The organism is Ralstonia sp. SET104 (assembly GCF_003851545.1).
In the GTDB taxonomy this organism is placed as follows: domain Bacteria; phylum Pseudomonadota; class Gammaproteobacteria; order Burkholderiales; family Burkholderiaceae; genus Ralstonia.
In genome coordinates, this window is sequence record NZ_BHVX01000009.1 from 1 (window position 1) to 182917 (window position 182917).

Below are 182917 nucleotides of genomic sequence, written 5' to 3' on the forward strand. Positions count from 1 at the left end.
GTCCTAGTCGGCGTCAGCATACGGAATGTGGCAATTCAGGCCCACGGAATTGTTCGAAGAACCAAAAAAAGCCCGGACAACGAGGTCCGGGCGGCGGTGTTTCTCGCAACGTGACGGGATCAGAAACACCCAAAGGTCACATGTGCCAGACGCATCGCAGAGCACCGGGGGGAAGCACTGCAACGCTTTACGGGGGTAACGCCAAGGAAGACTCAGGCGTACCGGTCTGGTACACGCGGGGCGCATCATGCCGCGTGAAACGTGCAACCGGAGCAATCCTGACAAAATTTGATAAATCCACGTCCTGCGCCTTGACGCGTCAGGTCGGATCGGCGTTTTCCAGCTCTTGCCGAATCGACTCGGTCAGCATGTCGATCAGCAAGCGAACGCGCTTGGGCACAAACCGCGCAGACGGCGTGACGAGATGGATCGGCTCTCCGCTGGTGGCGTAGTCGGGCAGCACGCGCACAAGGCGCGGCAACGGCGCATTGGCACGCGCCACAGCGCTCGCATACAGCGGCAACGGGCCGATGCCGGCGCCGGAAGCAATCAGCGTTTCCAGGTAGATGAGGCTGTCGGCGTTCAGGCGCGCACGCGTAGCAACGGTCTTCAGACCATCGGGGCCGACGAGGCGCCATTGCGTTTCACCACGGCCGGTGCCGCGAAAATCAAGGCAGCAGTGGTCTGCCAGCCCTTGCACGGTCTCCGGCGCGCCGCGACGCTGCAGATAATCGGGCGAGGCGAACAAGCCGATACGCAACACGCCAAGCGACCGCGCCACGAGCGAACTGTCTGCCAGCCGTCCGACGCGGACAGCGAGGTCGAAACCTTCCTGCACGAGATCGACATTGCGCGGCGTGAGCACCACGTCCAGATCGATCTCCGGGTACTGCTGCATGAAGCGCGCCGCCACCGGTGCGACCAATAGGCGGCCAACGTCTTCGGAGGATGTGATCCGCACTTTGCCGCGCGGCAAGTCCTGCAACTCGCCCGCGCAGGTCGTGGCGCGCTCGATGTCCTCCAGTGCGTGCGACGCCACCTGGTACAGGCTCTGGCCCGCATCCGTCAGATGTAGCGTGCGCGTGGTGCGTTGTAACAGCCGTACGTTCAAATCCTGTTCAAGCGCGGCAATGCCCCGGCTGACGGAAGATTTGGGCAAATCCAGCCGCGTCGCCGCTGCTGTGAAGCTCCCCGCCTCAACAACGCGCACAAACAGCGCCAGTTGGTTCAGATCCACGTGGTTTCCTCCTCCGATGGGTGTGCTTGCCGGCGCGCGTTCGCCATTGTCTCGCCGGGAGCAACATTTTTTCCCACAATAACCGTCTAGTGCATAAGGGGCAATCACCCTACATTTGGGGTATGACAAATCCCGAATTTCAGGAGAACCGCATGGAAACCCTCGTGCAACCGCAAGTGCAGCAAGTGCAACGTGGCCGCGGCGTGGAGCGCATCGTCACTGGGCGCGCCACCTCGGACGGCGCGGGCGTGAAGCTCACGCGCGTGCTGACGAACAACCTGCAACGCCGGCTCGATCCGTTCCTGATGCTGGACGCGTTTCGCAGCGATGATCCGAACGACTACCTTGCCGGCTTTCCCGATCACCCGCATCGCGGCTTCGAAACGGTGACGTACATGATCGCGGGCCGCATGCGCCACCGCGACAGCGCTGGCCATGAAGGCCTGCTGCAACACGGCGGCGTGCAGTGGATGACAGCCGGCAGCGGCGTCGTGCACTCCGAAATGCCGGAACAGGAAGATGGCGTCATGGAAGGCTTCCAGCTCTGGCTGAACCTGCCTGCCAGCGACAAGATGACGACGCCGTGGTACCGCGACATTCCGTCAAATGAGATTCCCGAGTTCACGACAGAAGACGGCGTGACCGTGCGCGTCATCGCCGGTGAATCGCGCGGCGTGCAGGGTGCAATGACACGCGAGGCGACGCAACCGCTGTATCTCGACATCACGCTGCCGGCAGGTGCGTCGTTTGCGCAGCCGTTGCCAACCGGGCACAACGCGTTCGTCTACGTGTTCCGCGGTAGCGCGCTGGTGGGCGATGCGCCGGCGCCGGGCAACGCCAGTCTGCAGCGCGTGGAAGACAAGCAGATGGCCATCCTGGCCAACACGGAAGGCAGCGATGGCGTGATCATTCGCGCGGACGATACTCAGGCCCGCGTCCTGGTGGTGGCGGGCAAGCCGCTGAATGAGTCGATTGCGCAGTACGGCCCGTTTGTGATGAACACGCAGGAGGAAATCTTCCAGGCCGTGCGTGACTTTCAGGCTGGCAAGTTTGCCTAAAGCGTCAACGCAGTCCTAAAGAAAAACCGCCGCTCGGTTTCACCAGAGCGGCGGTTCGTCCAACAGCGCGATCTGCTCGCGCAATTCCAAAACCCGGTCCTGCCAGTAGCGTTGCGTGTTGAACCACGGAAACGCAGCAGGAAACGCCGGATCATTCCAACGACGCGCCAGCCACGCGCTGTAGTGCAGCAAGCGCAGCGTGCGTAACGCTTCCACCAGATACAGCTCGCGCGTATCGAATTCGCAGAAATCTTCATAGCCGGCCAGCAGGCTGGCGAGCTGCGTTTGCATCGACGCGCGATCGCCCGAGAGCAGCATCCACAAGTCCTGCACTGCCGGACCCGTGCGGCTGTCGTCAAAGTCGACGAAGTGTGGGCCCGCGCTGCGCAAGGGGTCGCCTTGCCTGGCGTCACTCTCTTCGATCCAGAGGACGTTGGAGGCGTGGCAATCGCCATGCAGGCGCAGCAGCGAAACACTGCCCGCGCGCTCGTAGCAGCGGCGCACGCCGTCGAGCGCGGCATCAGCCACGCTGCGCCAGGCCGGCAGCAAATCAGGCGGGATGAAATCGTGTTCAAGCAGCCAGTCACGCGACTGCACGCCGAAGGTATCGATGTCGAGTGTGGGCCGAGTCATGAACGGCCGCTGCGCGCCCACGGCATGAATGCGGCCAAGGAAACGGCCCATCCATTCCAGCGTGTCATCACGATCAATGGCGGGCACGCGGCCGGCGCAGCGCGGGAAGACCGCGAAGTGCCAGCGCTCGAACGCGTGCAGTGTGTGGCCGTTGATTGCAAGCGGCGCGATCACCGGAATCTCGGCAGCCGCAAGTTCTGCCGTAAAGGCGTGTTCCTCGACGATCTGCGCGTCGCTCCAGCGGCCGGGGCGGTAGAACTTGACGACCACCGGCGCGCTGTCTTCCACGCCAACCTGGTAGACGCGGTTCTCGTAGCTGTTGAGCGCGAACATGCGGCCATCCGGCATCAGCCCGACCTGCGCCAGCGCATCGAGGATGCTGTCGGGCGTCAGGCCATCGTAGGGCGCTTCAGCTAATGCGGGCCGGCCGTCGTCTTGCATGAACGTCAGGCTTTACGGCCGCCGAGCAGCGCAGCGGCCTTGGCGAACAGGCCGTTGAACGGTTGCTTGGCCGATTGTGCCGTCTTCTGGGCGGGCTGCGCGGATTGCGTGTTCGACGAACGACGTTGACCGCCCTGCCCGTTGCCCTGGGCCTGGCCCTGCCGCTGGCCGCGTCCGCGCGGTTGGGCGCCACCGTTGCCGCTGCCACCGCCGTTGCCCGCACCGTTGCCCGCACCGTTGCCTGCATTATTTCCATTCCGCGGCTTCGGTGCAGCCTGACCGTCGCGCTGGCCTTGTGCCTGGCGCTGGCGGTTGCCGCCATTGCGACCCTGGCTCTGGCCTTGCGTTTGACCGTTGCCATTGCCGCTCGACTCACGACGCGGTTCGCGCGGCTCACGTGGCGCACGCGGTTCGCGCGATGCCGCATTGCCGCTGGCTTGGCGCGGCTGTTGGTTGCGAGCGCCGCCCTGGCGCGGGCCACGCGCGTTGTTGCGTCCGTTCGGAATCGGCTCCGCCGCGATGGTCGGGTCGGGCTCGAAACCTTCCAGCACGGTGCGCGGCAGTTCGCGCTTGATCAAGCGCTCGATGTCGCGCAGCAGGCCGTGTTCATCCACGCAGACCAGCGAGATCGCCTCGCCCTGCGCACCTGCGCGGCCCGTGCGGCCGATGCGGTGCACGTAGTCTTCCGGCACGTTCGGCAAGTCGAAGTTGACCACGTGCGGCAGTTGGTCGATGTCGATACCACGTGCGGCGATGTCGGTGGCAACCAGCACGCGCAGCGTTCCGGCCTTGAATTCCGACAGCGCACGCGTGCGCGCCGATTGGCTCTTGTTACCGTGGATCGCCAGCGACGAGATACCGTCACGCGTGAGCTGCTCGGCCAGGCGGTTGGCGCCGTGCTTGGTGCGCGTGAACACCAGCACCTGGTGCCAGTCGTTATCGCGCACGAGCTTGGCGAGCAGTTCGCGCTTGCGCTCGCGGTCTACCGGGTAGATGCGCTGCTCAACCGTCTCGGCCGTGGTGTTGCGGCGCGCGACTTCAATCAGCGCCGGCTTGTCGAGCAGGCGGTCGGCCAGTTCACGGATGTCGTCCGAGAACGTGGCCGAGAACAGCAGGTTCTGGCGCTTGGCCGGCAGGATATTGAGGATCTTGCGGATGTCGTGGATGAAACCCATGTCGAGCATGCGATCGGCTTCGTCCAGCACCAGCAGCTCGATATGCGACAGGTCGATGGTGCGTTGGCCCACATGGTCCAGCAGGCGGCCCGGCGTGGCCACCACGATATCGACACCGCGCTTGAGCGCATCGATCTGCGGGTTGATGCCAACGCCGCCGAACATCACCATCGACTTCAGCGGCAGGTATTTGCCATAGGCGCGCACGCTCTCTTCCACCTGCGCAGCGAGTTCACGCGTGGGGGTCAGCACCAGCGCGCGAATGGGGAAACGCATGCCTTGCGGCGTTTGCACCTTGTTCGGCTGCACGGCAGACAGGCGATGCAGCAGCGGCAGCGTGAAACCGGCGGTCTTGCCGGTGCCGGTCTGTGCACCGGCGAGCAGGTCACCGCCCTTGAGGATGGCGGGGATGGCCTGGCGTTGAATTGGGGTGGGTTCTGCGTAGCCGAGTTCGGCCACGGCACGTACCAGCTTGTCTGACAAGCCGAGTTCGGAAAACGACATGGAAAAAGAAAAACTGAACCGGCGTGTCCCGCGCATTCGTTCGTGCGCCAATCGTGGACAGAGCCTGGGTAGGTGACGGGGCGACTGGACCCCGGGGACTGCAAGAAGGGCGGTAGTTTAACAGGATGCAGGTTTACCCCACCGGCGCCCGCAACGCCGCCAGCAGCGCATTTACCACATCGCCCAATCGCTCGGCCTCGAATACCGCGCCATATATCGCCGGAAATGCGCCAGAAACGCCACTTCGGCGGGCGCCAAGCGCCCATCCTTGTGCCACATCAGGTAGACAGGTAGATGGCGGACGATGGGGAGAAAAGTGCGCAGCAGGGTCCCAGCCGAGCCGGTCGCGGATCAGGGCGGGATCCACCTCCGCACCCTTGCACAAAACGCCGCCGCATTCTTTGGTGGCCTCCAATCCCCCCTCAGCCAGCCGGCTGACCCCGCCGCCGGGGCGCTAACCGCCCTTCGGTATTCAAGATGTTTGCGCACACTCACTTCCCAGGCCACGTGTTTCATACGTTGGCTTGACAAGCTTCTCTCGCCTAGAGTGCGCGCTCGAATTGGGCGCTTGGCGTTTTCAAACGTCTGTTCCTAACATGCCCGGGCAACCCCATACACATGTTTGAATCGTACGTTCGAGCGCTGCAGTGCAGCAAATCGGGCGCGATATCAGACCTAAAAGAACGAGGTAGGAGACATGGGACGTCCTGGAGCAGGAGACACCAAGGGCCGCATTCTGGAAGCCACCGAACTGTTGTTCATCGAGTTCGGGTACGAGGCGATGTCGCTGCGGCAGATTACGGCGCGCGCCAAGGTCAACCTGGCAGCGGTCAACTATCACTTCGGCAGCAAGGAAGCGTTGATGCAGGCGGTGCTCGGGCGCCGGCTGGATCCGCTCAACACGCGCCGGCTGGCGCTGCTCACCGCATGTGAAGAGCGCTGGACCAAAGAGCAGCTCACTTGCGACCACGTGCTCGGCGCGCTGTTTGTGCCCGCACTGCAGATGGCACGCAACCCCGACACCGGCGGCCCCGCGTTCCTGCGGCTGATGGGCCGCGTGTACTCCGACACCTCGCCATTCGTGCAGAACTATCTGCTCGGCCATTACGCACCAGTGTTCGGCCGATTCTTCGAGGCGTTCTCGTGCGCGCTGCCGCACGTCCCGCGCGCTGAGCTCGGCTGGCGCCTGCACTTCTCGCTCAAGGCGCTCGCAGGCGTACTTGCCGGCGACGACCTCAACAACCTGCTGCCGATGTTCACGCAGGGCAAGCCGATGAACGACGCCGCACTGCTGGCGCGCCTGACCGCGCTGGTGGTGGCCACGCTCAACGCACCGCTGCCCGGCGAGGCCGGTGCGCTCGACCAAGTGGTCGAACTGGCCGAAGCCCAGGTGCCCACGCCCGTGGCCCAGGCCGACGATGCACCCAGCGGCAACGGCAGCGGCAACGGCAGCTCTGGTCGCCAGGCCGATCACGGCAACGGCCGCAGCCCCGAACGCAGCAGTACGCCCGCCACCGCCTCGCCGTTCTCGGGCGATCTGTTCGGCCGCACCCCCGTCGCACGCGCCAGTGCGGACGATGCCGTTGACGAGCACGACGATCATCACGACGACGAGGGTGACAACCCCGCGCCCGCCGCGCGCACCCGGGCCCTGGCCATCCGCCGCAGCAATGCAGCACGCGCGATCTTCCCGGCCAACCCGATGCGCCCCTGGCGCAGCCCCGGCGCCTGACAACCCAGACACGGCGCGTGCCTGCCATGCGCAGGCACGGGAGTCGCTCGAGTATTCAGCAAGCGCTGGATGCCCGGCACCTCGGGCCCATGAACGCATCGAATGGAGACCTTCATGACGACGATCTGGATCGTCCTGCTTTGCATCGGCGCGCTCGGGCTCGCCAGCATCGAAGCCTCGGCATTCGCCTGGCTGGTCGCGACCGCTGTGTGGCTGGCAGCCGGTACGTGGCTTGGCCTGGTAGGCCCGGTCATGACCACGGTTCTCGCCATCATGTTTGTGCTGCCAGCGCTGGTGCTCGCGCTCAAACCGCTGCGCCGTGCACTCATCACGCGCCCCGTGCTGGCAGTGTTCCGCAAGATCATGCCGGAGATGTCACAAACGGAGCGCGACGCCATTGAGGCGGGCACCGTATGGTGGGATGCCGAACTGTTTTCCGGCCGGCCCGACTGGTCACGCTTGCTCGCTTCGCCACAGCCGCGCCTGTCGCCGGAAGAACAGTCGTTTCTCGACGTCGAAACCGAAAAACTCTGCGACCTCGCCAATGATTGGGAGAGCACCCAGATCTGGCAAGACCTGTCGCCCGAGGCGTGGGCCTATGCCAAGCACGCTGGCTTCCTGGGCATGATCATTCCGAAGGAATACGGCGGCAAAGGCTTCTCGGCGTATGCGCATTCGCAGGTCATCATGAAGCTGTCAACGCGCTGCTCCGCCGCAGCCGTGTCGGTCATGGTGCCGAACTCGCTCGGCCCGGCAGAGCTGCTGCTGCACTACGGCACCGAGGCGCAGAAGAACCACTACCTGCCACGTCTGGCTCGCGGAGAAGAGATTCCCTGCTTTGCGCTGACCAACGCGTATGCCGGGTCGGACGCCGCCGCCATTCCCGACGTAGGTGTGGTCTGCCACGGCATGCACGAGGGCCGCGAGACGCTGGGCTTTCGCGTGACCTGGAGCAAGCGCTACATCACGCTTGGCCCCATTGCCACGGTGCTGGGCCTGGCCTTCCGCGCCGTCGATCCGGATGGCTTGCTTGGTAGCGATAAAGCGCCCGGCATCACCTGCGCACTCATCCCGACCAAGCACCCCGGCGTGAAAATCGGCCGCCGCCATTGGCCGCTGAACGCGGTGTTCCAGAATGGGCCGAACTCGGGCAAGGATGTGTTCATCCCTATCGACTGGGTGATCGGCGGGCAGGCGCAAGTGGGTCGTGGCTGGCGCATGCTGATGGAATGCCTGGCGGCGGGCCGCGCGATTTCGCTGCCGTCGTCCAACGTGGGGATGGCCAAGCTGGCCGTGCGCAGCACCGGCGCGTATGCCGCTGTGCGTCGCCAGTTCCGCACACCCATCGGCAAGTTCGAGGGCATTCAGGAGGCGCTGGGCCGCATGGGCGGCAATCTGTACATGATGGATGCGGCGCGGCGTTTGTCTGCGCTGGCCGTGGACCTGGGCGAGAAGCCTTCGGTCATCTCCGCCATTGCCAAGTACCACGTGACCGAACGCGCGCGCGACGTGGTCAACGATGCGATGGACATCGTGGGCGGCAAGGGCATCTGCATGGGGCCCAACAACTTCCTGGCGCGTGCGTATCAGCAGGTGCCGATCGCTATCACGGTGGAAGGCGCAAATATCATGACGCGCTGCCTGATCATCTTCGGGCAAGGCGTGATCCGGTGCCATCCGTATGTGCTGCGCGAGATGACAGCCGCGCAGGGCACTGATTCTCCCGAGACGCTGCGCGCGTTCGACACGGCGCTGTTCGGCCACGGCGCCTTCATCGCGGGCAACCTGGTGCGCGCATTCCTGCATGCGCTCTCGGGTGCGCGCGTGGCGCCGGCACCGCGCAATACCGCCCCCGAAATGCAGCGCTACTACCAGGCTGTCAATCGCTTTTCGACCGCGCTGGCGCTGCTGTCCGACGTATCGATGTTCACGCTGGGCGGCACACTCAAGCGCCGCGAGGGCATCACCGGCCGGCTGGGCGACATTCTTTCGCAGCTGTATTTGATTTCTTCCACGCTCAAGCGCTTTGAAGACGAAGGCCGCCCCGCAGAGGATGCGCCGCTGGTGCATTGGTCCGTACAGGACGCATTGGTCAAGGCGCATGACGCGCTCGACGGCGTGCTGGCAAATTTCCCGAACGCGGGCATCGCAGGGCTGCTGCGCGCACTGATCTTCCCGTTTGGATCCGCCGGGTCGGGATTCGGCAGACCGTCGGACGCACTGGCCGCGCAGGTGGCCGAGCTGATGCAGACGCCCGGCGCCGCGCGTGATCGCCTGCTGGCCGATTCTTACTGCCCGACGCCCGAAGTCGACCCCATTGCGTACGGCGAAGCAGCCTTGCGTCTGCAACCGGCGGTGGATGCGATCGAACAGCGCTTGAAACCCGCCATCCGCGAAGGCAAGCTGCCACCCGTGCCGCAGAGCCTGCCCGACTTTGAAGCGTGGACCGCGCAAGCCATCGCACAAAACCTCATCGACGAGACCGAACGCAAACAGCTCTGTGACTACGCGCGCTACGGGGAACACGCGGTCGCCGTGGACGACTTCCCGCCCGACTTCAATCTGATGGCCGACCTGCAACGCCGCAAGGATGCGCTCGATGCGCTGCAGGCCGCCGAGCGCCGCGCGGCGTAATCAGCGACAACCACAACGATGCAAGACAAATACCTCGATTTCGTCGGCTCCGGTTTCGGCAAGTGGCTGTCGGCCAACCTTGGCCTACCGCAGCCAGTGCCGCTGCGCCGTTACGTGCAAGGGGAGCCCGAATTTGTCGGGCCGTTCCTGGTGGGCTCGGCACCGGGGGGCTCCATGCGCGAAACGCTCGCCGCGCTGTTTACCGACATCGGTGTGCCGACGCGATTTCATGAAAGCGCTCCGGAGTGGCTCGGCGCCGCCAACCGGCACGGGCAGATCACAGGCCGCTTTGTCGCGCCCACCGGCACGGACGGCGAGGCGTTTGATCGCATCGGCGGCATCGTCTTCGATGCAACGGGCATTGCATCGGTCGACGGCCTCGATGCCCTGTACCACGTGTTCCACGACGGCGTGCGCGCCATTGGCCGGTGTGGCCGCGTCGTCGTCATCGGACGCCCGCCCGAAGGCTGCAAGACGCCTGAGGCAGCCATTGCGCAACGCGCGCTTGAAGGGCTGACGCGCTCACTGGGCAAGGAAGTCCGGCGTGGCTGCACCGCGCAGCTCGTCTATGTGGCCGAAGGTGCGGAGACTGTGGCCACGTCAACGCTGCGTTTTCTGCTGTCAGCGCGTTCGGCCTATGTGTCGGGGCAAGTGGTGCGTGTGCGTGCCGCAGCAGCGGTCTGCGTGGATTGGCAGAAGCCCCTGGCCGGGCGCACCGCACTGGTGACGGGCGCCTCGCGCGGTATCGGCGCGGCGATTGCGCATGTGCTGGCACGTGACGGCGCACGCGTGCTGTGCCTGGATGTGCCTGCCGCGCAGGAAGGGCTGAATGCCATCGCGCAAGAGATCGGCGGTGAAGCGTTGGCGTATGACATTGCGGCGCCGCAAACGCCCGCCCTGCTCGCGCAGCAACTCGCAGCGCTGGGCGGCATCGACGTCCTCGTGCACAACGCTGGCATCACGCGCGATAAAACCATCGCCCGCATGACCGGGCCCGCGTGGCGTAGCGTGCTCGACATCAACCTCACCGCGCAATTGCGCATCAACGATGCATTGCTCGCGGCCGATGCGCTGCATGCGGGCGGAGCCATCGTCTGCGTGTCGTCCATCAGCGGCATTGCGGGCAACCTGGGGCAGACCAACTATGCGACGTCCAAGGCGGGCGTGATCGGCCTCGTGCAAGCTGGCGCAGCGTTGCTGGCGGAGCGCGGCATCACCATCAACGCGGTTGCGCCAGGTTTTATCGAAACGCAGATGACTGCTGCCGTGCCGTTCGCCATTCGCGAAGCTGGTCGCCGCATGAACGCGATGAGCCAGGGCGGCCAGCCCGTCGACGTGGCCGAGACGATTGGCTGGTTTGCCAACCCCGCATCGAATGGCGTAACGGGCAACGTCGTGCGCGTATGCGGTCAAAGCCTGCTGGGGGCCTGACACGACCATGCGCGCACTGGCCCCGCCCGCTCCGATGATTGCGACCCAGACGCTGGTGACCGAGCCGCCATCGCCGGGAGCACTGGCGTGGCGCGCGCTGCTGTCGCAACGCAAGGGCAAGCGCGGCGGGCCGCTGCCGCGCCACACGCTCGTGCGCCAGGAAGTGCCACTGGACGCAGAACACATCGCGCATTACGCGGCGGTGTGCGGCTTCTCGCCCGCGCACGGCGTGCCGATAACGTATCCGCATCTGCTGGGCTTTCCGCTGCAGCTCATGCTGATGACGGAATCGGCGTTTCCGTATCCGGTGATCGGCCTGGTCCACCTGTGCAACACGATCGGCCAGCATCAGCGCTTGCAGGTGGGTGAGCGCGTGCGTGTGGAGGTGCGGCCGCGCCGGCTGTTCCACCATGCGCGGGGGCAGGCGTTCGGTATCGAAACCGCCATCATCAGGGCTGGCGCAGTGGTGTGGGAATCGCTGTCGACCTACCTGCGCGTGGGCGTACCGTCGCCGCAGGGTGCGCCGCTGATTACGCTGCCGGGCGCGCAAGACCTGTCGCCAGATGGCCGTTGGGATGCGCCCGCCGACACCGGCCGCCGCTATGCCCGCGTGTCGGGCGACTGGAACCCGATCCACGTCTCAAGCATCGGCGCGAAGCTGTTCGGCTTTGCGCACCCCATCGCACACGGCATGTGGACCAAGGCGCGTGCGCTGGCGACGCTGCTGCCGGCCGCACCGCTGACGCAAGGCGAAGTGGTTGCCGAGTTCAAGACGCCGCTGTCATTGCCGGGCGCGGCCACCCTGTGGCAATCCGAACAGGCAACACCGGGCCGCGCGTTTGAAGTGCGCAACGCCACCGGCGACAAACCCTATCTGCGCGGCATGCTGACGCTGCCGCGCGCACAACAAGAAAACCCGGGAGACTGAATTCATGCTCGCTAATGGACACATAAGCGCGCAGGTGCGCCGCGTCGCCATCCTCGGGGGCAATCGCATTCCGTTCGCCCGTTCGAACACGGCCTACGCCACGGCGTCGAACCAGCAGATGCTGACCGCCGCGCTGCAGGGTCTGATTGACCGCTTCAACCTGCACGGCCAGCGCCTGGATGAAGTCGTGGCTGGCGCGGTCATCAAGCACGCGCGCGATTTCAACCTGACGCGCGAGACGGTGCTCTCCACCTCGCTCGCCAAGCAGACGCCCGCATACGACATACAGCAAGCGTGCGGCACGGGGCTGGAAGCCGCCATCCTCGTCGCCAACAAGATCGCACTGGGGCAGATCGACGTGGGCGTTGCGGGCGGCACGGATACCACGTCCGATGCGCCCGTCGGCCTGAACGAAAAGATGCGCAAGATCCTGCTGGAGGCCAACCGTGCAAAATCCACCGGCGCGCGCATCAAGGCGCTGGCCGGGCTGCGGCCGTCGATGTTCGTGCGGCCGCTGCTGCCGCGCAACAGCGAGCCGCGCACGGGGCTCTCCATGGGCGAACACTGCGAGCTGATGGCCAAACGCTGGGGCATCCGCCGCGAAGACCAGGACGCCCTCTCCCTGCGCAGCCACCACAACCTCACGGCCGCCTACGAACGGGGTTTCTTCACCGATCTGATGACCGCCCACCTCGGGCTGGACCGCGACAACAACCTGCGCAGCAATCTCACCATCGAGCAACTCGCCAAGCTGCAACCGGTGTTCGACCGCAGCGCCGCCGGCACGCTCACCGCCGGCAACTCCACACCGCTGACCGATGGCGCCTCGTGTGTGCTGCTCGCCAGCGAAGACTGGGCGCGTGCGCACAACCTGCCCGTGCTCGCCTACATGACCTGCGCGGATACGGCTGCCGTCGATTTCTTCAGTGGCTCGCCCGAACAGAACGAAGGGCTGCTGATGGCGCCCGCCTATGCCGTCTCGCGCATGCTCCAGCGCGCGGGCCTCACGCTGCAGGACTTTGATTACTACGAGATCCACGAAGCGTTTGCCGCCCAGGTGCTGTGCACGCTGGCCGCATGGGAATCGCCCGAGTACTGCCGAGACAAGCTTGGCCGCAGCGCCCCCATGGGCAGCATCGACCGCAGCAAGCTCAACGTGAACGGCAGCTCGCTGGGCACCGGCCATCCGTTTGCCGCCACGGGCGGGCGCATCGTCGCCACGCTGGCCAAGATGCTGGCGCAGCGCGGCAGCGGGCGGGGCTTGGTGTCGATCTGTGCCGCCGGCGGACAAGGCGTGGTGGCCATCCTGGAGCGCCCTGAAGCGATGTCGCATTAACCCGTTCGGGCCACAACGGGAACGGCCCGCATCTGAAGATTCATAAAACCCCGCGCGGCACACAACAAAACCACGCCGCCTCTTTCATGGACGGAGACACCATGAACACCGTTGCCGACCGCAGCAATCTGACCGACCGTATCTGGCTGAAGTCGTATCCCGAAGGCGTGCCCGCAGAGATCAACCCCGAGCGCTATCACTCGCTGGCCGAGGTGTTTCGCGAATCGGTGGAGAAGTACCGCACCCGCGTCGCCTATGTGAGTGTCGGCACCGAGATGACGTACGACGAGTGCGAGCACAAGGCCAGGCAGTTTGCGGCATGGCTGCAATCGCGCGGCGTGAAGAAGGGTGACCGCGTGGCGATCATGCTGCCCAACAGCCTGCAGTATCCGGTGTGCCTGTTCGGCACGCTGCTCGCCGGTGCCATCGTCGTCAACGTGAACCCGCTCTACACGGTGCCGGAGCTGGCACACCAGTTGCGCGATTCCGGCGCGCAGACCATCGTCGTGCTGGAGAATTTTGCGCGCACGCTGGAGCAGGCACTGCCCGGCAGCCAGGTGCGCAACATCGTCATCACCGGTATTGGCGACCTGATGGGCGGCGCGCTCAACCTCAAGGGCCGCGCGCTGAACTTTGTGATGCGCAACGTGCAGAAGCAGGTGCCACCCTACAAACTGCCCTCGCCGGTCTGGCTGCGCGATGCACTGGCCGTGGCGCGCTCGCGTGCAGTGCAGCCGGTGCAACTTGCACCAGAAGACATCGCCTTTCTGCAATACACCGGCGGCACCACGGGCGTAGCCAAGGGTGCGATGCTCACCCATCGCAACATCGTCGCCAACCTGTTGCAGGCCGAAGAGTGGTCCAAGAGCATGCTCAACGGCGGCGTGGAAACCAACGTTACGCTGCTGCCGCTGTATCACATCTTCTCGCTCACGGTGAATCTGCTGATGTTCATGACGCTGGGCGGGCGCAACATCCTGATCGCCAATCCGCGCGATACCAAGCGTGTGCTGTACATCCTGCGCAAGGAGCGTTTCTCGGGTATTGCGGGCGTCAACACGTTGTTCAACGCGCTGCTGGAAGACCCTGACTTTGCCAAGCGCGATTTCTCTGCCATGAAGATCACCATTGGCGGCGGCATGGCCGTGCAGCGGGCGATTGCAGAACGTTGGAAGAAGGTCACGGGCCACACCATTGTTGAAGGCTACGGGCTGACGGAATGCTCGCCGGTCGTGTCGATGAACCCGCCGCACGTGACCGAGTTCAGCGGCACGATCGGGCTGCCGGCGCCGTCCACGGAAGTGCGTTTCAAACGCGACGACGGCACCATCGCGCCGCTGGGCGAACCGGGCGAGCTGCAGGTGCGCGGCCCCCAGGTCATGCTCGGCTACTGGCAGCGTCCCGACGAAACCGCAAAGTCCATCGACGCCGACGGCTGGTTCTCCACCGGCGACATCGGCGTGATGGACACCAACGGCTTCATCCGCCTGATCGATCGCAAGAAAGACATGATCCTGGTCTCAGGCTTCAACGTGTACCCCAATGAGATCGAAGACGTGGTCGCGCTGCACCCCGAAGTGCTGGAGGTGGCGGCCATTGGCGTGCCAGACCCGGTGGCCGGTGAGCGCGTGAAGATCATCGTGGTGCCGCGTACCGGCGCGCTGACGGAGCCCGCGCTGCTTGAACACTGCCGGGCCCACCTGACCGGCTACAAGGTGCCGCGCATCGTCGAGTTCCGGCATGAGGAGCTGCCCAAATCGACCGTGGGCAAGATCCTGCGGCGCGAACTGCGCGACGCCGATCCCGACATCAAGCGCGCCCGCGCGCAGGCGTCCCAATAACAACAACGACGCAGGAGACCTGTATGCGACTGCGTACCCTCGCCCTGGCCGCGGCCCTGGCCAGCGCCGCCCCCGCCTGGGCCCAGCCTGCCGCCTCGGATGTTTCCGCACCGGCCGCTTCCGCACCGGCAGCCGCATCGCAATCGGCGGCAATCGCCAGCTTTGCGGCAATGGATATTGCCAGGCAGACGGCGTGGCTCGGCAGTCAGGTCCACGCCAACGCCTTCTCCGGCTGGTCAGACGAAGACGTCCTCGCCATGACTCAGGCCATGCGGCCCGAAACGCTGGTGCGCTGGTTAAAGGCCGAAGTCGCCAAGCTGCCTGAGTACGAATACCGCATGCGCCGCCAGGAGCGCGTGAAAGATCAGTGGCAGAGCCCGCCTGCGCTTATGCTCGTCCGCTACCGCAACGCGCCGCGTCAGGTCTATGCGCGCTGGCTCAAGGGCGGTGCGCACGCCGGTCAGGAAATCATCTACGACGAAACCGTGCGCCGCGACGAGATGTACGGCCACCTGGGCGGCCTCGTCAGCTTCATGACGATTTGGAGCGCGCTGGATGGATCGCTGGCCAAATCGCAATCGAACCATACAGCGCGTGAGCTGGGGCTGCAGTTCATCGTTGATACGGTCGAGCGCGACAGACGCGCCCACGTGGCCACCGGCGGCAGCGGCAAGTTCAACGAAGCCAAGATGGTGACCGAAGACGGCGAACGCATGCTGCGCCTGACCTGGGATGCGCCCAGCGGCCCGCCCACGTTCTACGCCAAGCGCGTGCGCCTGTATTTCGACCTCAAGAACCCGTGGGTGCGCGTTGAAGAAGCATGGGACGAGTCGGGCAACCAGCTCGAAAAAATCGTCATTGAAAGCGTGACCCGCAAAACTTGGAACGACCAGACTTTCAACCCCAAAAATCCGGAGTACAAATTCTAGACCGCCGCCCGCAGACCCTTGTGGGCCAAGGCTCCGCGACCTGCGGACCGTATGAAACGCGACTAAGGGGAAACCCCTTGTTGCGTGCGTACAAGCTAGAGGAAAACTTCGATCATCGCGGCATAACGTAACAAAAGCGCTGCGTTATGCTGCGGAAACACAAATCGCCACACCTCGGCGTTATAACAATCCAATCCAGAGAGACAATCACATGAACCGCTCCGCCCGCCGCTTTGCCGCAGCACTCGCCTGCGCTGCCGCCAGCACTCTTGCTGCTCCCCTCGCCCAAGCACAATCGACCGCAGAGGCCAACGTCTCCGCAAGCGCCAGCACTGGCAACAGCGGCGGGTTCAGCGGCTTTATGGACAACTACGTCTGGGGTCGCAACGTCATGGCGCTGGGCTGGTTCTACATCCGCCCGATGGATTCGGCCACGCCGCTGACCACCACCACCGGCGCGCTGGGCCTGGGCACTTACCAATCGCCCGGAACTGACGTGCGAGTCAGTAACGCCAATACGCTGTCGCTCACGTTCACGCACTTCTTTACCGACAACATCGCCGGCACGTTCGTGGGTGGCGTGCCGCCCAAGTTCAACCTGTACGGCAGCGGCAACGTGATCGCGCCGGTGCCCGTTGTCGGGCCGCTGACGCTCATCAACCTGGGCCTGCCGCAAAACAACCCGGTCGCCACCGTGCGTGAATGGAGCCCGGCGATCGTCGCGCAGTACTATTTCGGCACCAAGGAAAGCAAGTTCCGCCCGTTCATCGGCGGCGGCGTCAGCTACAACTTCTTCACCAACCTGCGGCTGAACTCGAACTTCGTCAACGCGCTGCAAAACCTCGGGCAGGTGCTGCAGCTCGGCATGGGACAGGTGCCGACGGGCCCGGCCAAGGTGACGGCGGAAACGTCCAGCTCGTGGACGCCGGTCGCCAACGTGGGCGTGTCGTATGAGTTCGCCAAGAACTGGACCGCCATCGGCACGGTGTCTTACCTGCCGCTGAAGACGACCTCCACCATCACGATCCGCAGCCAGCAAGGCCAAGTGCTGGCGGTCAACAAGACCGATATCAAGGTCGATCCGATCGTGTTTGGGCTGGCCGTGGGTTACAAGTTCTGAGCGGCAGCGTTGCCTCATCGCGAAACGCCACCTCCGGGTGGCGTTTTTCATTGGGGCGCGACCCGATATCATGGCGGGGCTTTTCCATCCCGATTCCGGATTCTCGCCCTGCACCCCACGTCACATCTATGACCCAGCCTTCCATCGCCATCGTCGGAGCCGGCATTGCCGGTGTTGCCTGTGCCAACGCGCTTGCCGCAGAAGGCATCACCACCACGGTCTATGAGCGCGCGGGCGGCGTAGGGGGCCGGCTGGCCACCACCGTGCTGCCCGAGGCGGCCCCGGCGTATGCGTTCGATCACGGCGCGCAGTCGTTCAACGTGCGCAGCGAGGCCTTCCGCCGCGCGGTGGATGCCGCCGGCCGCCAGGGTTCGGTGCTGCCGTGGCCTGCGCGCTGGGGCCATCGCACAGCCAATGCCCTGCTAGCCGACTCGCGCGACGAAGCCCGCTACGTGGGCCTGCCCGGCATGGGCGCGCTGGTGCGCAGCCTGGCAGCGCCGCTGGATGTGCGCTTGGGCTACGCCGTCACGCGTGTGGCCCACGACGGCCGGCGCTGGACGATCGAGCGCAACGGCACTGACACCGCCCACGCTGACATCATCGCTCTGGCCTTGCCCGCGCCAGAGTTGCCGGCCCTGTTTCACGGTGCCACGCCGGCTTCGCTGCAGGAGACCATCGCTCCGGTGCGCTACGCCCCCTGCTGGGCGCTGATGATGGGTTTTGCGCAACCGCTGGATCTGCCGTATGACGGTATCCGCATCGACGACGACATGCTCGCCTGGGCTGCCCGCGACAACACTAAACCGGGCCGCGTGATGGTCGATGAATCCTGGGTGGTGCATGCGTCGCCGGGCTGGTCTGCCGCACATGCCAAAGACACGCCAGAGCAGGCGTTGCACGCCATGCGCACCCGCTTTGCCGAGGCCTTCCCGGGCACACCGGAGCCCGACGTAATGGCCGCGCACCTGTGGCCACACGCGCTGGTGGAAACCTCAGCCGGCCTGCCTTGCCACTGGGATGCCGCCACACGCCTGGGCGCCTGTGGCGACTGGTGCGAAGGCCCGCGCGTGGAAGCCGCGTTCTTGAGCGGTGTGGCGCTGGCAGCCAAGATTGCCGAAGCGCTATAAGACTTCGCCCAGGAACGTTACAATGGCGGGTTGTCTCGTGTTTCGTGTGCCGGGTCGCTCACCCGGCGGTGGCTTTCTCCTGACGACGCCATGTGCACCCGACGCCAAGTCCTCACCCTAGCCTTTGCTGCCGTTGTGGCATCGGCGCCGCTGCTGTCCCATGCGCAAGTGCTGCGCAATATTCCGGCGACGGCCCCGGTAGCCCAGTTGACCGTCAATTCGGCCAACACCGGCACGCTGAGTACCGGCAGCACCGGCGTCGTTCGTATCCTGCTGTTGGGCTTTGGGAGCAGCAGCACCGATATCCGCTTTGCCCCGGGCGTGCGGATTCTGTCGCTGGATGGGCGTCTGCTGCCGACCGGTTCGGTGGTTGGCCAGACGTTCAAGGTGCGCTATCAGCTCGACCTGTATCAGCAGTTGCTGACAGCCTGGGTTGTCAGCGATGACGACTACAAGGCTGCGGTGGCGGCGCAAAGTCAGGCGCAAACGCAGTCCCAGTAGTCAGAACACCCCACGAAGCACGTGCCCCCAGGTCAACCACTGTGAACGGCACATGAAAAAAGTCTTCATCAAAACCTACGGCTGCCAGATGAACGAGTACGACTCGGACAAGATGTCCGACGTGCTCAACGCGGCTGAAGGTCTCGTTCCCACCGACACGCCCGAAGATGCGGACGTGATCCTCTTCAACACGTGCTCCGTGCGCGAGAAGGCGCAGGAGAAGGTGTTCTCCGAACTCGGTCGCGTGAAAGCGCTCAAGGCCCTCAAGCCGGACCTCGTGGTTGGCGTTGGCGGCTGCGTGGCGAGCCAGGAAGGCGCGTCCATCGTGGCGCGCGCGCCTTACGTAGACGTCGTCTTCGGCCCGCAGACGCTGCACCGCCTGCCGGACCTGATCGCAGCGCGCCGCCGCACGGGCCGCTCGCAGGTCGACGTGTCCTTCCCCGAGATCGAAAAGTTCGACCACCTGCCGCCCGCGCGTGTGGATGGCGCGAGCGCCTTCGTGTCGATCATGGAAGGCTGCTCAAAGTACTGCAGCTACTGCGTCGTGCCCTACACGCGCGGCGAAGAGGTCTCGCGCCCGTTTGATGACGTGCTGGCCGAAGTGGCTGGTCTGGCCGAACAGGGCGTGCGTGAAGTCACGCTGCTCGGTCAGAACGTGAATGCCTACATTGGCAAGATGGGCGACACCAGCGAGCGCGCGGACTTCGCGCTGCTGCTGGAGTACGTGGCTGAGATTCCGGGCATCGAGCGCATTCGCTATACGACCAGCCACCCGAAGGAATTCTCCTCGCGCCTGATCGAGGCGTATGCCACCAACCCGAAGCTGGTCGACCACCTGCACCTGCCCGTGCAGCACGGCTCCGACCGCATCCTGATGGCGATGAAGCGCGGCTACACGGTGCTCGAATACAAGAGCAGCATCCGAAAGCTGCGTGCGATCCGGCCGAACATCTCGATCGCCACCGACTTCATCGTCGGCTTTCCAGGCGAGACCGATGCGGACTTCGCCAAGACGATGGACCTGATCCACGAGATCGGCTACGACACCTCGTTCAGCTTCATCTACAGCCCGCGCCCCGGCACGCCGGCGGCCAACCTGCACGACGATACGCCGCAGGCTGTCAAGCTCGAACGCCTGAAACATTTGCAAGCGACCATCGAAGCGAACGTCGCGCGCATCAGTCAAGGCATGGTCGGCAGCGTGCAGCGCATCCTGGTCGAAGGCCCGTCGCGCAAAGACCCGACCGAGCTGCACGGCCGCACCGAGAACAACCGCGTGGTCAACTTCGCGCTGCCCGACCTGCCACAGGCACGCCGCGATCAATTGATCGGCCAGATGCTGGACGTGCGCATCGTGCATGCCTTCCCGCACTCGTTGCGCGGTGAAGTTGCGGTCGGCACAACACACTGATCATCAACACGACCTGATTTGATGAAACCCACCATCGCAGAATTCACGGCGCCGAAGAACGACAACACGCGCCTGCAGAACCTGTGCGGGCCGCTGGACGAAAACCTGCGCCAGATCGAGCAGGCGCTGGACGTGACCATCAACCGGCGCGGCAGCAAGTTCACCGTGCGCGGCGCCAACGCGCAAGGCGCAGCCAACGCGCTGGAAACGTTCTATAACAGCGCCGCGCGCGACCCGCTGTCGGTGGACGATATCCAGCTTGGTCTGGTGGAAACCCGCCAGGTGGCCGCGCACGGCGCTTACCTGCCGGAATCGAGCACCGAGGTGCCGGACGGCAACGATCTGTCCCCCGTGCTGCATACGCGGCGCACCGATCTGCATGGCCGCACGCCAATGCAGCGCGAATACCTGCGCAGCATCCTCTCGCACGACCTGTCGTTCGGCATTGGCCCGGCGGGCACGGGCAAAACGTATCTGGCAGTCGCCTGCGCAGTGGATGCGCTGGAACGCGACGCCATCAAGCGCATCGTGCTGACACGCCCGGCGGTGGAAGCCGGTGAGCGCCTGGGCTTCCTGCCCGGTGACCTCGCCCAGAAGGTGGACCCTTACCTGCGCCCGCTGTATGACGCGCTGTACGACCTGCTCGGCTTTGACAAGACGCAGAAGATGTTCGAGCGCCAGATGATCGAGATTGCGCCGCTTGCGTACATGCGCGGGCGCACGCTCAACCACGCCTTCATCATCCTGGACGAAGCACAGAACACCACGCCGGAACAGATGAAGATGTTCCTTACCCGGATCGGCTTCGGCTCCAAGGCGGTGATCACCGGCGACACCACGCAGATCGACCTGCCGCGCGGCCAGAAGAGCGGCCTGATTGAAGCGCAGCACGTGCTGCGTGACGTGCGCGGCGTAGCGATGACGCGCTTTACCAGCGTCGACGTGGTGCGGCACCCGCTGGTGGCCCGCATCGTCGAGGCCTATGACGAATTCCATGCCCAGCATAAAGACGCATAAGGACGCCTGAACGTGGCTAAAGCAAAGACCGATACCAAAGCAAAAACCAAGAAAACCCAACCTGCGGCCGCAGAGTCACTCGGCCCGCGCGTCGACGTGTTCGACGCCCAAGGCAAGCCCAAGACGGTCGACGCCAGCGCGCTGCGCATCGCTTTTGCCGATGGCCGCAGCCTGATCCTCGGCTTGCCGAACACCGTGGATGGCGTGATCACCCTGGTTGCCGAACACGCCGATGCCGACATGCACGCCATGCTCTCGCTGCGCCCCGAGCACCACGACAGCATCACGTTGCGCATCGAAACGCAGGCCGCTGAATTGGCAGACTCCACGGAAGAAGCCTTCGACGAAGACACCGCAGGCGCCGAGATGCTCACGCTCGACCTGACGGTGCAGCACGGCGATGAACTCAAGGCCGCCGCCCGCAAGGCGTTGCCGAAAGAACGCGACATTGAAGCGTGGATCGCCCCGGCGCTGTTTGCCGATGCACAGCTCAATGTGCGCTTTGTCGGCGAGGAAGAAGGCCGCATGCTCAACCGCACCTACCGCGGCAAGGACTACGCCACCAACGTGCTGACCTTCTCGTACGCAGAGAGCGCGGAAGACCCGGTCTCAGCCGACATCGTGCTGTGCTGCGCGGTGGTCGAAAAGGAAGCGAAGGAGCAGAAGAAGCCGCTGCTCGCGCACTACGCGCATCTGATCGTGCACGGCGCGCTGCACGCCCAGGGCTATGACCACGAAAATGCGGCCGATGCCAAGGAGATGGAAGGCATCGAAACGGAGATCCTTGGCGAGCTCGGTTTTGCCAATCCGTACGCAGATCGTTAACGCGCAACACGCATGATGTTCAAACGCCGGCTTCGCGCCGGCGTTGTGCTTTTACGTGTTCCATTTTTGTAGCGTGCTGTTTCAACGCTGAATCAACCTGCATTGGCGCAAACCAAGTCCTGACAATGGTTTGCAGGTTTCCTTCCGCCATTCGGCTCATGGCCGCGCCGTTCGAATCGCGCATACACGTCGCACTGGCCGTCGGCCATCCGGCACCCGCGCCGCTCTCCGTATGGCGCATGGGCTTTGCCGTAGCGATTTCTATCCTCGACGCATAGGCCGCCACTCGCGCGCGCTTAACGAACTCGGCGCAAACGAGCGCCGTGGGCCAACCCGCGCACAGATGGGTACGGCCTCTGCGGGGAGGGCATCATGCGTCAACGCTTCATGGACAGCATTCCGTGGACCACGCTGCTGGTTGGCGTGGGTGTCGGCACAGCACTCGCGATCGCGCCACGAACCGCACACGCTGATCACAAGCAATCGTGCTATGCGGGCATCGTCGTTGTGTTTGACGGCGCGTGGCAGCCGGGTGCGGTGGTCGGCTGTCGCACGGTCAACATCTCTGATAGCAACAACGTGGTCGGCGCGGAAGTGAACCTGATGATCGCGCAGGGCACCATTCGGCCGCGCGTGCAGGCGGTGGTCGGCAGCACCAGCGTGCAGGCACTCATCGGCGGCGGCTACGACTTTGCGACCAGCAAGGCACTGGTGGGTGTCGGTGCCACGGGCAACCACTGGCTCGCAGGGGTCGACATGGAAATCGCGGGCCGATGGACGGCCTACGGCGGCGCCAGCACGCTGGGCCGGTATCACAGCAATTCGCATCCCGCAGAACCGGCACCGGCGGCGACCACGCCGACGAGCAACAACGACGCGCCACCCTCCAACGGCAACAACGCGCCGCCGCCTTCCAAGCCGAGCCCCACACCGGCCCCCACACCCGGCGCCACGCCGAGTCCCGGCCCGACCCCATCGCCAACACCCACACCGAGCCCGAGCCCGAGCCCGAGCCCGAGCCCGAGCCCGACGCCGACATCGACACCAACGCCAACACCAACGCCGACTCCGACTCCGACTCCGACTCCGACTCCGACTCCGGTGCCGGTGCCGGTGCCGGTGCCGACTCATCATCCAGTGCACCCACCGCACCCGGTGCATCCGCCACACCCGGACCACCCGCCACACCCCGTGCATCCGCCCCATCCGGATCACCCCGGCGACCATGGTGACCATGACCACGGCGGTGACGGCCATCATGGCGGTGACCACGACCATGGCAGCAATGGTCACCACGGCAACAACGGCCACCATGACAGGGACGACAACCACAACGGCCATCACGACGGCGACGGCGGTGGTAATGGCAATCATGGTGCAGACCACGACCACGGTGGCGACGGCAACGACCGGAGCAGCCAGGGCCATCATCACGGCAACAACGACCGGGGCGAGAACGACAATCACCAGAACATCGAAGGCGGCAACGGCAATGACTGACCGCCCCCACCTTGGCAGGTCGTCCGCGTTTTACTGCCTGAACCCGGCCTCCAGATGTGAGATTCGAAGCACTTCTGTGGGCCGGGCGGCCACCCCGCGTCATCGGGACGGCGGGCCTTTTGGTGTATGCTGGCCCGATGTTTAACGACGCGCGACCGCGCCATGAATGATCCGTATCCCAGTCCGAAGCCAGCCGACAAACCCCGCTCGCTGCTGGAACGCCTGACCGACCTCATCTCGCCCGAGCCCGAATCGCGGGCCGAGCTGCTCGAAATCCTCCAAGACGCCCATGCGCGCAGCCTCATCGACGCCGACTCCCTGTCGATGATCGAAGGCGTCTTCCAGGTCTCAGACCTGTGTGCGCGCGACATCATGATCCCGCGCGCGCAGATGGACGCGCTCAACATCGCCGACGCACCGTCCGAGTTCATCCCCTTCGTGCAGGAAGCCGCGCATTCGCGCTTCCCGGTCTACGAAGGTAGCCGCGACAACATCATCGGCATCCTGCTGGCCAAGGATCTGCTGCGCTTCTATACCGATGAAGACTTTGACGTGCGCGACATGCTGCGCCCGGCCGTGTTCATCCCCGAATCCAAGCGTCTGAACGTGCTGTTGCGCGACTTCCGCGTCAACCGCAATCACATCGCTATCGTCGTCGATGAATACGGCGGCGTGGCTGGCCTTATCACCATCGAAGACGTGCTGGAGCAGATCGTCGGCGACATCGAAGACGAATACGACTTCGACCAGGAAGAAGACAACATCCTGCCCACCGCCGATGGCCACATGCGCGTGCGCGGCCTGACCGAAATCAGCCAGTTCAACGAAGCCTTTGGCACGCATTTCTCCGACGAAGACGTCGATACCGTAGGCGGGCTGCTGTCCAACCACCTGGGCCGCGTGCCGCATCGGGGCGAGAAGATCGTCATGGGCACACTGCAGTTCGACGTACTGCGCGCCGATGCGCGCCAGGTGCAGGTGCTGCTCGTGCGCCGCCTTACCACGCCGGCCGGCGGCAATGCTGCGGCCGACACCTCTGGTTCTCACCCCGTCTGATCCTTCCGTGCCCGCTCAGTTCTCTTCCCCTGCCGCATCATCCCGCCGGCAGGACGCTCACGCTGTGCCGCTCGCAGGGCTGTCTATTGCACGACGTAAGGCAGCGCTGCCGCTGGCGGCGTTGCTGGGCGTCATGCACACGCTGTCGTTCGCGCCGAACCACTGGTGGTGGCTGCAGATTCTCTCGCTGACAGGGCTGGCCGCGCTCGTGCAGCGCGCGCCACGCTTGCGGGATGCTGCGTGGGTTGGCTATGCCTTCGGGCTCGGCTGGTTCCTCTCGGGCGTCTGGTGGCTCTATATCAGCATGCACGTCTACGGCGACATGCCGGCGTGGATGGCTGCGCTGGCGGTGCTGCTGTTCGCGGGCTATCTGGCGCTGCATCCGGCGCTGGCGGTATGGGCGTGGCAGTGGCTGACGAGACGCGGACGGTGGTCTGGTACCGCATCGGCGCTGGTGTTCGGCGCTGCATGGGCCGTCACGGAATGGCTGCGCGGCACCGTGTGGACGGGCTTTCCCTGGATCAACGGCGGCTACGCGCACACCGATGGCCCACTGGCCGGCTACGCGCCGCTGGTGGGCGTGTACGGCATCGTGCTGATTGCCGCCGTGCTGGCGGGCCTGCTGTGCGTGGCTGCGGAACGCCGCTTGCACTGGCTGGCGGGCATCGCGGGCGCGATCGTGCTTGTGGCCGGCTGGCCGCTGCACGGCATCGCGTGGACACAGCCAGTGGGCAAGCCGATCTCCGTGCGCCTCCTGCAAGGCAACGTGCCGCAGGACGTGAAGTTCCAGCAGACCGGCATCGAGCGCTCGCTGGAGCTGTACACCAAGATGGTGACCGAGAAGCCCGCGCAGTTGGTGATCACGCCCGAGACGGCCTTCCCGATCATGATCCAGGAGATGCCGCAGGAAATCGCGCTGGCCATCCGCACGTATGTGGATACCACCGGCTCCAGCGTGCTCTTCGGCGCGGCCAGTGAGGACTCGCGCGTCGACTACACCAACAGCGTGTTCGGCGTCGGCCCGCAATTTCAGGGCGTGTACCGCTACAACAAGCACCACCTTGTACCCTTCGGCGAGTTCATCCCGTTCGGCTTCCACTGGTTCGTCAACATGATGAACATGCCGCTGGGCGACTTCCGGCGCGGCCTGCCGGTGCAGCCGCCCATGTCCGTTGCTGGGCAGTATCTCGCTCCCAACATCTGTTACGAAGATTTGTTTGGCGAAGAGATTGCCGCGTCGCTGCGGCATGCGGACCAGCCGGCCACGATGCTCGCCAACGTGACGAACCTGGCGTGGTTTGGCGACACGATTGCGTTGGATCAGCACCTGCAGATCTCGCGCATGCGTGCGCTGGAGACGGGGCGGCCGATGCTGCGCGCCACCAACACCGGCGCCACCGCCGTGGTGCGCCCGGACGGCAGCGTTCAGGCGCGCCTGCCGGTGTTTACGCTGGGCACACTGCAGGCGGACGTGCAAGGCACACAGGGCCTGACGCCGTTTGTGCGGGCTGGCAATGCGCCTGCGCTGGGCGTGGGCGCGCTGGTGCTGCTGATCGCATTCGTGCGTCGCCGCAAGGCAAAGGCGGATTGATCGTTCGGCGCCCCGGAGGCTTTCGAGCCACTTTATGGGGCGGCTGACAAAAAACGCTAAAATTCAACGTTTTACGGCGCTCATGCACGTAACCGCGTAGCCATGCGCTTGCGTGCCGCCCACTGCATTCCACCGCCGCACGGCGCACAGCATCGCTCCGTGCCACAGCGGACCAACGGGTACCACCATGCTCACCTTCCAGCAACTCATCCTCAAGCTGCAGTCGTACTGGGACGCCCAGGGCTGCGCCCTGCTTCAACCGATCGACCTCGAAGTCGGCGCCGGCACCTCACACGTGCACACCTTCCTGCGCGCGATCGGCCCCGAGCCTTGGCGCGCAGCCTATGTGCAACCGTCGCGCCGCCCCAAGGACGGCCGCTATGGCGAGAACCCAAACCGCCTGCAGCACTACTACCAATACCAGGTGGTGCTCAAGCCCGCGCCGGAAAACATCCTCGACCTGTACCTGGGTTCGCTGGAAGCGCTGGGCTTGGACTTGAAGCAGAACGACGTGCGCTTCGTGGAAGACGACTGGGAAAACCCCACACTCGGCGCTTGGGGCCTGGGCTGGGAAGTCTGGCTCAACGGCATGGAAGTCACGCAGTTCACGTACTTCCAGCAAGTGGGCGGCCTGGACTGCAAGCCCGTGACCGGCGAGATCACCTACGGCATTGAACGCCTGGCGATGTACATCCAGAAGGTCGAGAACATCTACGACCTGATCTGGACCGAGTGGGAAGAACCGGGCCCCAACGGCCCCGTGAAACGCCGCCTGACCTACGGTGACGTTTATCACCAGAACGAAGTCGAGCAGTCGACCTACAACTTCGAACAGGCCGATACGACCGTCCTGTTCCGCCGCTTTGCCGAGCACGAAGCCGAGGCCAAACGCCTGATGGGCGTGCGCGCAGAAGGTGATGCCGCCGCCGATGGCGACGCACCGGTCGTGCAACTCGCCTTGCCCGCCTACGAGCAAGTGCTCAAGGCTGGCCACACCTTCAACCTGCTGGACGCACGTGGCGCCATTTCAGTGACGGAGCGCGCGGCCTACATCGGCCGCATCCGCAACCTGTCGCGCCTGGTCGCGCAGGCCTATTACGACTCGCGCGAGCGGCTGGGCTTCCCGATGTGCGGCACGACAACAACCCCCGCCACGGCCACGGAGGCTGCATGACGGCGATTCGTGCACAGCGTGGCCTGGCGCTGCTGACGGCAGCGTCGATCGCCACGCTGGCGCTGCCGGCAAGCGTTGCTCAAGCGGCGCGGCATCGCGCGTCCAAACCGGCGGCATCGGCGGAGAAGATTTTTGTCGTGCCCAGCACCCTGACGCAGCTTTGCGTGGCCGACTCCAAGCCGCTGCAGCAAGCGCTGAGCACGGCGTGGACGCCACCTCCGCCCTCGCTCGAGCAATGGACGAGCCTGGCACGCACGATGGCCTGCGACCTGTCCGGTGCGCGTGACCTCGGCTGGCACCGCGTGCCGCTTCGCACGTACGCCACCGCCTTGCGCTTCCCGCTCACCTGGGTTGAGTGGCAAGGCACCGGGGCGAAGGCACAGCGCCGTGCGCGTGTGTTCCGCTCGGCTGGGCAATTGCCGAGCCGTCTGGAGTTCAACGTGTCCGGCACGCTGCAAGAAGTGCGATACGACGCACGCCGCGGGCTACTGTCAGCCCGCTTCCTGCGCCGCGATGCGGTTGCGCCCGGCACCACACCTGCGCCGATCGCACCGCCGCCTCCGCCGGGCCAGTGCGCCGGCACGCAGTTGCAGTTCCAGCAGCAGGGCGGCGTGTGGCTGCTCTCGGGCGTGGAGCCTGTGCCTGGCTCGCCCTGCTGATCACTGAACCGAACAACACAACGTAACCGCCGCATCTGACTTGAACACCCAGCGGCGCAGAACAACGACGTCACCGATTCAAACGCTATGTCCACCCTCCTGATCGAACTGCTGACCGAAGAACTGCCGCCCAAGGCGCTGTCCCGCTTGGGCGAGGCGTTTGCGCGCGGCCTGTTTGACGGTCTGTCGGCGCAAGGCCTGCTCGAAGAGGGCGCCGCCGTGGAAGGCTTTGCCACACCACGCCGCTTGGCTGTATCGATCACCGGCGTGCGCCGCACGGCCCCCGATCGCGAGCTGCGCGAGAAGGTTCTGCCCGTGACCATCGCCTTCGACGCCGAGGGCAAGCCCGCCGCGCCGCTCGTCAAGAAACTGGCTGCGCTGGCCAAGACGGTAGGCGTGGAAGTCATCGCCCCCGAATCGCTCGAACGCGCGCCCGACGGCAAGGCCGAAGCGCTGTTCTACCGCTACACCGCACGCGGCGCCGCGCTGGCCGACGGCCTGCAGACCGCGCTGACACAAACCATCGCCAACCTGCCGATCCCGAAGGTGATGACGTATCAGCGCCCGAACGGTGAAAACGTGCAGTTCGTGCGCCCAGCACACAAGCTGATTGCGCTGCTCGACAGCACGGTCATTCCCGTCAGCGCGTTTGGCCTGCAAGCAGGCAACATCACGCTGGGCCACCGTTTCCTGTCGTCGGGCGAAATCATCATCCAGGACGCCGCCTCCTACGCGAGCACGCTGGAAGCCCAGGGCAAGGTCATCGCCAGTTATGCCAAGCGAAAAGAAGCCATCCGCGCCGAGCTGCTCAAGACCGCCGGCACTGATACGGTCGTCATGCCCGAAGCGCTGCTGGACGAAGTGAACGCGCTGGTCGAATGGCCCGTGGTCTACCCCTGTCACTTCGAGGAAGCATTCCTCGCCGTGCCGCAGGAGTGCCTGATCCTGACCATGCAGACCAACCAGAAGTACTTTGCGCTGACGGATGCACAGGGCCATCTGCGCAACCGCTTCCTGATCGTCTCGAACATCGCCACGGGCACGCCCGAGGCCATCATCCAAGGCAACGAGCGCGTGGTGCGCCCGCGCCTGGCCGACGCCCGCTTCTTCTTCGAGCAGGACAAGAAGAAGCCGCTGGCCGACCGCGTGCCGCTGCTCTCGCGCGTGGTCTATCACAACAAGATCGGCACGCAGCTGGAGCGCGTGACGCGGCTGCAAGCCATCGCTGGTCAACTGGCCGAAAAGCTCGGCGCGGATGTTGCGCACGCCTCACGCGGCGCGCTGCTGGCCAAGGCCGACCTGCTGACCGACATGGTGGGCGAGTTCCCAGAGCTGCAAGGCACGATGGGCACCTACTACGCCCGCCACGACGGTGAACCCGACGACGTCGCGCTGGCCTGCTCCGAGCACTATCAGCCGCGCTTTGCCGGCGACGCACTGCCCAGCACCGCCACCGGCACCGTGGTGGCGCTGGCCGACAAGCTCGAAACGCTGGTCGGCATCTGGGGAATCGGCCTGCAACCCACGGGCGAGAAAGACCCGTTCGCGCTACGCCGCCACGCGCTGGGCATCCTGCGCATGCTGATTGAAAAGCCGCTCGCGCTGACGATCGGCGACGCGCTGCAGATTGCCGTCGCCAGCTTCGACGGCATCGCTGCCGTCAAGCCGGACCTCGCCGCCATCACCGACTTCCTGTACGACCGCCTGCGCGGCTACCTGAAGGACAAGGGCTACAGCACCAACGAGGTGGAAGCCGTGGTCAGCCAGCGCCCACAGCGCCTGGACGACATCGTCGCGCGCCTGGAAGCCGTGCGCGCCTTTGCCGCCCTGCCGCAGGCCGAAGCGCTGGCCGCCGCCAACAAGCGCATCACCAACATCCTGAAGAAGACCGACGTCGCCATCGGCGGGGTGCAACCGCAACTGCTCAAAGAAGATGCCGAGCGCGCGCTGCACCAAGCTGTCGCCTCATCCGAGCCTCAGGTGCACGACGCGTTTGCACGCGGCGATTTCACCACCGCGCTCAAGACGCTGGCCGGCCTGCGCGAAGCGGTCGATACCTTCTTCGACGGCGTAATGGTGATGGCCGACGACACCGCACTGCGCGACAACCGGCTCGCATTGCTGGGTGAACTGCACAGCCTGATGAACCGCGTGGCGGACATCTCCAAGCTGGCTGCTTGATTGGCCAACTGAGCGAAAGCCGGAGCCCGACATGCCCCACGTCCCCAAGCTGGTGATCCTCGACCGCGACGGCGTTATCAACCGCGACAGCGACCAGTTCATCAAATCACCTGACGAGTGGATCGCCCTTGACGGCAGCCTGGAAGCCATTGCCGAGCTGAACCAGGCCGGCTACCAGGTGGTGGTGGCAACCAACCAGTCGGGTATCGGACGCGGCCTGTTTGAAGCCGCTGCGCTCAACGCCATGCACGAGAAGATGTACAAGGCGCTCGCCACCTACGGCGGGCGCGTCGATGCTGTCTTCTTCTGCCCGCACACTGCGGCGGACGCCTGCGAATGCCGCAAGCCCAAGGCCGGCATGTTTCGCGAGATCGCGCGCCGTTTCGACATCGACCTGACCGGCGTGCCGGTGGTCGGCGATTCGCTGCGCGATCTGCAAGCCGGCGCAGAAGTCGGCGCCGTCCCGCACCTCGTACTCACCGGCAAGGGCACCAAGACCCGCGACGCCGGCAACCTGCCCTCGGGCACCCAGATTCACCAAGACCTGCGTGCGTTTGCGCGCGCGCTGCTGTCCCCCGCGCCCCAGGGCATGCCCACGCGAGCCCCTTGCGCCTCTTAAATGCGCGCCCCCAATGACTCTTATCCGTTCGCTGCTGTACCTGATTTTCCTGATTGTCTGGACGCCGATCTATGCGGTGGCCTGCTTTATCGTGTTTCCGTTCATGAACCCCGCCCGCCGGTTCTGGATGGTGTCCGGGTGGACGAAGTCCGCCATCTGGATGGCGCGCCTGCTGGTGGGCATCCGCTGGCAATACCAGGGCTGGGAGCACATCGAAGAAGCCGTTGCCACCAACAAGCAGGTGGTGCTGCTCTCCAAGCATCAGTCGGCGTGGGAGACCATGGCCTATGTCGCGACCATGCCACGCCCGCTGTGCTACGTGTTCAAGCGTGAGCTGCTGTTTGTGCCGTTCTTCGGCTGGGCGCTGGGCATGCTCAAGATGGTGCACATCAACCGCAAGGACGGCGCCAACGCATTTGCTTCAGTAGCGCGTCAGGGCAAGGAACGGATGGCCGAAGGCGCATGGGTGATCATGTTTCCGGAAGGCACGCGCACGCGCTCGGGTGATCCGAAACCGCGCTACAAGAGCGGCGGTGCGCGCTTCGCCGTGGATACCGGCGCATGGGTCATCCCTATCGCCCACAACTCCGGTCGCGTGTGGCCGCGCAATTCGTTCCTGAAGCACCCGGGGCTGATCACGCTGTCGGTGGGTCCGGCCATCTCGACCGCCGGCAAGACCAGCGACGAGCTCAACCGCGAAGTCGAAGCGTGGATCGAAACAGAAATGCGTAGAATCGACGCCGATAGCTACCGCGAGCACGCATGAAACTGCTGCGCCCACCGACTTCGCCCTCCACCGCCGACAGCGTCCAGCTTGAGCTGCCGCTGCTCGCGCCGGAAGCCACGTCGCCGTCGCAGCAGCCTGACGCGTCCCTCTTCGCCCCGCCCGCACCCGATTTTTTCACCGCACCGCTGGGCCCCAACCAGCGCCGCCTGACGCTGGGCGAGCGCGCGCTGGTCTACAACCTCAAGCGTTCGTCGCGGCGCACCATCGGTTTTGTCATCGATGACCGCGGCTTGTCGATCACGGCACCGCGCTGGGTCACGCTGGCCGAGATCGAACACGCCATCGCCGAAAAGCAGAAGTGGATCTTCGCCAAGCTGGCCGAATGGCGCACGAACGCAGCGCGCCGCATGCTGCCGCCCATGGAGTGGCAGGACGGCGCGACGCTGCCGTTCCTCGGCAAGACGATCATGCTCAAGCTGGAGTCGCCCATCGGTGCGCTGATGTTCGATGCCGACACCAGCGTGCTTCACCTGGGTCTGCCGCCCACCACGACTGAACAGCAACTCAAGGACCGCGTGCAGGGTTGGCTGCAGACGCAGGCGCGACGCCTCTTCGGCGAACGGCTTGAGGTGTACGCAGAACGCCTGGGCGTGCGGCATAGCGCGTATGCGCTGTCGTCCGCCGCCACACGCTGGGGAAGCTGCACTGCCGACGGCAAGATCCGCCTGAACTGGCGGCTCGTGCATTTCCCGATGAGCCTGATCGACTACGTGGTCGCACACGAGCTTGCGCACCTCAAGGAGATGAACCACAGCCCGCGTTTTTGGGACACGGTGGAATCGATCTTTCCTGAGTTTCGTGACGCGCGGGAGCAACTCCGGTCGCATCCGCCGGAGTACTTACCCGCTTTTTGAGTTTTTTGCTGGTGGCGCACCAATAAAAAACAGCGCGCCAAGCCACTCCCAGCACATTCCGTCACACCCTCCTACAATATCGCCTTCCCCGCAGTCCCCCAGGAAGGAAACCCCATGCGAATGCTCCACACCATGCTGCGCGTCGGCGACATGCAGCGCTCAATCGACTTCTACACCAAGGTGCTCGGCATGCAATTGCTGCGCACCAGCGACAATCCCGAATACAAGTACTCGCTGGCCTTCGTCGGCTACGGCCCGGAAACCGGCAACACCGTTATTGAGCTGACCTACAACTACGGCGTGAGCGAGTATGAACTCGGCTCCGCCTTCGGCCACCTCGCCATCGAAGTCGACAACGCCGCGCAGGCCTGCGACCAGATCCGCAACGCGGGTGGCAAAGTCACGCGCGAGGCCGGCCCGGTCAAGGGCGGCAGCACCATCATCGCGTTTGTGGAAGATCCGGACGGCTACAAGATCGAACTGATCCAGGCACGCTCAATGCCCGATGGCAACCGTCACTGACACCGTCCGCCGTCCGCTGGACGGCACCGCCATCGGCCTGATGGTGGTGCTGTGCATGTGTTGGGGTTTCCAGCAGGTGGCCATCAAGGTGGCCGCGCACGATGTCGGGCCCGTCATGCAGGCCGGCGTGCGATCGACGATTGCGTCCGGGCTGGTGCTGGCGTTTGCGCTTTGGCGCGGTACGTGCCTGTCGGTACGCGACGGCACGTTGCCGGGCGGCCTGATAGCCGGCGTACTGTTCGGCATCGAGTTCCTGTGCATCTTCATCGGCCTGGGCTACACCACGGCCTCGCGCATGGCGGTGTTCCTCTACACGGCGCCGATCTTCACTGCGCTCGGTCTGCACTTTTTCGTGCGGGGCGAACATCTGCGCTCGCGCCAGTGGATCGGTATCGGCATTGCATTTGCGGGGATCGTGCTGGCGTTTGCCGATGGCATTCTGCACCCGGCGGCCGGCTCGTCGACGTCGTTGGGCGATGCACTCGGTGTGGCAGCCGGCGCGCTCTGGGGCGCAACGACCATCGTCGTGCGTGCGAGCAAGCTGTCGGAAGCGCCGGTGGCCAAAACGCTGCTGTACCAGTTGGCCGTGTCAGCCGTGCTGCTGATGATGATGGCCGCCGGCACGGGCCAGATCTTCACGGCCAATCTGACACCGACCGCGCTTGCCAGCCTCGCCTACCAGTCCGTGCTGATTGCCTTTGCCAGCTACCTGACGTGGTTCTGGCTGCTGCGCCGCTACCTGGCGTCGCGCTTGTCGGTGTTCTCGTTCTTGACGCCGCTGTTTGGCGTGGCGTTTGGCGTGTTGCTGTTACACGAGCCGGTGGGCCTGCGGTTTGCGCTGGCCGCGGTGCTTGTGCTCTCAGGCATCCTGCTCGTCAATCTTCGATAAGAGACGGCTGCAAGAGAGAAGCGCAATGGCTCTGACGGTTCAACGCCGCCGCAGACAGTACTAGCAGTACGGCAAGGCGGCGCTGGGCTGTCAGAATTCGCCTCCGTCGGTCTCTTCAGGCGTACTGCCGGCGATGCGGTTGGCCGGCAGCGCGTTCGCCACCGCCACAAAGTCTTCCACCGGCACTTCTTCCGCGCGACGGCTCAGGTCAAAGCCGAGCGCGTCGAAATCGATCACATCGCGAAGCGCGCCCAGCGTATTGCGCAACACCTTGCGCCGCTGCGAAAACGCCATCGTCACCACCGTGCCCAGCGCGCGCATGTCCACCGGCGCATACGGCGATTTGTCGGCCGGCCACGGAATCATCCGCACCACGGCCGAATCCACCTTGGGCGGCGGGTTGAACGAGCCTGGCGGCACATCCAGCACCAGCTCCATGTAATACCGCACCTGCAGCATCACCGACAGCCGGCTGAACGCCTTGCTGCCCGGCGCCGCCACCATGCGGTCGACCACCTCTTTCTGCAGCATGAAGTGCTGATCGCGTACGCGATCTGCGAACGTGGCCAGATGAAACAGCAGCGGGCTCGAGATGTTGTATGGCAGGTTGCCGACGATGCGCAGCGGTCGGCCCGTCTCATGCAGCGAACCGAAATCGAATGCCAGCGCATCGCCCGCATGCACGATCAGCCGATCGCCGAAACGCTTCTGCAGGCGTGCGACGAGGTCGCGGTCCAGCTCGACCACCTGCAGCGTGCGCACGCGCTCCATCAGCGGCACGGTGAGCGCGCCCAGACCCGGGCCGATCTCGACGAGCACATCGTCGGGCTGCGGATCAATGGCGGCAACGATGGCGTGGATCACGCCGTCATCGACCAGGAAATTCTGGCCGAAGCGCTTGCGGGCCTGATGCCCCTGGTGAACGCCGGTCGTGGATCGTGCCATTGCGAACTCGAAATCGAAAAGGTCAAAAAAAATCAGGAGCGTGCTGCGTGGCGAGCCATGGCGATTGCCGTGTCGATCGCCTCGATCATGCTGCCGAACTCCGCGCGGCCTGTACCCGCCAGATCCAGCGCCGTACCGTGGTCAACCGACGTGCGCACGAATGGCAGGCCCAGCGTGATGTTCACGCCGTGGCCAAAGGTGCCGTACTTGAGCGGCGCCAGGCCCTGATCGTGATACATCGCCAGCACGCAGTCGGCATCGGCCAGCAGGCGCGGCTGAAACAGCGTGTCGGCCGGATACGGGCCACGCGCATCGATGCCGCGCGCACGCGCACGCGCGATGGCGGGTTCGATTACCTCGATCTCTTCGCGGCCGAGATGGCCGGACTCCCCTGCATGCGGATTCAACCCTGTCACGAGGATGCGCGGCGCGCCCAGCCCGAAGCGTGCGCGCAGGTCACGCTGCACGATGTCGAGCGTCTCGTCGAGCACCGCGGGCGTGATGGCGTCCGATACCTCGCGCAACGGCAGATGCGTCGTTGCAAGCGCTACGCGCAGCATGGCGTTGTCGTGCGCCGGTTGCGGGCCGGCCAGCATCATCACCACGCGCGGCGTGTGGCTGCGCTCGGCCAGGTATTCTGTGTGACCAGTAAACGGCACGCCGGCATCGTTGATCGTGCTCTTCTGTACCGGCGCCGTGACCATCGCGTCATAGCGCACGCCATCGGCCGTACCTTGCAGGCAACCGTCGATGGCCGCGTCGAGCAGATCCAGCACATAGCGCCCATTGGCGGCATCCAGCACCCCAGCGCGCACCGGTGCACCCAGCGGGCGCTCCACAATGATCAACGCCGTAGACGCAACGCGCCAGAAATCGCCCTGACCGGCCGCATCAGCCCGCGCCTGCAGCAATGCCGCATCACCAATCACGTGCCACCGCACCCCGGCGTAGCGCGACGATGCCTGCCGCGCCAGGTGCAGCAGCGCAGCCACGGTGATGTCGGGGCCGATGCCGGCGGGTTCGCCGGTGGTGATGGCAATGTTCAGCATGCAGCGCTTTCCTGCGATGATTTCAGGTCGGTCTAGAAACGCCACGGCCGCCCGCAGGCGGCCGTGAGCGATGCGGATATCCGTAGCTTACTGCTGACGGTTCACGCGATATTCCACGTGTGCCGAGTCGCGCAGCTCACGCAGCCAGTCTTCGTAAGCAGCCTGGACTTTCTGTTCGCGAATCACAGAGCGCGCGTAGTCGCGCTGGCGGTCCCCTGACACCTCAGCCTCACGTCGCCCTTCCACCTGGATCAGGTGCACGCCGAACTGGCTCTGCACCGGCTGCGACACATCGCCCGGCTTGAGTTGGTTCATCGCCTGCTCGAACTCCGGCACCAGTTGGCCCGGCGACACCCAGCCCAGCTCGCCGCCAGCACCAGCCGAACCATCTTGCGAATACCGGCGCGCCGCATCGCCAAAGTCATAGCCATGGACAATGCGATCACGCAGGCCCACCAACTGGCGGCGTGCGTCATCCGCCGACATCGTCGGACCGGTCTTGATCAGGATGTGGCGCACTTGCGTCTGCTGCACCTTGGCGGCAATGGCCGTGCTCGGCGCACGCTTGTCCAGCAGCTTGATCACGTGAAAGCCCGCCGGGCTTTCAACCACCTGGCTCGCCACCTGGCCGGCCTTCATGTCGACCACGGCGTTGGCAAACACAGCCGGCAGACGGCCAATCGGACGCAGCCCCAGTTCGCCACCTTGCGAGGCATCCTGCGCGCCGGAATTGTCACGCGCCAGCTTGGCAAAATCTGCGCCGCCCTGCGCCTGCTTGAGCAGACTTTCAGCCTTGCTGCGCGCAGCGGCCTTCTCTGTATCCGAGGCACCCTCGGCGACCGGCACGAGAATCTGCGCGACGTTGTATTGCTGCTCGCCAGCCGGGGCCGCACCACCGCCCTGCTGCGCCAGATAGTTGTCGATCTCGCCGTCGTAGACCTGCACCTTGGCGTCGACCTCGCGCTCACGCAGGCGCGCCAGCAGAATCTCCTGGCGCAGGTCATCGCGGTACTTGTCGTAGGTCATGCCGGCGTCCTTCAGCTTGCTCTTGAGCTGCGGCACCGACAGGTTGTTTCGCTGAGCCACGCTTTCCACGGCACGATCCACATCGGCGTCGGATACGCGAATGCCGCTTTCCTTGGCGGTCTGCGCCTGCACGCGTTCCAGGATCAGCTGCTCGAGCACTTCGCCGAGCATATCTGCACGCGCAGGCAACGGGCGGTTCTGTGCGCGGAAGGTGCGCTCGACCAGATCGGCGCGGTTGAGCAGTTCGCGGCGGGTGATGACGTCGGTGTTGACCACGGCCACCACCTCGTCGACAAGCTGGCTGCGCGGCGCACCCGGAGCGGTCGGCTCAGGCAGCGTGCCCTGCAGCAGCGGCTGGCTCGGCGATGAATTCGGGTTGGCGAAGATGCCGCGCACCGGCGCACTCTTCTTCGTTGGTTGCGCCTGCTGCGCGTAGGCGGCGGGCGACAGCGTGGCGCCTGCCATCAGCGCAACCAGCACGCCGGTCGCAACACGCAAGCGGCCCAGAGGTGCCACACGCGTGGCGAAAGCGGTCGATTGGAAAGCCATGATGTCGTTATTCATATTGATCCAGCACGGACGGCGTGATCGGCTGCGCGGTCACCGGCTGGTAGCCGGGCACATTCAGACGAATTACGTCGATCGGATTGTTCCCCACCTTCGACAAACCCTTGAACTCGATCTGGGCAAAGATATGCGTCGTATAGCCCGAGACCGCGTTGCTGTAGCGCTGCACCGCCAGTCGACCGACCCAGCAGTCTGCGACATATTCGAGGCCGAGCAGCATGTCAGACGGCTTACGCGCATCGAGGTCGTAACCGATGCGGCCCAGCCCATAGAGACGCCGCGTGATCGGCCACTGCGTTGAGATATCGGCCTGTTCCAGCGGCAGTTGACCGGTGTTGGTGTCTTGCCGGTAGTAGCGGTAGCCGAGGTTGATCACCTTGTTGGCTTCCGGCTTCCAGCTGAACGCCACCGTCGAGCGCATGATGCGATCGATATCCTGATTGTACTGAAGGTTCGTATCGAAAAAGATGCCGCGGAACATCTGGATCGTGGTCGCGCCCAGAAGGTCCGAATAGCGGCGCACCGCCGTCGGCGCCGCGCCCGCCAGCGTCACGCGCTGGCCGTCCAAATCGATGCGCTGCGCGATCGTCGCGCGCAAACGCTCGATGCCTGATTCCGATTCAATAAAGCGCGTGGTCACGCCCGCCGTCAGCTTGTTGTTGTCGGCAATGCGGTCGTAGCCGGTGTAGGGGTTCTCGGTAAAGATCTGGCCGAGGTTGTAGTCCGACTGACCGGTATCGAACAGCGGGATCTGCGACTGATCGCGGTACGGCGTGTATACGTAGAACACGCGCGGTTCCAGTGTCTGGATGTAGCTCACGCCAAACAGCTTGGTGACCAGCGGCGCATCGCGCTCGAAGGTCATGCCGGAATCGAGCGAGAACGTGGGCAGCGTGCGGTTGATCTGGCTGTCCTGGGTGTCGCCAGCCGGACGATCCAGGCGGTATGCCGTGGTGTTCAGGATGAACTTAGGCGTGACGTACCAGCCCGGACGGATGATCGGGTAGCTGATCGTCGGCTGCATGTACAGACGCTCGCCCTGGACAGTATTGGCGGTCGGAATCGAGAACCGCGTGTAGTCGGTCAGGAAATTGATGTCAAAACCGCCAACGTCGTACCGGTTATACGTCAGACTCAAATCCGGCACGCGCTCGTACGGCGCTGCCAGGGGCGTAGTAGCGGTCGACAGCGTCTGGAACTTCTGCACACGCGCCATCGCGACCCAGTCGCCGATCGAATACGAGACGCCGCCTTCCTGGATGTACTGACGCTGCGTCGCCGTGACGATGCTGCGTCCAAGGTCGTCCGGATACGTGTTGTCGGAAACCTTGTTGTAGTTGATGTAGCCGGTCAGGCCAGGGGCCAGGCGCTGCGTGTGTACCGCTGAAATCGACCAGCGGTTGCGACCGGCTTCACGGTCATCGGGCAGGAATTCGCCGCGCAGGGCGCCGCTGTACGAGGTGTTGAGATAGCGGTATTCGGCGCCAAGCTGCAGGCCGCGCGTGGTCAGCAAGCGCGGATACAGCGTCAAATCACGATTCGGCGCGATGTTGAAGTAGTACGGCAGCGTGACGTCGGCCCCGCTGCGGCTGTTATAGCCGAAGACCGGGGCGAGAAACCCGCTGCGCCGGTCGTCATTGAGCGGAAAATCCATCACCGGCGCCGCAAACACAGGCACGCCAAAGAAGTGCAGCACGCCGTTGCGGCCGGTGCCGACCTGGCGGTCGCTGTCGATATCGATGCGGCTTGCGCTGAAGTACCAGTCGACGTTGTCGGGCGAACACGTGGTGTACGTGCCGCGCGTGATGCGGCTGTTGTCCTTGTCGATGAAATCGATGCGGTCTGCGGTGCCGTGGCCGCCGGTTGTGTGGAACTCATAGGCCGGCGTGGTCATGGTGCCTTCGTTGGCGGTGACCTTGAGCTTGGCATCCGGGCCTGTGACCAGCGTGCCGCCCTTGAACAGCCGCACGTTGCCGGTGGCGGTGGCGACGTCGGTGTCCTGGTTGTAATCGAGCGTGTCGCCCTTGAGCACCGAACCGTTGCGGCGCAGCTCGCCGCTGCCGCGCAGATGCGCGTCTTCATTGGTACGGCCGTCCATCTTGTCGGCCGCGGTAAACGTGGGGACGGTGTTGTCCGGACGTTGGACGGGCTCGGCCATCTTGGGCACGAGCGGGCTGCCGCCGGGCGTGGTCGGGCCGGATGTGGCCAGCGCCGTCACCGAAGACGCCGGCGTGGCAGCGGATGCCGTCGCCTGCGTCGTATCCGGGCTCTGCGCCGCAGACGTCGCGGTCCACACACCGGCCACCGCGAACACCAGCGGGCGCAATGCCAGCGTGCCACGCCGGTTGGCGGGCCGCTGATCGGGCGCGGCAACAGCAGCGCGCTGCCGGTTTTTCCTGGCTCGGTTCGGTTCGGTCATGCAGATCGGGAACAGGGCCGCGCGCGCAACGGCACGCACAGGCACAAAATCAGTCAGTACTGCGGTCAATCCCGCCGTCGGACGCGGCCTGGACAGGGCCGGCGCTCGCTCGCGGCGAAACTCGGTCGGGTATTATACGGGGCTTCCTTCCTGCTCCATTCCAGCGCTTCCTCAGCATGGCTTTAACCCCTGGCGCCGCCACCGGCGCAACCGACGCACGCCTCGATCAACTGCGCGACTGGCTCAGCACTTTGCCTGCCGCCCACGGCCTGCGTACTGACACGCTGCAGCCCGCTTCGGCCGATGCCAGCTTCCGCCGTTATTTCCGCCTGGACGGCGCTGTTACTGGTCAACCCGGCACGCTGGTCGTCATGGATGCGCCGCCGCCACAGGAAGACTGCCGCCCGTTCGTCCATGTGGCTGGCCTGCTCAATGGCGCCGGCGTGCATGCACCGCAGGTGCTGGAGCAGGATCTCGCGCAGGGCTTCCTGCTGCTGACCGACCTGGGCCCGCAGACTTATCTGCAATCGCTGCGCGAGCGCGATTTCGACCTCGCTTACGCCAACACGCTGTTCCGCCCGGCCATCCACACGCTGGTGCGCTGGCAATTGGCCTCGCGCGAAGGCGAGCTGCCGCCATACGACGAGGCGCTGCTGCGCCGCGAGCTGTCGCTGTTTCCCGACTGGTATGTCGACCGCCACCTGCAGCGCACGCTCGACACCACCCAGCGCGAATCGCTCGACAAGGTGTTCAAACTACTGGTCGACAGCGCCCTGGCCCAGCCGCGCGTGTACGTGCATCGCGACTACATGCCGCGCAACCTGATGGTCAACGCGGCCGATCCGTCGCAGCCGGGCGTGCTGGACTTCCAGGACGCCGTCTACGGCCCGATCACTTACGACGCCGCTTCGCTGCTGCGCGACGCCTTCCTGTCGTGGGATGAAGAGCAGGAACTCGACTGGGCCGTGCGCTACTGGGAAGCCGCCCGTGCCGCCAAGCTGCCGGTGGACGAAGATTTCGGCGAGTTCTATCGCGCGCTCGAATGGATGGGTGCGCAGCGCCACCTGAAGGTGGCCGGTATCTTCGCGCGCCTGCGTTACCGCGACGGCAAGACCGGCTACGTGGAAGACACCCCGCGCTTCATTGCCTATCTGCGCCGCGTATGCAGCCGCTACAACGCGCTGGCGCCGCTGGCTCGGCTGCTCGATCAGCTCGAAGATCGCGCCCAGCAGATCGGCTACACGTTCTGATTCCAATGGCTTCCCAACGCACTGCGGAATTCCGTGCCGGCGTCCTGGCGCTTGCGCCCATGCTGCTGGGCGTCGTGCCCTTCGGCCTGATCTATGGCGTGCTGGCCACGTCCGCCGGCATGCCCGCGTGGCTGGCCGTGGCGATGAGCGCCATCGTATTCGGTGGCGCCTCACAGATGATCCTGGTGCAGTTGTGGGCCGGTGGCGCGCCCGCGCTGGTGATTGCGGCAACGGTGTCGATGGTAAACCTGCGGCACGCGCTGTATTCGGCCAGCATCGCCCCGACGCTGGCGCATCTGCCGCGCCGCTGGAAATGGCTGATCGCTTATCTGCTGACGGACGAGGCGTTCGCCGCCATGAACCGGCGCGTGGTCAATGCGCGTCCAGGCACCGAAGAGACGACCTACCGTCACTGGTACTTCCTCGGCGCCGGCGTGGCACTCTGGACGAGCTGGCAGGCTTCGACCATCGTCGGCGTGGTGCTGGGCGCGCAAGTGCCGACCACCTGGCCGCTCGATTTCTTCCTGCCGCTCACGTTCATCGCTATCGTGGTGCCAGCGCTGCGCACGCGTGCGCAACTGGCGGCGGCGCTTACCGGCGCGGCGTTGGCCGTGGCGTGGACAGGCTGGCCGCACAAGCTGGGGTTGATGAGCGCGGCATGCGTGGGCATCGCCATCGGCGCGCTCGTCGAGCGGTTGCTGGCCCGGCCTTCCGACAAGGGAGCGACCGCATGAAAGCCCTGATCCTCTTCAGTGTGCTGCTGATTTCTGGCGCGGCCACTTACCTGATCCGCCTGTCTTTCATTGCGCTCGAAGGGCGCATGAACCTGCCACTGTGGTTCCGCAGCGCCCTGCCCTACGTGCCGGCCGCCATGCTGACCGCGCTGATCGCGCCCGATCTGCTGATGCGCGACGGCACGCTGGCCGTATCAGTGGACAACCCGCGCCTGCTGGCCGGCATCGTTGCCATCGTCATCGCACGGGCGACAAAGAGCGCGATGTGGACCATCGTCGGCGGCATGGCGGTGCTGCTGATTCTCATGAACGTGATGGCCTGACGCCACAATGAAAGCCATGATTTTTGCCGCGGGCCGCGGCGACCGCATGCGCCCACTGACCGACCACACGCCCAAGCCCCTGCTCAACGTTGGCGGCAAACCGCTGATCGTCTGGCAAATCGAGCGCCTGGCCTCGGCTGGTGTGCGCGACATCGTCATCAATCACGCATGGCTCGGTACTCAGATTGAAGCCGCGCTTGGCGACGGCAGCGCCTGGGGTGTGCGCCTTGCGTATTCGCCGGAAGGGCAAGCACTGGAAACGGCAGGCGGCGTCGCCCAGGCCATGCCACTGCTGCATGCCGGCGCCGGCCACAGCGTGTTCATTGCCGTCAGCGGCGATGTGTTCTGCGATTACGACTACACCACGCTGTGTGACCACGCCCCGGCGATGGTCGCACGGGCCACGCCGGGCATGCACCTGGTGATGGTGCCCAACCCGCCCTACCACTTGCGCGGCGACTTTGCCCTGGATAACGAAGGCACGCTCCACGTCGACGGCGCCGAACGCCTCACGTTTGGCAACATCGGCCTGTACGACACGCGCCTGTTTGCCGGCATCGCGCCCGGCACGCGGCTGGCGATGACGCCGCTGTATCACCAGGCCATTGCCGAAGGCCGCGCTACAGGCGAGCGCTTTGACGGCCGCTGGGAAAACGTCGGCACGCCCGGCCAGTTGGCAGCACTGGATGCCGAAGTGAGCGCCTAGTCAGCCTGGGCGGGCTCGAGCGCACACAAGGCCGCACACAAGGCAACTGGAAGGCACGGCGTTACAATCGACGCATCCTTTCTGCCGCTGGAAAACACGCCATGTCCGCCACCGAACTCGCTTTTCTCCAGACCTGTCGCCAACGCCGCGAGCGCGTCGTGCAGTGGCTGCGCGCCGCAGTCGGGAACGGTGGCGGAGTCGCCATCGTGCCGACCGCGCCCGAGGCGATGCGCAACCGCGACAGCGACTACCCCTATCGGCACGACAGCTACTTTTACTACCTGACTGGCTTCACCGAGCCTGAAGCGGTGCTCGCCATCGTGGTGCCGGCCGGCAACGCACCCGCGCGCAGCGTGCTGTTCTGCCGCCCCAAACATGAAGAGCGCGAAATCTGGGACGGCTTCCGCTTCGGCCCTGAAGCGGCCAAGGAAGCCTTCGGCCTGGATGAAGCACACTCGGTGGAAGAGATCGATGCGACGCTGCCCAAGCTGCTAGCCAACGCGGCCGCCGTGGCGTATCCGCTGGCCGAGAGCGGCACGTTCGACCGCCGCATGCGCCGCTGGCTCGACACGGTGCGCATGCAGGGCCGCGCGGGCGTGTCGCCACCGCATCAGGCGCTGGACGTGCGCGCCATCCTCGACGAGCTGCGCCTGTTCAAAGACCCGAGCGAACTCGACATCATGCGCCGCGCCGCGCGCATCTCCGCCGGCGCACACGTACGCGCCATGCAAGCCTCGCGTGCCGGTCTGCGCGAATATCACCTCGAGGCCGAACTGCTGTACGAATTCCGCCGCCACGGTGCGCAAAGCGTCGCCTACAACTCCATCGTTGCCACCGGCCCGAACGCGTGCGTGCTGCACTATCGCGCCGGCAACGCTGAATTGCGCGACGGTGACCTGTGCCTGATCGACGCTGGCTGCGAGCTTGACGGCTACGCGTCGGACATCACGCGCACGTTCCCCGTCAATGGCCGCTTCACCGGCCCGCAGCGCGAGCTGTACGAACTCGTCGTCGCCGCGCAGGAAGCCGCCATTGCCGAGACGCGCCCCGGCGTGCCGTACAACGTGCCACACGACGCTGCCACGCGCGTGCTGGCGCAAGGCATGCTCGACACCGGCCTGCTCGACGCCAACCAGGTCGGCACGACCGATGACGTGATTGCCGGCGGGCAGTATCGCCAGTTCTACATGCACCGCACCGGCCACTGGCTCGGCATGGACGTGCACGACGTTGGGGAATACCGCACGCCGGGCACGGCCGCTCCCACTGAAGGCGAACGCCCGTGGCGCCCCCTGGAAGCCGGCATGGTGCTGACCGTCGAACCCGGCATCTACGTACGCCCGGCGCCGGGCGTGCCGGAACAGTATTGGCACATCGGCATCCGCATTGAAGACGACGCCATCGTCACGCCCGAAGGCTGCGAGATCATCACGCGCGACGTGCCCGTGGCCCCGGACGAAATCGAACTGGTGATGCGGAGCCAGGCATGACAGACAGCATCGCACCGAGCACCGCCACAACGGATTTCGACGTCGCCATCGTCGGCGCCGGGCCGGTTGGGCTCGCACTGGCCAACTGGCTGCTGCGCGACACCGACTGGCGCATCGCCCTGTTCGATGCGCGCGACGCAGAAGCCGCGGCACAAGACCCGCGTGCGCTCGCACTGTCGCACGGCTCGCGCGTGCTGCTGCAAGAGATTGGCGGCTGGCCCGCGCGCGCCACGCCCATCACGCATATCCATGTCTCGCAGCGCGGCCACTTCGGCCAGGCGCATATCCGCCGCGAAGACTATGACGTGCCCGCGCTCGGCCACGTCGTGCAATACGGCGACCTGAGTGCCGCGCTCAACGCTGCGCTCGCCACGCAGATGCAGCGTCATCCGGCCCGCATCACCCGCTACGATCACACGCCGGTCGAGCGCGTCGAGCAACTGCCGCGCGCCGACGGCACCGTTGCCCCGGCACGCGTGCGGGCACTACATGGTGAAAGACATGCGGGGCAGCATCCGCTGGCGATCGAAACCGAAGTCGTCATCCAGGCCGAAGGCGGCTTGTTCGACGATGCACGCAAGCAGGCCGGCAGCCTTGCCCACGCGCGCCGCCGCGATTACGGCCAGACCGCCATCGTTGCGCACGTGCGCTGCAGCGCGCCGCTTGATGGCTGGGCCTGGGAGCGCTTCACGCCCGAAGGCCCGCTCGCATTGCTGCCGCAAGATACCGCGCAAGGCCCAGGCTATGCGCTCGTGTGGTGCTGCGCGCCTGACGAAGCCCGCCGCCGCGCGGGGCTGCCCGACGATACCTTCCTCGCCGAATTGAACGCTGCCTTTGGCGAACGCATGGGCCGCTTCACGCACGCCAGCCCGCGTCACACATTCGCGCTTGGGCTGCATGCGCAGCGCATTCCGGTCGACCGCCGCGTGGCGGCCATCGGCAATGCCGCGCAGACGATCCACCCGGTGGCAGGCCAAGGCTTCAACCTCGGCCTGCGCGACGCGTTCGAGATGGCCCGCGCGCTTCGAGATGCGGCAACGCCTGCCACCCTCGCACGCTTTGCCCGCGAACGCGCGTTCGACCGCGCCGTCACCATCGGCCTGACCGATCTGCTGCCGCGCGCGTTTGCCGTGCCGGGGCGGCCGTTTGGCCACCTGCGCGGCGCGGCGCTTACGCTGCTCGAATGCCTGCCGCCGCTCAAGCACGGGCTGGCGCGGCAGATGATGTTCGGGCAGCGAGGCTAGCCGGCCTGGCCCCCGACGGGCGTGACAACACGCCGCCACGACCGCACCGCCGCATAGTTTGTGCACAACATTTAGGCAATCCGGCGGTTTGGCGGTAAAATCCCGTCCTCGCATTTTTCACTCCCGTCGCTCCGCCTGCACGTCTGCCGACTCTGGGCGGAAGGGGTGTTTTTTCGTTTCTTCCCAATACACTGCCTTGCAGATCGGACCGCATACCCTTCGCAACAACCTGTTCGTCGCCCCCATGGCGGGCGTGACGGACCGCCCGTTCCGCCAGCTTTGCAAGCGGCTGGGCGCGGGCTATGCGGTGTCGGAGATGGTCGCGTCCAACGCGCAGCTCTGGAAGAGCGAGAAGACCATGCGGCGCGCCAACCACACAGGCGAAGTCGAGCCGATCGCCGTGCAGATTGCCGGCGCCGAGCCGATGATGATGGCCGAGGCCGCTCGCTACAACGTCGACCGCGGCGCGCAGATCATCGACATCAATATGGGCTGCCCGGCCAAGAAGGTGTGCAACGTGGCCGCCGGTTCCGCCCTGCTGCAGAACGAGCCGCTGGTCACGCGCATCGTCGAGGCAGTGGTGGGTGCTGTGGGCGACCGCGTGCCGGTCACGCTCAAGATCCGCACCGGCTGGGACCGCGAACACCGCAACGCGCTTACCGTGGCACGCATCGCGCAGGACGCGGGCATCAGCATGCTGACCGTGCACGGCCGCACGCGTGCCGACCTGTACCACGGTGAAGCCGAGTACGACACCATCGCCGCGGTCAAGGCGTCGGTGCGCATTCCGGTGGTCGCCAACGGCGATATCACCACGCCGGCCAAGGCCCGCCATGTGCTGGCCGTAACCGGCGCCGATGCCATCATGATCGGCCGCGCTGCGCAGGGGCGCCCGTGGCTGTTCCGCGAGATCGAGCACTTCCTGCAGACCGGCGCGCTGCTGCCGGCGCCGGAAGTGGAAGAGATTCGCGGCATCATGAACGCTCACCTGGAAGAGCACTACGCGTTCTACGGCGAGTACACCGGGGTGCGTACCGCACGCAAGCACATCGCTTGGTACACGCGCGGGTTGGCCGGGGCCAACCTATTCCGCCACCGCATGAACACCATCGAAGACACTGCGGCGCAATTGGCCGCAGTCAACGCGTTCTTCGACGAGCAGCGTGCGCTGTCCGACCGTCTGGTCTACGAAGACCAACGCGTGGACGAGAACGACAACAGCGGCGACCGCCCCACGACGGGCAACAACAACGACAACAACAAGGAGCTGCTTGCCGCATGAGCCGCAACCCGATCGAACGCTGCATCCGGGACAGCCTGGATACGTACTACCGCGACCTGGACGGCGAGAACCCGTCCAACGTCTACGACATGGTGCTGCAGGCCATTGAACGGCCGCTGTTGGAAACCGTGATGGCATGGGCTTCCAACAACCAGTCGCAGGCGGCCGACTACCTCGGCATCAACCGCAACACGCTGCGCAAGAAGTTGCAGCAGCACGGCCTCATCTGAGGCTGCGGGCCGGCCTTTGAATCGATTTCCTTTCTGACGGCGCCTAAGACCAACCTGGTGCCCTACCCGCCCACCGGCGTTTCCACCATGATCCAGCAAGCCCTGCTTTCCGTTTCCGACAAGACCGGCATCGTCGACTTTGCCCGTGCCCTGCACGGCGCAGGCGTCAAGCTCCTCTCCACCGGCGGCACCGCCAAGCTGCTCGCCGAATCGGGCCTGCCCGTGACGGAAGTGGCCGACTACACAGGCTTTCCGGAAATGCTCGACGGCCGCGTCAAGACGCTGCACCCGAAAGTGCACGGTGGCATCCTGGCCCGCCGCGACCTGCCCGAGCACATGGCTGCGCTGGCTGAACACAGCATCCCGACCATCGACCTGCTGGTGGTGAACCTGTACCCGTTCCAGCAGACCGTCGCCAAGGACGAATGCTCGCTGGCCGACGCCATCGAGAACATCGACATCGGCGGCCCGACCATGCTGCGCTCGGCAGCCAAGAACCACCGCGACGTGACGGTCATCGTTGATCCGGCCGACTACGCCACCGTGCTGGCCGAAATGCAAGCCAACAACAACACGGTTGGCTTTGAGACCAACTTCATGCTCGCCAAGAAGGTGTTCGCGCACACCGCGCAGTACGACGGCGCCATCACCAACTACCTGACGAGCCTGGGCGCCGACAAGTCGCACAGCACGCGCAGCGCCTATCCGCAGACGCTGAACCTGGCCTTCGACAAGGTGCAGGAAATGCGCTACGGCGAAAACCCGCATCAGTCCGCCGCCTTCTACCGCGACCTGAAGGCCGTGAACGGCGCGCTCGCCAACTACAAGCAACTGCAGGGCAAGGAGCTGTCGTACAACAACATCGCCGACGCCGATGCCGCGTGGGAATGCGTGAAGTCGTTCGATGCGGCCAAGGGCGCCGCGTGCGTGATCATCAAGCACGCCAACCCGTGCGGCGTGGCCATCGGCGGCACCGCGCAGGAAGCGTACGAAAAGGCGTTCAAGACGGATTCGACCTCGGCCTTCGGCGGCATCATCGCCTTCAACGTGCCGCTGGATGAGGCTGCCGCACAGGTGGTGGCCAAGCAGTTCGTGGAAGTGCTGATCGCCCCGGGCTTCACGGAAGGCGCACGTGCGGTGTTCGCGGCCAAGCAGAACGTGCGCGTGCTGGAAATCCCGCTCGGCAACGGCATCAACGCCTACGACTTCAAGCGCGTGGGCGGCGGCCTGCTGGTGCAGAGCCCGGACGCCAAGAACGTGCAGCCGAGCGAGTTGCGCGTGGTCACCAAGCGCCACCCGACGCCGAAGGAAATGGACGACCTGATGTTCGCCTGGCGCGTCGCCAAGTTCGTCAAGTCGAACGCCATTGTGTTCTGCGGCGGTGGCATGACGCTGGGCGTGGGCGCCGGCCAGATGAGCCGCGTCGATTCGGCACGCATTGCCAGCATCAAGGCGCAGAACGCGGGCCTGACGCTCGCCGGTTCGGCCGTGGCGTCGGACGCGTTCTTCCCATTCCGCGACGGCCTGGACGTGGTGGTCGATGCCGGCGCCTCGTGCGTGATCCAGCCGGGCGGCTCGGTGCGCGACGACGAAGTGATCGCCGCCGCCGATGAGCGCAACGTGGCCATGATCTTCACCGGCACGCGCCACTTCCGCCACTAAACGGTCACGAAACAGCACGGCCGCTCGACCGATCAAACGGGGCAAGGCGTAAACTGGCGCCTTGCCCCGTTTTTATTTCTGCTCACTTCCTTCATGCGCATCCTCGGCATCGACCCCGGCCTTCGCACCACGGGTTTCGGCGTGCTTGAACGGCACGGCCACAAGCTCGTCTACGTGGCCTCGGGCACGATCAAGAGCAACGGCAATGCCGACTTGTCCAGCCGTCTGAAGACGCTGTACGACGGCGTCTCCGAGTTGGTGAGCGTCTACCGGCCGAACTGCGCCGCCATCGAAAAAGTCTTCGTCAACGTCAACCCGCAATCGACGCTGCTGCTGGGCCAGGCGCGCGGCGCGGTGATCTGCGGACTGATGAGCGGCAACCTGCCGGTGTTCGAATACACCGCGCTGCAGCTCAAACAGGCCGTGGTCGGTTACGGCCGCGCCAACAAGGATCAGGTGCAGGAGATGGTCGTGCGCCTGCTCAACCTTGAAGGCAAACCCGGCTCGGATGCCTCCGACGCACTGGGCGTGGCGATCTGCCATGCGCATGGCGGTGAAACGCTCGCCGCCATGGCGGGCCTGGCGCCGCAGCTTGCGCAGAAGGGGCTGCGTGTGCGGCGCGGGCGGTTGGTCGGCTGATTCAATCAACACCCTCAGCGCCCCTCACCTTCAAGCACTGAGGTGCGCGCCGCATCGGCTACACTGCGCTCCGTTTTGGAGGAACTTCACCCATGATCGGACGCATCGCCGGGACGCTGATCGAAAAGAACCCGCCGCACCTGCTGGTCGACTGCCACGGCGTCGGCTACGAGATCGACGTGCCGATGAGCACGTTCTACAACCTGCCCGCCACCGGCGAGAAGGTCGTGCTGTTGACCCAGCAGATCGTGCGCGAGGATGCGCACCTGCTCTACGGCTTCGGCACCGCCGCCGAGCGCGAAACCTTCCGCCAGCTCATCAAGATTTCGGGCATCGGCGCGCGCATTGCGCTGGCGGTGCTGTCGGGCATGTCGGTGGCCGAACTCGCACAGGCTGTCACGCTGCAGGAAGCTGGGCGGCTCACACGCATTCCGGGCATCGGCAAAAAAACGGCTGAACGCCTGCTGCTCGAACTCAAGGGCAAGCTGGGCGCCGATCTGGGTGCGGTACCGGGCGGGCCTGCCGTGTCGGATGACGCCGTGGACGTGCTCAACGCCCTGCTGGCGTTGGGGTATTCCGACAAGGAAGCGGCACTCGCCATCAAACAGGTGCCGGCCGGCACGGGCGTGTCGGAGGGCATCAAGCTGGCGCTCAAGGCGCTCTCAAAGGGCTGACGCCCGGGCAGCGGCGAGGCGGTAAAATGGTCCGTTCGCGCGCGGCACCCTCTGCCCGCGCCGCCTTCCCGTCATGATCGAAACCGACAAGCTCGCCGCCAAGGCCGTCTCTGCTGAACGCCTGATTTCAGCCTCCCCCGCCTCCCCCAACGAGGAGGCGTTCGAGCGCGCACTGCGCCCCAAGCTGCTTGACGAATATGTCGGCCAGGAAAAGGTGCGCGGCCAGCTCGACATCTTCATGACGGCGGCCAAGAACCGCAGCGAAGCGCTGGACCACGTACTGCTGTTCGGCCCGCCGGGCCTGGGCAAGACAACGCTGGCGCACATCATTGCGCGCGAGATGGGCGTCAACCTGCGCCAGACCTCCGGCCCCGTGCTGGAGCGCCCCGGCGATCTGGCGGCGCTGCTCACCAACCTTGAAGCCAACGACGTTCTCTTCATCGACGAGATCCACCGGCTCTCGCCCGTGGTGGAGGAAATCCTGTACCCGGCGCTGGAGGACTACCAGATCGACATCATGATCGGCGAGGGCCCGGCGGCGCGCTCGGTCAAGCTCGATCTGCAGCCGTTCACGCTGGTAGGGGCCACCACGCGCGCCGGCATGCTGACCAACCCGCTGCGCGACCGCTTCGGCATCGTCGCGCGGCTGGAGTTCTACACGCCGGCTGAGCTGGCGAAGATCGTCAAGCGTTCGGCCGGTCTGCTCAATGCACACATTGTGGACGCGGGCGCGCTGGAAATCGCCAAGCGCTCGCGCGGCACACCCCGTATCGCCAACCGCCTGCTGCGCCGCGTGCGTGACTTTGCCGAAGTGAAAGCCGATGGCGTCATCACCCGCGAGGTGGCCGACGCCGCGCTGGCCATGCTCGACGTGGATGCCGTCGGCTTCGACCTGATGGATCGCAAGCTGCTCGAAGCGATCCTGCACAAGTTCAACGGCGGGCCGGTCGGCGTTGACAACCTGGCCGCCGCCATTGGCGAAGAGCGCGACACGATTGAAGACGTGCTCGAGCCGTACCTGATCCAGCAGGGCTACCTGCAACGCACGCCGCGCGGGCGCGTGGCCACGGCCTCGGCGTACCAGCACTTCGGGCTGGGCGCCCCCAAGAGCGGGCCTGTGCGTGAGCTCTGGGACGACAACAACAACTAACACCCCACCCACCTCACCCGCCATGACTGCCCCCAGTCCTCAGCGCAACTTCCGCTACTACGACTTCGTCATGGCCGCCTTCGTCACGGTGCTGCTGTGCTCGAACCTGATCGGCGCAGCCAAGGCGGCGCAGATCACGCTGCCGATTCTCGGGCCGGTCACGTTTGGCGCGGGCGTGCTGTTCTTCCCCATCTCGTACATCTTTGGCGACATCCTCACCGAGGTGTACGGCTACGGGCGCGACCGCCGCGTGGTGTGGGCCGGCTTTGCCGCGCTGATCTTCGCGTCGTTCATGTCGCTGGTGGTGTTGGCGCTGCCGGTGGCGCCGTTCATGGCCGACTATCAGAAGAGCCTGAACGACGTGTTCGGCAACACGCCGCGCATCGTCGCCGGGTCGCTCATCGCGTTCTGGTGCGGCAGCTTCGCCAACAGCTACACGCTGGCGAAGATGAAGATCTACACGGAAGGGAAATGGCTGTGGACGCGCATTGTCGGCTCCACGGTGGTGGGCGAGGCGGTGGATTCGTCGCTGTTCTACGTGATCGCCTTCTACGGCATCTGGCCGCACGAACAGGTGCTGCGCGTGGCCATCGCGCAATACATCCTCAAGACCGGCTGGGAGATCCTGGCAACGCCGCTCACCTACCGCGTCGTCGCCTTCCTCAAGCGCGCCGAAAACGAAGACTACTACGACCGCGACACCGACTTCACGCCGTTCCGGCTGAAGGTGTAGCGCGTGGCGTTCCAGACTTCACGTTTGAGGTTCTGAACTCGGCGTGGTCGCGTTCCGGACCCCACTGTTGAGGTTCGCAACCCCACATTCGGTGTTTCCGAACGCCATGCTCAAGGTTCAGAACGCGATGTTTGAAGTGCTGAACTCGGAGGTGTTGCGTTCAGAACAACATGTTCCGAGTTCCGGACGCGGCGTTCGGGGTTCTGCACGCCGCAGTTGAGGTTCCGAACCCGACGCTTGCGGTTCCACACCCCGCGTACCGGGTTCCAAACCCAGCCAGCGGCCCAGCGCTAGGGCACGCGGCGGTCCACCTCGTCGAGCACCAGCAAATCGAGGTGCGCGACATCGCCCCACTGCACCACGGTCAGTTGATGACCATCCGACGAAAGCCGATTGATGCTGGCGTTGCGCAATTCATGCTGACGCGGCTCGGCAAGCGTCATGGCGTTGGCGTGGCGATACAGGCAATCGAGCACGCCGCCGTGGCTCACCAGCGCGATGCGCTCGCCGGGGTGGCGGCGGATCAGGCGCAGGGCGGTTTGCACCGCGCGCGCATGGAATTCAGTGAGCGTTTCGCCGCCGGGTGGAGCGAACTCGGGCACACGGTTCTGCCACGCATCGAAGTCGGCCGGATGCTGCGCGGCGACTTCGGCGTAGGTCAGGCCTTCGAACTGGCCGTAGCAGCGCTCGCGCAGGCCGGCGTCATCGCGCACCGTGGCGCCAACTTCGTCCGCCAGCGCCTGCGCGGTCTGCTTCGCACGCGACAGGTCGCTCGCATAGACGGCGTCAAACCGTTCGCGTGCAAGCGCGCGGCCCAGTTGCGTGGCTTGTTCCAGCCCCTGCGTATTCAGCGGCACGTCGAGCTGACCTTGCAGGCGGCGTTCGCGGTTCCAATCGGTCTCGCCGTGGCGCACGAGCACGATGTGGGTGATCTGCGGCATCGGCATGGGAATGGCGGCGGCGCGTGGCATCACAGGGCTCTCAAACGTGTCAGACAGATTTGGCTGTTTCCGAAGCGGTGGCACGCGCAACTTGCGGCGCCACCTGCAACCAGAACGTGACCGGGCCATCGTTGACGAGCGACACTTTCATATCCGCGCCGAACTCGCCTGTGGCGACGATGGGGTGCTGCGCGCGAGCCCGCGCCACGAAATGCTCATACAGGCGGCGGCCGTCTTCCGGGGCAGCCGCAGGCGTGAAGCTCGGGCGCGTGCCGGATTTGGTATCCGCCGCCAGCGTGAACTGCGACACGACCAGCAAGCCACCGGCCTGCCCGTTGCCGTCGATGTTGCGCACCGGCAGGTTCATCTTGCCCTGCGCGTCGGAGAACACCCGGTAGTTCAGCAGCTTTTCCAGCAAGCGATCGGCCTCGGCAGCACTGTCACCGCGTTCGGCGCACACGAGCGCGAGCAGACCCGGGCCGATCTCGCCGACCACACGGCCGTCGACACGCACAGCCGCCTGCGAGACGCGCTGGATCAGTCCAATCACTTCAGCACCACGCGGGCAAAGCGACGCTTGCCGACTTGCATCACGAACGTGCCGGCCTCAACCTTCAGCGCCTTGTCGCTGATGACGGTGCCGTCGATCTTCACGCCGCCCTGCTCGATGTTGCGGTTGGCGTCCGACGTGGACGGGCACAGGCCGGCTTGCTTGAGCAGTTGCGCAATGCCCAGCGGCGCGCCCGACAGCTCGATCTGCGCAATGTCGTCCGGCACACCGCCGCGTGCGCGGTGGTTGAAGTCTTCCAGCGCGCGCTCGGCATCGGCCTGGCTGTGGAAGCGCGCGACGATCTCCTGCGCCAGCATCACCTTGCAATCGCGCGGGTTGCGGCCCAGTACGATCTCCTGCTTCATCAGGTCGATCTCGGCCAGCGGGCGGAACGACAGCAGCGTGTAGTACGTCCACATCAGGTCGTCGGAGATGCTCATCAGCTTGCCGAACATCTCGTTCGGCGCCTCGCTGATGCCGACGTAGTTACCCTTGGACTTGGACATTTTCTCCACACCGTCCAGGCCCACCAGCAACGGCATGGTCAGGATGCACTGCGGTTCCTGGCCGTATTCCTTCTGCAGCTCGCGGCCGACCAGCAGGTTGAATTTCTGGTCGGTGCCGCCCAGCTCCAGATCGGACTTGAGCGCGACCGAGTCGTAGCCCTGCATCAGTGGGTAGAGGAATTCGTGCACCGAGATCGGCACGCCGGCCTTGTAGCGCTTGGTAAAGTCGTCGCGCTCCATCATGCGGGCCACGGTGTACTTGGCGGCCAGTTGGATGATGCCGCGCGCGCCCAGTGGGTCGCACCATTCGCTGTTGTAGCGGATCTCGGTCTTGCTCGGGTCCAGCACCATGCTGGCCTGGCGGTAGTAGGTCTGCGCGTTGGTCTCGATCTGCTCACGTGTGAGCGGCGGGCGCGTGGCGTTGCGGCCGGACGGGTCGCCAATGGTCGAGGTGAAATCGCCGATCAGGAAGATCACCTGGTGGCCAAGGTCCTGCAACTGGCGCATCTTGTTGAGCACCACGGTGTGGCCGATATGGATGTCGGGCGCGGTCGGGTCCAGGCCCAGCTTGATGCGCAGCGGCACGCCGGTGGCGGCGCTCTTGGCCAGCTTCTGCTCCCACTCGGCGGCGATCAGCAGTTCGTCGCAGCCGCGCAGCGAGACTTCCATCGCGTGCGCCACCTCCGGCGTGACCGGATACTTGGGTTTGCCCGGCGTGGCGCTATCAGAAGCGGGGGAAGCGGCGGAAGTGGCAGATGCAGTCATGGCAAAAGGAAAAGTCACCGCGCCGCACATGAAAAACGGCGCGAACGGATCAACAATCAGGGAAACGGTGCGTGCACGATGGCCGACATCGATTCAAACGTGCCGGCCGCGCGATCCCGGGATTTTACCGTGATGTGCCCATTTGACCTGCCATTGCGCTGGTAAGCTGTCGCGCATGAAGCATCCCAACGACACCCCTGCCCACAGCGATCGCTACATCGGCCTGATGTCCGGCACCAGCCTGGACGGCGTCGATGGCGTGCTGGCGGACTTTTCCGGCGAACACCCGGCTGTGCTGGCCGATGCGTACGTACCGTTCTCGCACGAGCTGCGCCAGCGCTTTCTGGACCTTCAGCACGCTGGCCACGACGAGATTCATCGCGAAGCGCTGGCCGCCAACGCGCTGGCCGCGGTCTACGCCGAATGCGTTGCCAAGCTGCTCGCCGCTACCGGCCTGACCGCCCACGACGTGCAGGCCATCGGCGCGCATGGGCAGACGATTCGCCATCAGCCTGGCGCGCACGATGGCATCGGTTACACGCGCCAGACCCAGCACCCCGCCGTGTTGGCCGAACGCACCGGCATCAACGTGATTGCGGACTTCCGCAGCCGCGACATCGCTGCTGGCGGCCAAGGCGCGCCGCTGGTGCCCGCGCTGCACCGCGCGCTGTTCGGCCTGCCCGATGCGTGGCGCGTGGTCTGCAACATCGGCGGCATCGCCAACCTGACCGTGCTGCCGCCGCAAGCGTGCGACGCGCGTGATGCCGTACTCGGCTTCGACTGCGGGCCCGGCAACGCGCTGATGGACTACTGGGTCCACACGCACCAAGGCAGCCGCTATGACGCCGACGGCGCATGGGCCCGCACCGGCTGCATCGACGAAGTCCTGCTCGCGCGCCTGAAAGCCGAGCCGTTCTTCGCCGCGCCGCCGCCCAAGAGCACCGGCCGCGACCTGTTCAATCCGGCGTGGCTTCAACAGACGCTTGGCGATGCCCTCTGCGCCGCGCGCGCCGAAGATATCCAAGCGACGCTGCTGGCCCTCACCGCAGACGCCATCGCCGATGCCGTGCGTGCGCATGCGCCGCAGGCGACGTCACTGCTGATCTGCGGTGGCGGCGCACGCAACGGCGCGCTGATGGCACGCATCGCGCAGCCATTGCCTGGCGTGCAAGTTGCCCCGACGGATGACTTCGGTGTGCCTGCGCATCAGGTGGAAGCACTGGCGTTTGCGTGGCTCGCTCGCCAATGTGTGCGCCGTGCCCACGGCAACCTGCGCAGTGCGACCGGCGCGTCGGGTGGCCGCATTCTCGGCGCGATCTATCCGGCTTAAGCACACAATCCGCAGGCAAAAAAAAAGCGCACCGAAGTGCGCTTTTTCCTTTACAGCGATGCTGCGTCAGACCGAGAACGACGAGCCGCAACCACACGTGGTCGAAGCATTCGGGTTCTTGATGACGAACTGCGCGCCGTTGATGTCTTCCTTGTAGTCGATCTCGGCGCCCACCAGATACTGATAGCTCATCGAGTCGATCAGGAGCGACACGCCATTCTTGGTCATGGTCGTATCGTCTTCGTTGGTCTCTTCGTCAAAGGTGAAGCCGTACTGGAAGCCCGAGCACCCGCCGCCTTGCACGAACACGCGCAGCTTCAACTCCGGGTTACCTTCCTCTTCAATCAGTTGCTTGACCTTGTCCGCAGCGCTGTCGGTAAAGACCAGCGGAGCCGGAACCTCGTTCACATCGGGCGTGGCTGCCTGCGCGACTGCGTTCATGAAAATCTCCTGTGGGAACGTCTGAAACTTGCCTGTATTTTAAGCGCAAGCTGCAAATCGTGCCGAAGCCCCGCGTTTCAAGTGGGCATTGTGCGGTGCGCCAGCAACGGCCCGGCGTACGATCTGGTCAATCCTGGTTGGACGCCAGCTTGAGATTGGGCAGCAATTTCACATCGCCGGGCGCGGCGTGCGTCAGCGTGCCCATGACGACGGCGCCTTGGTGCATTTCCAGTGCAGCATATTGCACGTTGCCCTCAATGCGCGCTTTGGGCTGCAGCTCGAGCAATTCCGCCACGTGCACGGGGCCGACCACCGTACCGTTCAGGATCAGGTGCCCGACATGCACTTCGCCCTCCACACGTGCGCTGTCGGTAATGACCAGCATGCTGGGCTTCTCCGGATCACCATAGATGTTGCCCTTGATCTCGCCGTCGATCCGCAGGCCCCCCGAGAAGCGCAGATCCCCCTCCAGCTTGGTGCGGGCCCCCAGCAGCGTTTCGATCGCCAGCCCTTTCTTTTTGCCAAACAGCATCGTCGACTCCTCTGTGTACGGATCCGATCGGGTATGCCCGTCAGATGGAAAAACTCTGGCTTGCCTTGATCTTGCCGTTCTGCAGCACCTTCACCATCACAGACTGGACCGTGGTGCCAGGAGGCACGTCCACCCAGCCCTCAAGGCGCTGGTAGTGCGTGAGCTTGACGCGGGCGCTGGTTGCGGCCGATCCGCTGGCCGCCGCCCCCGGGAAATCGATCGTAGCAGGTTTGCCCCCCTGTACCACGTTCAGCCTGAGCGCCAACTGCCCCTCGAATTCGGAGACAGGCGCGAAGGCTTTGCCGCCGCCCTGCATCAGCAGAACACGGAAGCGCATCCGCGTCGGCTGCGCTTCGTCTGGCGCGATGCGGAAACTGCGCACGTAAATCCCGGCTGAATTCGTAGGCGCGGGCAGTAAGCTGTCAAAGAAGGCCAGATCCTCCTTCAACTGCGCGTTTTCGGTTTCCAGCGCCTTGAGTTGCTCGGTCATCTGCGCCTGCGCGCCCTCGGCGATGCCCAGGCGCGCATCCACGGTGCCGGCGGACGCGGAGAGCTTGTCGCGCTCGGCCTGCACGGCGGCCAGCTTGGCGGTCAGCTCGCGGTTCATCGCGCGCAAATCAGCATCGTGCGGACCTGTCAGGCGACGCCCTTCTTCGAACGCCCATAGCGCCGCTGCCGCCGCAAGTCCAAGTACGACCGCAATCAACAGAACAGTCACCGGCCATGGCAAGCGCGAACGCACGGTGACGTTCGGGGCAAGCACAGAAGCGCGACGCAACAAGCGACGCGCCTTCATGCGGTCGGCTCCTGACTCGCATTGCGAATCAGAATGGGATTAGGCGGAACAGCGGATTGCATCATACGGATCGAACGCTAGCAGAGTGTGAATTGTAGTCTTGCCGACATGTCGGAGCTGTTGCAAAGGGTAAGCGAGGCGTCGGAAAGATCACACTGTTTGATGGCTGCGCTCAAAAACAAAAAACCACACCCGAGGGTGTGGTTTTTGCTGAAGCAGGAGAAGCGGATTAACGCTTCGAGAACTGCTTTGCGCGGCGGGCCTTGCGCAGACCGACCTTCTTACGCTCGACTTCACGTGCATCGCGCGTCACCAGACCTGCCTTCGACAAGGTGGGCTTGAGCGTTGCATCGTAGTCGATCAGGGCGCGGGTGATACCGTGACGCACGGCACCGGCCTGGCCGGTTTCACCGCCACCGACCACGTTGACCTTGATGTCAAACGTAGCTGCGTGGTTGGTCAGTTCCAGCGGCTGACGCACGATCATCAGCGAGGTTTCACGAGCGAAATACTCGTTGATGGCCTTGCCGTTGACGATGATGTCGCCCTTGCCGGACTTGATGAAGACACGTGCCACAGCGCTCTTGCGGCGGCCGGTACCATAGTTCCAATTTCCGATCATGGATTAGGCCCCTTAGATTTCCAGCGCTTTCGGCTGCTGAGCTTCGTGCGGATGCGAGCCTTCGGCGTAAACCTTCAGCTTCTTGATCATCGCGTAGCCCAGCGGACCCTTCGGCAGCATGCCCTTCACAGCCTTTTCCAGGGCACGGCCCGGGAAACGCTGCTGCATCTTGCCAAACGTCGTTTCGTAAATACCGCCCGGGTAACCCGAGTGGCGATAGTACTTCTTGTCGGTCGTCTTGGCGCCCGTCACACGCAGCTTGGCTGCGTTAATGACGATGATGAAATCGCCGGTATCGACGTGCGGAGTGAATTCGGGCTTGTGCTTGCCGCGCAGTCGGTGTGCCACTTCGCTGGCGACACGCCCGAGGACCTTGTCCGTCGCGTCAATCACGTACCAATCGCGCTTCACCTCATGGGGCTTTGCGGAAAAGGTCTTCATGATTTTTCCAAATATTGAGTCAGTGCCCGAGTGGACCCGTATCGTGCGTAACAGCTCATGAACGGATCGTCTTGCGGACGCCTGCGCAACCTCATGCAAGGTCATCGCCGGCCCGCCTTCCCGCTTGTTGGTGCGGGCTCTCTGGATTTCTCTTTTCCGCGGGCAATCCGGAAAAGATTTCGATTGTACCCCGCAGAGACCCCTTGACACAAGAAAAAAGGTGCGCCCAAGTCCTGCAGACGAAAAAAAACCCAAGCCATTGAGCTTGGGTTTGAATCCACCAAAGGAGGAGGGTGGAGGAGACACCTGCTGATCGTTGATTTGGCGGGTTGCACCGCATCAGCCGATCCAATGGGGCAAATTATACCCATTTCTGGGGCATGCGCAAGGGAATTTGCACTACGAAATCGCATTTCGTAATGTGGAAAACAAAAAAGGCAGCACAAAAAAGGCGAATATCTTTACAAATCAATTACTTGACGACAAATCACATCAAACAAGCTGCCGCACACTAGAGACCTTCTTCCAATTTCGGCGCGATTTCGGTGCAGAAAGCACGGGTTGCACCTTTTCACACGGGTGTCACTGTCAAGCCGCGTTCACCCTAGCGTGCCAACGCGTGCGAGGGTCGATGGCTACAATGTGGCTTTTCGTCGGCGCTGGCCGACCCTCTGCACAAGGATTGGACATGGATTGCACAGTGAGCTGGACCGGCCCGGACGGCATGGCCTTTTTGGCGGAAACCGGCAGCGGCCACCTCGTCACCATGGATGGCGCACCCGACGGCGGCGGCCGCAACCTGGCGCCACGCCCGATGGAAATGGTTCTGCTTGGCACAGGTGGCTGCACCGCCTATGACGTGGTGCTAATTCTCAAGCGGGGTCGCCAGGACGTGCAGGGCTGCAGCGTCAAACTGCACGCCGACCGTGCCGAGATCGACCCGAAGGTCTTCACGCGCATCCACTTCACCTTTACGGTGACGGGGCGCAATCTTAAGCGGGAAACGGTGGAACGTGCGGTGCAGCTGTCGCACGAAAAGTACTGCTCGGCGTCGATCATGCTGGCCAAAACGGCCGAGATCACGCACTCGCTGGAACTGGTTGAACTGGCCTGATTGACGATCAATCCGGCTGAAAGGAAAAAGCGAAGCGAACCGATAAGCCGGATTCTGTGCGCCGCCGGGCTTGCACCCTGCGGCGTGACAACCATTCCTCTAGACCGGCTGTTGCCAGCCGGCTCAAGCTCCCTACCCGCAGACTCAGCGAGCCGCTTCATCGCCTGCTTACTTGGGATTGCTCCGGGTGGAGGTTACCGCGTTTCACCCTTCGCCCTGACCGAAGCCGGGGCGAAGACTCGTCTCTGTGGCCCTATTCCGCACGTCACCGTGGATGGTCATTAGCCATCACCCTGCTCTATGGAGTCCGGACTTTCCTCCCCTTGCGCTCGCACGAGGCGGCGCAAGCAGCGGTTGTCTGGTCCGCTTCGCGAGGCGCGAGTCTAGCACTGTTCGGGCACAACCCGCCGGCGGCCGGGGCGAAAGACCGTCGTATCCAGGTAGAAGCCGGGGCGGTCATTGGCATCGCACCAGCCGGGGATGCCCATGACAGGCAGCGGGCGAAAGTCGCGCGGGGTCAGTTCGGCGCTGAGCAGCGTGCCCGCCAGCGCGGCATCGAGCCATGCCCGATCAACAGGCAATGTCGCCACGCGAACCGGCCAAGCATGTGCAGTGATCGCCTTGTAAGGCGTGGCGAGCTTTTCCAGCAGGGCGTGCCCGAACGGCAGAACGGCGCAACTTGCGCCCCAGGTCGCCCGCCCCTCCACGAACAAGCCATGCCAGTCGAACCCCGTGAGGCTACGCTCGGACGCATCGTCGGAGTGCAGGAAGATGAGGGCGTTTTCATCAAACAGCGTGGCGGCATCGCGTACCGTACCGCGAGCCGCGCCAATCCCGTCCTGCGTGATAGCCCTCGACTGGCGGGCGTTGAGAGCAGCCTTGGCACGTGGCCAATGCAGCCAGATCAGCGCGTTGAAGAAATCGTGGAGGTTGTCTCGCGTCGGCACTTCGCCTGTTGTGGCGATGTGCGCTTCGTAGGCCACGCCGGTCGGCAGCGCATCTTGCGGGACAAAGCACAGCGGGTGGCCGCCCGATGTGCAAATCGATGATGCGGCCGGGTGCGCATTCAATGCGTCGCACAGATCAGCGCCCCGCTGAACCGCATTGGCGACCGGGGCACCGGATCGCGCAAGCGGTGCGAACGCTGGATGACTCCAGTCGATCGCACCCAGATCGTCGACCAGCAACTCAGACCGACTTCCAGCGCAGCATCTCGCCGCCACGCAGCGGCACCAGCGTCTGCTCGCCGAACGGGACTTCAGCGGGAAGCTGCCATTGCGAGCGCGTGAGCGTGAGCGTGCCGGCGTTGCGCGGCAGGCCGTAGAAATCGGGGCCGTGCAGGCTTGCAAAGCCTTCGAGCTTGTCGAGCGCGTTGGCATCTTCAAATGCTTCTGCGTACAGCTCCATGGCGTGCAACGCGGTATAGCAGCCGGCGCAACCGCAGGCGTGTTCCTTCACACCCTTGGCGTGCGGCGCGCTGTCGGTGCCGAGGAAGAAGCGCGGGTGGCCCGAAGTGGCTGCAGCCACCAGCGCCAGACGGTGCGTTTCGCGCTTTAGCACCGGCAGGCAGTAGTAATGCGGACGGATGCCCCCCACGAACAACGCATTGCGGTTGTACAACAGGTGATGCGCGGTAATGGTCGCGCCGACCGGGCCTTCGGCGTCGCGCACGTACTCGGCGGCCTGCTTGGTCGTGATGTGCTCGAACACGACCTTCAGCGCGGGGAAATCGCGACGCAGCGGCAGCATCACCTTGTCGATGAAGACGGCTTCGCGGTCGAAGATATCGACGGTCGGGTCAGTCACTTCGCCGTGCACGAGCAGCGGCATGCCGACTTCCTGCATCGCTTCGAGCGTCTTGGCGCAGCGGCGCAGGTCGGTCACGCCAGCATCGCTGTTGGTGGTGGCGCCGGCGGGATACAGCTTCACGCCATGCACGAAGCCACTGGCGCGGGCCTCGCGGATCTCCTCGGGCGAGGTGTTGTCAGTCAGGTACAGCGTCATCAGCGGCTCGAACTGCGTGCCTGCCGGCAGCGCAGCCAGAATGCGGCCGCGGTAGGCGCGCGCCTGCGCGGTGTTGGTCACCGGCGGCTTGAGGTTGGGCATGATGATCGCCCGGCCGAACTGGCGCGCGGTGTCGCCCACCACGTCGGCGAGCGTTTCGCCGTCGCGCAGGTGCAGGTGCCAGTCATCGGGGCGGACGATAGTGAGAGTGTCGATCATGATGCGTGCGAAAACAGTCGGTCAGCAAAAACGTGAATCAGAGAATGAGGATGACGCGATAGTCATTGACGTTGGTGCGCGTTGGGCCGGTGACGATCAGGTCACCAGCGGCGGCGAAGAAACCGTAGGCGTCGTGTGCGTCAAGCGCGACGCGGGCGACGACGCCCTTGTCGGCCGCACGAGCAATGGAGGCAGGGTCGAGCAGCGCCCCCGCATTGTCCTCCGATCCGTCGATGCCGTCTGTATCGGCGGCGAGCGCATAGACATCGTCCATGTCTTCGAGCGTAACGCCGAGAGATAGCAGGAACTCCGCGCAGCGCCCGCCTCGGCCGCCGGTCAGGCCCGGTGGAATCGTCACCGTGCATTCGCCACCGGAAATGAGTGCCACGGGCACCACAAACGGCGCGCCGTGCTGGCGCACCTGCCGCGCCAGCGCGCCATACACCTGGGCGACCTCGCGTGCCTCGCCAGTCACCGTGTCGCCGAGGATGGCTGTGTGGACGCCGTGCGCTGCAAACACCTGCGCCCCAGCTTGCAAGCTCTGCTGGGCGGTGGCGATAACGTGGTTGGTGACGCGCGCGAAACAGGCATCGCCGGGCTTGGGCGTCTCGGAAATCTCGCCGCGGGCGCCGCGGTCCAGATGCATGCGCACCGTATCGGGCATCTGGGCGCCCCAGCGCTTGATGATAGCCAACGCATCAGCAAAAGTGCTGGCGTCGGGCACGGTCGGGCCGCTGGCGATGGCGCTCGGGTCGTCGCCAGCCACATCGGAGACGATCAACGTCGTCACCGGTGCGCGCGATGCAGCCGCCAGCCGCCCGCCCTGAATACGCGACATGTGCTTGCGCACGATGTTCATGTCGGTGATCGGTGCGCCGCAGCGCAAGAGTTCGCGCGTCACGGCCTTCAGATCGGACATCGGAATGCCCTCGGCGGGCAGCGACAACAGGCTCGAGCCGCCGCCCGAGACGAGCACGATCAGGCGATCGTTTTCGGTGAGTGCGGAAACGCGATCCAGGATTTCCTGTGCGGCTTGCTCGCCCGCCTCATCCGGCACAGGGTGACCGGCTTCGATCACACGGATGTGCTCGGTCGGCAGACCATGTGCATAACGCGTGACCACCAGCCCTTCGATCTGCGTGCGGCCGGCGTAGGCCTGCTCGACGGCCAGCGCCATCGATGCAGCGGCCTTGCCGGCGCCGACCACCAGCGTTTTGCCACCCGCATGCGGCGGCGGCAGAAAGTCGGCCACGATCTTCAACGGGTCGGCCGCACCCACGGCGGCGGCGTAGCTCTCCAGCAAAAGGGCGCGGGCGGCGGTGCGGTCGAGCTTCATCAGCGTGGTTTCCGGTTGAGGCGATCGGGGTGTGAGTGGCATGCAGCGTGTGCGCAACGGCCGGCGGCCAAGCGCGCGCCGTGAAGACGAAGGCGCTTGGCACCCCCGGCAGCCAGCAGGATAATGTTTATTTTATTGCATCCGACTTTCCCCCCACCATGTGCCAGCTGCTGGGCATGAACTGCGCCGAACCGACTGATGTGACGTTCTCGTTCACCGGGTTCGCCGCGCGCGGTGGCGTGACTGATCACCATGCCGACGGCTTCGGCGTCGCGTTCTTCGAAGACAAGGCCTGCCGCCTCTTCATCGACAACCAGTCGGCCGGCACGTCGCCGGTCGCCGACCTGGTCAAGCGCTATCCGATCAAGTCGAAAAACGTCATCTCGCACATTCGCAAGGCAACGCAAGGCACGGTGCGGCTGGAAAACTGCCACCCGTTCATGCGCGAGCTGTGGGGCCGGCACTGGATCTTCGCCCACAACGGCGATCTGAAAAATTTCTCCCCGTTCCTCTCCGGCGTCTACCAGCCGGTGGGCGACACCGACAGCGAACTCGCCTTCTGCTTCATCATGCAGGCGCTGCGCAAGCGCTTTCCGGGTTCGCAGCCGCCACTCAACGAGCTGTTCTACGCGCTGTCGGACATCACCAAGGAAATCACGCGCTATGGCGTGTTCAACTTCCTGCTGTGCAACGGACAGGCGCAGTTTGCGCATTGCTCGACGCGGCTGTATTACATCGTGCGGCAGTGGCCGTTCTCGACGGCGCATTTGATCGACGCCGACATGACGATCGACTTCGCCAAATACACCACGCCCTCCGACCGCGTAGCGGTGATCGCCACCGCGCCGCTCACGGACAACGAGGTCTGGACGCAGTTCGTGCCGGGCGAGCTGCTGATGTTCGAATCGGGCCAGGCCACCATGGCGACCAAGGTGCCGATTCCAGAAGCGGTGCAGCTTGCCAATGCAGCCAACACCGCCTGCACCTGACGCCACATCGCCCATGAAAAAGCCGCTCCCGAGAGAGCGGCTTTTTGTTGCCGAAGGCCTTTCGCTTAATGCGACAGGATCTTCGACAGAAACTGCTTGGCGCGGTCCGAGCGGTTCTCGATGTTGCCGAAGAACTCTTCCTTCTCGCAGTCCTCAACGATGTGGCCCTGGTCCATGAAGATCACGCGGTTGGCGACCTTGCGGGCGAAACCCATTTCGTGGGTCACGCACATCATGGTCATGCCTTCCTTAGCCAGCTCCACCATCACGTCGAGCACCTCGTTGACCATCTCCGGATCCAGCGCGGAGGTCGGCTCGTCGAACAGCATACAGATCGGGTCCATCGACAGCGCACGGGCAATCGCCACGCGCTGCTGCTGACCGCCCGACAGTTGGCCGGGGTACTTGGCCGCATGCGCCTTCAGGCCCACGCGGTCCAGGTACTTCAGGCCCTTGGCCATGGCTTCTTCCTTCGAGCGGCCCAGCACCTTCTGCTGCGCGATCGTCAGGTTCTCGGTAATCGACAGGTGCGGGAACAGCTCAAAGTTCTGGAACACCATACCCACGCGCGAACGCAGCTTCGGCAGGTTGGTGCCGCGGGCGCCCACCGAGGTACCGTCGACGAGGATGTCGCCTTTCTGGAACGGCTCCAGCGCGTTGACAGTCTTGATGAGCGTGGACTTGCCCGAACCCGATGGGCCGCACACCACCACCACCTCGCTCTTCTTCACGCTGGTGGTGCAGTCGGTCAGCACCTGGAAGCTGCCGTACCACTTGGAAACGTTCTTGATCTCGATCATTGGGTCACCTTCTTCTGAAGTCGCTTCACCAGCACGGAGGCGCCGAAGCAGATCACGAAATAGCACAAGCCGGCAAACAGCAGCAGCTCGACGATACGGCCGTCGCGCTCACCAATGTTGTATGCCTGCGTAAAGAAGTCCGACAGCGCGCTCACATACACCAGCGACGTATCCTGGAACAGGACGATGGCCTGCGTGAGCAGCAGCGGGATCATGTTGCGGAAAGCCTGCGGCAGGATCACGAGGCGCATGGCCTGGCCGTACGTCATGCCCAGCGCATAAGCGGCGAACATCTGCCCGCGCGACACGCTCTGGATACCAGCGCGGATGATCTCCGAGTAATACGCCGCTTCGAACAGCGCAAAGGCGACCAGCGCGGAGGTCATGCGCATGTCGGTGGCCGGCGACAGATCGAAGATCTTCTGCAACACCTGCGGCACGATCAGGAAGAACCACAGCAGCACCATCACCAGCGGGATGGAACGGAAGAGGTTCACGTACGCCTGCCCGAACCACTGCAGCGGCTTGATGCCCGACAGGCGCATCATCGCCAGCAGCGTGCCCCAGACGATGCCGACCAGGATGGCCGTGCCCGTGATCTCCAGCGAGAGGACCATGCCCTCGCCGAGCACGCGCATGTTGTCGACGTTGATGGACGAGAAATCGAATTGATAAGCCATGAAGAGTCCTCGCCCGATTACTTGCCACCGATGAAGCCAGGCAGCCGGGAACGTGCTTCCACCCAGCGCATCAGGCCCATTACGGTCAGGTTGATCAGCATGTACATCAGCGTCACGGCGATGAACGATTCGTACGGCTGCGCGGTGTAGTCCACCAGTTGGCGGCCTTGCGCGGCGAGTTCGAGCAAGCCGATCGTCGACGCCACGGCCGAATTCTTGAAGATGTTCAAAAACTCCGACGTGAGCGGCGGCACGATGATGCGGAACGACATCGGCAGCATCACGTAGCGGTACGTCTGCGCCAGCGTGAAGCCCATGGCCAGGCCGGCGTTGCGCTGGCCGCGCGGCAGCGAGTTGATGCCCGAGCGCACTTGTTCGCACACCCGCGCCGCGGTAAAGGTACCGAGGCACAGCATCGCGCTCAGGAACATCGACGTGTTGGGGTTCATCTGCTTGATGTAGTCACCGCCCGGCACGAGTTCGGGCATGACGAAATACCAGATGAAGAGCTGCACGATCAGCGGAATGTTGCGGAACAGTTCCACATACGCCGCGGCGATCCCCGACAGCCACTTGTTCGGCACAGTACGCAGCACGCCCAGCACAGAGCCGATGACGAGCGCGATGATCCAGGAGGTGAGACCGAGTACGACGGTGGTCTTCAGACCGGACAGTAGCCAGTCGAGATAGGTCTGATTCTGGGCGGCTTCTGTAAAGAAAACGCCCCAGTTCCAGTGGTAATTCATGATGGTTCCCTCAAAAGAAAACGGAAGGGAGAGGACCTGTTAACCGGCCTTTGCCTTCCGTTTCGATGACGCTTGAGTCAGGCCCGTTGAGGGAGCCGATCAGTCAAGAGCCTTGTCGTTCGGGTTCTTGATCAGCGCCTTCATGTCGTCCGACATCGGGAAGTCCATGTTCACGCCCTTGGGCGGAACCGGCTGCGTGAACCACTTCGTGTACAGCTTCGTGATTTCGCCATCCTTCATCATGCTGGCGATGGTCTTGTCGGCGATAGCCTTGAACGGAGCATCGTCCTTGCGCACCATGCAGCCGTAGGCTTCACGCGATTGCGGCTTGGCCACAACGATCCAGTCGCTCGGATTCTTGGCCTTGGCGCGCTCGCCGTACAGCAGTGCGTCGTCCATCATGAACGCAACGGCACGACCCGATTCCAGCGTCAGGAACGACTGCCCGTGGTCCTTCGTGCTGATGATGTTCATGCCCAGCTTGTTGTCATCGTTGTACTTGCGCAGCAGGCGCTCCGAAGTCGTGCCAGCGGTGGTCACAACGTTCTTGCCCTTCAGATCTGCCCAGTCCTTGATGCCCGAATCCTTCTTCACCATGATGCGGGTACCGATCACGAAGATGGTGTCGGTAAACGATGCCTGCTTCTGGCGCTCGATGTTGTTCGTGGTCGAACCGCACTCGATGTCGATGGTGCCGTTCTGCAGCAGCGTGATGCGGTTCTGCGAGGTGATCGGGATTTCCTTGACCTGCAGATCCTTCAGCTTGAGCTGGTCTTTCACGGCCTCGACGATCTTCTGGTTGATGTCGTACGAATAACCGATCGTACGGACGCCGCCAACGTTGTAGCTGAACGGAATCGACGAGTCGCGCACGCCCAGCGTGATGACGCCGGTGTCTTTGATCTTCTTCAGCGTGCCAGTTTCTTGCGCGTGGGCAACACTGCCGAATGTACCAACAGCGACAAGCACGGTTGCCAGCTTGGCGAGGTTCATGAAAGTCTCCTTTTGACCATGAAAGAGAAAGACGGGACTGTACCAAAAAACGTTTGGCGACAGTATTGGTGTTGCCACTAAATCGTTGAATCCAACGGGGTTTTTCCTCTGGCGTGGCGCATACCGCAACCACATTTTCCGAGCAACTGGACACCTTACGTTGTGCTTTTCCGGAAAACCGGAAAAGACGCGCAGCACCAGATACGGAACCGCTCTGCAACATCGGCACGCAGGCACGATTGCTTGAGCGAATGATCGGCAATTGCCGAGGAAAACCAGGGAAAATGGAGTCCGCCCGATGTGCGCTCTCTGTCGCCTACACGAACCCGACTTGAGGATGGGAAGGGCGATGATGTCATCGCCCTTCTCATGGTGCGGTGCTCGGAACGTTATGGTTCGTCCCATGAACACCGGCTTTCTTCAACCGTCGCGCATGGCCGCCTGATCGGCAGCAACGCGATAGGCCGGTGCAGCGCCCTGTTGGAGCACCGCGCCGGCATTGACCAGCGCGTTGCCGATCAGGGGTACAGACCGCGCTCTTGGCGGGCCTGCAGAATCCGCGTACAGGCGATGATGAACGCCGCCGTACGCAGGGTGACCTTGTTGTCCTGCGCCACCTGCCAGACGCCACGGAAGGCGTCTTGCATGATCCGTACCAGGCGCTGATTGATCTCGTCTTCGGTCCAGAAGAAGCTCGAGAAATCCTGCACCCACTCGAAGTAGCTGACGGTCACGCCGCCGGCGTTGGCGATCACGTCCGGGCAGACCAGGGTGCCCTTGTCGCGCAGGATGTCGTCGGCCTCGGGCGTCGTGGGGCCGTTTGCACCTTCCACGACAATCTTTGCCTTGATATGGGGCGCGTTCTTCGCAGTAATCTGGCCTTCCAGCGCGGCCGGGATCAGGAATTCACAGTCCAGCGTCCAGAAATCGTCTTGCGAGACAGTCTCGGCGGCGAAGCCAGCCACGCTGCCATTGTGGTCAACGTGCTGGATGAGCGCGTCGACATCCAGGCCGTTGCCGTTGAACACGATGCCCTTGTGGTCTTGCACGGCGATGACCTTCGCGCCGGCGTCATGGAACAGCTTGGCGGCCACGCTCCCCACGTTGCCAAAGCCCTGCACCACCACGCGCGAACCCTTGACGTCGATGCCGAGGTTGCGCGCGGCTTCGCTGCCGACCACGAACACACCGCGGCCGGTGGCTTCGCGACGGCCCAGGCTGCCGCCCAGTGCGATCGGCTTGCCGGTCACCACGCCGGTGGCGGTGGAGCCTTCATTCATGGAGTACGTGTCCATCATCCACGCCATGATCTGCGCGTTGGTGTTCACGTCCGGCGCCGGGATGTCCTTGTTCGGGCCGATGATGATGCCGATTTCGCTGGTGTAGCGGCGGGTCAGGCGTTCGAGTTCACCGGAAGACAGCTTGCGCGGGTCGACGCGGATGCCGCCCTTGGCACCGCCGTACGGCACGTTCACGGCCGCGTTCTTCACCGACATCCACGCCGACAGCGCCATCACTTCCGACAGCGTCACGTCTTGGTGGAAACGCACGCCGCCCTTGCCCGGGCCGCGCGACGTGTTGTGCTGCACGCGGTAGCCCTCGAAGTGGGCGATGCGGCCGTCATCCATCTGGATTGGCACGTCGACGATCAGGGCGCGCTTGGGACGCTTGAGCGTTTCAACCCAACGGGCGAGCGAGCCGAGGTAGGGGGTGACCCGATCGACCTGCTGCAGATAGATGCCCCACGGGCCGAGGTTGTCGGCCGGCAGATAGGACGGGATGGCGTGCTGGAGTGTCGACGGAGATGCGACATTGGACATGGCTGTCTTCCTTTTTTGGACCTCGGTAAGGTCCTTCAAGTCCCACAAAATGCCCGCCAGCTTAGGGACCGCCCGGAGCGAAATCCAATGCCGTTTTTACATCAGGTTATGCATCCAGCGCATAACCTCGTGATCGAATTCGATGCGTCCTTCAGCCCGCCAGTGCGCTCCATAACGTGTCGATCAGCTCGCGTTTGCGCTTGGACTGAGGGTGCCGACGGTCGTGTGCGCCGCTTTGCGGATGCTCACGATAGAGCCGGATTTCCATCTCGATCGACAACGTACCGCCGCCCTTGCCTTCCGCGCGCACCAGGCGCCCAGCCGCCACGTCCTCGCGCACCGCACTCTCCGGCAAGAAGGCCACGCCGTGGCCCGCCAGCGCCATCACCTTGAGCGCCTCGGCCATGTCGGTTTCGTAGCACTTGTCGAGCAACGGCGCCACGGGCGAGTTCTCCAGCAGCACATCCACCATGCGGCCCAGAAAAGCGTTGGGCGTGTAGCTAAGGTAAGCGATCGGCTTGCGCGCGGTCGGCACAAGCCGATAGATCGGCCGACCATTCGCATCGGGCTTCGAAAACGGCGAGAGCCGTTCGGTGCCCAGGACCAACATGTCGTAGCGCGTGGGATCGAGCTGGATCATTTGTCGCGCATGGTGATAGACCATGACGAGATCGCAACCGCCCTCCACCAGCGTCATCACGGCATCGTGCACATTGAGCGCACGCAGCCGGCATTGCAGCTTGCCGATCTTGTCCTCCACCTCCGCAAGCCAGCCCGGAAAAAAAGTGAGCGACAGCGTGTGAGGCACGGCAAAGTCGATGGTCGACGCGCTGGCCGGGCGTTGGCCGCGCATGAGCGCGCGCGTCTCGCTCACCTGGGCGAGCATTGCCAACGCCTGTTCGTAAAAGACCTCGCCCGCAGGGGTCAGGCGTGTGGGGTAGCTTGAGCGGTCGATCAGCTCGTTGCCGAGCCACGCCTCAAGAGATTGGATGCGCCGCGAAAACGCCGGCTGTGTCACATGCCGCAGTTCGGCCGAGCGCGAAAAACTGCGCGTCTCAGCCAGGCTGATGAAGTCTTCCAGCCATTTGAGTTCCATCGCGTTGTCTCTCCCTCAACCGGCTCGGGCGTCTTCTGTTTCTTCGGCCACGCGCTCGGGCTCGCGCGCCTGCATGCGCCACATCTGCGCGTAACGGCCTTGCGCGCGCAGCAACGATTCGTGCGTGCCGCGCTCGATGATGTGACCGTGCTCCATCACCAAAATCTGGTGCGCGCGCACGATGGTGGACAGCCGGTGCGCAACGACCAGCGTGGTGTGGTTTTGCGCCAGACGCATCAACTCTTCCTGGATGGCGTGTTCGGTGCGCGAGTCAAGCGCGGACGTCGCTTCGTCAAATACGAGAATCGGCGGGCGCTTGAGCAACGTGCGTGCAATCGCCACGCGCTGCTTCTCGCCGCCGGAGAGCTTCAGGCCGCGCTCGCCGACTTGCGTCTCATAGCCATCGGGCAGCGATTCGACAAAGTGATGAATCTGCGCCGCGCGGGCGGCTTCGATTACCTCTTCGCGGCTCGCATCGGGGCGACCGTAAGCGATGTTGTAGTAGATGCTGTCGTTGAAGAGCACCGTGTCTTGCGGAACGATGCCGATGGCCGCACGCACGCTGGATTGCGTAACGTCGCGCAAGTCCTGGCCATCGATCTGAATAGCGCCGGACTTCACGTCATAGAAGCGGAACAGCAAGCGCGCCAACGTCGATTTGCCCGATCCGCTCTGCCCCACCACCGCGGTGGTCGTGCCGGCAGGAATCGTGAAATCCACATCGAACAGAATCTGGCGCTTGGCTTCGTAGCTGAAATCCACATGCGCGAATCGCACCTCACCAGCATGCACGGCCAGTGGCGGCGCATCGGGCTTGTCGGCCACCTCACGATTGGTCTGCAGCAGATTGAACATCCGGTCCATATCGGTTACGGCCTGCTTCAACTCACGGTAGATCACGCCCAGGAAGTTGAGCGGGATGTAAATCTGCAGCATCAGCGTGTTGACCAGCACGAGGTCACCCAGCGTCATGTGTCCGGCAGCCACGCCTTGTGTGGCGCGATACAGGATCAGGATGAGCGCCGTGGCCACGATCACCTGCTGGCCAAAGTTCAGCACCGACAGCGAGTTCTGCGAGCGGATGGCGGCCGCGCGGTAGTGCTTGAGATTCTCGTCATAGCGGCGGGCTTCGTAGTCTTCGTTGCCGAAGTACTTGACGGTCTCGAAATTGAGCAACGAATCGATCGCCTTCTGGTTGGCGCGCGAATCCAGCTCGTTCATCTTGCGGCGAAAGTGCGTGCGCCAGTTCGTCACCGTCACCGTAAAAACGATGTAGCTGACCAGCGCGCAGAACGTGATGAGCGCGAACCACGCGTCGTACTTTACGAAGAAATACGTGATGACCAGGCCAACTTCCACCAGCGTCGGCAGGATGCTGTACAGCGAATAGGAGATGAGCGACTGGATGCCCCGCGTGCCGCGCTCGATGTCGCGGCTCATGCCGCCAGTCTGGCGCTCCAGGTGAAAACGCAGCGACAGCGCATGCAAATGCCGAAACACCTGCAGCGCGAGCGTGCGCACCGAGCTTTCCGTCACCTTGGCGAACAGGATTTCGCGCAACTCGGAGAAGAGCGATGTCGACAGCCGCAGCAGCCCGTAGCCAATGATGATGCCGACCGGCACGACCAGCAGCGCGCGCGGGTCCGATGGCGACACGTTCATCGAATCGATGAGCCGCTTCATGACCATCGGCACGCCCAGGTTTGCCACCTTGGCAGCAATCAGAAACGACAGCGCCAGCCCCACGCGCCACTTGTAGGCCATGAGATACGGCAACAGGCTCCTGATGGTGCGCCAATCACCGCGGGCAGCCCCAGGCGGAGGCGGTTCGGAAGAAGCGGGAAAGCGGCGCATGTGCGGTGCAATAAAATGACGGATTGTGTATTCTCCCACCGATCACCTGCGCGCGCCCCGCTCGCCACTGGGTTTCCCCTTCCGCTTCAATGCTGCCCTGCATCATCATGTCCGATACCCAAGCCGCCACTGAAACCGTCACGCTGCCCGCCGACAAGCAGCCCGCCGTGCGCGTGATGCCCATGCCTTCTGACGCCAACGTGCACGGCGACGTGTTTGGCGGCTGGATCATGTCGCAGGTCGACATTGCCGGGTCGATTCCTGCCGTGGTGCGCGCGAACGGCCGTGTCGCCACGATCGCGGTCAACTCGTTTGTCTTCAAGCAGCCCGTGTACGTGGGTGATCTGGTGAGCTTCTACGCCAACGTGGTCAAAACGGGGCGCACATCGATCACCGTGGATGTGGAGGTCTATGCGCAGCGCATGCACGCCAACGGCCGCCACGCTACCGTCAAAGTCACGGAAGCCACGCTCACCTACGTCGCCACTGACGAGACCCGCAAGCCGCGCGTGCTGCCGCCGCTCTGAATCGGCAACGCTCAACAATAAACCCGGCCTAGGCCGGGTTCTCTTTTTTTGTGCAGAAGCCGCGTGATCAGTTGAATTTGGAGAAATCCGGACGGCGCTTCTCGAAGAACGCCGTGAACGCTTCACGCGCTTCCGGCGCGCGCAGCATCTCGCCAAACTGCTTGCCTTCTACCGACATGCGCTCAGCGATCTGCGGCGTGGCGCCCTCCTTCATCAGGCGCTTGGTTGCGCGCAGCGAAGCGGGCGGCAGCAACGTCAGCTTGCGTGCCTGCGTACGCACGAAAGCGTCAAGCTCGCCGGCCGGCAGCACGCGGTTCACCAGGCCCAGCTCGCGCGCTTCATTCGCGTCGAACGGCTCACCGAAGAGCAGTTTGTCGGCGGCGCGGTGATAGCCGGCCAATTGCGGCAGCAGCAGACTCGACGCGGCTTCCGGGCACAGGCCCAGTTGTGCGAACGGCATCGACAGCTTGGCCGTTTCAGACGCATAGACGAGGTCGCAATGCAACAGCATGGTCGTGCCCACGCCAACAGCCGCGCCGCTCACCGACGCGATCAACGGCTTGGTGGCGGTGCTGATCGCCCGCAGGAACTGATGCACCGGAGCGCTCTCGTCCTTGGGCGGATTCTTCATGAAGTCTTCGAGATCGTTCCCGGCCGTGAACACGCTCTCGTGGCCTGCCAGCACGATCACGCGGATGGCGGGATCGGTCTCGGCGGCCACCAGGGCATCGGCCAGCGTTTGGTACATCGCGGCCGTGATGGCGTTCTTGCGGTCCAGACGGTCAAAGGTGAGCGTCAGGACGCCGTCTGCGGTCTCGGTACAAATCGACATGAAAACTCCAAAGTGAAACCTGCGCCGCTAGATTGGCACAGGGGAATCAGATAGATAACCGACGGAGAACGCGTTGGCCCCAACGTTCAACGCCACGGTCAGGCTCATCGGGGCGAGCAGCACTTCCACGCCGTGATCCTGGGCGGTCCGCATCAACGCTTGCACCGGCTCCATGCGGCGCACGGCGTCGAGCGAACCGGAATACGTGATCGCCACCACGGGCGTAGCCAAACGCTCCTCGGTGATCATGGTTTCGGTGTGCGTGAGCAGGCGGCGGATGCCCTCATCGGAGCCGCGCACCTTGGCGATGGCGTCGGTCTCGCCACGGTGCATATGAATGAGCGGGCGTACGTTGAACGCGGTGCCCATCATGTAGCGGCCCCAGGTGATGCTCTTCTCGCCCTTCTGCTTGGCGCGCGTGTACATGTACAGCAGCTCGTCTGGCACGAGATAGACGTGCGATGCGTCGCGCAGACGGTTCTCGATCACGTTCACCACATCACGCACCTCGGCGCCTTCGCGCAGCATGCGGGCGGCCTCGTGCACCATCAGCGCCTGGCCAGGTCCGATGGCACCGGTGTCCACCACCGTCAGCTCGAACAGGCCCGAGCGGCCAGCATCCTTGCGCGACTTGAAGCTCTTGGCCGTGGTGCCCACCACCGCGCCGGTAGCGTGGCTGTAGAAATGGCTGCGCGAGCTGGCAATCGTCAGCAGCAGCGCGCGGTCGTGCTGCGTGACCACGTGCTTGAGCAGATAGTCTTCGATCTCGCGCTCGAGCAGCGGAATCGACTCGGCGTAGTGGTCTTGCTTGTCGACGAGGTACTTGCGGTAGAGCTGCGGCAGCGCTGCCTCGTCGCGGCGGTCTTCCACAAACTGGTCGCCCGCACGAATGCGGAACGGCACCACGCCCAAACCCAGTTGATCGATCATCGAGCGCGGCATATCGCATGCCGCGTCGGTCAACACGATTGTGTTACCCATCGCGCCCTCCTCTTGGTGCACCGCCGGTGGCCCGGTGGTGTGTCTCCTCTTGTGCGGAGTCGTGGCTCCGCTTCTATGGCGTGCCCGGTGGCCGGGCCGCAATCGTCGGCTCGCTTGGTTCTGTATTGCTGTGCGAGCCTGCGCAATCATGCGTGGTGAGACAGGCGAAAAGCAAGCAGGGGGAAGGCCTTAAGCCTCCCCCTTGCGTGGGGTCACATGCGTTCGAAAATCCCGGCTGCGCCCATGCCGGTGCCAACGCACATCGTCACCATGCCGTACTTCAGGTTGCGACGGCGCAGGCCGTGCACGACGGTCGCCGCACGAATGGCACCGGTCGCGCCCAGCGGGTGGCCCAGCGCAATCGCGCCGCCCAGCGGGTTGATCTTGCTGGTGTCCAGGCCCAGGTCTTGAATGACCGCCAGCGACTGCGCGGCAAACGCTTCGTTCAGTTCGATCCAATCCAGCTGATCTTGCGTCAGGCCGCCCGCCTTGAGCGCTGCCGGAATCGCTTCCTTCGGGCCGATCCCCATGATCTCCGGCGGCACACCGCGCACCGCAAACGACACGAAGCGCGCCAGCGGCACCAGGTTGAACTGCTTGAGGATTTTTTCCGACACCAGAATCAGTGCGCCCGAGCCATCCGACGTTTGCGAGCTGTTGCCGGCCGTCACGCTGCCCTTGTTGGCGAACACGGCGCGCAGCTTGCCCAGACCCTCAACCGACGTGTCGGCGCGCGGGCCTTCGTCCAGCGACATGGTGCGCGTCTTGATGTCGACGGCGCCCGTGCCCAGGTTCGGAAACTTCTCGATGATCTCGATCGGCGTGATCTCGTCCTTGAACTCGCCGGTTTGCTGCGCGGCCAGAGCCTTCTGGTGCGAGGCCAGCGAGAACGCATCCTGCGCCTCACGCGAGATCTTCCATTGCTGGGCGACCTTCTCGGCGGTCAAGCCCATGCCGTAGGCAATGCCGACGTTCTCGTCGCGCGTAAAAATCTCCGGCGACATCGACGGCGAGTTGCCCATCATCGGCACCATGCTCATCGACTCGACACCGGCGGCGATCATCACGTCGGATTCGCCCACGCGGATGCGGTCAGCAGCCATCGCCACCGCCGTCAAACCCGAAGCGCAGAAACGGTTGACGGTCACGCCACCCACGCTATTGGGCAGGCCGGCCAGCAGCGCGCCGATACGCGCCACGTTCAGGCCTTGCTGCGCTTCAGGAATCGCGCAGCCGACGATGGCGTCTTCAATGAGTGCCGGGTCCAGGTTCGGCACCTGAGCAACGGCGCTCTTAAGGATGGTCGCCAGCAGATCGTCCGGGCGCAGGTTTTTGAGCGCGCCCTTGGGCGCCTTGCCGATCGGGGAACGCGTCGCGGCGACGATGTAGGCGTCTTGCAGTTGTTTGGTCATGATGAACTCCAGTTCTGTCGTCGCAGCAAATTAGTTACGCACCGGCTTGCCCGTTTGGAGCATGCCCATGATGCGTTCCTGCGTCTTGGCGCTGCCCAGCAGATCGACGAACGCCTTGCGCTCCAGCGCCAGCAGCCATTCTTCGTCCACCAGCGCGCCGGCTTCTACGTCGCCGCCGCACACAGCCTCGGCAATGCGCGAGGCGATCGTGAAGTCGTGCTGCGAGATAAAGCCGCCGTCACGCATGTTCACCAGCGACGCCTTGATGGTTGCGATGCCCGAACGGCCTGCCACCGGAATACCCACCGGACGCAGCGGCGCGCGGTAGCCCGAGTCGGCCAGCGCACGCACTTCGTTGCGCGCCACATGCAGCAGCTCGTGCACGTTGAAGACGATGGTGTCGGTCGGTTGCAAGTAACCGATCTTCTGCGCGTCCAGCGCCGAAGACGACACCTTGGCCATGGCCGCCGCCTGGAAGCGGTTGGTCAGGAATTGCAGGATGTTGGTGCTGCCTGCAGCCTGTGCCGCCTTGGCTGCTGCCAGTGCCGCTTCCTTCAGGCCGCCGCCGGCCGGCACCAGGCCCACGCCCACTTCCACCAGACCGATATACGTTTCCAGCGCAGCCACACGCTTGGCCGAGTGCAGCAGCAGTTCACAGCCGCCACCCAGCGCAATGCCCGACGCAGCGGACACGACCGGCACGCCGGCGTACTTCACGCGCATCATGCCGTCCTGGAACTTCTTGACGAACGGCTCGATGCCCTTGGCGCCACCCATCATGAAAGCCGGCATGGCTTCTTCCAGGTTCGCACCTGCGGAGAACGGACCACCCGGCGCACCCAGCTTGAGCGACGTCGGCTGCCACACTACCAGGCCCTTGTAACCGGCTTCGGCCAGGTCGATGGCACGCGTGATGCCGTCGATAACGCTCGGGCCGATCGTGTTCATCTTGCTCTTGAACGAGACGATCAGCACATCGTCCTGACCAGCCGCATCGTCCACCCAGATGCGCACGGCATCGGTTTCTTCGATGGTCTTGCCGTAGGTGAGCGGGTTGACCGTAGTCGCGCCCTTGATCGGCGCGCGGAACACCTGGCGGCCGTACACCGGCAGGGTGCTGCGCGACAGGAAAGTGCCTTCGGTTGCCGATTTTGCCGACCACGAACCTTGCGCCGAATGCACACCGCCGTTGTCCGCCACCGGGCCCGAAAACACCCACTGCGGCAGCGCTGCGTTCGACAGCGCCTTACCGGCTTCAATGTCTTCCTTCACCCACTCGGCCACCTGCTTCCAGCCGGCCTCTTGCCAGTCTTCGAACGGGCCGCTGTTCCAGCCGAAGCCCCAACGGATCGCCAGATCGACTTCCGCAGCCGAATCCGCAATCTGCTCCAGGTACACAGCGATGTAGTGGAACACGTCGCGGAACACCGCCCACAGGAACTGCGCCTGCGGATTCGTCGATTCACGCAGCAGCTTCAGACGCTCGGCCGGCTCTTTCTTCAGGATGCGTACGACCAGCTCGTCAGCTTTCTTGCCGCTCGGGCCGTACTGGCCGCTCTGCGGGTCCAGCACCTTGATGTCCTTGCCTTCTTTCTTGTAGAAGCCGGCACCGCTCTTCTGGCCCAGGGCACCTGCTTCCACCAGCTTGGCCAGCACGGGCGGCGTGGCGTAGACCGGCGCGAACGGATCATCCTTCAGGTTGTCCTGCATCGTCTTGATGACGTGCGCCATCGTGTCCAGGCCCACCACGTCCGCCGTGCGGAACGTCGCCGACTTGGCGCGACCCAGCTTCGAGCCGGTCAGGTCATCCACCACATCAAACGGAATACCGTACTTGGCCGATTCCGCAAACACCGCCAGGATCGAGAAAATGCCGACGCGATTGGCGATGAAGTTTGGCGTGTCCTTCGCGCGCACCACGCCCTTGCCGAGCGCGGAGGTGAGGAACGTTTCCAGCTTGTCGAGGATGTCACCACGCGTGTGTGCCGTCGGAATCAACTCGACCAGATGCATGTAGCGCGGCGGGTTGAAGAAATGCACGCCGCAGAAGCGCGACTTCAGCTCGGCGTCAAAACCATCCGACAGTTCGGTGATCGACAAGCCCGACGTGTTCGACGCGAAGATCGCGTGCGGTGCGATGTGCGGCGCGACCTTCTTGTACAGGTCGTGCTTCCAGTCCATGCGCTCGGCAATCGCTTCGATCACGAGGTCGCAATCGCGCAGCTTTTCGATGTCGTCTTCGTAGTTGGCGGCCTGGATCAGGTTGGCATCGTCTTTGATGCCCAGCGGCGCCGGCGACAGCTTCTTCAGATTCTCAATGGCCTTGAGCGCGATGCCGCTCTTCGCAGGAGAGGAAGCGGACGGGGCCCCTGCCCCGTCCTTGTCCTTGGCCGGAAGGTCGAACAGCGTGACGGGAACCTTGGCGTTGACGAGGTGCGCGGCAATCTGCGCGCCCATCACGCCGGCGCCCAGGACGGCCACGCGTCGGACGAGGAAGTTGGAGCGCTGGCCGGCCTGCAGCTGCGCGCTGGTGGAGAGTTCAGTGCGGGTCATGGTGTCCTCGCGGGAGGTGAGGAAGAGACGATTGGGGCGACGGTCTGTGCGCGTCGCCCCGGGGGATTGCGCCTGATTAGAACAGGTCGGCTTCGAGTGCCATCAGCGTCGCGCCGCCGGCACGTGCCATGCGAATCTGCGAAGCCGTCTCAGGCAACAGCTTGGCAAAGTAGAAGCGTGCGGTCGCCAGCTTGACCTTGTAGAACGTGTCGCCGCTGTCTTGCTTTTCCAGGGCGATCTTGGCCATGCGAGCCCAGAAATACGAGAACACCAGATGGCCGACCACACGCAGGTACGGCACAGCAGCCGCGCCCACTTCGTCCGGGTTCGCCATGGCCTTCATGCCGATTTCCATGGTCAGCTTCTGGACCTTGTCACCGATGTCGGCCAGTGGGTTGACGAACTCCTGCATGGCTTCGTTGGTGCCTTCGGCTTCCACGAAGTCCTGCACCAGCTTGCCGAACTTCTTCATCTTGGCGCCCATGTCGCCCAGAATTTTGCGGCCCAGCAGATCCAGCGACTGCACGGTGTTCGTGCCTTCGTAGATCATGTTGATGCGGGCGTCGCGCACGTACTGCTCCATGCCCCATTCGGCAATGTAGCCGTGGCCGCCGAAGACCTGCATGCCTTCGTTGGTGGAGATGAATGCGTTGTCGCTCAGGAAAGCCTTGGCGATCGGGGTGAGCAGCGCAACCAGATCAGCGGCATCCTTGCGTGCGGCTTCGTCCGAATGCGACAGCTCGCGGTCGATCTGCAGCGCGATCCAGTACGAGAATGCGCGGCCGCCTTCGGCAAAGGCGCGCTGCGTCAGCAGCATGCGGCGCACGTCCGGGTGCACGATGATCGGGTCGGCCGGCTTGTCCGGTGCCTTCGGGCCCGACAGGCTGCGCATCTGCAGACGTTCCTTGGCGTAGGCGGCCGAGTTTTGGTACGCGACTTCGGTCAGGCCCAGGCTCTGCATGCCAACGCCCAGGCGGGCGGCGTTCATCATCACGAACATGGCGTTCAGGCCCTTGTTCGGCTCGCCAACCATCCAGCCGCGTGCGCCGTCCAGGTTGATCACGCAGGTCGCGTTGCCGTGAATGCCCATCTTGTGCTCGATGGAGCCGCACTTCACCGTGTTGCGCTCGCCCGGGTTGCCGTTGGCATCGGGGATGAACTTCGGCACCACAAACAGCGAGATACCCTTCGTGCCGCCGGGTGCATCCGGCAGGCGGGCCAGCACCAGGTGGATGATGTTTTCAGACAGGTCATGCTCGCCTGCCGAGATGAAAATCTTCGTGCCGGTGATGGCGTACGAGCCATCGGCCAGCGGTTCGGCCTTGGTACGCAGGATGCCGAGGTCGGTGCCGCAGTGCGGCTCGGTCAGGCACATCGTGCCAGTCCACACGCCCGAGACCAGCTTGGGCAGGTAACGCTGCTTGAGTTCATCGGTGCCGTGCGCGTGCAAGGCTTCATACGCGCCGTGCGACAGGCCCGGGTACATCGTCCACGCCTGGTTGGCCGAGTTCAGCATCTCGTACAACGCGTTGTTGATCAGGATGGGCAGGCCCTGGCCACCATATTCCGGATCGCAGCCCAGTGCGGGCCAGCCAGCCTCGACATACTGTTGATACGCTTCCTTGAAGCCCTTGGGTGCGGTCACCACGCCGTCGCCATGGTACGTGCAGCCTTCGCGATCGCCGGATTGGTTGATCGGGAAGATGACTTCCGAGCAGAACTTGCCGGCTTCCTCGATCACCTGATTGATGGTGTCGGCATCGATCTCCGCGTGCTGCGGCATCTCCTTCAGGTGGTTCTCGACGCCGAGAAGCTCATGGAGGACAAACTGCATGTCGCGCAACGGTGCGGTGTATTGACCCATCTTGGGCTCCTTAGGTGTTGCTGCGCGGCCTGCTAGGTGTGCTGCCGCGTCAGGTACGGTAAGACTGAATGAGTTTGTTAAGCGCCACCATGGCCAGCTCGGCGCTATTCGGCAACCGCAGGAAACGCGCATCGTGATGCAGACCCAGCTCCAGGCTGTACATCTCGAAGAGCATCAACTGCGGGTCCGCTTCTGCACGCAGATGGCCTTCTTCCTTTGCCTGTGCGATCGCGCGGGCCAATGCTGCACGCCAGATCGTCACGCTCTTGACGAGTTCGTCGCGCACCGGGCTTTCGGCACGATCGTCGTACTCCACCGCGCCGCTGATATAGATGCAGCCCGTGGTCACTTCCTGAATGCGGCGTTCCATCCAGCGCCGCACCATGCTCCACAGGCGCGGCAGACCGCGCGGTTCCGTCAAGCTCGGGTAGAAGACTTCCTGCTCGAACCGTTTGTGATACTCGCGAACCACTTCCACTTGCAGATCCTCGCGTGAACCGAAGTGCGCGAACACCCCGCTCTTGCTCATCTGCATGCGCTCCGCGAGCACACCGATCGTCAATCCTTCCAATCCGTCGCGCGAGGCCAGTTCCAGCGCGGCATCGAGAATCGCTGCACGCGTCAGCTCGCCTTTGCGCATCGGCGTGGCTGCTGCGTGCGTCGCTGCATGAGTCGATTCAAGACGAGCGGTCGGGTGACGCATGATGTTTCTCTCCGTTCTTTTCTGGGGCGTGACACGCGAAAAACTGGCTTCTTGCAGGGCGCCTTTCGCGTGCCGGGCAGGACTGTAAACCAGCCTGCGCAAACACTCTAGCCCAAAATCGAACGGTCGTTCAATTATTTACAGGGCCCTGTATAGCGGCAAGTGTTTTATTAGAAAGGCGCATCTAAATGAAAGCACCGGAAAGGCGACTTTCGCGCTGCAGCGTGAATCCCGCAAACCCTTTAATCAAAAGACTTTGCTGGGTGTGCGCTGCACCCATGAAACGCGTGCAGCGCAGCATGCTCGACGGGTTTTCTAGTGCTACCCATCAGTAAATAAACAGGCCGAAAATCAGACCGGCGTGATGCCTGCACACATGGGGCCGCGGCGGAAGATGCGCACGTCCATTTCACGCAGGTCGGCTGCCACGGCGACTTCTGCGGCGCATTGGTCGAGCACGTCACGCTGCAGGTCGATGCCGGGTGCGATTTCGGTGAGCGTAAGGCGCCGGCCACCCCGCCCGTCCTCACGCATTTCGAAGACGGCGCGCTCGGTCACATAGCGCACCGGAATGCCAGAGCGCGCCGCGTACTCGCCGTTGAAGGTGAGGTGCGACACGGCGGGCACGATCTTCTTGAGCCGCCCTTCCCGCACGATGCGCAGCTTGCCGTCTTCCGCCTCGACCTGCAGGCCGCCGGCGGTGAGCGTGCCCATGAACACCACCGAGCGTGCGCTCTGCGTGATGTTGATAAAGCCGCCGACACCCGCGACTACGGTATCGCCGCCCTCGCCGAACAGGCTCACGTTGACGTTGCCGGCGCCATCCAATTCAGCGAGACCGAGGATGGCGAGGTCGATGCCGCCGCCTTCGTAGAAGTCGAACTGCGCGGGTTGGTCGACCACGGCTTCGGGATACGCCGATGCGCCAAAACTCAAGCCATCTGCTGGCGTGCCACCGATAGGACCGGCTTCCACGGTGAGCGTGAAGCCACGCGCGCCCTCCTGTTCGGCCAAGGCACCGACAGCGGCCGGCATGCCGACGCCCAGGTTCACCACGCGCGGCTGCTGCGCCATCAGTTCCAACACGGCGCGGCGCTGCACCAGCGTCCGAGCATCAAGGGCACCGTGCAGGCTGGTTTCCAATGCTTCACCGGCTTCGATGGCGTCTTCCTTGAGTTGAGTCGCCTCGCCTTGCCAGGGGCGGATGTACGTCGGATTGAACGCCTCGCCAAAGGTCATCTGGTGTTCGGCTTCGTCATCAGCAACAACCACATAATCGACGAGGATGCCTGGCACGTGAATCGCCTGGAGGTTGTCATGCCGATCAACCAGCCGACGCACCTGCGCGATGACGATGCCGCCGGAGTTGCGCGCAGCCTGCGCCATGGCCAGCAGTTCGTGATGGAAGGCTTCTTCGTGTGTGCTGATGTTGCCGCGCGGGTCGGCCGCCGTGCCGCGCAGGAAGACGCAGTGCAGCGGGAAGCTGGGGTAGAACAGGTAGTCTTCGCCGCGAAAGCGTTCGTACTCGACCCACGAGGCTGAGCCCGCCGAACGTGCCGCCTTGGCGCGCGCATTTATGGCGGCGCCCTGGTAACGCGCATCAAGCTCCGTGCGTGGATCGACAAAAGTGTGCAGACCCATTTTGGTCAGCACGCCAGGCTTGCCGCCCGCGATAGCGCGATACAGATGCGTGAGCACGCCCTGCGGCACGTTGAACGCATCGCATTGCTCAGCGAGTGCCATGTCTGCCAGCCGCGTGGCGGAACGCCAATGGCCGCCGACCACACAGCGCGTCATGCCAGGATTGCCGAAATGGTTGACGCCGCGCGTGGCACGATCGCCCTGCCCGGCGGAGTAGACCAGCGTGAGATCGCGCGGCTCGCCGGTGGTCAGAAAGCGGCGTTCCAGCGCATGCGTGACGGCCTCTGCATGGCCCGCGCCGACAAACCCGGCGCACGCGACTGTCCAACCTGGCTGCACCAACCGCGCCGCTTCATCGGCTGTGATGACTTGCATGTCTCCTCCGTCTTGTTGTGTTTTTTAGATACCTGTACCGCTAATACTGTGCTGCGCGCCCGCTGATGACCACGCCCAGGCGCACGAGCCGGTAGGCGCACCAATCCGCCAATCGCCACCACCAGCGGCGTGCGGCGTGCGCATCGGCCAAGATGCGGCGCGCGTGATGTGCGATGGCCTCTTCCAGCGCGCTGCGCAATTCGCTGGCGACGGTGGCATCCCAGGCGACCACATTGGCCTCGCGTGCGAGCAACAGGCTGAACGGGTCGATATTGCTGGAGCCGACCGTGGCCCAGCGGTCATCCGCCACCGCCACCTTGGCGTGCAGGAAGCTGGCGGTGTATTCGTAGATTTCGACGCCATCGCGTAGCAGCAAGTGATACAGCGAGCGCGTCGCGTAATGCTGCAATCGGTATTCAACCTGCCCCTGCAGCAACAAGCGAACACGCACACCGCGCCGCCGGCATGCGGCCAGGGCGCGCATGAAGCGCACGCCCGGCAGGAAGTACGCGTTGGCGATGATCACCTCGTGCCGGGCCGCACCCAGCGCGCGCAGATACTCGCGCTCGATCGCGCGCCGGTTGCGCACGTTGTCGCGCAGTACCAGCGAAGCCAACACGGTGCCCGGTGCACGATCGCTTTCTCGCCCGGATGCTCCGCGATGGCGTGGCCGCGGCGTATCAGTCATCACCGGAAACTCGGCGGCAACGCCCGTCACGCCCATCTCGCGCACGCCCGCACGCACGCCCATCTGCCACCAGAGCCGGTCGACCGTCAGCGCAATCTGCGCGACCAGCGGCCCTCTCACCCGCACGGCAAAGTCGTAGCGCGGCCCCAGCGCGGCGTCGTGGAATGGCGCGTGGTTCAGGTCATCAATGATATTGATGCCGCCCACAAACGCCACGTCGTCATCGATGACAGCGATCTTGCGATGCAACCGCCGCAGGTACCGCCGTTGCAGGCGGAAGCCGCGCACGGGCCGATAGATGCGCAAGGTCACGCCCACCGCTTCCAGCTTGGCGGCGATACCGGCAGGCAGCAAGCCGGTGCCGAAGCCGTCGATGGTCAGGCGGACGTCTACGCCGCGGCGTGCGGCGCGCGCGAGCGCTTCGGTCACGCTGTGCGCGGCAGCGTCGTCGGTGTAGATGTAGGTTTCGAGCGCGACGCGGCGTTGCGCGGCGTCGATGGATTCGATCAATGCGGGGAAAAACTCGGCGCCGCCGCACAGCAGATCGACGTCATTGCCCGGCAGGGGCTTGCCCCGCCGCCACTCGGAGCGCAGCGGACCCGCATCGCGTACGACCCTCATGGGCGCGCCAGTTCAGCCAGCAGGGGCACGTGGTCGGAGCGCTGCGCCCACTCACGTCCGGTCAGCGCGTGCGCGCGTTCGATGTCGAAGCCGCGCACGTAGATGCGGTCCAGCCTCAGCCAAGGCATGTGGCTCGGAAACGTGCGCACCGGGCGAGCATTGGCGGCCTTGTCGGCCACCTCCGTAGCGGCCAGGGCCTGGCAGATCATGCGATCGAGCCGATTGTTCCAATCGTTGAAATCGCCCGCCACCACGAGCGGCGCGTCCTTTGGCACCACGGAGCACACGCGGTCGATGAGCGCCTCGGCCTGGCGCTGCCGGCTGCGCGCAAACAGGCCGAAATGTGCGCACAGCAAATGCACCTCGCCAAAGCCGAGATCAGTCACGGCGTGCAACAAGCCGCGCTGCTCGAAACGGTGGTCGGAGATGTCGAGGTTTTCCGACAGCAGGATCGGAAAGCGCGACAGGATGGCGTTGCCATGATGTCCATGCTCGTACACGGCGTTGCGGCCGTAGACGGTGTGCGGATAGACGTCGGTCGCCAGATAACGCAGTTGCGTGTAGTTCGGATCGAACAGCTCGGCGGCAACCAGCCGGTCGTTACGGTCCTGCACTTCCTGCAGGAAGACGATGTCGGCATCCATGGTGTGCAAGCCCTGCCGCACGTCATGCACGCGCACGCGCCGCGCAATACCCGTCACGCCCTTATGGATGTTGTAGGTGGCGACGCGCAAACGCAGCATGTCAGACCTGGTCCTTTGTCAGTGCCGCTTGACGCGCGTTGTAGGCGGCCATGCGTTCGGGCAACTGCAGGATGGCCTCGGCGTTGCTGCGCGAGAAGCAGCGCGCGGCGGCCTCTTCATAGGGCAGCCATTCGGCCTGCACATGCTCACGCGGCGACATCCGCACCGGCACCTTGCTGCTCACCAGCAGGCCAAACCAATGCTCGGTGTTGCGCGTAATGCCCGGCGCGTAGCGGTGCCGCCAGCGCGGGTAGATTTCGTATTCGATGTGATGGCCCCAGTCAATCAGATGATGCTGGGCCGAGTCGATGCCGGTTTCTTCCAGCACCTCGCGGTGCGCGGTGTCGGCCAAGGGCTCGTCGAGCGCATCGCAACTGCCCGTCACGGATTGCCAGAACCCCGGATGATCTGCCCGCTCCATCACCAACACGTGCAAGTCTGGCGTGTGAATGACGACGAGAACGGAGACGGGAATCTTGTGCGGCATGGGTGCGGGTTGCTGCGTGCTTCGATGGGCAGCGCCAGCGCGCTGCAAAGCAATAGCTTACCGCAGCCAGAAGCGTGCCATCGTGACGTTCAGCATGCTGCCATGCCGTGGCAGCAATCAAGCAGCGCGTAGCGGTCCCTGCCCGGTACGGGTGCGGACGAGCCACAGTGCCGTTTCGTCCGTGGCGGTCTCGTGGCCAAGCTCACGGCGCGCCACGGCCAGCACCGGATCGAGCATCGCAGCATAATCGTCGGCCGCGCGCTGCGATTGCGCCCACAGCGCTTCCGTGCGCTCGCCGAGTTGCTGACGCAGCGCAGCGAGCTGCGTGGTCAACTCGCGTTCGCGATTGCCCAGCGTGTTGAATTTCTGAATGAGGAAGCGCTGCACATCGGTCTGCTCCGATTGCGCGTTGGCCTGGTCAAAGCGTTCAACAATGGCCGAGGTTTCGCGCTCAATGCGATGCAGTTCGCTGGTGCCCTCGCGTTCGGCAGTTTCAAGCGCCTGCAGGGCGCGGCGTTCGGCCTGCAAGACGCGCGCATGGTCGGCAAAGCGATGCTCGGCCGCCAAGTGAGCCTCGGCCAGCACGCGCGGTGTGTCGTACACGAGCGGATGCACGAGCATGCCCGGTGCGGCAGGTGGCAACGCTGTCTCGGGCAAACGCAGGTTGGCGACGGCATGCAACCAGTGCATGCGCTGCGCCGATAGGTGACCCAGCGCACGCATCGCCTTGGCCAAACCAGACGGTGATGCCGATGGGGTTGCGGCCGAATGTGCGCTCTGCGCCGCCGCGGCAATCTCGGGCACGCAAGCCGCAACGGTTGTGGCCACAGCCTCGGTCATGGCCATGGCCGCGCGGCGGGTGGCGCGGCGAATCTCAATCCAGGCCAAGGTCATCACCATCAGCGCGGCGATCAGCCAAGTCAGCAGGAACTCGGCATGTGCGACGACCCAAGTGCGCGCAAAGTCGATGTAGTCCATCTAAACCATCCTCCTTCGTTGTCACCCAACGTGACAGAAACGAAAGATTCGGTTTAGCACGCAATGTTCCCGATTGCCGCATGCAGCCCAACGCATGCTCAAAAACAAACCGCGCCGCCCTTGCGGGTCGGCGCGGTTTGTTGTGCAGCGCAAATACGGACGCTTATGCAGTCGTCGCGGCCGTTGGCGCAGCCACCTTGGCCTCGGCGGCACGCAGGCGGATGTGCAGTTCGCGCAGTTGCTTCTCGTCGACCGGGCTCGGAGCCTGCGTGAGCAGATCCTGCGCACGTTGCGTCTTCGGGAAGGCGATCACGTCGCGGATCGAATCCGCACCGGCCATCATCGTGACGACGCGGTCCAGACCGAACGCGATACCGCCATGCGGAGGCGCACCATACTGCAGTGCGTCCAGCAGGAAGCCGAACTTGGCACGCGCTTCTTCATCGCCGATCTTCAAGGCGCGGAACACCTTGCTCTGCACTTCTTCGCGGTAGATCCGCACCGAGCCGCCACCGATTTCCCAGCCGTTGAGCACCATGTCGTAGGCCTTGGCGATGCACTTGCCTGGGTCGGTTTCGAGGTATTCCAGATGCTCGTCCTTCGGGCTCGTGAACGGGTGGTGCATGGCCACCCAGCGCGCGTCTTCCTCGTCGTACTCGAACATCGGGAAGTCGATCACCCACAGCGGCTTCCAGGCGTCTTCGAACAGGCCGGTGCTCTTGGCGAAGTCCGAATGGCCGACCTTCAAGCGCAGTGCGCCCATGGCGTCGTTCACAACCTTGGCGCGGTCAGCACCAAAGAACAGGATGTCGCCGTCTTGCGCGCCGCTGCGCTTGAGGATCTCGGCGATGGCCGCGTCGTGCAGGTTCTTCACGATCGGCGATTGCAGACCGTCGCGGCCCTTAGCCACTTCGTTGACCTTGATCCAGGCCAGGCCCTTGGCGCCGTAGATCTCGACAAACTTGCCATAAGCATCGATATCGCCACGCGACAGGGCAGCACCGCCCGGCACGCGCAGGGCCACCACGCGGCCACCTTCTGCATTGGCTGCGGCTGAGAACACCTTGAAGTCGACATCCTTCATAGCGTCGGTCAGCTCGGTGAATTCCAGCTTGACGCGCAGGTCCGGCTTATCCGAGCCGAAGCGCGCCATCGCCTCGCGGAACTCCATCACCGGGAACTTGGTATCCAGTTCAACCGACATGGTGTTTTTGAACACCGTGCGGATCATCTCTTCAAACAGATCACGGATTTCCTGCTCGGTCAGGAACGACGTTTCGCAGTCGATCTGGGTGAACTCGGGCTGGCGGTCAGCACGCAGGTCTTCGTCGCGGAAGCACTTGGTGATCTGGTAGTAGCGGTCGAAGCCCGACACCATCAGCATCTGCTTGAAGAGCTGCGGCGATTGCGGCAGCGCGAAAAACTGGCCGGCGTTCACGCGCGAGGGCACCAGGTAATCGCGCGCGCCTTCCGGCGTGCTCTTGGTCAGCATCGGCGTTTCGATGTCGATGAAGCCCTTGTCATCCAGATACTTGCGCACTTCCATCGCCACCTTGTAGCGCAGGCGCAGGTTGTATTGCATCTGCGGGCGGCGCAGGTCCAGCACGCGGTGCGTCAGGCGCGTGGTTTCCGACAGGTTGTCGTCGTCCAGCTGGAACGGCGGCGTAACGGAGGCGTTGAGCACAGTCAGCTCATGGCACAGTACTTCGACCTTGCCGCTGATGAGGTTGGCGTTGGTGGTGCCTTCCGGGCGAGCGCGCACGATGCCCTTCACCTGCAGACAGAACTCGTTACGCACGCCTTCTGCCACCTTGAACATCTCGGGGCGGTCCGGGTCGCACACGACCTGCACCAGGCCTTCACGGTCGCGCAGGTCGATGAAGATCACGCCGCCGTGGTCGCGACGGCGATGCGCCCAGCCTGACAGCGTGACGCTCTGGCCGAGCAGTTGTTCGGTGACCTGACCGCAGTATTGAGTACGCATTTGCATGTTGTGGTTTTCCGCGAAGCGCGCCGCCAATGAAGCGTCGCGCATGAAAGTTGATCGGGAGAGAGGCCAGCGTCGATTCGACTTCGTTCGTCTCGCCGGCTCAGGGTGCCGCGATGGCGCCGCCCTCTGCAGGCAGCGCGGTCGGATTCGAAGGGTCGCGCGGCCCTTGAGCCGGCGACCGGTCCTCCGTCTGTGGCGATGCATCGGGCGGGTCCATGCGGCGCGGCAACGCTTCGGGCGCCACCACCCCCATCGATACGATGTACTTGAGCGCCGCATCCACCGACATGTCCAGCTCGATCGTGTCGGCCTTGGGCATCATCAGGAAGAAGCCCGAGGTCGGGTTGGGCGTGGTAGGCACATATACGCTGACGTACTCGCCCTGCAGGTGGTTCTCGACGTCACCGCCGGGGCGGCCGGTCAGGAAGGCGATCGTCCACGAGCCCTCGCGCGGGTATTGCACCAGCAGTGCCTTGCGGAACGCATTGCCGTTGGACGACAGCAGCGTGTCCGACACCTGCTTGACGCTCGAATAAATCGGGCCGACCACGGGAATGCGACCCACCAGCGCTTCCCACCACGTCACCAGCTTCTGGCCAATGAAATTGTGCGCCAGAACCCCCACAATCAGGATGAACGCCAGCGTGAGGATCGCGCCCACGCCGGGGATTCGCCTGCCGAACAGTTGATCCGGCTGCCACGCCGATGGCAGCAGCGCCAGGCTCTGGTCCATCGTGCCGATGATGAGCGACAGCACCCACAGCGTGATCGCAAGCGGGACAAGCACCAGAAGACCGGTCAGGAACCATGTCTTGAGTGCGCTGGTTTTCTGTTTCATGGGGCGATGGACCAAAAGGTGAGCGATGCGGTCAGTGGCAGGCGCACGACGTGCCGCAACCACCGGATGCAGCCGGCGTGCCGGCGGTGGACGACGTACTGTCCGACGACGCGGCCGGTGCGGCAGCAGCGGCCGGAGCAGCCGTATCCGTCTTGGCCGCCGTACCCGTACCGGCGCCAGCAGCAGCCGATGCGCCGCCCGAGCCACCGCGGAAGTCCGTCACGTACCAGCCCGAACCCTTGAGCTGGAAACCGGCAGCGGTGAGCTGCTTCTTGAACGCCGGCGCGCCGCACGCGGGGCAATCCGTCAGCGGAGCGTCGCTCATCTTCTGCAGCACATCTTTGGCGTGGCCGCAGGCGTCGCATCGATAAGCATAGATCGGCATGGTGTCCTCACCCTGGAACAAACAAATGACAAGAAAGCAATAGGATTGCCCGCGCAGGCCGCGAACACGATGCAGTCAATGCGGGCGGGCTCGCGAAAGATCGGGGCAACTGCGCGCGATACAAGTGCTGGCGCGCAAAGCCTTGAATTATAAACCCTTTTGAGGGAATTCCCGACCGCAGATTCGGAGCGGGCAGTGGCAGTGCGCGACAAAGTGGCACGCCGCGCACGCCTGCGGCAGCACGATCAGGCTTGCGTAGCCGCCTTGGTGGTCGGCGCGCGGTTCTCGATCCATTGAGGGCCGAGCGAGCCGATAATCATCGCCCCGAAGCTGGCCAGCAGGCCCACCAATTGGGGCGGAAGCATCGCATCCGGCAGAGACACTTCGCACCAGATCCACGCTGCCAGGCCCAGGATGATGGCCAAGAGGCCACCCTGCTTGGTCGCACGCTTCCAGAACAGGCCGAAGGCCAGCGGCACAAACGCGGCCACCAGTGTGACCTTGTAGGCGCTTTCAACCATGTGAAAAATCGACAGGTGCGAGTTCAGCGCAAACAGCGTTACCAGCATCGTGAAGATCAGCACCACCGCCTGCATCACACGGAGGAAGCGCCTGTCATCCATGTTCGGCAGCAGCGGCCGCAACACGTTTTCGGCAAATGTCACGGACGGCGCCAGCAGCGTCGCGCTCGCGCAGCTCTTGATGGCCGAGAGCAGCGCGCCGAAGAACATCACCTGCGCAAAGATCGGCGCATGCTGCAGCACCAGATTGGGCAGGATCATCTGCGAGTCAGTCTCGATGTACTTGGCGACCATTGCCGGGTCGATCAGCGTAGCGGAATACGCGAGGAACATCGGCACGAACGCAAACATGAAGTACAGCACACCGCCCAGCACCGAGGCTGTGCCCGCGATGCGCTCGGTGCGCGACGAGGTCACACGCTGGAACACGTCCTGCTGTGGAATCGAGCCGAGCATCATGGTGATCCACGCCGTCACAAAACCGATCACCTCGATCGGGTTGAACGCCGGCCAGAACGAGAACTTGCCCGACGCCGCCGCGTGCGCCACCACCGTGCCCACGCCGCCGGCCTGGCCCGACACTTCCCAGCCGATATACAGCATGCCGATCACGATGATGATCATCTGGATGAAGTCGGTCACCGCCACCGACCACATGCCGCCGAACAGCGTGTAGACCAGCACGCTGCCTGCACCGATCATCATCCCGAGATCCTGCGAAACCGCACCGTCAGACACGGTATAGAACACCAGGCCCAACGCCTTGATCTGTGCCGCCACCCAGCCCAGGTAGGACACGACGATGCACAGGGTGGTCAACGTTTCGGCCGTGCGGCCAAAGCGGTTGCGGTAGAAGTCACCAATGGTGAGCAGGTTCATCCGGTACAGCGGCTTGGCAAAAAACAGCCCCACCAGGATCAGGCACAGCGACGAACCGAACGGATCTGCCACCACGCCATGCAGGCCGTCCTTGAGAAATTCTGCGGGAATCCCGAGCACCGCCTCGGAGCCGAACCAGGTGGCAAACACCGTGGCGGTCACGACATAGAACGGCAGGCTGCGGCCAGCCACCGCGAAATCGGCGGTATTGCGCACGCGCAGTGCAGCCCACAGGCCGATCCCGACCGAAATCACCCAGTAAATAATGACGAACCAGATCAGCATGGCAGCGCGGAAAGAAGCTGGAAAACCCCATGGCAGCCCGGTTTGGAGCCCTGGGGCGCCGGGCAAAGTGGCGGGATTATAGCGACGGGACTGGGCGCCGGGGCATCGGTGCGACCACGAATGCCGCGCTGCCTGCCCCATTTTTGGGCGGCGGCCCGCAACGGGCGTCCGCAGGCTTTTTGTTGACCACGGCCAATGTTGCTTCGCACCAACACTGGCCGCTAAGGCATATCAATCGGCGCGGCGACGCCAGACTTGCCAGCGCTCGCGGCCGGCAAACACCGGAATCGAATCCGCCTCGGCGATGGGTGTATCGCTGATGCGCTCGAATGCGGGTGACAGCAGCGCGTCCAGTTCGGGCTGCGTGGTCTCGAACGGCGGCCCCTTGGTGACTGCCTCGCGGCCCTCGATCACTGCAAAGAAGCCGGCCAGCAACCCACCCGGTGGCAGCAACTTCGCCACCTGCGCTGCGTAGTCGGGCCACAGGCGACGCGGCATCGCGCACAGGAAAGCGCGTTCGTAAATCCATTGCACCGGGCGGCGCGGCACAAAGCGGAAGAAATCGGCCAACTCCACCACCTCAGCATGCGGACCCAGCAAAGCCTTGGCCGATGCCACAGCGCTTGGTGCAAAGTCGATGGCGGTAACCGGCCAGGCACGGTCGGCCAGCCATCCGGCCTCATAGGCGTTGCCGCAACCGGGAATCAGCGTGGAAAGTGGCGTTGGTTGCGCTTGGCAGAACTGCCGGAACGCGGCGGGCACGCCGGCTGCATCCCAGGGGGTGTGCTCGCGGCTGAAGCGCTCGTCCCAGAAAGCGGGGTCAGCGGCGTCACGGGATTGAAAGACGGGCGATTCGGCCATGGCGGTTCAGGAGTGGTTCTGAGGATCAGTAGCGGGCCATCCAGGCCAGCACATGCGTGGCGACAATGCCGACCGCAAATCCGCCAACAAACAGCAGCGCGGCCGACAAAAGCCGGTTCGTGCGCTTTTGCTCGGCCAGCAGCGCCGTGAGCGCGGCGGTCTGCGCGTTGCCATCTTCGCGGGAATGGCGATCCAAAATCTGATGCACCAGGCGCGGAAGGTCTGGCAGCTTGTTGGCCCACTGCGGCGCCTCCACCTTCAGGCGCTCGACAAAACCGCGCCAACCGATCTGCTCATGCATCCAACGTTCGAGAAAAGGCTTGGCGGTTTTCCACAGATCGAGGTCAGGATCGAGCTGGCGGCCCAGGCCTTCCACGTTGAGCAGCGTCTTCTGCAGCAGCACGAGTTGCGGCTGCACTTCAACGTTGAAGCGGCGCGAGGTCTGGAACAGGCGCATCAGCACAAGGCCCAGCGATATCTCGCCCAGCGGCCGGTCGAAATACGGCTCGCAGCACGCACGGATGGCGCCCTCCAGTTCTTCCACACGCGTCTCTTCCGGCGCCCAGCCGGATTCGATATGGAGCACCGCCACACGATGGTAGTCGCGCTGGAAAAACGCCAGGAAGTTCTGCGCAAGGTAGTTCTTGTCGAACTCCGACAGCGCCCCAACGATGCCGAAATCCAACGCGATATAGCGGCCCAGCGTCTCGGGTGCCACGCTCACGAGGATGTTGCCGGGGTGCATGTCGGCGTGGAAGAAGCCGTCGCGGAAAACCTGCGTAAAGAAGATCTCCACACCGTCGCGCGCGAGCTTGTGCATGTCAACGCCGGCGGCGCGGAGCTCTTCCGTGTGCGAGATACGCATGCCGTGCATGCGCTCCATCACGAACACTTCCGATGTGCACCAGTCCCAGAACACCTCGGGCACCAGCAGCAGACCGGACTTGGCGAAATTGCGGCGCAACTGGCTGGCGTTGGCCGCCTCGCGCATCAGATCAAGCTCGTCGTGCAGATACTTATCGAACTCGGCGACCACCTCGCGCGGCTTCAGGCGCCGGGCGTCGGCCCAAAGTTTTTCCATCCACTTGGCGAGGTCGCGCATCAATGCAAGGTCGCTGTCGATCACGGGCAGCATGCCCGGGCGCAACACCTTCACCGCTACCTCGCGGCCGTCGTCCGGGCCGCCTCGCAGCGTGGCGAAATGCACCTGCGCAATCGACGCGCTCGCCACCGGGTGATGGTCAAAGCGATGGAACAGCGCCGACAGCGGCTTGCCAAGCGATTTCTCCACGATGGCCGCCGCCACCTTCGGGTCAAACGGCGGCACGCGATCCTGCAGCTTGGCCAGTTCATCGGCCACATCGGGCGGCAGCAGGTCGCGCCGTGTTGACAGCACCTGCCCAAACTTCACGAAGATGGGACCGAGCTGCTCCAGCGCCAAGCGCAGGCGCTCTCCGCGCGGGCGCTTGGGCTTGCGGCCCAGCGTCAGCAGCCAGACCAGCACGCGAATGCGCCGGCTCTTGAAGCCGGACAACGCGAGCTGATCCAGCCCGTAGTACAGAATGACGAAAATGATCTTGCCCAGCCGGAAGAAGCGCGTCATGCCGATTCACCTCGACGTGCGGTCCGGGCAGCCGGGCGTTCGAGCTTTTCAAGCCGCTCCAGGCGCTTGACCAAGCGCGCTTCGGTATCGCGCAGCGCAGCCACATCGGCGGCGAACTGGGTAAGGCGCGCGTGGCGCACGAGCGTCGGTTGCTCATCGGTCAGGTACGACGCCACCGACTCCGCCAGCGAACGGCCAACGCGCGTGGCTTCGATGCGGGCAGCCTGCGCGCCGCTCACCATGCGCTGCGCAATCACGTCGCCAAACACGCGCGAGAGGTCCTCCGCCGCATCCCAGCGCAGGTTGCGTAGCAGCGTCGATAGAATGTTGGCAAATTCGGCCTCACCTTCAATGCGCACGTGCTTGAGCACGGCAGCCTGCCCACCCGTGGCGTAATCGCTGGCAGCCGCTGCAAGCGGCACCACCACGGTCACGGCCGGGGCAATGTCAGGCTCGGGAGCCGTCACCAGGCCAGTGGCGTCCACCTGCAACGTCATCGACATGGGCGCCAGATCAAAGCGCGCCACGCGGCCCGCGAACGGCCGCAGTGTCTCCTGCGCCCAGGGCTCCTGGCGCAGCAGATGGTTGAGCGCGAGCAGCAGCGGCTGCATCAGCACAAGCGGAAACGGAGACGAAGTGGCTGTCGAAGACATGCGGTGATGGTGCGCAAAAACAGCAAGAAAGCAGCAAAAAAGCGGGCTAGCGACGAACAACAAAAAGGGCCCGAACCAGACGGTCGGGCCCTATTTTACGGGGAATGTTGAAACGGCCGTTTTGCGGCGCTTCAAGTTGTTACAGCATCACTGCAACTGCTGAATACCCGCCAACACCCAGCCACCCGCCCCCTGCGTCGGCTTGGTCAGGTTCCACACCTCGGCAAACGGCTGTGCCGGTGCGTTGGCTTCTTCACGGATCATGCCCGAGAAGCGCACGCTGGCCAGGTACTCGGCAGCCTGCGTTTCAATGCCCAGCATTTCGGCTTCGACCGAGACCACGTCGGTCTTGTTAGGCGAAGTGCCGCGATCGGCAAGGTCCATCTTGATCTCGGCGAACATCTCGGGCGTGGTGAACTCGCGGATGTCATTCAAGTTGCCCGCATCCCACGCGGCCTGCAGGCGGATGAAGTAGACCTTCGCATTGCGCAGGAAGGCTTGCGTATCGAAATCCGCCGGCACACCCCACGGCTGCTGCGGTGCGGCTGCGGCGGGTTGTGCGTTGACGGCCTGCGCGCTCGCCGCAGCCGGACCGCCCAGGTTCCACGACTGCGCAGCAGTTGCCGCGCCAGCGCCCAGACCTGACGTATTGCCGGTGTTGAGCGACGCAGCGGCCGGTGCGGAAGCCTGCGGGGCCGGTGTGGCGGGCTGCGGCACATACGGCTCACGGTCACCACCCAGCGACGGGCCACCCGTGGCGTAGGCAGGACCTTGCGGACGGCTGCCGCGCACCTTGCGGATGATCCACATCACCACGAAGGCGACAAGCGCGATCAGGATCAGGTTAGACAGCAACGAGGCCAAGCCCGCGCCCAGACCGAATTTCGACAGCAGATAACCAATGCCCAGGCCGGCTGCCAAGCCGCCCAGCATGCCACCCCAGTTACGCCCAGGCTTTGCAGCCGGTGCCGCCGCACCCGGCGCTGCCGGCGACGGTTGTGCAGTCGGTGCGGCCGGCTGTGTTGGCGACGGCGTTGTGGCCGGCGGCGTCTGTTGTCGTTGCGTCACGGTGGACGACTGCTTGCCGACGCTGCGGCTGCCACCCATGCGCTTGGCGTTGGCATCAACCGCCGCGCCCAGTGCGAGCGTCGCGACCAGCGCGCCCACCATCAATTTTCCACCCCAATGCAAACTCATCGCTGTCTTCTCTCCAATGGCAGTGACGCCATTAGATGGAGACGTCAATGCCGAAATTCAATGTGAAGGATCGTGGCATATCGCCACAGCGCGCTACATCGCCCATCCGGTGGAACGTCGGAAACACTTAGAGACGACGGCCCACGTGCAGTGCCACGACACCCGCTGTCAGGTTGAAGTATTCGACCGAGTCCAATCCGGCCTGTTCCATCATCTGCTTGAGCGTTTCCTGATCCGGGTGCATGCGGATGGACTCGGCCAGATAGCGGTAGCTCTCGGGGTCGCCCGCCACTTTGCTGCCCAACCACGGCAACACCTTGAACGAGTACACGTCGTAGGCCTTCTCCAGCGGCTGCCACACCTTGGAGAACTCCAGCACCATCACCTTGCCGCCCGGTTTCACTACGCGACGCATTTCAGCGAGCGCGCGATCCTTGTGCGTCATGTTGCGCAAGCCGAATGCCACTGTCACCACGTCGAAGTAAGCATTCGGAAAGGGAATGTGCTCGGCATCGCACAAGGCGGTGGGGGTCAGCACGCCAGCATCGAGCAGGCGGTCGCGGCCGACGCGCAGCATCGACTCGTTGATGTCGGTTAGCCAAACCTCCCCGGTGGGGCCGGCCTGGCGCGCAAAGGCCTTCGCCAGATCGCCCGTGCCGCCAGCAATATCGAGCACCTTGTAGCCTGGGCGCACCGCGGCCTGGGCAATGGTGAACATCTTCCATATGCGGTGCAGACCACCGGACATCAGGTCGTTCATCACGTCGTACTTGCTGGCGACGGAATGAAACACGCCAGCAACCTTGCCGGCCTTCTCCTGCTCGTCGACCTGCTGGAATCCGAAGTGGGTTTGGCTCATGACAGAAAGGAATGCGGATGCAGCGCGTGGGCGCCGCAAAGTGAATTGGAAATCAGTGGCTGTGGCCGCAGGCGTGGCCAGCGTTGGCTGCCATCGGTGCGTCACGGTCAACGCCGGCGGCGGTCAGGCGATCAAGATAGGCTTGCCACAGCGTGTCGTGCTCAACACCCAAGCGGTACAGGTACGCCCAATCGAAGATGCCGGAATCATGGCCATCGGAGAACAGCGGGCGGATCGCATAGTTGCCCACCGGTTCTACGCCGACGATGCCTACCTCGCGCTTGCCGGTCTGCAGCACTTCCTGCCCTGGCCCGTGCCCCTGCACTTCCGCTGACGGCGACAGCACGCGCAAATATTCGAACGGCAGGCTGAACTGCTTGCCATCAGCAAAGGCGATCTCGAGCACGCGCGATTGCGTGTGCACGGTAATGCCGGTCGGGTGCGGAGTGTCGGCGGAAAGTCCGGCCATGAAAAGCGTCTCGTTGAGTCTTTGAAAAACTGCGTTTCAGGAAGCGGCCAGCGCCGGAGTAGACACATTCTGCGCGGGCTCTTCCACCACCCGATAGCTTACCGCAGTCAACGGATCGCCCTCGGGGATGTAACGCAGGCGCCGATGGTGAAATCGTGCCACGGTGCTGCGGTGTGCCACGCTGACAATGGTCATATCTGGCATCGATTCCAGCATCAGGCTGTACATGAAAGCCTCCGTATCTTCGTCGAGTGCGCTGGTGGCCTCGTCGAGGAAGAGGTAATCGGGACGCTGCAGCAAGGCGCGCGCGAAGGCCAGGCGCTGCTGCTCGCCAGGCGACAACCGCAGGCTCCAGTTGCTGACTTCATCCAGTAGGTCAACCAGTGCCGGCAGGCGGCAGGCGGTCAGCACCTGGGCCAGCCGCTCGGCAGTGTACTGGGTGGCGAGATCAGGATACGAGAGCGCGTCGGCCAGCGTGCCCGACGGCAAATAACTGCGCTGCGGCAGGAACAGCACGCAGGCATCGTCCGGAATCTCGATGCGGCCCGAGCCATACGGCCAGATGCCAGCCACGGCGCGCACAAGCGTGCTTTTGCCGCAGCCCGACGGGCCGTTGATGAGCACACGCTCGCCACGTGCGAGGGTCATATCGAAGGGCTCGACCAGCAGGTCTTCGGGCTTGCGATTGGGCAGGTTGAGCGCGAGGTCACGCGCCTCGATGGCGGACACGGTGGCGATCTCAACCTCGACGTCGCGCACGCCCGCACGGTGCTCTTCTTCGCGCTCGGCGGCGCGCATGGCACGCTGGAATTCGATCAGACGATTGGTGGAGGCCTTCCAGCTCACCAGTGTGCTGTAGTTGTCGACAAACCACGACATGGCGCCCTGCACCTGCCCGAACGCCGTAGCCACCTGCATCATGCCGCCCAGCGTGAGGGTACCGCCAAAGTAGCGCGGTGCAGAGACCAGGAACGGAAAGATGATGGCGAACTGCCCATAGCCTGAGCTGGCAAAGTTCAGCCGCCGCGTGTAGTCCATCAACTGGTTCCAGTTGGCGCGGATGCGCTCGAAGCGGCCGCGCAGAATGGCTTTTTCGGTCGGCTCGCCGCGGTACAGGGCGATGCTCTCGCTGTTCTCGCGCACGCGCATCAGCAGGAAACGAAAATACGCTTCGTAGCGCTCCTGCTGGAACGACAGCCCGATCAGCGGGCGACCCACGAAGTGGATGATGACCGAGCCCAGCACCGAGTACAGCAGCGCGAACCACACCATGTAACCGGGGATGACGAAGTCGTGCCCACCCAGCGCAAACGCCAGCGGCCCCGACACCGCCCACAGGATGCCGAAGAACGACACCAGCGTGACCGCCGCGTTGAGAAAACCCAGCGCCAGCGTGAGCGTGGCATCTGTGAAGTTGCGCAGGTCGTCGGCGATCCGCTGGTCGGGGTTGTCAGCAGTGTGGGTCTGCTCCAGGCGATAGAACGCCTGCTTGCCGAGCCAGTCATCAACGAAGCTGCCCGTGATCCACGTCCGCCAGCGCATGCGCAGCATCATCGTGTAGTACTGGCGCAGCACGGACGCAATGATGATGAGCGCGGCAATCCAGGAGAAACGCCCAAGCTGGTGCCAGAACCCGGTCTTGTCCTTCTGTTCCAGCGCGTTGTAGAACAGCCGGTTCCAGTCGGTGAACAGCACGTTCATGTAGACGACGAACAGGCTGAGCGCGACCACCAGCGCCAGCAGCGCCCACGCCTTGTAGCGGTCTGCAGAAACCCAGAACGGCTTGATGAGTTGCCACGTCTCGGACAGATTCAACCGGCCGTGGTGAACATTCAGCTCGGCGATGGAATCCTTATGAGAATCGGGCGTGGCGGCGGTGCGCGGTGTCGTCATGGCGAGGGCTTTGGCACGGCAGAAAGACAATCTGACGTCTTGCGCGCCACAGGGGTTCCGCGCAGGACGTGGCGATGCGTTACCAGGTGTTAGCGCCGACGGGGCTCAAGCGTCAGCGAGCGCCGCTTGCAGCGCGTACGACAGCGCCGGCAACTTGGCCGTGATCCCGGCCATCCGCGCAGCATCGGGCTCGCGTTGCTCGGGGCCCCACACGGCTTCTGGAAAATGCGTGTCCCACCGATAGCGCGGGATGACGTGCCAGTGCAGATGCGGCACAAAATTGCCAAAGCTGGCGAGGTTGATCTTGTCCGGTGCCAGCTCGGTGCGCAGCACACGCTCGACGCGGGTAACGATTTCCATCAGCCAGAGGCGATCGGCATCGGACAAATCGGTCTGCTCGGCCACGTGGTCGTTCCAGATGACGCGGCAGAAGCCCGGAAAGCGCGCGTGCTCGACCAGCACCACGCGCGCCCTGGCATTGCGCCAGACGGGCTCGCCGCCGTCCCCGCCGTTGATCTGGCACAGCGCGCAGCCGGGCGAGCGCTCGATCATCGTCACACCAGCACTCGCTCGATGCCGCCAGCGTTGGCCTGGGCCACGTAGTCCTGCAGCCAGGTCTCGCCGAGCACGTGGCGCGCCATTTCGACCACGATGTAGTCGGCCTGCACCGAGACATCTTCGGTGTAGCGCGACAGGCCTTGCAGACACGCCGGGCAGCTCGTGAGGATTTTCACGTCGCCGTTGAAATCACCACGCAGCTTGTCGGCGCCCTTCTTCATCTCCTCTTCCTTGCGGAAGCGCACCTGCGTGGAGATGTCCGGACGCGAGATCGCCAGCGTGCCCGACTCACCGCAGCAGCGGTCGTTCTTCTCGATCGCGCTGGCCTGGCCGTCGGCGCCGATGTTGCCGCCCATGAGCTGGTTGACCAGCTTGGTCGGGTCCATGGTCTTGATCGGGGTGTGGCAAGGGTCGTGGTACATGTACCGCGTGCCTTGCACACCGTCGAGCTTCACACCCTTCTCCAGCAGGTATTCGTGAATGTCGATGATCCGGCAACCCGGGAAGATCTTGTCGAATTCATAGTCGGCGAGCTGGTCGTAGCAGGTGCCGCAGCTCACCACCACCGTCTTGATGTCGAGGTAGTTGAGCGTGTTGGCCACGCGGTGGAACAGCACGCGGTTGTCGGTAACGATCTTCTCGGCCTTGTCGTACTGACCATTGCCGCGCTGCGGATAACCACAGCACAGGTAGCCCGGCGGCAGCACGGTCTGTACGCCGGCGTGCCAGAGCATGGCTTGCGTGGCCAGGCCCACCTGCGAGAACAGCCGCTCCGAACCGCAGCCCGGGAAGTAGAACACCGCCTCGCTGTCGGGCGTGGTCTCCTTCGGGTTGCGGATGATCGGGACGATCTCGTTGTCCTCGATGTCCAGCAGCGCACGTGCGGTCTTCTTGGGCAGGTTGCCCGGCATCTTCTTGTTGATGAAGTGGATCACCTGCTCGCGCACCGGTGGCTTGCCCACCGTGGCGGGCGGATGCGCGGTCTGCTTCTTGGCGAACTTCTTCAGGATGTCGTGCCCCAAGCGCTGCGCCTTGTAGCCCCAGTCGAACATCACCTTGCGCGTGAAGTTGATGGTCTCGGGGTTGGTCGCGTTCAGGTAGAACATCGCCGCAGCGGTGCCGGGGTTGAACTTCTTCTGCCCCATCTTGCGCAGCAGGTTGCGCATGTTCATCGACACGTCGCCGAAGTCGATCTTGACCGGGCATGGCGTCACGCATTTGTGGCAGACCGTGCAGTGGTCGCCCACGTCGGCAAACTCTTCCCAATGCTTGACCGACACGCCGCGGCGCGTCTGCTCTTCGTACAGGAAGGCCTCGATCAGCAGCGAGGTGGCGAGAATCTTGTTGCGCGGGCTGTACAGCAGGTTGGCACGCGGCACGTGCGTGGCGCACACCGGCTTGCACTTGCCGCAGCGCAGGCAGTCCTTGATCGATTCCGAGATGGCGCCGATATCGCTCTGCTGCATGATGATCGACTCGTGCCCCATCAGGCCGAACGACGGCGTGTAGGCGTTGCGCAGGTCGGCCGCCAGCCCTTGGGGGTCGTTCACATCGCGCAGCAGCTTGCCCTTGTTGAAGCGGCCGTTCGGATCCACGCGGCGCTTGTACGCAGCGAAGTCGGCAATCTCTTCATCGGTCAGGAATTCCAGCTTGGTGATGCCGATGCCGTGCTCGCCCGAGATCACGCCGTCAAGCGTTCGTGCCAGCGTCATGATGCGGGCCACCGCCTTGTGGGCGTCCTGCAGCATGTCGTAGTCGTCCGAGTTGACGGGGATGTTGGTGTGCACGTTGCCATCTCCGGCGTGCATGTGCAGGGCCACGAACACACGGCCGCGCAGCACCTTTTTGTGGATCGCCTGCGCCTCGTCGAGGATCGGCTTGAACTCGCCGCCGTTGAAGATCTTGCGCAGCTCGGCGCGAATTTCCGCCTTCCACGACACGCGGATCGTGCGGTCTTGCAGCAGGTGGAACAGGTTGGCGTCGGGCTGATTCACCAGCCGGTCGTCGATGGTCTGCGCGAGGTAGCCCAGGCCGAGGCCGATCAGGCTGGCGCGCGCGGTGGTAACCGGCGTGTCGAGATGGTCCAGCAGGTACTGCCAGCGAGCACGCGTGGTACGCAGCAGTTGCTGCGCCTGTTGCACGCGGTCTTCGAGCAGTTCGGCACTGGGAATCTCGTTAGCGTCGTCGGTACGGCCCAGCGGCAGGTTGCTGCCGGCAAAGAAATCGAGCAGCGCGTCGGTCAGCTTGAGCTTGTTCTTGATCGACAGCTCGATGTTGATGCGCTCGATGCCGTCGGTGTACTCGCCCATGCGATTGAGCGGGATCACCACGTCTTCGTTGATCTTGAACGCGTTGGTGTGCTTGGCAATCGCCGCGGTGCGTGAGCGATCGAGCCAGAACTTCTTGCGTGCCTCGGGGCTGACGGCCACGAAACCTTCGCCGCTCTTGCCGTTGGCCAGACGGATCACCTCCGAGGTGGCGCGCGCCACGGCGTCATCGTCGTCGCCAACAATGTCACCAATCAGCACCATCTTCGGGAACGCGTTGCGCTTGCTCTTGGTGGCGTAGCCAACCGCGCGCAGGTAGCGCTCGTCCAGGTGCTCCAGGCCCGCGAGGATCGCGCCACCGGGCTTCTTGGTCTCGGCGTCGAGGTAGTCCTTGATTTCAACGATGCTCGGGATCGCGTCGCGCGCTTGGCCGAAAAACTCCAGGCAAACGGTGCGGATCGACTTGGGCATGCGGTGCAGGATCCAGCGTGCGCTGGTGATGATGCCGTCGCAGCCCTCCTTCTGCACGCCGGGCAGGCCAGCCAGGAACTTGTCGGTAACGTCCTTGCCGAGGCCTTCCTTGCGGAACTTGCGGCCTTCAATGGTGAGCGTTTCGGTGCGCAGCAGTTTGCTGCCGAGCGGCGCATTGCCATCGAACCACTTCAGTTCGAACGTGACGACGGGCGCGTCATGAATCTTGCCGAGGTTGTGGTCAAGGCGCTGGACTTCCAGCCAGTTGCCGTCCGGATCGACCATGCGCCACCAGGCGAGGTTGTCCAGCGCGGTGCCCCACAGCACGGCCTTCTTGCCACCCGCGTTCATGGCGACGTTGCCGCCAATGCACGAAGCGTCGATCGACGTTGGGTCGACGGCAAACACGAGGCCGGCCTTTTCAGCGGCATCCGCCACGCGGCGCGTGACCACGCCGGCGCCCGAATAGATGGTCGCCACAGGGTGATCAACGCCCGGCAGGTCGGTCATCTCGACCGCATCCAGACGCTCGAGCTTTTCGGTATTGATGACAGCCGAGAACGGCGTGAGCGGCACAGCGCCGCCGGTATAGCCGGTGCCGCCTCCGCGCGGGATGATGGTCAGCCCAAGCTCGAAGCAGCCCTTGACGATGCCCGCGATCTCTTCTTCGGTATCGGGCGTGAGCACCACGAACGGGTATTCGACGCGCCAGTCGGTGGCGTCGGTCACGTGCGACACGCGCGACAGGCCATCGAACTTGATGTTGTCTTTGGCTGTGACGCGGCCGAGCACCTTTTGCGCACGGCGGCGCAGGTCATACACCTGCGCGAATTCTTCCTGGAACGCCTTGACGGCGCGACGGGCGTGCACGACCAGTTGCTCGACCTTGGTCGCGCGCTCGTCACCTTCCGGGTCATGGTGCGAATCGTGGTCGGCCACGCGGCGCTTCTCGATCTCCGCCAGGCGGTGATTGAGGGCGTCGATCAGCATCTGCCGGCGCTTCGGGTTGTCGAGCAGGTCGTCCTGCAGGTACGGGTTGCGGCGCACCACCCACACGTCGCCCAGCACTTCGTACAGCATGCGTGCCGATCGGCCCGTGCGGCGCTCGGCGCGCAGCTCGTCCAGGATCTGCCACGCAGACTCGCCCAGCAGACGAATGACGATTTCCCGATCCGAGAACGAGGTGTAGTTGTAGGGAATCTCGCGCAGCCGGGGCGCAGCGTCCTGCGCCGTGAGTTTGGCGTCGATCAGAAGTGGGGCATTCATGGCGTGCCGCTGGGGAGGGAGGGCGCGGCATAGAGAGCTCAAGCCGCGTGGTCTTTAAAGGGCAATTGTACTGCAAGGCGCGGTGTTGACGCATTGCAACAACGGTATCCCTGCCGATGATGTGGGCGAAAAAATCGCCGCGTTTTCAATGGCTTGCGAAAAAGGCAGAGGCGCCCAGGTGCCGCTTGCGACACGCAAACGTCACATCATCACACCCTTGATCCAGCCCAGAATGCCGTGCCAGAAGCCATCTGGCAGGGTCATGAGGGCTGCGGTCATGGCCAGATAACGCAGGAATTTGCCGATGGCCATGTACATGGCGCTGGGCCAGAATTTCAGGCGCAGCCAGCCGGCCAGCGTGCAGAGCGGGTCGCCTATGCCCGGCAGCCACGACACCAGCAGCGATACCGGCCCGATGCGGCGCATCCAGCGGAAGTACTTTTTGTCGAGCGGCGGCTCGCGGTGGCGCTTGGGGTGCGGCACGTGCTGGGCGTGCTCGGTGTTGTGCTGGCGGCGGCGGCGCGCCAGGTGGTAGCGCACCACCGCCAGCTTGGCCGCGTAGCCCATCCACCAGTCGACCACGCCGCCCAGCGTGTTGCCGACGGTGGCCACGATGATGGCTGGCCAGAACATCTCCGGATTGAGCTTGATGTAGGCGAACACCGCCGGCTCGGAGCCCAGCGGCAAGAGCGTCGCCGAGATGAAACTGACGAGGAAGATGGCAGGCAGCCCGACCTTGGGCAGGGCGAGCGTGGCAAAAAGCGTGTCGATCCACTGTTCCATGCGGTCGATTGTAGAGGGCGGGCGGCCGCTGCGTCGCTTGGGGGCCGCCCTACCCGGTCAGGCGAAGAACAGGTAGGCGACGAGCACGGCACCGATCAGGCCGATCAGGTCGGCCCACAGCCCGCAGGCGAGCGCATAGCGCGTGTCTTTGACGCCGACACTGCCGAAGTACACGGCCAGCACGTAGAACGTGGTCTCGGTCGAGCCCTGGATGATGGCGGCCAGCTTGCCCTGGAAGGAATCGACGCCGTAGGTGGTCATCACGTCGACCATCAGGCCGCGCGCGCCGGCGCCGGAGAGCGTCTTCATCAGGCCCACTGGCAGCGCGGGCACAAAGCGCGTGTCGATACCGAGGTGCGAAAACAGCGCCGAGAGCCCCTGCATCAGAACATCCATGCAGCCCGCCGCGCGGAATACGGCAATGCCCACCAGCACTGCCACCAGGTACGGCACGATGCCGATCGCCACCTGAAAGCCGTCCTTGGCGCCATCGACGAAGGTCTCGTAGACGTTGATGCGGCGGATCGCCCCGCACAGCAAGAACGCCACCACGATAGTGAGGATGGCGCCCGCGCCGATCAGGCCGATCCACGCGGCCATCTGCTGCGGCGGAAACTGACGCAGCCAGGCAAACAGCAATCCCATCGCCGCGACAAAGCCACCGAAATACGCGAGCAGCGCTGGCTTGAACAGGTTGATGCGCTGGTACCACGCCACCGCCGCAATGCCCGAGCAGAACCCGATGAAGGTGGACAGCAAGGTCGGCAGGAAGATGTCTGCCGCGTTGAAACCGACCAGGCCCTGCTTGACCGCCATGGCCTGACGAATGGCGATGACGGACGTGGGCACCAGCGTCACGCCCGCCGTGTTGAGCACCACGAACATCAACTGCGCGTCGCTCGCGCGCTGTGGCTGCGGGTTGATCTGCTGCAGCTCGCGCATGGCCTGCAGGCCCAGCGGCGTGGCGGCATTGTCCAGACCGAGCACATTGGCCGACACGTTCATCATCATCGCGCCGTTGGCCGGGTGACCAGCGGGCACGGACGGGAACAGGTGGCGCATCAGCGGGTTCACGAGCCGCGCGAACAAGTCCACCACCCCGGCACGCTCGCCCACGCGCATGATGCCCAGCCACAGCGCCATCATGCCGGTCAGGCCCAGCGCGATTTCGAAGCCCGTGCGCGCGGCATCGAACATGGCAGTGAGCATGCGGGAGAAGACTTCCATATCGCCCTGCACCACCTGCACGCACGCGGTGATAAAGGCAACAAGGAAGAAGGCAAGCCAGACGAGGTTCAGAGCCACGGAAATTGCGCGTTGGTATCCGACAGGGCGCTCATTGTGCCTGCGGCGGCGCAGTCGGCACCGCAACCGGCTCGATGAGATGGAAGTTGTCGTAGTCGACGGTCGTGACGCCCTCTTCGTTATCGTGGATCAGGTCAACGTAGCGATGGCCCCACCGGATCTCATCGTGCCGCCACGAATAGCGCGCCTGCACCGTTTGCGCGGCAGTTTCATCCGCGCCTTCGATGGTGAGCAGCAGCAAGGCATCACCCGCGGCGAGCGATTCTGCGGTGGCGTTGTGCAGCGGGCTGGTCTCGTCGATGACATGCATCATCACCCAGCCCAGCAGGAAGATCGGGTGCTCGCTGCGTTCGAGCTTCAGGTCGTGAATCTTGTAGATCGTAAAGCCCTCGGACGAGACCTCGTCCTGCAGCAGGCGCAGCCGCGCCGTGGCCTCGGCGATGACGTTCTGGCGCGCATTGGCCGCCCGCACCATCAGCGTCATCTTGCCGTTGAGCGGGCGCACCACCGCGTTGCGCGCAAACATGATCTTGGCGCGCGGGCGCGAGAACCGTGCAAACACCAGCCCTGTCGCCATGGCAATGCCCGACATGCCGATAAAGATTTCCAGCGTGGCGATGAGGTGGGCGTAGGTCGTCTGCGGGTGCATGTCGCCATAGCCGACGGTGGCGAGCGTCTCGACGCTGAAGAAGAACGCCCCCGCAAAACCCGGCGGCGACTGGTTGGCGATGGATGCATCGCCCAGCGAGTACAGCCCGGCAAACACCGCGTTGAGTGTCAGGAACAGCGTGGCCAGCAATGCAAAGAAGGTCGGCCAGTTGACCTCCAGCGCGTGGTGGTAGAGATCGCGCCAACCCATCGGCGGCATGCCGTAGGCGATGACGTGCTGGGTGCCTGACCAGACCTTGCGGCCTTGGCGCTGGGTGGGCTTGGGGAAAGACGACGGAGTGTTCATCATCGGTGTTTGTTTGCAAATTTCCCCAAGGGAAAAGAACCATACAAGCATGAAAAATTACATCCCATTCGCCACAACCGACCGTGAGCGCATGACACGATAGCCATTTCCCAAAGCGTTTCATAACAGGAAGTGATCCGTGTCGAATCCCGAGACATCAATGAATGGCAGCATCCCCTATGCACTTGGAATTTCCAGCATTGTGCGCATACCTATCCCGGGCACAGGCGGCCTCTGTATCGAGCTGAAACCACGCGGTCGCATCCCTCCCGGTGGATCGACTTCAACGCTGTTCTTTCAGGACATCTCAGGCAAGAAGCATCTGAGGCTTGATTATGGCTATAACGTCGCCACCAAGACCATCAATTACCACTGGAATCAAGCGCGTGTGTATTCCCAATTTGGGGTCAGCGATCATACGCCGGTGGGCAAAAGCGGCGTCGCACTTTATCAAGCAGCCAAGTACTTTCGGTATGCAGGCAGAACACTGGCCGTTGCAGGCGTTGCCATTGACATTGTGTCGATTGTCCAATCCAGAACACCAATGCGCAGAGCCTCGGAAGCCGTTAGCGGCTGGGCCTTGGCGTGGACGGGATGTCGAGCCATGGGGGCTGGCGGCGCTGCCGCCGGAGCTCTCGCATCACCCATAGGCATTGCCGTTGGAGGCATAGGGGGGTGCGTGATTGGTGGCCTTATCGGCTACCAAGCAGGCAATTACGTTGGGGCCAACGTCTATGATTGGGCAAACGCCATGTTCATCTCCCTCCCGCAAGTTCCAAAACCATGATGCAAGGCAAGCTCATCGCAACCCGCGACCCAGGCGGCGCATTCTGGCAACTCGGCCCATTGCCTCCGAAAGCTGGACATCTGATTCTGATCGGTTGGCAATGCGCTACTCTCCCAACCGACTCCGGCGTGCCCGAGCCCATCGCGACCATCCTCGCCCAAGCGGTAGTTTCAGTCGCCACCGTCAGCTTTCTGACATCCGAAACAAGCATCACCGACAGTGGTAGGCAGTACGCACTCGGCAGCGGCGGTATTGCCGAATACTTGCGATCCCGCTGGATGCGTGCACCCACACAGGTCACTCTGCAGGCGACGACAGACGCGCAAACGGCGATCCGGCTGTTTGATGACAGCGGGTACTCGTGGCATCTTCAAGGCCAAGTGGCGATTCTCTCCACCGAACACGCCGATATTGCCTCGCTGGACCGTAAAACCGTGCTATCGCTCATCGGCCCCGATTGGACGATGGAGGCGACTGCACTGACAGCCAAGGGCATCACGGCCGTACTCCGGCCAGGCGTAGACGGCGCTGTCATTGGCGTCCTTTGCCTAGACGATACGTTCGCGCAAGCGCTAACCGCTGCGCTGGAGCGCGAAACCAACGCAGCGGGATTCGGCTGGACGATGCTGACAGAAACCGAATTTGAGAACGCCCTGAGCTGTGCCAACTAGCCCTGCCCAGCGGGGACCCAACAGCACCATCTCACGCAAAGATCAACGGGCTGGTGCAAATATGAAACAACCAATCATGGCGTGCCTGTGTGCACTGGCAAACCAGCTCACCGCTGCTCAAAGCGAGCTTGGCGTAGTTGAATTGAAAACAAGCAGCAACCGCCTGTTTTCGATTCAGACGCAGGTACCTGGACTCGAAATGTCCATCATCACGACAGAAGGCGCGTACCACTGCTGCTGCGACGTTGGCGGCCAAGATCGACAAGACGTTGGCCGCATGCGAAGTATTTCGCCAGAAGACAGCCCTGCGGTGACTACCGACTGACGTCTGCCGGAAACAAAAGCAAGATCGAATTCCCCGCCATTGGCATCGGCTTTCCCGCTAGGCCACCGATCGTAATTGCGGCAAGGTCAGCCGACCAAGCCGAGTTCGAATGGAATGGCAACGTCTACCGGCTCAGACAGTGCACAACCCCGGAGCGCATCCGATTAACCCCGCAGCAACGCAACAGGGCAGCACACGAGTATTACCCGAGCCTCGGCTACGACGTTGAGCCGACGTGTAAGTCATAAGAGCGCAGCCACGTTGGTCTCAGACGGGGACTCGCCTGACGCCGCTTAGCCAAAGCCCCCCGTGATAGTCTTACGGGCTATCCCCCAGTCCAACCCGGTCCGCACCATGGCCATCGATTACCTCAAGAAAATCCTGACCGCGAAGGTCTATGACGTCGCGGTGGAAACCGAGCTGAAGTTCGCGCCCAACCTGTCGGCGCGCACCGGCAACCGCGTCTACCTCAAGCGCGAAGACGATCAGCCGGTGTTCTCGTTCAAGCTGCGCGGCGCCTACAACAAGATGGCATCGCTCACGCCGGCCGAGCGCAAGCGCGGGGTGATTACGGCCTCGGCCGGCAACCACGCGCAGGGCGTGGCGTTCAGCGCGGCCCGGATGGAATGCAAGGCCGTGATTTGCATGCCGGTGACGACGCCGCAGCTCAAGATTGACGGCGTGCGCTCGCGCGGCGGCGAGTGGGTTGAAGTCGTGCTGCAAGGCGAGAGCTATTCCGACGCCTACAACCACGCCGCCAAGCTGCAGGAAAAGCACGGCTACACCTTCGTGCACCCGTTCGATGACCCGGAAGTGATTGCCGGCCAGGGCACCATTGCCATGGAAATCCTTCGCCAGCATCCGCAGCCGATCCACGCGATCTTCTGCTCGATTGGCGGCGGCGGCCTGATCTCGGGCATCGCGGCCTACGTAAAGGCCGTGCGGCCGGACGTCAAGGTGATCGGCGTGCAGAGCGTGGATTCCGACGCGATGGCGCGTTCGGTGGCCGCCGGCAAGCGCGTGGAGCTGAAGGAGGTGGGTCTGTTTGCCGACGGCACGGCAGTCAAACTGGTCGGCAAGGAAACCTTCCGCATCACGCGCGAACTGGTCGACGAGATCATCACCGTGGACACGGATGCGATTTGCGCGGCGCTCAAGGACGTGTTCCAGGACACGCGCAGCCTGCTGGAGCCCTCCGGCGCGCTGGCGCTGGCCGGGCTGAAGGTGTACGCCGAGAAAAACAAGCTCAAGAACGAAGCCTTGGTGGCCGTGGCCAGCGGCGCCAACATGAACTTCGACCGCCTGCGCTTTGTGGCCGAGCGCGCCGAGGTGGGCGAGGCACGCGAAGCCGTGTTTGCCGTGACGATTCCGGAAGAACGCGGCAGCTTCAAGCGCTTCTGCGAGCTGGTGGGCTGGTCGCGCAACGTGACGGAGTTCAACTACCGCATTGCCAGCAAGGACGCCGCGCACATCTTCGTGGGTGTGCAGATCGCCTCGCGCTCAGAGAGCGACAAGATTGCCGAGAACTTCCGCAAACACGGCTTCCCGACGCTGGATTTGTCGAACGATGAACTCGCCAAGCAGCACATCCGCTACATGGTGGGCGGGCGCTCGCCGCTGGCCGAGAACGAACTGCTGTACCGCTTCGAGTTTCCCGAGCGGCCGGGCGCGCTGATGAAGTTCCTCTCGAGCATGAGTCCGAACTGGAACATCAGCCTGTTCCACTACCGCAATCAGGGCGCGGATTCGAGCAACATCCTCGTCGGCATTCAGGTGCCGAAGAACGAGAAGCGCGAGTTCAAGGCGTTCCTCACCACGCTGGGCTACAAGTCCTGGGATGAGAGCGAGAACCCGGTCTACAGCCTGTTCCTGTAATCGGCCGCGGAGCAACTGTCATGAGCAACCATCCTGAACACTCGCCGCTGGGCAAAACCTCCGCCTACAAAACGGAGTACGACCCGAGCCTGCTGTTTCCCATTCCGCGCCAAGGCAAGCGCGACGAGATCGGCTTGCCCGCAGGCGCGCCCCTGCCCTTCTTCGGTGTAGACCTGTGGAACCTGTACGAACTGTCTTGGCTGAACCTGCGCGGCAAGCCGCAGGTGGCCGTGGGCACCGTGATCGTGCCGGCCGATTCGCCCAACATCGTTGAATCCAAGTCGTTCAAGCTGTATCTGAATTCGTTCAACCAGACCAAGGTGGCTTCGCACGAAGCGTTGCAGCAGTTGATCCACCACGATCTGTCGGAAGCGTGCGGTGCGCCGGTGCAGGTGCGCATCGTGCCGCAAGAGGAGTTTGCCCGGCAGAAGATGGGCGAACTCGACGGCATGCTGCTCGATCGTCTGGACATTGAAACCGACGTCTACCAGCCCACGCCCGAACTGCTGCATACGGATGAGGAAGAGAGCCCGGTGGAAGAAACGCTGGTCTCGCACCTGCTCAAATCCAATTGCCTGGTGACGGGTCAGCCCGACTGGGGCAGCGTGCAGATTCGCTACGTGGGCGCGCCGATCAACCAGGAAGCGTTACTCAAATACCTGATCTCGTTCCGTGAGCACAACGAGTTTCACGAGCAATGCGTGGAACGCATTTTTACCGACATCCTGCGCCAGTGCCGCCCCGTCAAGCTGGCCGTGTATGCGCGCTACACGCGGCGCGGCGGGCTGGACATCAACCCGTTCCGCACCAACTACAACACGCCGTGGCCGGATAACCTCCGCAATGCGCGCCAGTAGCACCTGACGCAGCACACAACACACAGAGCGCCTTCGGGCGCTTTTTTCTTGGCGCGATTGCCCCCTCATTTACCCGTAACATCAGCAAATTCTGATTTATAGTTCCGCCCATTGTTTTAACTAAGCCATAGCCCCTAAACTCTGCGCACTGCTTTCGGTGCCATAGAGAAAGCGGTCGAGGTGTGGAAGCCTCGTGGATAACGGGCAAGTGCTGAGCATAGGCGCTTGTCCTCATTTGCTATGGCTTGGTTTCGTCTCTCTGGGCGAGCCAGGCTCGAACGGCTTCGGCCGTGCCGATTGTTATCCATCGGTCTTCCACCCTGCCTGTGCTCGCCCACCCTTCTTTGCAGGGTCGGGCACGGTTCCATTCATCTTCTGAACAGGACGCCCAATGACCCAACCCACCCCCGGAACCCGCGAACCCTTCGATGCCCGCCGCCTGGAAGCGCACGACGCGCTGTATGACAAGCTCGGCAAGCTGCGCACGATGCTGAGCATGTTGCACGCCAGCGGTTTTGAACACTTCCGCCGCATGGAGGAACACCGACAAGCGGACTACCTGGGGACGTGCATGGAGCTGGCTGACGAACCGTTCTCAGACCAGAACCCCGAGCACGTCAGAATCGCCAACAAGATCGAGGTTCGCCTGGTCGATCAAGGCCTGCTGCCCCGCTACGCAGACCTGTGATCGCACCCCAATCGCGTCAGGCGCTGGCGGCACGCTTTGCGGGTGGGCCGCGAGAAAAGCTGCCGGTGGCAAAACCAACGTAGCCGCTTGGCGCTTGTGCGTGTGAGCCACCCGCCCCGGCAGCAGCACTGAGAGGGGCACCTTCTTGCCAGAGCGATCAACCAAACGGAGATGCGCGCCTCGTCCTTTTTGCCGACACCAGCGCCCTATCGTTTCACGCCTGCTCGCCTATAGTGATAGCCGCAGTACGCCACCCGGGGGAATCGTGAAGGGTCCGTCCGCTGTATGCGGGCCGGGCGCTCTCGACGGGGGAAATTGCTATGACGCAGTCGCCATGGTGGCCGCAATGCGGGTCGATGCATACGATTCGCGCGGTTACATGCGCATGCCTGCTGCTGTGCGGCGGGCCGGTCCTTGCGCAGACCAACCAGCCGGTGGACGACAAGCCACCCAGCCTGGAAGCCCTGCAGCGCGAGCTTGCTGACACGCAGGCTCGCCTGCGGGAACTCAAGCACTCAATCCAGCAGCAGGAAGCCCATGTGCGGCACATGCGGCGCGCGCTCGGCATGACCGAGGGCCAGCTCGATACCGTACGCGGTGCCGGTGCACCCGGCGCGGCGGGTGCGGCGGGCGACGCATCGCAAGTCGCGCAGAACGACCAGCCCGGCACCACGCCCGTCGGCAAGCCACCCGAGCCGCCCGACCGGCCACCACGCATCGCGCAGATCTTTGACGAGCCCAGCGCGCTCACGCCGCCGGGCAAGGTCGTCGTCGAGCCGTCTTTGCAGATGGCGTATTCGTCGTCAGACCGTGTGGCGCTGGTGGGCTACACCATCATCCCTGCGCTGCTGATCGGTCTGATCGATGTACGGCAAGTGAAGACGACCACGCTCACCGGCACGGTGGCCTTGCGCTACGGTCTGGCGCGGCGCTGGGAGCTGGAAGCCCGCGTGCCTTACGTCTACAGCGCGAGCGACACCGTCAGCCGCGAACTGTTTACCGGCACGGCCACGGACAACGCTTTCAGCTCGCATGGCCGCGGCATTGGCGATGTGGAGCTGACGGCGCGCTATCAGCTCAACGCGGGCGGCGTCGACAAGCCGTTCTACATCGGCTGGATGCGCTTTAAGACACGCACCGGCAAGGATCCGTTTGAAGTCACCACCGATTGCGTGACACGCTGCGTGAGCAACACCACGGGCACGGGCCTGCCGCTGCAGCAGCCAACAGGCTCGGGCTTCTTCGCGGTTCAGCCGGGGCTGACGTGGCTGTTCCCGACCGACCCGGCGGTGTTCTTCGGCAGCATCAGCTACCTGCACAACTTCGAGCGCAAGGATGTGAGCCTGAATCTGGTGGATGGCTCGCGGCAGTTTCTGGGCAATGTAAAGGCCGGCGACATCATTGGCCTGAACTTCGGTATGGGGCTGGCACTGAACGAGAAGGCGGCGTTCTCGATCGGCTATGACCAGAGCATCATCGCGCCGACCAAGCAGAACGGCCAGCGCGTGCCGGGCTCTGTGCGCACGATTCTCGGTACGTTGCTGGTCGGGTATTCGTACCGGCTCTCGCCCAAGACGACGCTGAACCTGTCGGTGGGTGCAGGCCTCACGCGTGACACGCCAGACCTGACCGTCACGCTGCGTCTGCCGATCCAGTTCTAGCTCAGTGCAGCATGGTGACGACGTTGGCCAGCGCGCCTTGCAGCACGTTGGCCAGATTCATCTGACGGAACTGCGGCAGGCTGTTGACCGCTGCGTTGATGGTCGTCACCGCTTGCAGCGTCTGATTGTTCAGGCTGTTCTGGATGACGGTGGCCGCCGCTGCCGCACCCGCGGCCACATCGGGCGGTGCGACATTGTTCGGCCCGTTCTGCACCAGGTTGACCGTATTGACCACCGTGGCCAGTTGCTGCGCCTGCGTGGCGTTCATGCGTGCCACGTCGGGGATGTTGACCGATGCGCTCGCCACCAGATCGCCGTTGATGTAGACCGCGCGATCGATGCCGAACGAGATGTGCAGCCCCGCGAGTGCGGGCACGTCAAACCCGCCGCGCATGTCGTCAAGCTTGTCTTCAGACACGGCCTGCCAGGCATGTACGGGATTGCCATCCACACTGTCCATACCGGCCGCACACGCGTGCCCGGCCGCAGCCAGCGCGAGCCACCCAACGGCCCACGCCGCCGCCTTGCCAAACCGCTTCATGATGCCCTCCTGCCAAGACTGCCGGCTTGCCGCGCACGGATCGTGCTCAAACCGCGCTCAGAAGTCGGACGGGCCATGCTTGGGGACGACGATGTTCCCCAGGCCACGGCGGTCCACGCCTTGCTCCAGCGGTGCACGCGGTGCCACGCGCCAATCCGATGCGGCGTTGAACGTCGCCCCTGCCTCGCGGTTGTGGACGACGAACAGCAAATGGTTGTCCCACATGCTCTCGAAGCTCGCACGTGGGATTGCGCGCGTGCCCATGGCCGGATCGCCCACCAGCACACGCCCTTCCTGCACGCCCTTGACCACCACGAAGTGGTGATAGCCGTTTTCGCTCAGCAGCACGATGGCCGGCAAGTGGGCGTCTTTCAATGCATCCAGCGGCTGCTCAAAACCATCGGCGTCAAAGCCCTGAGACTCCAGATAGCGTTTGATGTCGAGCAGCGAAAAGCCCTCATGCCGGATCTTCTCCTGGTTGCCGTGCTCGTACATGGCCTGGAACACCGTCTGCTCGCTCACCGCATAGCCGTACTGATACGTGAGCAGCGTCGCCACCGCGGCCGACCCGCAACTGAAGTCGAAACGCTGGTGCACGGTGCGCAGGTAGCGCGCGGCCTTCATGCTCGTCACGGGCACGGCATACGTGCCGCCGCCGGTGCCGAGCATGTCAACCGTGCCTGCCAACGCAGGCCCGCACACCAGTGCCGTCACCAATGCCGCCGCCGCCATCGGCACTGCACCACACGCCTTGCGCATCATGGCGCCCCTTACGGACTCAAGGCCGGAACTGCACGTTGACGATGGTGGCGTTCTGGATCAACACGTTCGCTCCGCTGTTCTGGATGACCGTGGGGATGCCGGACGCATTGGCAAACGAGCCGTCGCGCACGATGTTCGACCCCGTCGCCACGTTGACGGCGGCGTTGTCGCTCACGGTGCCCGACAGGCGCGCATCGTTGACGGTCTGGTAGAGGTCCTGCGTGCCGCCGCGATAGCTGTCGAGCCTGTCTGCCCCCACCGCATGACCGAGCCCAGGCACCGACACGGGCGCGGCGACCGGGGGACGCACCGCTTCCGTGTTGGCTGTCTGTGCACCGTCTGCGATTGGCGCATCGTCTGCTGCCATCGCCGCTGCCGCTGGCCAAACTGCCAGGCCGCATGTCAACAACCATGCTGCCCATCCTGCTGTGGTTCCTCTGTCGGATCGCATCGAATGTCTCCTGTACGTTCCAACTGCGTCCCCAACTGCGGGCCGGACTACGCATGCAGCCCGGCCCTATCCACCGCTACGCGCACAACATCACTGCACGCGCGGCACTTCCCCGCTCATGCCTGATACCGGGCTATTTGCCGACATTCAGGTTGGCCTGCACGTTGATGCTTTGCTGGATGAGAGAGGCAAAGCCGCTGTTCTGGCTTGCCATCATCACGCCGGCTGCGGATTGACCGACGCTGGTCATCGCGTTGGACATGTTGAACGTGCCGGCATCCAGCACAACCGTGCCGCCTGCACCGCCCGTACCGCCCACCGCACCATTGCCGACACCGCCGTTGCCGACGCCGCCCGCGCCGCCAGCCGCACCGACTGCGCCCACAGCACCATTGCCTGCCGTGGACGAAGCCCCGCCGTTGGTCGCGCTGCCGTTGGTGGCGCTGCCGCCTGCGCCGCCATTGCCTGCCACGTTGGTGGCTGCGCCGCCTGCACCTGCCGCGCCGCCCGTGCTGGTGCCGGTGGCGCCGCTCGCGCCTGTGCCAGCACCCGCCGATGCGGTTGATGAGCCGCTGGTGGTGGAGCCTCCAGCCCCGCCTGCGCCGCCGGCCGAGGCGCTGTCACCGCCCATGGCCGCACCGCCGCCATGATGCCGGTTCGCATCACCACCGCTGGCGCTGGACGCACCGCCTGCCCCGCCACCACCGCTGCCGGCCGCGCTCGTGCTGCCCGCTGCGCCGCCAAGGCCGACGCCCAGGCTGGCCGACAGCGTGCCCGAGCTGCCGCCGTTGCCGCCGCCGCCCGCGCTGCCGGTGGCGTTGCCGCCATTGGCGCCGTCGCCCGCCACTGCACCGCCATTGGTCGCGCTGCCGTGCGTGACGTTGCCCGAGCTGCCGCCCGCGCCGCCGCCACCGCCCGCGCCACCGGCGCCGCCGTTGCCACCGGCACCGGTGCCGCCGTAGCCATAGCCGCCACGGCCACCGCTGCCGCCATTGGCGGTGCCGCTATTGGTGACGACATTGCCGATGCCCGACACACTGACATTGCTCACGGCACCGTCCAGCCTGGAGATCGCAATCGCCTTGCTGGTGTTGAAAGAGTTGGTGAACGCGGCGGTGGCCGTACCGCCGTTGTTGGCCGCAGCCGTGCCATAACCATCGGCGTGGGCCCAGCCGCTGTTGTCACGGTTGCTGCCCTGGCTTTGGTTGTTGTGCTGGTTGGAGTTATCGGCTGCCGTTGTGGTTGTCGTTGTCGTTGTTGCTGTGCTGGTGTCGGTTCTGGTGATGGTCGATGTATTGGTTTGGGTCTGATCCCCCGCCCCGGACGCTGAGTTCCCGATATCGGCCAATGCAACGCCAGAGACCCCCAATCCCATGGCGATCGCGGTGGCCAGTAAGGTCTTCTTCATAACGCACTCCATAAAGGTGAAGGGGCGGTTGGAAGCGCAGCCAGTGGGGCCGGCGCGCTCTGCCTGTGGGAAAAACGTCACCCACCCCGGGGCGGCTCGTTTGCATATTCGGTGCCATCTTCCAGGCCTGTTTCGCACGACCGTTCTAAGGGGTTGAAAACGCAAAAGATTCGTCGGCACGTGCGCGGATATGTGCGCGCGCTGCCGCGCGATCGTGTCCAGACATGCAATGTTTGGAGGGCAATTTGAGGCATTTCGGTTGCAGCGCTGAAACACCCCAGCCGCACGCAGGCAGCCGTGGCATGCATGGCTGCGTAGCGAAGACGCAAACCACGTACGGGTATGCACGCGGCCACGGTGTGTGAGGGGGGCGATTGGCTGGGGGATTCAGGCCTGATACATCGGCGCATCGGCGCCCACATTGCGTGGGCGGCAGGTCGTGGCGGGGGTGCATCCCGTGGCGCACCTCGCGCCGGGCTGCGTGCCTCAATGACGCACGCGCCGCGAGCACACGGCCGTGCGCGGCCGCTTCAGAGCAAGTGCCCCCTATCGGCAAGACGCATGCGGCAAAGGTGTCTTGATTTCATCGCCTGACTTTGCCCAGGCAGGCGAAAGAAACCGCGCGCGGCAAGCATCGTCATGGCAATAACAAGCCGCGCGCAACCCGTTCGCATTTCAAGCGCGAAACCGCAGGCTCATGCCGTGGCGGCCACCGTGAGCTTGAGTTCGTCGATCATGCGGTCGCGCATGACGAACTTCTGCACCTTGCCCGTCACCGTCATCGGCATCTCGGTAACGAAGCGGATGTAGCGCGGGATCTTGTAATGCGCGATCTGGCCCTGGCAGAACGTGCGGATCTCGTCTTCCGTGGCCTGCTGGCCGGGCTTGAGCACGATCCACGCGCAGACCTCTTCGCCGTACTTGGGGTCGGGCACGCCGAATACGTTGACAGCCTGCACCTTCGGATGACGGAAGAGAAACTCCTCGATCTCGCGCGGGTAGACGTTTTCGCCGCCACGGATGAGCATGTCCTTCACGCGGCCGACGATGTTGCAGTAGCCCTCGGCATCGAAGGTGGCCAGGTCGCCCGTACGCATCCAGCCGTCGTGGATGGAATCGGCGGTCTTGGCCTCGTCGTCCCAGTAGCCGAGCATGACTGAATAGCCCTTGGTGCACAGCTCGCCCTTCTCGCCCACCAGCACGACGTCGCCCGCGCCATCCACCAGCTTGACCTGCAGGTGCGGCTGGATGCGGCCAACGGTGGTGACGCGCTTGTCCAGCGGGTCGGTCACTGCGCTCTGGAACGACACGGGGCTCGTCTCGGTCATGCCATACGCGATGGTGACTTCGCGCAGGTTCAGCTCCGACACCACGCGCTTCATCACCTCGATCGGGCATGGTGATCCGGCCATGATGCCGCCACGCAGGCTTGAAACGTCGAAGGTTTTGAAATCCGGATGATCGAGCTGCGCGATGAACATGGTCGGCACGCCGTGCAGTTGCGTGCAGCGCTCTTGCGCCACGGTCTGCAGCGCGGCGAGCGGGTCGAATGCCTCGCCCGGAAACACCATGCACGCGCCCGTGGCCGTGCACGTGAGCACCGACATGACCATGCCGAAGCAGTGATACAGCGGCACCGGAATGCACAGCCGATCACCGCCCTGCAGGTTCATCGCCATGGCAACAAAGCGCGCGTTGTTGACGACGTTCATGTGCGTGAGCGTGGCGCCCTTGGGCGCGCCGGTGGTGCCGCTGGTGAACTGGATGTTGATAGCGTCGTCCGGCGACAGTTGGGCGGTGATAGCGTCCAGCGCATCAATGGGTACGTTTTTTCCGCGCGCAATCACATCATCAAAGTTGAGCATGCCCGGTGTATTGGCCTCGCCCATCCGGATGACCCAGCGCAGCGCGGGCAGCTTGGCGGCATGCAATGCACCGGGCTGCGCGGTTGCCAGTTCGGGCGCGAGCGTCTGCAGCATCTCCAGATAGCGCGACGTCTTGAACGCCTCCGCCGCCACGATCGCCTTGCAGCCAACCTTGTTGAGCGCGTATTCCAGCTCCGAGAGCCGATACGCCGGATTGATGTTGACCAGAATAAGCCCCAGGCGCGCCGTGGCGAACTGGGTGAGCACCCATTCATAGCGGTTGGGCGACCAGATGCCGATGCGGTCGCCCCGCGCCAGCCCCAGCGCATGCAGCCCGGCGGCCAGCGCGTCCACCTGCTGGGCAAAGGCGCGCCACGTCCAGCGCACGTTCTGCTCGCGGAAGACGACCGCCTCGTCATCGGGGCAGCGGCGCACGGTATCCGCCAGCAGCGCCGAGACGGTCACGTGCGCCAGCGGCACCGCCGTATCGCCCACCACATACGACGCACCATTGCGCGGTCGCGCGTCAAAAACCTCACCAGCCATGGATGTCTCCTCCAATCAACGTTGGCCTTTTTTCGGGCCTTGTTTTGAGTGATGTTTCCTACTGCTTTGCCCGCAATTTGACGCAGCTTGACGTATTTGGCAATCCGTTGCCGGACGAACAATAACGCGGAACAATTGCTGCGGTGCAGCAGCAAAAATCGGCGGGCGTCACGCTCAACGCGCTAACATGCCGGCCTGATGTTTTGCGCTTTCTTGCACGTAGGGAATGACGATGATCGTAGTAGTGATGGGTGTTTCGGGTTGCGGCAAATCAACGGTCGGGCAGAAGATCGCAGAGCGGCTGGGCTGCGCTTTCCGTGATGGCGACGAGTTCCACACCGACGCCAACCGCGCCAAGATGCACGCCGGCATCCCGCTGAACGACGACGATCGCAAACCCTGGCTCGAATCGATCCGCACCTACATGGACGAGATGACCAGCGGCGGCCAATCCCTGGTGGTGGCTTGCTCGGCGCTCAAGCAGCGCTACCGCGATGTGCTTCGCGGCAAGGCTGCAAGCGGCAACAGCAGCGGCATCACCGAGTTTGTCTACCTGAAGGGCGATTTTGAACTGCTGCAGGGTCGCCTCTCTGCACGCAAGGATCACTTCTTCAACCCGAACCTGCTGCGCAGCCAGTTCGATGCGCTGGAAGAGCCGACCGACGCCGTCATCGTCGACATCGCGCTGCCGCCCGAGGCCATCGTCGACGAGGCGGTCAGGCAACTGCAGGCGCGCGCCGCGCATCGGCCGGCAGCCTGAACCTGCGCGCTAGCTGCGCATGAGTTGCTGCAACACGGCCTGCACCTCGCCGTTGCACACGCGGCTCATGCGTTCCTGCTCACGCGGCGTATCGATCTGCTCGTGCGCCTGCAGGCCCAGCTCGATCAGCGATTGCACACGTGGCAGCCAATGGCGTGTGAGCGCTGCCTGCAAGTCGGCGGCAATGCGATCGGCGTCACCAAAGTAGAGCCGGCCGCCGTATTCGCGCTCAATCTCCTTGCGGATCATCTCGGCGGCATGCGGCAGCACGGCGCGGTTAACGGCCACGTGCCGCAATTCATGTGCGCGGATGGCGTTGTAGGCGCAGGAGCCCGGCGCAAACTCGCGCGCCACCGTTACACGAAAATGGTTCAGCACAAGCGCCACGTCAATGGACGGGCGCAGGCATGTGGTGGGCGGCTGCGTGGGCAGCGCCATGTAGTGCGTGGTGACCTCAAACTGCGCGACAAGCGTGGCGTACGTTTTGCCCAGAACGCGCGCGGAACGGTCGTACGGCGGCGCCTCGGCAGTGAGCTGGTCGATCGAGCGGTCGTTGGAGAAGAACAGCGGCGCCTCGTTGGCATGCACGGTCACGCGCATGGGGCCCAGTTTCTCGTCGCAGATCTTGAGCCAGTAAGCCTTGGGCGCAGGCAAGCTGACCAATAAGCCGGCAGGCTGATGATCGGTTTGGGCGGCAACGGCCTCGATGGAAGCAAAACGGACATTGGCCAACCGCGCACGGTAATGCCGGCTCCAAAGACCCGCGCCGGCCACCACGGCCAGCACCACACCCAAGACCACCACCCGACGCATGCTGGGCTCCCCGTTTGCGCGTCCCGATCGGTCCGCCAGGGTCTTGCCATCGGCGCCGGTCGGATCATGCCGGTGTCAATGCCACCGGTTCTCGGTCCTCATGCCGGGCGGCAACCAGTCGTCTGATCTGCTCGCCCGATCGTTTGAGCGCTACGCGCGCCTCTGGAAGGAAAGGATAGAAGATCGGCCACACGTGCGGAAGCCGACGCCCCATTTCTACCGAAACGGATACCCCCGCTGCCCGCGCGCGCTCGGCCATTCGGAGGGTATCGTCGCGCAGCACTTCGCTGGTGCTGACGTAGCAATGCAGCGCCGGCAGGCCCGTGAAATCGGCATACAGCGGCGAGGCGAGCGGGTGGTCTGCCGGCGCGCCCGAATCGCCCAGGTACAGCGCTGCGCCGTGGGCCATCCATGCGCCGCGGAACATCACGTCGGATTCGTCGTTGTCGATCAGGCTCTGGCCGGTGGCGGCCAGGTCCGTCCACGGCGAGTAAAGGATCGCACCGGCTGGTAGCGGGTCAGCCGCATCGCGCAAAGCCACCAGCAGCGCAAGCGCCAGCCCGCCGCCCGCAGAATCGCCCGCCACCACAATGCGCGACGGCGCCACACCCTGGGCTATCAGCGCGCGATACGTGAAGAGCGCATCTTCCACCGGCGCCGGAAACGGATACTCAGGCGCCAGACGATAGTCCGGCACGCATACGCGGGCACCCGCATGCGTGGCTAGGCCGATGGTGATGGGCCGATGCGTACGCGGGCTGCAGAAGAAGTAGCCGCCGCCATGCAAATAGAGAACGACGGGGGCGTCATCATGCCGGTCGGGGTCGGCGGGTTCGATCCACTCGCCGGTGAGGCCGTGATTTGCCGGCACGATGCTCCAGTCCGCAGGCAGCTCCACCGGCGAAGGCATCTTGCGCTTCTCGGCATGCAGGCGGGTGGCGATGGGGTCGAAAGGCTCGCGCTCAGTGGCCCTTTTGATCTGGTTGCGCACCATCCTGGAGACGACCCAGTTCTGCCAGCTCATCGCGCAACCCTCCACCGCAAAACCCCAGCCTAGCGAGGATGCGTCGCCCACACAATCGGTTCACACCCTGTTTGAACACCAGTGTCCACATTGGGCAACGCCGCCCCACGAGCCCCCGGCATCAAGCCATGTCAGGCGTGGCAGCCACGGTACGCAGGCACAACTGCTCCATTTCATCGATCCACGCCTCGGCCGTGGGCAGGCCGTCCTGCAGCAGCAGCCGGTAGCGGCGTGCGCCCCAGATGGCTTGCAGCAGCGTTTGCAGCAGCGTGTCGTCAGGCCGGGAAGGCAGATCGGGACAGGCATCCAGCGCCCGGCGCCATGCCGCGCTCAGTTCATCGAAGAAGCGCCGGTGGTGCTTGGGCTCGGCAATGCGGTCTTCGCGCATCAGCATGGCGTGATCAAAGTACGGAGGATCGAGCGCCGGATCGCCGCAGCTCAACCGCACGAGATGGCGCACGCGGGCCGTCCACGGGGCATCGGTGCGGTCGGTCACCTCGCGCTGGATGCGTGCAAGCAGCACCTCGATGGTGTGGCGCACATAGCCGGAGAGCAGCGCCTCCTTGTTCGGGAAGTATTCATACAGCGTGCCGACGGAGCAACCGGCTTCCAGCGCCACCGCGCGCGTGGTTGCGGCCTGTGCGCCGTCGCGCTGCCAAATCCGAACAAATGCCTCGTAGATGGCCTGCACCGTGAACCTGGCCCGGCGCTGCGATGGCCGTTTCAGCGGCTTGGCGCGGGCGTTTTCAGCCCGTGCGTTTCCGAACCCGGCATCCGGATGTTGGCCATAAGATGGCCGGCGAGAAAGTGAAGCCATCAGCCCGAATCAATCCCGAGAATGGAGAAGACACCATGAACGCCCCATACCAGCGGCTCTTCACGCGCAAGGATGCCCTAAACGAAAGCCGCCTGGAAAGCACCGATGCAGCACCCGCTGCGGCCCCTGGTGAGATCGTGTTGCGTCTGGACCGCTTTGCGCTCACCACCAACAACATCACTTACGCCGCCTTTGGCGACGCCATGCAGTACTGGTCATTCTTCCCGACCGGGCACGATGGCTGGGGCCATATGCCCGTGTGGGGCTTTGCCGATGTAGTGAGTTCCACTGTAGAGGGCATCGACGTGGGCGAGCGCTTCTACGGCTATTTCCCCATCGCCACGCACCTGCGCATGCAGCCCGAGCGCATCACGCCGCGCGGCTTCTACGACGGCGCTGCGCATCGCCAGGCACTGGTGTCCGCCTACAACCAGTACACGCGCGTCACGCAAGACGCCGCCTACGACGCCGCGCTGGAGGACTACCAGATGCTCTACCGCCCACTGTTCATCACGTCGTTCATGCTGGCGGATTTCCTGACGGACAACACCTTCTTCGGCGCGCAGCGGCTGGTGTTTTCGAGTGCGTCGAGCAAGACGGCGTACGGCACCGCGTTCTGTCTACAGGACGTGCCCGGGCTCACGCTCACCGCGCTGACCTCGGGCGGCAACCGCGCCTTTGTTGACGGCCTGGGCTGCTACCACGACAGCGTCACCTATGAAGCACTCGACACGCTCGCCCCCGACGTCCCCACGCTCTACGTCGATTTCTCCGGCGACGTGGCATTGCGTCGGCGCGTACACGAACACTTTGGCGATGCGCTCATCTACGACTGCTTCGCCGGATCGGCGCAGAACACCGATTTCATCCAGGCTGCCGACTTGCCCGGCCCCGCGCCGCAGTTCTATTTCGCGCCGGTGCAGATCCGCAAGCGCAACGCCGACTGGGGCCCAACTGTTGTCACTGAGAAGTTCAACGCCGCGCAGCGACGCTTCATCGACCACGTGCGCGAGCCCAAGCGCGGCTGGCTCAAGCTGATTGAGGCGCGCGGCATGGCGGCAGCGCAGGAGCGCATCGCAGCCCTGCATGCCGGCCGCACGCACCCGCGAGAGGGCTACGTGATCCGGCTCTGATGCCTCGGCGCTAGCGAAGTCTTAACTGCATCCGTCGCGCCAGGCTTCGAGCCTGGCGCGTGCGTTGCCAGCCCCATGACAAACAATCTATAAATTTATATAGTATTCAGGTTTTCATTGATTTCCTGCTTCCCTCATGTCGATTGACTTCGTACATTTCGCGCCGGGCACGGCCGTCATTGGCTGGCGTGAGAGAAAACGCTAGCCGCGCCGTTTTCGCACACAACTCCAACACAGACCTCACGGGGACAGCATGCAACTTCGCACCGTAGGCGCCGCGCTGGCGCTCATCGCCAGTACCGCCGCATTTGCACAAGCCACGCCGGTCGCGCTGCCGGTGCCCGACGAAGCCACCATCCCTGCCGGGCCCGTGGGCGACGCCATCAAGCGCGGCAAGCTGATCCTCACTGACACTCAGCGCCAGTTGCCGCACAACGTCGGTAACGGCCTGAACTGCACGAGCTGCCACCTGAACGGCGGCACAACGCCATACGCATCGCCATGGGTGGGGCTGACCGCCGCGTTTCCGGAATACCGCTCGCGCAGCGGCAGGGTCATCTCGTTGCAAGAGCGCGTAAATGACTGCTTCCAGCGCTCGATGAACGGCAAGCCGGTTGCCTTTGACGGCGACGACATGAACGCCATCCTCGCCTACATGAAATGGCTGTCGGGCGGCGTGCCCGTGGGCACCAACGTAACGGGGCGCGGCTTTGAAAAGATCGACACCGCGCTCACGCCCAACCGCGACAACGGCAAGGCCATCTACGCACAGCGCTGCGCCGCCTGCCATGGTGCCGAAGGCCAAGGGCTGCCCAACCCGCAAGGCGGGTACGCGATGCCGCCGCTGTGGGGCAAGGATTCGTTCAACGTGGGGGCGGGCATGGCGCGGTTGTTCACCGCGGCGGCCTTCGTAAAGCACAACATGCCGCTCGGCCAGGGCGGCACACTCACCGCGCAGGAGGCCGTGGACGTGGCGGCGTTCTTCACACAGCAGCCGCGTCCGGACTATGCGGCGCGCACCCAGGATTGGCCCAAGGGCGACAAGCCCAAAGACGCGCGCTGAAACCGCTGTGCCTTGAAGGCAAAAAAAGCCTGCGACGCAACCGCCGCAGGCTTTTCTTCTTTTGCACCTCAGCGTCCGGCGTCGCCCGTATGACGCTGTACCGGCACTTTGCCGGCAAGGACAATCTCTCAACCAGGCCAGGGCCGCCACTGAAGCGACCCAAAGCCAGTTACCCCAGGCTACCAGCCGCGCTGCACCCGCCGCGCAATCATCGCGGGCAGGCGCAGCATGCCCTCGGCTATCAAGCGCAGGTGCATCCCGAACAGCAGGATGTTGTCGCGCAAATACCGGAAGTGCGATACGCCGCCCTCATGCGCGCGGAAGTAACGCACCGGCGCCGCCATCCGGATCGGACGCACCCCGGCCCAGCACAGGCGCACTGCGGCTTCGGGGTCGAAATCGAAACCGCGCATCCACGCCTGGCGCCGCATGATCTCGACCAACGGCGCAATCGGATAGACGCGAAAACCGAACAAAGTGTCGCCAATGCCGGCCCACAGGGTTTCGACGTCGGCACAGCCATTGGACAGGCGCCGGCCCTGCACGCGCACCTGCGGGGCCGTTGCGTCGAACACCGGCTGGCCGAGGATCATCGCGTCGGGCGCCGCCTGCGAGGCCGCCATGAATTCGGGGATAAGGCTGGCGGGGTGCTGGCCATCGGCATCCATGGTCAGCGCGTGGGTAAAGCCCGCGGCGGCGGCGGCTTCCAGACCGGCCCGTATGGCCACACCCTTGCCGCGATTGCGCGGCAGCACGATCACGCGCAGCCCCGGGTCTTGCGCGGCCATGGCCTGCAGACGTTCGGTGCTGCCATCGGTGCTGCCGTCCACCACCACCCAGACCGGGTTCCACTGCGCGCGCGCACTGCGTACGGTGTCGTCAACCTTGGGGCCAGGGTTGTAGCTGGGAATCAGAACAAGGTGCGAGGTGCAGGAAGAGAGAGTGCCGGTCATCGGCATGGCGTCGGTCCGGCGAAACGTTGGAAGCGTTGAATGCGTCGGGCGCTGGCGCAAGCCTATCGCGTACGGTGCTCTGCCACGTAGGCCGCAAGCGAGCCCAGCGAGGCGAAAATCTTCTGGTTGTCCGGATTGCCCGAGCGCAACTCGAAGCCGTACTTCTTGGAGATCAGCAGCGCAACTTCGAGGATATCGATGGAGTCGAGCCCGAACCCTTCGCCATACAGCGGTGTATCGGCGCTCAGGGCATCGAGTTGAATGTCTTCGAGATTCAGCTCGCCGATCATGAGCGCGGCGAGCTCTTTTTCCAGGTCGTTCATCGGTCTTGCAACCACAGGCGGCGTGCAGCGGGGGTTGCGGCCAGAAACAACGATGTTCTCTTTGCCCGAAGCCCCTGCCTTGCCCAGCCCAGCCTGTGAAGGGGGTCGTTTAAGCTACGCGGATTCTAGACGAAGGGTTACATCCCGTATAGCGCGAAACCGTGACAAAGGCCGCATATTGCCGCGCCCGCACGGAGTGACGCAAAAGATTCAACGGCTTGTGTGGCGCCGCAAAGCGGCAAGAGGTGGGGCAGGAAGGGTGGCGAAGCTCCGTACATCCGGTTACAAACATGCCGCCGCCTGATCGGGCGAGACAGGCTGGGGGCCCTAGAATGTGCCCCGCCCTATGATGAAACTGCCCGGCACCTTCTCCAACCCGACAACAATGCAGCGCCGTTCCTCCCGCCCCGTTCTGCCATGAACCGATTGACCAGCTTTGCGCGCAGCGCGGCGGGCGTGATTGCGGTCGTGGCGTATCAGGTCGGTGCCCATTACGCGGCGGCCACACCGGGTGCGCATGGCGTTGGCCTGACGATGGCACTGGCGCCGCCGTTGGCAATTGCGCTGGTCGCAGCCGCACGTTCTGCGCATCGGGCGTGGCTGTTGCCAGTGTGGGCGCTCACCTGCGCGGCGCTGTGGATGGCGCATGCACCGCTGGCACGTTATTTTGATTGGGGCCTGTACCTCGAACATGCGAGCTTCAACCTGACGATGGCCTACATCTTCGGACGCACGCTGGTGGCGGGGCACGAGCCGCTGTGCACGCGCTTTGCCCACGTTGTGCACGGCACGCTCACACCGCGCATTGCGCGTTACTCGCGGCAGGTGACGCTGGCCTGGACGCTGTTCTTTCTCGCAACCGCCAACATGTCGACGCTGCTGTTTGCCACGGCATCGACCGTGACATGGTCGACGTTTGCCAACTACCTGTCGCTGCCGCTGGTGGGTGTGATGTTCGTGGCGGAATACCTCTGCCGGCGCATCGTGCTGCGCGGCGAGCCGCGCTCCAGCCTGTTCGATGCGGTGCGTGCCTATCGACAAGCAGGGCCATCAGGGCAAGCGACACCCGCCGCCTCAGAGCGACAGAGCGCTCCCGCTGAACCCCACACGTCCTAACGATCTGCTTCATGCTGACTTACCCGCTGGTCTCCCATCCAACGCTCGACCACACGCTCGCCTGGCGTGACGGAACGCCCGTCCGTGCACGCGTGTTTGTGGCCGACGTGATGGCATTGGCCGCGATGCTGCCGCCGGGCGGCTACGTGTTCAACGCCTGCACAGACCGCTACCGCTTTGCCGTCGGCCTGTGCGCGACGCTGGTGGCGGGCAAGATCAGCCTGTTGCCGCCCATGCAGACGCCGCAGATGGTGCGCCAGCTCGCAGCGTTCGCGCCGGATGTGTTCTGCCTGCACGATGCGCCCGCCTGCCCGGTCGATCTGCCGGGCTTTCGCTATCCCGATGCGTTGACTGCCGATGCGTTGGTGGTGGACACCGCGCCCATCGACGTTCCGCAGATCGATGCATCGCAAGTCATGGCGGTACTGTTCACGTCCGGCTCGACCGGCACGCCGGTGCCGCATCGCAAGACGTGGGGCGCGCTGGTGCGCTGCATGCGAACGGCGGTTGCACACCTGGGACTGGAGGATGGACGCGCATTCACGCTGGTCGGCACGGTGCCGGCGCAGCATATGTACGGCTTTGAGGTGACGGTGTTGCTTGCGCTGCACGGCGGCCTTGCGTTCAGCAATCGGCAGCCGTTCTATCCTGCGGACATTCGCGCAGCGATGGAGGCCGTGCCGCAGCCGCGGGTGCTGGTGACCTCGCCGGTGCATCTGCGGGCGCTGCTGGCGTCGGAGCCCGCGTTGCCGCACGCGTCGCTCGTGCTGTCGGCCACTGCGCCGCTATCAGATGCGCTGGCGCAGGAAGCCGAGACGCGCCTGTGTGCGCCGCTGATCGAAATCTACGGCAGCACTGAAACCGGCCAGATCGCCACGCGCCGCACCGCGCAGGAAGCTGCCTGGCACCTGTACCCCGGCGTCCGCATGGAATCGCGCCCCGGCACGCCTGAAGACGACGGCCCCACCGTATGGGTAACCGGCGGACATGTCGAAACCCCGGTACCGATGGGCGATGCAATTGCGCTGATTGATGACACGCACTTCCTGCTGCACGGGCGCAAGGCCGATCTGATCAACATTGCCGGCAAGCGGTCATCGCTGGCGTATCTGAACCATCAGCTCAACGCGATTGCAGGCGTGGAGGACGGCGTGTTCTTCATGCCGGACGATGCGCCCGCAACCCCGCATATGCGCAGCAGTGCGGCAGTCACGCGCCTGGTGGCCCTGGTGGTGGCCCCGAGCCTGAGCGCGGCGGATGTGCTGCGCGCCCTGCACGATCGTATCGATGCGGCATTCCTGCCGCGCCCGCTGCTGCTGGTGGACGCACTGCCGCGCAACGAGACCGGCAAACTGGCGCGCGATGTGCTGGCCGCGCTCGTCGCACAGCATTCGCACCGCAACGCACGCAAGCCCGCCATGCGCTTCACCATTCCGGCTGATCACCCGGCGCTGCCGGGGCACTTTCCCGGCCACCCGATCGTACCGGGTGTGGTGCTGCTCGATCATGTGATCCACACGATTGGGGTGGCACTGGGCCGCTCGCTGGATGCGTGCAAGATCAGCTCGGCCAAGTTCCTCAGTCCTGCGGCGCCGGGGGAGTCACTCGATCTTGCGTTCGAGACGACGGCCAGCAACACCGTTCGCTTCACGATCCGTGCGGGCGAACGCGACGTGGCCAGCGGCGTGCTGTCTGTACCGGCGCTGGAGGGCGTTCCCGCATGAAGCGCACCGAATGGGCCAAACACTGGGCCGAGCGTCCGGAGCGCAGCAACCTCACGCTGCTGCGGGTGATGACGTGGCTCTCGCTGCGGCTGGGGCGGCCGTTCGGCCGGGGCCTGCTGCGGCTGATTGCGCTGTATTTCATGGCGTTTTCACCGGCGGCGCGGCGTGCTTCGCGCGACTACCTGCGCCGCGCGCTGGGGCGATCGGCGAGCCCGCGTGAGGTGTTTCGCCACCTGTTCACGTTCAGCACCACCATCCACGACCGCATCTATCTGATCAGCGGGCGCTTCGATCTGTTCGATATCCAGTTGCAAGGGCAGCAGCACGTGCATGACGTACTGGCGCAAGGGCATGGTGCATTCCTGCTGGGCGCGCACCTGGGCAGTTTCGAGGTGGTGCGCGCGCTCGGCCGCACGGTGCCGGATCTGCGCGTGGCCGTTGCGATGTACGAGGAAAACGCGCGCAACATCAACGCTGCCGTTGCCGCCATCAACCCGGCGGCAGCGCCGGAAGTCATTTCGCTGGGGCGCGTGGACGCAATGCTGGAAGTGCGTGAGGCGCTGGACGACAACCGCTTGGTGGGGATGCTGGCCGATCGCACGCTGCTGCGCGATGCGGGGCCGTTGGTACAGCGCATGGATTTTCTCGGCAGTCCGGCGGCGTTTCCGCTCGGGCCGTTGCAGATGGCGGCCATGCTTAAGCGGCCCGTGCTGTTCATGGCTGGCCTGCACCTGGGCGGCAATCGTTACGCCGTGCATTTCGATCCGCTGGCGGACTTCACCGATGTACGCCGCGAAGACCGCGCTGCAGCGGTGCAGGCGGCGCTGGCCCGCTATGTGGAACGGGTTGAGCACTACTGCCGCGCCGCGCCGTACAATTGGTTCAATTACTTCGACTTCTGGCAGGATGCCGATGCGGCCCGCCCGCAGGATCACGCCCCTGCCAACCGTCAGACAACCCAGACGCCATGATTGCAACGCGCTTATTGCTTCGCGCCTTTCTGGCCATGCTCGCTGCCAGCCTGCTGTCAACGACAGTGCACGCAGCCGACAGCGCCTGGACGCTCGACCGCCTGATGTCCACGCTCGCGCACAACAAATCGGGGCGGGCAACATTTACTGAAACGAAAACGCTATCGATCGCGGCCGCGCCGATCGAATCCTCCGGCGAGCTGGTGTTCGTCGCGCCCGACCATCTGGAAAAGCACACGCTGGTTCCAAAGCCCGAACACCTCGTGATCGACGCAGACACGCTGACGGTGGCGCGCAACCAGCGCAAGTTCACGATGCCGCTGGCGCAGTACCCGGAACTCGCCGCGTTTATCGAGAGCATCCGCGCGACGCTGGCCGGCAACCGCTACGCGCTCGAAGCGATCTACAAGGTCGCCATTGCCGGCCGTGGCGATGACTGGACGCTCACCCTTACGCCCATCGACGCGCGTATGCAGAAGGTGGTCAGCACCATCACGCTGGAAGGCACGCGCGATGTGCTGCGCAGCGTCGCCATCCGCCAGCCAGACGGCGATCATTCGCTGATGCGGCTGCGGCCCGTGGCCAACCCCTAGGACAACGTACGCATGGAACGCTTGCACGCGCTGCGTCGGCCTGCTGTGCTGGTCTGGTTGATCGGCCTGCTGCTGTGCACAGTCGTAATCGGGCGCACGCGCTTTACGGCGGACCTGTCGGCGTTTCTGCCGCGCTCGCCGAGCGCGGAGCAGCGCGTGCTGATCGACCAGTTGCGCGATGGGCTGGTGTCGCGGCTCATCCTCGTCGGCATTGAGGGCGGTGATGCCGCCACGCGTGCAACGCTGTCGAAACAGCTCGCAGCCACGCTGCGCACCGACGCGCAATTCAGTGCGGTCAACAACGGCGAGCCCGTGAGCGAAGCGCGCGACCGGCAGTTCGTCTTCGATCACCGTTACGTGCTCAGCCCCGCTGTCACGCCGCAGCGCTTTTCCGCTGAAGGGCTGCACGCTGCGCTGGGCGAGAGCCTGGATCTGCTGAGTTCGTCTGCGGGGCTGGTCGCAAAGAACATGCTGCCGCGCGATCCAACCGCAGAGGTGGCAGCCCTCGTCAGCCAACTCGACAGCACGGCGCTGCCATCGTCAATGCATGGCGTGTGGGCCTCGCACGACGGCCAGCGTGCCGTGCTGGTAGTGCAGACGGCCGCTGCCGGCGCCGACACCGATGCGCAGGCCCGTGCCATCGGCACCGTGCGCCGCGCATTCGATGCAGCCGCGCGCAGGGTGCCGAATGCCGCGTCGACGCGCCTCCTGATGACTGGCCCAGGCGTGTTCTCTGTCGACGCGCGAGACACCATCAAGCGCGACGTCGAGCGGCTGTCTACCGTGAGCCTCGTGCTGGTGGTTGCACTGTTGATGATGGTGTACCGCTCGCCGCGCACCGTCGTGCTTGGATTGCTGCCGGTGCTCTCCGGCGTGGCGGCGGGCGTGGCGGCGGTCAGCCTCACATTTGGCGCGGTGCACGGGCTCACGCTCGGGTTCGGCACCACGCTCATCGGCGAGGCGGTGGACTACTCGATCTACCTGTTCGTGCAATCCGCCGGCCCGCGCGGCGCCACTCCCGCCGACAGCCTGCGCGCATGGATTGCCACGTACTGGCCGACCATCCGCCTGGGTGTGCTGACTTCAGTGTGCGGCTTTGCGTCGATGCTGTTCTCGGGCTTTCCGGGGCTCGTGCAGTTGGGGCTGTATTCGATTGTCGGGCTGGCGACGGCGGCGCTCGTCACGCGCTACGTGCTGCCGCATCTGCGTGGTGCAGAGGTGGCGACGCGTGATGTGTCGCGCGTGGGTGCATGGCTGGCACGGGCCACGCATGCTGCGCCGCGCCTGCGCTGGCCGCTGGCGCTCGTGCTCATCGGGGCATGTACCGCGCTTGCACTGCATCGCGATGGCCTGTGGAGCCGCGAACTCGCCGCACTGAGCCCTGTACCTGCGAAAAGCCAGGCGCTCGACGCCAGCCTGCGCGCAGACGTGGGCGCGCCCGACGTGCGCTATCTGGTGGTGATTCCGGGCGCGACGGAACAGGCCGCGCTCGAAGGCGCCGAGAAGATCGCCGCACAACTGCAACCGCTGGTAGACAGTGGCGTGCTTGCCGGCTTCGAAAGCCCCGCACGCTATCTGCCGAGCGACGCGACGCAGCGCGCGCGCCTCGCCAGTCTGCCGCCCGCCGACACGCTGGCGGCACGCATGCGCAGCGCCGTCGAGGATCAGCCGATCCGCGTCAAGCCCGACCTCTTCGCCCCGTTCATCGCCGATGTGGATGCCGCACGATCGCAACTGCTGCTGCGGCGCGCAGATCTCAAGGGCACATCGATGGCGTTGGCCGTCGATGCGCTGCTGACCGAACGCGGCGGCCAGTGGAGCGCCATGTTGCCCCTGCGTGCGCCAGCCAGCGCAAAAGGCACGGTCAACCAGCCCAGCCTGGATGCCACGCCAGTTCGCGCGGCCGTCGCGCATGCAAACGTGCCCAGCGCCCTCTTCGTCGACATGAAGGCCGAAGCCGACCGGCTGTACGTCAATTACGTGCGCGAAGACCTTCGCCTGTCCCTCGCCGGTTTTGTGGCGATTGCGTTGCTGCTGCTTGTGGCGCTGCGCTCGCCACAGCGAACGCTGCGTGCGCTGGCACCGCTGGTGGCTGCGGTGCTGGCGGTGACTGCGGGCTTTGCCCTGGCACGCGTGCCACTGACCATCCTGCATCTGGTCGGCATGCTGCTGATCGTGGCGGTGGGATCAAACTACGCGCTGTTCTTCAATCAACGGACGCAGACCATCGCATCGCAGACGCTGGTATCGCTGCTGGTGGCAAACCTCGCGACGGTGGCCGGCTTCGGCCTGCTGGCGTTCTCGCGCGTGCCGATGCTGGAAACGTTCGGGCTGACCGTCGGCCCCGGCGCCATGCTTGCGCTGGTGTTTGCCGCCATCCTCGCGCCCCGCGCCAATCACGAGCAGCACGCCACAGCATGAACGCACCGATCTCCTCGCCGCTTGGCACCGCCCGCCGCTGGAAACCGACGCCGCTGATCAGCGGCGCGCTGGCGCTGCACGCCGGCGCAGCGGTTGCCGTTGCGGCCGAGCCATCGACATGGCCGTGGGCCGGGGGCAGCGTGATCGCCTCGCATCTGGCGTTGATGGCGAGCGGGCTATGGCCACGCAGCACGTGGCTCGGCCCCAACTGGACGCACCTGCCCGCCACCGCCGGCCAGCAAATCGCATTGACCATCGACGACGGCCCGGACCCCGAGGTCACGCCGCGCGTGCTGGACGTGCTTGACCAGTACGGCGCCAAGGCCACGTTCTTCTGTATCGGCGAATTGGCGCAGCAGCACCCGCGCTGGGTGCAAGCCATCGTCTCGCGCGGGCACGCGGTAGAAAACCACAGCCAGCGCCATCGGCATACGTTCTCGCTGCAAGGCCCAGGCGCATTGCGGCGCGAAATTGCAGCCGCGCAAGACACGCTCACGCAAATCGCCGGCACGCGCCCGCTGTTCTTCCGCGCACCGGCCGGATTGCGCAACCCGTTTCTCGAACCCGTGCTGTGTCAGCTTGGCCTGCAGTTGGCGAGCTGGACGCGGCGCGGCTTCGACACCCGCTCACGCAACGCCGATGTCATCTCGCGGCGCTTGCTGCGCGGCCTCGCGCCGCAGGACATCCTGCTGCTGCACGACGGCCATGCGGCGCGCGATGCACATGGCGCGCCCGTCCTGCTGACCGTCTTGCCAAAGGTGCTGGAAGCCGCCGCGCATGTGCAATTGCAGTGCACGACATTGCGCGCTGCCCTCACGCCGGAGCCCGCGCAGGCCACCCGCCCGCCAATGGCCATTTGATAAGATTTGCTCACGATCGGCACACCAGTCTGCCGAACCACTCCACCCCTCAATTGCTGCGACATCGCCCCCCAGTGAAGCCCGTTCTGCTCACGCATTTCACCGCCACGAGCTGCCTCGGACGTGGCCTTGACGCCACGCTCGATGCATTGCACGGGCAACGCGGCGGCCTCACGCCATGCGACTTCCCGCGCGCCGATCTCGACACGTGGATCGGCGCGGTGGACGGCGCAGATGCCACGCCCGTGCGCGCGGATCTGGCCGAGTTCGAATGCCGCAACAACCGGCTCGCCCAGATCGGCCTCACGCAAGACGGCTTTGCCGCGCACGTTGAAGCGGCCAAGGCGCGCCATGGCGCCAGCCGTGTCGGCGTGTTCATCGGCACCAGCACGTCGGGCATTCTGGAAACCGAGCACGCCTACCAACAGCGCCAGTATCACGACGGGCAACCCGGCGCGCTGCCGGCCAGCTTCCGTTACGCACACACGCACAACATCTATTCGCCTGCGGCATTCGTGCGGGCGTACTTTGGGCTGAGCGGGCCGGCAATGGTGATCTCGTCGGCGTGTTCGTCGGGGGCCAAGGTGTTTGCTTCGGCGCGGCGCATGCTGGCTGCGGGCCTGATCGATGCGGCAGTGGTAGGTGGCGTCGATTCGCTGTGCCTGACCGCGCTGTATGGGTTCAACTCACTGGAGTTGCTGTCGTCACAGCCTTGCCGTCCGTACGATGCGGCGCGCGACGGTATCTCGATCGGCGAGGCCGCGGCCTTTGCGCTGCTGGAACGCGCCCCCGAAGCAAACGGTGTGCTGCATGACGATGCCATCCTGCTGCTCGGCATTGGCGAATCGAGCGACGCGCATCACATGTCGTCGCCGCACCCGGAAGGGCTGGGTGCGCGCGCTGCCATGGAGCAGGCGCTGGCGACGAGCAACCTGGCCGCAACGGACATCGACTACATCAACCTGCACGGCACGGGCACGCCCAGCAATGACGCGGCGGAGGCCCGCGCCATCCACGCGCTGTTCGACGGCACAGCGTGCAGCTCAACCAAGGGCGCGACCGGTCACACACTGGGCGCTGCTGGCGCACTGGAGGCAGTGATCACGGCGCTGGCCCTGCGCCATCAATTGCTACCGGCCGGCATCAACACCACGCAGCCTGACCCGGCCCTGACCGTCAACTATCTGACAACCAGCCGCAACGCGCGCGTGCGCACAGCACTCAGCAACGCCTTCGGCTTTGGCGGCACGAACTGCAGCCTGGTCTTTGGCCTCGCCGGTCACCTGGACTACCTGGACCTATCGTCATGACCCGACTGAGCGCCTTCATCGAAAGCATCGGCGTGCTCGGGCCCGGCCTGCCGGATTGGCCGCACGCTGCTGATGTGCTCGCCGGTCGCACACCCTATGCGCACGCACCCACCGAACTGCCGCCGCCCGCCGGCCTGCCATCGGTCGAGCGCCGCCGCACGGGGCCTGTCGTCAAGCTAGCGCTGGCAGTCGGCCACGAGGCCGTGGCGGGCAGCGGACGCGATGCCGCCACGCTGGCGGCCGTCTTCACCTCGTCTGGCGGCGACGGCCACAACTGCCACGCGATCTGCGAAACCCTGGCGGGCGACGACCGCAAGCTCTCGCCCACGCGCTTTCACAACTCCGTGCACAATGCGCCGGCGGGCTACTGGAGCATCGCCACACACGCCATGGCCCCGTCCAACGTGCTGTGCGCGTACGACGGCAGCTTTGCCGCCGGGCTGCTGGACAGTCTTTGCCAAGTCGCGATCGACGCCACGCCCACGCTGCTGATCGCGTACGACGGCAGCTACCCCGAGCCGCTGAACGCGGTGCGGCCCGTGCCCGACGCGTTTGCAGTGGCACTGGTGCTAGCACCCGAAGCCGGCCCGCGCACGCTCGCACGCGTGGACGTGACGCTTACCGACGCACCGTTGACGACGTTGGCCCACACCGCACTCGAAACACTGCGGCACGGCAACGCCGCCGCCCGCGCGCTGCCACTGTTGGAAGCGCTGGCCGCACAGCGCGCAGCAAGCGTGGTGCTCGACTATCTGCCCGAGACCCGCGTGCAGGTCGACATCACCCGCGGCACGTCATGACATCAAGCGCGCAGCCGTCTGCGCCGCTCGACCGCAACTGGATCGCGGCACGCATTCCGCACAGCGGCGCGATGTGTCTGCTCGATGCGGTGGTCGCCTGGAATGATGCGCACATCCATTGCACCGCCACGAGTCATCGTGATCCGGCCAACCCGTTGCGCTCGCACGGTCAGCTGGCGGCGGTCTGCGGCATCGAATACGCTGCCCAGGCGATGGCCGTACACGGCGCCTTGTGCGATGCTGAGCGAGCACGCCCGCGCACCGGTTTTCTTGCCAGCGTGCGCAGCGTTGAAGCCCACGTTCCGCGCCTCGACACGATCGAGACACCGCTGGACATCGAAGCCGAGCGCATCGGCGGCGACGGCAACAACGTGCTGTACCGCTTTACCGTGCGCAATGGCGCACGCACCCTGTTGACCGGCCGCGCCGCCGTCGTGCTCGACGCGTCCGTTGTATGAACCTGTTTGTGAGGATTCCCGCCGTGAAAGGTCGTCTGCTCTTGATTCCCGCGCTGATGCTGGCCCTGCTCAGCCCCTTGGCCCACGCCGATTTGTCCGAGACCAAGGAGAACATCAAGCAAGACACGAAGCAAGCCGCCCGGAAAACCGGCCACGCCGCAAAGGAAGCCGGCCATGCCACGGCCAATGCCGCACGCGCGGTCGGGCATGGCGTGAAGAACGCAGCGCACGCCACCAAATGCGGTGTGAAGCATGTGTTCAAGAAGCCGTGTGACAGCGACTAGGACGGCTGCAGATATCTGCGTAGTTGAGAAAACAAAAAACCCGGCGTCCTTGGCGGACAGTCGGGTTTTTTGTTGTGTGGTGAGGTTGAGGTAGGTTTCAGAACGGAATATCGTCGTCCATATCCTCAAAACCATTCGACGGCGCCGTTTGACGACGTGCGCCGCCGCCCTGAGCACCGCCACCCTCACCGCCGCGCGAGTAGCCACCGCCTTGGCCTTGGCTTTGACCTTGGCTACGGCCACCGCCGTAACCACCGCCGCCGCCTTCCCCGCCTCGCGAGTAGCCACCACCACCACCACCGCCACCGCCCTCTCCGCCCATACCTTGGCGGCCGCCGAGCATCTGCATCTGTTCTGCGACGATTTCAGTGCTGTATTGCTTCTGGCCATCCTTTTCCCATTGACGGGTCTTGATGCGGCCTTCGATGTAGACCGACGAGCCCTTCTTCAGATATTCGCCGGCGATTTCGGCCAGGCGGCCGAAGAAGGCAATGCGGTGCCACTCGGTGGCTTCTTTCATTTCGCCACTGGCCTTGTCCTTGTAGCGGTCGGTGGTCGCCACGCGGATGTTGGTGACAGCGTCACCGCTGGGCATATAACGCGTTTCAGGATCGGCGCCGAGATTGCCGACGATGATGACTTTGTTGACGGACGCCATGATGAGTTTCCGAAGGTAATTGAAGTGATGCCGCCGTGGGCCCGGGTTAGTGTCGGCGCAGCGCCGGCATCTGCATGGGGCTCGCAATTATAAGCCAGGCAAAAGCCAGCGCGGCGCAGGTTAGGAATACCGCATGCTGCCCCGCATGCAGCAGAATCCAGCCGCCGCCCGCCCCACCCGCAAACAGCCCCAGCGCCTGCGTTGTGTTGTACACGCCCATGGCCGCGCCCTTGCGCACGCCCGGTGCGTACTTCGACACCAGCGACGGCTGCGACGCCTCCAGCACGTTGAAGCCCAGGAAGTACACCAGCAGCGCGATCGCCAGCGCAGCCAGCGTCGGATGCACCTCGCCCAGCGCCAGTTGCGCCACCATCACCAGTGCCACGGCAGACAGCAGCACCGCCTTCATCTTGCCGCGCTTCTCGGCAGCAATGATGGCCGGCACCATCAGCACAAACGACACGCCCATCACCGGCAGGTAGATCTTCCAGTGTGAATCGATTGGCAGGCCGGCCGCTTCCAGCATGTGCGGCAGCACGACGAACAGCGCCGTCTGCGTGGCGTGCAAGGCAAACACGCCAAAGTTCAGGCGCAGCAGCTCTGGGTGGCGCAGCACTTCGCCAAAGGGGGCTTTCACATGCGCGGGGGGGCGCGGCGCGTTGGGCACCACCCACAGCACCACGCCGATGGCGACCACGGCCAACACGCCAATCGCCGTGAACATGCCCGGCATGCCAACCCAGCGGAAGATGATCGGGGCACTGACGATGGCCACCGCAAATGACACGCCGATGCTGCCGCCGATCATGGCCATGGCCTTGGTGCGATGTTCTTCGCGCGTGAGGTCAGCCACGAAGGCAATGACGGCCGAGGAAATCGCGCCCGCGCCCTGGATGGCCCGCCCCACGGCGATGCCCGCCACGCTGTGCGAAAACGCCGCCACCAGGCTGCCCACCGCAAAGATCACCAGCCCCGTCACGATGACGGGCTTGCGCCCGAAGCGGTCCGATAGCCAGCCATAGGGGATATAAAGCACGGCCTGGGTGAGGCCATACACGCCAATGGCGAAAGCGACGAGTTGGGTGTTATTGCCGTCGGGCAGCGTTTTCGCGAAGACCGCGAAGACCGGCATGATCATGAACAAACCCAACATGCGCAGCGCGAAGATGCCGGCCAGCGAGGCGGCCGCGCGCAGCTCAAGGCCGCTCATGCGGCCGGAAGCGGAAGTCATGGATGGGGAAGCGGAGGACATGGTGCGAAAACCGCCGCGAAAAAGAAAGTCAGAAAAAAAGCGGCGACAAGAACACTTGAACGGTTTCACCGACTGCCCCATCTGGGGGCAGATACCAGCAAAACCGAAGTTCGGTATATTAGCAGGCTTACCCTTTTCCACCCTCCCGCCGATTGCCGCAGGCGGTCCGCACCCCGACGCCGCATTCAGCTGCACTCAGCCGCACATGGACGAAATCAAGATTCGTGGGGCCCGCACCCACAACCTGAAGAACATCAACCTCGATCTGCCGCGCAATCAGTTGATCGTGATCACCGGGCTCTCAGGGTCGGGCAAGTCGTCGTTGGCGTTCGACACGCTGTATGCGGAGGGGCAGCGGCGCTATGTGGAATCGCTGTCGGCATATGCGCGGCAGTTCCTGCAGTTGATGGAAAAGCCCGACGTCGACCTGATCGAAGGCCTGTCGCCGGCCATTTCCATTGAACAGAAAGCCACCAGCCACAACCCGCGCTCGACGGTAGGCACCGTTACTGAGATTCACGACTACCTGCGCCTGCTGTATGCCCGCGCCGGCACGCCTTACTGCCCCGACCACGGCCAGCCGCTGGAAGCACAGAGCGTGTCGCAAATGGTGGATGCCGTGCTGGCACTGCCGGCCGATACCAAGCTGATGATCCTGGCGCCCGTGGTGGCCAATCGCAAAGGCGAGCATGTCGACCTGTTTGAAGCGATGCAGGCGCAGGGTTTCGTACGCTTTCGCATCCGTTCGGGCGGTGGCACGGCGCACGAGGCCGAGGCCAAGGTCTACGAAGTCGACAACCTGCCCAAGCTCAAGAAGAACGACAAGCACAGCATCGAAGTCGTGGTCGACCGCGTGAAGGTCAACCCGGAACTCAAGCAGCGCCTGGCCGAATCGTTCGAAACCGTGCTGCGACTGGCCGATGGCCGGGCCATCGCGCTGGAAATGGACACCGGCAAAGAACACGGCTTCAGCTCGAAGTTCGCCTGCCCTATCTGCTCATACTCGCTGCAGGAACTGGAACCTCGGCTGTTCTCGTTCAACAACCCGATGGGCGCCTGCCCGCATTGCGACGGCCTGGGCCAGATCACCTTCTTCGATCCGAAGCGCGTGGTGGCCTTCCCCAACCTGTCGCTGGCCTCGGGCGCCATCAAGGGGTGGGACCGCCGCAACCAGTTCTACTTCCAGATGCTGCAGAGCCTGGCGGCGTTCTATGACGTCGACATCGACGTGCCATTTGAAGAACTGCCGCAGGAGACGCAGCAGATCGTGCTGCACGGCTCGGGCAAGCAGCAGATTCCGTTTACGTACATCAACGAGCGCGGCCGCACCACGGTGCGCGAGCACGCGTTCGAGGGGATCATCCCCAACCTGGAGCGGCGCTATAAGGAGACCGACTCCATCGCCGTGCGCGAAGAGCTAGCCAAGTACCAGAACAACCAGTCCTGCCCCGAATGCCAGGGCACGCGCCTGCGCCGCGAGGCCCGCTTCGTCAAGATTGGCGAGGCCGAGCAGGCGCGCGGCATCTACGAGATCAACGGCTGGCCGCTGCGCGATGCGCTCTCGTATTTCCTGACGCTGAACATGCACGGCGCCAAGCGCGAGATTGCCGACAAGATCGTCAAGGAGATCACCGCGCGGCTGAACTTCCTGAACAACGTCGGGCTGGATTACCTGTCTTTGGAGCGCAGCGCCGATACGCTCTCGGGCGGCGAGGCGCAGCGCATTCGCCTGGCTTCGCAGATTGGCTCCGGCCTGACCGGCGTGATGTATGTGCTGGACGAGCCGTCGATCGGCCTGCACCAGCGCGACAACGATCGCCTGATCGGCACGCTCAAACACCTGCGCGACCTTGGCAACTCGGTGCTGGTGGTCGAGCACGATGAAGACATGATCCGCGCGTCGGATTACGTGGTTGATATCGGCCCCGGCGCCGGCGTGCACGGCGGCCAGATCATTGCGGAAGGCACACCCCAGCAGGTCGAGCAATCACCCGCGTCACTCACGGGTGATTACCTCTCGGGCAAGCGCCGCATTGAAGTGCCCAAGCAGCGCACGGCGCCCGATGAAGCGCGCTGGCTGCGCATCATCAACGCCAGCGGCAACAACCTGCGCAACGTATCGGCAGACATTCCGGTCGGGCTGCTGACGTGCATCACCGGCGTATCGGGCTCGGGCAAGTCGACGCTGATCAACGACACGCTGTACCACGCGGTGGCGCGCCATCTGTACGGCTCCACACCGGAGCCCGCCGCGCACGACCGCATCGACGGGCTGGAGCATTTCGACAAGGTCATCAACGTCGATCAATCGCCCATTGGCCGCACGCCGCGCTCGAACCCGGCCACCTACACGGGCCTGTTCACGCCGATCCGCGAGCTGTTTGCGGGCGTGCCGTCGGCCAAGGAGCGCGGGTATGACCCGGGCCGCTTCTCGTTCAACGTCAAGGGCGGCCGCTGCGAGGCGTGCCAGGGCGACGGCGTGCTCAAGGTCGAGATGCACTTCCTGCCCGACGTGTACGTGCCCTGCGACGTGTGCCACGGCAAGCGCTACAACCGCGAGACGCTGGAAGTGCTCTACAAGGGCAAGAACATCACCGAAGTGCTGGAGATGACGGTGGAGCAGGCGCACGAGTTCTTCGCGCCGGTGCCGGTGGTGCGCCGCAAGCTGCAGACGCTGCTCGACGTGGGTCTGGGCTACATCCGCCTGGGGCAATCGGCGACCACGCTCTCGGGTGGCGAGGCGCAGCGCGTCAAGCTGTCGCTGGAGCTATCGAAGCGCGACACCGGCCGCACGCTCTACATCCTGGATGAGCCGACCACCGGCCTGCACTTCCACGACATCGAACTGTTGCTCAAGGTCATCTACAAACTGCGCGACCACGGCAATACGATCGTGATCATCGAGCACAACCTCGACGTCATCAAAACCGCAGACTGGCTGCTGGACCTGGGGCCCGAAGGCGGTGCAGGCGGCGGGCAGATCATCGCCAAAGGCACGCCGGAGGATGTGGCGAAGAGCAAAGCAAGCTTTACGGGGAAGTATTTGGCGCCGCTGCTCAAGCGCAAGTAAGGCGTTCTTCCACGCGGGGCGCTCCCGTCATTCGATGCGCCCAAAAGTCCCCGCCCCCGCGCTCGGGGAAATGCGTGTTCACGTTCTTGTTATGGGTGGCTGACTATCGCCGATCCAGCACCATCCGCACATCCCATTGATGCGGATTGGGTGACACGCCTTCGAGCGTGAGCGTCAAAAATGCGCCGATGGCATCGATGAAACCCGCGCGAAAGGCCGGCGGCTGCGCCAGCGTGACCGAGTTGATGTGCGACCGCAGCCGCGTCGGCTCAAACCGCTGGTGCAAGTGCGCATCGGCTTGTATCCAGCGCAAGAAGGCTTGCGCCTCCAATGCCCCCGAAAGATAGATGTGCCGATTTTTCATTGGCCGCCTCCGTGTGTGGATCGCGTTGGGGCGGTGGGCGGGGATGGATAAGACGCGGGGCGATACCCGCTCGCGGATTGCGTAAACATAGGTCCTCTGTGGTTAGAAGACCCGCCCTTCGCTGCGAAACGAGGGTGGCGGGCCTGGCGGCAAGGTTCGCAGACTGGCACCACAGCAACCAGCAGACCTTTCGGTCTCCTTGCCCGGCCCGCCAGAGTACAAACGTGTGCGAACGCGGACATTGCAACCGCGCAAAGCGGTCATCCGGCTGTGGTGTTGGGCTGCGAAACCCTGACTATCGCAAAGGCGATAGCGTGGGAATTATAGCGGGTGTGATAGGTGATTTGCCATCGGAATAGCACACCAAGCTCACATAGGCTGGTTCGGTGCCACACCAGTCCAAATTTAGAGTTGCCGTCAATTTTTGCAAAATAAAAAACAACAACGGCAATTTCTCCTACGCTTAATTAAGCGTCATTGAAAGAAATATTGCCGAAGTACTTTTTAGGAGGATGCAATGAGTTTCCACGCCATTCCACGAAGAGCACTAGCCGCAAGTATTATTGCTATCAGCCTTTCGCAAACCTGCCATGCGCTGGGAGTTGTCAGCAGATCCTGCCTTCCCGCCGGGGCACAAGAAAGCATTACCGTCGATTGGGGATTCAAACCCCATCAATTATGGACAGCCTCAGAGCATCACAGAAACGGGGCTTTCCTGCATGTCGTCAATACCGTTTCAACCTCCCCCAACACCGGTGGTTGGCAAAACACATGGAGATCATATGCCGGCCACCTTGGATCAGAATTTTGGTATGGCACGGTAATAGGCTACCACTGGGGCAATTCAGGTGGAGCTTTCTTCTTGCATGGAATTACAACCGCATCAGACTGCAACCTTTCTCAATGGGGAACATCCTGATACGCGCCATTATGAATCGACATCACTTCGCATAGAAGAGGACCAGAATGAAATTGATGACCGTTGGTTTGAGTTCGATTTTTATGAGCGGCCTCGCAATAGCAAGCACACTGGAATCCCCGGATACAGTGATACCCGGCGCCGTGTCCAGCTACATGACACAAGGCAAGGCGACTGTGATTTCTCAGGACAAACTTCCTGCGGCCATGCAGAAAGTTGCCCGAGCACACATTGCGCAAAGCAGGGCTGGCGGTGGCTATGAACCTGTTCCAGAAGATGTTTTTACTTATGGACTGAGTTATCAGTCACGCATCCTTCGCGACGGCAATTCCGCACACAACATCAAAGTCAAACTCGCGGAACTTGGCGGAAGCGCCCTGGCGCATTGTCGATACGACGGATTTTTGCCGGACGGCCCCACCCTCAATGGCCCCTGGACCAGCGTGGTGAGAGTCTTCACTTGCAGCAACAATCAAATCGTCATGCTGAGCGAATGGGACTACGTTTCTGACGGCGGAGGCGTGACGATCGTCAAGGAAGCCATGAACACCGCGGTGGGAAAGTTTCCCGCTCAACTCAGCCGGAAGCGCTCCCCCAGCGGGAAAGTCATGACTGAACTGTCTTGGGCGACAGATAAGAAGTACATCACCCTGACGGTTTGGGCGGATGTTCAACAAGGAAATGGCAGAAACAGCGGCGCTGATCAGACCATGACCGAGCAGACCATGATGGATATCGCCAACAAACTCAGTTGAGAAGAAAAAAGGGCGAAACCAATGCGAACACCCCTACAGCCCCGGGTGTTCGCACTACACCCCAGGTCTGCCGACCGCCGGCCTGCGCTTGCTCAACATCAAGCCGCTGCTCAAGCGCAAGTAAGCCAGCACGGGCGTGGCTTGCAATCAAGCCACCGCGCCCTACGATGAAGAGCGTTCCCCCACAGGAGCGCCGCGATGGACCTCACCGTGGTACCCGTCGTCAAGCCGGACGCGACCAACTTCATCTTCGGCCAGTCGCATTTCATCAAGACGGTGGAGGATTTGCACGAGGCGCTTGCAGGTGCGGTGCCAGGCATCCGCTTCGGTATTGCGTTTTGCGAGGCTTCCGGCAAGCGGCTTGTGCGCTGGTCGGGCAATGACGAGGCTGCGCTCCAGCTCGCACGCGAGAACGCGCTGGCCATCGGCGCGGGGCATACCTTTCTGATTTTTCTGGGCGACGGGTTCTTTCCCGTCAATGTGCTGGCTGCCGTGCGCGCAGTGCCGGAGGTCTGCCGCGTCTACTGCGCCACGGCCAACCCGACACAGGTGATCGTGGCGCAAACGGAGCAAGGGCGCGGCGTGCTGGGTGTGGTGGATGGCGCCTCGCCGCTGGGCATTGAAGCCGATGCCGATATCGCTTGGCGCAAAGACCTGCTGCGGCAGATCGGCTACAAGCTCTGATGCAAAACGCCCGAATGCTCGGGGCGTTCGTTTATTTGGTCAGGGCCACCCGCAGGCCCAGCCCGATGAAGATGCAGCCGCTCACCCGATCGAGCCATAGCGATGCGCGCGGCGTGCGGCGCATCCAGCCGCCCAGCGCCGCCGCGCACCAGCCGTAGATGCTGAACACGACGATGGTCTGCGCCATGAATACCCCGCCGAGCAACAGCATCTGCAACGCCGCATGACCTGCCTGCGCATCAACAAACTGCGGCAGAAACACCACGAAAAACAGTGTCACCTTCGGGTTGAGCAAATTGGCGAAAACGCTCTGGCGATACACCTGCCACAGGTCTGGCGCCGCCTGCGCTCCAGCATTCTTCAGGCCAACGCCGCCCTTGCTGCGCAGCGCCTGGATGCCCAGCCAGATCAGATATGCCGCGCCCAGCCAGCGGATTGCCTGAAACGCGACGGGCGACGATTGCAGCACTGCGGCCAGCCCGAGCGCCGCCAGCGTCGTATGAAACAGGCAGCCCGACGCAAACCCGGCCGCTGCTGCCAGCCCCGCCTTGCGGCCCTGGCTTGCGCCGCGCGCGATCACCTGCAAGTTGTCCGGCCCCGGCATCACGGTAATGGCGATCGAAGTCAGCAGAAACAGCAGCACATGTGGCATCGGCGTCTCCCGCCCAAGCAACAACAAAAAAGAGAGGTTCATGCTACTGCGCGCGGCAGCGGGGCATCATATTTTTGTCACATGAGCGTATGCGGTGTGCGCAGCGCTCAAAGACAAGTCAATGCCCGTCGAAACGGCAGACCGTGAAGAGCGGCAGCCCGCCTTCGATCAGCAGGCGCGAGCCGCCCAACTCGGGCAGATCGACAATCGCTGCGCCCTCCACCACCGTCGCGCCCAGCCGTTCGAGCAGACGCTTGCCGGCCATCATGGTGCCGCCGGTGGCGATCAGGTCATCGATCAGCAGAACGCGGTCGCCGGGCTTGCAGGCATCGGCGTGGATTTCTACCGTCGCGCTGCCGTATTCGAGTTGGTATTCCTCGGCCACCGTGGTGAACGGCAGCTTGCCCTTTTTGCGGATTGGCACAAAGCCCAGGTTCAGTTCATACGCCACGATCGAGCCGAGGATGAACCCGCGCGCATCAATGCCCGCCACCACGTTCAGCCCCTGACCCATGTAGCGATGGACGAACACGTCCACCAACACACGCAGGCTTTTCGGGTCTTGCAGCAACGGCGTGATGTCGCGAAACATCACCCCCGCCTGCGGCCAGTCCGGCACGGTGCGGATGCGATCGCGCAGGTAGCGCGACACATCGCCCAGCTCCGTCGAAGCGGGAACGGACGACGGCGTTAGCAACGCCGCCTGATTGTGCGGGACTTGGTTCATGGCAAAAACGGGAAGGCAGGAAATGTGGTCTGCGGTAATGGGCTACCACCCGGGCCGAACGGCGCCGAACCACAATGGGCAAACCACAACCATACAGGAGACACAGCGATGGCTAAGAAAATTCTGATGCTGGTCGGCGACTACGTTGAGGACTACGAAGTCATGGTCCCCTTCCAGGCGCTGCAGATGGTCGGTCACACGGTGCACGCCGTCTGCCCCGACAAGCGCGCCGGCGAAACGGTGGCCACCGCCGTCCACGATTTCGAGGGCGCGCAGACCTACTCCGAAAAGCCCGGCCACCGCTTCGCCGTCAACGCTACCTTTGCCGACGTCGACCCGGCCACGTATGACGCACTTGTCGTGCCCGGCGGCCGCGCGCCCGAATACCTGCGCCTGAACGCCCGCGTGCTCGACATTGTTCGGCACTTTGCTCACGCTGACAAACCCATCGCGGCCATCTGCCACGGCGCGCAGTTGCTGGCGGCAGCGGGCGTGCTGGAGGGCAAAGCCTGCTCGGCATATCCGGCATGTGGCCCAGAAGTCACGGCGGCGGGCGGCAAATTCCAGGACATCCCCGTCGATCAGGCCCATACCGACGGCAAGCTGGTCACGGCGCCCGCCTGGCCGGCACATCCGGCCTGGTTAGCGCAGTTTCTTGAAGTTCTGGGGACGCGGGTTCTACACTGATCCGGTTGCCCGCACGCCGGGCACCCCAGGAGCCCCGGCCATGTGTGAAATCTTCATCCGCGCCAATCCCCACTCATATGACACCCTGGCCCGCTCGCTGCGCTTGCACGGCGTGGCAACCAGCGTGCGGCTGGAGTGCCTGTTCTGGGAGGTGCTTGAAGAAATCGGCCAGCGCGACGGCCTGACAGTCAATCAGCTCATCAGCAAGCTCTACGACGAGTTGTTCGAGCGTCGCGGTGAGGTAGCGAACTTCGCCTCGTTCCTGCGCGTCTGCTGCCTGCGCTATCTGATGCTGCAACAAGATGGGCGGATTCCTGCGGATACGCGGGTGTCGATCAGCTCACTCGATGCAGCCACGGTGCTCGACGGCCTGCCGCCCAACATGGCGGATGCCCCGCCGCCGCGCCGCTCACGCGGGCCTCTGCTGGAAGCACTCATCAAGTAAGCGCTGGCATCAACGCGGCGAGAGCCGCTCCTCCGCCATCTGCAGCCCCTCGGGCGTGCCGCGCAGCACAACGATATCGCCCAGTTCCAGCACCGTATCCGGATCAGGATCAAGCGCGCGAATGCCCTGCCGCCGGATTGCCGTGACCGACGTCTTGAACGTCTCCAGCCCCATGGTGCCGAGTTTGTGCCCAATGGCAGGCGAACCCTTGGCCAGCGGCACAGAGTGCAGGCGCACGGCGTCGCGTTCGAGCATGTCTTCCTCGTCGTCCTGGCCGTGGAAATAGCCGCGCAGCAGGCTGTAGCGCGCGTCGCGCATTTCCTGCGCGCGTCGCACCACGCGGCGCAGCGGTACGCCCAGCAGCACCAGCGCGTGCGACGCCAGCATCAGGCTCCCCTCGATGATCTCGGGGACGACCTCGGTGGCGCCGGCTTGCTGCAGACGGTCCAGGTCAGCATCGTCGATGGTGCGCACGATCACGGGCAGGGTCGGCTCCAGCGCCTGCACGTGGTGCAGCACCTTCAATGCGGAGGCCGTATCGGCATATGTAATGGCAACTGCCGCCGCGCGGTGGATACCAGCGGCCACCAGCGACTCGCGCCGCGCCGCATCGCCATACACCACGTGTTCGCCGGCGGCTGCGGCATCGCGCACGCGGTCGGGGTCCAGGTCCAGCGCAACGTAACCGATGCCCTCCTGCTCCACCATGTGCGCCAGGTTCTGGCCGCTCCGCCCGTAGCCGCAGATGATGACGTGGCGCTCAGTCGCGATGCTCTGCGCGGCGATCTTCGTCATCGCCAGCGATTGCATCAGCCAGTCCGTGCGTGACAGCCGCATGGCGATCACATCGCTGTATTGAATGAGGAACGGCGCCAGCAACATCGACAGCAGCATCGCCGCCAAAATCGCCTGACTGAGCAGCGGGTCGATCAGCTTCATGCCGTCGATCTGGTTGAGCAGCACGAAGCCGAATTCACCCGCCTGGGCCAGGCCCAGCGCCGTGCGGATCGCCGCGCCGCCGCCCGAGCCGAAGGCGCGCGCCAGCAGCGCGATCAGCACGAACTTGAACAGCACCGGCCCCAGCACCAGCGCCAGCACCAGCGCCCAGTGCTCGAAGACCACGCGCGGGTCCAGCAGCATGCCAACGGTCACGAAGAAGAGACCGAGCAGCACGTCGCGGAATGGCTTGATGTCTTCTTCCACCTGCAGCTTGTATGGCGTTTCCGACACCAGCATGCCGGCCAGGAACGCGCCCAGCGCCATCGACAGGCCCATCCGCTCCGTTAGCGCCGCCATGCCCAACGTCACCAGCAGCAGGTTCAGCATGAACAACTCTTGCGAGCGCCGCGCCGCCACCAGGTGGAGCCAGCGCGACAGCAGCTTCTGCCCGAGAAACAGGATCAGCACCAGCGCGAGTGTGATTTTCAGGGCGGCAATCGACAGCGTCAGCACGAGGTCGGTCGGGTTCTTGCCCAGCGACGGCACCACGATCAGCAGCAGCACCACCGCCAGATCCTGGAACAGCAGCACGCTGATGATGTTGCGGCCGTGCTCGGTTTCCAATTGCAGACGCTCGGCCAGCATCTTCGAGACGATGGCCGTGGACGACATCGCCAGCGCGCCGCCCAGCGCCAGCGCCGCCTGCCACGACAGCGGATACCAGTGCGACAGCAGCATCGACGTCGGAATCGTCAGCAGCACGGTCAGCACCACCTGCGACGCGCCCAGCCCCAGCACCAGCCGCCGCATTGAGCGCAGCTTGGAGAGGTTGAACTCCAGCCCGATCGAAAACATCAGGAACACCACGCCAAATTCGGCCAGATAGCGCGTCTGGACTGAATCGGACTCCAGCCCCATCGCCTTTGGCCCGATCAGCACGCCGACCACCAGATAGGCCAGCATCGGCGGCAATTGCAGCATGCGGAACAGCACCACGCCGATCACGGCGGCGGCCAACAATACGAGGGTGAGTTCCAGCGGCGAATGCATGCGACGCGAAAAACCAGTCGAAAAAGGGTTGGACAGGAAGGACTGCGCCCGCGCATCAGGGCGGCGCACACGGCCAACATGCTGCAAAAAGCACACAGGCAATGCAAGACCGATGCCAGGGTATAAACGAAGAACGTGACACGCGGGGCGCCGCGGCGCAAAAAATGACGGCGTGGCGATGGGAAGAAACGTGGTTTGACGGGCGAATGCCGCGGCGCAGCAAAACGGAGCGCCCGTCCGCTCCGCCGACTCCCCGCAAACCCAGCCCCGGTGCATGCCAAACCGCGTGGCAGCCGGCCGAAGGCTGGTGTCAATCGTTGTTATACTTCGCCGCCATGATAGCGAACTTCAATCCGGATCGAGCACTTGCGCTGGCGCAGCAAACCTTCGACATCGAAGCGCAAGCCGTGCTCGGCCTCAAATCCCAAGTGTCCGCCGACTTTGCGCGCGCGGTCGAAATGGTGCTCGGCTGCACCGGCCGCGTGGTCGTGTCCGGCATGGGCAAATCCGGCCATGTCGCGCGCAAGATCGCGGCCACGCTGGCCTCGACCGGCACACCGGCCTTCTTCGTGCACCCGGCCGAAGCCAGCCACGGCGACCTCGGCATGGTCACCCGCGACGACGTCTTCATCGGTTTCTCCAATTCCGGCGAGGTATCGGAGCTGAACGCGATCCTGCCGCTCGTCAAGCGGCTGGGCGCCAAGCTGATCGCCGTGACGGGCAACCCGACGTCTTCGCTTGGCAAGCATGCCGACGTGGTGCTCAATTCGCACGTCGACGTCGAAGCCTGCCCGCTGAACCTCGCGCCCACTGCCAGCACCACCGCGCAGATCGCACTGGGCGACGCGCTGGCCGTGGCCGTGCTCGACGCGCGCGGCTTTGGTGCTGAGGACTTTGCCCGCTCGCACCCCGGCGGCTCGCTCGGCCGCAAGCTGCTCACGCACGTGCGCGACGTCATGCGCGCCGGCGAAGCCGTGCCGCGCGTGAACCAAGACACGCCGCTGTCGCAAGCGCTGATGGAAATTACCCGCAAGGGCATGGCAATGACTGCCGTGGTGGATGCCGAGGGCCGCGCCGTGGGCGTGTTCACCGACGGTGACCTGCGCCGCCTGCTCGAAACCCCGCGCGACTGGCGCACCGTGCCCATCCACGAGGTCATGCACAGCAACCCCCGCTCGATCGGCCCTGACCAGCTCGCTGTTGAAGCCGTCGAAGTGATGGAAACGCACCGTATCAACCAGCTCTTGGTGATCGACAGCGATGGCATGCTAGTCGGCGCGCTGCACATCCACGACCTGACGCGCGCCAAGGTTATCTGAACCGCACACACCACAGATGACCGCCTTGGCTGATCCCGTCCACAGCAACATCGACGCACGCTTTCCGCAGGCGATGGAGCGCGCCGCGCGCATACGCCTGATGGTGTTCGACGTGGATGGCGTACTGACCGACGGCCGCCTGCTGGTGGGCCCCGAGGGCGAGATCAGCAAGGCCTTCGACACGCTGGATGGCCACGGCATCAAGCTGCTGGCGCAGGCGGGCATCACGTCGGCCATCATCACCGGGCGGCAATCCGAAATTGTCGCCTGGCGCGCCGGGGAACTCGGTATCGAACATCTGTACCAAGGGGTGGCCGACAAGCGTGAGGCGTTTGCCCACCTGCTGGCCGCCACCGAACTGCAGGCCGCCGACGCCGGCTACATGGGCGACGACTGGCCCGACCTGCCAGTGCTGACGATGGTGGGCTTTGCCGCCTGCCCCGCCCAGGCCCACGCTGAACTCCGCAGCCGCGCTCACTACGTCGCCCAGGCAACTGGCGGACGCGGTGCCGTGCGCGAAGTGGCCGACCTGATTCTGAAAGCTCAAGGCGCCTACGACGCCCTGCTCGCACAACTGCTGCAGGCCGCGCAAACTCTCTGACTCCATGGCCAGCGAACGCTCCCAACGCCTCGTCTCCACCGTGCTGCAGATCATGCTGCGCGGGCTGCCGGTCCTGCTGATGGCAATCGTCTGCGGCGTCACGTTCCTGCTAGTACAGGTGAACACGCCGCAAACCGACGACACCGCCAACCAGGCCAAACGCCACGTCGCCGACTACACCATGGACGGCATCTCGGCCACCGCGCTGGATGAGACCGGCGCGACCAAATACCGCTTCAACGGCGTCCACATGACCCACTATGAGGACGACCGGACCTACGACGTTACGTATCCGGCGCTGCGCGTGTATGCGCCCGACCGGCCTCAGGTGACCGCCCGCGCTGATCTGGGCAAGATGAACAGCGACGGCACCATCATCGACCTGTACAACAACGCCAAGGTCATCCGCGCGCAAGGGCCCGACGCCCGCCAGGATCCGCTGATGACCGCCGATTCGACATACTTCCAGGTGCTGCTCAACGACGATATCGTGCGCACCGACAAACCGGTTGAACTGCGCCGTGGGCCGTCGATCATGAACGCCAACGGCCTCACCTTCAACAACGTGACGCGCCAAGTACAATTGCTGGGCAATGTGCGCGGCCGAATCGAAGGGCTGGGGGCACCGAAGCCGTAGACGGTAAACTGCGTTGACTCCCCGACACCTGACCAAGCCCACCGACCGCGCCCTTCTCCGACGTGATCCCCATGACTGATTCCCTCCGTGCTGCCGGCTTCGCCATCGTCGCTGCGCTGCTGCTCCCGGCCCTGCCCGCGCACGCCGAGCGCGCCGACCGCGACAAACCGCTTGTGCTCGAAGCCGACAACGCCAGCTACGACGATCTGAAGCAGGTCTACCACCTGACAGGCAACGTGGTGCTGACCAAAGGCACGATGGTGCTGCGCTCCGACCAAGCCGACCTGCGCACCGATCCGGAGGGCTACAACTACGCCGTTGCCACCTCCAAGCCCGGCAATCTGGCGTTCATTCGCCAGAAGCGTGACAACGTCGACGAGTACATCCAGGGCTGGGGCGAGCGCATCGAATACGACGGCAAGCAGGAGATTTCCAAGCTGATCACCCGCGCGCGCATGGAACGCCTGCAAGGCGCAACACAACTCGACGAGATCCGGGGCGCGGTCATCACGTACGACGGCCAGAAGGAGTTCTACACGGCCTCGGGTGGTGCGGAGAACGCCACCGCCGCCAACCCGTCGGGCCGCGTACGCGCCGTTCTGGCACCGCGCACCAGCACGCCTTCGGCACCGGCATCTGCCCCGGCTGCCAAGCCCTGATCCGTACCGCCTGTCTTTTCTGTTTCGCTTATGTCCGCCACCACCCTCGCCCCCAAAACCGCAGCGCCGCAGGCCACGACTTCCAGCACGTTGGTCGTCCGCCATCTGAAGAAGCGCTACGGCACGCGCACGGTGGTCAAAGACGTGTCGCTCGACGTGAAGAGCGGCGAGGTGGTTGGCCTGCTCGGCCCCAACGGCGCGGGCAAGACGACCTCGTTTTACATGATCGTCGGCCTGGTGGCGCTGGATGCCGGCGACATCGTGCTCGATGGCGAGCACATCAGCCGACTGCCGATCCACCAGCGCGCGCGCATGGGCCTGTCGTACCTGCCGCAAGAAGCGTCGGTGTTCCGCAAGCTCAACGTGCAGGAAAACATCCGCGCGGTGCTCGAGCTGCAGGAGCAGCACGGCAAAAAGCTCACGCAAGACGAAGTCAATCGCCGTCTCGACGGCCTGCTCGACGACCTTCAGATTGCCCACCTGCGCGACAACCCTGCGCTGTCGCTTTCGGGCGGCGAGCGTCGCCGCGTGGAAATCGCCCGCGCATTGGCCTCATCGCCGCGCTTCATCCTGCTCGACGAACCGTTTGCCGGCGTCGACCCGATCGCCGTGGGCGAAATCCAGCGCATCGTTGGCTTCCTGAAGGACCGCAACATTGGCGTGCTGATTACCGATCACAATGTGCGCGAAACGCTGGGCATCTGCGACCACGCCTACATCATCAGCGAAGGCACCGTGCTGGCCGCGGGCCGCCCCGAGCAGATCGTCGAAAACGAGGATGTGCGCAAGGTGTATCTGGGCGATAACTTCCGGATGTAAGTCACGCTGTACGCTTACGCCTTAAGGACGGGCGAAGGTGCGTGGTAAGAGCGCACGTTAAAGCAAAATCCGTTCCATCGACTGAGTGTTGGGCATAGAATAGCCCGCATGAAACAGTCGCTCCAGCTCCGCCTCTCTCAGCATCTCGCGCTCACGCCGCAGCTGCAGCAGTCCATCCGGCTGCTGCAACTATCGACCATCGAACTGCAGCAGGAAGTCGAGCAAGCCCTGACCGAGAACCCGCTGCTGGAGCGGGAAAACGAGTGGCTCGATACGTCCGCGCGCATCGGTGCGGATGGCTCTGTCAACGCGCTGCAAAGCAACAGCGCCACGCCACTGCCAACCGAATCGCCGCCGCCCTCGCCCAACGGCGACGCCTCCGATAACAGCTACGAGAACGGCCACGACAGCGGCGCCGATTTCGACAGCGATTACGGCTCCGACCGCTCCGACTGGAGCCTCGATGACTTCGCCCGCAAGCCCCAATCGGACGAAGACGATCGCGCGCCGCTGCAGTTGCGTGAGGCCGAACAGAGCCTGCGCGAATTCCTCATGGAGCAGCTCGCGCCGCTCAAGCTGTCGATGCGCGACAAGGGCCTCGTCATCTTCCTGATCGAATCGCTCGACGACGAAGGCTATCTCTCCGGCACGCTCGACGAAATCCTCGCTGACCTGCCTGCCGAACTCGAAGTCGAGCTCGATGAGCTGCAAGCCACGCTGCGCATGCTGCAGAGCTTCGATCCGCCCGGCATCGGTGCACGTTCAGCGGCCGAATGTCTGTCGTTGCAATTGCATCGACTCGACTCCCCCGCGAAAGCGCTGGCGCTCATCATCGTCAATCAGCACCTCGAACTGCTGGCTGCGCGCGATTACACGCGCCTGAAGAAGGCGCTGTCCGTCGACGAGCCGGCGCTGAAGGCGGCGCATGAACTCATCCGTTCGTTGGCGCCGTTTCCCGGTCATGCATTCGGCCGCGCCGAAGCCGACTTCGTGGTGCCTGACGTGGTCGTCCGCAAGACAAGCGCGGGCTGGATGGCGCAGCTGAACCCCGACGTAATGCCGCGTCTGCGCATCAACGATATGTATGCACAAATCTTGCGCAGCAGCCGCGGTGAATCGGGCGCCGCCAATCTGCAGCAGAAACTGCAGGAGGCGCGCTGGCTGATCAAGAACATTCAGCAGCGCTTCGATACGATCCTGCGTGTTTCACAAGCCATTGTCGAGCGTCAAAAGAGCTTCTTCACGCACGGCGAAATCGCCATGCGCCCCTTGGTTTTGCGGGAAATAGCCGATACACTGGGTCTACACGAGTCCACGATCTCCCGTGTGACAACCAACAAGTACATGGCAACCCCGATGGGGACGTTCGAGTTGAAGTACTTCTTCGGCAGCCATGTATCGACGGAAACCGGCGGGGCCGCATCATCCACCGCGATACGCGCGCTCATCAAGCAACTTGTAGGAGCCGAAGACCCGAAGAATCCTCTGTCCGATAGCAGAATTGCCGAGCTGTTAGGCGAACAAGGATTCGTGGTGGCCCGTCGGACGGTGGCCAAATACCGCGAAGCCCTCAAGATCCCTGCAGTGAATTTGCGCAAGTCTTTATAGCCGCATCGCGGGCAGTTCCGGTGCGGCTCATCTTGAGAAGGAGAACCGCTATGAACTTCAAACTCAGTGGACACCACCTGGACATCACGCCCGCACTGCGTGAGTACGTGGAAACGAAACTGGAGCGTGTGATCAGGCACTTCGATCAGGTGATTGGCGTCAGCGTGTTGCTATCGGTCGATAACCACAAGGAGAAGGATCGGCGTCAGTACGCGGAAATCAACCTGCACCTCAAAGGTAAGGACGTCTTCGTCGAATCACACCATGAAGATCTTTATGCGGCCATCGACCTACTCGTCGATAAGCTGGACAGGCAGGTGATCAAGTACAAGGACCGCGTGCAAGGGCACGATCGTGACAGCATGAAGCACCAAGCCCTCCAAGCCGTGCAGATGCAGCAATAGCAAAACCGCACCGCGAAAACCGCGCCCCGAGTTGGCGCGGTTTTTTTATGCCGTGGTGCATTCATGACGAATCCGATTGCAACCGATTTAAGTCAGGCTAAAATCTGACGAAAGTATGAATGCTGGCGTGGCGCGGCTTTTGGCGCGATGCCGGTAAAAACAGGGTCGATGCCGGGCGCACATTGCCGGCACCGGTCGATCGCAGCCCTTGGGGGATTCGCTTCTCTGCCCTGCGCGGTGCACCGCTGGTGCGCCGCACAAAGCTGCGCGGCACGTGGTCTATAATGGCCCAATTGTCCGCGCGCCATCTTGGTGCAGAAGGACGCCGCTCATTTCACGCATTGCACATGAATCGCTTGGCCAAACTGCTGCCGCCCGGGAACATTGCCCTCGACGTCAGCGTAACCAGCAAAAAGCGGGTATTTGAACAGGCCGGCCTGCTGTTCGAGAACAACCACGGAGTGACGCGCGCAGTCGTCACCGATAACCTGTTTGCGCGCGAGTCGCTTGGCTCCACGGGCCTGGGTGCCGGCGTGGCCATCCCGCACGGCCGCATCAAGGGGCTCAAGCAACCGCTGGCTGCGTTCATGCGCCTGTCCGAACCGGTGGCGTTCGAGTCACCTGACGGCAAGCCCGTCTCGCTGCTGATCTTCCTGCTGGTGCCCGAGCAAGCCACCCAGCAGCATCTTGAAATCCTGTCTGAAATCGCCCAGCTGCTGTCCGACCGTGACATGCGCGAAGGCCTCGCCACCCTGCCGTCGCCCGAGGCGATTCACCAGCTACTGACCGACTGGCGGCCCTGATCGCAGCGCAATCGGTGGCACGCGCAACCGATTGCGAACGCGCTGTGCCCCGTCGGCACCACTGTGCCCTGCTATGGAACTGACCGGCGTCATCGCCCAATCGATCTTCGACGACAACGCAGCTGATCTGAAGCTGTCGTGGGTTGCCGGCCTGGAGGGCGCTGACCGCGCATTCGACGTGGATTTCGCCAAGGAAGCGACGTCCGCGGCGGACTTGGTCGGGCACTTGAACCTCATCCACCCGAACCGCATCCAGGTGCTCGGCAAGCCCGAGATCACCTATTACCAGCGCCTGTCGGAAGAGAACCGCAAGCGCCAGATGGGCGAACTGATTCTGCTGGAGCCGCCGTTTCTGGTGGTGGCCGATGGCGTGGATCCGCCGCCCGATCTGGAACTGCGCTGCACGCGCTCGTCCACGCCGCTGTTCACCTCGCCGATTTCGTCGGCCGCCGTGATTGACCATCTGCGCTTGTACCTTTCGCGCATCTCGGCGCCACGCGTGACGATGCACGGGGTGTTTCTCGACATCCTCGGCATGGGCGTGCTGATCATGGGCGATTCTGGCCTGGGCAAGAGCGAGCTCGGCCTGGAGTTGATCTCGCGCGGCCACGGCCTGGTTGCCGACGATGCCGTCGACTTCGTGCGGCTGGGGCCGGACTTCATTGAAGGCCGCTGCCCCCCGCTGCTGCAGAACCTGCTGGAAGTGCGCGGCCTGGGCCTGCTCGACATCAAGACGATCTTCGGTGAGACGGCGGTGCGCCGGAAGATGAAAATCAAGCTGATCGTCCAGCTCGTGCGCCGTAACGACGGTGAATTCGAACGTCTGCCGCTCGATTCGCAATATCTCGATGTGCTCGGCTTGCCGATCCACATGGTGAAAATTCAGGTGGCAGCCGGTCGCAACCTGGCCGTGCTGGTCGAGGCCGCCGTGCGCAACACCATCCTGCGCTTACGTGGCATTGACACGCTTCGCGACTTCATGGACCGCCAGCGCGCCGCCATGCAGGCGGAAGCCGCTGCGCATTCGCCCCAAGGACGTCTGCTTTAACAAAGCCGCTACAAAGTTTCGCGATCAGACCGGTTTTACCCTAATTTTCGTTACGAAACGTCAACCCGACATACGGCCTCTCCGTTGTGGGAGGGAATGCGCCGAGCATGCACGCGGCGGCGTTCATCGCGAGCGTGGCGGCTTGTCCCGCCCGCTCTTCTGACGGTACCCAAGGAGAGAACACGACGATGAAACAACTGATTGCCGCTTGCGCCCTGGCGCTCCCGTTCCTGGCTGGCCAGGCTTTCGCCCAAGGCAGCGCGCCGGCGGCCCCCGCCGCTGCAGCCGCCGCCCCGGCCGCCAAGAATTCGCAGCAAGACAAAATGAAGCAATGCAACATGGACGCCGCCGGCAAGAAAGGCGACGAGCGCAAGGCGTTCATGAAAGGCTGCCTGTCGGACAAGCCGGCTGCTGCGGCCAAGCCGATGACGCAGCAGGAAAAGATGGCAGCCTGCTCCAAGGCCAACAAGGGCAAGAAGGGCGACGAGTACAAGAACGCCCAGAAAGAATGCCTCTCGAAGGGCTGAGCACCCGTTAGCCCTCCCTCAAAAAGGCGGCCGGATCGGTCGCCTTTTTTGCTGGTCGCGGCTTTGCAACGCAGGGATGCTATCCTCGCAAAATGCGGATCATTCTCATCACCGGTATGTCGGGTTCAGGGAAATCGGTCGCCCTGAACGTGCTCGAAGACGCAGGTTACTACTGCGTCGACAACCTGCCCGCGCAGTTCATCCCCGAACTGGCGCGCTATCTGGCGGACCAGGGTTATACGCATCTGGGCGTGGCCACTGATATCCGCAGTCGTGAATCGCTGCGCAAAGTGCCCGAGACGGTCACCGTCCTGCGCAAGGAACACGACGTGCGCATGCTGTTCCTGACAGCCAGCACGAACGCGCTGGTGCAGCGCTACTCCGAGACGCGCCGTCGTCATCCGCTGTCGATCCGTAACGGGCGCCCTGATGCCGCTGCCAACGTGCAAGCCGCTGCCAAGGGCCTCGACACCTCGCTCGTCGAAGCGATCGAGATGGAGCGCGAACTGCTCAGCCCGCTGGCCGATCCGGCGCATCGCATCGACACCAGCACGCTGCGCACGAACGCCCTGCGCGCTTACATCAAGGAATTCATCAGCGACGAGCCGCACGACATCACGTTGATGTTCGAATCGTTCGGCTTCAAGCATGGCGTGCCGACTGACGCCGATCTCGTCTTCGACGTGCGCTCGCTGCCCAACCCGTATTACGACACGCAACTGCGCCCGCTCACCGGCCGCGACCAGCCTGTTGTGGATTTCCTGCAAAGTCAGCCGATGGTGCTGGCAATGGCCGAGGACATCCGTGCTTACGTGGAAAAGTGGCTGCCGAGCTTCGTCGCCGATAACCGCAGCTATCTGACCGTCGCGATCGGCTGCACAGGCGGCCAGCACCGTTCGGTGTACATCGCAGAACGGCTTGCCACGTACTTCCGCGCGCATGGTAATGTGTTGGTCCGCCACCGCGAATTGGCCGTAGACGGCTGAACCGCGCGCCAGACCCACCTGGCACGCCGGTCGGCCTCATTTGGATGCGGCTTCTTGCGCGGCGCCACGCGAAGGTCTTGCCGCCGTCTGCTAAAAGCCCGTCCATGCAAGAAGACATCGCTCTCTCACCGTTCTCGCCGCTGCCGCCGCTGCCCACCGAGCTGCCGCTGTTTCCGTTGCACACGGTGCTCTTTCCCGGCGGCCTTCTGCCGCTGCGCATTTTCGAAGCCCGCTACATGGACATGGTGCGCACGTGCCTGCGTGACAAAACGCCGTTTGGCGTGTGTCTGATCGAGCGCGGCAATGAAGTCGCCACCACAGACGGAACGACCGTGCCGGTCGACGTGGGCTGCATCGCCCACATCATCGAATGCGACATGGAGCAACTGGGCCTGCTGATGATCAAGGTGCGTGGCACGCAGCGCTTTAAGGTGTTGACGTTCGAGAGCGCGCCTAACGGCCTGATGCGCGGCACGGTGGAGCCTATCGGCGCCGACGTGGAAGACTGCAAGGGCGAACTCTTCGACGATTGCGTGGGCGCCCTGCGCCGCATCATCACGACGCTGGGCTCGCGGGAAGACGGCAACGTCCCGATGGTTGAGCCATACGAGTGGACCAGCCCAAGCTGGGTGGCGAACCGGTTATGCGAGCTGCTGCCGGTGCCGCTCAAGGCCAAGCAAAAGCTGATGGAGCTGATGGATGCCGGCATGCGCATCGAGATCGTCCATCGCTACATGAAGCAGCATCACATTCTGTGATGCCGTATCGGCCAGGTTAGGCCGAGCCGGCTAGATCAGGCTCGGCTGCACCAGCGTCTCCAGCGCCAATTTCACCGGCGCAGGCAATCCCACTGAATTGAGTTGCGCCAGCGGTATCCAGCGCCAGTCGCCGTCGAGCACGGCAGGCTTGGCGATCTCCGCGCGCAACAAGTGCATGTGCAGGCGGAAGTGCGTAAAGGTGTGCGTGAGCGCGCCGGCCATCTCCACCGTCGAGACCGCGCCATATGCCTGCGCAGCCTGACGCACGGTATCGATGTCCAACGGATGCGCCTCGAGCGCATCGCCCATCTCGCCCACCAGCGGCAAAGACCACAACCCACCCCAGATACCGCGTTGCGGACGACGCTGCAGCAGCACTGCGTCGGCGTGCAGCGCGATGACGAAGGTCGCAGCACGCTCGGGGATCGCCTTGCGCGGGCGCGGCACTGGCAGCACCATCACGCGATCCGTACTGTGCGCGTCGCACAGCGACTCAAGCGGACAGGCGCGTTCACCCGTCAAACAGGCGGGCTTGCCGCGCGTGCAGACGGTAGCGCCCAGGTCCATCAACCCCTGCGTATACGCCTGAATGCCATCGGCCAGCGGCAGCACGGCTTCTGCGATGCGCCACATGGTGTCTTCGACGCGCTTGTCGCCGGGAAAGCCGTCGATGCCGAATGCACGCGCAAACACGCGCTTGACGTTGCCATCGAGGATGGCCGCGCGCACGCCGTACGAAAATGCCGCGATGGCCGCTGCTGTGGAACGGCCGATGCCAGGCAGCGTCGCCAGCACCTCGGGATCGCGCGGGAAGATGCCGCCGTGCTCGGCCACAACAATCTGCGCGCAGCGATGCAGGTTGCGTGCGCGCGTGTAATAGCCAAGCCCGGCCCACGCAGCCATCACGTCGTCCGCAGGTGCGGCAGCCAAAGCCTGTACGGTCGGGAAGCGCTCGATGAAGCGGGCGTAGTAACCGAGCACGGCGCTCACCTGCGTCTGCTGCAACATGATCTCCGACAGCCACGTGCGATACGCGTCGCCGGTGTTCTGCCACGGCAAGTGGTGACGGCCATGACGTTGCTGCCAAGCGATCACGCGTACGGCGAAATCATCGGGAAGCGTTGGCAATGCGGGAACCGGTTGACTGGAGTTGCCAATGCGGCGCGTGCGGCGAGGGGTGGCAGTCATGCGTGTGATGGGGAAGCGGCGCTTGGAAGATGCGCGCTGGCGGCGATCCTACCAGAACGAAAAAGGCGCCCGCAGGCGCCTTTTCCACGAACATGCGAACGCGTCAGGCCGCGAACGATTGCCGCTCCAGAATCGTGCCGGCCGCGAGGATGCGGTCGGTGTACTGGGCAATCGTGCCGCTGCGCTCGTCCAACGTGTTGAGCAACGCTTCGAGTTCGGTGATGCGCGCCTCGAGCGTGTCGGTGGCCTCGTGAATGCGCTCGATCGAGTCGACACGCTTGCGCAGTTGCTTCTGGTGATCGCGCACCTGCGCTTCAAGCGGCGTCATGACCGACTTCAGCCAGATCTCGATATCGCGGTTCATGTCCTGGAAGGTATCCAGCACGCGGCTGGCCACCGTGGAGAACGCGCCGTGCACGAGTTGCGGCTTCGGGCGGGTCAGGAAGCTGAACGCGCCAAAATGGTTATGGGCGAGCATCAGCGTTTCTTTGAGATCGGCGTCGTAGCGCGTACCCAGGAAGCGCAGCGGCGGCGACAGCGTGAAGCCGTGCTCGGCGTTGAACTTCTTGTACATGCCATCGACCATTTGATGCAACTGGTCGATGCGGTTGGCGGCATCACGCACCAGGCCGGTCAGATGGCCGAACAGCTTGTCCATGTCATCGCGCAGGCCGCGCGAGAATACGCGCTCCTTCATCTTCTCGCGCGCTTCACGCATGGTCGTGCGGATCTGCTTGAGCTGCACGCTCTTAATGATCTCTGCGCTGTGGCGGCCGAACACAGTACGCAGCGCCTGGAACTTGGCGATGCTCTGCTCGAACTCTTCCTTCTCGCTCTGAACCCGCATCAGCATGTGCTTGACCATCGTGTGGTTCTTGCCGCGCAGGCCGCGCAGCTCGAACAATTGCTCCACGATGTCGCGGCGGCGCATCTGCAGCAGTTGTTGCGCGCCGGTCGCCATGTCCTTCACCGCCAGTTGCACTTGCTCGGTGACGATCTCACGACGCTGCGGAATCAATTGATCCGACAGCACCGACTCCAACTCCAGTAATCGGCTCTTGGCCAGCAGTTCGTGGTCTTGGCTGACCTTGGCCACCAGCCCTTTCTGCGCCGACACCGGATACACGCGCTCGACATCGATATCCAGCACCTGCGCCGTCGTCATGATCTGGCGGCTGACTTCGTTCTCGATTTCCTGCTCGGTCTTGAGCGGATCCCACAAGCCGTCGACCTTGTTGAGCACGGCGATGCAACCCTTGCGCTGGCCGCCGCCCACGTGGGAGCGCCACAGTTCCAGATCGCTTTTGGTCACGCCGGCATCGGCGGCCAGCACGAACACGACGACATGCGCATCCGGAATCAGGCGTAGCGTCAGTTCGGGCTCGGTACCGATGGCATTCAGGCCCGGCGTATCCAGGATCACCAGACCCTGCTTGAGCATCGGGTGCGGGAAATTGATGATCGCGTGACGCCACTTCGACACTTCCACCGTACCGGCAGCGTCTACCGAGAATGCGGCGTCGGGATCGGCGTCGTTGTAGAGGCCCAACTGCTCGGCTTCTTCCTTGGGCACGCGCACGGTTTCCACCACGTGGCGGAACGCTTCGAGCATGCCCTCGGGCGAGGACGGATCGAGCGGCACCGACAGCCAGTGGCTGCCGGCATCACGAAAGTCGGCCGTCGATGCATCGTGCAGGCGCGTCTCGATCGGCAGCAGGCGGATCGACGGCGGATAGCTTTCGTCGTACATCAACTCGGTCGGACACATCGTGGTCCGGCCCGCCGACGACGGCAGGATGCGGCGGCCGAAGTCGGCAAAGAAGATGGCGTTGATCAGCTCGCTCTTGCCACGGGAGAACTCGGCAATGAAAGCGACCTTGAGCTTGTCGCTGCGCAAGACACCGCGGATGCGCTGCGCACGCATGTCGGCCTGCGCGTCGTAGAGTTCCTGGGCCTGCAGCCAGTCCTGAAATTCCCCTACCGACTGCAGTACCGAAGCACGCCACGTGCTGTACTGCTCGAACTGTGTGCTCAGTGTGTTGTTCATCGTTCTGTCTTATTTTCGTGCGCGACCCGACCGCAAAAACGCGCGCTCCCTCGACATCGCTGTTACCGCCCACTTACGGCACAGGAGGGTAGGGACAGGTCATTTCTGACCCATCCCCCCCTAAGAACCGTGCGTGCGAGTTTCCCCGCACACGGCTCAAGCCTTTACAGAGCCCCAGTTTATAAAGGGGCCGGTTTCACAACAGTGACACCTCTAGCATGAACTTGCATATGACAGGCTGGGTGTATCAACACTCGATTTCCGAGGGCGTCCGAGCCACCGTGTACACGGTACTCAATGTGGTGGTCGTGCCACCCTGTCTCCTTGGTCATCTTGCACTTGCACAGCGCGCACAAGCCTCGTTGATCGACATACAGTTTGATCCACTGCTTCCGATGCGACATGCTTTGCAGCAATCGCTCCTGACGCAAGGTTTCGCCATACATCTCCTGCGAGGGATCGAAGGGGTTGTACCCCCCTTTGACCTTCTTGTGACGCACTATGGGTGTGCTCGCGAGCGAGTACAACTCCACCCAATGCTTGTCACCATCGTCTTTAACAACTGTGGTTCCAAACACCCAACTCCGTCCTTCAACGATTGCGAAATACTTCTTCCGCACCCAGTCAGCGGACTTGTTGGAGTGCCGCCGTTTGGCCCACCGCAATAGAGCACGAAATACCACGTGATCCATGCGGCTGAACGCTTCCTTGGCTACTACGGGGCGGTGGTACTGCGCCCAGCCCCGCAACATCGGGTTCAGCAATTGAATCAAGTTCTCCTGCTTCGCCGTCTTGCTGGCATTGATGACTGCCTTCACCTTGCGGTAGAACGCTTGCGCGTTTTTCTTGCTCGGCTTGATGAGCAGTTTTCCCGAGTACTTCCGGAAATTCCACCCCAGGAAGTCGAAGCCGTGGTCGATGTTGACGATCCGCGTTTTCTCCGTGGACAGGGACAGCCCTCGTACAGCAAGGAACTGCTCCACCCACGGTTTGATCTCGCTTTCGAGCAGTTCCGGAGAAGCGCCAGTAATCACGAAATCATCCGCGTATCGCACCACATAGACCTTCAACTTCTTCGTCTGGACCACCCCCAGCTTTGCCTTTAGATGCGCAAGCAGTTGGCTCTCCAGCCCGTTCAACGCCACGTTCGCCAATGTCGGGGAAATGATGCCCCCTTGCGGCGTTCCAGCCTCGGTCGCCTGAAACTGGCCTTGAAATACCACGCCAGCCTTCAACCACTTCCGGAGGATCGTTTTGTCCATCGGGACATTGCGCTCCAACCAGTCATGGCTGATATGGTCAAAACAGCCTTTGATATCCGCCTCCAACACCCATTGGGCCGAAGCCTTCTGGGCAAGGGAAACAAATAGCTGCGACATGGCGTCCGCTGTGGAGCGATTGATCCGGAACCCATATGAGTTCGGATCGCTCGTCCCTTCGGACACCGGTTCCAGCGCCAGCAGGTATAGGGCCTGCATGGCTCGATCCCACATGGTCGGAATGCCTAGTGGGCGCTCCTTCCCGTTGGCCTTTGGGATAAAGACCCGCCGTAATGGCATGGGCCGGTATCCCCGGCGCTTCAACCGCCCGATGGCTTCCCACCGGACTTCAGGCGAGTTCCACAGCTCACGATCGACGCCTGCCGTTCGCTTGCCTTGGTTCTCCGTCACTCGTCGTACTGCCAGCGCTTTCGCGCTGAACGAGCGGGTCAAGGACCGTTGCAGGGCTTTCACCCGGCGCCAATCCCCTTCCTGTGTTGCCTTCGCAATTCGTATCTGCATCGTCCGGACGTTCCGCTCAACTCGACGCCAATTGATGGTCGTCCAGCCTTGCGGCGCGCCGGAGAGCGCAGACTGATCGTTTCCGATCAATTCTTCCATGCTGCTCTCCTGTCTTGAGAACCTTCCCCGACAGCAGAGACACCACGCCCCTTGAGGGACGTATTGCCCCTCAAGGGAAGAAATTTCAACAAATGGACTCGGTCAGCCGTCATGCGACGAAAGACCTATTGGAAGTCTGCCCGCTTTCGCGTGGGGTGATGTTTCAACCCCTATCCGGACCATTACAGTCCGGCATTCGCTTTTTCCAACCTCCCATACCCGCACAGCCAACAGCGTTCCTTGCGGTTCGCCTGCCTGATCCAACAGCACTCGGGCAGCCATACGGGCTTACCACGTTCCCTGCGCATTACACGACTGGGTTAGGGCCTGCCTTTTCACCGGTGGTCTAACAGCGACGTACTCCGACATTCCAACGGAGCAACCGACCACGCACCTTTTGGTTAATGCCTGTCATCAGCTTTGGCATCTCATTTGTAACGATGTTTACCAGCAGTTCACTTACATTACCCGTACCAGCCAGCCTAGCTCCTCGACCCCGTTGCTGCTTGGGATCTCTGCCGCGCCACCTCACGGTGAGGCGACACCCTCGCGGGGGCTACATTGTCAGGAGAGCTTCAGACGCCGCCGTTGCCAGTAGCGCCTGTCTCCGTAGGCTACTGCTAGTCGCATAGCAGGTTCACTATCGATGTGCCCTCACGAGCAAGATCGGTCGAACAATAACGCGCAGAGCTTTCGCTCGTTTCCATCTAGCGACTCCTAGCCCATGGGCCAGGAATTGCAAACATTCATCCCGCCGGTTAGCGGAGATGAAGCCGCTAACGGGGCGGAGTCCGACGGTAATCGGACTATTGCAATGCAGTTATCCAACTATCGGCCGGACTTCTGCTTTCATTAGCGTGACCCATTGAAGAGGCACGCGAACAGTCGGCTGCTTCTCACTTGCAGCTAAGTGGGTTTGAGAGGGAACCAAACCAGGAGACCAACCTCCCGACTCGAAACACCCTCACAGACCGCCCCGTAACGTGGGACTAGGCCGGACACGAGCGTGCGTGTCGCACGAAATGCACAAATTTAGGTGGAACGATACAGGGAACCGTCGGCTTTCGGGCGAACTTTCCACGAGGTTCCCCGGCCCAGGCAGCCAAGTGTTGCGGGATGCCATCGGCCGCCGGACACCCCACTTCGAAAACCTTGCGAAATGGCGGCCAGATCGCTCCAGCGCCGCATTTTCAGGCGGCTTCGGATGCCCTTGGCGGGGGCTCAGCGCTGGCAGCTCGGGCAGTAGAACGTAGAGCGCTGCCCCTGCACGATCTGGCGGATTGGTGTGCCACACGTCCGGCATGGCAGACCGGCGCGGTCGTACACAAACGCTTCGAGCTGAAAGTAACCGCTTTGTCCGTCCGAGCCGACAAAATCGCGCAGCGTGCTGCCGCCCCGCGCAATGGCATCAGCCAGCGTCGCGCGAATGGCTTCCGCCAGCGCCGCATAGCGCTGCCGGCTGATGCGGCCCGCAGCCGTGGTGGGCCGGATACCGGCGCGAAACAGGCTCTCCGAACAATAGATATTGCCCACGCCGACCACGATATCGCCCGCCAATAGCGCTGATTTAATGGCAACCCCGCGCCCACGCGTGCGGGAAAACATCCAGTCGCCGTCGAACTGCGCGTTGAACGGCTCGATGCCGAGATTGCGCAGCAGCGGATGTTCGGCCAAGCCAGCTTCGTCACCCGGGTGCCAGAGCACAGCACCAAAACGGCGTGGATCACGGTAGCGCAGTGTGATCAGCACGCCAGTTGCGTCGGCGAGTTCGATGTCGACGTGATCGTGCGGGCCAGGCGGCACGGGCGTTTCCAGCACCCGCAAAGTGCCGGTCATGCCCAGGTGAATCAGCAGCCAGCCGCCAACCGCGTCGGAGCGTTCGGATTGGTTCGCCTCGGGCATGCATTCGATGAGCAGGTATTTGCCCCGGCGCAGCAGACGCGTGACGGTCAGGCCGGCGAGCAACTCGGGCAGCCGCGGATCGACCGGCCAGCGCAGCCCATGATGGCGCACCACGGCGCGCACGATACGTCGCCCCGTAATATGCGGTAGCAAACCCAGGCGCGTGACCTCGACCTCTGGCAACTCAGGCATCGAACCTCCATCCCATGTGCTGCTCCAACCTTTTTTACGATGCGGGCGATTGTAGCGGTCAGGCTACAATGCCCCGAACCCTCACCCGGAGCTTCGAGACCATGCCCCAAGCTTTCTCCCGTTCGCCCGCGACGCAACGCCCGCGGCGATTTTCGCGCAGCCGAACGGCCCTGCTGGCCGCGCTGGTGGCGGGAGGGCTGACGAGCTTGCCGGTATGGGCGACGCAGTCCGCTGCGGCCGCCCCGCTGATCGCCCAAGCCGCACAGGGAGGCGGCACCGGTGGCCACGCCGCCATCCAGATCGAGCGTTCACGCCCGCGCACCGGTCTGCCGAGTTCGGAGCGCACCGATCTGCCGCGCGTCGCGCTCAATGAAGACATCATGTACCGCGTGCTGGCGTCGGAAGTGTCGCTGCAACGCGGGCTGGTCGAGCCGGCATACCGCACCTATCTTGGCCTCGCGCAGGACACGCGCGACCCGCGTTTCGCCCAGCGCGCCACTGAAATCGCCTTCCTGACACGCTCCCCCGCACAGGCCCTGACCGCCGCACGCCTCTGGGTGACGCTGTCGCCAACATCCATGCCGGCACGCCAGGTGCAGCAGCTCTTGCTGGTGGCAACGGGCCAGTGGTCGGAAGTCGAACCGATGCTGCAGGCGCAGTTGAACAAAGTCTCACCGGGCCAACGTGCAGACGCCCTGCTGCAATTGCAACAGCAGATGTCCAAAAGCAGCGATCCGGAAGGCGCCGTAGCTGCGCTGCAGCGCATCGCTTCGCACGACATGCAGCGCCCCGAAACGCATCTGGCCCTGGCGCGCGCGAAGGTTGCCGCCAAAGACATGCCCGGCGCGCTGACGGAACTGGATACCGCACTCAAGCTGCGCCCTGGCTATGAAGACGCCGCCATCCTCGCCGCCGAACTGCGTGCCGACGGCAACCCCGATGCCGCCATCGCAGGCCTGCGCACCTTCCTGAAGGCCGCGCCGGCTTCCATCGACGGGCACCTGGCGCTCGCCCGCATATACCTCGTGCGCAATCAGCAGGATAACGCGCGCGCCGAATTCGAAACGCTCAAGAAAATCGCCCCCAAAGACGCGCGCATCACGCTCGCGCTGGGCCTGCTGAACCTGCAGCAACGCCAGTACGACGACGCCGAGCGGTACCTGAAGGAATACGTCACGGCCACCGCCAAGTCGCCCACGCTGAGCCCCGAGCCTGGCTACCAGGGCCTCGCCCAGTTGGCCGAAGAGAAGCACGACTACGCCGCAGCGCTGGGCTGGGTCGACAAGATTACAGGCTCCGCCAACGGCGACGCAGATGGCCAGACCGCACTGGCGGCCGGTATCAAGCGCGGCCAGTTGCTCGGCAAGCTGCGTCGCATAGACGAGGCACAGCAGACCTTCGACGAACTCGTCGCCGACGCCGAAGATGTTCCTGACGGCCCACGTCGCCAAGCCCTGATGGACGGCATCCGCCAAGCCGAGATCGGCATGCTGATGGACGCCAAGGCCTATGGCCGGGCCCGCGCCCGCGTCAACGAACTGCTGAAGAGCGACCCGGACAACGTCGAATACACGTACCAACTGGCGATGCTCGAAGAGCACGACGGCCACTACGACAACATGGAAACGCTGCTGCGCAAGGTGATTGACCTGCGCCCCGGCCAAGCCATCGGCTACAACGCGCTGGGCTACTCGCTGGCCGATCGCAACGTGCGCCTGCAGGAAGCGCAGGAACTGCTGGAGAAAGCGGTGTCGCTGGCGCCGGATGATCCCTACATCGCCGACAGCCTTGGCTGGGTCAAATACCGTCGCGGCGATCTGCCCGCCGCCACCGACATCCTGCGCAAGGCATGGACTGCCGCCCCGCAAGCCGAAATTGGCGCGCACCTGGGCGAAGTGCTGTGGCAATCGGGCAAGCAGGACGACGCGCGGCAGATCTGGACCGAAGCGTCCAAGCTCGACGTCAACGACATCACCCTGCGCGACACGCTGCGTCGCTTCGGCCAGCCGGTGCCCAACGTTCCCATGAGCACAAACTGATGGCCGCACGGTTTTCGCGCGCGCTCGGCGCGCTGGTGCTGGGCGCCGGCTGCACGCTGTTTACCGGCTGTACGAGCCTGCGCCCCGCCAACGACCTCTTCGCTGGCGCGCAAGACACCGACACCACCGTCACGCGCTATCAGGGCCGCTTCTCGGCCCGCTATACGCAGGGCAACGCCGAGCAAAGCGCCGTCGGCAGCTTCCTCTGGCGCGAGCGCGGGCCGGACGTGCAACTGGAGCTGATTTCGCCGCTGGGCCAGACGCTGGCCATCGTCAGCCAGAGCAACCAGGGCGCCACGCTTGAACTACCGAACCAGCCACCGCGACGCGCCCCCGAAGTCGACACGCTGATGCAAGACGCACTTGGCTTCTCGCTGCCGGTCTCCGGGCTGCGTGACTGGCTGCGCGCCCGCCCCGCCCCCGGCACACCGGCCCGCGTGGAACGCACGGTACACAACGGGCAGTCGCGCCCCGAAACCATCGAACAGAATGGCTGGACCGTCCACTACGTCGCGTGGACTGACGACGGCGACAGCGCTGATGCCGCCAAGGCGCGCATCCGCCGGCTCGATCTTGACCGCCCGCACGGCACCAGCGGCCCGCTCTCGGTGCGGCTCGTGCTAGACCAGTAACCCCTCGCTTCGCCATGTCTTGCGCGCCCGTCGAACTGCGTGATTGCCCCGCACCCGCCAAGCTCAATCTCTTCCTGCACGTGGTCGGCCGCCGACCCGATGGCTACCACCTGCTGCAAACCGTCTTCCAGTTGATCGACTGGAGCGACACGCTGCATTTCGCGCGCCGCGCCGACGGCCGCCTCGCGCGCACCACCGACATCCCTGGCGTGCCCGCCGAGGACGACCTCGTGATCCGCGCCGCGCGCCTGCTGCAAGCGGAAACCGGCTGCACCTACGGCGTCGACATCGCTATCGAGAAACGTCTGCCGATGGGCGGCGGCATCGGCGGCGGCTCGTCTGATGCAGCCACCACGCTGCTCGCGCTCAACCGTCTTTGGGGTCTCGATCTGCCGCGCACGCAACTGATGGCGCTCGGCCTCAGGCTCGGCGCCGACGTGCCCTTCTTCGTGTTCGGCCAGAACGCCTTCGCCGAGGGTATCGGCGAAAAACTCACGCCCGTTACGCTGCCGCCGACCACGTTCGTGGTGATTCATCCACGCGTGCATGTGCCCACCCCCGCAATTTTTTCCGATGAAGGGTTGACACGCGATACGCCACTCACCATAATTACGGACTTTCCTGACCAACAAATTGTTTTCGCTTACGGTCGCAACGACCTCCAAGCGGTGGCGGAAAGGAAATACGGCGAAATCGCCCGAGCACTTGCCTGGCTGCGTCAGTTCAGCCCTCTGGCAAGAATGACCGGATCCGGCGCCTGCGTGTTTGCTCCGTTCGATAGCGTTGAGCACGCGCAAGCGGTGGCCGATCAGGTGCCTTCCGAGTGGGAAGGTCGGTGTGCGGCAAGTCTGACGCATCACCCGCTCGCACGATTTGCTGTGTAAGGTTTGCAGTTATTGCTTCTGCAATGGAGGCAGTAACCGAAAGGTTGTGTAGGGGCGTCGCCAAGCTGGTTAAGGCACCGGATTTTGATTCCGGCATGCGTAGGTTCGAATCCTTCCGCCCCTGCCATTTTCTTCCTCATGTTCCCAGCAATAGCCCGGTTGGTGCTTCAACTGACCGGCGCGTCTGAAGTCGAAAAACAGGTGCCCCGATGAGCAGCGAAGGCTTGATGGTTTTTACCGGCAACGCCAACCCGAAACTCGCCGAAGCTGTCGTCAAGCACCTAGGCATCCCGCTCGGCAAGGCCCTCGTCGGCCGATTCTCCGATGGTGAAGTTCAGGTCGAGATCCAGGAAAACGTGCGCGGCAAGCACGTGTTCATCCTGCAATCCACCTGCGCCCCGACCAACGACAACCTGATGGAACTGATGGTGATGGTCGATGCGCTCAAGCGCGCGTCCGCCCGCCGCATCACGGCCGCCATCCCCTACTTCGGCTACGCTCGCCAGGACCGTCGCCCGCGTTCGGCGCGTGTGGCGATCACGGCCAAGGTCGTGGCCAACATGCTGGAAGTCGCCGGTGTCGAGCGCGTGCTGACGATGGACCTCCACGCTGACCAAATCCAAGGCTTCTTCGATATCCCGGTCGACAACATCTACGCGTCGCCGGTCCTGCTCGAAGACCTGCGCAAGAAGAACTACGAAGACCTGCTGGTGGTGTCGCCCGATGTGGGCGGCGTGGTGCGCGCACGTGCACTCGCCAAGCAACTCGGCGTGGATCTGGCAATCATCGACAAGCGCCGCCCGAAAGCCAACGTGGCTGAGGTGATGAACATCATTGGTGAAGTCGACGGCCGCAACTGCGTGATCATGGACGACATGATCGACACTGGCGGCACACTGTGCAAAGCCGCGCAGGTGCTCAAGGAGCGCGGGGCCAAGCAAGTGTTCTCGTATTGCACGCACCCGGTGCTGTCGGGTGGCGCGGCGGCCCGCATTGCGGACTCGGCGCTCGACGAAGTGGTCGTGACCGACACCATCCCGCTGCGCGAAGACGCCATCAAGTGCGGCAAGATCCGCCAGCTCTCGACGGCGCCGCTGCTGGCCGAGACCTTCACCCGCATCGTGCGCGGCGATTCGATCATGTCGCTGTTTGCTGAATAAATCGGCAGCAGTTCATCGGCTTACTGTTATAATCCAAGGCTTTACTGCAGAAAACGTCGGCTAGACGGTACTTCTGCGGTGTCCGCGGGGCGCAATATGGCGCCCCGTTCACCAGACGGCTTGGTCGCGAGTCGTCTTTTTCGTTTGGAGCAATCATGAAAGTTGTCGCTTTCGAGCGTAGCGTTCAGGGCACTGGTGCGAGCCGCCGCCTGCGCAATTCGGGCAAGACCCCGGCCATCATTTACGGCGCAGGCACCGAGCCGAAGCTGATCGAACTCGATCACAACGCGCTGTACCACGCGCTGAAGAAGGAAGCCTTCCACTCGTCGATCCTCGACATCGAAGTGGCCGGCAAGGTGGAAAAAGCGCTGCTGCGCGACTTCCAACTGCACCCGTTCAAGCAACTGGTTCTGCACGTTGATTTCCAACGCGTGTCGGCCAAGGAAAAGATCCACGTCAAGGTGCCGCTGCACTTCCTGAACCAGGAAACCGCACCGGGCGTGAAGCTGGGCCACGGCATCGTGAACCACATCCTGAACGACGTGGAAGTGTCGTGCCTGCCGGCCGACCTGCCGGAGTTCATCGAAGTGGACCTGGGCAACCTGGAAATCGGCCAGACCCTGCACATTGCAGACCTGAAGCTGCCGAAGGGCGTGACTATCCTCACCCACGGTGGCGATGAGAACCCGGCTGTTGCCAACATCAGCGTGCCGGCCGGCGAAAAGTCCGCTGCCGCAGAAGAAGGCGCTGCTCCTGCAGGCGAAGACAAGCCGGCAGCCTAAGTGCCGCACCTCGCACTTCGGTGCGAGTCAAAAAAAGCCCGCCGAGCCAGTCTCGCCGGGCTTTTTTTCTGCCTGAGCGGCAGGAACCACCCCGCCTTCAGGCGGAGGAAAGCAGCTATGCTTGTACGATCAAGGGGCGCTTCCCGCACCTCAACCTGACACCAATCGCATGATCAAACTCATCGTCGGCCTCGGTAATCCGGGCGCCGAATATGCGGCGACGCGGCATAACGCCGGCTTCTGGCTGGTCGACCAACTCGCGCGCATGGGCAACGTGACGCTGCGCAATGAGACACGCTTTCACGGCTATGCGGCCCGCGCCAACCTTTGGGGCAACGAGGTATGGCTGCTGCAGCCGCAAACTTTCATGAACCGCTCGGGCCTGGCCACTGTGGCCCTGGCCCGCTTCTACAAGGTGATGCCGGATGAAATCCTGGTCGTGCATGACGAACTGGATTTGCCGCCCGGCGCAGTCAAGCTCAAGCTCGGCGGTGGCTCAGGTGGTCACAATGGTCTGAAGGACATTGCCGCGCATCTGACCACGCAGCAGTTCTGGCGCCTGCGGCTGGGCATCGGTCATCCACGCAACCTGTTGCCCCCCGGCACAGCAGCGTCCGGCCAGCACGACGTCGCCAACTTCGTGCTCAAAGCGCCGCGCAAGGAAGAGCAGGACCTCATCGATCGTGCCATCGATCACAGTCTGGATGCGCTGCCCGAACTGATTGCCGGCAACGCTGAGAAAGCCATGATGCGTCTGCATACGGCACGCTGATCCGCCCATACCATCCAGGACATACCATGACGCCGCTCGCCACGCTCACCTCACGCGCCGCCGCGCTGGCGGGTCTGGCACTCGGCTTGGCGACCAGCCTGCCGGCGCACGCGCAGGTGTATCGCTGCAAGGAAGGCGGGCAGACGGTGTACTCGGATCACCCTTGCGGACCGCGCTCCGTGGCGGTGCCGCTCATCGACAACACACCGACTGCCGCTGACCAGAAAGCCGCACGCGAGCGCGCGAGCACTGAGGCTGCGCAAGTTCAGGAGATGGAAACCGCCCGGCTCAAGGCACAGGCCGCTGAAGACGCCCGCCAAGCCCAGATCGCGGCGCAGGCCGCTGAACAGGCGCGCCGCGAGCAACGGCAGAAAGTGGTAGTCGCGCAGGAAGGCGTTCGCTACTGCCATCGCGTCTACGTGGGGCCAGTGCCATACCCGCAGCCTTATCCGCAGCCGTATCCGCAGCCCTATCCAACGCCGATGCCAGTGATCCGCCAGCCGCCCACGCTACGCCAACCTGGCATTGGCCCCAAGCCATTCGCGCAAGCGCCCGTGGCACCAACACCGATCTTGCCGCGCCCACCCCACCCGCATTTCCCGTACTACCGCATCGTCTGCGAGCCGGGCTACGCGTATGACGGGCCGGAAGATCTGTTGCCGATCCAGTAAGCGTCTTAGCAACGGAACAGCACACACCAATGAAAAGAGACGGCATGGGCCGTCTCTTCTTTTTTGCTCACGCCGCACGTGGCGTGGAGGTGAGCTTGATGTACTTCTGCATCAACTGCTCGCGCGTTTCCTCATGGGCCGGGTCCTTGGGGATGCACTCCACTGGACACACCTGCTGGCACTGAGGCTCGTCAAAGTGGCCGACGCATTCAGTACATTTACCCGGGTCGATCACGTAGATCTCCGGGCCCATCGAAATCGCGCCGTTAGGACACTCAGGCTCGCATACGTCGCAATTGATGCACTCATCGGTAATTATGAGCGCCATGATGCCTTCCTTGAAATGACCGGCGGGCGCATGGGGAACACGCCCGCCAAAGCGTCATTTTATTCCGATTTGCCAGACCCTTCCGTCTTGCCGGTCTTTTCGTTGAGCCACTTTTCAACCGAGGGGAACACGAACTTGCTGACGTCGCCCCCCAGAATAGCGATCTCGCGCACGAAGGTGCCCGAAATGAACTGGTACTGATCCGACGGCGTGAGGAACATGGTTTCCACGTCCGGCAGCAGATAACGGTTCATGCCGGCCATCTGGAATTCGTATTCGAAGTCCGACACGGCACGCAGCCCCCGGACGATCACGCGTGCGCCGTTCTTGCGCACGAAATCCTTCAACAGGCCGGAAAACCCTTCGACCCGCACGTTCGGGTAATGGCCAAGCACTTCACGGGCGATCTCGATGCGCTCCTCCAGCGCGAAGAATGGCCGCTTGTTCGGGCTCTGCGCTACACCGACGATCAGTTCGTCGAAGATATTGGATGCGCGCCGCACGAGGTCTTCGTGGCCGCGCGTGAACGGATCGAAAGTGCCGGGATAAACCGCGATCACCATGGTTCCTCCACCAAGGGGAAAAGAGCATCCGTTGGCGCGGCGTGGGACATGGCCGCGCCTGTACTGCGTTCGGACACCGTTGCGTTATCGAGCGCAGCAGGTCCCGAACCTGCCGCCTGCGCCACCAGATATCGGGCGAGAAGGCGCCTGCGTTGCAGGTGCCTCCCGATGCCCATGCATCGGTTGCGAGCGGCGTAGTTTAACCGTTTTTGCGGAGCAGCAAATGTGCATGTACGGCGCCAGCGCGCAGGTATTTGTGCACCACCAAATCGGCAGGCAGCGGGATACCAGCGGGCGGCGCGTCGCCATGTGAATCAGTGCTCACACTCACCAGCGGCTGCGCAGCTTCAAGGTAGATCACCCCACCGGGCTTGACCACGCGGGTCGCCACTTCGAGTGCGCGCAGCGTCCAATCCTGCGCAAACGGCGGATCGATGAACACTGCATCGAACACAGCATCGGGCTGGCGGGCCAGCCAGGCAAAAGCGTCGCCAGAGACGATGTCGACCATGTTTGCGCCCAGCTTGTCGCGTATGGCGTGCAACGCGCGCACGGCGGGCGCATGGTTTTCGATCAACGTCACCTGGGCGGCGCCGCGCGAAGCCGCTTCAAAGCCGAGCGCGCCGGTGCCGGCAAAGATATCGGCGCAGCGCCAGCCGCCCAGATCCTGGCCGAGCCAGTTGAAGACGGTTTCACGGACGCGGTCGCTGGTCGGGCGCAGGCCGTCGGCGTCGACCACCGGCAGCGGCGTGCGCTTGTACTGCCCGCCGATGATGCGCACCTGTTGCGGTGCGCGCGCATGCGACGTGGCGGTCTTGGCCTTGGGCCCCTTCGGGCCCTTGGCGCTAATCGAACGATTTGGAGTGCGGGATGCCATGGGCGCGATTGTAGGGGCTCTTGCCTCGCAAACAAAAACCGGCGGAGAACCGCCGGTTTTTTTCGGTCGGAGCGCGGGAACGTCAGTTCGCTGCCTGTTTCTCCGGACCGCCCACCACGATCGTCGCCATGGTTTGCGGCTGCAGCACACGCTGGAACGCCGTACGCACCTCGTCACGCGTGACAGCGGCAATGCGCTGCGTCCACGTATCGAGGTAGTCGAGCGGCAGGTTGTACCAGCCGATGTTGGCCACGTTGTCCAACAGCTTGCGGTTGCTGTCCAGGCGCAGCGGGAAGCCGTTGACGAGGTTGTCCTTGGCCGCCTTCAACTCCACATCGGTCGGGCCGTCGGCGACGAACCTGGCGACGGTGTCACGCACCACGGTCAGCGCTGCCTCGGTCTGGTCCTTTCGCGTCTGCAGGGCCAGCTCGAACGGGCCGGGCTGCGCGGCAGGCGCGAAGTAGCTGCCGATGCTGTAGGTCAGGCCGCGCTTTTCACGCACCTCGTTGGTCAGTCGCGCGCTGAAGCCGCCGCCGCCCAGCACGTAGTTGCCAACCAGCAGCGGGAAGTAATCCTTGTCCCTGCGGGTGATGCCGGGCTGGCCGAGGATGATGGTGGCCTGCAGCGCCGGGTGTGGAATGCGGGTCGTCTCGGCCTTCGCCAACGGCATCTTCACCTCGGGCAGCGCCGGGGGCGTGGCACCGTCAGCAGGCAGGCCACGTGTGATCTGCTCGGCGATGGATTCGGCTTCCTGGCGGCTGATCGCACCGATCAGCGTCACCACCGCGCGCTTGGCCGTGTAGTTGGCCTGGTAATACTGCACGATGTCGTCGCGCGTGATGCTCTCTACGGTTTCCGGCGAAGCCGTCTGCCCGTACGGATGCGTGCCGTAGATGGCCTTGCCGAACGCGCGCTCGGCCAGCACTGAAGGCTTGGTCAGCGATTCGCGGATGGATGCCACCAGACGCTGCTTGTCGCGCGCGAGCACGGCATCGGGAAAAGTCGGTGCCGAGACGATCTGCGTCATCAGTGCGATGGCCGGGCCGCGCTCAACCGGGTCCGACAGCGTGCGCAGGCGCAGGCTCGTGCGATCCCCACCCGCGCCGCCGCCAAAGCTCGCACCCACATCGGCAAACGCATCGGCAATCGCCGCTTCATCGCGTGCCGGGGCGTTGCCCTGGGCAGCGATGCCTTTATCGAGCATGCCTGCGGTCAATGAAGCCAAGCCTACCTTCGCCGCCGGCTCATAGCGGGAGCCTGCATCCACATCGAGGTTGATGTCGAGCATCGGGATCGACGGGCTCGGCACGAAGAACACGCGCGCACCGGTCGGGGCTGTCCAGTGTTCGATGGGCAGCGCGGCCAGCGCGCTCTGTGCCGCCGCGGCAACAATGGCGACCAGCGCCGTCTTCAGGGTCACGGATATGGCGCGCATCAACGCAGCCCTCCTTCTTCGCGCATGCCGGGAACAGGCTTGCGCGCCGGTTTGTTGGGATCGATCGGTTGCGGCAGCAACGTGGCCACAACGAGGTTGTCTTCGCTGAAGTACGTCTTGGCAACGTGCTGGATCTGCTCCGACGTAACCGCCTTGACCTTCTCGAGCTGGCGGTCGAGCGTGCGCCATGACAGGCCGCTCATCTCGTTCATGCCGATCTCCATGCCCTGGCCGAACACTGAATCGCGCTTATAGATCTGCGCGGCCACGACCTGCGCCTTGACGCGCTTCAGTTCGGCATCGGTCACGCCCTCCTTGGCAATGCGCTCGATCTGCGCGCGCAGGGCCTGTTCGATCTCGGCGGTGGTGTGGCCGTCGGTGGGCGTGCCGTCCATCAGGAAGATCGACGGGCCACGGTTCAGTCCGTCGTAGCCGGCGTTGACGTCATCGGCGATGCGCTTTTCACCTTTGACAAGCTGGCTCGGCAGGCGCGCGTTGTCATAACCATCGAGCACGGCCGAGAGAACTTCCAGCGCGTACGGATCGACGTCCTTCTCCACATCATTCAGGCGCGGCGCCTTGTAGGCCAGCACCACGTACGGGTTCTCGGCCGGCGCCTTGACCCAGATGCGCTTCACGCCGATCTGCTTGGGCTCTTCCTGCGCGTAGCGGCGCGGCAGCGCGTGCTGCTTGAGCTTGCCGTAAGTGCGTTGCGCAAGGCGGAAGACTTCATCGGGGTTCACATCGCCCGCGACAATCACGGTGACGTTGTTGGGCGTGTACCAGGCGTGGTACCAGTTCTGCGCGTCCTGCACCGTCATCGTGTCGAGATCGCCCGGCCAGCCGATGGTCGGGTTGCGGTACGGCGCGGCGTTGAACAGCGTAGCGAGCATCTGCTCGTAGACGGTCGAACGGGCGGAATCATCAATGCGCATGCGGCGCTCTTCCTTCACCACGTTCATCTCCGGCTTGAACTCCTTGTCGGTCAGCTGGAGATTGGCCATGCGATCGGCTTCAAGCCCCATCACATCGGCCAGGTGCGATTTCTCGATCTGCTGGAAGTACATCGTGAAATCGCGCGTGGTCATGGCGTTTTCGCGGCCACCCAGGGCCGCCACGCGGCGCGAGAACTCGCCGGGGCCGACAGCCTTGGTGCCCTTGAACATCATGTGCTCGAGCATGTGCGCGACACCCGTGGTGCCGTTGTGCTCATCGATGCTGCCCGCGTGATACCAGACCATGTGCGCCACGGTGGGCGCGCGGTGATCTTCCTTGACGATCAATTGCAGCCCGTTGGGCAGCTTGTATTCGTGCGTATCGGACTGGCTGGCGCCCACCTTGGCGCCGCTGGCGGCCGCCACCGAGCGCCCCGGTACAGCCGCCAGCTCTTGCGCGCCAACATGGCCGGCCAACAGGCCCGCCGCCAGGGCCATCGCGGCCACTTTCCAGGCTCGCGACCGGGCCCGGTTTGAAACAATTCGCATGGAAGAGCGCATAAGGGCTGTCTGATAAAATTCGACGCTTGATTCTAACGGCGAAATAGACTGCCTTTTACGATGTTTAGTTTCTGGAAAAAGCGCAAGGCAGAGCCCCAGCCGGCCGCCGAGCCAACACCCGCAGCGGCGCCCGAGGCCGCTCAGGCACCGATACCTGCGCCGGTATCTACCCCGGCCGCCGCCCCTGCCCCGGTTGCAGCACCCGCACCTATCGCCGCACCGGCCCCGATCGCCGTGCCAGATGCACCTGTCACGCAGCCCGCACTCGACGTGCAAGTCGACGATATCGAAACCGTGCCCACGCCCGCCGTGATCGAACAGGCCCGCAAGGGCTGGATGTCGCGCCTGCGCTCGGGGCTGTCGAAGACGAGCAAAGGCCTGACCACGCTATTCGTTGGCGTGAAGGTGGACGAAGCGCTGTTCGAAGAGTTGGAGACCGCGCTGCTGATGGCCGACGCCGGTGTCGACGCCACCGAATACCTGCTGGGCGAACTGCGCCGCCGCATCAAGGCCGAGCGCATTGAAACCGCCGAAGGCGTGAAGACCGCCCTGCGCAACCTGCTGGTCGAACTGCTGCATCCGCTGGAAAAAACCATGGTGCTCGGCCGCGAGCAGCCGATGGTGATCATGATTGCAGGCGTGAACGGCGCCGGCAAAACGACCAGCATCGGCAAGCTGTGCAAGCACTTCCAGACCTACGGCCAATCAGTGCTGCTGGCCGCAGGCGACACATTCCGCGCCGCCGCGCGCGAGCAGCTCGTGATCTGGGGTGAGCGCAACAACGTGACGGTGGTGGCGCAGGAATCGGGCGACCCGGCCGCCGTGATCTTCGATGCCGTAAACGCAGCGCGCGCACGCGGCATCGACATCGTCATGGCCGACACCGCCGGCCGCCTGCCAACGCAGTTGCATCTGATGGAAGAACTCAAGAAGGTGCGCCGCGTGACCGCCAAGGCCATGGCCACGGCACCGCACGAAACGCTGCTGGTGATTGACGGCAATACCGGCCAGAACGCGCTGGCGCAAGTGAAAGCGTTTGACGAAGCATTGGGCCTGACGGGCCTGATCGTTACCAAGCTGGATGGCACCGCCAAGGGCGGCATCCTCGCCGCCATCGCGCGGCAGCGGCCGGTGCCGGTGTACTTCATTGGTGTGGGCGAGCAGGTGGAGGATTTGCAGCCGTTCTCTGCGCGCGAATTTGCGGATGCGCTGTTGGGATAACGTCCTGCGAAACCTTGTTGCACAGAAACGCCCTGAATTGTTCAGGGCGTTTCTATTTGCGGCCGAACGTATCGGCGCTCAGCATTTACCAGCACGTCGCGCGTGTTAAGGCTCAACTAGTAGCCTCCGGCCAGCATGCGCCCTGCGCTGATTTCAAACACCCATTGAATTGGAATTGTCTGATTGAAAGTCAGCGCATGGCGCTGCTCCAATGGAGCACTTCAGCGAAGTCCTCCATTGGAGATGGCAGATGCAAGACACACAATCCGGCAAGGTCTACGTTGCGGCGTTCAACGGCGCGAAAACAGCCAACGGCGGCGAGGTCATTCAGGGCTCTTGCAGCGTCCAAGATAGCGGACACACGCTCCTGCTCGTGGGCGATGAAGCTGTCCACCCAGACGGCAGCGTGACTGCCATTACCGCGGGTGCGGGCATGGCGATGGTGGACGACGATCGTCCCGTTGCGATTATTGGCAGCCCACTGAGCAACGGCGACACCATTGTTTCGTCGCCAATCACGGCCCTGACTTTCGATGAACCGGCGGACGCGCCCATCATCGGCCTGCTTGACCCGGCGTACCATCCGGAGCCGGCGACCGGCAGCGTGATCTGAGGGGGCCGATCATGGAAGACATGCGCCCCGGCCTCAGGCATGGTGACTTAACTACGACGGGTGGCGTCATAACTGCCACCGGCAGGATGCGGTTCCACGGCAAAGAGGTGGCTGCGGAAGGGGATCTGACAACTTGCCCAGCCTGCAAATCCATGGGCCGCCTAGTCAATGACGCCTACCCAGCGTTCGGGCTTCCGGGCGGTCGCCAGCTCGCCATTCAAGGTGCGTGGATCTTCTGCAAATGCGCCAATCCCCCTCGCGCGATTGCTTCGACGGACAAGTTTCGGGTTGCGGTGAATCGAGCGGGCAGTGGAATGCCTGTTTCGGTGAGTGCGAAGTCAGCCTTCACCGCGCCGCTGGGAGGCCATAACCGGGTGTCGTTGCCCTCATCGTCGCTCAAAGAGACAGATCAGAAATCGACGCTTGAAGACGATCCCCAATTGATCTGCCCCAACATGAGCAACGCGGAGTTCGCTCAGATGGTCATGCAGCGACGAGACAAAGCTGTGTCGCTTATCGATAAGCGCCTAACCGAATTAGCAGGATGGTCTACCGCCGCCCGGGTTCGCGTCGCCCAGTGGTTCGGTAATAGCGACGGTGTAACGCGGGACTATCTAGCCGGTGGACTTGCCCGCATACGTCATATACTCGGTGGGCTAACTCCAAACAATTTTGTTCGCTATTCTGGGGCGGCCATGGCGCATGTCGGCTGCGTTTCAGACTCAAAGAGAAAACTCGGGGTTGTCGCAGAGGTATGCGCACCCGATACGGCAACGCATACGATCGCCATTCATTTGGATTTCTGCGAGCTACGAGACTTCGCCTACAGCATGGACTCGCAGGTATCTACGCTAATTCATGAGGTATCGCACTTCCACGACACCATGAACACCGGAGATCCTGTTTACTTCATGAGGAAGTGCCGAGACCTTGCGAAATCCAACCCGGAGATCACGCTCCATAACGCCGATAGCATCGCCGGTTATGTCATCTATGAAGATTAGAAATACGCTGGCGGCGTTTCTGCTCTTGAGTGCTGGCGTCACGTATGCCTGCATGCCAGGTCAGAATTTTGATGTGTACTTTTCTTCGGGTTCCGCTGCGGTATCTTCGTCGGAAATACTTCGCCTAGCGAATTGGATGGTAGATCAGCGCATCAAGTATCCGACGCAAGAGGTGCTTCAGGTCGATGGGCGGGCAGAAGACCATGAGCGTAACGCGCGTGCGCTGGCAAAAGCACGCTTACAAGCCGTCGTGTCCATCCTGAAAACCCAACACTTCAACCAAGTGCCGGTGGATGAACACTACGGCGTCTACCGGTCAGATGATGTAGAAAACGGACGGCGAGTCGAGATCTCGATCTTGCCTGCGTGCCCCAACCCGTGCTGCTCTGACGGCGACATGTCTACCAAGAGATAAGCGAGCTTGGCTGTCCTCAATGCGCAAGCTCCTCTCCTCCGCGCTCCTGCATGTAGCGGCCGCATCCACGGCTGACTACGTGACAAGAGGGGCGTTCTTGCCGACCTGGCGCGTCGGGAGCAACACCCGAGTCCGCGCAAGGCGCGCTTCGGAGGCACGACTTTTCACAACCGGCGTTTATGATGCATCTCACTAAAATAGTCGCACCAATCCTGATAACCTTATCGGGCTTCGCTTTTTCGGCTGCAGATAACAAATCCGATTGCCTGAAGCACCTTGGGGGCGGATATGGGGATGCACAATGTTACCAAGCACTAAGAATTAATCTCACCAAAGAGAACGCGAGAATTTACAAGAGCGTTTCCAAATCAATTCCCCACGGAAATTCTCATGCTCGACTATTGGACGAATACATGACCTCGCAATCGCACGCCGAGAAATTTTGCGCGCTACAACGAGATGCGGGCGCAAAATGGGAAAATGATTCCGACGGAACTATGTATCCTGCAATTTATGAGGGATGCCTCTATGAACTCAGGAAGACACAAAATTCATTTCTTAACAATCTATTAGAGATGTCGCAATGGTAAAGAAGAGGAAGAATAAAGAAAAACAGAGATAGAAGTAAATCCGTTTCTCAGCGGCATTTTTCTATCCATGTCTCTAGGCAGTGTTCTGGAAACACAACCCAGACTACCTGAGCGCCACGGGAGGAAAGGCATACCGATGAGATTCTCAGTGACCTTGGCAGTGACATTGATCGCCTTGGCTAAGAATGCTTGCGCCACGGAAATTTTTGAAGATTACGGCAGCTTTTATGCCACGCAATCTCATGCAGTGTTCAGCGAAGCAATCAAGTTCGATAGGGACTCCATCTATGCCATTCCTGGAGAGCTCGGTAGCTACGTGAAACTTCAAGCCTCTCTGGAAGGCAAGCCCGCGCGCATCGAAATTGCGCGAAATCGTATCGTAGTCAACGGCGCAACCTATCGCTTTGCGCGAGCGACAACCTTTCCTGAGGAGCATCCATCAGATATTTACCCACCCAGCGCAGATGTATTTCTAGCTTCAAAGACAAACGATCATCCGGCCGCTCTCTGCGTAGAGGGTGCAAGTAATGGTTCAGGCGAGGCCGCTCGACACACACAGATCTATCTGCTACTCAATCCAATATCGGCCAATGGAAAAGCGACGTTCCTGCATTTGCCGAGCTTGCTTTCGTCATGCCGTGCGATCACGGTAACAAAGGATGGGAAGATTGCCTTTCCGAAGAACACCTATCTGCTTGATGCTCAACAAGAGAGCCGCGTGGGGTTGCAATTGTCGTACTACACCTTTGAGCATCAACGCTTTGTGCCCATCCACGACGAGCTTCGATTACGATTCACGCGCCCTGAGATCCCCTTTCAATTCGAGATTCAGGAGTGACGGACAGCCTTCTGGATAACAGTTGTTCGTCAAAAACGTAGCCGACGTGCTGAACTTGGTGGGAATCGTTGCCTATGACCCTCGGTGGTCAGCCTTTGGCATGGTCAGCCCGGAGGACATTGCCGTGGGTTTATCTCACTCTAAACGCGTGAAGGAGAAACGATTTTACGCAAAGTAGGGGTCGTGAGAATCCTTGCTCCGACGCTTCTGTTAGCCGCTGTTGTGGTTGGCGCATGTGTATTGACCCAGCGAAACCTGCACAAGTTAAGCGGCTAAAGCAAACGCCTCAGCCGGGGTTTTCATC

Annotated in this window: 170 protein-coding genes, 1 tRNA gene and 1 other RNA gene; 93 read left to right on the forward strand and 79 right to left on the reverse strand. The window is 63.8% G+C overall.

Annotated elements, in window-relative coordinates; translation table 11 throughout:
• Positions 1 to 319: 319 nt before the first annotated feature.
• Complete coding sequence (locus tag PSUB009319_RS13130; protein ID WP_124382673.1) at positions 320 to 1237, reverse strand: LysR family transcriptional regulator; 918 nt, start codon at positions 1235 to 1237, stop codon at positions 320 to 322.
• Positions 1238 to 1389: 152 nt separating this feature from the next.
• Here PSUB009319_RS13130 and PSUB009319_RS13135 point away from each other — a divergent pair, with 152 nt between their 5' ends.
• Positions 1390 to 2295 carry a pirin family protein gene (locus PSUB009319_RS13135; RefSeq protein WP_124382674.1) on the forward strand — a complete coding sequence of 302 codons (906 nt, stop codon included), beginning with the start codon at positions 1390 to 1392 and terminating at the stop codon, positions 2293 to 2295.
• A 39-nt stretch (positions 2296 to 2334) separates the two neighbouring features.
• Here PSUB009319_RS13135 and PSUB009319_RS13140 read toward each other — a convergent pair whose 3' ends face one another.
• Both PSUB009319_RS13140 and PSUB009319_RS13145 read right to left on the reverse strand, forming a co-directional pair.
• Positions 2335 to 3369 (reverse strand): serine/threonine protein kinase, encoded by a 1035-nt coding sequence (locus PSUB009319_RS13140; protein ID WP_124382675.1) that lies wholly within the window; start codon positions 3367 to 3369, stop codon positions 2335 to 2337.
• 5 nt (positions 3370 to 3374) lie between these two features.
• Positions 3375 to 5048, reverse strand: coding sequence for a DEAD/DEAH box helicase (locus PSUB009319_RS13145; RefSeq protein ID WP_124382676.1), 1674 nt, complete (start codon positions 5046 to 5048; stop codon positions 3375 to 3377).
• Between the two features lie 697 nt (positions 5049 to 5745).
• Here PSUB009319_RS13145 and PSUB009319_RS13150 point away from each other — a divergent pair.
• From PSUB009319_RS13150 to ybeY, 13 genes are all read left to right on the forward strand, one after another.
• Complete coding sequence (locus tag PSUB009319_RS13150) at positions 5746 to 6780, forward strand: TetR/AcrR family transcriptional regulator (protein WP_124382677.1); 1035 nt, start codon at positions 5746 to 5748, stop codon at positions 6778 to 6780.
• 114 nt (positions 6781 to 6894) lie between these two features.
• Positions 6895 to 9414, forward strand: coding sequence for an acyl-CoA dehydrogenase (locus tag PSUB009319_RS13155; RefSeq protein WP_124382678.1), 2520 nt, complete (start codon positions 6895 to 6897; stop codon positions 9412 to 9414).
• A gap of 18 nt (positions 9415 to 9432) precedes the next feature.
• Entirely contained in the window at positions 9433 to 10845 is a 1413-nt protein-coding gene (locus PSUB009319_RS13160) for a 3-oxoacyl-ACP reductase (RefSeq protein ID WP_124382679.1), read from the forward strand.
• Positions 10846 to 10852: 7 nt separating this feature from the next.
• Positions 10853 to 11773, forward strand: coding sequence for a MaoC/PaaZ C-terminal domain-containing protein (locus tag PSUB009319_RS13165; RefSeq protein ID WP_124382680.1), 921 nt, complete (start codon positions 10853 to 10855; stop codon positions 11771 to 11773).
• Positions 11774 to 11777: 4 nt separating this feature from the next.
• On the forward strand, positions 11778 to 13109 hold the full coding sequence (locus PSUB009319_RS13170) for an acetyl-CoA C-acetyltransferase (RefSeq protein WP_124382681.1): 1332 nt from the start codon (positions 11778 to 11780) through the stop codon (positions 13107 to 13109).
• A gap of 101 nt (positions 13110 to 13210) precedes the next feature.
• The gene (locus PSUB009319_RS13175; RefSeq protein WP_124382682.1) at positions 13211 to 14950 is read left to right on the forward strand and encodes an AMP-binding protein; all 1740 of its coding nucleotides are present in this window, start codon (positions 13211 to 13213) and stop codon (positions 14948 to 14950) included.
• Positions 14951 to 14973: 23 nt separating this feature from the next.
• Positions 14974 to 15879 carry a DUF1571 domain-containing protein gene (locus PSUB009319_RS13180; RefSeq protein ID WP_124382683.1) on the forward strand — a complete coding sequence of 302 codons (906 nt, stop codon included), beginning with the start codon at positions 14974 to 14976 and terminating at the stop codon, positions 15877 to 15879.
• Between the two features lie 211 nt (positions 15880 to 16090).
• Positions 16091 to 16999 carry an OmpW family protein gene (locus tag PSUB009319_RS13185; RefSeq protein ID WP_124382684.1) on the forward strand — a complete coding sequence of 303 codons (909 nt, stop codon included), beginning with the start codon at positions 16091 to 16093 and terminating at the stop codon, positions 16997 to 16999.
• A 128-nt stretch (positions 17000 to 17127) separates the two neighbouring features.
• A complete protein-coding gene (locus PSUB009319_RS13190; protein ID WP_124382685.1) occupies positions 17128 to 18126 on the forward strand; it encodes an NAD(P)/FAD-dependent oxidoreductase in 999 nt (332 codons plus the stop codon).
• A 90-nt stretch (positions 18127 to 18216) separates the two neighbouring features.
• Positions 18217 to 18627 carry a hypothetical protein gene (locus tag PSUB009319_RS13195; RefSeq protein WP_124382686.1) on the forward strand — a complete coding sequence of 137 codons (411 nt, stop codon included), beginning with the start codon at positions 18217 to 18219 and terminating at the stop codon, positions 18625 to 18627.
• 52 nt (positions 18628 to 18679) lie between these two features.
• The gene (gene miaB / locus PSUB009319_RS13200; protein WP_124382687.1) at positions 18680 to 20038 is read left to right on the forward strand and encodes a tRNA (N6-isopentenyl adenosine(37)-C2)-methylthiotransferase MiaB; all 1359 of its coding nucleotides are present in this window, start codon (positions 18680 to 18682) and stop codon (positions 20036 to 20038) included.
• Between the two features lie 21 nt (positions 20039 to 20059).
• On the forward strand, positions 20060 to 21055 hold the full coding sequence (locus PSUB009319_RS13205) for a PhoH family protein (protein WP_124382688.1): 996 nt from the start codon (positions 20060 to 20062) through the stop codon (positions 21053 to 21055).
• Between the two features lie 12 nt (positions 21056 to 21067).
• Complete coding sequence (ybeY, locus tag PSUB009319_RS13210; protein ID WP_124382689.1) at positions 21068 to 21880, forward strand: rRNA maturation RNase YbeY; 813 nt, start codon at positions 21068 to 21070, stop codon at positions 21878 to 21880.
• Between the two features lie 19 nt (positions 21881 to 21899).
• On the opposite strand, the gene PSUB009319_RS22920 is transcribed toward ybeY, so the two are convergent.
• Positions 21900 to 22064 (reverse strand): hypothetical protein, encoded by a 165-nt coding sequence (locus tag PSUB009319_RS22920; RefSeq protein ID WP_185453467.1) that lies wholly within the window; start codon positions 22062 to 22064, stop codon positions 21900 to 21902.
• Positions 22065 to 22252: 188 nt separating this feature from the next.
• Here PSUB009319_RS22920 and PSUB009319_RS13215 point away from each other — a divergent pair, with 188 nt between their 5' ends.
• The 11 genes from PSUB009319_RS13215 to PSUB009319_RS13265 all read left to right on the forward strand — a co-directional run bounded on the left by PSUB009319_RS13215 (position 22253) and on the right by PSUB009319_RS13265 (position 33712).
• Complete coding sequence (locus PSUB009319_RS13215) at positions 22253 to 23380, forward strand: hypothetical protein (RefSeq protein WP_260392978.1); 1128 nt, start codon at positions 22253 to 22255, stop codon at positions 23378 to 23380.
• Between the two features lie 162 nt (positions 23381 to 23542).
• Positions 23543 to 24436 (forward strand): HlyC/CorC family transporter, encoded by an 894-nt coding sequence (locus tag PSUB009319_RS13220; RefSeq protein ID WP_124382690.1) that lies wholly within the window; start codon positions 23543 to 23545, stop codon positions 24434 to 24436.
• Positions 24437 to 24569: 133 nt separating this feature from the next.
• A complete protein-coding gene (gene lnt, locus PSUB009319_RS13225) occupies positions 24570 to 26027 on the forward strand; it encodes an apolipoprotein N-acyltransferase (protein WP_374704195.1) in 1458 nt (485 codons plus the stop codon).
• 187 nt (positions 26028 to 26214) lie between these two features.
• The gene (gene glyQ, locus PSUB009319_RS13230; protein ID WP_124382691.1) at positions 26215 to 27201 is read left to right on the forward strand and encodes a glycine--tRNA ligase subunit alpha; all 987 of its coding nucleotides are present in this window, start codon (positions 26215 to 26217) and stop codon (positions 27199 to 27201) included.
• The gene (locus PSUB009319_RS13235) at positions 27198 to 27860 is read left to right on the forward strand and encodes a hypothetical protein (protein WP_124382692.1); all 663 of its coding nucleotides are present in this window, start codon (positions 27198 to 27200) and stop codon (positions 27858 to 27860) included. Before glyQ ends, PSUB009319_RS13235 begins: the two co-directional genes overlap by 4 nt.
• A gap of 87 nt (positions 27861 to 27947) precedes the next feature.
• On the forward strand, positions 27948 to 30041 hold the full coding sequence (glyS, locus tag PSUB009319_RS13240) for a glycine--tRNA ligase subunit beta (RefSeq protein WP_124382693.1): 2094 nt from the start codon (positions 27948 to 27950) through the stop codon (positions 30039 to 30041).
• A 31-nt stretch (positions 30042 to 30072) separates the two neighbouring features.
• Positions 30073 to 30660 (forward strand): D-glycero-beta-D-manno-heptose 1,7-bisphosphate 7-phosphatase, encoded by a 588-nt coding sequence (gene gmhB / locus PSUB009319_RS13245; protein ID WP_124382694.1) that lies wholly within the window; start codon positions 30073 to 30075, stop codon positions 30658 to 30660.
• Positions 30661 to 30673: 13 nt separating this feature from the next.
• Complete coding sequence (locus tag PSUB009319_RS13250) at positions 30674 to 31426, forward strand: 1-acyl-sn-glycerol-3-phosphate acyltransferase (RefSeq protein WP_124382695.1); 753 nt, start codon at positions 30674 to 30676, stop codon at positions 31424 to 31426.
• Positions 31423 to 32301, forward strand: coding sequence for a M48 family metallopeptidase (locus PSUB009319_RS13255; RefSeq protein ID WP_124382696.1), 879 nt, complete (start codon positions 31423 to 31425; stop codon positions 32299 to 32301). The genes PSUB009319_RS13250 and PSUB009319_RS13255 overlap by 4 nt, the downstream gene beginning before the upstream one ends.
• 114 nt (positions 32302 to 32415) lie before the next feature.
• On the forward strand, positions 32416 to 32823 hold the full coding sequence (gloA, locus tag PSUB009319_RS13260) for a lactoylglutathione lyase (RefSeq protein WP_124382697.1): 408 nt from the start codon (positions 32416 to 32418) through the stop codon (positions 32821 to 32823).
• Positions 32807 to 33712 carry a DMT family transporter gene (locus tag PSUB009319_RS13265; protein ID WP_124382698.1) on the forward strand — a complete coding sequence of 302 codons (906 nt, stop codon included), beginning with the start codon at positions 32807 to 32809 and terminating at the stop codon, positions 33710 to 33712. Before gloA ends, PSUB009319_RS13265 begins: the two co-directional genes overlap by 17 nt.
• A 90-nt stretch (positions 33713 to 33802) precedes the next feature.
• Here PSUB009319_RS13265 and rsmA read toward each other — a convergent pair whose 3' ends face one another.
• The 4 genes from rsmA to PSUB009319_RS13285 all read right to left on the reverse strand — a co-directional run bounded on the left by rsmA (position 33803) and on the right by PSUB009319_RS13285 (position 39718).
• Positions 33803 to 34657 (reverse strand): 16S rRNA (adenine(1518)-N(6)/adenine(1519)-N(6))-dimethyltransferase RsmA, encoded by an 855-nt coding sequence (gene rsmA / locus PSUB009319_RS13270; protein ID WP_124382699.1) that lies wholly within the window; start codon positions 34655 to 34657, stop codon positions 33803 to 33805.
• 32 nt (positions 34658 to 34689) lie between these two features.
• Positions 34690 to 35706: a 4-hydroxythreonine-4-phosphate dehydrogenase PdxA gene (gene pdxA, locus PSUB009319_RS13275; RefSeq protein WP_124382700.1), complete on the reverse strand. Its 1017-nt coding sequence runs from the start codon at positions 35704 to 35706 to the stop codon at positions 34690 to 34692.
• Between the two features lie 87 nt (positions 35707 to 35793).
• Positions 35794 to 37281 (reverse strand): peptidylprolyl isomerase, encoded by a 1488-nt coding sequence (locus PSUB009319_RS13280; RefSeq protein ID WP_185453468.1) that lies wholly within the window; start codon positions 37279 to 37281, stop codon positions 35794 to 35796.
• Between the two features lie 7 nt (positions 37282 to 37288).
• The gene (locus tag PSUB009319_RS13285) at positions 37289 to 39718 is read right to left on the reverse strand and encodes an LPS-assembly protein LptD (protein WP_124382702.1); all 2430 of its coding nucleotides are present in this window, start codon (positions 39716 to 39718) and stop codon (positions 37289 to 37291) included.
• A gap of 176 nt (positions 39719 to 39894) precedes the next feature.
• On the opposite strand from PSUB009319_RS13285, the gene PSUB009319_RS13290 reads away from it, so the two are divergent.
• From PSUB009319_RS13290 to PSUB009319_RS13350, 13 genes are all read left to right on the forward strand, one after another.
• The gene (locus PSUB009319_RS13290) at positions 39895 to 40968 is read left to right on the forward strand and encodes an aminoglycoside phosphotransferase family protein (RefSeq protein WP_124382703.1); all 1074 of its coding nucleotides are present in this window, start codon (positions 39895 to 39897) and stop codon (positions 40966 to 40968) included.
• 5 nt (positions 40969 to 40973) lie between these two features.
• Complete coding sequence (locus PSUB009319_RS13295; protein ID WP_124382704.1) at positions 40974 to 41702, forward strand: AzlC family ABC transporter permease; 729 nt, start codon at positions 40974 to 40976, stop codon at positions 41700 to 41702.
• On the forward strand, positions 41699 to 42025 hold the full coding sequence (locus PSUB009319_RS13300) for an AzlD domain-containing protein (RefSeq protein WP_124382705.1): 327 nt from the start codon (positions 41699 to 41701) through the stop codon (positions 42023 to 42025). The genes PSUB009319_RS13295 and PSUB009319_RS13300 overlap by 4 nt, the downstream gene beginning before the upstream one ends.
• A 7-nt stretch (positions 42026 to 42032) precedes the next feature.
• Entirely contained in the window at positions 42033 to 42731 is a 699-nt protein-coding gene (murU, locus tag PSUB009319_RS13305; protein WP_124382706.1) for an N-acetylmuramate alpha-1-phosphate uridylyltransferase MurU, read from the forward strand.
• A 101-nt stretch (positions 42732 to 42832) separates the two neighbouring features.
• Entirely contained in the window at positions 42833 to 44221 is a 1389-nt protein-coding gene (locus PSUB009319_RS13310) for an aminopeptidase P N-terminal domain-containing protein (protein ID WP_124382707.1), read from the forward strand.
• Positions 44218 to 45465 carry a UbiH/UbiF/VisC/COQ6 family ubiquinone biosynthesis hydroxylase gene (locus tag PSUB009319_RS13315; protein ID WP_124382708.1) on the forward strand — a complete coding sequence of 416 codons (1248 nt, stop codon included), beginning with the start codon at positions 44218 to 44220 and terminating at the stop codon, positions 45463 to 45465. Before PSUB009319_RS13310 ends, PSUB009319_RS13315 begins: the two co-directional genes overlap by 4 nt.
• 196 nt (positions 45466 to 45661) lie before the next feature.
• A complete protein-coding gene (gene dusB / locus PSUB009319_RS13320) occupies positions 45662 to 46747 on the forward strand; it encodes a tRNA dihydrouridine synthase DusB (protein ID WP_124382709.1) in 1086 nt (361 codons plus the stop codon).
• Entirely contained in the window at positions 46744 to 46977 is a 234-nt protein-coding gene (locus tag PSUB009319_RS13325) for a Fis family transcriptional regulator (RefSeq protein WP_124382710.1), read from the forward strand. The genes dusB and PSUB009319_RS13325 overlap by 4 nt, the downstream gene beginning before the upstream one ends.
• 87 nt (positions 46978 to 47064) lie before the next feature.
• Positions 47065 to 48639: a bifunctional phosphoribosylaminoimidazolecarboxamide formyltransferase/IMP cyclohydrolase gene (purH, locus tag PSUB009319_RS13330; protein WP_124382711.1), complete on the forward strand. Its 1575-nt coding sequence runs from the start codon at positions 47065 to 47067 to the stop codon at positions 48637 to 48639.
• A 93-nt stretch (positions 48640 to 48732) separates the two neighbouring features.
• Positions 48733 to 49278, forward strand: a complete 546-nt coding sequence (ruvC, locus tag PSUB009319_RS13335; protein ID WP_124382712.1) for a crossover junction endodeoxyribonuclease RuvC — start codon at positions 48733 to 48735, stop codon at positions 49276 to 49278.
• Between the two features lie 92 nt (positions 49279 to 49370).
• Entirely contained in the window at positions 49371 to 49952 is a 582-nt protein-coding gene (gene ruvA, locus PSUB009319_RS13340) for a Holliday junction branch migration protein RuvA (protein WP_012761185.1), read from the forward strand.
• 73 nt (positions 49953 to 50025) lie between these two features.
• A complete protein-coding gene (gene ruvB, locus PSUB009319_RS13345; protein WP_124382713.1) occupies positions 50026 to 51102 on the forward strand; it encodes a Holliday junction branch migration DNA helicase RuvB in 1077 nt (358 codons plus the stop codon).
• A gap of 22 nt (positions 51103 to 51124) precedes the next feature.
• A complete protein-coding gene (locus tag PSUB009319_RS13350) occupies positions 51125 to 51835 on the forward strand; it encodes a queuosine precursor transporter (protein ID WP_124382714.1) in 711 nt (236 codons plus the stop codon).
• Between the two features lie 290 nt (positions 51836 to 52125).
• Here PSUB009319_RS13350 and PSUB009319_RS13355 read toward each other — a convergent pair whose 3' ends face one another.
• Genes PSUB009319_RS13355 through tyrS form a run of 3 tightly spaced genes read right to left on the reverse strand, consistent with a single transcriptional unit; the run spans position 52126 to position 54597 of the window.
• Complete coding sequence (locus tag PSUB009319_RS13355) at positions 52126 to 52806, reverse strand: histidine phosphatase family protein (RefSeq protein WP_124382715.1); 681 nt, start codon at positions 52804 to 52806, stop codon at positions 52126 to 52128.
• Positions 52807 to 52825: 19 nt separating this feature from the next.
• Positions 52826 to 53326, reverse strand: coding sequence for a D-aminoacyl-tRNA deacylase (gene dtd / locus PSUB009319_RS13360; RefSeq protein WP_124382716.1), 501 nt, complete (start codon positions 53324 to 53326; stop codon positions 52826 to 52828).
• The gene (gene tyrS / locus PSUB009319_RS13365; protein ID WP_124382717.1) at positions 53323 to 54597 is read right to left on the reverse strand and encodes a tyrosine--tRNA ligase; all 1275 of its coding nucleotides are present in this window, start codon (positions 54595 to 54597) and stop codon (positions 53323 to 53325) included. The genes dtd and tyrS overlap by 4 nt, the downstream gene beginning before the upstream one ends.
• 175 nt (positions 54598 to 54772) lie before the next feature.
• Here tyrS and PSUB009319_RS13370 point away from each other — a divergent pair, with 175 nt between their 5' ends.
• A complete protein-coding gene (locus PSUB009319_RS13370; RefSeq protein WP_124382718.1) occupies positions 54773 to 55927 on the forward strand; it encodes an anhydro-N-acetylmuramic acid kinase in 1155 nt (384 codons plus the stop codon).
• 66 nt (positions 55928 to 55993) lie between these two features.
• Here the strand turns inward: PSUB009319_RS13370 and erpA are convergent, their stop codons facing one another.
• The 5 genes from erpA to rplM form a co-directional block, all read right to left on the reverse strand.
• On the reverse strand, positions 55994 to 56368 hold the full coding sequence (gene erpA / locus PSUB009319_RS13375) for an iron-sulfur cluster insertion protein ErpA (protein ID WP_004633183.1): 375 nt from the start codon (positions 56366 to 56368) through the stop codon (positions 55994 to 55996).
• 127 nt (positions 56369 to 56495) lie between these two features.
• A complete protein-coding gene (locus tag PSUB009319_RS13380) occupies positions 56496 to 56900 on the reverse strand; it encodes a polymer-forming cytoskeletal protein (protein WP_124382719.1) in 405 nt (134 codons plus the stop codon).
• A gap of 40 nt (positions 56901 to 56940) precedes the next feature.
• The gene (locus tag PSUB009319_RS13385) at positions 56941 to 57696 is read right to left on the reverse strand and encodes a DUF6776 family protein (RefSeq protein WP_124382720.1); all 756 of its coding nucleotides are present in this window, start codon (positions 57694 to 57696) and stop codon (positions 56941 to 56943) included.
• A gap of 229 nt (positions 57697 to 57925) precedes the next feature.
• Positions 57926 to 58318 (reverse strand): 30S ribosomal protein S9, encoded by a 393-nt coding sequence (gene rpsI / locus PSUB009319_RS13390; RefSeq protein WP_021196516.1) that lies wholly within the window; start codon positions 58316 to 58318, stop codon positions 57926 to 57928.
• A gap of 12 nt (positions 58319 to 58330) precedes the next feature.
• Complete coding sequence (gene rplM / locus PSUB009319_RS13395; protein ID WP_009239122.1) at positions 58331 to 58759, reverse strand: 50S ribosomal protein L13; 429 nt, start codon at positions 58757 to 58759, stop codon at positions 58331 to 58333.
• Between the two features lie 688 nt (positions 58760 to 59447).
• On the opposite strand from rplM, the gene PSUB009319_RS13400 reads away from it, so the two are divergent.
• A complete protein-coding gene (locus PSUB009319_RS13400) occupies positions 59448 to 59873 on the forward strand; it encodes an OsmC family protein (protein WP_124382721.1) in 426 nt (141 codons plus the stop codon).
• A gap of 27 nt (positions 59874 to 59900) precedes the next feature.
• Here PSUB009319_RS13400 and rnpB read toward each other — a convergent pair.
• From rnpB to PSUB009319_RS13420, 4 genes are all read right to left on the reverse strand, one after another.
• Positions 59901 to 60243, reverse strand: an RNA gene (gene rnpB, locus PSUB009319_RS13405) — RNase P RNA component class A.
• Between the two features lie 13 nt (positions 60244 to 60256).
• On the reverse strand, positions 60257 to 61057 hold the full coding sequence (locus PSUB009319_RS13410; protein WP_124382828.1) for a DUF3025 domain-containing protein: 801 nt from the start codon (positions 61055 to 61057) through the stop codon (positions 60257 to 60259).
• A gap of 4 nt (positions 61058 to 61061) precedes the next feature.
• Positions 61062 to 62096 (reverse strand): dihydroorotase, encoded by a 1035-nt coding sequence (pyrC, locus tag PSUB009319_RS13415; protein ID WP_124382722.1) that lies wholly within the window; start codon positions 62094 to 62096, stop codon positions 61062 to 61064.
• A gap of 37 nt (positions 62097 to 62133) precedes the next feature.
• Positions 62134 to 63432: a glycerate kinase gene (locus PSUB009319_RS13420; RefSeq protein WP_124382829.1), complete on the reverse strand. Its 1299-nt coding sequence runs from the start codon at positions 63430 to 63432 to the stop codon at positions 62134 to 62136.
• A gap of 158 nt (positions 63433 to 63590) precedes the next feature.
• Between PSUB009319_RS13420 and PSUB009319_RS13425 the strand changes: the two genes are divergently transcribed.
• Complete coding sequence (locus PSUB009319_RS13425; protein ID WP_124382723.1) at positions 63591 to 64421, forward strand: class II glutamine amidotransferase; 831 nt, start codon at positions 63591 to 63593, stop codon at positions 64419 to 64421.
• 65 nt (positions 64422 to 64486) lie between these two features.
• Here the strand turns inward: PSUB009319_RS13425 and PSUB009319_RS13430 are convergent, their stop codons facing one another.
• The 7 genes from PSUB009319_RS13430 to PSUB009319_RS13460 all read right to left on the reverse strand — a co-directional run bounded on the left by PSUB009319_RS13430 (position 64487) and on the right by PSUB009319_RS13460 (position 72410).
• Positions 64487 to 65221, reverse strand: a complete 735-nt coding sequence (locus PSUB009319_RS13430; RefSeq protein WP_124382724.1) for an amino acid ABC transporter ATP-binding protein — start codon at positions 65219 to 65221, stop codon at positions 64487 to 64489.
• On the reverse strand, positions 65218 to 65901 hold the full coding sequence (gltK, locus tag PSUB009319_RS13435) for a glutamate/aspartate ABC transporter permease GltK (RefSeq protein WP_124382725.1): 684 nt from the start codon (positions 65899 to 65901) through the stop codon (positions 65218 to 65220). The genes PSUB009319_RS13430 and gltK overlap by 4 nt, the downstream gene beginning before the upstream one ends.
• Before the next feature lie 17 nt (positions 65902 to 65918).
• Positions 65919 to 66647: an amino acid ABC transporter permease gene (locus tag PSUB009319_RS13440; protein WP_124382726.1), complete on the reverse strand. Its 729-nt coding sequence runs from the start codon at positions 66645 to 66647 to the stop codon at positions 65919 to 65921.
• Between the two features lie 99 nt (positions 66648 to 66746).
• Entirely contained in the window at positions 66747 to 67640 is an 894-nt protein-coding gene (locus PSUB009319_RS13445) for a glutamate/aspartate ABC transporter substrate-binding protein (protein WP_124382727.1), read from the reverse strand.
• Positions 67641 to 68158: 518 nt separating this feature from the next.
• Complete coding sequence (locus PSUB009319_RS13450) at positions 68159 to 69460, reverse strand: Glu/Leu/Phe/Val dehydrogenase (RefSeq protein WP_124382728.1); 1302 nt, start codon at positions 69458 to 69460, stop codon at positions 68159 to 68161.
• 151 nt (positions 69461 to 69611) lie between these two features.
• On the reverse strand, positions 69612 to 70556 hold the full coding sequence (locus PSUB009319_RS13455) for a LysR family transcriptional regulator (protein ID WP_124382729.1): 945 nt from the start codon (positions 70554 to 70556) through the stop codon (positions 69612 to 69614).
• A gap of 15 nt (positions 70557 to 70571) precedes the next feature.
• Positions 70572 to 72410: an ABC transporter ATP-binding protein/permease gene (locus PSUB009319_RS13460; protein ID WP_124382730.1), complete on the reverse strand. Its 1839-nt coding sequence runs from the start codon at positions 72408 to 72410 to the stop codon at positions 70572 to 70574.
• An 89-nt stretch (positions 72411 to 72499) separates the two neighbouring features.
• Between PSUB009319_RS13460 and PSUB009319_RS13465 the strand changes: the two genes are divergently transcribed.
• Positions 72500 to 72937 carry an acyl-CoA thioesterase gene (locus tag PSUB009319_RS13465; RefSeq protein ID WP_124382731.1) on the forward strand — a complete coding sequence of 146 codons (438 nt, stop codon included), beginning with the start codon at positions 72500 to 72502 and terminating at the stop codon, positions 72935 to 72937.
• 67 nt (positions 72938 to 73004) lie between these two features.
• Here PSUB009319_RS13465 and PSUB009319_RS13470 read toward each other — a convergent pair whose 3' ends face one another.
• From PSUB009319_RS13470 to PSUB009319_RS13600, 27 genes are all read right to left on the reverse strand, one after another.
• The gene (locus PSUB009319_RS13470; RefSeq protein WP_124382732.1) at positions 73005 to 73769 is read right to left on the reverse strand and encodes an enoyl-CoA hydratase; all 765 of its coding nucleotides are present in this window, start codon (positions 73767 to 73769) and stop codon (positions 73005 to 73007) included.
• Positions 73770 to 73796: 27 nt separating this feature from the next.
• The gene (locus tag PSUB009319_RS13475; RefSeq protein WP_124382733.1) at positions 73797 to 74750 is read right to left on the reverse strand and encodes a DegV family protein; all 954 of its coding nucleotides are present in this window, start codon (positions 74748 to 74750) and stop codon (positions 73797 to 73799) included.
• Between the two features lie 212 nt (positions 74751 to 74962).
• Positions 74963 to 76162 (reverse strand): acetyl-CoA C-acyltransferase, encoded by a 1200-nt coding sequence (locus tag PSUB009319_RS13480; protein WP_124382734.1) that lies wholly within the window; start codon positions 76160 to 76162, stop codon positions 74963 to 74965.
• Positions 76163 to 76192: 30 nt separating this feature from the next.
• Positions 76193 to 78715, reverse strand: a complete 2523-nt coding sequence (locus PSUB009319_RS13485; RefSeq protein ID WP_124382735.1) for a 3-hydroxyacyl-CoA dehydrogenase/enoyl-CoA hydratase family protein — start codon at positions 78713 to 78715, stop codon at positions 76193 to 76195.
• A gap of 76 nt (positions 78716 to 78791) precedes the next feature.
• Positions 78792 to 80579, reverse strand: coding sequence for an acyl-CoA dehydrogenase C-terminal domain-containing protein (locus PSUB009319_RS13490; protein WP_124382736.1), 1788 nt, complete (start codon positions 80577 to 80579; stop codon positions 78792 to 78794).
• Between the two features lie 49 nt (positions 80580 to 80628).
• Positions 80629 to 81219, reverse strand: coding sequence for a TetR/AcrR family transcriptional regulator (locus PSUB009319_RS13495; RefSeq protein ID WP_021196492.1), 591 nt, complete (start codon positions 81217 to 81219; stop codon positions 80629 to 80631).
• A 414-nt stretch (positions 81220 to 81633) separates the two neighbouring features.
• A complete protein-coding gene (locus tag PSUB009319_RS13500) occupies positions 81634 to 83298 on the reverse strand; it encodes an acyl CoA:acetate/3-ketoacid CoA transferase (protein ID WP_124382737.1) in 1665 nt (554 codons plus the stop codon).
• 40 nt (positions 83299 to 83338) lie between these two features.
• Entirely contained in the window at positions 83339 to 84607 is a 1269-nt protein-coding gene (clsB, locus tag PSUB009319_RS13505; protein WP_124382738.1) for a cardiolipin synthase ClsB, read from the reverse strand.
• Positions 84604 to 85350: an endonuclease/exonuclease/phosphatase family protein gene (locus tag PSUB009319_RS13510; RefSeq protein WP_124382739.1), complete on the reverse strand. Its 747-nt coding sequence runs from the start codon at positions 85348 to 85350 to the stop codon at positions 84604 to 84606. The genes clsB and PSUB009319_RS13510 overlap by 4 nt, the downstream gene beginning before the upstream one ends.
• 1 nt (position 85351) lies before the next feature.
• A complete protein-coding gene (gene nudB / locus PSUB009319_RS13515) occupies positions 85352 to 85837 on the reverse strand; it encodes a dihydroneopterin triphosphate diphosphatase (protein ID WP_124382740.1) in 486 nt (161 codons plus the stop codon).
• Between the two features lie 117 nt (positions 85838 to 85954).
• Positions 85955 to 86815 (reverse strand): hypothetical protein, encoded by an 861-nt coding sequence (locus PSUB009319_RS13520; RefSeq protein ID WP_124382741.1) that lies wholly within the window; start codon positions 86813 to 86815, stop codon positions 85955 to 85957.
• 163 nt (positions 86816 to 86978) lie between these two features.
• The gene (gene aspS / locus PSUB009319_RS13525; RefSeq protein ID WP_124382742.1) at positions 86979 to 88850 is read right to left on the reverse strand and encodes an aspartate--tRNA ligase; all 1872 of its coding nucleotides are present in this window, start codon (positions 88848 to 88850) and stop codon (positions 86979 to 86981) included.
• Positions 88851 to 88905: 55 nt separating this feature from the next.
• Positions 88906 to 89643, reverse strand: a complete 738-nt coding sequence (locus tag PSUB009319_RS13530) for a DUF502 domain-containing protein (RefSeq protein WP_124382743.1) — start codon at positions 89641 to 89643, stop codon at positions 88906 to 88908.
• Between the two features lie 31 nt (positions 89644 to 89674).
• Positions 89675 to 90028: an FmdB family zinc ribbon protein gene (locus PSUB009319_RS13535; protein ID WP_124382744.1), complete on the reverse strand. Its 354-nt coding sequence runs from the start codon at positions 90026 to 90028 to the stop codon at positions 89675 to 89677.
• A gap of 245 nt (positions 90029 to 90273) precedes the next feature.
• Positions 90274 to 91713, reverse strand: a complete 1440-nt coding sequence (locus tag PSUB009319_RS13540) for a sodium:solute symporter family protein (protein WP_124382745.1) — start codon at positions 91711 to 91713, stop codon at positions 90274 to 90276.
• Positions 91714 to 91944: 231 nt separating this feature from the next.
• On the reverse strand, positions 91945 to 92574 hold the full coding sequence (locus PSUB009319_RS13545) for a methyltransferase domain-containing protein (RefSeq protein ID WP_124382746.1): 630 nt from the start codon (positions 92572 to 92574) through the stop codon (positions 91945 to 91947).
• Between the two features lie 25 nt (positions 92575 to 92599).
• The gene (gene ubiB, locus PSUB009319_RS13550) at positions 92600 to 94177 is read right to left on the reverse strand and encodes a ubiquinone biosynthesis regulatory protein kinase UbiB (RefSeq protein WP_124382747.1); all 1578 of its coding nucleotides are present in this window, start codon (positions 94175 to 94177) and stop codon (positions 92600 to 92602) included.
• Entirely contained in the window at positions 94174 to 94830 is a 657-nt protein-coding gene (locus PSUB009319_RS13555; protein WP_124382748.1) for an SCP2 domain-containing protein, read from the reverse strand. Before PSUB009319_RS13555 ends, ubiB begins: the two co-directional genes overlap by 4 nt.
• Before the next feature lie 147 nt (positions 94831 to 94977).
• Positions 94978 to 96027 carry a Tim44 domain-containing protein gene (locus PSUB009319_RS13560; protein WP_185453469.1) on the reverse strand — a complete coding sequence of 350 codons (1050 nt, stop codon included), beginning with the start codon at positions 96025 to 96027 and terminating at the stop codon, positions 94978 to 94980.
• Positions 96028 to 96154: 127 nt separating this feature from the next.
• The gene (gene ubiE, locus PSUB009319_RS13565) at positions 96155 to 96886 is read right to left on the reverse strand and encodes a bifunctional demethylmenaquinone methyltransferase/2-methoxy-6-polyprenyl-1,4-benzoquinol methylase UbiE (RefSeq protein ID WP_124382749.1); all 732 of its coding nucleotides are present in this window, start codon (positions 96884 to 96886) and stop codon (positions 96155 to 96157) included.
• A gap of 52 nt (positions 96887 to 96938) precedes the next feature.
• Positions 96939 to 97355 carry a gamma-butyrobetaine hydroxylase-like domain-containing protein gene (locus tag PSUB009319_RS13570; RefSeq protein ID WP_124382750.1) on the reverse strand — a complete coding sequence of 139 codons (417 nt, stop codon included), beginning with the start codon at positions 97353 to 97355 and terminating at the stop codon, positions 96939 to 96941.
• 36 nt (positions 97356 to 97391) lie between these two features.
• Positions 97392 to 99248: an ABC transporter ATP-binding protein/permease gene (locus PSUB009319_RS13575; RefSeq protein WP_124382751.1), complete on the reverse strand. Its 1857-nt coding sequence runs from the start codon at positions 99246 to 99248 to the stop codon at positions 97392 to 97394.
• A gap of 105 nt (positions 99249 to 99353) precedes the next feature.
• Entirely contained in the window at positions 99354 to 99800 is a 447-nt protein-coding gene (locus PSUB009319_RS13580) for an HIT family protein (RefSeq protein ID WP_124382831.1), read from the reverse strand.
• A 2-nt stretch (positions 99801 to 99802) separates the two neighbouring features.
• Positions 99803 to 103810 (reverse strand): FAD/FMN-binding oxidoreductase, encoded by a 4008-nt coding sequence (locus PSUB009319_RS13585; protein ID WP_124382752.1) that lies wholly within the window; start codon positions 103808 to 103810, stop codon positions 99803 to 99805.
• Positions 103811 to 104011: 201 nt separating this feature from the next.
• Complete coding sequence (locus PSUB009319_RS13590) at positions 104012 to 104593, reverse strand: YqaA family protein (protein WP_124382753.1); 582 nt, start codon at positions 104591 to 104593, stop codon at positions 104012 to 104014.
• Positions 104594 to 104650: 57 nt separating this feature from the next.
• Entirely contained in the window at positions 104651 to 105898 is a 1248-nt protein-coding gene (locus PSUB009319_RS13595; RefSeq protein WP_124382754.1) for a nucleoside recognition domain-containing protein, read from the reverse strand.
• A gap of 31 nt (positions 105899 to 105929) precedes the next feature.
• Positions 105930 to 106853 (reverse strand): ion channel, encoded by a 924-nt coding sequence (locus PSUB009319_RS13600; RefSeq protein WP_124382832.1) that lies wholly within the window; start codon positions 106851 to 106853, stop codon positions 105930 to 105932.
• Positions 106854 to 107013: 160 nt separating this feature from the next.
• On the opposite strand from PSUB009319_RS13600, the gene PSUB009319_RS13605 reads away from it, so the two are divergent.
• The 7 genes from PSUB009319_RS13605 (at position 107014) to PSUB009319_RS13635 (ending at position 113717) form a co-directional block, all read left to right on the forward strand.
• The gene (locus PSUB009319_RS13605; RefSeq protein WP_124382755.1) at positions 107014 to 107640 is read left to right on the forward strand and encodes a hypothetical protein; all 627 of its coding nucleotides are present in this window, start codon (positions 107014 to 107016) and stop codon (positions 107638 to 107640) included.
• 128 nt (positions 107641 to 107768) lie between these two features.
• Complete coding sequence (locus PSUB009319_RS13610; RefSeq protein WP_124382756.1) at positions 107769 to 108311, forward strand: hypothetical protein; 543 nt, start codon at positions 107769 to 107771, stop codon at positions 108309 to 108311.
• A gap of 61 nt (positions 108312 to 108372) precedes the next feature.
• On the forward strand, positions 108373 to 108636 hold the full coding sequence (locus PSUB009319_RS13615; RefSeq protein ID WP_124382757.1) for a hypothetical protein: 264 nt from the start codon (positions 108373 to 108375) through the stop codon (positions 108634 to 108636).
• 354 nt (positions 108637 to 108990) lie between these two features.
• Complete coding sequence (ilvA, locus tag PSUB009319_RS13620) at positions 108991 to 110511, forward strand: threonine ammonia-lyase, biosynthetic (protein ID WP_124382758.1); 1521 nt, start codon at positions 108991 to 108993, stop codon at positions 110509 to 110511.
• 20 nt (positions 110512 to 110531) lie between these two features.
• The gene (gene queF / locus PSUB009319_RS13625) at positions 110532 to 111368 is read left to right on the forward strand and encodes an NADPH-dependent 7-cyano-7-deazaguanine reductase QueF (protein ID WP_124382759.1); all 837 of its coding nucleotides are present in this window, start codon (positions 110532 to 110534) and stop codon (positions 111366 to 111368) included.
• A gap of 391 nt (positions 111369 to 111759) precedes the next feature.
• The gene (locus PSUB009319_RS23420) at positions 111760 to 112056 is read left to right on the forward strand and encodes an Imm52 family immunity protein (RefSeq protein WP_124382760.1); all 297 of its coding nucleotides are present in this window, start codon (positions 111760 to 111762) and stop codon (positions 112054 to 112056) included.
• 320 nt (positions 112057 to 112376) lie between these two features.
• On the forward strand, positions 112377 to 113717 hold the full coding sequence (locus PSUB009319_RS13635) for a transporter (RefSeq protein WP_124382761.1): 1341 nt from the start codon (positions 112377 to 112379) through the stop codon (positions 113715 to 113717).
• Position 113718: 1 nt separating this feature from the next.
• On the opposite strand, the gene PSUB009319_RS13640 is transcribed toward PSUB009319_RS13635, so the two are convergent.
• From PSUB009319_RS13640 to PSUB009319_RS13660, 5 genes are all read right to left on the reverse strand, one after another.
• On the reverse strand, positions 113719 to 114258 hold the full coding sequence (locus tag PSUB009319_RS13640) for a hypothetical protein (protein WP_124382762.1): 540 nt from the start codon (positions 114256 to 114258) through the stop codon (positions 113719 to 113721).
• A gap of 57 nt (positions 114259 to 114315) precedes the next feature.
• The gene (locus PSUB009319_RS13645; protein WP_124382763.1) at positions 114316 to 115020 is read right to left on the reverse strand and encodes a C39 family peptidase; all 705 of its coding nucleotides are present in this window, start codon (positions 115018 to 115020) and stop codon (positions 114316 to 114318) included.
• A 16-nt stretch (positions 115021 to 115036) separates the two neighbouring features.
• Positions 115037 to 115471 (reverse strand): hypothetical protein, encoded by a 435-nt coding sequence (locus PSUB009319_RS13650; protein ID WP_124382764.1) that lies wholly within the window; start codon positions 115469 to 115471, stop codon positions 115037 to 115039.
• Between the two features lie 133 nt (positions 115472 to 115604).
• Complete coding sequence (locus tag PSUB009319_RS13655) at positions 115605 to 116879, reverse strand: hypothetical protein (RefSeq protein ID WP_124382765.1); 1275 nt, start codon at positions 116877 to 116879, stop codon at positions 115605 to 115607.
• Positions 116880 to 117574: 695 nt separating this feature from the next.
• Positions 117575 to 119290, reverse strand: coding sequence for an AMP-binding protein (locus PSUB009319_RS13660; protein WP_124382766.1), 1716 nt, complete (start codon positions 119288 to 119290; stop codon positions 117575 to 117577).
• 232 nt (positions 119291 to 119522) lie between these two features.
• On the opposite strand from PSUB009319_RS13660, the gene PSUB009319_RS13665 reads away from it, so the two are divergent.
• Positions 119523 to 120050 carry a gluconokinase gene (locus PSUB009319_RS13665; protein ID WP_124382833.1) on the forward strand — a complete coding sequence of 176 codons (528 nt, stop codon included), beginning with the start codon at positions 119523 to 119525 and terminating at the stop codon, positions 120048 to 120050.
• A gap of 9 nt (positions 120051 to 120059) precedes the next feature.
• On the opposite strand, the gene PSUB009319_RS13670 is transcribed toward PSUB009319_RS13665, so the two are convergent.
• The 3 genes from PSUB009319_RS13670 to PSUB009319_RS13680 form a co-directional block, all read right to left on the reverse strand.
• Entirely contained in the window at positions 120060 to 120863 is an 804-nt protein-coding gene (locus tag PSUB009319_RS13670) for a hypothetical protein (RefSeq protein ID WP_124382767.1), read from the reverse strand.
• A gap of 64 nt (positions 120864 to 120927) precedes the next feature.
• Positions 120928 to 121887, reverse strand: a complete 960-nt coding sequence (locus PSUB009319_RS13675; protein WP_124382768.1) for an alpha/beta hydrolase — start codon at positions 121885 to 121887, stop codon at positions 120928 to 120930.
• A 121-nt stretch (positions 121888 to 122008) separates the two neighbouring features.
• Positions 122009 to 122704 (reverse strand): TetR/AcrR family transcriptional regulator, encoded by a 696-nt coding sequence (locus PSUB009319_RS13680; RefSeq protein WP_124382769.1) that lies wholly within the window; start codon positions 122702 to 122704, stop codon positions 122009 to 122011.
• Between the two features lie 35 nt (positions 122705 to 122739).
• Between PSUB009319_RS13680 and PSUB009319_RS13685 the strand changes: the two genes are divergently transcribed.
• Complete coding sequence (locus PSUB009319_RS13685) at positions 122740 to 123837, forward strand: DUF2855 family protein (protein WP_124382770.1); 1098 nt, start codon at positions 122740 to 122742, stop codon at positions 123835 to 123837.
• 253 nt (positions 123838 to 124090) lie between these two features.
• Positions 124091 to 124900 (forward strand): c-type cytochrome, encoded by an 810-nt coding sequence (locus PSUB009319_RS13690; protein ID WP_124382771.1) that lies wholly within the window; start codon positions 124091 to 124093, stop codon positions 124898 to 124900.
• A gap of 179 nt (positions 124901 to 125079) precedes the next feature.
• Here PSUB009319_RS13690 and PSUB009319_RS13695 read toward each other — a convergent pair whose 3' ends face one another.
• Positions 125080 to 125859, reverse strand: a complete 780-nt coding sequence (locus tag PSUB009319_RS13695; protein ID WP_124382772.1) for a glycosyltransferase family 2 protein — start codon at positions 125857 to 125859, stop codon at positions 125080 to 125082.
• Between the two features lie 56 nt (positions 125860 to 125915).
• Positions 125916 to 126176 carry a phosphopantetheine-binding protein gene (locus tag PSUB009319_RS13700; RefSeq protein ID WP_124382773.1) on the reverse strand — a complete coding sequence of 87 codons (261 nt, stop codon included), beginning with the start codon at positions 126174 to 126176 and terminating at the stop codon, positions 125916 to 125918.
• Positions 126177 to 126593: 417 nt separating this feature from the next.
• Between PSUB009319_RS13700 and PSUB009319_RS13705 the strand changes: the two genes are divergently transcribed.
• From PSUB009319_RS13705 to PSUB009319_RS13750, 10 genes are all read left to right on the forward strand, one after another.
• Entirely contained in the window at positions 126594 to 127292 is a 699-nt protein-coding gene (locus tag PSUB009319_RS13705) for a hypothetical protein (protein ID WP_124382774.1), read from the forward strand.
• Between the two features lie 11 nt (positions 127293 to 127303).
• Positions 127304 to 129016, forward strand: coding sequence for an AMP-binding protein (locus PSUB009319_RS13710; protein ID WP_124382775.1), 1713 nt, complete (start codon positions 127304 to 127306; stop codon positions 129014 to 129016).
• Positions 129013 to 129987 (forward strand): acyl-CoA synthetase, encoded by a 975-nt coding sequence (locus tag PSUB009319_RS13715; protein WP_124382776.1) that lies wholly within the window; start codon positions 129013 to 129015, stop codon positions 129985 to 129987. The genes PSUB009319_RS13710 and PSUB009319_RS13715 overlap by 4 nt, the downstream gene beginning before the upstream one ends.
• Positions 129984 to 130580, forward strand: coding sequence for a LolA-related protein (locus PSUB009319_RS13720; RefSeq protein WP_124382777.1), 597 nt, complete (start codon positions 129984 to 129986; stop codon positions 130578 to 130580). The genes PSUB009319_RS13715 and PSUB009319_RS13720 overlap by 4 nt, the downstream gene beginning before the upstream one ends.
• Positions 130581 to 130592: 12 nt before the next feature.
• A complete protein-coding gene (locus PSUB009319_RS13725) occupies positions 130593 to 133001 on the forward strand; it encodes an MMPL family transporter (RefSeq protein ID WP_124382778.1) in 2409 nt (802 codons plus the stop codon).
• Positions 132998 to 133861, forward strand: coding sequence for a polysaccharide deacetylase family protein (locus tag PSUB009319_RS13730; protein WP_124382779.1), 864 nt, complete (start codon positions 132998 to 133000; stop codon positions 133859 to 133861). Before PSUB009319_RS13725 ends, PSUB009319_RS13730 begins: the two co-directional genes overlap by 4 nt.
• 74 nt (positions 133862 to 133935) lie before the next feature.
• Complete coding sequence (locus PSUB009319_RS13735) at positions 133936 to 135171, forward strand: beta-ketoacyl-[acyl-carrier-protein] synthase family protein (protein WP_124382780.1); 1236 nt, start codon at positions 133936 to 133938, stop codon at positions 135169 to 135171.
• Positions 135168 to 135971 carry a beta-ketoacyl synthase chain length factor gene (locus PSUB009319_RS13740; protein WP_124382781.1) on the forward strand — a complete coding sequence of 268 codons (804 nt, stop codon included), beginning with the start codon at positions 135168 to 135170 and terminating at the stop codon, positions 135969 to 135971. Before PSUB009319_RS13735 ends, PSUB009319_RS13740 begins: the two co-directional genes overlap by 4 nt.
• Entirely contained in the window at positions 135968 to 136429 is a 462-nt protein-coding gene (locus tag PSUB009319_RS13745) for a hotdog family protein (protein WP_124382782.1), read from the forward strand. Before PSUB009319_RS13740 ends, PSUB009319_RS13745 begins: the two co-directional genes overlap by 4 nt.
• 23 nt (positions 136430 to 136452) lie before the next feature.
• On the forward strand, positions 136453 to 136713 hold the full coding sequence (locus PSUB009319_RS13750) for a hypothetical protein (RefSeq protein WP_124382783.1): 261 nt from the start codon (positions 136453 to 136455) through the stop codon (positions 136711 to 136713).
• Between the two features lie 97 nt (positions 136714 to 136810).
• Here PSUB009319_RS13750 and PSUB009319_RS13755 read toward each other — a convergent pair whose 3' ends face one another.
• Both PSUB009319_RS13755 and PSUB009319_RS13760 read right to left on the reverse strand, forming a co-directional pair.
• The gene (locus tag PSUB009319_RS13755; protein WP_124382784.1) at positions 136811 to 137371 is read right to left on the reverse strand and encodes a single-stranded DNA-binding protein; all 561 of its coding nucleotides are present in this window, start codon (positions 137369 to 137371) and stop codon (positions 136811 to 136813) included.
• 46 nt (positions 137372 to 137417) lie between these two features.
• Entirely contained in the window at positions 137418 to 138581 is a 1164-nt protein-coding gene (locus PSUB009319_RS13760; protein ID WP_185453471.1) for an MFS transporter, read from the reverse strand.
• Between the two features lie 247 nt (positions 138582 to 138828).
• Between PSUB009319_RS13760 and uvrA the strand changes: the two genes are divergently transcribed.
• Entirely contained in the window at positions 138829 to 141693 is a 2865-nt protein-coding gene (uvrA, locus tag PSUB009319_RS13765) for an excinuclease ABC subunit UvrA (protein WP_124382786.1), read from the forward strand.
• A gap of 103 nt (positions 141694 to 141796) precedes the next feature.
• On the opposite strand, the gene PSUB009319_RS13770 is transcribed toward uvrA, so the two are convergent.
• Entirely contained in the window at positions 141797 to 142057 is a 261-nt protein-coding gene (locus PSUB009319_RS13770; RefSeq protein WP_124382787.1) for a hypothetical protein, read from the reverse strand.
• Positions 142058 to 142574: 517 nt separating this feature from the next.
• Between PSUB009319_RS13770 and PSUB009319_RS13775 the strand changes: the two genes are divergently transcribed.
• The 3 genes from PSUB009319_RS13775 (at position 142575) to PSUB009319_RS13785 (ending at position 144415) form a co-directional block, all read left to right on the forward strand.
• Positions 142575 to 142976 carry a hypothetical protein gene (locus PSUB009319_RS13775; protein WP_124382788.1) on the forward strand — a complete coding sequence of 134 codons (402 nt, stop codon included), beginning with the start codon at positions 142575 to 142577 and terminating at the stop codon, positions 142974 to 142976.
• A gap of 47 nt (positions 142977 to 143023) precedes the next feature.
• The gene (locus tag PSUB009319_RS13780; RefSeq protein ID WP_124382789.1) at positions 143024 to 143731 is read left to right on the forward strand and encodes a hypothetical protein; all 708 of its coding nucleotides are present in this window, start codon (positions 143024 to 143026) and stop codon (positions 143729 to 143731) included.
• 198 nt (positions 143732 to 143929) lie between these two features.
• Positions 143930 to 144415 carry an adenosine-specific kinase gene (locus PSUB009319_RS13785; RefSeq protein ID WP_124382790.1) on the forward strand — a complete coding sequence of 162 codons (486 nt, stop codon included), beginning with the start codon at positions 143930 to 143932 and terminating at the stop codon, positions 144413 to 144415.
• Between the two features lie 31 nt (positions 144416 to 144446).
• On the opposite strand, the gene PSUB009319_RS13790 is transcribed toward PSUB009319_RS13785, so the two are convergent.
• Both PSUB009319_RS13790 and PSUB009319_RS13795 read right to left on the reverse strand, forming a co-directional pair.
• Entirely contained in the window at positions 144447 to 145067 is a 621-nt protein-coding gene (locus PSUB009319_RS13790; RefSeq protein ID WP_124382791.1) for a LysE family translocator, read from the reverse strand.
• A gap of 118 nt (positions 145068 to 145185) precedes the next feature.
• Complete coding sequence (locus PSUB009319_RS13795; protein WP_124382792.1) at positions 145186 to 145794, reverse strand: adenine phosphoribosyltransferase; 609 nt, start codon at positions 145792 to 145794, stop codon at positions 145186 to 145188.
• Between the two features lie 108 nt (positions 145795 to 145902).
• Here PSUB009319_RS13795 and PSUB009319_RS13800 point away from each other — a divergent pair, with 108 nt between their 5' ends.
• Positions 145903 to 146481 carry a DJ-1/PfpI family protein gene (locus tag PSUB009319_RS13800; protein WP_124382793.1) on the forward strand — a complete coding sequence of 193 codons (579 nt, stop codon included), beginning with the start codon at positions 145903 to 145905 and terminating at the stop codon, positions 146479 to 146481.
• Between the two features lie 40 nt (positions 146482 to 146521).
• On the forward strand, positions 146522 to 146926 hold the full coding sequence (locus PSUB009319_RS13805) for a ribbon-helix-helix domain-containing protein (RefSeq protein WP_124382794.1): 405 nt from the start codon (positions 146522 to 146524) through the stop codon (positions 146924 to 146926).
• A gap of 9 nt (positions 146927 to 146935) precedes the next feature.
• Here PSUB009319_RS13805 and PSUB009319_RS13810 read toward each other — a convergent pair whose 3' ends face one another.
• The gene (locus PSUB009319_RS13810) at positions 146936 to 148915 is read right to left on the reverse strand and encodes a monovalent cation:proton antiporter family protein (protein ID WP_124382795.1); all 1980 of its coding nucleotides are present in this window, start codon (positions 148913 to 148915) and stop codon (positions 146936 to 146938) included.
• Positions 148916 to 149250: 335 nt separating this feature from the next.
• On the opposite strand from PSUB009319_RS13810, the gene PSUB009319_RS13815 reads away from it, so the two are divergent.
• The 12 genes from PSUB009319_RS13815 to PSUB009319_RS13870 all read left to right on the forward strand — a co-directional run bounded on the left by PSUB009319_RS13815 (position 149251) and on the right by PSUB009319_RS13870 (position 159084).
• Entirely contained in the window at positions 149251 to 150234 is a 984-nt protein-coding gene (locus PSUB009319_RS13815; RefSeq protein ID WP_124382796.1) for an SIS domain-containing protein, read from the forward strand.
• Positions 150235 to 150250: 16 nt separating this feature from the next.
• A complete protein-coding gene (locus PSUB009319_RS13820) occupies positions 150251 to 150835 on the forward strand; it encodes an HAD family hydrolase (RefSeq protein WP_124382797.1) in 585 nt (194 codons plus the stop codon).
• A gap of 4 nt (positions 150836 to 150839) precedes the next feature.
• Entirely contained in the window at positions 150840 to 151472 is a 633-nt protein-coding gene (lptC, locus tag PSUB009319_RS13825; RefSeq protein WP_124382798.1) for an LPS export ABC transporter periplasmic protein LptC, read from the forward strand.
• A gap of 71 nt (positions 151473 to 151543) precedes the next feature.
• Positions 151544 to 152131 (forward strand): lipopolysaccharide transport periplasmic protein LptA, encoded by a 588-nt coding sequence (gene lptA / locus PSUB009319_RS13830; RefSeq protein WP_124382799.1) that lies wholly within the window; start codon positions 151544 to 151546, stop codon positions 152129 to 152131.
• 30 nt (positions 152132 to 152161) lie between these two features.
• The gene (gene lptB, locus PSUB009319_RS13835) at positions 152162 to 152950 is read left to right on the forward strand and encodes an LPS export ABC transporter ATP-binding protein (RefSeq protein ID WP_124382800.1); all 789 of its coding nucleotides are present in this window, start codon (positions 152162 to 152164) and stop codon (positions 152948 to 152950) included.
• A gap of 108 nt (positions 152951 to 153058) precedes the next feature.
• Positions 153059 to 154558 (forward strand): RNA polymerase factor sigma-54, encoded by a 1500-nt coding sequence (locus tag PSUB009319_RS13840; RefSeq protein ID WP_124382801.1) that lies wholly within the window; start codon positions 153059 to 153061, stop codon positions 154556 to 154558.
• Between the two features lie 50 nt (positions 154559 to 154608).
• A complete protein-coding gene (gene hpf, locus PSUB009319_RS13845; RefSeq protein ID WP_024976714.1) occupies positions 154609 to 154962 on the forward strand; it encodes a ribosome hibernation-promoting factor, HPF/YfiA family in 354 nt (117 codons plus the stop codon).
• A 347-nt stretch (positions 154963 to 155309) separates the two neighbouring features.
• Complete coding sequence (ptsN, locus tag PSUB009319_RS13850; RefSeq protein WP_124382834.1) at positions 155310 to 155765, forward strand: PTS IIA-like nitrogen regulatory protein PtsN; 456 nt, start codon at positions 155310 to 155312, stop codon at positions 155763 to 155765.
• Positions 155766 to 155838: 73 nt separating this feature from the next.
• Positions 155839 to 156813, forward strand: coding sequence for an HPr(Ser) kinase/phosphatase (gene hprK, locus PSUB009319_RS13855; protein ID WP_124382802.1), 975 nt, complete (start codon positions 155839 to 155841; stop codon positions 156811 to 156813).
• 188 nt (positions 156814 to 157001) lie between these two features.
• The gene (locus tag PSUB009319_RS13860) at positions 157002 to 157340 is read left to right on the forward strand and encodes a PsiF family protein (RefSeq protein WP_124382835.1); all 339 of its coding nucleotides are present in this window, start codon (positions 157002 to 157004) and stop codon (positions 157338 to 157340) included.
• 92 nt (positions 157341 to 157432) lie between these two features.
• Complete coding sequence (rapZ, locus tag PSUB009319_RS13865; protein ID WP_124382803.1) at positions 157433 to 158326, forward strand: RNase adapter RapZ; 894 nt, start codon at positions 157433 to 157435, stop codon at positions 158324 to 158326.
• A gap of 104 nt (positions 158327 to 158430) precedes the next feature.
• Positions 158431 to 159084 (forward strand): LON peptidase substrate-binding domain-containing protein, encoded by a 654-nt coding sequence (locus PSUB009319_RS13870; protein ID WP_124382804.1) that lies wholly within the window; start codon positions 158431 to 158433, stop codon positions 159082 to 159084.
• Positions 159085 to 159114: 30 nt separating this feature from the next.
• On the opposite strand, the gene mutY is transcribed toward PSUB009319_RS13870, so the two are convergent.
• From mutY to mutM, 4 genes are all read right to left on the reverse strand, one after another.
• The gene (mutY, locus tag PSUB009319_RS13875) at positions 159115 to 160272 is read right to left on the reverse strand and encodes an A/G-specific adenine glycosylase (RefSeq protein WP_124382805.1); all 1158 of its coding nucleotides are present in this window, start codon (positions 160270 to 160272) and stop codon (positions 159115 to 159117) included.
• Positions 160273 to 160375: 103 nt separating this feature from the next.
• Positions 160376 to 162319, reverse strand: a complete 1944-nt coding sequence (locus PSUB009319_RS13880; protein ID WP_124382806.1) for a dynamin-like GTPase family protein — start codon at positions 162317 to 162319, stop codon at positions 160376 to 160378.
• 179 nt (positions 162320 to 162498) lie between these two features.
• Positions 162499 to 164199 (reverse strand): group II intron reverse transcriptase/maturase, encoded by a 1701-nt coding sequence (ltrA, locus tag PSUB009319_RS13885; RefSeq protein WP_124382807.1) that lies wholly within the window; start codon positions 164197 to 164199, stop codon positions 162499 to 162501.
• Positions 164200 to 165420: 1221 nt separating this feature from the next.
• Positions 165421 to 166293 (reverse strand): bifunctional DNA-formamidopyrimidine glycosylase/DNA-(apurinic or apyrimidinic site) lyase, encoded by an 873-nt coding sequence (gene mutM, locus PSUB009319_RS13895; RefSeq protein WP_124382809.1) that lies wholly within the window; start codon positions 166291 to 166293, stop codon positions 165421 to 165423.
• A gap of 101 nt (positions 166294 to 166394) precedes the next feature.
• Here mutM and PSUB009319_RS13900 point away from each other — a divergent pair, with 101 nt between their 5' ends.
• From PSUB009319_RS13900 to PSUB009319_RS13935, 8 genes are all read left to right on the forward strand, one after another.
• Positions 166395 to 168332, forward strand: coding sequence for a tetratricopeptide repeat protein (locus tag PSUB009319_RS13900; protein ID WP_124382810.1), 1938 nt, complete (start codon positions 166395 to 166397; stop codon positions 168330 to 168332).
• On the forward strand, positions 168332 to 168964 hold the full coding sequence (gene lolB / locus PSUB009319_RS13905) for a lipoprotein insertase outer membrane protein LolB (protein ID WP_124382811.1): 633 nt from the start codon (positions 168332 to 168334) through the stop codon (positions 168962 to 168964). The genes PSUB009319_RS13900 and lolB overlap by 1 nt, the downstream gene beginning before the upstream one ends.
• Positions 168965 to 168978: 14 nt before the next feature.
• Positions 168979 to 169848 (forward strand): 4-(cytidine 5'-diphospho)-2-C-methyl-D-erythritol kinase, encoded by an 870-nt coding sequence (ispE, locus tag PSUB009319_RS13910; RefSeq protein WP_124382812.1) that lies wholly within the window; start codon positions 168979 to 168981, stop codon positions 169846 to 169848.
• A 50-nt stretch (positions 169849 to 169898) separates the two neighbouring features.
• Positions 169899 to 169975 (forward strand) — tRNA-Gln (locus PSUB009319_RS13915).
• An 82-nt stretch (positions 169976 to 170057) separates the two neighbouring features.
• Entirely contained in the window at positions 170058 to 171008 is a 951-nt protein-coding gene (locus PSUB009319_RS13920; RefSeq protein WP_124382813.1) for a ribose-phosphate pyrophosphokinase, read from the forward strand.
• A gap of 155 nt (positions 171009 to 171163) precedes the next feature.
• A complete protein-coding gene (locus tag PSUB009319_RS13925; protein ID WP_124382814.1) occupies positions 171164 to 171790 on the forward strand; it encodes a 50S ribosomal protein L25/general stress protein Ctc in 627 nt (208 codons plus the stop codon).
• 169 nt (positions 171791 to 171959) lie between these two features.
• On the forward strand, positions 171960 to 172562 hold the full coding sequence (pth, locus tag PSUB009319_RS13930; RefSeq protein ID WP_124382815.1) for an aminoacyl-tRNA hydrolase: 603 nt from the start codon (positions 171960 to 171962) through the stop codon (positions 172560 to 172562).
• A 26-nt stretch (positions 172563 to 172588) separates the two neighbouring features.
• On the forward strand, positions 172589 to 173233 hold the full coding sequence (locus PSUB009319_RS13935; protein WP_124382816.1) for a DUF4124 domain-containing protein: 645 nt from the start codon (positions 172589 to 172591) through the stop codon (positions 173231 to 173233).
• A gap of 67 nt (positions 173234 to 173300) precedes the next feature.
• On the opposite strand, the gene PSUB009319_RS13940 is transcribed toward PSUB009319_RS13935, so the two are convergent.
• The 5 genes from PSUB009319_RS13940 to PSUB009319_RS13960 form a co-directional block, all read right to left on the reverse strand.
• Positions 173301 to 173561 carry a YfhL family 4Fe-4S dicluster ferredoxin gene (locus tag PSUB009319_RS13940; RefSeq protein ID WP_124382817.1) on the reverse strand — a complete coding sequence of 87 codons (261 nt, stop codon included), beginning with the start codon at positions 173559 to 173561 and terminating at the stop codon, positions 173301 to 173303.
• A gap of 59 nt (positions 173562 to 173620) precedes the next feature.
• On the reverse strand, positions 173621 to 174124 hold the full coding sequence (coaD, locus tag PSUB009319_RS13945) for a pantetheine-phosphate adenylyltransferase (RefSeq protein ID WP_124382818.1): 504 nt from the start codon (positions 174122 to 174124) through the stop codon (positions 173621 to 173623).
• A gap of 199 nt (positions 174125 to 174323) precedes the next feature.
• Positions 174324 to 175001, reverse strand: coding sequence for a 16S rRNA (guanine(966)-N(2))-methyltransferase RsmD (gene rsmD, locus PSUB009319_RS13950; RefSeq protein ID WP_124382819.1), 678 nt, complete (start codon positions 174999 to 175001; stop codon positions 174324 to 174326).
• 82 nt (positions 175002 to 175083) lie between these two features.
• On the reverse strand, positions 175084 to 176436 hold the full coding sequence (locus PSUB009319_RS13955; protein ID WP_124382820.1) for a pitrilysin family protein: 1353 nt from the start codon (positions 176434 to 176436) through the stop codon (positions 175084 to 175086).
• A complete protein-coding gene (locus PSUB009319_RS13960; protein ID WP_185453470.1) occupies positions 176436 to 177932 on the reverse strand; it encodes a pitrilysin family protein in 1497 nt (498 codons plus the stop codon). The genes PSUB009319_RS13955 and PSUB009319_RS13960 overlap by 1 nt, the downstream gene beginning before the upstream one ends.
• Positions 177933 to 177992: 60 nt before the next feature.
• Between PSUB009319_RS13960 and ftsY the strand changes: the two genes are divergently transcribed.
• The 5 genes from ftsY (at position 177993) to PSUB009319_RS13990 (ending at position 182613) form a co-directional block, all read left to right on the forward strand.
• Positions 177993 to 179153, forward strand: coding sequence for a signal recognition particle-docking protein FtsY (gene ftsY, locus PSUB009319_RS13965; RefSeq protein ID WP_124382822.1), 1161 nt, complete (start codon positions 177993 to 177995; stop codon positions 179151 to 179153).
• Positions 179154 to 179403: 250 nt separating this feature from the next.
• Positions 179404 to 179766: a PAAR domain-containing protein gene (locus PSUB009319_RS13970; RefSeq protein ID WP_124382823.1), complete on the forward strand. Its 363-nt coding sequence runs from the start codon at positions 179404 to 179406 to the stop codon at positions 179764 to 179766.
• Positions 179767 to 179777: 11 nt separating this feature from the next.
• The gene (locus PSUB009319_RS13975) at positions 179778 to 180770 is read left to right on the forward strand and encodes a M35 family metallo-endopeptidase (protein WP_124382824.1); all 993 of its coding nucleotides are present in this window, start codon (positions 179778 to 179780) and stop codon (positions 180768 to 180770) included.
• Positions 180751 to 181185 (forward strand): hypothetical protein, encoded by a 435-nt coding sequence (locus PSUB009319_RS13980; RefSeq protein ID WP_124382825.1) that lies wholly within the window; start codon positions 180751 to 180753, stop codon positions 181183 to 181185. Before PSUB009319_RS13975 ends, PSUB009319_RS13980 begins: the two co-directional genes overlap by 20 nt.
• A gap of 738 nt (positions 181186 to 181923) precedes the next feature.
• Entirely contained in the window at positions 181924 to 182613 is a 690-nt protein-coding gene (locus PSUB009319_RS13990) for a hypothetical protein (RefSeq protein ID WP_260392982.1), read from the forward strand.
• Positions 182614 to 182917: the final 304 nt, after the last annotated feature.

What these genes read in the sequence shown, in the direction of transcription:
- PSUB009319_RS13400 (WP_124382721.1), top strand. Translation starts at nt 59,448, where the DNA reads ATGGATTGCACAGTGAGCTGGACCGGCCCGGACGGCATGGCCTTTTTG.
- gltK (WP_124382725.1), bottom strand. Translation starts at nt 65,901, where the DNA reads ATGGCTTATCAATTCGATTTCTCGTCCATCAACGTCGACAACATGCGC.
- PSUB009319_RS13570 (WP_124382750.1), bottom strand. Translation starts at nt 97,355, where the DNA reads ATGGCCGGACTTTCCGCCGACACTCCGCACCCGACCGGCATTACCGTG.
- PSUB009319_RS13690 (WP_124382771.1), top strand. Translation starts at nt 124,091, where the DNA reads ATGCAACTTCGCACCGTAGGCGCCGCGCTGGCGCTCATCGCCAGTACC.
- PSUB009319_RS13740 (WP_124382781.1), top strand. Translation starts at nt 135,168, where the DNA reads ATGACCCGACTGAGCGCCTTCATCGAAAGCATCGGCGTGCTCGGGCCC.
- nudB (WP_124382740.1), bottom strand. Translation starts at nt 85,837, where the DNA reads ATGCCGCACAAGATTCCCGTCTCCGTTCTCGTCGTCATTCACACGCCA.
- PSUB009319_RS13725 (WP_124382778.1), top strand. Translation starts at nt 130,593, where the DNA reads ATGGAACGCTTGCACGCGCTGCGTCGGCCTGCTGTGCTGGTCTGGTTG.
- PSUB009319_RS13880 (WP_124382806.1), bottom strand. Translation starts at nt 162,319, where the DNA reads ATGAACAACACACTGAGCACACAGTTCGAGCAGTACAGCACGTGGCGT.
- PSUB009319_RS13575 (WP_124382751.1), bottom strand. Translation starts at nt 99,248, where the DNA reads ATGACGACACCGCGCACCGCCGCCACGCCCGATTCTCATAAGGATTCC.
- ruvB (WP_124382713.1), top strand. Translation starts at nt 50,026, where the DNA reads ATGATCGAAACCGACAAGCTCGCCGCCAAGGCCGTCTCTGCTGAACGC.
- lnt (WP_374704195.1), top strand. Translation starts at nt 24,570, where the DNA reads ATGCACACGCTGTCGTTCGCGCCGAACCACTGGTGGTGGCTGCAGATT.
- PSUB009319_RS13465 (WP_124382731.1), top strand. Translation starts at nt 72,500, where the DNA reads ATGCTGCCCTGCATCATCATGTCCGATACCCAAGCCGCCACTGAAACC.
- rsmD (WP_124382819.1), bottom strand. Translation starts at nt 175,001, where the DNA reads ATGGCATCCCGCACTCCAAATCGTTCGATTAGCGCCAAGGGCCCGAAG.
- PSUB009319_RS13585 (WP_124382752.1), bottom strand. Translation starts at nt 103,810, where the DNA reads ATGAATGCCCCACTTCTGATCGACGCCAAACTCACGGCGCAGGACGCT.
- PSUB009319_RS13795 (WP_124382792.1), bottom strand. Translation starts at nt 145,794, where the DNA reads ATGAACCAAGTCCCGCACAATCAGGCGGCGTTGCTAACGCCGTCGTCC.
- PSUB009319_RS13220 (WP_124382690.1), top strand. Translation starts at nt 23,543, where the DNA reads ATGAATGATCCGTATCCCAGTCCGAAGCCAGCCGACAAACCCCGCTCG.
- PSUB009319_RS13710 (WP_124382775.1), top strand. Translation starts at nt 127,304, where the DNA reads ATGCTGACTTACCCGCTGGTCTCCCATCCAACGCTCGACCACACGCTC.
- PSUB009319_RS13325 (WP_124382710.1), top strand. Translation starts at nt 46,744, where the DNA reads ATGAGCCGCAACCCGATCGAACGCTGCATCCGGGACAGCCTGGATACG.
- PSUB009319_RS13790 (WP_124382791.1), bottom strand. Translation starts at nt 145,067, where the DNA reads ATGCCACATGTGCTGCTGTTTCTGCTGACTTCGATCGCCATTACCGTG.
- PSUB009319_RS13655 (WP_124382765.1), bottom strand. Translation starts at nt 116,879, where the DNA reads ATGAAGAAGACCTTACTGGCCACCGCGATCGCCATGGGATTGGGGGTC.
- PSUB009319_RS13775 (WP_124382788.1), top strand. Translation starts at nt 142,575, where the DNA reads ATGAGTTTCCACGCCATTCCACGAAGAGCACTAGCCGCAAGTATTATT.
- PSUB009319_RS13150 (WP_124382677.1), top strand. Translation starts at nt 5,746, where the DNA reads ATGGGACGTCCTGGAGCAGGAGACACCAAGGGCCGCATTCTGGAAGCC.
- PSUB009319_RS13215 (WP_260392978.1), top strand. Translation starts at nt 22,253, where the DNA reads ATGCGTCAACGCTTCATGGACAGCATTCCGTGGACCACGCTGCTGGTT.
- PSUB009319_RS13675 (WP_124382768.1), bottom strand. Translation starts at nt 121,887, where the DNA reads ATGAGCTGGCAGAACTGGGTCGTCTCCAGGATGGTGCGCAACCAGATC.
- PSUB009319_RS13660 (WP_124382766.1), bottom strand. Translation starts at nt 119,290, where the DNA reads ATGGCTGGTGAGGTTTTTGACGCGCGACCGCGCAATGGTGCGTCGTAT.
- PSUB009319_RS13280 (WP_185453468.1), bottom strand. Translation starts at nt 37,281, where the DNA reads ATGGCTTTCCAATCGACCGCTTTCGCCACGCGTGTGGCACCTCTGGGC.
- PSUB009319_RS13975 (WP_124382824.1), top strand. Translation starts at nt 179,778, where the DNA reads ATGGAAGACATGCGCCCCGGCCTCAGGCATGGTGACTTAACTACGACG.
- PSUB009319_RS13205 (WP_124382688.1), top strand. Translation starts at nt 20,060, where the DNA reads ATGAAACCCACCATCGCAGAATTCACGGCGCCGAAGAACGACAACACG.
- queF (WP_124382759.1), top strand. Translation starts at nt 110,532, where the DNA reads ATGAGCAACCATCCTGAACACTCGCCGCTGGGCAAAACCTCCGCCTAC.
- PSUB009319_RS13815 (WP_124382796.1), top strand. Translation starts at nt 149,251, where the DNA reads ATGATAGCGAACTTCAATCCGGATCGAGCACTTGCGCTGGCGCAGCAA.
- PSUB009319_RS13545 (WP_124382746.1), bottom strand. Translation starts at nt 92,574, where the DNA reads ATGGCCGAATCGCCCGTCTTTCAATCCCGTGACGCCGCTGACCCCGCT.
- PSUB009319_RS13455 (WP_124382729.1), bottom strand. Translation starts at nt 70,556, where the DNA reads ATGGAACTCAAATGGCTGGAAGACTTCATCAGCCTGGCTGAGACGCGC.
- PSUB009319_RS13650 (WP_124382764.1), bottom strand. Translation starts at nt 115,471, where the DNA reads ATGCGATCCGACAGAGGAACCACAGCAGGATGGGCAGCATGGTTGTTG.
- glyS (WP_124382693.1), top strand. Translation starts at nt 27,948, where the DNA reads ATGTCCACCCTCCTGATCGAACTGCTGACCGAAGAACTGCCGCCCAAG.
- gloA (WP_124382697.1), top strand. Translation starts at nt 32,416, where the DNA reads ATGCGAATGCTCCACACCATGCTGCGCGTCGGCGACATGCAGCGCTCA.
- PSUB009319_RS13555 (WP_124382748.1), bottom strand. Translation starts at nt 94,830, where the DNA reads ATGTCTTCGACAGCCACTTCGTCTCCGTTTCCGCTTGTGCTGATGCAG.
- PSUB009319_RS13730 (WP_124382779.1), top strand. Translation starts at nt 132,998, where the DNA reads ATGAACGCACCGATCTCCTCGCCGCTTGGCACCGCCCGCCGCTGGAAA.
- PSUB009319_RS13805 (WP_124382794.1), top strand. Translation starts at nt 146,522, where the DNA reads ATGTGTGAAATCTTCATCCGCGCCAATCCCCACTCATATGACACCCTG.
- PSUB009319_RS13665 (WP_124382833.1), top strand. Translation starts at nt 119,523, where the DNA reads ATGATCGTAGTAGTGATGGGTGTTTCGGGTTGCGGCAAATCAACGGTC.
- PSUB009319_RS13685 (WP_124382770.1), top strand. Translation starts at nt 122,740, where the DNA reads ATGAACGCCCCATACCAGCGGCTCTTCACGCGCAAGGATGCCCTAAAC.
- PSUB009319_RS13310 (WP_124382707.1), top strand. Translation starts at nt 42,833, where the DNA reads ATGTCCGCCACCGAACTCGCTTTTCTCCAGACCTGTCGCCAACGCCGC.
- ubiE (WP_124382749.1), bottom strand. Translation starts at nt 96,886, where the DNA reads ATGAGCCAAACCCACTTCGGATTCCAGCAGGTCGACGAGCAGGAGAAG.
- PSUB009319_RS13640 (WP_124382762.1), bottom strand. Translation starts at nt 114,258, where the DNA reads ATGAAGCGGTTTGGCAAGGCGGCGGCGTGGGCCGTTGGGTGGCTCGCG.
- glyQ (WP_124382691.1), top strand. Translation starts at nt 26,215, where the DNA reads ATGCTCACCTTCCAGCAACTCATCCTCAAGCTGCAGTCGTACTGGGAC.
- PSUB009319_RS13170 (WP_124382681.1), top strand. Translation starts at nt 11,778, where the DNA reads ATGCTCGCTAATGGACACATAAGCGCGCAGGTGCGCCGCGTCGCCATC.
- PSUB009319_RS13175 (WP_124382682.1), top strand. Translation starts at nt 13,211, where the DNA reads ATGAACACCGTTGCCGACCGCAGCAATCTGACCGACCGTATCTGGCTG.
- pdxA (WP_124382700.1), bottom strand. Translation starts at nt 35,706, where the DNA reads ATGCTGAACATTGCCATCACCACCGGCGAACCCGCCGGCATCGGCCCC.
- PSUB009319_RS13460 (WP_124382730.1), bottom strand. Translation starts at nt 72,410, where the DNA reads ATGCGCCGCTTTCCCGCTTCTTCCGAACCGCCTCCGCCTGGGGCTGCC.
- PSUB009319_RS13715 (WP_124382776.1), top strand. Translation starts at nt 129,013, where the DNA reads ATGAAGCGCACCGAATGGGCCAAACACTGGGCCGAGCGTCCGGAGCGC.
- PSUB009319_RS13600 (WP_124382832.1), bottom strand. Translation starts at nt 106,853, where the DNA reads ATGAACACTCCGTCGTCTTTCCCCAAGCCCACCCAGCGCCAAGGCCGC.
- PSUB009319_RS13485 (WP_124382735.1), bottom strand. Translation starts at nt 78,715, where the DNA reads ATGACCCGCACTGAACTCTCCACCAGCGCGCAGCTGCAGGCCGGCCAG.
- PSUB009319_RS13560 (WP_185453469.1), bottom strand. Translation starts at nt 96,027, where the DNA reads ATGAGTTTGCATTGGGGTGGAAAATTGATGGTGGGCGCGCTGGTCGCG.
- PSUB009319_RS13250 (WP_124382695.1), top strand. Translation starts at nt 30,674, where the DNA reads ATGACTCTTATCCGTTCGCTGCTGTACCTGATTTTCCTGATTGTCTGG.
- PSUB009319_RS13140 (WP_124382675.1), bottom strand. Translation starts at nt 3,369, where the DNA reads ATGCAAGACGACGGCCGGCCCGCATTAGCTGAAGCGCCCTACGATGGC.
- ubiB (WP_124382747.1), bottom strand. Translation starts at nt 94,177, where the DNA reads ATGACGCGCTTCTTCCGGCTGGGCAAGATCATTTTCGTCATTCTGTAC.
- PSUB009319_RS13530 (WP_124382743.1), bottom strand. Translation starts at nt 89,643, where the DNA reads ATGAAACAGAAAACCAGCGCACTCAAGACATGGTTCCTGACCGGTCTT.
- PSUB009319_RS13935 (WP_124382816.1), top strand. Translation starts at nt 172,589, where the DNA reads ATGACGCCGCTCGCCACGCTCACCTCACGCGCCGCCGCGCTGGCGGGT.
- PSUB009319_RS13195 (WP_124382686.1), top strand. Translation starts at nt 18,217, where the DNA reads ATGTGCACCCGACGCCAAGTCCTCACCCTAGCCTTTGCTGCCGTTGTG.
- PSUB009319_RS13900 (WP_124382810.1), top strand. Translation starts at nt 166,395, where the DNA reads ATGCCCCAAGCTTTCTCCCGTTCGCCCGCGACGCAACGCCCGCGGCGA.
- PSUB009319_RS13355 (WP_124382715.1), bottom strand. Translation starts at nt 52,806, where the DNA reads ATGCCACGCGCCGCCGCCATTCCCATGCCGATGCCGCAGATCACCCAC.
- PSUB009319_RS13160 (WP_124382679.1), top strand. Translation starts at nt 9,433, where the DNA reads ATGCAAGACAAATACCTCGATTTCGTCGGCTCCGGTTTCGGCAAGTGG.
- PSUB009319_RS13450 (WP_124382728.1), bottom strand. Translation starts at nt 69,460, where the DNA reads ATGTCCAATGTCGCATCTCCGTCGACACTCCAGCACGCCATCCCGTCC.
- PSUB009319_RS13700 (WP_124382773.1), bottom strand. Translation starts at nt 126,176, where the DNA reads ATGAACGACCTGGAAAAAGAGCTCGCCGCGCTCATGATCGGCGAGCTG.
- PSUB009319_RS13235 (WP_124382692.1), top strand. Translation starts at nt 27,198, where the DNA reads ATGACGGCGATTCGTGCACAGCGTGGCCTGGCGCTGCTGACGGCAGCG.
- erpA (WP_004633183.1), bottom strand. Translation starts at nt 56,368, where the DNA reads ATGAACGCAGTCGCGCAGGCAGCCACGCCCGATGTGAACGAGGTTCCG.
- ispE (WP_124382812.1), top strand. Translation starts at nt 168,979, where the DNA reads ATGTCTTGCGCGCCCGTCGAACTGCGTGATTGCCCCGCACCCGCCAAG.
- PSUB009319_RS13145 (WP_124382676.1), bottom strand. Translation starts at nt 5,048, where the DNA reads ATGTCGTTTTCCGAACTCGGCTTGTCAGACAAGCTGGTACGTGCCGTG.
- PSUB009319_RS22920 (WP_185453467.1), bottom strand. Translation starts at nt 22,064, where the DNA reads ATGCGCGATTCGAACGGCGCGGCCATGAGCCGAATGGCGGAAGGAAAC.
- mutM (WP_124382809.1), bottom strand. Translation starts at nt 166,293, where the DNA reads ATGCCTGAGTTGCCAGAGGTCGAGGTCACGCGCCTGGGTTTGCTACCG.
- PSUB009319_RS13605 (WP_124382755.1), top strand. Translation starts at nt 107,014, where the DNA reads ATGAATGGCAGCATCCCCTATGCACTTGGAATTTCCAGCATTGTGCGC.
- ilvA (WP_124382758.1), top strand. Translation starts at nt 108,991, where the DNA reads ATGGCCATCGATTACCTCAAGAAAATCCTGACCGCGAAGGTCTATGAC.
- PSUB009319_RS13295 (WP_124382704.1), top strand. Translation starts at nt 40,974, where the DNA reads ATGGCTTCCCAACGCACTGCGGAATTCCGTGCCGGCGTCCTGGCGCTT.
- PSUB009319_RS13385 (WP_124382720.1), bottom strand. Translation starts at nt 57,696, where the DNA reads ATGAAGGCGCGTCGCTTGTTGCGTCGCGCTTCTGTGCTTGCCCCGAAC.
- PSUB009319_RS13960 (WP_185453470.1), bottom strand. Translation starts at nt 177,932, where the DNA reads ATGCGCTCTTCCATGCGAATTGTTTCAAACCGGGCCCGGTCGCGAGCC.
- PSUB009319_RS13615 (WP_124382757.1), top strand. Translation starts at nt 108,373, where the DNA reads ATGAAACAACCAATCATGGCGTGCCTGTGTGCACTGGCAAACCAGCTC.
- ruvC (WP_124382712.1), top strand. Translation starts at nt 48,733, where the DNA reads ATGCGCATCCTCGGCATCGACCCCGGCCTTCGCACCACGGGTTTCGGC.
- PSUB009319_RS13380 (WP_124382719.1), bottom strand. Translation starts at nt 56,900, where the DNA reads ATGCTGTTTGGCAAAAAGAAAGGGCTGGCGATCGAAACGCTGCTGGGG.
- PSUB009319_RS13180 (WP_124382683.1), top strand. Translation starts at nt 14,974, where the DNA reads ATGCGACTGCGTACCCTCGCCCTGGCCGCGGCCCTGGCCAGCGCCGCC.
- PSUB009319_RS13780 (WP_124382789.1), top strand. Translation starts at nt 143,024, where the DNA reads ATGAAATTGATGACCGTTGGTTTGAGTTCGATTTTTATGAGCGGCCTC.
- PSUB009319_RS13670 (WP_124382767.1), bottom strand. Translation starts at nt 120,863, where the DNA reads ATGCGTCGGGTGGTGGTCTTGGGTGTGGTGCTGGCCGTGGTGGCCGGC.
- uvrA (WP_124382786.1), top strand. Translation starts at nt 138,829, where the DNA reads ATGGACGAAATCAAGATTCGTGGGGCCCGCACCCACAACCTGAAGAAC.
- PSUB009319_RS13470 (WP_124382732.1), bottom strand. Translation starts at nt 73,769, where the DNA reads ATGTCGATTTGTACCGAGACCGCAGACGGCGTCCTGACGCTCACCTTT.
- PSUB009319_RS13165 (WP_124382680.1), top strand. Translation starts at nt 10,853, where the DNA reads ATGCGCGCACTGGCCCCGCCCGCTCCGATGATTGCGACCCAGACGCTG.
- PSUB009319_RS13940 (WP_124382817.1), bottom strand. Translation starts at nt 173,561, where the DNA reads ATGGCGCTCATAATTACCGATGAGTGCATCAATTGCGACGTATGCGAG.
- PSUB009319_RS13760 (WP_185453471.1), bottom strand. Translation starts at nt 138,581, where the DNA reads ATGAGCGGCCTTGAGCTGCGCGCGGCCGCCTCGCTGGCCGGCATCTTC.
- rapZ (WP_124382803.1), top strand. Translation starts at nt 157,433, where the DNA reads ATGCGGATCATTCTCATCACCGGTATGTCGGGTTCAGGGAAATCGGTC.
- PSUB009319_RS13190 (WP_124382685.1), top strand. Translation starts at nt 17,128, where the DNA reads ATGACCCAGCCTTCCATCGCCATCGTCGGAGCCGGCATTGCCGGTGTT.
- PSUB009319_RS13955 (WP_124382820.1), bottom strand. Translation starts at nt 176,436, where the DNA reads ATGCGCGCCATATCCGTGACCCTGAAGACGGCGCTGGTCGCCATTGTT.
- PSUB009319_RS13300 (WP_124382705.1), top strand. Translation starts at nt 41,699, where the DNA reads ATGAAAGCCCTGATCCTCTTCAGTGTGCTGCTGATTTCTGGCGCGGCC.
- PSUB009319_RS13255 (WP_124382696.1), top strand. Translation starts at nt 31,423, where the DNA reads ATGAAACTGCTGCGCCCACCGACTTCGCCCTCCACCGCCGACAGCGTC.
- PSUB009319_RS13695 (WP_124382772.1), bottom strand. Translation starts at nt 125,859, where the DNA reads ATGCCGATGACCGGCACTCTCTCTTCCTGCACCTCGCACCTTGTTCTG.
- PSUB009319_RS13720 (WP_124382777.1), top strand. Translation starts at nt 129,984, where the DNA reads ATGATTGCAACGCGCTTATTGCTTCGCGCCTTTCTGGCCATGCTCGCT.
- lptC (WP_124382798.1), top strand. Translation starts at nt 150,840, where the DNA reads ATGGCCAGCGAACGCTCCCAACGCCTCGTCTCCACCGTGCTGCAGATC.
- rplM (WP_009239122.1), bottom strand. Translation starts at nt 58,759, where the DNA reads ATGAAGACCTTTTCCGCAAAGCCCCATGAGGTGAAGCGCGATTGGTAC.
- PSUB009319_RS13870 (WP_124382804.1), top strand. Translation starts at nt 158,431, where the DNA reads ATGCAAGAAGACATCGCTCTCTCACCGTTCTCGCCGCTGCCGCCGCTG.
- hprK (WP_124382802.1), top strand. Translation starts at nt 155,839, where the DNA reads ATGGAACTGACCGGCGTCATCGCCCAATCGATCTTCGACGACAACGCA.
- hpf (WP_024976714.1), top strand. Translation starts at nt 154,609, where the DNA reads ATGAACTTCAAACTCAGTGGACACCACCTGGACATCACGCCCGCACTG.
- lptA (WP_124382799.1), top strand. Translation starts at nt 151,544, where the DNA reads ATGACTGATTCCCTCCGTGCTGCCGGCTTCGCCATCGTCGCTGCGCTG.
- PSUB009319_RS13480 (WP_124382734.1), bottom strand. Translation starts at nt 76,162, where the DNA reads ATGACCAAACAACTGCAAGACGCCTACATCGTCGCCGCGACGCGTTCC.
- PSUB009319_RS13420 (WP_124382829.1), bottom strand. Translation starts at nt 63,432, where the DNA reads ATGAAGCTCGACCGCACCGCCGCCCGCGCCCTTTTGCTGGAGAGCTAC.
- PSUB009319_RS13770 (WP_124382787.1), bottom strand. Translation starts at nt 142,057, where the DNA reads ATGAAAAATCGGCACATCTATCTTTCGGGGGCATTGGAGGCGCAAGCC.
- lolB (WP_124382811.1), top strand. Translation starts at nt 168,332, where the DNA reads ATGGCCGCACGGTTTTCGCGCGCGCTCGGCGCGCTGGTGCTGGGCGCC.
- PSUB009319_RS13580 (WP_124382831.1), bottom strand. Translation starts at nt 99,800, where the DNA reads ATGATCGAGCGCTCGCCCGGCTGCGCGCTGTGCCAGATCAACGGCGGG.
- PSUB009319_RS13680 (WP_124382769.1), bottom strand. Translation starts at nt 122,704, where the DNA reads ATGGCTTCACTTTCTCGCCGGCCATCTTATGGCCAACATCCGGATGCC.
- PSUB009319_RS13800 (WP_124382793.1), top strand. Translation starts at nt 145,903, where the DNA reads ATGGCTAAGAAAATTCTGATGCTGGTCGGCGACTACGTTGAGGACTAC.
- PSUB009319_RS13315 (WP_124382708.1), top strand. Translation starts at nt 44,218, where the DNA reads ATGACAGACAGCATCGCACCGAGCACCGCCACAACGGATTTCGACGTC.
- PSUB009319_RS13430 (WP_124382724.1), bottom strand. Translation starts at nt 65,221, where the DNA reads ATGATCGAGATCAAGAACGTTTCCAAGTGGTACGGCAGCTTCCAGGTG.
- PSUB009319_RS13925 (WP_124382814.1), top strand. Translation starts at nt 171,164, where the DNA reads ATGAAAGTTGTCGCTTTCGAGCGTAGCGTTCAGGGCACTGGTGCGAGC.
- mutY (WP_124382805.1), bottom strand. Translation starts at nt 160,272, where the DNA reads ATGACTGCCACCCCTCGCCGCACGCGCCGCATTGGCAACTCCAGTCAA.
- tyrS (WP_124382717.1), bottom strand. Translation starts at nt 54,597, where the DNA reads ATGACTGCATCTGCCACTTCCGCCGCTTCCCCCGCTTCTGATAGCGCC.
- PSUB009319_RS13135 (WP_124382674.1), top strand. Translation starts at nt 1,390, where the DNA reads ATGGAAACCCTCGTGCAACCGCAAGTGCAGCAAGTGCAACGTGGCCGC.
- PSUB009319_RS13185 (WP_124382684.1), top strand. Translation starts at nt 16,091, where the DNA reads ATGAACCGCTCCGCCCGCCGCTTTGCCGCAGCACTCGCCTGCGCTGCC.
- PSUB009319_RS13520 (WP_124382741.1), bottom strand. Translation starts at nt 86,815, where the DNA reads ATGGACTACATCGACTTTGCGCGCACTTGGGTCGTCGCACATGCCGAG.
- ruvA (WP_012761185.1), top strand. Translation starts at nt 49,371, where the DNA reads ATGATCGGACGCATCGCCGGGACGCTGATCGAAAAGAACCCGCCGCAC.
- PSUB009319_RS13705 (WP_124382774.1), top strand. Translation starts at nt 126,594, where the DNA reads ATGAACCGATTGACCAGCTTTGCGCGCAGCGCGGCGGGCGTGATTGCG.
- PSUB009319_RS13635 (WP_124382761.1), top strand. Translation starts at nt 112,377, where the DNA reads ATGACGCAGTCGCCATGGTGGCCGCAATGCGGGTCGATGCATACGATT.
- PSUB009319_RS13540 (WP_124382745.1), bottom strand. Translation starts at nt 91,713, where the DNA reads ATGCTGATCTGGTTCGTCATTATTTACTGGGTGATTTCGGTCGGGATC.
- ltrA (WP_124382807.1), bottom strand. Translation starts at nt 164,199, where the DNA reads ATGGAAGAATTGATCGGAAACGATCAGTCTGCGCTCTCCGGCGCGCCG.
- PSUB009319_RS13860 (WP_124382835.1), top strand. Translation starts at nt 157,002, where the DNA reads ATGAAACAACTGATTGCCGCTTGCGCCCTGGCGCTCCCGTTCCTGGCT.
- PSUB009319_RS13475 (WP_124382733.1), bottom strand. Translation starts at nt 74,750, where the DNA reads ATGGGTAACACAATCGTGTTGACCGACGCGGCATGCGATATGCCGCGC.
- PSUB009319_RS13645 (WP_124382763.1), bottom strand. Translation starts at nt 115,020, where the DNA reads ATGATGCGCAAGGCGTGTGGTGCAGTGCCGATGGCGGCGGCGGCATTG.
- clsB (WP_124382738.1), bottom strand. Translation starts at nt 84,607, where the DNA reads ATGAGGGTCGTACGCGATGCGGGTCCGCTGCGCTCCGAGTGGCGGCGG.
- PSUB009319_RS13425 (WP_124382723.1), top strand. Translation starts at nt 63,591, where the DNA reads ATGTGCCAGCTGCTGGGCATGAACTGCGCCGAACCGACTGATGTGACG.
- lptB (WP_124382800.1), top strand. Translation starts at nt 152,162, where the DNA reads ATGTCCGCCACCACCCTCGCCCCCAAAACCGCAGCGCCGCAGGCCACG.
- PSUB009319_RS13785 (WP_124382790.1), top strand. Translation starts at nt 143,930, where the DNA reads ATGGACCTCACCGTGGTACCCGTCGTCAAGCCGGACGCGACCAACTTC.
- pth (WP_124382815.1), top strand. Translation starts at nt 171,960, where the DNA reads ATGATCAAACTCATCGTCGGCCTCGGTAATCCGGGCGCCGAATATGCG.
- PSUB009319_RS13590 (WP_124382753.1), bottom strand. Translation starts at nt 104,593, where the DNA reads ATGGAACAGTGGATCGACACGCTTTTTGCCACGCTCGCCCTGCCCAAG.
- rpsI (WP_021196516.1), bottom strand. Translation starts at nt 58,318, where the DNA reads ATGATCGGAAATTGGAACTATGGTACCGGCCGCCGCAAGAGCGCTGTG.
- PSUB009319_RS13535 (WP_124382744.1), bottom strand. Translation starts at nt 90,028, where the DNA reads ATGCCGATCTATGCTTATCGATGCGACGCCTGCGGCCACGCCAAAGAT.
- PSUB009319_RS13510 (WP_124382739.1), bottom strand. Translation starts at nt 85,350, where the DNA reads ATGCTGCGTTTGCGCGTCGCCACCTACAACATCCATAAGGGCGTGACG.
- ptsN (WP_124382834.1), top strand. Translation starts at nt 155,310, where the DNA reads ATGAATCGCTTGGCCAAACTGCTGCCGCCCGGGAACATTGCCCTCGAC.
- coaD (WP_124382818.1), bottom strand. Translation starts at nt 174,124, where the DNA reads ATGGTGATCGCGGTTTATCCCGGCACTTTCGATCCGTTCACGCGCGGC.
- purH (WP_124382711.1), top strand. Translation starts at nt 47,065, where the DNA reads ATGATCCAGCAAGCCCTGCTTTCCGTTTCCGACAAGACCGGCATCGTC.
- gmhB (WP_124382694.1), top strand. Translation starts at nt 30,073, where the DNA reads ATGCCCCACGTCCCCAAGCTGGTGATCCTCGACCGCGACGGCGTTATC.
- PSUB009319_RS13745 (WP_124382782.1), top strand. Translation starts at nt 135,968, where the DNA reads ATGACATCAAGCGCGCAGCCGTCTGCGCCGCTCGACCGCAACTGGATC.
- PSUB009319_RS13350 (WP_124382714.1), top strand. Translation starts at nt 51,125, where the DNA reads ATGACTGCCCCCAGTCCTCAGCGCAACTTCCGCTACTACGACTTCGTC.
- aspS (WP_124382742.1), bottom strand. Translation starts at nt 88,850, where the DNA reads ATGCGCGACGCTTCATTGGCGGCGCGCTTCGCGGAAAACCACAACATG.
- PSUB009319_RS13500 (WP_124382737.1), bottom strand. Translation starts at nt 83,298, where the DNA reads ATGCAAGTCATCACAGCCGATGAAGCGGCGCGGTTGGTGCAGCCAGGT.
- PSUB009319_RS13920 (WP_124382813.1), top strand. Translation starts at nt 170,058, where the DNA reads ATGAGCAGCGAAGGCTTGATGGTTTTTACCGGCAACGCCAACCCGAAA.
- PSUB009319_RS13265 (WP_124382698.1), top strand. Translation starts at nt 32,807, where the DNA reads ATGGCAACCGTCACTGACACCGTCCGCCGTCCGCTGGACGGCACCGCC.
- PSUB009319_RS13285 (WP_124382702.1), bottom strand. Translation starts at nt 39,718, where the DNA reads ATGACCGAACCGAACCGAGCCAGGAAAAACCGGCAGCGCGCTGCTGTT.
- PSUB009319_RS13155 (WP_124382678.1), top strand. Translation starts at nt 6,895, where the DNA reads ATGACGACGATCTGGATCGTCCTGCTTTGCATCGGCGCGCTCGGGCTC.
- ftsY (WP_124382822.1), top strand. Translation starts at nt 177,993, where the DNA reads ATGTTTAGTTTCTGGAAAAAGCGCAAGGCAGAGCCCCAGCCGGCCGCC.
- PSUB009319_RS13820 (WP_124382797.1), top strand. Translation starts at nt 150,251, where the DNA reads ATGACCGCCTTGGCTGATCCCGTCCACAGCAACATCGACGCACGCTTT.
- murU (WP_124382706.1), top strand. Translation starts at nt 42,033, where the DNA reads ATGAAAGCCATGATTTTTGCCGCGGGCCGCGGCGACCGCATGCGCCCA.
- PSUB009319_RS13755 (WP_124382784.1), bottom strand. Translation starts at nt 137,371, where the DNA reads ATGGCGTCCGTCAACAAAGTCATCATCGTCGGCAATCTCGGCGCCGAT.
- PSUB009319_RS13440 (WP_124382726.1), bottom strand. Translation starts at nt 66,647, where the DNA reads ATGAATTACCACTGGAACTGGGGCGTTTTCTTTACAGAAGCCGCCCAG.
- PSUB009319_RS13495 (WP_021196492.1), bottom strand. Translation starts at nt 81,219, where the DNA reads ATGCGCAAAGGCGAGCTGACGCGTGCAGCGATTCTCGATGCCGCGCTG.
- PSUB009319_RS13290 (WP_124382703.1), top strand. Translation starts at nt 39,895, where the DNA reads ATGGCTTTAACCCCTGGCGCCGCCACCGGCGCAACCGACGCACGCCTC.
- PSUB009319_RS13810 (WP_124382795.1), bottom strand. Translation starts at nt 148,915, where the DNA reads ATGCATTCGCCGCTGGAACTCACCCTCGTATTGTTGGCCGCCGCCGTG.
- PSUB009319_RS13370 (WP_124382718.1), top strand. Translation starts at nt 54,773, where the DNA reads ATGAAGCATCCCAACGACACCCCTGCCCACAGCGATCGCTACATCGGC.
- rsmA (WP_124382699.1), bottom strand. Translation starts at nt 34,657, where the DNA reads ATGGCACGATCCACGACCGGCGTTCACCAGGGGCATCAGGCCCGCAAG.
- miaB (WP_124382687.1), top strand. Translation starts at nt 18,680, where the DNA reads ATGAAAAAAGTCTTCATCAAAACCTACGGCTGCCAGATGAACGAGTAC.
- PSUB009319_RS13445 (WP_124382727.1), bottom strand. Translation starts at nt 67,640, where the DNA reads ATGAACCTCGCCAAGCTGGCAACCGTGCTTGTCGCTGTTGGTACATTC.
- pyrC (WP_124382722.1), bottom strand. Translation starts at nt 62,096, where the DNA reads ATGATCGACACTCTCACTATCGTCCGCCCCGATGACTGGCACCTGCAC.
- PSUB009319_RS13970 (WP_124382823.1), top strand. Translation starts at nt 179,404, where the DNA reads ATGCAAGACACACAATCCGGCAAGGTCTACGTTGCGGCGTTCAACGGC.
- PSUB009319_RS13840 (WP_124382801.1), top strand. Translation starts at nt 153,059, where the DNA reads ATGAAACAGTCGCTCCAGCTCCGCCTCTCTCAGCATCTCGCGCTCACG.
- PSUB009319_RS23420 (WP_124382760.1), top strand. Translation starts at nt 111,760, where the DNA reads ATGACCCAACCCACCCCCGGAACCCGCGAACCCTTCGATGCCCGCCGC.
- PSUB009319_RS13980 (WP_124382825.1), top strand. Translation starts at nt 180,751, where the DNA reads ATGTCATCTATGAAGATTAGAAATACGCTGGCGGCGTTTCTGCTCTTG.
- PSUB009319_RS13490 (WP_124382736.1), bottom strand. Translation starts at nt 80,579, where the DNA reads ATGGGTCAATACACCGCACCGTTGCGCGACATGCAGTTTGTCCTCCAT.